This is a genomic window from Streptomyces sp. S465 (genome assembly GCF_026898115.1).
Lineage (GTDB): Bacteria > Actinomycetota > Actinomycetes > Streptomycetales > Streptomycetaceae > Streptomyces > Streptomyces luomodiensis.
Map to the genome: position 1 here is coordinate 1 of NZ_CP114036.1, position 230,686 is coordinate 230,686.

198 protein-coding genes and 22 pseudogenes (1 of these 220 cut by a window edge) are annotated in these 230,686 nt (G+C 70.2%); 127 read left to right on the forward strand and 93 right to left on the reverse strand.

Annotation, left to right across the window (positions count from 1 at the left end):
* Window positions 1-182: 182 nt before the first annotated feature.
* The 13 genes and pseudogenes from N6H00_RS40345 to N6H00_RS00050 all read left to right on the forward strand — a co-directional run.
* A pseudogene (locus N6H00_RS40345) lies at window positions 183-293 on the forward strand (helicase associated domain-containing protein); the annotation flags it as partial.
* 289 nt (window positions 294-582) lie between these two features.
* A pseudogene (locus N6H00_RS40350) lies at window positions 583-777 on the forward strand (helicase associated domain-containing protein); the annotation flags it as partial.
* Window positions 778-980: 203 nt separating this feature from the next.
* Window positions 981-1,466, forward strand: a complete 486-nt coding sequence (locus tag N6H00_RS40355) for a Helicase associated domain protein (RefSeq protein ID WP_443073186.1) — start codon at window positions 981-983, stop codon at window positions 1,464-1,466.
* A gap of 55 nt (window positions 1,467-1,521) precedes the next feature.
* Window positions 1,522-2,409, forward strand: a complete 888-nt coding sequence (locus N6H00_RS00010; RefSeq protein ID WP_268969399.1) for an ABC-three component system protein — start codon at window positions 1,522-1,524, stop codon at window positions 2,407-2,409.
* Complete coding sequence (locus N6H00_RS00015; RefSeq protein WP_030405088.1) at window positions 2,406-2,672, forward strand: ABC-three component system middle component 6; 267 nt, start codon at window positions 2,406-2,408, stop codon at window positions 2,670-2,672. The genes N6H00_RS00010 and N6H00_RS00015 overlap by 4 nt, the downstream gene beginning before the upstream one ends.
* Window positions 2,650-2,877: a hypothetical protein gene (locus N6H00_RS00020; protein ID WP_268969400.1), complete on the forward strand. Its 228-nt coding sequence runs from the start codon at window positions 2,650-2,652 to the stop codon at window positions 2,875-2,877. Before N6H00_RS00015 ends, N6H00_RS00020 begins: the two co-directional genes overlap by 23 nt.
* 106 nt (window positions 2,878-2,983) lie before the next feature.
* A pseudogene (locus N6H00_RS00025) lies at window positions 2,984-4,413 on the forward strand (ABC-three component system protein).
* Between the two features lie 5 nt (window positions 4,414-4,418).
* The gene (locus tag N6H00_RS40080) at window positions 4,419-4,934 is read left to right on the forward strand and encodes a hypothetical protein (RefSeq protein ID WP_329618489.1); all 516 of its coding nucleotides are present in this window, start codon (window positions 4,419-4,421) and stop codon (window positions 4,932-4,934) included.
* A 101-nt stretch (window positions 4,935-5,035) separates the two neighbouring features.
* Window positions 5,036-5,845 (forward strand): hypothetical protein, encoded by an 810-nt coding sequence (locus N6H00_RS40085; protein WP_329618490.1) that lies wholly within the window; start codon window positions 5,036-5,038, stop codon window positions 5,843-5,845.
* A gap of 194 nt (window positions 5,846-6,039) precedes the next feature.
* The gene (locus N6H00_RS00035) at window positions 6,040-6,816 is read left to right on the forward strand and encodes a TnsA-like heteromeric transposase endonuclease subunit (protein ID WP_268969401.1); all 777 of its coding nucleotides are present in this window, start codon (window positions 6,040-6,042) and stop codon (window positions 6,814-6,816) included.
* A gap of 1,685 nt (window positions 6,817-8,501) precedes the next feature.
* Window positions 8,502-9,125, forward strand: a complete 624-nt coding sequence (locus N6H00_RS00040; protein WP_268969402.1) for a hypothetical protein — start codon at window positions 8,502-8,504, stop codon at window positions 9,123-9,125.
* A gap of 104 nt (window positions 9,126-9,229) precedes the next feature.
* Window positions 9,230-10,210: a TniB family NTP-binding protein gene (locus tag N6H00_RS00045; protein WP_443073187.1), complete on the forward strand. Its 981-nt coding sequence runs from the start codon at window positions 9,230-9,232 to the stop codon at window positions 10,208-10,210.
* A gap of 7 nt (window positions 10,211-10,217) precedes the next feature.
* Window positions 10,218-10,847: a hypothetical protein gene (locus N6H00_RS00050; protein WP_268969404.1), complete on the forward strand. Its 630-nt coding sequence runs from the start codon at window positions 10,218-10,220 to the stop codon at window positions 10,845-10,847.
* 475 nt (window positions 10,848-11,322) lie between these two features.
* Here the strand turns inward: N6H00_RS00050 and N6H00_RS00055 are convergent, their stop codons facing one another.
* Entirely contained in the window at window positions 11,323-11,865 is a 543-nt protein-coding gene (locus tag N6H00_RS00055; protein ID WP_268969405.1) for a pentapeptide repeat-containing protein, read from the reverse strand.
* A 1,457-nt stretch (window positions 11,866-13,322) separates the two neighbouring features.
* Between N6H00_RS00055 and N6H00_RS00060 the strand changes: the two genes are divergently transcribed.
* From N6H00_RS00060 to N6H00_RS00070, 3 genes are all read left to right on the forward strand, one after another.
* Window positions 13,323-14,006, forward strand: a complete 684-nt coding sequence (locus N6H00_RS00060; RefSeq protein WP_268976812.1) for a helicase associated domain-containing protein — start codon at window positions 13,323-13,325, stop codon at window positions 14,004-14,006.
* Window positions 13,918-14,319: a helicase associated domain-containing protein gene (locus tag N6H00_RS00065; RefSeq protein ID WP_268976813.1), complete on the forward strand. Its 402-nt coding sequence runs from the start codon at window positions 13,918-13,920 to the stop codon at window positions 14,317-14,319. Before N6H00_RS00060 ends, N6H00_RS00065 begins: the two co-directional genes overlap by 89 nt.
* 1,196 nt (window positions 14,320-15,515) lie before the next feature.
* Entirely contained in the window at window positions 15,516-15,776 is a 261-nt protein-coding gene (locus N6H00_RS00070) for a hypothetical protein (RefSeq protein WP_268969406.1), read from the forward strand.
* 37 nt (window positions 15,777-15,813) lie between these two features.
* Here N6H00_RS00070 and N6H00_RS00075 read toward each other — a convergent pair whose 3' ends face one another.
* On the reverse strand, window positions 15,814-16,245 hold the full coding sequence (locus N6H00_RS00075) for a DUF4259 domain-containing protein (protein WP_268969407.1): 432 nt from the start codon (window positions 16,243-16,245) through the stop codon (window positions 15,814-15,816).
* Between the two features lie 198 nt (window positions 16,246-16,443).
* Here N6H00_RS00075 and N6H00_RS00080 point away from each other — a divergent pair, with 198 nt between their 5' ends.
* From N6H00_RS00080 to N6H00_RS00095, 4 genes are all read left to right on the forward strand, one after another.
* Window positions 16,444-17,451, forward strand: coding sequence for a tyrosine-type recombinase/integrase (locus N6H00_RS00080; RefSeq protein ID WP_268969408.1), 1,008 nt, complete (start codon window positions 16,444-16,446; stop codon window positions 17,449-17,451).
* Window positions 17,436-17,759, forward strand: a complete 324-nt coding sequence (locus N6H00_RS00085) for a hypothetical protein (protein ID WP_268969409.1) — start codon at window positions 17,436-17,438, stop codon at window positions 17,757-17,759. The genes N6H00_RS00080 and N6H00_RS00085 overlap by 16 nt, the downstream gene beginning before the upstream one ends.
* A complete protein-coding gene (locus N6H00_RS00090; RefSeq protein ID WP_268969410.1) occupies window positions 17,734-18,399 on the forward strand; it encodes a hypothetical protein in 666 nt (221 codons plus the stop codon). The genes N6H00_RS00085 and N6H00_RS00090 overlap by 26 nt, the downstream gene beginning before the upstream one ends.
* Before the next feature lie 1,093 nt (window positions 18,400-19,492).
* Window positions 19,493-19,837, forward strand: a complete 345-nt coding sequence (locus N6H00_RS00095; protein ID WP_268969411.1) for a DUF4158 domain-containing protein — start codon at window positions 19,493-19,495, stop codon at window positions 19,835-19,837.
* 97 nt (window positions 19,838-19,934) lie between these two features.
* Here N6H00_RS00095 and N6H00_RS00100 read toward each other — a convergent pair whose 3' ends face one another.
* Window positions 19,935-20,507 carry a CGNR zinc finger domain-containing protein gene (locus tag N6H00_RS00100; protein ID WP_268969412.1) on the reverse strand — a complete coding sequence of 191 codons (573 nt, stop codon included), beginning with the start codon at window positions 20,505-20,507 and terminating at the stop codon, window positions 19,935-19,937.
* 150 nt (window positions 20,508-20,657) lie between these two features.
* Here N6H00_RS00100 and N6H00_RS00105 point away from each other — a divergent pair, with 150 nt between their 5' ends.
* Both N6H00_RS00105 and N6H00_RS00110 read left to right on the forward strand, forming a co-directional pair.
* A complete protein-coding gene (locus N6H00_RS00105) occupies window positions 20,658-21,554 on the forward strand; it encodes an alpha/beta fold hydrolase (protein ID WP_242437920.1) in 897 nt (298 codons plus the stop codon).
* A 174-nt stretch (window positions 21,555-21,728) separates the two neighbouring features.
* Window positions 21,729-21,986: a hypothetical protein gene (locus N6H00_RS00110; protein ID WP_268969413.1), complete on the forward strand. Its 258-nt coding sequence runs from the start codon at window positions 21,729-21,731 to the stop codon at window positions 21,984-21,986.
* Window positions 21,987-22,229: 243 nt separating this feature from the next.
* Here the strand turns inward: N6H00_RS00110 and N6H00_RS00115 are convergent.
* The 3 genes and pseudogenes from N6H00_RS00115 to N6H00_RS00125 all read right to left on the reverse strand — a co-directional run.
* Window positions 22,230-23,132: pseudogene (locus tag N6H00_RS00115) on the reverse strand (Tn3 family transposase); the annotation flags it as partial.
* Window positions 23,133-23,374: 242 nt separating this feature from the next.
* Window positions 23,375-24,268 (reverse strand): hypothetical protein, encoded by an 894-nt coding sequence (locus N6H00_RS00120; protein WP_268969415.1) that lies wholly within the window; start codon window positions 24,266-24,268, stop codon window positions 23,375-23,377.
* Between the two features lie 61 nt (window positions 24,269-24,329).
* Entirely contained in the window at window positions 24,330-25,802 is a 1,473-nt protein-coding gene (locus N6H00_RS00125) for a site-specific integrase (RefSeq protein ID WP_268969416.1), read from the reverse strand.
* A gap of 76 nt (window positions 25,803-25,878) precedes the next feature.
* Here N6H00_RS00125 and N6H00_RS00130 point away from each other — a divergent pair, with 76 nt between their 5' ends.
* Window positions 25,879-26,586, forward strand: coding sequence for a hypothetical protein (locus N6H00_RS00130; RefSeq protein ID WP_268969417.1), 708 nt, complete (start codon window positions 25,879-25,881; stop codon window positions 26,584-26,586).
* A gap of 779 nt (window positions 26,587-27,365) precedes the next feature.
* On the opposite strand, the gene N6H00_RS00135 is transcribed toward N6H00_RS00130, so the two are convergent.
* Window positions 27,366-28,217, reverse strand: a complete 852-nt coding sequence (locus tag N6H00_RS00135; protein WP_268969418.1) for a helix-turn-helix transcriptional regulator — start codon at window positions 28,215-28,217, stop codon at window positions 27,366-27,368.
* Between the two features lie 169 nt (window positions 28,218-28,386).
* On the opposite strand from N6H00_RS00135, the gene N6H00_RS00140 reads away from it, so the two are divergent.
* The 4 genes and pseudogenes from N6H00_RS00140 to N6H00_RS00155 all read left to right on the forward strand — a co-directional run bounded on the left by N6H00_RS00140 (window position 28,387) and on the right by N6H00_RS00155 (window position 31,505).
* Window positions 28,387-29,214, forward strand: a complete 828-nt coding sequence (locus tag N6H00_RS00140) for an enoyl-CoA hydratase/isomerase family protein (protein WP_268969419.1) — start codon at window positions 28,387-28,389, stop codon at window positions 29,212-29,214.
* A gap of 126 nt (window positions 29,215-29,340) precedes the next feature.
* Window positions 29,341-30,153 carry a carboxymuconolactone decarboxylase family protein gene (locus N6H00_RS00145; RefSeq protein ID WP_268969420.1) on the forward strand — a complete coding sequence of 271 codons (813 nt, stop codon included), beginning with the start codon at window positions 29,341-29,343 and terminating at the stop codon, window positions 30,151-30,153.
* Window positions 30,154-30,424: 271 nt separating this feature from the next.
* Window positions 30,425-30,565 (forward strand): annotated as a pseudogene (locus N6H00_RS00150) (histidine phosphatase family protein); the annotation flags it as partial.
* A 793-nt stretch (window positions 30,566-31,358) separates the two neighbouring features.
* On the forward strand, window positions 31,359-31,505 hold the full coding sequence (locus N6H00_RS00155; RefSeq protein ID WP_268969421.1) for a hypothetical protein: 147 nt from the start codon (window positions 31,359-31,361) through the stop codon (window positions 31,503-31,505).
* Between the two features lie 407 nt (window positions 31,506-31,912).
* Here N6H00_RS00155 and N6H00_RS00160 read toward each other — a convergent pair whose 3' ends face one another.
* Window positions 31,913-32,776 carry a helix-turn-helix transcriptional regulator gene (locus N6H00_RS00160; protein WP_268969422.1) on the reverse strand — a complete coding sequence of 288 codons (864 nt, stop codon included), beginning with the start codon at window positions 32,774-32,776 and terminating at the stop codon, window positions 31,913-31,915.
* A 102-nt stretch (window positions 32,777-32,878) separates the two neighbouring features.
* On the opposite strand from N6H00_RS00160, the gene N6H00_RS00165 reads away from it, so the two are divergent.
* Window positions 32,879-33,319, forward strand: coding sequence for a VOC family protein (locus N6H00_RS00165; RefSeq protein WP_268969423.1), 441 nt, complete (start codon window positions 32,879-32,881; stop codon window positions 33,317-33,319).
* Window positions 33,319-34,419: a hypothetical protein gene (locus N6H00_RS00170; RefSeq protein ID WP_268969424.1), complete on the forward strand. Its 1,101-nt coding sequence runs from the start codon at window positions 33,319-33,321 to the stop codon at window positions 34,417-34,419. Before N6H00_RS00165 ends, N6H00_RS00170 begins: the two co-directional genes overlap by 1 nt.
* 506 nt (window positions 34,420-34,925) lie before the next feature.
* On the opposite strand, the gene N6H00_RS00175 is transcribed toward N6H00_RS00170, so the two are convergent.
* From N6H00_RS00175 to N6H00_RS40365, 6 genes and pseudogenes are all read right to left on the reverse strand, one after another.
* Window positions 34,926-35,498, reverse strand: coding sequence for a hypothetical protein (locus N6H00_RS00175; RefSeq protein WP_268969425.1), 573 nt, complete (start codon window positions 35,496-35,498; stop codon window positions 34,926-34,928).
* Between the two features lie 13 nt (window positions 35,499-35,511).
* Complete coding sequence (locus N6H00_RS00180; RefSeq protein ID WP_268969426.1) at window positions 35,512-35,901, reverse strand: hypothetical protein; 390 nt, start codon at window positions 35,899-35,901, stop codon at window positions 35,512-35,514.
* On the reverse strand, window positions 35,898-36,257 hold the full coding sequence (locus tag N6H00_RS00185) for a hypothetical protein (RefSeq protein ID WP_268969427.1): 360 nt from the start codon (window positions 36,255-36,257) through the stop codon (window positions 35,898-35,900). Before N6H00_RS00185 ends, N6H00_RS00180 begins: the two co-directional genes overlap by 4 nt.
* Window positions 36,254-37,866, reverse strand: a pseudogene (locus N6H00_RS40360) (Mu transposase C-terminal domain-containing protein). Before N6H00_RS40360 ends, N6H00_RS00185 begins: the two are co-directional and overlap by 4 nt.
* Before the next feature lie 114 nt (window positions 37,867-37,980).
* The gene (locus N6H00_RS00205) at window positions 37,981-38,742 is read right to left on the reverse strand and encodes an ATP-binding protein (RefSeq protein ID WP_268969431.1); all 762 of its coding nucleotides are present in this window, start codon (window positions 38,740-38,742) and stop codon (window positions 37,981-37,983) included.
* A gap of 130 nt (window positions 38,743-38,872) precedes the next feature.
* On the reverse strand, window positions 38,873-39,211 hold the full coding sequence (locus tag N6H00_RS40365; protein ID WP_443072883.1) for a helix-turn-helix domain-containing protein: 339 nt from the start codon (window positions 39,209-39,211) through the stop codon (window positions 38,873-38,875).
* A gap of 247 nt (window positions 39,212-39,458) precedes the next feature.
* Between N6H00_RS40365 and N6H00_RS00210 the strand changes: the two are divergent.
* A pseudogene (locus tag N6H00_RS00210) lies at window positions 39,459-39,701 on the forward strand (helix-turn-helix domain-containing protein); the annotation flags it as partial.
* A gap of 123 nt (window positions 39,702-39,824) precedes the next feature.
* On the opposite strand, the gene N6H00_RS00215 reads toward N6H00_RS00210, so the two are convergent.
* Window positions 39,825-40,562, reverse strand: a complete 738-nt coding sequence (locus tag N6H00_RS00215) for an aminotransferase class I/II-fold pyridoxal phosphate-dependent enzyme (protein ID WP_268969432.1) — start codon at window positions 40,560-40,562, stop codon at window positions 39,825-39,827.
* The gene (locus tag N6H00_RS00220; protein ID WP_268969433.1) at window positions 40,559-40,726 is read right to left on the reverse strand and encodes a hypothetical protein; all 168 of its coding nucleotides are present in this window, start codon (window positions 40,724-40,726) and stop codon (window positions 40,559-40,561) included. The genes N6H00_RS00215 and N6H00_RS00220 overlap by 4 nt, the downstream gene beginning before the upstream one ends.
* A 299-nt stretch (window positions 40,727-41,025) precedes the next feature.
* Between N6H00_RS00220 and N6H00_RS00225 the strand changes: the two genes are divergently transcribed.
* Window positions 41,026-42,300, forward strand: a complete 1,275-nt coding sequence (locus tag N6H00_RS00225) for a ricin-type beta-trefoil lectin domain protein (protein ID WP_443072884.1) — start codon at window positions 41,026-41,028, stop codon at window positions 42,298-42,300.
* Window positions 42,301-42,640: 340 nt separating this feature from the next.
* On the opposite strand, the gene N6H00_RS00230 is transcribed toward N6H00_RS00225, so the two are convergent.
* Window positions 42,641-43,021 (reverse strand): winged helix-turn-helix transcriptional regulator, encoded by a 381-nt coding sequence (locus tag N6H00_RS00230; protein WP_268969435.1) that lies wholly within the window; start codon window positions 43,019-43,021, stop codon window positions 42,641-42,643.
* 90 nt (window positions 43,022-43,111) lie between these two features.
* Between N6H00_RS00230 and N6H00_RS00235 the strand changes: the two genes are divergently transcribed.
* Window positions 43,112-44,041 carry an NADP-dependent oxidoreductase gene (locus N6H00_RS00235; RefSeq protein ID WP_268969436.1) on the forward strand — a complete coding sequence of 310 codons (930 nt, stop codon included), beginning with the start codon at window positions 43,112-43,114 and terminating at the stop codon, window positions 44,039-44,041.
* A 187-nt stretch (window positions 44,042-44,228) separates the two neighbouring features.
* Here N6H00_RS00235 and N6H00_RS00240 read toward each other — a convergent pair whose 3' ends face one another.
* Window positions 44,229-45,437 carry an alpha/beta fold hydrolase gene (locus N6H00_RS00240; protein WP_268969437.1) on the reverse strand — a complete coding sequence of 403 codons (1,209 nt, stop codon included), beginning with the start codon at window positions 45,435-45,437 and terminating at the stop codon, window positions 44,229-44,231.
* Between the two features lie 69 nt (window positions 45,438-45,506).
* Here N6H00_RS00240 and N6H00_RS00245 point away from each other — a divergent pair, with 69 nt between their 5' ends.
* On the forward strand, window positions 45,507-45,860 hold the full coding sequence (locus N6H00_RS00245; protein WP_268969438.1) for an ArsR/SmtB family transcription factor: 354 nt from the start codon (window positions 45,507-45,509) through the stop codon (window positions 45,858-45,860).
* A gap of 220 nt (window positions 45,861-46,080) precedes the next feature.
* Window positions 46,081-46,272: pseudogene (locus N6H00_RS00250) on the forward strand (ATP/GTP-binding protein); the annotation flags it as partial.
* Between the two features lie 407 nt (window positions 46,273-46,679).
* On the opposite strand, the gene N6H00_RS00255 reads toward N6H00_RS00250, so the two are convergent.
* The 8 genes and pseudogenes from N6H00_RS00255 to N6H00_RS00290 form a co-directional block, all read right to left on the reverse strand.
* Window positions 46,680-47,561 (reverse strand): DUF6282 family protein, encoded by an 882-nt coding sequence (locus N6H00_RS00255; RefSeq protein WP_268969439.1) that lies wholly within the window; start codon window positions 47,559-47,561, stop codon window positions 46,680-46,682.
* Window positions 47,554-48,180: an MFS transporter gene (locus N6H00_RS00260; RefSeq protein WP_268976814.1), complete on the reverse strand. Its 627-nt coding sequence runs from the start codon at window positions 48,178-48,180 to the stop codon at window positions 47,554-47,556. Before N6H00_RS00260 ends, N6H00_RS00255 begins: the two co-directional genes overlap by 8 nt.
* Window positions 48,181-48,219: 39 nt before the next feature.
* Window positions 48,220-48,450: pseudogene (locus tag N6H00_RS00265) on the reverse strand (MFS transporter); the annotation flags it as partial.
* Between the two features lie 269 nt (window positions 48,451-48,719).
* A complete protein-coding gene (locus N6H00_RS00270; protein ID WP_268969440.1) occupies window positions 48,720-50,060 on the reverse strand; it encodes an MFS transporter in 1,341 nt (446 codons plus the stop codon).
* Window positions 50,044-51,159: an amidohydrolase family protein gene (locus N6H00_RS00275; protein ID WP_268969441.1), complete on the reverse strand. Its 1,116-nt coding sequence runs from the start codon at window positions 51,157-51,159 to the stop codon at window positions 50,044-50,046. The genes N6H00_RS00270 and N6H00_RS00275 overlap by 17 nt, the downstream gene beginning before the upstream one ends.
* Before the next feature lie 34 nt (window positions 51,160-51,193).
* Window positions 51,194-51,847, reverse strand: coding sequence for a hypothetical protein (locus N6H00_RS00280; protein WP_268969442.1), 654 nt, complete (start codon window positions 51,845-51,847; stop codon window positions 51,194-51,196).
* A gap of 49 nt (window positions 51,848-51,896) precedes the next feature.
* The gene (locus N6H00_RS00285) at window positions 51,897-52,733 is read right to left on the reverse strand and encodes an IclR family transcriptional regulator (RefSeq protein WP_268969443.1); all 837 of its coding nucleotides are present in this window, start codon (window positions 52,731-52,733) and stop codon (window positions 51,897-51,899) included.
* Between the two features lie 33 nt (window positions 52,734-52,766).
* Window positions 52,767-53,750, reverse strand: coding sequence for a phosphoglycerate dehydrogenase (locus N6H00_RS00290; RefSeq protein WP_268969444.1), 984 nt, complete (start codon window positions 53,748-53,750; stop codon window positions 52,767-52,769).
* Between the two features lie 259 nt (window positions 53,751-54,009).
* On the opposite strand from N6H00_RS00290, the gene N6H00_RS00295 reads away from it, so the two are divergent.
* From N6H00_RS00295 to N6H00_RS00315, 5 genes are all read left to right on the forward strand, one after another.
* Entirely contained in the window at window positions 54,010-55,194 is a 1,185-nt protein-coding gene (locus N6H00_RS00295) for an ABC transporter substrate-binding protein (protein WP_268969445.1), read from the forward strand.
* A 57-nt stretch (window positions 55,195-55,251) separates the two neighbouring features.
* Window positions 55,252-57,042: an ABC transporter permease gene (locus N6H00_RS00300; RefSeq protein ID WP_268969446.1), complete on the forward strand. Its 1,791-nt coding sequence runs from the start codon at window positions 55,252-55,254 to the stop codon at window positions 57,040-57,042.
* Window positions 57,035-58,126, forward strand: coding sequence for an ABC transporter ATP-binding protein (locus N6H00_RS00305; RefSeq protein ID WP_268969447.1), 1,092 nt, complete (start codon window positions 57,035-57,037; stop codon window positions 58,124-58,126). The genes N6H00_RS00300 and N6H00_RS00305 overlap by 8 nt, the downstream gene beginning before the upstream one ends.
* A gap of 361 nt (window positions 58,127-58,487) precedes the next feature.
* Window positions 58,488-58,649, forward strand: coding sequence for a hypothetical protein (locus N6H00_RS00310; RefSeq protein WP_268969448.1), 162 nt, complete (start codon window positions 58,488-58,490; stop codon window positions 58,647-58,649).
* Window positions 58,650-58,846: 197 nt separating this feature from the next.
* A complete protein-coding gene (locus N6H00_RS00315) occupies window positions 58,847-59,359 on the forward strand; it encodes a hypothetical protein (protein WP_268969449.1) in 513 nt (170 codons plus the stop codon).
* On the opposite strand, the gene N6H00_RS00320 is transcribed toward N6H00_RS00315, so the two are convergent.
* Window positions 59,342-60,634: an IS256 family transposase gene (locus N6H00_RS00320; protein WP_268969450.1), complete on the reverse strand. Its 1,293-nt coding sequence runs from the start codon at window positions 60,632-60,634 to the stop codon at window positions 59,342-59,344. The two genes, N6H00_RS00315 and N6H00_RS00320, sit on opposite strands and share 18 nt — an antisense overlap.
* 339 nt (window positions 60,635-60,973) lie before the next feature.
* Here N6H00_RS00320 and N6H00_RS00325 point away from each other — a divergent pair, with 339 nt between their 5' ends.
* Window positions 60,974-61,516: a class I SAM-dependent DNA methyltransferase gene (locus N6H00_RS00325; RefSeq protein WP_268969451.1), complete on the forward strand. Its 543-nt coding sequence runs from the start codon at window positions 60,974-60,976 to the stop codon at window positions 61,514-61,516.
* Window positions 61,517-61,545: 29 nt separating this feature from the next.
* Here the strand turns inward: N6H00_RS00325 and N6H00_RS00330 are convergent.
* Both N6H00_RS00330 and N6H00_RS00335 read right to left on the reverse strand, forming a co-directional pair.
* A pseudogene (locus N6H00_RS00330) lies at window positions 61,546-62,211 on the reverse strand (thioesterase II family protein); the annotation flags it as partial.
* A 69-nt stretch (window positions 62,212-62,280) separates the two neighbouring features.
* Complete coding sequence (locus N6H00_RS00335; protein WP_268969452.1) at window positions 62,281-62,982, reverse strand: hypothetical protein; 702 nt, start codon at window positions 62,980-62,982, stop codon at window positions 62,281-62,283.
* Window positions 62,983-63,502: 520 nt separating this feature from the next.
* On the opposite strand from N6H00_RS00335, the gene N6H00_RS00340 reads away from it, so the two are divergent.
* The 5 genes and pseudogenes from N6H00_RS00340 to N6H00_RS00360 all read left to right on the forward strand — a co-directional run bounded on the left by N6H00_RS00340 (window position 63,503) and on the right by N6H00_RS00360 (window position 69,109).
* Window positions 63,503-65,173, forward strand: coding sequence for an NAD-dependent malic enzyme (locus N6H00_RS00340; protein WP_268969453.1), 1,671 nt, complete (start codon window positions 63,503-63,505; stop codon window positions 65,171-65,173).
* Entirely contained in the window at window positions 65,170-66,648 is a 1,479-nt protein-coding gene (gene fumC / locus N6H00_RS00345) for a class II fumarate hydratase (RefSeq protein ID WP_268969454.1), read from the forward strand. Before N6H00_RS00340 ends, fumC begins: the two co-directional genes overlap by 4 nt.
* 52 nt (window positions 66,649-66,700) lie before the next feature.
* Complete coding sequence (locus N6H00_RS00350) at window positions 66,701-67,168, forward strand: zinc-binding dehydrogenase (protein ID WP_268969455.1); 468 nt, start codon at window positions 66,701-66,703, stop codon at window positions 67,166-67,168.
* Window positions 67,169-67,216: 48 nt separating this feature from the next.
* Window positions 67,217-67,792 (forward strand): saccharopine dehydrogenase NADP-binding domain-containing protein, encoded by a 576-nt coding sequence (locus N6H00_RS00355; RefSeq protein ID WP_268969456.1) that lies wholly within the window; start codon window positions 67,217-67,219, stop codon window positions 67,790-67,792.
* Window positions 67,793-68,124: 332 nt separating this feature from the next.
* Window positions 68,125-69,109 (forward strand): annotated as a pseudogene (locus tag N6H00_RS00360) (IS481 family transposase).
* Window positions 69,110-69,228: 119 nt separating this feature from the next.
* Here N6H00_RS00360 and N6H00_RS00365 read toward each other — a convergent pair.
* Window positions 69,229-70,146: an MBL fold metallo-hydrolase gene (locus tag N6H00_RS00365; protein WP_268969457.1), complete on the reverse strand. Its 918-nt coding sequence runs from the start codon at window positions 70,144-70,146 to the stop codon at window positions 69,229-69,231.
* A 104-nt stretch (window positions 70,147-70,250) separates the two neighbouring features.
* Here N6H00_RS00365 and N6H00_RS00370 point away from each other — a divergent pair, with 104 nt between their 5' ends.
* A complete protein-coding gene (locus N6H00_RS00370; protein WP_268969458.1) occupies window positions 70,251-71,192 on the forward strand; it encodes an AraC family transcriptional regulator in 942 nt (313 codons plus the stop codon).
* A gap of 39 nt (window positions 71,193-71,231) precedes the next feature.
* Window positions 71,232-72,368 (forward strand): annotated as a pseudogene (locus N6H00_RS00375) (transposase).
* Between the two features lie 156 nt (window positions 72,369-72,524).
* Here the strand turns inward: N6H00_RS00375 and N6H00_RS00380 are convergent.
* Window positions 72,525-73,550 (reverse strand): amidohydrolase family protein, encoded by a 1,026-nt coding sequence (locus tag N6H00_RS00380; RefSeq protein WP_268969459.1) that lies wholly within the window; start codon window positions 73,548-73,550, stop codon window positions 72,525-72,527.
* A gap of 88 nt (window positions 73,551-73,638) precedes the next feature.
* Here N6H00_RS00380 and N6H00_RS00385 point away from each other — a divergent pair, with 88 nt between their 5' ends.
* Window positions 73,639-74,577, forward strand: a complete 939-nt coding sequence (locus tag N6H00_RS00385; RefSeq protein ID WP_268969460.1) for a LysR family transcriptional regulator — start codon at window positions 73,639-73,641, stop codon at window positions 74,575-74,577.
* A gap of 45 nt (window positions 74,578-74,622) precedes the next feature.
* On the forward strand, window positions 74,623-76,116 hold the full coding sequence (locus tag N6H00_RS00390) for an NF041680 family putative transposase (RefSeq protein WP_443072885.1): 1,494 nt from the start codon (window positions 74,623-74,625) through the stop codon (window positions 76,114-76,116).
* 374 nt (window positions 76,117-76,490) lie between these two features.
* On the opposite strand, the gene N6H00_RS00395 is transcribed toward N6H00_RS00390, so the two are convergent.
* Window positions 76,491-77,441, reverse strand: coding sequence for an alpha/beta fold hydrolase (locus N6H00_RS00395; protein WP_268969461.1), 951 nt, complete (start codon window positions 77,439-77,441; stop codon window positions 76,491-76,493).
* A 225-nt stretch (window positions 77,442-77,666) separates the two neighbouring features.
* On the opposite strand from N6H00_RS00395, the gene N6H00_RS00400 reads away from it, so the two are divergent.
* Window positions 77,667-78,473 carry an IclR family transcriptional regulator gene (locus N6H00_RS00400; protein WP_268969462.1) on the forward strand — a complete coding sequence of 269 codons (807 nt, stop codon included), beginning with the start codon at window positions 77,667-77,669 and terminating at the stop codon, window positions 78,471-78,473.
* 314 nt (window positions 78,474-78,787) lie between these two features.
* Here N6H00_RS00400 and N6H00_RS00405 read toward each other — a convergent pair whose 3' ends face one another.
* The 8 genes from N6H00_RS00405 to N6H00_RS00435 form a co-directional block, all read right to left on the reverse strand.
* Window positions 78,788-79,279, reverse strand: a complete 492-nt coding sequence (locus tag N6H00_RS00405; protein ID WP_268969463.1) for a flavin reductase — start codon at window positions 79,277-79,279, stop codon at window positions 78,788-78,790.
* A gap of 56 nt (window positions 79,280-79,335) precedes the next feature.
* Window positions 79,336-80,514: an acyl-CoA dehydrogenase family protein gene (locus tag N6H00_RS00410; RefSeq protein ID WP_268969464.1), complete on the reverse strand. Its 1,179-nt coding sequence runs from the start codon at window positions 80,512-80,514 to the stop codon at window positions 79,336-79,338.
* Between the two features lie 96 nt (window positions 80,515-80,610).
* Window positions 80,611-81,933 (reverse strand): PucR family transcriptional regulator, encoded by a 1,323-nt coding sequence (locus tag N6H00_RS00415; RefSeq protein ID WP_268969465.1) that lies wholly within the window; start codon window positions 81,931-81,933, stop codon window positions 80,611-80,613.
* A 176-nt stretch (window positions 81,934-82,109) separates the two neighbouring features.
* Window positions 82,110-82,331 (reverse strand): hypothetical protein, encoded by a 222-nt coding sequence (locus tag N6H00_RS40370; protein ID WP_443072886.1) that lies wholly within the window; start codon window positions 82,329-82,331, stop codon window positions 82,110-82,112.
* A gap of 19 nt (window positions 82,332-82,350) precedes the next feature.
* Window positions 82,351-82,752 carry a transposase gene (locus N6H00_RS40375; protein ID WP_443072887.1) on the reverse strand — a complete coding sequence of 134 codons (402 nt, stop codon included), beginning with the start codon at window positions 82,750-82,752 and terminating at the stop codon, window positions 82,351-82,353.
* A 17-nt stretch (window positions 82,753-82,769) separates the two neighbouring features.
* The gene (locus N6H00_RS00425; RefSeq protein WP_268969466.1) at window positions 82,770-83,369 is read right to left on the reverse strand and encodes a DinB family protein; all 600 of its coding nucleotides are present in this window, start codon (window positions 83,367-83,369) and stop codon (window positions 82,770-82,772) included.
* On the reverse strand, window positions 83,366-83,683 hold the full coding sequence (locus N6H00_RS00430) for a hypothetical protein (protein WP_268969467.1): 318 nt from the start codon (window positions 83,681-83,683) through the stop codon (window positions 83,366-83,368). Before N6H00_RS00430 ends, N6H00_RS00425 begins: the two co-directional genes overlap by 4 nt.
* Before the next feature lie 382 nt (window positions 83,684-84,065).
* Window positions 84,066-85,595 carry a glycosyltransferase family 39 protein gene (locus N6H00_RS00435; RefSeq protein WP_268969468.1) on the reverse strand — a complete coding sequence of 510 codons (1,530 nt, stop codon included), beginning with the start codon at window positions 85,593-85,595 and terminating at the stop codon, window positions 84,066-84,068.
* Between the two features lie 128 nt (window positions 85,596-85,723).
* Here N6H00_RS00435 and N6H00_RS00440 point away from each other — a divergent pair, with 128 nt between their 5' ends.
* The 3 genes from N6H00_RS00440 to N6H00_RS00450 are packed head-to-tail and all read left to right on the forward strand — an operon-like array spanning window position 85,724 to window position 88,178.
* The gene (locus N6H00_RS00440; RefSeq protein ID WP_268969469.1) at window positions 85,724-86,404 is read left to right on the forward strand and encodes a response regulator transcription factor; all 681 of its coding nucleotides are present in this window, start codon (window positions 85,724-85,726) and stop codon (window positions 86,402-86,404) included.
* On the forward strand, window positions 86,391-87,866 hold the full coding sequence (locus N6H00_RS00445) for a sensor histidine kinase (RefSeq protein WP_268969470.1): 1,476 nt from the start codon (window positions 86,391-86,393) through the stop codon (window positions 87,864-87,866). Before N6H00_RS00440 ends, N6H00_RS00445 begins: the two co-directional genes overlap by 14 nt.
* Window positions 87,867-87,917: 51 nt before the next feature.
* The gene (locus N6H00_RS00450) at window positions 87,918-88,178 is read left to right on the forward strand and encodes a hypothetical protein (RefSeq protein WP_268969471.1); all 261 of its coding nucleotides are present in this window, start codon (window positions 87,918-87,920) and stop codon (window positions 88,176-88,178) included.
* Here N6H00_RS00450 and N6H00_RS00455 read toward each other — a convergent pair.
* Entirely contained in the window at window positions 88,165-88,953 is a 789-nt protein-coding gene (locus N6H00_RS00455; protein WP_268969472.1) for an SDR family oxidoreductase, read from the reverse strand. The genes N6H00_RS00450 and N6H00_RS00455 overlap by 14 nt on opposite strands.
* 121 nt (window positions 88,954-89,074) lie before the next feature.
* Here N6H00_RS00455 and N6H00_RS00460 point away from each other — a divergent pair, with 121 nt between their 5' ends.
* Entirely contained in the window at window positions 89,075-89,656 is a 582-nt protein-coding gene (locus N6H00_RS00460) for a TetR/AcrR family transcriptional regulator (protein ID WP_268969473.1), read from the forward strand.
* Window positions 89,657-89,951: 295 nt separating this feature from the next.
* Window positions 89,952-90,644, forward strand: a complete 693-nt coding sequence (locus tag N6H00_RS00465; RefSeq protein WP_268969474.1) for a DUF4232 domain-containing protein — start codon at window positions 89,952-89,954, stop codon at window positions 90,642-90,644.
* Window positions 90,645-90,966: 322 nt separating this feature from the next.
* Here the strand turns inward: N6H00_RS00465 and N6H00_RS00470 are convergent, their stop codons facing one another.
* Entirely contained in the window at window positions 90,967-91,995 is a 1,029-nt protein-coding gene (locus N6H00_RS00470; protein WP_268969475.1) for an Lrp/AsnC family transcriptional regulator, read from the reverse strand.
* 230 nt (window positions 91,996-92,225) lie between these two features.
* On the opposite strand from N6H00_RS00470, the gene N6H00_RS00475 reads away from it, so the two are divergent.
* Genes N6H00_RS00475 through menC form a run of 3 tightly spaced genes read left to right on the forward strand, consistent with a single transcriptional unit; the run spans window position 92,226 to window position 95,826 of the window.
* Entirely contained in the window at window positions 92,226-93,533 is a 1,308-nt protein-coding gene (locus N6H00_RS00475) for an MFS transporter (protein WP_268969476.1), read from the forward strand.
* Window positions 93,533-94,723 (forward strand): M20 family metallopeptidase, encoded by a 1,191-nt coding sequence (locus tag N6H00_RS00480; protein WP_268969477.1) that lies wholly within the window; start codon window positions 93,533-93,535, stop codon window positions 94,721-94,723. Before N6H00_RS00475 ends, N6H00_RS00480 begins: the two co-directional genes overlap by 1 nt.
* Window positions 94,720-95,826: an o-succinylbenzoate synthase gene (menC, locus tag N6H00_RS00485; RefSeq protein ID WP_268969478.1), complete on the forward strand. Its 1,107-nt coding sequence runs from the start codon at window positions 94,720-94,722 to the stop codon at window positions 95,824-95,826. The genes N6H00_RS00480 and menC overlap by 4 nt, the downstream gene beginning before the upstream one ends.
* A 677-nt stretch (window positions 95,827-96,503) precedes the next feature.
* Here menC and N6H00_RS00495 read toward each other — a convergent pair.
* Both N6H00_RS00495 and N6H00_RS00500 read right to left on the reverse strand, forming a co-directional pair.
* Entirely contained in the window at window positions 96,504-97,436 is a 933-nt protein-coding gene (locus N6H00_RS00495) for an alpha/beta fold hydrolase (protein ID WP_268969479.1), read from the reverse strand.
* The gene (locus N6H00_RS00500) at window positions 97,429-98,709 is read right to left on the reverse strand and encodes an MFS transporter (RefSeq protein WP_268969480.1); all 1,281 of its coding nucleotides are present in this window, start codon (window positions 98,707-98,709) and stop codon (window positions 97,429-97,431) included. Before N6H00_RS00500 ends, N6H00_RS00495 begins: the two co-directional genes overlap by 8 nt.
* An 86-nt stretch (window positions 98,710-98,795) precedes the next feature.
* Between N6H00_RS00500 and N6H00_RS00505 the strand changes: the two genes are divergently transcribed.
* A complete protein-coding gene (locus N6H00_RS00505; protein ID WP_268969481.1) occupies window positions 98,796-99,386 on the forward strand; it encodes a TetR/AcrR family transcriptional regulator in 591 nt (196 codons plus the stop codon).
* A gap of 54 nt (window positions 99,387-99,440) precedes the next feature.
* Here N6H00_RS00505 and N6H00_RS00510 read toward each other — a convergent pair.
* Both N6H00_RS00510 and N6H00_RS00515 read right to left on the reverse strand, forming a co-directional pair.
* A pseudogene (locus N6H00_RS00510) lies at window positions 99,441-99,774 on the reverse strand (SDR family NAD(P)-dependent oxidoreductase); the annotation flags it as partial.
* Between the two features lie 119 nt (window positions 99,775-99,893).
* Window positions 99,894-100,907 (reverse strand): LacI family DNA-binding transcriptional regulator, encoded by a 1,014-nt coding sequence (locus N6H00_RS00515; protein ID WP_268969482.1) that lies wholly within the window; start codon window positions 100,905-100,907, stop codon window positions 99,894-99,896.
* Window positions 100,908-101,334: 427 nt separating this feature from the next.
* Here N6H00_RS00515 and N6H00_RS00520 point away from each other — a divergent pair, with 427 nt between their 5' ends.
* The 3 genes and pseudogenes from N6H00_RS00520 to N6H00_RS00535 all read left to right on the forward strand — a co-directional run.
* Window positions 101,335-102,300: a glycoside hydrolase family 6 protein gene (locus tag N6H00_RS00520; RefSeq protein WP_268969483.1), complete on the forward strand. Its 966-nt coding sequence runs from the start codon at window positions 101,335-101,337 to the stop codon at window positions 102,298-102,300.
* Between the two features lie 516 nt (window positions 102,301-102,816).
* Window positions 102,817-103,719 (forward strand): annotated as a pseudogene (locus N6H00_RS00525) (non-reducing end alpha-L-arabinofuranosidase family hydrolase); the annotation flags it as partial.
* Window positions 103,720-104,236: 517 nt separating this feature from the next.
* Window positions 104,237-104,849: pseudogene (locus N6H00_RS00535) on the forward strand (alpha-L-fucosidase); the annotation flags it as partial.
* 372 nt (window positions 104,850-105,221) lie between these two features.
* On the opposite strand, the gene N6H00_RS00540 reads toward N6H00_RS00535, so the two are convergent.
* The 3 genes from N6H00_RS00540 to N6H00_RS00550 all read right to left on the reverse strand — a co-directional run bounded on the left by N6H00_RS00540 (window position 105,222) and on the right by N6H00_RS00550 (window position 107,410).
* Window positions 105,222-106,151: an extracellular catalytic domain type 1 short-chain-length polyhydroxyalkanoate depolymerase gene (locus tag N6H00_RS00540; RefSeq protein ID WP_268969484.1), complete on the reverse strand. Its 930-nt coding sequence runs from the start codon at window positions 106,149-106,151 to the stop codon at window positions 105,222-105,224.
* A 40-nt stretch (window positions 106,152-106,191) separates the two neighbouring features.
* The gene (locus tag N6H00_RS00545) at window positions 106,192-107,106 is read right to left on the reverse strand and encodes an alpha/beta hydrolase family protein (RefSeq protein WP_268969485.1); all 915 of its coding nucleotides are present in this window, start codon (window positions 107,104-107,106) and stop codon (window positions 106,192-106,194) included.
* Window positions 107,107-107,239: 133 nt separating this feature from the next.
* Window positions 107,240-107,410, reverse strand: a complete 171-nt coding sequence (locus N6H00_RS00550) for a hypothetical protein (protein WP_268969486.1) — start codon at window positions 107,408-107,410, stop codon at window positions 107,240-107,242.
* Between the two features lie 700 nt (window positions 107,411-108,110).
* Here N6H00_RS00550 and N6H00_RS00555 point away from each other — a divergent pair.
* Together N6H00_RS00555 and N6H00_RS00560 are read left to right on the forward strand one after the other, a co-directional pair.
* Window positions 108,111-109,064, forward strand: a pseudogene (locus N6H00_RS00555) (arabinofuranosidase catalytic domain-containing protein); the annotation flags it as partial.
* Window positions 109,065-109,082: 18 nt separating this feature from the next.
* Window positions 109,083-110,726: a glycoside hydrolase family 27 protein gene (locus N6H00_RS00560; RefSeq protein WP_443072888.1), complete on the forward strand. Its 1,644-nt coding sequence runs from the start codon at window positions 109,083-109,085 to the stop codon at window positions 110,724-110,726.
* Between the two features lie 220 nt (window positions 110,727-110,946).
* Here the strand turns inward: N6H00_RS00560 and N6H00_RS00565 are convergent, their stop codons facing one another.
* From N6H00_RS00565 to N6H00_RS00615, 12 genes and pseudogenes are all read right to left on the reverse strand, one after another.
* On the reverse strand, window positions 110,947-111,222 hold the full coding sequence (locus N6H00_RS00565) for a hypothetical protein (protein WP_268969487.1): 276 nt from the start codon (window positions 111,220-111,222) through the stop codon (window positions 110,947-110,949).
* Window positions 111,177-111,815, reverse strand: a pseudogene (locus tag N6H00_RS40380) (ring-opening amidohydrolase); the annotation flags it as partial. The pseudogene N6H00_RS40380 and the gene N6H00_RS00565, both read right to left, overlap by 46 nt.
* A 173-nt stretch (window positions 111,816-111,988) precedes the next feature.
* The gene (locus tag N6H00_RS00570) at window positions 111,989-113,236 is read right to left on the reverse strand and encodes a 2-hydroxyacyl-CoA dehydratase family protein (protein ID WP_268969488.1); all 1,248 of its coding nucleotides are present in this window, start codon (window positions 113,234-113,236) and stop codon (window positions 111,989-111,991) included.
* On the reverse strand, window positions 113,233-114,357 hold the full coding sequence (locus N6H00_RS00575; protein WP_268969489.1) for a 2-hydroxyacyl-CoA dehydratase family protein: 1,125 nt from the start codon (window positions 114,355-114,357) through the stop codon (window positions 113,233-113,235). The genes N6H00_RS00570 and N6H00_RS00575 overlap by 4 nt, the downstream gene beginning before the upstream one ends.
* A 2-nt stretch (window positions 114,358-114,359) precedes the next feature.
* Complete coding sequence (locus N6H00_RS00580) at window positions 114,360-115,616, reverse strand: CaiB/BaiF CoA transferase family protein (RefSeq protein ID WP_268969490.1); 1,257 nt, start codon at window positions 115,614-115,616, stop codon at window positions 114,360-114,362.
* Window positions 115,613-116,746, reverse strand: coding sequence for a CapA family protein (locus N6H00_RS00585; RefSeq protein WP_268969491.1), 1,134 nt, complete (start codon window positions 116,744-116,746; stop codon window positions 115,613-115,615). The genes N6H00_RS00580 and N6H00_RS00585 overlap by 4 nt, the downstream gene beginning before the upstream one ends.
* Window positions 116,743-117,591, reverse strand: coding sequence for an alpha/beta fold hydrolase (locus N6H00_RS00590; RefSeq protein ID WP_268969492.1), 849 nt, complete (start codon window positions 117,589-117,591; stop codon window positions 116,743-116,745). The genes N6H00_RS00585 and N6H00_RS00590 overlap by 4 nt, the downstream gene beginning before the upstream one ends.
* On the reverse strand, window positions 117,588-119,045 hold the full coding sequence (locus N6H00_RS00595; protein WP_268969493.1) for an alpha/beta hydrolase domain-containing protein: 1,458 nt from the start codon (window positions 119,043-119,045) through the stop codon (window positions 117,588-117,590). The genes N6H00_RS00590 and N6H00_RS00595 overlap by 4 nt, the downstream gene beginning before the upstream one ends.
* Window positions 119,042-120,118, reverse strand: coding sequence for an ABC transporter ATP-binding protein (locus N6H00_RS00600; RefSeq protein ID WP_268969494.1), 1,077 nt, complete (start codon window positions 120,116-120,118; stop codon window positions 119,042-119,044). Before N6H00_RS00600 ends, N6H00_RS00595 begins: the two co-directional genes overlap by 4 nt.
* The gene (locus N6H00_RS00605; protein WP_268969495.1) at window positions 120,082-122,001 is read right to left on the reverse strand and encodes a dipeptide/oligopeptide/nickel ABC transporter permease/ATP-binding protein; all 1,920 of its coding nucleotides are present in this window, start codon (window positions 121,999-122,001) and stop codon (window positions 120,082-120,084) included. Before N6H00_RS00605 ends, N6H00_RS00600 begins: the two co-directional genes overlap by 37 nt.
* Entirely contained in the window at window positions 121,998-122,939 is a 942-nt protein-coding gene (locus N6H00_RS00610; RefSeq protein ID WP_268969496.1) for an ABC transporter permease, read from the reverse strand. The genes N6H00_RS00605 and N6H00_RS00610 overlap by 4 nt, the downstream gene beginning before the upstream one ends.
* A 49-nt stretch (window positions 122,940-122,988) precedes the next feature.
* Window positions 122,989-124,575: an ABC transporter substrate-binding protein gene (locus N6H00_RS00615; RefSeq protein ID WP_268969497.1), complete on the reverse strand. Its 1,587-nt coding sequence runs from the start codon at window positions 124,573-124,575 to the stop codon at window positions 122,989-122,991.
* 236 nt (window positions 124,576-124,811) lie between these two features.
* Between N6H00_RS00615 and N6H00_RS00620 the strand changes: the two genes are divergently transcribed.
* Window positions 124,812-125,777, forward strand: a complete 966-nt coding sequence (locus tag N6H00_RS00620) for a PaaX family transcriptional regulator (protein WP_268969498.1) — start codon at window positions 124,812-124,814, stop codon at window positions 125,775-125,777.
* 5 nt (window positions 125,778-125,782) lie between these two features.
* On the opposite strand, the gene N6H00_RS00625 is transcribed toward N6H00_RS00620, so the two are convergent.
* Window positions 125,783-126,739: a PaaX family transcriptional regulator gene (locus N6H00_RS00625; RefSeq protein ID WP_268969499.1), complete on the reverse strand. Its 957-nt coding sequence runs from the start codon at window positions 126,737-126,739 to the stop codon at window positions 125,783-125,785.
* A 268-nt stretch (window positions 126,740-127,007) separates the two neighbouring features.
* Here N6H00_RS00625 and N6H00_RS00630 point away from each other — a divergent pair.
* Window positions 127,008-127,175, forward strand: a pseudogene (locus N6H00_RS00630) (3-oxoacyl-ACP reductase); the annotation flags it as partial.
* Between the two features lie 52 nt (window positions 127,176-127,227).
* Window positions 127,228-127,620: pseudogene (locus tag N6H00_RS00635) on the forward strand (carboxylesterase family protein); the annotation flags it as partial.
* Between the two features lie 243 nt (window positions 127,621-127,863).
* Here N6H00_RS00635 and eno read toward each other — a convergent pair.
* From eno to N6H00_RS00650, 3 genes and pseudogenes are all read right to left on the reverse strand, one after another.
* Window positions 127,864-128,349, reverse strand: a pseudogene (gene eno / locus N6H00_RS40090) (phosphopyruvate hydratase); the annotation flags it as partial.
* 99 nt (window positions 128,350-128,448) lie between these two features.
* Window positions 128,449-128,965: pseudogene (locus tag N6H00_RS40385) on the reverse strand (PP2C family protein-serine/threonine phosphatase); the annotation flags it as partial.
* A gap of 564 nt (window positions 128,966-129,529) precedes the next feature.
* Window positions 129,530-129,910, reverse strand: a complete 381-nt coding sequence (locus N6H00_RS00650; protein WP_268969500.1) for a winged helix-turn-helix transcriptional regulator — start codon at window positions 129,908-129,910, stop codon at window positions 129,530-129,532.
* 75 nt (window positions 129,911-129,985) lie between these two features.
* Between N6H00_RS00650 and N6H00_RS00655 the strand changes: the two genes are divergently transcribed.
* Window positions 129,986-130,918 carry an NADP-dependent oxidoreductase gene (locus tag N6H00_RS00655; protein ID WP_268969501.1) on the forward strand — a complete coding sequence of 311 codons (933 nt, stop codon included), beginning with the start codon at window positions 129,986-129,988 and terminating at the stop codon, window positions 130,916-130,918.
* A 707-nt stretch (window positions 130,919-131,625) separates the two neighbouring features.
* Here the strand turns inward: N6H00_RS00655 and N6H00_RS00660 are convergent.
* Window positions 131,626-132,333: a GntR family transcriptional regulator gene (locus N6H00_RS00660; RefSeq protein WP_268969502.1), complete on the reverse strand. Its 708-nt coding sequence runs from the start codon at window positions 132,331-132,333 to the stop codon at window positions 131,626-131,628.
* 119 nt (window positions 132,334-132,452) lie between these two features.
* On the opposite strand from N6H00_RS00660, the gene N6H00_RS00665 reads away from it, so the two are divergent.
* The 7 genes from N6H00_RS00665 (at window position 132,453) to N6H00_RS00695 (ending at window position 141,096) form a co-directional block, all read left to right on the forward strand.
* Entirely contained in the window at window positions 132,453-133,289 is an 837-nt protein-coding gene (locus N6H00_RS00665; RefSeq protein ID WP_268969503.1) for a fumarylacetoacetate hydrolase family protein, read from the forward strand.
* 14 nt (window positions 133,290-133,303) lie between these two features.
* Complete coding sequence (locus N6H00_RS00670; protein WP_268969504.1) at window positions 133,304-134,230, forward strand: VOC family protein; 927 nt, start codon at window positions 133,304-133,306, stop codon at window positions 134,228-134,230.
* Between the two features lie 303 nt (window positions 134,231-134,533).
* Window positions 134,534-135,742 carry an MFS transporter gene (locus tag N6H00_RS00675; RefSeq protein WP_268969505.1) on the forward strand — a complete coding sequence of 403 codons (1,209 nt, stop codon included), beginning with the start codon at window positions 134,534-134,536 and terminating at the stop codon, window positions 135,740-135,742.
* Window positions 135,743-135,753: 11 nt separating this feature from the next.
* Entirely contained in the window at window positions 135,754-137,241 is a 1,488-nt protein-coding gene (locus N6H00_RS00680; RefSeq protein ID WP_268969506.1) for a bifunctional 3-(3-hydroxy-phenyl)propionate/3-hydroxycinnamic acid hydroxylase, read from the forward strand.
* Window positions 137,238-138,080, forward strand: a complete 843-nt coding sequence (locus N6H00_RS00685) for an SMP-30/gluconolactonase/LRE family protein (protein WP_268969507.1) — start codon at window positions 137,238-137,240, stop codon at window positions 138,078-138,080. The genes N6H00_RS00680 and N6H00_RS00685 overlap by 4 nt, the downstream gene beginning before the upstream one ends.
* Window positions 138,077-140,077: an acetoacetate--CoA ligase gene (locus N6H00_RS00690; RefSeq protein WP_268969508.1), complete on the forward strand. Its 2,001-nt coding sequence runs from the start codon at window positions 138,077-138,079 to the stop codon at window positions 140,075-140,077. Before N6H00_RS00685 ends, N6H00_RS00690 begins: the two co-directional genes overlap by 4 nt.
* Before the next feature lie 56 nt (window positions 140,078-140,133).
* Window positions 140,134-141,096, forward strand: coding sequence for an amidohydrolase family protein (locus N6H00_RS00695; protein ID WP_268969509.1), 963 nt, complete (start codon window positions 140,134-140,136; stop codon window positions 141,094-141,096).
* A 150-nt stretch (window positions 141,097-141,246) separates the two neighbouring features.
* Here N6H00_RS00695 and N6H00_RS00700 read toward each other — a convergent pair whose 3' ends face one another.
* Window positions 141,247-141,912, reverse strand: a complete 666-nt coding sequence (locus N6H00_RS00700) for a TetR/AcrR family transcriptional regulator (RefSeq protein ID WP_268969510.1) — start codon at window positions 141,910-141,912, stop codon at window positions 141,247-141,249.
* A 136-nt stretch (window positions 141,913-142,048) separates the two neighbouring features.
* On the opposite strand from N6H00_RS00700, the gene N6H00_RS00705 reads away from it, so the two are divergent.
* Window positions 142,049-142,660 (forward strand): NAD(P)-dependent oxidoreductase, encoded by a 612-nt coding sequence (locus N6H00_RS00705; protein ID WP_268969511.1) that lies wholly within the window; start codon window positions 142,049-142,051, stop codon window positions 142,658-142,660.
* Window positions 142,661-142,847: 187 nt separating this feature from the next.
* Here the strand turns inward: N6H00_RS00705 and N6H00_RS00710 are convergent, their stop codons facing one another.
* Together N6H00_RS00710 and N6H00_RS00715 are read right to left on the reverse strand one after the other, a co-directional pair.
* Window positions 142,848-143,495 (reverse strand): class I SAM-dependent DNA methyltransferase, encoded by a 648-nt coding sequence (locus tag N6H00_RS00710; protein WP_268969512.1) that lies wholly within the window; start codon window positions 143,493-143,495, stop codon window positions 142,848-142,850.
* A 500-nt stretch (window positions 143,496-143,995) separates the two neighbouring features.
* On the reverse strand, window positions 143,996-144,883 hold the full coding sequence (locus N6H00_RS00715; protein ID WP_268969513.1) for an alpha/beta fold hydrolase: 888 nt from the start codon (window positions 144,881-144,883) through the stop codon (window positions 143,996-143,998).
* Window positions 144,884-144,971: 88 nt separating this feature from the next.
* Here N6H00_RS00715 and N6H00_RS00720 point away from each other — a divergent pair, with 88 nt between their 5' ends.
* The 3 genes from N6H00_RS00720 (at window position 144,972) to N6H00_RS00730 (ending at window position 146,515) form a co-directional block, all read left to right on the forward strand.
* Window positions 144,972-145,451, forward strand: a complete 480-nt coding sequence (locus N6H00_RS00720; protein WP_268969514.1) for a MarR family winged helix-turn-helix transcriptional regulator — start codon at window positions 144,972-144,974, stop codon at window positions 145,449-145,451.
* A gap of 14 nt (window positions 145,452-145,465) precedes the next feature.
* The gene (locus tag N6H00_RS00725; RefSeq protein ID WP_268969515.1) at window positions 145,466-145,693 is read left to right on the forward strand and encodes a hypothetical protein; all 228 of its coding nucleotides are present in this window, start codon (window positions 145,466-145,468) and stop codon (window positions 145,691-145,693) included.
* Window positions 145,694-145,894: 201 nt separating this feature from the next.
* Complete coding sequence (locus tag N6H00_RS00730; RefSeq protein ID WP_268969516.1) at window positions 145,895-146,515, forward strand: L-threonylcarbamoyladenylate synthase; 621 nt, start codon at window positions 145,895-145,897, stop codon at window positions 146,513-146,515.
* Window positions 146,516-147,004: 489 nt separating this feature from the next.
* Here the strand turns inward: N6H00_RS00730 and N6H00_RS00735 are convergent, their stop codons facing one another.
* Together N6H00_RS00735 and N6H00_RS00740 are read right to left on the reverse strand one after the other, a co-directional pair.
* A complete protein-coding gene (locus N6H00_RS00735; RefSeq protein ID WP_268969517.1) occupies window positions 147,005-147,685 on the reverse strand; it encodes an acyl carrier protein in 681 nt (226 codons plus the stop codon).
* A gap of 490 nt (window positions 147,686-148,175) precedes the next feature.
* The gene (locus N6H00_RS00740; RefSeq protein ID WP_268969518.1) at window positions 148,176-149,015 is read right to left on the reverse strand and encodes an SDR family oxidoreductase; all 840 of its coding nucleotides are present in this window, start codon (window positions 149,013-149,015) and stop codon (window positions 148,176-148,178) included.
* A gap of 78 nt (window positions 149,016-149,093) precedes the next feature.
* Here N6H00_RS00740 and N6H00_RS00745 point away from each other — a divergent pair, with 78 nt between their 5' ends.
* The 5 genes from N6H00_RS00745 (at window position 149,094) to N6H00_RS00765 (ending at window position 153,547) form a co-directional block, all read left to right on the forward strand.
* A complete protein-coding gene (locus tag N6H00_RS00745) occupies window positions 149,094-149,516 on the forward strand; it encodes a MerR family transcriptional regulator (RefSeq protein WP_268969519.1) in 423 nt (140 codons plus the stop codon).
* Window positions 149,517-149,950: 434 nt separating this feature from the next.
* A complete protein-coding gene (locus N6H00_RS00750; protein WP_268969520.1) occupies window positions 149,951-150,529 on the forward strand; it encodes a TetR/AcrR family transcriptional regulator in 579 nt (192 codons plus the stop codon).
* A 79-nt stretch (window positions 150,530-150,608) separates the two neighbouring features.
* On the forward strand, window positions 150,609-151,490 hold the full coding sequence (locus tag N6H00_RS00755) for an alpha/beta fold hydrolase (protein WP_268976817.1): 882 nt from the start codon (window positions 150,609-150,611) through the stop codon (window positions 151,488-151,490).
* 224 nt (window positions 151,491-151,714) lie between these two features.
* Window positions 151,715-152,317, forward strand: a complete 603-nt coding sequence (locus N6H00_RS00760; RefSeq protein ID WP_268969521.1) for an ALF repeat-containing protein — start codon at window positions 151,715-151,717, stop codon at window positions 152,315-152,317.
* 885 nt (window positions 152,318-153,202) lie between these two features.
* Window positions 153,203-153,547: a hypothetical protein gene (locus tag N6H00_RS00765; RefSeq protein WP_268969522.1), complete on the forward strand. Its 345-nt coding sequence runs from the start codon at window positions 153,203-153,205 to the stop codon at window positions 153,545-153,547.
* A gap of 631 nt (window positions 153,548-154,178) precedes the next feature.
* Here the strand turns inward: N6H00_RS00765 and N6H00_RS00770 are convergent.
* Window positions 154,179-154,610, reverse strand: coding sequence for a winged helix-turn-helix transcriptional regulator (locus tag N6H00_RS00770; RefSeq protein ID WP_443072889.1), 432 nt, complete (start codon window positions 154,608-154,610; stop codon window positions 154,179-154,181).
* Window positions 154,611-154,729: 119 nt separating this feature from the next.
* On the opposite strand from N6H00_RS00770, the gene N6H00_RS00775 reads away from it, so the two are divergent.
* From N6H00_RS00775 to N6H00_RS00810, 8 genes are all read left to right on the forward strand, one after another.
* Complete coding sequence (locus N6H00_RS00775; protein ID WP_268969523.1) at window positions 154,730-155,587, forward strand: SDR family oxidoreductase; 858 nt, start codon at window positions 154,730-154,732, stop codon at window positions 155,585-155,587.
* A 76-nt stretch (window positions 155,588-155,663) separates the two neighbouring features.
* The gene (locus tag N6H00_RS00780) at window positions 155,664-156,650 is read left to right on the forward strand and encodes an SMP-30/gluconolactonase/LRE family protein (RefSeq protein ID WP_268969524.1); all 987 of its coding nucleotides are present in this window, start codon (window positions 155,664-155,666) and stop codon (window positions 156,648-156,650) included.
* Window positions 156,651-157,037: 387 nt separating this feature from the next.
* Window positions 157,038-163,580 carry a type I polyketide synthase gene (locus tag N6H00_RS00785; protein WP_268969525.1) on the forward strand — a complete coding sequence of 2,181 codons (6,543 nt, stop codon included), beginning with the start codon at window positions 157,038-157,040 and terminating at the stop codon, window positions 163,578-163,580.
* Entirely contained in the window at window positions 163,573-168,918 is a 5,346-nt protein-coding gene (locus tag N6H00_RS00790; protein ID WP_329618491.1) for a type I polyketide synthase, read from the forward strand. Before N6H00_RS00785 ends, N6H00_RS00790 begins: the two co-directional genes overlap by 8 nt.
* Before the next feature lie 3 nt (window positions 168,919-168,921).
* Window positions 168,922-172,287, forward strand: coding sequence for a type I polyketide synthase (locus N6H00_RS00795; RefSeq protein WP_268969526.1), 3,366 nt, complete (start codon window positions 168,922-168,924; stop codon window positions 172,285-172,287).
* Window positions 172,284-172,946, forward strand: coding sequence for a glutathione S-transferase family protein (locus N6H00_RS00800; RefSeq protein WP_268969527.1), 663 nt, complete (start codon window positions 172,284-172,286; stop codon window positions 172,944-172,946). Before N6H00_RS00795 ends, N6H00_RS00800 begins: the two co-directional genes overlap by 4 nt.
* Window positions 172,943-174,142: a cytochrome P450 family protein gene (locus tag N6H00_RS00805; protein ID WP_268969528.1), complete on the forward strand. Its 1,200-nt coding sequence runs from the start codon at window positions 172,943-172,945 to the stop codon at window positions 174,140-174,142. The genes N6H00_RS00800 and N6H00_RS00805 overlap by 4 nt, the downstream gene beginning before the upstream one ends.
* Before the next feature lie 71 nt (window positions 174,143-174,213).
* Complete coding sequence (locus N6H00_RS00810; protein ID WP_268969529.1) at window positions 174,214-174,837, forward strand: hypothetical protein; 624 nt, start codon at window positions 174,214-174,216, stop codon at window positions 174,835-174,837.
* Between the two features lie 261 nt (window positions 174,838-175,098).
* Here N6H00_RS00810 and N6H00_RS00815 read toward each other — a convergent pair whose 3' ends face one another.
* The 3 genes from N6H00_RS00815 to N6H00_RS00825 form a co-directional block, all read right to left on the reverse strand.
* Window positions 175,099-176,037, reverse strand: coding sequence for an NADP-dependent oxidoreductase (locus N6H00_RS00815; protein ID WP_268969530.1), 939 nt, complete (start codon window positions 176,035-176,037; stop codon window positions 175,099-175,101).
* A 25-nt stretch (window positions 176,038-176,062) separates the two neighbouring features.
* On the reverse strand, window positions 176,063-176,431 hold the full coding sequence (locus N6H00_RS00820) for a hypothetical protein (RefSeq protein ID WP_268969531.1): 369 nt from the start codon (window positions 176,429-176,431) through the stop codon (window positions 176,063-176,065).
* 132 nt (window positions 176,432-176,563) lie between these two features.
* Entirely contained in the window at window positions 176,564-177,457 is an 894-nt protein-coding gene (locus tag N6H00_RS00825) for a LysR family transcriptional regulator (RefSeq protein ID WP_268969532.1), read from the reverse strand.
* 100 nt (window positions 177,458-177,557) lie between these two features.
* Between N6H00_RS00825 and N6H00_RS00830 the strand changes: the two genes are divergently transcribed.
* The gene (locus N6H00_RS00830) at window positions 177,558-178,646 is read left to right on the forward strand and encodes a zinc-binding alcohol dehydrogenase family protein (RefSeq protein WP_268969533.1); all 1,089 of its coding nucleotides are present in this window, start codon (window positions 177,558-177,560) and stop codon (window positions 178,644-178,646) included.
* 216 nt (window positions 178,647-178,862) lie between these two features.
* Here the strand turns inward: N6H00_RS00830 and N6H00_RS00835 are convergent, their stop codons facing one another.
* On the reverse strand, window positions 178,863-179,612 hold the full coding sequence (locus N6H00_RS00835; protein ID WP_268969534.1) for an IclR family transcriptional regulator: 750 nt from the start codon (window positions 179,610-179,612) through the stop codon (window positions 178,863-178,865).
* Window positions 179,613-179,785: 173 nt separating this feature from the next.
* Between N6H00_RS00835 and N6H00_RS00840 the strand changes: the two genes are divergently transcribed.
* From N6H00_RS00840 to N6H00_RS00900, 13 genes are all read left to right on the forward strand, one after another.
* Window positions 179,786-181,048 (forward strand): MFS transporter, encoded by a 1,263-nt coding sequence (locus N6H00_RS00840; RefSeq protein ID WP_268969535.1) that lies wholly within the window; start codon window positions 179,786-179,788, stop codon window positions 181,046-181,048.
* The gene (locus N6H00_RS00845) at window positions 181,045-181,791 is read left to right on the forward strand and encodes an alpha/beta fold hydrolase (RefSeq protein WP_268969536.1); all 747 of its coding nucleotides are present in this window, start codon (window positions 181,045-181,047) and stop codon (window positions 181,789-181,791) included. The genes N6H00_RS00840 and N6H00_RS00845 overlap by 4 nt, the downstream gene beginning before the upstream one ends.
* Window positions 181,788-182,540: an SDR family NAD(P)-dependent oxidoreductase gene (locus N6H00_RS00850; RefSeq protein ID WP_268969537.1), complete on the forward strand. Its 753-nt coding sequence runs from the start codon at window positions 181,788-181,790 to the stop codon at window positions 182,538-182,540. The genes N6H00_RS00845 and N6H00_RS00850 overlap by 4 nt, the downstream gene beginning before the upstream one ends.
* Window positions 182,541-182,560: 20 nt before the next feature.
* Complete coding sequence (locus N6H00_RS00855) at window positions 182,561-183,184, forward strand: nuclear transport factor 2 family protein (RefSeq protein ID WP_268969538.1); 624 nt, start codon at window positions 182,561-182,563, stop codon at window positions 183,182-183,184.
* Between the two features lie 10 nt (window positions 183,185-183,194).
* A complete protein-coding gene (locus N6H00_RS00860) occupies window positions 183,195-184,025 on the forward strand; it encodes a sugar phosphate isomerase/epimerase family protein (RefSeq protein WP_268969539.1) in 831 nt (276 codons plus the stop codon).
* Window positions 184,022-184,903: an intradiol ring-cleavage dioxygenase gene (locus N6H00_RS00865; protein ID WP_268969540.1), complete on the forward strand. Its 882-nt coding sequence runs from the start codon at window positions 184,022-184,024 to the stop codon at window positions 184,901-184,903. The genes N6H00_RS00860 and N6H00_RS00865 overlap by 4 nt, the downstream gene beginning before the upstream one ends.
* Window positions 184,900-185,961: a maleylacetate reductase gene (locus N6H00_RS00870; protein ID WP_268969541.1), complete on the forward strand. Its 1,062-nt coding sequence runs from the start codon at window positions 184,900-184,902 to the stop codon at window positions 185,959-185,961. Before N6H00_RS00865 ends, N6H00_RS00870 begins: the two co-directional genes overlap by 4 nt.
* Window positions 185,962-186,103: 142 nt before the next feature.
* Entirely contained in the window at window positions 186,104-186,856 is a 753-nt protein-coding gene (locus tag N6H00_RS00875) for an SDR family NAD(P)-dependent oxidoreductase (RefSeq protein ID WP_268969542.1), read from the forward strand.
* 219 nt (window positions 186,857-187,075) lie between these two features.
* Window positions 187,076-187,756 carry a rhodanese-like domain-containing protein gene (locus tag N6H00_RS00880; protein WP_268969543.1) on the forward strand — a complete coding sequence of 227 codons (681 nt, stop codon included), beginning with the start codon at window positions 187,076-187,078 and terminating at the stop codon, window positions 187,754-187,756.
* 282 nt (window positions 187,757-188,038) lie between these two features.
* Window positions 188,039-188,239: a hypothetical protein gene (locus tag N6H00_RS00885; protein WP_268969544.1), complete on the forward strand. Its 201-nt coding sequence runs from the start codon at window positions 188,039-188,041 to the stop codon at window positions 188,237-188,239.
* 442 nt (window positions 188,240-188,681) lie between these two features.
* A complete protein-coding gene (locus N6H00_RS00890) occupies window positions 188,682-190,046 on the forward strand; it encodes an MBL fold metallo-hydrolase (protein WP_268969545.1) in 1,365 nt (454 codons plus the stop codon).
* Window positions 190,047-190,081: 35 nt separating this feature from the next.
* Window positions 190,082-190,447, forward strand: coding sequence for a rhodanese-like domain-containing protein (locus tag N6H00_RS00895; protein ID WP_268969546.1), 366 nt, complete (start codon window positions 190,082-190,084; stop codon window positions 190,445-190,447).
* Window positions 190,444-191,187, forward strand: coding sequence for a sulfite exporter TauE/SafE family protein (locus N6H00_RS00900; protein WP_268969547.1), 744 nt, complete (start codon window positions 190,444-190,446; stop codon window positions 191,185-191,187). Before N6H00_RS00895 ends, N6H00_RS00900 begins: the two co-directional genes overlap by 4 nt.
* Before the next feature lie 20 nt (window positions 191,188-191,207).
* Here the strand turns inward: N6H00_RS00900 and N6H00_RS00905 are convergent.
* Window positions 191,208-191,480: pseudogene (locus N6H00_RS00905) on the reverse strand (metal-sensing transcriptional repressor).
* Window positions 191,481-191,509: 29 nt separating this feature from the next.
* Between N6H00_RS00905 and N6H00_RS00910 the strand changes: the two are divergent.
* Window positions 191,510-192,085, forward strand: coding sequence for a rhodanese-like domain-containing protein (locus N6H00_RS00910; protein ID WP_268969548.1), 576 nt, complete (start codon window positions 191,510-191,512; stop codon window positions 192,083-192,085).
* Between the two features lie 272 nt (window positions 192,086-192,357).
* Here the strand turns inward: N6H00_RS00910 and N6H00_RS00915 are convergent, their stop codons facing one another.
* Together N6H00_RS00915 and N6H00_RS00920 are read right to left on the reverse strand one after the other, a co-directional pair.
* Window positions 192,358-192,639 carry a metal-sensitive transcriptional regulator gene (locus tag N6H00_RS00915; protein ID WP_010358257.1) on the reverse strand — a complete coding sequence of 94 codons (282 nt, stop codon included), beginning with the start codon at window positions 192,637-192,639 and terminating at the stop codon, window positions 192,358-192,360.
* A gap of 399 nt (window positions 192,640-193,038) precedes the next feature.
* Window positions 193,039-193,911 carry an enoyl-CoA hydratase/isomerase family protein gene (locus tag N6H00_RS00920; protein WP_268969549.1) on the reverse strand — a complete coding sequence of 291 codons (873 nt, stop codon included), beginning with the start codon at window positions 193,909-193,911 and terminating at the stop codon, window positions 193,039-193,041.
* A gap of 151 nt (window positions 193,912-194,062) precedes the next feature.
* Between N6H00_RS00920 and N6H00_RS00925 the strand changes: the two genes are divergently transcribed.
* The gene (locus tag N6H00_RS00925) at window positions 194,063-194,431 is read left to right on the forward strand and encodes a winged helix-turn-helix transcriptional regulator (RefSeq protein WP_268969550.1); all 369 of its coding nucleotides are present in this window, start codon (window positions 194,063-194,065) and stop codon (window positions 194,429-194,431) included.
* Between the two features lie 60 nt (window positions 194,432-194,491).
* On the opposite strand, the gene N6H00_RS00930 is transcribed toward N6H00_RS00925, so the two are convergent.
* From N6H00_RS00930 to N6H00_RS00960, 7 genes are all read right to left on the reverse strand, one after another.
* The gene (locus N6H00_RS00930) at window positions 194,492-195,418 is read right to left on the reverse strand and encodes a LysR substrate-binding domain-containing protein (RefSeq protein WP_268969551.1); all 927 of its coding nucleotides are present in this window, start codon (window positions 195,416-195,418) and stop codon (window positions 194,492-194,494) included.
* Between the two features lie 60 nt (window positions 195,419-195,478).
* A complete protein-coding gene (locus N6H00_RS00935) occupies window positions 195,479-196,831 on the reverse strand; it encodes an MFS transporter (protein WP_268969552.1) in 1,353 nt (450 codons plus the stop codon).
* 66 nt (window positions 196,832-196,897) lie between these two features.
* The gene (locus tag N6H00_RS00940) at window positions 196,898-198,340 is read right to left on the reverse strand and encodes an aspartate ammonia-lyase (protein WP_268969553.1); all 1,443 of its coding nucleotides are present in this window, start codon (window positions 198,338-198,340) and stop codon (window positions 196,898-196,900) included.
* Window positions 198,341-198,998: 658 nt separating this feature from the next.
* Entirely contained in the window at window positions 198,999-200,156 is a 1,158-nt protein-coding gene (locus N6H00_RS00945; RefSeq protein ID WP_268969554.1) for a M20 family metallopeptidase, read from the reverse strand.
* 17 nt (window positions 200,157-200,173) lie between these two features.
* The gene (locus N6H00_RS00950) at window positions 200,174-200,848 is read right to left on the reverse strand and encodes a DUF1028 domain-containing protein (protein WP_268969555.1); all 675 of its coding nucleotides are present in this window, start codon (window positions 200,846-200,848) and stop codon (window positions 200,174-200,176) included.
* Window positions 200,845-201,315 (reverse strand): RidA family protein, encoded by a 471-nt coding sequence (locus N6H00_RS00955; protein WP_268969556.1) that lies wholly within the window; start codon window positions 201,313-201,315, stop codon window positions 200,845-200,847. Before N6H00_RS00955 ends, N6H00_RS00950 begins: the two co-directional genes overlap by 4 nt.
* Window positions 201,316-201,326: 11 nt before the next feature.
* Complete coding sequence (locus N6H00_RS00960) at window positions 201,327-202,610, reverse strand: flavin-containing monooxygenase (RefSeq protein ID WP_268969557.1); 1,284 nt, start codon at window positions 202,608-202,610, stop codon at window positions 201,327-201,329.
* Between the two features lie 154 nt (window positions 202,611-202,764).
* Here N6H00_RS00960 and N6H00_RS00965 point away from each other — a divergent pair, with 154 nt between their 5' ends.
* Together N6H00_RS00965 and N6H00_RS00970 are read left to right on the forward strand one after the other, a co-directional pair.
* Window positions 202,765-203,328, forward strand: coding sequence for a GNAT family N-acetyltransferase (locus tag N6H00_RS00965; RefSeq protein ID WP_268969558.1), 564 nt, complete (start codon window positions 202,765-202,767; stop codon window positions 203,326-203,328).
* Between the two features lie 119 nt (window positions 203,329-203,447).
* Window positions 203,448-206,375: an alpha-glucuronidase family glycosyl hydrolase gene (locus N6H00_RS00970; RefSeq protein WP_268969559.1), complete on the forward strand. Its 2,928-nt coding sequence runs from the start codon at window positions 203,448-203,450 to the stop codon at window positions 206,373-206,375.
* 63 nt (window positions 206,376-206,438) lie between these two features.
* Here the strand turns inward: N6H00_RS00970 and N6H00_RS00975 are convergent, their stop codons facing one another.
* Both N6H00_RS00975 and N6H00_RS00980 read right to left on the reverse strand, forming a co-directional pair.
* A complete protein-coding gene (locus tag N6H00_RS00975) occupies window positions 206,439-207,563 on the reverse strand; it encodes a M20 family metallopeptidase (RefSeq protein ID WP_268969560.1) in 1,125 nt (374 codons plus the stop codon).
* A gap of 32 nt (window positions 207,564-207,595) precedes the next feature.
* Entirely contained in the window at window positions 207,596-208,633 is a 1,038-nt protein-coding gene (locus N6H00_RS00980; protein WP_268969561.1) for a LacI family DNA-binding transcriptional regulator, read from the reverse strand.
* A gap of 155 nt (window positions 208,634-208,788) precedes the next feature.
* On the opposite strand from N6H00_RS00980, the gene N6H00_RS00985 reads away from it, so the two are divergent.
* The 8 genes from N6H00_RS00985 to N6H00_RS01020 are packed head-to-tail and all read left to right on the forward strand — an operon-like array spanning window position 208,789 to window position 215,893.
* A complete protein-coding gene (locus tag N6H00_RS00985; protein WP_268969562.1) occupies window positions 208,789-209,673 on the forward strand; it encodes a BtpA/SgcQ family protein in 885 nt (294 codons plus the stop codon).
* A complete protein-coding gene (locus N6H00_RS00990) occupies window positions 209,670-210,605 on the forward strand; it encodes a carbohydrate kinase family protein (RefSeq protein WP_268969563.1) in 936 nt (311 codons plus the stop codon). Before N6H00_RS00985 ends, N6H00_RS00990 begins: the two co-directional genes overlap by 4 nt.
* A 13-nt stretch (window positions 210,606-210,618) precedes the next feature.
* The gene (locus N6H00_RS00995; RefSeq protein ID WP_268969564.1) at window positions 210,619-211,629 is read left to right on the forward strand and encodes a substrate-binding domain-containing protein; all 1,011 of its coding nucleotides are present in this window, start codon (window positions 210,619-210,621) and stop codon (window positions 211,627-211,629) included.
* Window positions 211,629-212,396, forward strand: a complete 768-nt coding sequence (locus N6H00_RS01000; RefSeq protein ID WP_268969565.1) for an ATP-binding cassette domain-containing protein — start codon at window positions 211,629-211,631, stop codon at window positions 212,394-212,396. The genes N6H00_RS00995 and N6H00_RS01000 overlap by 1 nt, the downstream gene beginning before the upstream one ends.
* A gap of 1 nt (window position 212,397) precedes the next feature.
* Complete coding sequence (locus N6H00_RS01005; protein WP_268969566.1) at window positions 212,398-213,417, forward strand: ABC transporter permease; 1,020 nt, start codon at window positions 212,398-212,400, stop codon at window positions 213,415-213,417.
* A 32-nt stretch (window positions 213,418-213,449) separates the two neighbouring features.
* Window positions 213,450-214,472: a phosphotriesterase family protein gene (locus N6H00_RS01010; protein ID WP_268969567.1), complete on the forward strand. Its 1,023-nt coding sequence runs from the start codon at window positions 213,450-213,452 to the stop codon at window positions 214,470-214,472.
* A gap of 45 nt (window positions 214,473-214,517) precedes the next feature.
* On the forward strand, window positions 214,518-215,264 hold the full coding sequence (locus N6H00_RS01015; protein ID WP_268969568.1) for a glutamine amidotransferase: 747 nt from the start codon (window positions 214,518-214,520) through the stop codon (window positions 215,262-215,264).
* Complete coding sequence (locus N6H00_RS01020) at window positions 215,261-215,893, forward strand: TenA family protein (protein WP_268969569.1); 633 nt, start codon at window positions 215,261-215,263, stop codon at window positions 215,891-215,893. The genes N6H00_RS01015 and N6H00_RS01020 overlap by 4 nt, the downstream gene beginning before the upstream one ends.
* Window positions 215,894-215,907: 14 nt before the next feature.
* Here N6H00_RS01020 and N6H00_RS01025 read toward each other — a convergent pair whose 3' ends face one another.
* A complete protein-coding gene (locus N6H00_RS01025) occupies window positions 215,908-216,579 on the reverse strand; it encodes a hypothetical protein (protein ID WP_268969570.1) in 672 nt (223 codons plus the stop codon).
* Window positions 216,580-216,728: 149 nt separating this feature from the next.
* Between N6H00_RS01025 and N6H00_RS01030 the strand changes: the two genes are divergently transcribed.
* Complete coding sequence (locus N6H00_RS01030) at window positions 216,729-217,325, forward strand: TetR/AcrR family transcriptional regulator (protein WP_268969571.1); 597 nt, start codon at window positions 216,729-216,731, stop codon at window positions 217,323-217,325.
* A gap of 225 nt (window positions 217,326-217,550) precedes the next feature.
* Here the strand turns inward: N6H00_RS01030 and N6H00_RS01035 are convergent, their stop codons facing one another.
* Window positions 217,551-218,729, reverse strand: a complete 1,179-nt coding sequence (locus N6H00_RS01035) for an MFS transporter (protein ID WP_268969572.1) — start codon at window positions 218,727-218,729, stop codon at window positions 217,551-217,553.
* Between the two features lie 86 nt (window positions 218,730-218,815).
* On the opposite strand from N6H00_RS01035, the gene N6H00_RS01040 reads away from it, so the two are divergent.
* Window positions 218,816-219,397, forward strand: a complete 582-nt coding sequence (locus N6H00_RS01040) for a TetR/AcrR family transcriptional regulator (RefSeq protein ID WP_268969573.1) — start codon at window positions 218,816-218,818, stop codon at window positions 219,395-219,397.
* A gap of 23 nt (window positions 219,398-219,420) precedes the next feature.
* Here the strand turns inward: N6H00_RS01040 and N6H00_RS01045 are convergent, their stop codons facing one another.
* Window positions 219,421-220,293 carry a LysR family transcriptional regulator gene (locus tag N6H00_RS01045; protein WP_268969574.1) on the reverse strand — a complete coding sequence of 291 codons (873 nt, stop codon included), beginning with the start codon at window positions 220,291-220,293 and terminating at the stop codon, window positions 219,421-219,423.
* A gap of 117 nt (window positions 220,294-220,410) precedes the next feature.
* On the opposite strand from N6H00_RS01045, the gene N6H00_RS01050 reads away from it, so the two are divergent.
* From N6H00_RS01050 to tpg, 4 genes are all read left to right on the forward strand, one after another.
* Window positions 220,411-221,625, forward strand: coding sequence for a YbfB/YjiJ family MFS transporter (locus N6H00_RS01050; RefSeq protein ID WP_268969575.1), 1,215 nt, complete (start codon window positions 220,411-220,413; stop codon window positions 221,623-221,625).
* A gap of 17 nt (window positions 221,626-221,642) precedes the next feature.
* Window positions 221,643-222,674 carry a nitronate monooxygenase gene (locus tag N6H00_RS01055; protein WP_268969576.1) on the forward strand — a complete coding sequence of 344 codons (1,032 nt, stop codon included), beginning with the start codon at window positions 221,643-221,645 and terminating at the stop codon, window positions 222,672-222,674.
* A 347-nt stretch (window positions 222,675-223,021) separates the two neighbouring features.
* The gene (gene tap, locus N6H00_RS01060) at window positions 223,022-225,265 is read left to right on the forward strand and encodes a telomere-associated protein Tap (RefSeq protein WP_268969577.1); all 2,244 of its coding nucleotides are present in this window, start codon (window positions 223,022-223,024) and stop codon (window positions 225,263-225,265) included.
* Between the two features lie 7 nt (window positions 225,266-225,272).
* A complete protein-coding gene (tpg, locus tag N6H00_RS01065; protein ID WP_268969578.1) occupies window positions 225,273-225,830 on the forward strand; it encodes a telomere-protecting terminal protein Tpg in 558 nt (185 codons plus the stop codon).
* Between the two features lie 148 nt (window positions 225,831-225,978).
* Here the strand turns inward: tpg and N6H00_RS01070 are convergent, their stop codons facing one another.
* A complete protein-coding gene (locus tag N6H00_RS01070) occupies window positions 225,979-226,926 on the reverse strand; it encodes a helix-turn-helix transcriptional regulator (protein ID WP_268969579.1) in 948 nt (315 codons plus the stop codon).
* A 90-nt stretch (window positions 226,927-227,016) separates the two neighbouring features.
* On the opposite strand from N6H00_RS01070, the gene N6H00_RS01075 reads away from it, so the two are divergent.
* Entirely contained in the window at window positions 227,017-227,928 is a 912-nt protein-coding gene (locus N6H00_RS01075) for an NmrA family NAD(P)-binding protein (protein ID WP_268969580.1), read from the forward strand.
* 192 nt (window positions 227,929-228,120) lie between these two features.
* Here the strand turns inward: N6H00_RS01075 and N6H00_RS01080 are convergent, their stop codons facing one another.
* Complete coding sequence (locus N6H00_RS01080) at window positions 228,121-228,858, reverse strand: SDR family NAD(P)-dependent oxidoreductase (protein WP_268969581.1); 738 nt, start codon at window positions 228,856-228,858, stop codon at window positions 228,121-228,123.
* A 151-nt stretch (window positions 228,859-229,009) separates the two neighbouring features.
* Here N6H00_RS01080 and N6H00_RS01085 point away from each other — a divergent pair, with 151 nt between their 5' ends.
* Window positions 229,010-229,642 carry a TetR/AcrR family transcriptional regulator gene (locus tag N6H00_RS01085; RefSeq protein WP_268969582.1) on the forward strand — a complete coding sequence of 211 codons (633 nt, stop codon included), beginning with the start codon at window positions 229,010-229,012 and terminating at the stop codon, window positions 229,640-229,642.
* Between the two features lie 685 nt (window positions 229,643-230,327).
* A protein-coding gene (locus N6H00_RS01090) for a cytochrome P450 (RefSeq protein WP_268969583.1) crosses the window boundary here: on the forward strand, window positions 230,328-230,686 show its beginning. The gene runs 943 nt beyond the window's last position; only the first 359 of its 1,302 coding nucleotides appear in the window; its start codon is at window positions 230,328-230,330; its stop codon lies beyond the right edge, outside the window.

Below are 230,686 nucleotides of genomic sequence, written 5' to 3' on the forward strand. Positions count from 1 at the left end.
AACTCGCCCTGTGGCTGTCGCGACAATGCGCAGCTTATCGGCGTCTGGACCCCGGCCAGCAGCGCCTGCTGGCCGACATCGGCATCACGGCCGAGGAAGCCGCGAACGTGCGGGGCGGGACCAGGGCGTCCCAGGCTGTGAACGAGCAGGTTGCTGCCGCCGGTCTGTGGGCGTTGGACGGCATGGCCAGCGCTCGTTCCTTCGCCACGGCACACGGGCACCTGGCAGTGCCCTCGGAGTACGTGCACGACGGATTTGCCCTGGGCCGCTGGCTGGTGGAGCAGCGCCGCCAGGACCGCCGACACGCTCAAACCACCGGAGGCGCGTGGCCGCGTGGCGGGCTGCTGGCCGAACTCGATCCCTGGTGGAACCCGCCGTGGCCTTATCCCTGGCAGCGGTGCTACCAGCAGGCCCGTAAGCGATGGCAGAAGGGACAGCTGAAGGTGCCCGGCCCATCACGGCGGGGACGAGGACGAGGTGACAGTGTGGCTGCGCCGTCAGTGCGCCCGGCACGACGTACTGCAACCCGAGCAGCAGAACCTCCTCGCGGACATCGGCATCACCTCTGCTGTCGCCCGCGCAGTGACCGACGCCGGCCAAAACCCCGCCTGCGTAGACACAGGGCTCGCCCACGCACGGAGCTATGCCGCCGAACACGGGCACCTGGCCATGGCCGAACGGACCCGCCACCACGGCTTCGCTCTGGGGCGCTGGCTCCTACGCCAACGACACCGCGTCGCTGACGGGCGCACCGACCCCGCCCGGATCGCCGCGCTGAACGCCCTCGACCCACACTGGAACCCACCCTGGCCCCTGGCCTGGCAGCGCGCCTACCACCGGGCACGCACCGCCACGACCAGCGGAAACCTGACCGCGGCCCAAGGCCGCTGGATCACCACCCAGACACAGCTGTGGGACAGCCTCCACCCCACCAGCAAGAACTCCTGGCCGGCCTCGGCGCCGCGCCCGCCACCGAACCCGTGCCGACTCCTACGACGACACGCCGCTACCCACCGGGCGAAGGCCTCCCCCACGCCCGCTCCTACGCCGCCGAACACGGGCACCTCGCCGTGTCCAAACACACCCGCCGCCACGGCTTCGCTCTGGGGCGCTGGCTCATCCAGCAGCGACGCAAAGCCCGCGCAGGCCTCCTGTCCGCCCGCACCCTGCAAGAACTCACCCTCCTCGACCCCTGGTGGAACCCGCCCTGGCCCTTCGCCTGGCAACGCAAATACCACCAACACCGCACCCTCCACGCCACAGGCCAGCCCCTCCCGCCCGAACTACAGCGCTGGGCCCGCAAACAGACCACCCTCTATCCGCAACTCCACCCCCACCAGCAGGCGCTCCTGAGCACCGTCGATATCCGCCCTGATGCCCCAGCCGACGAGGCTCCTTGCGTGGAGTGTGACGGTAAGACTTCCGAGAGTGATCACATAGAGTTATTCTTTCCTCCTTGCAGGTGAGGGGGGTATGTGCGGTACGAGCAGCGTGCCTACGCGCGTTGCATTCCTGGAACTCATGGCGGAGTTGTACGAGAATGAGTTCGAGGACTTCTTCCACCGGCTCATGTGCTCGAGGTACTCAGACTTCCTGGATGTTCGCACTGCGGGCAGTCTGGGCGATATGTCGGCAGATGGTCTTACCCTGCACTCCCGCAAGCTGTACGCCTGCTATGCCCCGCAGACGGTGAAGCCGAGCAAGATCCGCAAGAAGTTCGACGGTGACCTGACCGGTGCGCTCGCCAAACGCAGTGGGCAGTTCGACACGTTCGTGTTTGTGCATAACGATCGACGCGGCGTTCACCCCGAAGTGACAACAATGCTGTCCGAGGCCTCCGCCAGCAGGCCGGACCTGCACTTTGAGCAGATGGGTAGCCGACGCTTGTGGCACGAGTGCATGCAACTGGACCAAGTGACGGCGGAAGACGTCCTCCGGTGCGAGATCCCGATCAAGGAGATGACGTTCGGAATCGGGATGGATGGTCTTGAGCCTCTTCTGAAGCGGCTTCAGGAACTCCGAACCTCCTCTGACCCGCTCATGCCTCTGCCGGACGTGCGCATCGAGAAACTGGACTTCAACCGGCTCGAAGGCGAAGCACGCGAGGACCTGCTCCGCGGGATGCGGCAGGCCCACCTCGTGGACGCGTTCTACGCGGGCACTATGCGGGAGCTGGAACACGATGAGGTCGCGCGGGGCTTCCACGTGTACTACGAGCAGGTTCGCAGGCACTGGGACGATCCTGAAGACGTGCTGTGGCAGCTCCAGATGTACGTGCTGGGCAACGCACAGCCGCGGCCGAAGGTGCTGCGTGCCGCCCTCGTTGTACTCGCGCATTTCTTCGGCCGGTGCGACATTTTCGAGGCGCCTCCCACTGGCTGGCAGCCTGGGATCGGGATATCTGCATGATCACTCCGACGAAGGGCATCGCACCTGACCGGTGCCTGCTGGCCGTCGGCGCCCAGGTCCTGCTGCAGTTGGACGAACCGCGGTCGGTCAGTCAGACGTGGGCCCGGCTGAGGACATGGCGGGCCGAGCACGGCCACGCTTCGCCCGTATCGTTCGGCTGGTTCGTCCTGGCGCTGGACGTGCTCTACAGCATGGGCGCCATAGAGCTCGACCAGGACATCCTCGTTGCAAGGAGCATGCATGCTGCGCCGCTTGAGCGCTGACGACGAGCGCTTCAAAGAGGTGTCCTTCGTCGAAGGCCTGAACCTGATCGTCGCCTCCACCACCGCCTCGTCCGCAGACACTGACAGCCGCAACAGCGCCGGCAAGTCCAGCCTGATCGAGCTGATCCACTTCTTGCTCGGATCTCGAGCGACAAATACCGCTCGCCCTGAACAAGGCGCTGCGGCACATCACGTTCAACCTTGAAATGGACTGGCCGGGGCTGAGCAGTCCGCTTGCTGTCCGCCGCAGCGGACAGCGCGCCGGATTCGTGACACTCAACGAGGACGTGACCGGGACAGATGACGGTGCCATGTTTCCCCGCACAGGTGCTGTGGAACTGCCCGTGGAGCGGTGGACACAGCTGATCGAGCGGGATCTCTTCGATCTGCGCGGTGACCACCCGGGCGTCAGCGGAAGGGTACTGCTGTCCTTCCTCGCCCGGCGCATTTCGTCGCACGGCTTCAACGAGCCGACCCGTACCTTCTCCCGCCAGTCCGCCCCGGAAGCCGCCTCCAACCTCGCCTACCTTCTGGGCCTGGACTGGCAGCTCGTCGACGAGTACAGGCAACTGGCCGCCCGCAAGGCGACACGTGTCCAGCTGAAGAAAGCGGTCGATGACCCCGTGTGGGGGCGCATCGTGGGGTCTACGGCAGACCTCAGGGGCCAGATCACGCTTGCCGAGGCGCAGGTGGAACGGCTCCGTGCACAGGTGGCAGCCTTTCAGGTCGTCCCCGAGTACGAGCGGCTCAAGGACAGAGCGGACCAGGTCAGCCGGCGCATCAAGCAACTGGCGCAGGAAGATGTGATCGACCAGCACAACCTCGAAGAGCTCCAGGCAGCCGTCACCGAGACCACCGACGTCGAAGTCGACTACCTTGAGCCTGTCTACCGCGAGCTCGGCGTCGTCCTCAACGATCAGGTCCGCCGACGGTTCGAAGATGTGAGGACGTTCCACCACTCAGTGGTCCGCAACCGCCGACGCTTCCTGGAAGAAGAGATCGCCGAACTCACAGAGCGGCTTCAGTCACGCCGCTCGGAGCGGGCACGCTTGGGCGAGGACCAAGCCCGCCTCCTTCGAGACCTTGCCGAGGGAGGAGCGCTGGAGGCTCTGACGGCCCTGCAGACAGCCCTCGGGCGTGAAGAGGCCGCTCTCCAGGCGCTGCGTCACCGCTTCGAAGCGGCGCAGACCCTCGAAGCGAGCGCCCGGCAGATCACCGCGAAGAGTGTGGAACTGCAGCAGGCCGTTGACACTGATCTCCAGGAGCGCCGCCGTCAGACCGACGAAGCCATCCTGCTGTTCTCTCACTACGCCCAGCGCCTCTACGGTGAAGGGCGCGAGGCCTACCTCGCCATCGAGGCCGGCCGCAACAGCCTGACCATCACCCCGCGCATCGACAGCGACGGCAGCCGCGGCATCAGCAATATGGTCATCTTCTGTTTCGACCTGACCCTCGCGGTGCTGGCACACCGCCACGGCCGTGGTCCCGACTTCCTCATCCACGACAGCCACCTCTACGACGGCGTCGACGACCGGCAAGTCGCCGCTGCCTGAAACTGGCCGCCGAAGTCACCGAGGAAGAGAACCTGCAGTACATCGTCACGATCAACACCGACAGCCTGAGTATGGCAGCACAGCGCGGCTTCGATCCCGAGCCCTACATCCGCAGCCCCCGCCTCACCGACGAACACGAAACCGGCGGCCTCTTCGGCTTCCGCTTCAAAACCACCGGCAAGAGATAGACGAGGTGGCCGACGCCAACAGGATTGCCCCCGACTGCAGTCCCGCACCTGGGATCTTCCGTGTCGCTCCCCTCTCCGGGGAAACGACGTCATCACTGATCTGCCGCATCGCGAGCCGCTACGGGCTGGAAGCGAAGGTGCTGCGGTCCTGCTGGCACTGGCGCAACTACCAACCCGGGCACGGTGGCGGAGGTGCGCGAGCAGATGCCGAGGTGCTGCTGAACGCAGCCGGACGGCAGCGCCTGGCAGGCCTGTGCGGCGTCAAGGAAGACGTGCTGGCGCGGGCGTTGCCGTCCTGGGCGCGGGAGGACTCCAAGCTGCCCGCCGAGGAAGACGGAGTGCCGGCGGCGGCGTGGCGGATTGGCGGCGCGGTCGCCGGGCCGGTGGCATTCGGCTGCCGCCTGTGCACGGCCCGGCGTACGGGGACGGCAGTGCGGATGGTGCGGTACGCGCCGCTCTGGTCCCGGGTGTGTTCGGCATGGGCGGTGGCTCCTGGACGCGGACGCCGACCAGCCTCTTGAGCATCTGGACGTGCGGGGTGTGCCGGAGGTGGCCGCGGCGCAGCGGCGGTGGTGCCGGTGTGGCACGGCGGGCGGTGCGGGCCGGCGCGGAGCCAGAGCGCGTGTTCGCTCTGGCGCACGCGGTGGTGGCCCGGTGGTGGGAGCACGCCCTTCACTGGGAGCAGGAGACGATCTGGCCACGGCGTCTGCACCAGGTCGCGGGCGGCAACGCCGGGGATGATCTGGAGCAGTGGCGGATCGTGGGCCGGGACGCGGTCGTCTTCCCCGAGGTGGTGGCCGTCGCCGACGCGCTGCTGGACCCGGCCATGGCCCAGCTGGCGTGGGCCGACAGCGGCGCCGGACAGCCGCGGGCGCTGCCCGCCGACGGGATGTTCTGCCGCCGGCTCGGCGAGCGAGTGGACCGCCCGTGGCTGGGGCCGCTGGCCGCGACCGACTACGGCGGCCCGCTGACCTCCTGGAGGGGCAGCATCATCCGCATCTGCCGCGGGACCGGCGGACCCCCCGGATACGACAACGATCCCTGGTGGCTGCGCCAGGAAAACCAGCCCTCCACCATGGCCGGACAGCTGCGCGTGCTGGGCAAGGAGAAGAAAGCGCCGGGCTCGGGGACGATGTGGCGCTCGACCGTGCCCGCCGAGCAGCGCGCCCAGATCACCAGCCTCGTCGACGGCGCTCAGGAGCAGCTCATCCAGCTGCGCGGGGCGCAGACCGGTTCGAGTGCGGACGTGGCCCAGCATCTGCTGCGCATCCTCAGCCACAGCGCCGCCCTGCTCGAGAAGGCCCTGCAGCACACTGTCGTGGCAGCCGTGAACGCCGGGGTGCCGCCGCGGGATGTGGCCCAGTGGGCGAAGCTGTCCCCCGGCCCGTTGGCGGACGCGCTCAAGGCCTACCAGGGCGCGGGCGACGAGTAGGCGCCGGTTCGCCGGGAATTGGGCGGCCCGGGACAGGTCTTTGGGGCGCTGGTGTGGTGGCCCGGTGTTACCGCATCACGCGGCTCCACGTGATCGAAACGCCGAAACAGCTCCGGCCGGCAGCCGGGCCGGTTTGGCTGGGCCAGGTGAGCGGCAAGGGTACGGCGGCCGGGTCTGGCAGCAGACCGAGGCAGGTGGACGTGAACATCGGGGCCGGGTTCGAGGCGGTCTTCCTCGATCCCGTCGGGCGGGCGGTGCAGCAGCGGTGGGCGGACGCCGCCCTCGCGGTCGCGTTCGAAGACCTCGATCCGGTGTCGGCGTTCCCGGTGGTCCCGGGACGGCGGTGGGGGCCGGGTCTGTGGTGGTCGGCCACCACCGGGCGGCACGTGGCCGCCGGATCGAACGCCATGCGTACGCAGCTGATGGCCCTGGACCGCTACCCGCAGGTCACCGGCATGGCCGGACAACCGGTACGACTGCTGTGGCGCGACCGTCGGGGCCAGGTGCGTTCCTGGGTGCCGCAGTTGTTCGCTCGCTACGCCGACGGCACCGCTCTGCTGGCCGACTGCCCCGGCCACCCCGATAGCGGCGGCGAACGCGCCCTGAAGGCCGCGCATGCGGTGGCTGCGGCGTGCGCGGACATTGGCTGGACCTACCGGCGCCTGGCGCCGCTGGACGAAGTTCTGGCGGCGAACCTGAAATGGCTGGCCGGCTACCGCCACCCCCGCAACCAGGGCAGGCCCGGCCTGATGCCCGCAGTCCTCGAGGCCTTCTCGCGGCCGCGGCCGCTGATCGAGGGCGCCGAAGCGGCCGGCGACCCGATCGAGGTCCTCCCGGCCGTCTTCCACGCCCTGTGGCACCACACGCTGACGACAGCACTCAAGGCGCCGCTGCACGAACGGGTCATCGTCAGTCCCGGTTCCCTCCGCGAGGGCCTGTGGCGCAGCGCCGGCCGAGAGCCGGCACGATGACGCCGGCGCCGGGCGTGGCGGGGAGAGCCAGGGCTTGCGTCCCCGCGGCCGAGTGCCCGGCGTCAGGCGAGGGGTTGCGGCGGGGCTTGCGCCTGGTGCGGGGAGGCGGTGTGAGCAGGCAGCCGACTGAGCGGTCGGCCGGTGTGGAGGTCGGGTCTCATGTTCGCTTCCGCGGATTGCGGTGGCAGGTCGTTTGCCCTGGCCGGGCAGTGCGTTCACCTGGCCGGCGAGGACGGCAGTGATGAAGCGGTGCTCGCCGGGCACCTCTTCCGCCGATCCAGGCTTCGCCCCTCCTGGGGGCAGAGGCGCAGCAGCCTCAGGCGGTGCCGCGGTGGGGGCTGTTCGAGACGGGCCCGGCCGCGTGCACGGGAGAAGGCGCTGGCCCTGGCAGCGCCACGTCCGGGAAGCTCGAGTGCGGGTTGCCCGGCGGGCTGGGCAGCGGCGGGCCCGGGTGCGGGAGCAGTACGACCCGAGCAGCACACGCTGGCCGAACGGAAGAGCCCAAAGCAGCAGAGCTGACAGCGCTCGGCTTCGGCCGGGTGTCCCGTACGACGGTTGCAGCGCATGCGCCTGGCCTACCGCAAACAGGGCCTGTAGGGGGCTCATCGACCACCGCACCACCGTGGCCCCAGCCCCACGGACGAGCCGACGAGCGGGTCGTCGCCGCGGTCAAGGAAGGCGCTGCGCCGCCAGCCGCGGCCGCTCCAAAGGCACCATCAAAGGCTGATGCCGCTGGTCGCGCACATCCTAAGGACCGGCACGGCGGCGCGGTGGCGATGCCGGCACAGGCCACCTTCTACCGGCTCGTCCATCAGCTCGCCGACCCCGCCGACCATCCCGCACACCCGGTGCGCACCACCGCCCATCACCCGAGGACGGACGAGGGCACACGCCCACCGTCGCCCTGCGGCCCGGAGGGAAGCAGGTGCAGATCGACACCACCCGGCTCGATGTCCTGGCCCTGTTCGACGACGGCACCCTGGGCCGGCCTGAGATGGCACGATCGCGGTAGACGTTTGCGACGCGAGCGATCCTCGCGGCCGTGCTCTGTCCGGGCGGGACCCAGGCCGTCGGACGCGGCCCTGCTGCTGGCGGAGATTGGCCGTCCCCCACCCGTTCGAAGCCCACCTGGCCCTGACGCCCCTGCGCTTCAACCCACAGCCAATGCTTCCCGGGTTCGGTTGCTGACGCTGTGACGAGCGACTCAGGACGCGGCCGCGCCGCCCGCGTCGTGATCCCCGAGACGATGTCGTGGACCGGGGCAAAGTATTTCCCTTTCCAGGGCGTTCACTGCCGCCTGCGAGACCCTGGCGTCAGCGTGCAGCCCGCCCCGGCCTACGCGCCCCACCGCCAAGGGCATCGTCGAGCGGACCTTCGGCTCGATCAACACCCTAGGTTCTGACCTAGGCACTCCTGCCCGGCTACACCGGCTCCGACGTCACCCGCCGCGGGCGATGGACGCCCGAACGCGAGGCGTGTTATTCACGTCGCGCAGTTGCAGGACCCTCCTCGACGAATGGCTCGTGCACTACCACCACCGCCCGCACCAAGGGCTGCGTCATCCCGTGCTGCCCAAGGCCGCAAGTGACACCGAACCAGGTGTGGGCCGCCCTCATCATCGGTCGCCGGGGGGGTACGGTCCCCGTTCCCCCTCACCAGGGACGACTACCTCGAAACTGCTGCCGGTGCGCTGGCAGGCCATCACCGAACGCGGGATCCGCCTGCACCGCCGCACCTACGACTGCGACCTCCTGGCCCCCTACCGCAGGCAGCCCTCCCCCATCACCGCCCGCGGCGGGAAATGGGAGGTCCACACCAACCCCCCACGACCGCCCGCCAGATCTGGCTGCGCCTGTCCGACGGCACGTTCGCCGAGATCCCCTGGATCCACCGCGACCCACGTCCACCGCCCGTTCAACGAACAGACCTGGCAACGCATCCGCACCACCGTCACCCGCCACACCGACCCCGACAGCCTTGAGGCCGACCTCGCCGACGCCCTCGACCAGCTCATGCGCCGCACCCGCACCGGCAACGCCACCGCAGGCGAACAACGCCTCCTGGCCCGCACCCAGCCCGCCCGAACACCCCTGCCCCCACCGCGCTCCGCAAACAGCCACCCGAGCGAAACAGAGGCCAGTGCCGGCCCGACCGGGCCCGCGACGGACACCGACAGCCTCGACGACTTCGACGAGGAGCAGGACCTGGCCCTGGACGCTGAAGAAGACGACGCCGACGACGGCTCGCCCGCCGTCCCCTACACCGGACTCGGTCTCTACGACGCGCGCGCAGAGGCCCTGAAATGGTGAGCAGCCGCCCGCCCGCCACAGCCGCCGATCCCGGCAGCAACACCACACCCGACGTCGGCCGAGCGGGGCAGTCCACAGCGGACACGATGACCGCGTCATGGCCCGTGACCACCTGGCAGGGCTGGCACCACTTCGTCGCCACGGCGCCGCCCGCACCGCCCCAGCCCGGCCAAGAGCCCCGCAGCCCGGAGGAACGCCTCGCCTACCACTCCGCGTTCGTCACCGTCCGCACCCCCGCCATCGACACCCTCGCCACCAGCGTGCGCACCCTGATGATCCTCGGCCGCCACCAGACCACCACCGCACGGCCCTCACTGATCGTCACCGGCCCCGCAGCCGCAGGCAAAACCACCGCCCTGCTCCACGTCGGGCGCACCTGCCACCTCGCCCACACCCACCGCACCCCCACCCCGCCCGGCCACCACCCTCAGGTGCCGGTCGCCTACGTCCTCGTCCCACCCGGCGCCACCGCGAAGAGCCTCACCGCCGAATTCGCCCGCTACCTCGGCATACCCACCACCACCCGCATGACCCAGGCCCAGATCACCGAGGCCGTCTGCCACACCTACAACACCGCCGGCATCCAACTCGTCCTCATCGACGAGATCCACCGCCTCAACCCCCGCACCACCACCGGCGCCCAAGCCGCCGACCTGCTCAAAGACCTCACCGAACGCATCCACGCCACCTTCGTCTACGCCGGCATCGACGTCACCGCCACACCCCTGTTCAGCGGCGTGCGCGGCGCCCAACTCGCCGGCCGCGCCACCCTCATCGACTGCGGCCCCCTCCCCGCCCGCCACGGCAACCGGCACCCCTTCACCGACGTCATCACCGACCTCGAAAACGCCCTCGATCTCCAGCACCACCGCCCAGGCACGCTCCCCCGCCACCACGCCTACCTCCACCAGCGCACCGCCGGCCGCATCGGTAGCCTCACCCGCCTCATCCGCCAAGCCGCCATCACCGCCATCTGCGACGGAACCGAACGCATCACCAAGAAGACACTGGAAGCCATCCAGCTCGACCACCTCGCCGAAGAAGCAAAGGGCCCCCGCACCCGCCGGCCGTCCGCACCGGCATGATGCGGACGTGAAAAAGACCAGAGATACGCCGACTGACGATAAGTTCGCTGCCGTCTGCAGCCAGGTGTGGGACGTCCTGATCCCCGCCCGTGCCGACTACCTGGCAGGAGTCTCACCGCACTACGACGAGGTGTTCCACGACGTCGTGCAACGAACCGAGCACGCCAGCAGCCTCGGGAAGACGGACATCGCGGCCCTGGTCGTCTGGAAACGGCTCTCCGCACAGACCGCGTGGGTATCGGCGCTCATGTCCCTGCCCGACGCACACGTGCGCGAGGTCACCAAGCGGGCCGTCACCGCAGTCCGGGACACCGCGGTACCGCGCAGTGAGGCTGCCCGCAAAGGCCGCAGCATCATGTGGGAACTGCCGGGCTTCCGTACCGGCGACGCCCTCGCCTCAGCCGCCCTGACAGCAGCAGCCCCCACACGGATGGCCGTCTACGACCGCCGTGTCCAACACGCCCTGGACACCCTGGGCCTCACCCTCACCCGCACACCGGGACGCTACAGCCGCTACATCCAACTCCTCGACAGCCTCCTCCAACACAGCCGAGCACCCGCCGACGGCTGGACCCCACGCGACATCGACACAGCCCTGTACTGGACCGGCAAAAACCCCCAACCCACCGACCACTGAGCCAGGAGCTACCAGCCTTGATGGCGATATCTGAATCTCCCACCCTCGATCTGTATCGTCGCAGAGTTGCTCAGCTTGCTTCCCCCAGGCAGACCCGCGCTGGCTGGCGGACGGCCGCCACAAGGGAGGGGCCGCCCGATAGCCAGCCAGCGCCAGGGCCGTCCAGGCGGTTGGAGGAGTTGCATCCTGTCGAAGCGCCACGCCCTTCGGACGATCCGGCGGTCGAGTAGGAACGAAGCTTCGTCGACACCCAGGGCTGAACTGGCCTTCTCCTCCCGCCTGCCCGGCATGGAACGGACTCCATCGCGGGAGGGGCTGCACGGGGAGGCGAAACTGCGGAGTGGGCCGATTGACCCGGTATGCCGACATGCCCGGTTTCGCCGTCTCTGCTCATTGGATCGCCGTGAGGGGGCGTAGACGACCGTTTCCGCCCCCGGCCCGGCTACGGACTACGTCCGCTGAAACGGGTCCTCTCTCACCGCGTGCCCGTGTGCATGCGGGAGAGCCGCTTGCGGATACGGGGGTCGTCCTTCAGCGCGGACGGGAGCAGGGTGGTGTGATCCCATTGGGTTTCGAGGAGTTGGCCCGCGCTGATCTTGGCAGGCTGTTCGGAGGCCGGGGTATCTGTGTCAGGGTCGTTTTTGCCGTTGCCGCCGGTGTTGCCTTCGATTCGCAACCAGGCGCCCCGTAGGTCTGCGCCCTTCAGGTCGGCGCCGACGAGTTGCGCTCCGCGCAGGTCCGTGCCGCGCAGGTCGGCCCTTCGGAGATCGGCGCCTTCCAGTCGGGTGCCGACGAGGTGGGTTCCCGAAAGACGTGCCCGGGGCAAATGTGCGTTGGCCAGGTCTGCACCGGAGAGGTTGGCGCGCTCCAGCCTCTGCCCGTTCGCCCCTGTCTCTTCCGCTCCGGCCGGGCCTGGCCGCACACCGATGTAGCGCAGGTGAGTATCACGCAGATCGACCCGGGCTGACTTGTCATGGACGGGGTTCCGTTGGGTGAGCGTTTCGAACGCTGCCCGCACGTCGGGGGCGGGCCGGCCGCCAGCGTCCCGCTTCGTCCCGCCTCCGGCAGCTGGCGCACGCGTGCGGATATACCCCGAGAGAACGTCCACAACGGCTGGCTGATCGCGAGGCGAGTCTTCCATAATCCGCCGAAGAGCGAAGATTCCACCGAGGCGCACCCTCGTCGGCCTCGTCTCCCAGGTTGCCCACCGCGGCGTTGAAGCGGTCGGTGATCTGCCCCTCTTTCGTCAACGCCCTCTCCTGCCGGGCTTGATCATTGGCCTGCTGCGTCTGGACACTCGAATACCAGAGGCCGGCCACCGCCACCAAAGACGCGATCAGGATCGACACCAACTCGATGCGCCGCGCCCAGTCCAGACCCCCTGCACCATGCTGAGGGCCGGGTGCGCTCCTCGGCGGCCGAACGGGTCTGCCCCCCGAGCTGGGACGGGCAACAAGACGATGAGGGCGAGGTAACCGGGTGCGGCGGGCAGGCATGGAAGACATACCACCATCCGACTCCGGATGCCCGCATCACCGCAGCGGTTTCCGCTCAGCGCGCAGCTCGCCCCCAGCGCGATCCGCCCTGCGCCCTGGTCCGTGCCGGGGTTCTCGCCGGAGGCGGAGAAGAAGTCAATCGGACACCCGTGGTTGCCGCGCTGTCCGGTGACAGAGACGAGCGACCGTTTTCGCCCCCTGGCCGCTATGGATTTGCGGGCAGCCAAGACGCCCGGGAGAACGACCACCTCAGACGGAGGGGTGCCAACGGCAGTGATCAGCCCGTGGGGAACTGGACCCGTCGCGTCGCTCACCGAACTTCCCCTATCCGTTGAAAACGGGATCAAGTAGGGCGAGGAGCGCACCTGGTCGTTTTCAGAGATCCCCATCAGCCTCCCCGACCCACCCGACTCCATCAGGAACACCTCGACGACATCATTCCCTTCCCCACCGCACACGCCAGACGGCCCCTACAAAGCTCCGACACCACAAACACGAAACCAGGCCTATGACCAGGCACAACACGACTGACCAGCCAAAACACACCCCCGGACCATTAGACGCAGAAGCTACCCACAACGCCCCGGCAATTCCCACTACAACCCACACAACCCCAGGCCAGCCCCACCCCACCCCCACCAAACCCCATTCTCAACCAACACCCAACCCCGCAGCTCACACCACACCCAACACACCAACTACCCACCCTGGAATCGACACCCGCCGACCGGGCCCAGGCCCTCAAAGACATCGATCCCTGGTGGAACCCACCTTGACACCTGAGGTGGCAGCGTCACTACTACCGGGCCCCAGACGCCGCAGCTGGCCGCCCCTCCAGGCCGAGAACGGCTTCAATGACCTCGACGACGCCCTGGCCGCGCGATGGCTGCAGTGCCAGTGCAGCACGTACAACGAGCTCCACCCCGAGCAGCAGCAACTCCTCGCCGACCTTGGCATCACCGCAGCGGCGGTCCAGGGCATGGAACGGACATACACGCGCCCTGCCCCGAAGACGCCGTCTGCGGGGCCGGTCCCGGATACGGAAGACCAGAACGGCCGGGCCGGGCGAACCGCAGATCCGTCAGCTCCCACCGGTCGACGTCGCACACGGCGTGTCACCGACCCGAAGTGTCCCCGCGAGCCTGGCAGCCGCCCTTGGACACCGCCCCGATCTGAGACCGGGCTTCGAGACCGCCCTGCACACGCCCGGGCCTGGCACGCTGAACACGGCCACCTCGCAGCTCCCCGTGACACCCTGCACGACGGCCACCCCCTGGGCTTGTGGCTGTTCAGCCAGCGCAACCGAGCCAAACAACGCGCCCGAGCCGGTATGCCACCCTCACCCCATCTGACCGAAATCACCGCGATCGACCCCTGGTGGAACCCACCGTGGGACCTGCACTGGCAGCGCAACTACTACCGCGCCCGCGACCACATCGCTGCGGGCGAAGCGTCCGACCCCGGCCGCCCGCATCCCCGCACCGAGCACCGTCCTCGGCGGCTGGATCACCCGAGCATGCCTGAAGTACGACCAGCTCCACCCAGACCAACAGCACCTGCTGAACGCAATCAGCATCACCGCCCAGACAGCCGAACAGCGGCCTCCCAGCCCCCGCCCCCGGCCCCACGCCGAAGCCCTCACGCACGCCCGTACCTGGGCTAGCGAACACGGCCACCTCTGCCCGCCGATCAAGACCATCCATGACGGCTTCCCCCTCGGCGAATGGCTCAACCGACAGCGCGAACTCGCGAAAAAGCGCAGCAGCCCCTCCCCCACCCAGCAAGCACTCGCCACGATCGACCCCTGGTGGAACCCTCCCTGGCCCATCCTGTGGCAACGCGCCTACCACCATGCCCGCACCCACCCCCGCCGCCCCACCGCCCGCCACTGGCTCCAAAGCCAGCGCCGCGGCTGGCTGCTCCTCCACCCCGGCCAGCAGCACCTCCTCACCACAGCCGGCCTCATCAGCATCTGAACGTTCCCCTCGGACCGGCATGGCGCCACCGACTCCGAGTCGGCCGACTCCCTCAGCCAGCCGCGGCCGGAGAAAACTCCTGGTGCTGATCTGGCTCAACAAGCCACCGACGGCACCGAGATGACCGATACTGGTGAGCAAGTCCGGTGTGCCCGCAGGACGGTGCGTGAGGCCAGCGAGCAAGAGAAAGGCGGCGCGGAAAAGGTTAAATGAACCGGCTTAAGGGCTTCATAAGCATTCTTTTTGTTATTTTCGCTATGTAGCCCACCCTGCCCAAAAAGCCGAAGAGAACCTCCCCCGCAAAAACCGCCGAACACCCCCTCGAAACCACCCCACGGGAACAGCGAACCCGCCTCCCAAGGGGCTGACAGGCCTGCCATAAAACACCACCGGCCCGCCCCGCGGCGGCGCCGGCCCTTGGCATGCCCTCACACCACGGCACACCTGTGCCGCCTCTCCCCGTCCCAGCCGTCCCCGCACGGCTCGTTCAGGCATGAGGCGGCCCAGCCGTCACGTGCTGGAAGGGCATCCACGCGATGAACCCGTCCCCCCTCGCCCCCCTCACCGGCCTCCTGGCCGGACTCCCCGCCGTCCTCGCCGGCGCCCTGAGCGGCGCACCCTGGTGGGCCGTAGGAGCGACCGTCATCACGGCATACCTCGCCGTCCCCCTCACCAGCCTGATCCTCGAACACGCCCGACAGCGAAAAGGAACACACCTCGACGAGAAATTCGCAGCCACACTCGACCAGATAACAGACCCCGAAAAAAGAATCCAAGCCATCATCAGCTACCGGCAAGCCACAGCCCCCACCACTCCCCAGCCACCACCCGACCCGCCACCAGGAGCACTACCACCCACAGCACCAGACAGCGGCAGCCAGCCACCAGCAACCGCATAGACAAGGACACCCAGGGCCTTCTCCGGGCGCAACACGACGGGTCCGGACGGCCGAGAGGCCATCCGGCCCCTGGACGATCCCCCACTTCTGGGCGATCTCGCACATCGACGGCCCGCCACCCGCCCAGCCCGACGCCGCCGCTCTTCCGGCTTCCGCCAGGCACGCCCGCTCCAGAATGTTCCAAGACAGATCTCCAGCGCCGTCGCGGAGGGGGATCAGGTGCCCGGACCAGGGTGGGAAAACTGGACAGCCGCAGGAGTGGATCCCAGCCGCCCGCCGGCCGACTGGGGCTGGAAGGTGACACGCCCTGCAGGCCACGGCTTCGAGGACGACCTGGCCGACTACGCCGCCGCACTGCGCGACCGCCGCAGCATCCTCCTCGAGGAACCGCCCGGCGTCGCGCTGCGGCGCCGCAAGCAGCCGTGGCACCGGGCAGCCCCGTACGCATCGGGTACGACCTACCCGCCGTTCACGAACGACATCCCCTTCGGACTGTGGATCTTCAGCCTCACCCCGGACGACGACCAGGCACGCTCCGGTGGCTTTGTTCACGTGTAGCGGTTCTGGCTCAGGTTCCGTGCCGAGTGACGCTCCGTTATGGCTGGACATCGAATGCAGCGATTGAAGGGGGTGGCGGGGCAAGCACGGCGCGAAGGCGCGTCAGTATGGCTCGCCACTGCTTCCAGTCCTCCGGGTCGACCCAGTTTGAAGCCGGCCCGTCCTCGTCGCTGGCGATGCGGGCGAGGGCTTTGTCGGCGAGTGCCCGAAGGTCGGAAGGGAACACGGGCATAGGTGTTTCCGGACCGTAGGACTTGTCGACGGGTTCGCCTCCCGGGCATTGCGCCGCGATGAGTGCAGCGGCGGCCACCGCCTCTTCTGCTTCCGTGAGATAGCCGGTGGCGTCGATCGTCCGGATGAGGACGCCTCGGATCAGGGCTTCGCGCGCCTCGGGCTCGGCGTCGTCGAGAGCGTTGGCGAAGTCTGCGGCTGTGTCGTTGTCGAAGGGACCGGTATCCCAGGTGCCCATGCTGATCTCCCTTGCGTAAGGTCGCCCGGATCCTCGCATCAGGGACTGACAACATGACTACGGGGTGAGCGGACCCGTTTGCGCAGGAGGTCGAAGCCTGCGCGGCCGAACATCTGGCGCTTGAGCATCTTAAAAGTTACGTGGAATCTGCCGGGGTGATCATGTCTCTCCGGTGCAACCACGGACTTGGGAGATGTGTTGAGCGGCAGCACGGTGCTGACGGAGAAGTGGCCGGTTCTCGGCCGGCACGAGCAGGCGGCGACCTGGCTGACGATCTGGACGGATCTCGGACGTGCGCCCCGCACGATCGATGCCTACGCGCGCGGGCTGGCCAAGTACCTGCTGATGTGTGAGCGGGAGGAACTCGACCCGGTCACCGCGAACCGCGCGCATATCGCCCTCTACGTACGGGAGTTGACCTCACGGCCTCATCGCCGAGGGGTCAACGTGGTCTCGATCGACTCGGGGGCGGGACTGGCCAACGCCACCATCCAGCAGCGTCTGGTGCCGGTCCGTCTGTTTTACGACTTCCTCATGGAGGAGGGCCTGCGGGAGTCGAATCCGGTCGGCCGGGGCCGCTACACCCCCGGCCGCCGGGCCGGGGCCAGCCAGCAGCGGGGGCTGGTGCCGCGGCTGACCAAGCTGCCGTGGATCCCCACTGAACAGCAGTGGCTGCGGATCTTGGAGGTGGCCCGGCGCGAGCCGGTCCGCAACCGGGTGATGCTCGCCCTGGCCTACGATGCCGCACTGCGGCGAGAGGAGCTGTGCTCGCTGCGGACCGATGACGTCGATCCGGCCCACCGCGCGCTGCGGATACGGGCGGAGACGACGAAGAACCGGCTGGAGCGGGTGGTGCCGTACTCGGCGTCGACCGGGGTGCTGCTGTCGGGCTACCTCGCCCACCGTGCCGGGATCAGCCGGGCCCGCGGGCCGTTGTTCCTATCGGAGTCGCGCCGCAATCACGCCCAGCCGCTGAGCCTGTGGACCTGGTCGAAAGTGATCCGCAGAATCGCGCTGGCCTCGGGCGTCGAGCGGTTCTCCACGCACACCACCCGGCATCTGTGGGCACGGGCATGCCTAGGGGCTATCAACAGCACGAGACCTGCCAGCATGTTCCCGAGAGGTGAGTGGCACAAAGCAGAGCAGTCAGCCGTTGCCCAGTTGTCGGTGCGGGCCAGTAACCTCGGGGGATGGGAGATGCGGTGAAACCCGAAACGCTGCGTTCCGCCATAGCCAGCGCTGTTGCCGAGTTGAAGTCGTACGAGGTCCCGGACGAATGCGTACGTCTGGGGCTTGCTCCCGGAGAAGAGAGCGAGGCCTTCGCGAGCAAGTACCGCTACGTCATGAAGCGACTGCGGCAGCTGGCAGTGCCAGAGCTGACCGCAGTTGCTCGCAAGGTCCTCGACGAGTACGAAACGCCGGAGCTGGAGCAGGTCCTCGCTTCCTTGGGCATGATCGGCGTCGACGGAGAGTTCAAGGACCTGATCTTTGCCGCTAACGGCCCCAAGCCTTGAGATCGTTGCGCGCGACGCGGTCAACAACCGCCTCGACATCGTCCGCAACGCCCAGTACTGCCTGACGTACACCCGGCCTCTCGTCGCCGCCGGCCTGTCATGGGCGGAGCTCGTCAGCTGGTGGCAGCAGACGAACCCCGCCGTGGCAGGTGACCAGGAGGCCGCCTCCAGGACTCTGTGCGCCCGGCTCGCAGACTCGCTCGCCTCCCCGTCGGAAGAAGTCCTGTTCCACACGTACGCGGCCCTGTACTTCCGGGAGGGAGGGTCTGCCCTGCCCGCCCTGATTCCCCAGGTGTATCTCCACTACGACCCCTACACCGCGAAGGCCCGGGCCGAGCCTGGCCCTTTGGCGAGGCAGCGTATGGACTTCCTCCTGCTGCTGCCCAACAGGGTTCGGGTGGTCCTGGAGGTCGACGGCCAACAGCACTACTCGATCAACGGCAAGGCGAGCCCCGAACTGTATGTCCAGATGGTGTCGGAAGACCGGCAGTTGAAGCTCTCCGGATACGAGGTCTACCGCTTCGGTGGCCACGAGCTCGACCGGAGTGCCGGCCCTCGGGCAGTCGCTGGCTTCTTCCGAGAGTTCTTCGGGCGCTACGACATACCGCTGCCGCCCACGGTGCCAACATCCAGCAGCTAGCCGTTGCGGCGTGACTCCCTACGGCGGAGGCTCGTTGGGCATGACGGTGCCGCCCCCAGCCCGCCGCGACGGTGCCTCGGCTGAAGAGCGACCGGACCCGTGACCGGCGACACCGTAAGCCCCAGATGCACCGCATCATCGCGACGTACGCTCACGTGGCCTGGCCACCGACAGCGCCACATCACGGGAGGGCGCACAAGGAACCAGCCATTGAGTTCACACGCCCGTAAGAACCAAGCACGCCAGTACCGCGACCAGCACAAGGTCACCTACACAGCAGGACTGCAGCAGATCCGCGACTGCCTTCCCCCTGCCCAAGGCGCGACGAGAGCCGCCCTGGCACCGAGCTGGACAGCCGACACCGTGCCCCAGGAGCTGCTGGCGGCGGTCGAGCAGCACTGCCGCTGGACCTCGAGCTACTGCCACCGAGCGGTACAGGCAGGCCGCGAGTACGGCGCATGCCTGCGCGAGTGGCAGCGTCTGGTGTCGTACGCCCTCACCGACGCTCACGCCCACAGCCAGCTGCTGATCGGCACCATCGCCGCCTTTCTTTCAGCAGCAGGGCGTCGAGGACGACCTCATCCGAGGGCACCTGCAATCCCCAGGCCCCGACCGCTACGTCACCGGCGATGCCCTGGCCCACCTCGCCGGCCTGCTCGGCCGCCCCCTCCCTAAAGGCACCGTCGAGTCCAGCTGGTACAGCATCGGACGCGCTATCGCCCAGCGCGACTCAGCGGAGTAGTCACGTTCACTCCCCGCCGCGTGGTGTCTCGACTGGGCCATAGCCTGAGCGTCGCACAGGCGGCGGAGAGGATGGACGCTTACGTCGGCCTACCGGCTTTCTTCGATGATCCTGTAATGGGTGTCCGCCTTCAGGCCTTCATCCCTGTGGACGTACCACAGGAGGTGTAGGTGTTGGCCGGGCTCATCGAGGCCGGGCCCCCGGTCTGCCCTGAGAATGTTCGGCTGACGGGTCTGTGAGGCGTACATCACAGACGGCCCTGTTCTCCTGAAGCTGCCGCGAAGTGACAAGTAGCTCTCTGTAACGGATCAGGAGTGGGCTTGTCAGCGGTTTGGATCCAGGGAGACCGGGGTGCGGCAGGAGTGGGAGCCGGAGGACCTGATCGAGGTCTGGACGCTGCTGGAGGAGGACCAGGAGCGGCTGAGGAACAAGTCGGGGGCGAACCGGTTGGGGTTCGCGCTGTTGCTGAAGTTCTTCGAGGTGGAGGCCCGGTTTCCGGAGGATGCTGGGGAGATCCCGGTGCCGGCGGTGTCGGTCGCCCAGCAGGTGAGGGTGCCTGCGGAGGAGTGGGCCGCGTACGACTGGGCGGGGCGGGCGATCAAGCGGCACCGGATGGAGATCCGGCCGACCGGATCGCCCAGGGCCTGCGTAACCAGGCCAAGACCGCGCCGTCGAAGGCGGCCGCCGAACTCGTGAGGTGAGGGGTCAGGCGGCGACGCTGGTGACAGGGAACCGCACACAGCGGATTCAGGGCACTCTGGCCATAGTTCCACCTTGCGCGCACCGTGTGACGTCACTGGGCGCCTCGCACACGCATGGCGTCTTTCTTGGCCCGGTTGCCGCAGGTGCTCATTGAGCACCAGCGGCGGAACGTGCCGCGGGTGGCGTCGAGGAAGACCGCGACGCAGCCGGTCCCCGCGCACACTTTGATGGTGCCGACGCGGAGGCCGCCGAGCGTGTCGACCGCGTCGCCGGCCACGACCGCGAGAGCGGACCGTGCCGGCGACGAGCCGGGGAAGCGCCAGTTGACACCAGCGCCGTCGAGTACGCGGAACGCGTCGTTGCGGCCGGCCCAGTCGTTGATGCGATCCCGGTCCGCCTCGGCCATCTCCTGTGCATCCGCGACGGCCCGGGCCGCACGGTAGATCGACTCCCGCAGCTCGCGCGCCTCGCGCAGCAACTCCTCGTCCAACCCTGGCGGCCGCCCGCCCAGCCCTGCGGCGGCGAGCCACTCGGCCAGGTCCGACGGGCGGAGCAGCGAGTCCCTCGGTGTCGCCGTCTCGCGAGCCGTCACCGTCTTCGTGAACTGGAGACACAACGGCTGTGCCTCGGTGTCCGAGCGCCCGCCGCGTTCCCTCACTGCCACATTTCCTCCGTCCGCCACGAGAACCACACTATCCGGTTCACTCAGACTCCTGCTACTGTCCGAACCACTTAAAGTGGTTCAACTCTTTGGAGGGGCGCTATGACGCTTGTCCCAGCAGTGCCTGTGACCGGATTCGGCACCGTAACGGCGATGCCCGACCTGCCGACCGGGTTCGGCGAACGGTTCCAGAGCAACCGCTACGACCTGGGCGACATCTCCCTGCACGCCGTCTCGGGCGGTTCAGGGCCCGCGCTGCTGCTGGTGGGTGGCTGGCCGCAGTTCTGGTGGCAGTGGCGCAAGGTGATGCTCCCGCTCTCCGAGCACTTCACGGTGATCGCGGTCGATCCCCGCGGAGTGGGACGCTCCGACAAACCGGAAACGGGGTATGACAGCGTCACCGCGGCACAGGACCTCGCCCGGCTCATGACCGCCCTGGGCCACGAGGACTTCCGGCTGGTGGGCCACGACGTGGGCATGATGCTCGCCTACGCCCTGGCTAGCGATCACCCCTCGCGCGTCACCCAACTCGTGCTGGCCGAAGCTGCCCTGCCTGGCATCTCCGACGACCCGAGTGCCACGCCCCCGGCCACCCGCGCGGTCGAGGCCACCTGGCACTTCATGTTCAACCGACTGCCGTCGGTCAACGAGAAGCTCGTCGAGGGACGCGAGGACCTCTACTTCCGCGATCAGTTCACCGCCAAGGGCGCCACACCCGACGCGATGCCCTCGGACGTCGTCGACGTTTACATCGAGGCGCTTCGCCGGTCCGGCGCGCTGCATGCCAGCTTCCAGTACTACCGGGCCCTGGACGTGACGATCACCCAGAACCAGGCGCGGACGCACGCCCCTCTGACGATGCCTGTGCTGGCGGTCGGGGGCGCCGCCTTCCGCGGAGCCGGCGTCGCGGGCGACGTACGCCGCGTCGCCAGCGACGTGAAGGAGCTCGTGATCGAGGGATGCGGGCACTATGTGCCTGAGGAGGCACCCGACGCCTTCGTCTCGGCGCTCCTGTCGTTCTTCACACCCGCAGGCTCAGCACTGGCCTGACGTCCGAGGAATGCCGCCGCCCCCGCGCTGATGGCCGACGGAGGCGTCGCCGGCCTTGGGACGCCGATCCCGAGCAGGACCGGATCATCGCCGCCGCCCGCGCCGGCACCCTGCCCACGGTCACCATGGCCGACGTCGTACGCCTGCGCCGCGAGCGGGGCGGAGAGCTGCCGGGTGAGTGACACCGATCCCGACGACCTGTGGCCGGTCGAGCCGTCCGAGGCCATCCAGGACACGCTCGCTGACCCGAAACTGCCCGTCGAACTGTTCTCCGCGATCGTCGCGCTCACCGTCGAAATCGTCGAGAACCGTGGCTGCCGGACAGCACCGCGCGCGACAGCGCCAGCGACTGGCGCCGACTCCCGATCCCTCACGGCCGCGGCCTGGTCGAGTACGTCATCGACACCAACCACCACCACGTCGTACGCCTGACCCGGTTGACGTCCTCCCGGCACTAACGGACCGGGATTCTGGCCGCGACCGGAGGCGACCCGACTGCATCCGTCTCACGCCGCGCTCGCGGCCACCGTCGGCTCCGCCCGCCTGACCTCCGCCCTCACCGACATGCACCAGGCCGCCAGCGTGCCGGCCGCCTGGTGAGCACCACCAGCACGCCGAAGGGCGGCCCCGACTCGGGGCCGCCCTTCGCGCTGCCGCAGCAGGACCAGCGCGGTGTCACGGCGCGGGGGCCGGCTGGTGACTGGTCCGCTGGCCGGGGATGGTCGCGGCGGGGTTGAGGTCGAGCCGGTTGCTCATGTTCAGCTCGAACCGGCCGTAGGGGTTCACATGGGTCCAGAACAGCGGGGACAGCGCCCGCCGGTCGGCGTCGGTGAGCTTGTCGGCCCACTTCGGCTCGGCCAGCACCTCCTGCAGCAGCAGGGTGTTGACGTGTACCAGGGCGGCCTGCAGCAGGTGCAGGGCGAGCATCGAGACCTCCTGGCTCTCCCGGTCCGGGCCGGTCAGGTCGCCGTCCTTGCCGTAGAACAGGTCGTGGTTGGCAAAGTTCCAGTTCTCCACCACCTGCAGGCCCTCGCGGATCTCCCGCCGCAGCTCGGGATCGGCCAGGTAGTCGCAGATGAACGCTGTCCGCACCGCCCGGCCCAGCTCCTCGATCGCCCGGCAGGTCGGGTGCTTGGGGCCGCCTCGGGTGAAGCGGCGGAGCACCTGCTCGGCCTCCGCCGTGCCCAGACGCAGGGCGGTGGGGTACTTCACGATCTGGTCGTACTGCTGGCGGATCAGCTCCCAGGCGATCGTCTTGCTGGACAGCACCGGTGCCAGGTGGGGCCAGGTGCCGTCCTCACCGGCGGCCGGCCGGTACAGCCGGGCCGAGCCCACGTTCTTCAGGCGAGGGAGCAGGTTGAAGCCCAGCATGTGCGAGAACGCGAACCCGACGATGGACGCGCCGTGCGTGTCGGTGCACTGCCGGTCCACCACCATCTCGGTGCAGTGCCGCAGCACGCCCTCGATCATCGCCGCGACCTCGGAGGCCGAGCAGTTCTTCAACTGGCTGTAGATGCACACCGACTTCCGCTCGACGTGCCAGTAGATCATCACCCCCGGACCCGAAGCGCGCGGGTTCGCGGATTCCTGGACGTGGACAGGGTGGAACCCACGCGTCTTCGGAAGCGTACCCGTTCAGTCGATGCGGGTTCCTGCCGCCGATTTCGCCTCCTGTTAGGTATCCATGCGGCCGGTGTTGTGCAGAACCAGAGAGATGAGCGAGGCGAGCCGGACGAACAGGCAGTCGACGGCAGAGCCGTCGGGGAGATCGTGCTTGCCGTGCTCGTGATGCCGGATCGTGAAGTTGTTGCCTGCGCTCGTCAGTGTCCTGAACTCGGTCTCCAGAAGCTCGCGGAACGGTTCGGAGCCAGGGACAGCACGGACCAGAAGCTGTTCCGCAGATGCCTTCTTCTTGTCCCCGCCGAGTTCGAGAGCCTTGAGCCGCTCGAAGGCGTCCCAGAGCTTCTCAAGAGCGTCCCGCCGGTCGAGCGGGTTCCTGGACAAGACCGGGCTATCGCGTCGTTGAGCTTGTCATCGAGCTGTGGGTCTCCCGTGCCGGGCCTGAAATCGGAGACCAGCGGACGCGCCTCGGGCGGCCCGAGCCGTCGGACGCACATGTCGTCACCGATGGCGAAGGCGATCCCATTCCTGGCGAACAGCAGGTCAACGCCGCGCTGGAACTGCTCCTGTACCGGCTTCAGGCCGCCGTCGAAGTGCAGGTCGGCCCGCTGTGCATCGAAGGAGTAGTCGGTGTGTTCGAAGCACCAGCTATGGGGCTTGCTGTAGCTCGGCTGTCCGACGTGGAGAGCGACGAAGTCGACCACATCAAGCGCGGTGGCGGTGTCCGGCGCCTTGTCTGGATCAAGCGGAGCCCCAGTCTGTGCCTGGGTGTGAGCCCTTGGAGAGGGCCGGCCAAAGAAGATCTCGTCGGACTCGGTGTCCTGCCCTTCATCAGGCGGCGCCGGGGGCTCGACCAGCTTGGGGACATGGGCTTTGAGGGCGTGGAGGAACTTCTCTTCGTCCGTGCCGGTGATGGTGTTGCGACCTCGGTCGTCCGGACAGTCGTACCGGGGAAAGGCCCGGGCGAGCGAGCCATCGTTGATCCGCTGCTGGATCAGGACGGTGATTCCTGCCCATGCCTCGGTGGTGATGATCTCGCTGACGCGCGGTCTGCCCTGCCCCACGCGGTCGGAGTAGAAGGTGCTCCCGGTCACGGGAACCACCTTGGCAGCGGACTACCCAGCTCTCCAACTGGGATTCTGGGGAAGGGAATGGCTATCGCCAGAGGGTGGACCGGCGTTCGGGGTGGGCCGTGTCGATGTACTTCATTGCGGTCTCGGCGGCGATGCCGAAGACGCGCATGAGGTGGACGGGGTCGGCGGTCTGGCGGGCCTCGTCGAGGATACGGTCCTGGCGGAGTTCGGACAGAGTGAGGCCCAGCGGTCGGAAGATGTCGTTGATGACCATGGTGGAGACGGGCGGGAGCCGGTCGTCTGCCACGGTCTGCTGGCTGACCAGAAGGTAGGGGTTGGCCGTCAGGGGCCACCGTTGGTGGCGGTCGCGGAGCCAGTCACTCGCGAGGATGTGGGTGACTTTCTCGAGGTAGACGGTGTGCCGTAGGTCCCGCCGGACCGTCAGACGGCCGCGGGCGATGTCGAGATCGGTCAGGAGGAGGCAGCGGGTCTCACGCCGGCCGAGCGCGTGGATGGCGACGAGCGCGACGACGAATTCGGCCATCGGAGTGTCGGCCCGGTCGATCAGGCCGCGGAGGCGGTCGGTGGGGATGGGCACGGGCAGGCGTTCGGAGGTGGACAGTGAGACGCCGCGAGTGGGGTCGCGGAAGATCACCCGTTCCTGTTTGAGGGTTTGGAAGAGGCTGCGAAGAGCGCTGAGAAGGTCCCGCCCCGTAGAGCCGGGTCGTTGTTTGAGGGCGTCCTGGACGTCGTCCTTGGTGATCTCGCGCAGGCTGGTGACTCGGGCCGCCCAGGCGGTCAGGACTCGGGAGAGGTAGCCGAGGTACCCCCGGATCGTCTCGAACGGCATCGCGGGGTGTTCCCGGCGGCCCTCGCCCCGCAGGACCAGCACCCAGCGGTGGAGTTCGTCAGCGAGGGGCTCGGGGAAGCTCTGGATGCGCTGGTTGATGGCCCGCTGATGGATATCGACCTGGTGGGCGGGGTCGGGGATGACCAGGCCGCGGCGGCTGAGGAACCGCAGGATCCGGCGTGCGCTGGTGCCGGGCCGGTCGGCGGGAAGCGACCGGATGTCGGCCTCGTGGATGGGGGCGTCGGCGCCGATGCGGGCCAGCAGGATGCGCAGGCTGCGGGCGGCGAGACGCCGTACCTGCTCGTCCCATCCCTGCTGTCTCGCGTGCTGGCGGAAGTCGTCGAGCAGGGTCTCGGCGACAGGGGCGAGGGAGGGCAGGAGGTCCAGTTCCCCAACGGCGATGCAGGTCCCATCACGTCGGGCGTCGAACAGGACGGTCTGTGCCAGGTTGACCAGGTGCGGCGAGATTGCTGGTGCGGGCGGACGTGCAGCGGCGGCTCGTTGCCGGGCCTTGTCGTGCGGCGCCGGATAGCCGAGCGCCCCCGGGGCGGATCGCGAGTCTGGGTGCGAGGTCGCCGCCGAACCACAGCTGGGTCCATGTCTCCGATCGTGCTTCAGGGCCGTGGTGGTCGATGTGCAGGCAGCAGGCTCGGCAGATGCCGTCCAGCAGCGGGACGCCGCGGCGTCCGCAGCGGCGGCAGTCACCGACCGGGTGCCGGCCTGGCCACGTGCTCCAGCTGCTGCAGCCGCAGCAGACGGACCGGAAGCCCCAGCAGTCGCAGTGCCGACAACTGCGGTGCGGCTTCGGCGAGATGACGGGACGGCGGCGCCGACGTGGACGGAGAAGGCCAGCCTCGCGCAGGATGTCGGCGACCGCGCCCTGGCTGCGTGGCAGATCGTCGAGGACCTCCTCGGCGACCAAGTCCTCGCCGTCGGCGTCCCGGACGGCCAGGACCAGCCGAAGCATCCAGCACGCCGCCCTCCACCACGCCTTGCTCAGTCCCTGCTCGGCGGCCTGGGCGACGGCGATGGCCTGCAGGCGGTCGGAGTCGGCGAGGTCCCGGTCGCGGATGCGCCGGACATGCTCCTGAGCGAGCTGCCGACGCGGACGGAACAGGACGAGCTGGCCGCGTACGGCCGGCGGACACACCCTCGGGTCGTCGCTCGTCTCGGCCGCGGCGATGCGCTGACGGTCCAGCCAGGACCGCGGTCGGCTCGCGTCACGCGGCCGGCCCTTCTGCGGCCGGTCGATCGGCTGTGCCCGGGGCAGACGGACACCAGGCAGGATCAGCGCGAGCTGAGACGGCCGCCCGGCAACAGGATCGGCGATCCATTCGGCGTCGAAGGTCCGGATGACCTCGAGGACCTCGCTGGAGGTGCGGCGGGTGAAGCGCTGCCAGATGAAGATGCGGGAGGAGAGCACCGGTTCGCGGCGCAGCACGGTGTGACAGCCCTCACCGCCGACGAAAATGATCGCAAGCTGGGTTGAGGGTTCGTCCCACAGGTAGCGGAAGTACTCGAACGCCTCCCCGCTGAGCCACCGGGGCCTCATCCACGAGGATGATGCGGGGGCGCTCGGCCAGGGCCGTCTTCACCCAGACGGTCGAATCCGCTGGGGTGGCGCGGTGGCTCGCCGGCCAGGTCGAGGGCGTCCGGGTCACCGCGCACAGCGTGCCGTTGAGCGTGGCCAGCGGGCGGACCCGCTTGCCCTCGCGCATCCGGACCGACAGCCGCAGTTCGTAGCGCACTGCGCCGGCGGTGGGACGGGCCCGGAAGGTGATCCTTTGCCCTCACCGGGTTCGAGAGCGCGCAGGCAGGTGTCGACGGCGAGAGTCCTGCCGAAGCCGGCGCCGCCATGGATACACATCATCACGCAGGCGGCGACCACGAGCGCGCCTTCCCCGCCTACGAGCGCGCGATGGCCGAGCACGTGACCGGCAACCGCGCGGTCGCGCTGAACGCGGCGAAGACCCTGATCCCCACCTCCCGCGTCCGCCGCGTCCGCCGGCCGCGGCGGCGGGCGAGCCCGGGGCGAGGTGAGGGTGGACACGGACGGCAACCTGGTCGGCAAGGACGACAGCGAGGCGCAGGTCCGGCAGGTGCACAGGACGCCCAACACCCGACCGGCTACTTGCTGGTGGGGGCCGCCGGCCTGGTCCACCGGACTTCCGGGTGGAGAACGACGCGCCGGCCGTGGTGCCGAGCGCCGGTTGACCGGCCGGGGGTCCCGGACGCGGCCCCCGTTCCCCCTCGCCGGTGCCCGCGCGGCTACTCGGCGGACGCGGTCGCCGGGGCGGGCGCGGCGAGGCTGGCCAGGAGGCGCAGGGAGTCCGCGGTGCGGCTGCCGCGCTCGGCCCGGTAGACGAGCAGCTCCTGCCCGTCGGAGCCCCTGATGTCGAACGCCTGGTACGTGAGCTCCAGCGCGCCGACGACGGGATGCGTGAACCGCTTCGCCTCGTAGGTGCGCCCCCGGACCGGGTGGGCGTCCCACAGCTCCCGGAAGTGGGCGCTCGACGCGGACAGCCGCCCCACGAGCTCCGGCAGCCGCGGGTCGTGGGGGCGGCGGCCCTGGGCGAGGCGGAGGGTGGCGACCACGGCCTCGGCCACCTGGTGCCAGTCGGTGTAGAAGCCGGTGCCGGCCGGGTCGCCGAAGGTCATCAGGGCGAGGTTGACCGGGTCTGCGAAACCGGAGTGCATCGCCGCCGCGAGACGGTTCTGCGCCAGGACGTCGAGCGTCTCGTTGAGGACCAGCGCCGGGGTGGTCGTCCACTCCTCGACGAGTTCGAGGACGTCCGGCCGCACCGCCGGCTGCGGGAAGCCGCGGCGGCTCGGCGTCGCCCCGGCGAGCCGGTGCAGGTGCTCCCGGGCGTCGGGTCCGAGGTCGAGCGCGCGGCCCAGCGCGTCCAGCACCTGGAGCGAGGGGTGCCGTTCACGGCCCTGCTCCAGCCGCGTGTAGTAGTTGGCGCTGACCCCGGCGAGCACCGCGACCTCCTCGCGGCGCAGCCCCGGCACCCGGCGCACGCCCGCACTGGGCAGCCCGGCGCGCGCCGGATCGACGCGCGCCCGGGCCGCGCGCAAGAACCCACCGAGACCGGACGTGCTGCTTCCGTGCTGGCTCATGCCGCCACGGTACGACGCCCCGCCCGCCCCTGCCTGTGTGCGGCACTCCCCCCCACGGTCCGGTCTGGTTGCCCACCTGCGCAACCGGGAGAGTCGAAACCGGCACCGCGGAACGCCTGTTCAGCGGGCCGGCAGGCACACACCGTGTCCGACTACGCAATGAGGGAACGTGTCCGAGGAATTCACCACACTCAGCGTTACCGAGAGCCAGGGCGTCGCCCGGGTGACGTTCGACAACCCGCCGGTCAACCTGTGTGACCCGGCCATGATCGCCGACTTCCGCCGGCTGCTCGACCGGTTCGCCACGAGCCGGGACACCCGCGTCGTGGTCTTCTCCAGCGCCCACCCCGACTTCTTCATCGGCCACGCCGACCTCAACCTCTTCCTCGACCCGGTGGACCAGATCCCGCCGAAGCCGACGAAGCTCGGCCCGCTCCAGACGCTCTTCGAGGACCTGCGCACCCTCCCCCAGGCGACGATCGGGGTCCTTGAGGGCCGCGCGTCGGGGGCCGGCACCGAGTTCCTCACCTCCTGCGACATGGTCTTCGCCGCCCGCGGCCGGGCCCTGCTCAGCCAGTTCGAGGTGGCGGTGGGCGTCCTGCCGGGGGCCACCGGCTCCCAGCGGCTGCCGCGACTGCTCGGGCGCAGCCGGGCGCTGGAGATGATCCTGGGCTGCGACGAGTTCGACGCCGAGCTCGCCGAGCGGTACGGCCTGGTCAACCGCGCCCTGCCGGCCGCCGAGCTGTGGCCCTTCGTCAACCGGCTGGCCGCGCGCATCGCCACGTTCCCGGCGGCGGCGATCGCCCTGAACAAGGTGGCCGTCGACGCCTCCGAGCTGCCGATCCAGATGGGCCTGCTGGAGGAGACCCACACGCTGCACCAGACCCTCGTCGGCGGCGAGGCGCAGCGCCGCATGCGGCTCCTGCTCGAACTCGGCGCCCAGGAGGAGGAGTTCGAGCGCGAGCAGTTCACCGCCGCGCTGGAACGCCTCGGCTGACGCGCCCGGCCCCGGCCTCAGGCCTCTGGGCCCCCTGACCCCCTTGCCCCCGCCCCGATCGGAGACCCATGACCGACACCCGCAGCAGCCACTCCCCCCGCGACGTACTCGCCCAGCTCCTGGACGATGTCAGCGCGGACCGGTGGGAGCACCTGCACGAGCTGTACGCCGACGGCACCGTTTGTCCGCCACCCCTTCGCGCGGGACGCATCGCGCCTGCTCGAAGGCCGGGAGGCGCTCCGGCTCCACTTCGGCCACTTCGCGCAGAGCGGCCTCAGCCTCCGCGCCCGGGATGTCGTCTGGCACGACACCACGGACCCGGAGACCGTCATCGCCGAGTTCGTCTACGACGGGACCGGTCCCGCCCCCGACGAGCACTTCGAGATGGCTGCCTGCTTCGTCTGGCGGGTCCGCGACGGGCTCATCCTCGACGCCCACGACTATCTCGACCGCCCCCGCCCGGTCGCAGCCCGCAGCACGCCTGACACCGCGCCGACTCCTGACACAACCCCTTCGAGAGGAAACCCCCGCATGTCTGCCAACACCGTCGACCCCGAAGAGACCACCGCCGTTCGCCGCCGCCGCGGCGAGGACATCGTGACGTCCCTCAGCGGCGGCGCCCGCCCGGCCTCGCTCGACGCGCTCGACCGCGACTTCCCGTTCCTGGCCAACGCCGTCAACGCCTACGCGGTCGGCGAGATCTTCGCCCGGGACATCCTCGACGTCCGCACCCGCCAGCTCGCCCTCGTCGCGGCCTTCGCCGTCCTCGGCCTGGGCGACTTCATCACGATCCACGGAGGCTACGCCCTCAACGCGGGCGCCACCGAGGACGAGCTGAAGGAGATCGTCTACCTGACCACCATCCCTGGCGGCTTCCCCCGCGCCATCCAGGCATCGCAGGCGGTCGCCGAACTCCTCGCCTCCCGCAAGGCGGCCTGACACACCCCAAAGCCCGACGGCCGGCACGGGTACGGGGCCGTGCCGGACGTCGGGCTGTCCTGGATCCGGGCAGGGCGTACCGACCCGTGCCGGTGAAGGCCGAGCCGCCGCGGCGGGACCGTACGCGCAGCCGTGCTGGTGGCAGCCGCTCAGGGGTGGTGCCGGTGGCGAAGGCCCCGGCCCGGAGCCCCGCCCCGGGCCGGGTCCGGGCGGCACGGGTCGGCATCCCTCCATGGGCCACAACGACTCGACGGTACCGAAGGACGCGCCCATGACCGGTATGGCCGCCCGCTACCTCTACCTGGCCCGCCACGCCGAGGGGTCGCCGGACGAGAGCGAGCTGACGGCCGCCGGCCGCCGCCAGGACGTTCTGCTGGGGCAGCGGCTCCGCGGGGTTCCGCTGGCGGCGATCACTGACCCCGGGGCGGGAGGCACAGGGCCGTGACGGTCCCGCCCCGGCCCTGGACCGCGCTCCATACGCCCCGGTTGCTGGCGAAGAGTGTGACGGGCGCCGCCCGCACCCCGGTTTCTCCGGCCCGTCCGGGGGGGGGGGGAGGGCGTACGGTGGGAACATGGCCGGGCGGGTGTGCCGTTGCGCGAACACCGCCTGTTCCGAGCCGCTGCCGGTGACGTCCCGCAGTGACAAGCGGTTCTGCTCTGCGGCTTGCAGAAACGACCGAGAACTTCTTCTCGACATCCACGACGAGGTGTACGCGGAAATAGGGGAGGGTCTGCCCGATCGTGCGGTAGCCCCACTGTTCGTAGCGGGCGATGACCTTGCTGTGGGCTGCGTGCACGAGCAGCGTAGTGCGCTCCTGGCCGCGGTCGGCTATGAGCGCGTCGTGGATGCGGCGGGCGGTGCCGGTGCCGTGCCAGCGCTTGCGGACGTTGAGTTCGGACAGGGCGAAGGTGCGGGTACCGGTCTCGCAGGTGTAGGCGTCGTCGGCGCGCCCCTGCTCCCGTCATGACACGGCAGCTGCACACCTGAACTGACCGTCTGCTTCCGACATGGCAGGTGTTGGGTCGGCGTTTGACGCGGTTACGGACGGCCAGGACCCAAGCCCAAACAGGACGGGCTCGGTCACACGGGAGGCCATCTCGATGTAGGTGCCAGCGGTGCTGTGCGGTGGGACGAGACGGACGGATGGGGCTGGACTCCCCTGTCGGACCAGTGGAGTCGCACGGGTAACCGGTGGGAGCTGCCGATGGACACGCTCGACTCCCCGGCCGCCGTGCGCGCGGTCCTGATGCCCCTACTCGCCGGGCGAGAGGAAGCCTCCACCGAGCGGTGGACCGAGCCGCGGGCCGCGCCCCTCGCCGAGCACCTGGCCGTGCGCCACCGGGCAGGCTGATGGAGTCCGGACAGCCACGGACAGCACGCCTGGATCGCGGACGGGCGGTCCTGTCGTACACAAGACGCATGAGCGAGGAAAGCGGCGCCGTCCATCCCCGGGGGAGATCGTGCCGCAGTCCGGGATCTACGAGTGCGACTGCGGCCAGTCGCACGACTACAGCACAGACGTCAAGGGCCACCGGTTCCCGCCCCTGCCGGACGGCTGCACCGGCAACGGGTGGAAGCTCAAGACCGCCGCTCACCCCGGTAACTGGCAGTCGGGCCCTGGTTGGTCCCTTTGCACTACGCGAAGCCTGTCACTCTCCTGGCACAGTGCTGACAGCCCGCATGGCCCTCTCGCCGGTCAGGCACTCGGTCGTGAACCGCCCGCCCTGTTCGCCGCTCCCGGCGGCCGCAAAACAGGGCTCAGGCGTGAGCGGAGTTGGAAATGCCCGATACCGCCGCCAGGCGGAACTTGGTTTCGTCCTCGGTACCGGGGGCTGCGGTGAGAACGACGATCTTGCGTCCCGCGTCGCCGTCGGTCAGGACATCGCAGTCCACCGCGATCGGCCCGGTCGCCGGGTGCTGGACGATCTTGTGGTCTTCCCGGTGCGCGCCGACCACGCCGGAGGCCCACAGTTCGGCGAAGCGCGGGCTGCCCGTCGTGAGGTCCCGGATCAGGCCGGCCAGGCGGTCGCTGTCCGGGAAGCGCCCCGTGGCGCGGCGCAGGTCGGACATGACGGAGGCCTCGACCTCCGGCTGGCTGAGCGAGGTCACCGGCCAGTGCGACAGGCAGGGGGCGGCCCCGTCGGCCGGGAAGGTGTCGCGAGCGAAGTTACGCAGCGCCGACGGCGTTGAGGACGGGTCGCCCAGCAACGCCGCCCAGCAACGGTTCCACCAGATGAGCTGCCAGTCCGCGGCGAACACGGCGGCTGCAAAGTCGCCGAGCCGGTTCAGCATGCGGTGCAGGCCGGGCGGGATGTGGTCCGAGATCTCCCCGCCGGCCGGAGGGGCAAGCCCGGCCAGCCGGTAGAGATGGTCCCGCTCGGCGTCGGTGAGCTGCAGGGCGCGGGCCAGCGCCGCGGTCACCTGCGCCGACGGGGTCACATGGCGTCCCTGCTCCAGGCGGACCACGTAGTCGACCGAGATCCCAGCGAGCTCGGCGAGGTCCTCCCGGCGCAATCCCGTGACCCGGCGCCTGTGGCCGCTGGGCAGTGGCGCCGTGTCCGGCGAGACACGGCCGCGCCAGGTGCGCAACATCGGGCCGAGCTTCGCGATGTCAGCGGTCATGAGACTGATTGTCGCACCCGGCGCCGACCCGAAGGTGGTAGCGGTTTTCCTACCGAATTCCTCTCTCTGGTTACCGGCCCGGCGGCCGATGATTCTTCGGACATGACCGTCACGTTCTCCCACGACCACGTGGGCATCACCGTTACGCAAGAGGACCTCGACGCCACCATTGCGTGGTACTCGCGCAATCTCGGTTTCACTGTCGAGCAGCGGTTCGAGGCCCACGGCACGACGTTCGTCTTCCTCACTGCTGGTGACGTCAAGATTGAGCTCCTTGCGGGCGCGTCGGACCGTGGCGGGGCGCCGACCGACAACGTCCTCACGAGCATGGTCACGTCGCGCCTGCACCACTTCTGCCTCGCTGTGGCAGATCTCGACGCGGCGGTGTCCCGGCTGCTCGAACTCGATGTGCCGCTGATCGGCGGCCCCATGGAGATACCGGCAACCGGCCGGCGCATCGCCTTCGTCACCGACAACGTCGGCACCATCATCGAGCTCAGCGATCCCGGCACGTGGATCTCCGGCCGGAAGGCACGGGCATAATGCCGAACCGCGCAGACTTCACCGGGCCCCAGGACGCCAGACAGGCCCGCTGGCAGTCCGCCGAGGTGGCGAGCCCGCATCTCGATCGTCGTCTCCCGGTCATCGCCGCCAAGGACATCTCCTACATCCCCAACGCCAACCGGCTCCAGAACCTCAGCATCTACCTGCCGCGGACGCCGCAAACCGCCGCGCTCATCGGCACCCCCGTCACGTCCCTCCCAGGAACTGACTCCACGGCGCGGCACCCGCGGTACCTCGTGCACATCCACGGCGGTGCCTGGCGCGACCCGCGGCTCACCTCCGCCTCGATCGAACCCACCGTCGCCCACGCTTTCTCCGGCGGCGTGCTTCCCGGTGAGGGGCCGACCCCGGTCACCGCCATCGCCTCCCTCAACTACACGGTCTCCCAGATCAACTACCCTGCTCCCCCGGTCATGGCGGATCCCCCCGTTCCTTATGACGCCATCAAGGACAATCACACCGACCTGGCTCGCGAGGCCGTCCATCCGCAGCACGTCAGCGACGTGCTGCACGGCCTGGCCCTGCTCGGCTCCCTCGGCCTCACCGACGGCTCCTACATCCTGTCCGGCCACAGCTGCGGCGCCTGCCTGGCGTTGCAGTCCATCCTCCAGCCTCCGCGGCACTACAATCTCGGCCACCTTCCCGAACCGCCCTGCCCTGCCGCACTGCTCGGTCTCAACGGCCTGTACGACCTGCCCGCGCTCGCGGCGGCGGATGGGCTGGGCGCCTCCCACGCCCACCTCCGCGACGACTACGAGAAGCTCTTGTCCCAGGCGTTCGGGGCGGACAAGGACGCCTGGCCGGACGCAAGCCCGGCCAGCTTCGACCCGGCGTCCATCGCCAGGCGGATCCGCGAAGGCAACGCGCCACGTCTGGTCGTACTGGACCAGAGCACCGAGGACCAGCTCGTACCGATGAACCAGCAAGAGCGACTGTCCGCCACCCTGGCCAAGGCTGCCGGGCTCCGGCTCGCCCAGGGACAACGGCTCACCGGCAAACATGCGGCCCCATGGGAGGAAGGCATCATGATCTACAAGAGCCTCCTGGACGCCCTCCAGCTCCTGCGGGAGGACCAATGAGCCTCGACACCGCCACCCGCGAGATGGCCCTCCCGTACCCGCTCCAGGAACTGCTCGCCCTCCGCCTGATCTCAGCCCTGCGCACCGCCGAACTCCCGCTTGTTTCCGGCCACCACGGACACCGGAGCAGCCTGATCCCTGGGCCACGGCTACTTTGCACCGTCCGCCGACCGCTGTTGATCTTGCTCCGGGACAGGTTCGTTTCTGACAGCGACACCGCGTGCGGCCGTGGCCCGAGGTCGGCCAGGGGGGTGCGCGATCGACTTCCGGCCGTCCGTCCGCATTCGGCGGTGTCGACTGTCAGTGGTCGCCGCAACACTGCGAGCTGATAGCCGTTCAGAGGGGGACGGATGGCGTTCCGGGCTGTGCACACCAAGTGGGGAACCGTCTTTGCGCACCTGCCCGACCTCGGGTGCGGGCAGGCGTGGGAGGCGGTGTGGAAGGTCCGGCCGCCCGCACCGATCACCTGCGCCGAGTGCCGGCACCCGATGCACGCGAAGACCTCCTTAAGCGGGCTGAAGTTCTTCGCCCACGCCCCGCACGCCCCGGACTGCGAGATCGCCCGCCAGGGTGAGTCGGAGGCGCACCACCTGCTCAAGCCCGAACTCGCCAGCGCCGCACGGGACGCGGGCGGCCTCGAAGTCGGCGGTGAGGGAGTAGTCGGCCGTCCGCAGGGCCTGGTGCAGAGCGGCGGGAAGGTGCGGGCCGTGGCAGACCAAGGTCAGGTGGACACCAGTGAGGGCATGGAGCTGCAGCAGGCGCATCGTGCGGCGGGCGGTGAGGCGGTGGGCGCGCAGGACGGTCAGCCAGGTGACGGGCAGGGCGGTCACCCAGGCCGTGGCGGCTTCCCAGGCAGGCCGACGGCCGGCGGGGAAACGCCCCGGGAGCAGGGACGGTTTGCCCAGGGCGGCGAGAAAGTCGTGGGCGAGGCCCGTTTCACCGGTGGTGCCCGGGCCGGGGTGCAAAGTGATCCGGCCGGACGGCGGGTGGTGGGCGGCCAGGGCGGTGTGGATGTGGATCGCGTCGTCATCGCGGTCGATGACCACGGTGACGGACGACGGCCGCGCGGCGAGAGACATGGCGGTGGGATGGTCAGGCAAGGCGGCTGAAGGCCCAGCACAGCAGTTCCAGGTCCACGCGAGGGCGGCCGGTGCGGGCCAGTGCGGTGCCGATGTGGGCGCTCAGCTGGACCCAGGCACGGAAGCTGCCGTGCGCGGCGTGGCTGTTCGGCGAAGGAGTGTCGTCGGGGTCGGCGTCCGCCCAGAGCAGGTGGAACCGGGGAATGACCTCGAGGACCTCGCTGGAGGTGCGGCGGGTGAAGCGCTGCCAGATGAAGATGCGGGAGGAGAGCACCGGTTCGCGGCGCAGCACGGTGTGACAGCCCTCACCGCCGACGAAAATGATCGCAAGCTGGGTTGAGGGTTCGTCCCACAGGTAGCGGAAGTACTCGAACGCCTCCCCGTTAAGCCACCGGGGCCTCATCCACGAGGATGATGCGGGGGCGCTCGGCCAGGGCCGTCTTCACCCAGACGGTCGAATCCGCTGGGGTGGCGCGGTGGCTCGCCGGCCAGGTCGAGGGCGGTGAACAGTTCGTAGCGCACTGCGCCGGCGGTGGGACGGGCCCGGAAGGTGATCCTTCGAATGCCCTCGCCGGGTTCGAGTGCGCGCAGGCAGGTGTCGACGGCGAGAGTCCTGCCGAAGCCGGCGCCGCCATGGATACACATCATCGCGCAGGCGGCGACCCTGCCGCTGATGTTCTCCCGGGCGGTGAGCAGGGCCCGGGTGGTGACCACGGACACATCAGGCAGATCGACGTACTGGTAGGTGGCCGCGGTCACGAGGCATCTCCGTCTTCAGCGGTGGTGGGAGGTGCGGCCTGCCCGTCGCGGCCGTCCGGGGCGGAAGCGCCGTCACGGCCGTACGGGTACCGGGCGGGTGGGTCTGGCGCGGCGAGGGAAGCCGGGGTGCGCCAGCCGGCCGGAGGCACAGCAGGCGGGATGAGGTCCGGCAGTGCCAGTTTCGAGGCGCCGGTGTGCTCGGCGGCGGCCAGTTCGTCCGCGGCCTGAGCGGAGGTCAGGGCTCCCAGCCGTTGGACCGGCCCGGCCGTGGTTGCCAGGGCGAAGCGCTGTCCGCGCAGTGTCTCGGCCGGCTTCGCTTCGGCACGCAGACGCCGGGCACGTTCCGCACGGGCTGTGCGCAGGGCGTCGAGTTGTTCGGGGGTGGCCGCGTCCGCGAGGTGCGCAGGCCCGAGATAGCTGCCGTTCGCGTCACAGACGTCGATCTCGTGATCGTGGTGCGGCATGTAGCGCACTGTGACGATACAGCCGGCCTGGCCCGTCATCCACAGGAGCGATATAGGTGCGCCCGCACCACCGCACCCCGTGGCTGGTCAGCTTCCGCGGCCGGCCGTCGTCCTCGAGGGTGAAGGTCCACAGGTCGGCGGCGGAGATGTCGGTGACGGGAGTCGGGTCAGCCTGCCATGCCTCGAGTGGCGTACGGCCGGAGAGCGCCTGGGGGCGGTGCTCGGTGTTCCACCACCGGGTCCAGCCCAGCAGCCGGCCGGTGAAGTCCTCGAAGCTGAGCAGCACTTCGTCCTTCGGGCGGCAGGGGCGTTTGCCGGGGCCGGCCTGGCGGGCGTAGCGGGGCAGCGCGGCCAGCAGCATCGGCTCCACCGCCCGGTTCAGGCCCTCCACCGTGCCCTTGAGGTGCGGGGGGGGTAGGCGGGCAGGTCCTCCACCGTCACATCCAGGAGATCAAACGCGGCGGTCACCGTCCGGGACAGGAAGTCCTTGCCACGGTCCACCCGCACCTGCTCCGGTGTCCCTCCCGCGGGGCCGTAGGGCTCCTCGCGCAGAACAGCGGCACGCAGCGCGGCCAGCACCGACTCCCGCGACGGATCCCCCGGCGTGACCGCGACACCGGTGATCGCGTTGGTGGCGCAGTCGGTGAACCAGGTGATCCACGGCCTGCGAGCCTTGCCATCGACATCGACCAGCAGCGGCGACCTGCATGTGGTCCGTCTCCCACACCTGATTGCGCCAGGGGCGCGGCCGGGCCAGGAACACATCATGCTTACGCGCCGCCCGCTCCCCACCCGCAAGCCCCGCCCGCTCCCCCGGCGACAGATCACGGCGGATCGCCCGGTGCAGCGTCGGAATCGACGGAGGCGGCTCCCCCTCGCCCCTGGCCGCGCGAGCGGCCAGCTCACGATGCACCGCCGCGACGTTGCCCCTCCACAAGGCCAGCAGGCGGCGCACTCCAGGGTGACGGAGAAGCGGTCTTTACTCTGGGCCCGCACCCCGGGCTCCGCGGCCGCGGACTCATCACGCTCGGCAGCGGCAAGCCACCGCCACACCGTGCGCTCGGTCACTTCCAACGACTGAGCCATCAGCCGTACATGCCGGTCGTCAGTTTCTGTTCCTGTCGCACAGCGAGCAGCCTGCGCACGGCAGGGCCGCGCAGCGCCGACAGGGAGGAAGAAGGCAGGCCTCCCCGCACCCCCCTTGTCCTTCCCCTGCATGCCGGAGCGGGAAGCGCCCTCTGCCGGCCCGGCCGCGCCGGTCACAGCGGCCCCATGAGCCGTGCGCAGGCCCGCTCCAGCATCCGGCGGTCCACCACCGCCCGGCTCTTTCCGTAGATCTCGGCGGTCAGGTGCGAGGTGAGCTTCGCCCACGTCCGGAAATTGCCGTGTCCCCCATGCTCGTCCACCCACACGACATCGTCCTCGCTCACGTTCCCCCACAGCGGGTGGAACGCAGCCATCACGGTGGCCACCTCGCGCGGACCAAGGCGCGGCACCAGCTCCCAAGTCAGCACCCGAGAGGCCAATGCGGGCACTCGGCGCAGTGCCCGTTCGCTGCCCGCACCCGCGAGCACGAGTGCTGTGTCCGTGTCCGGGTGGTCCCACAGCCCGCGCAGAAACTCCAGCGCCGGCCCCGGAAGGCGCTGTGCCTCGTCCAGGACCAGCACGCGGGGCTGCCGTAGCGCGTTCACCAGCATCAGATCCGCCTCCCCCGCCCCACGCGGCAGACGCCTGCCCAGCTCAAGGGCGTCCGCGAGCACCCGGCGCAGTTCCGGCACCGTCGGGTGCACACCAACGTGGACCCGGCGGACCCTGGCCGGGTGCGGCAGCTGGGACAGGGCGTACTGCAACGCGACGGTCTTGCCCTGGCCGGCGTCACCGTACAAACACACCACCGCCCCCACCGCGGCCGCGTGCGCGACCGTCCGCAGCACCGACCGCACAGCGGCCGTATGCACCACCTGCGCGCCCGGCACCAGGACCGGAACCTGCGCCAGCTGCTTCTGCTCCCGCAGAAACACCTGCCCACCGCCGCCTTCTCGGCCACGACGTTCAGGCCCAGCTCACTGAGCGCATCCGCCCTGCGCGGCACGGCCACCACAGGCTCCCGCTCGACCATCAACGCCCGGCCCGCCCGGCGGTCCCTGCGGATTACCCGGTGCAGTGTCGACGCCGACGGTACCGAAGCCCCGCCACCGCAGCGGCCAGCCGGCGCCTCAGCTCCGCGACATTTCCTCCCACCTCACCAAGCAGCCCCCACACCTCGTCCGACACCGCATACCCCTGCCGGACCGGCGCCTCCACCTGCCCGGTCGTCTTGGCCTGCTCCCGCCAGCGCCACACCGTACGCTCCGAGACACCCACCGTTTCCGCGACCGCACGCACATGCCGCGTCGTGAGCTCCCCCGCCTGCTGCCGCTCCAGCAGACGACGCACCACCAACCCCCGGGGCAGCACAGCACCCCGGCCGGCCCTTACCTCTTGATCCACCCCACGATCACACCGGCCGGGCCCACCTCAACGCATAAGAACTCTCGAACCTGAGACAACATCAGCTGCCATGCGATAAAGCCCCACGACAGCGATCCCACCCATCAATCTCTCACCTCATGACAGCGGACCACCCACCCACAAACACCCACTGACCAGCCCCGTAACACCCAGCCCTGGACCAGCGCGACCGACTCTCACCACCACCGACACCAACCCGAAAAATCGCAGCGGAGGAGTCGCGGCGAAGGCGTGGAGCCTGCCGCTGGAGGACCGGGTACTGCTGGTCGCGGCGTACTGGCGCACGAACTTGACACTGCGCCGGCTCGCCCCGCCGTTCGGCGTCTCCAAGTCCGCGGCCAACCGGATAATCGACCACCTCGGCCCAAAACTCGCACTCCAGCCGCGCCAGCGGTTCGCGAAGGACACCGTGCTCATCGTGGACGGCACTCTGGTGCCCACCCGCGACCACTCGGTGGCCGAGCAGTCGACGGCAACCGGGACCTCGCCCCGGGCATCGTCTGCTCGGTCCACGGCAGGTTCGACAACCACGGTCAGGAGGCCGACGACCACGCCCACAACCTGGACAACCCCGGCGCCGCGGGCTCCGGCGTCAGCCACCGCTGCCGCTGTCCGAACGGCTTTCGATCTCCTCCGACACAAAGGCGGTCAGGCGCCGCACCCCCTCCTCGATCCGTTCGGGATCGAGATAGCTGCACGAGAGTCGAAGTTGCTGATCACCTGCTTGATCCAGGTAGAACTGCCGCATCGGAGTCCACAGCACACCGTACCCGGCCGCGGACACCTCCAGCAGAGCAGCATCCACAGGGACAGGCAGACGCACTCGGACGAAGAACCCACCACAAGGGCGGTTCCAGCCGATACCGGGATGCGATCCGTCTCCCAGGTGCCGGTCCAATGCGTCGAGCAGGCAAGTCAGGTTCCGCTGGTAGATCTCGGACGTGCGACGGCTCAACTCGATCAGAGACCCTCCGTACTCCAGCAACATCCCGCCGATCACGGCCTGGCACAACGGGGACGTGTTCACGGTGACCATGCTCTTCACGGCGGCCAACTCGTCCGCGAGCACGGTGCCGCCGCGAGCGGAACCCACCGGCTGATCAGCGATCACATAGCCAACTCTTGCTCCCGGGAAGGCGACCTTGGCGAAGGTGCCGACATGAACCACACTCCGAGCGGTATCGAGCGCTTTGAGTGCGGGCAGTTCGGCTCCGGCTGCCGCCGTGAACCCATAAGCGTTGTCCTCTATGACGAGGAAGCCCTCGCGCTCCGCGAGGTCGAGAAGTCTCCGACGGCAGTCAAGCGACATACGGGCCGCGCCCGGATTCACACCTCCTCCAAACCGTCGAGATCGATCCCCAGGTTAGTCTCGTCGACCGGCACCACATCGACGTCCAGGAGCCGGGCCGCCCCGACGATGCCCACGAAGCACGGATTAGCGACCGCGAGCACGCCCTCACCCGAGCAGAACAGCACACGCAGCACCAGCAGCATCGCTTCCTGAGCACCCACAGTCATGACGAGCGTGTCGGCGGGGACGTCGATCCCGTGGTCCCGGCCACCTGACGGAGCGTAACCCAGGACGGTCGGCGATCGGCGGCCGAATCCGGGCTCCGCACCTGCGCCTGGGCCTCCGGGCAGGTGTGTCCGCGGTCTTGGCCGAGGCCCCGACGCCCGCTAATGTCCGGACCACTATGTCCGGCCGGGTGCCGTCCCGAGTCTCTGCTGTGCCCCTACCCATTGTGAGGAAGGCTATGGCGGGTTTGTACTCGAAAAACCGTTTATGCGCACCGGTGTCGGTGCGCACTCGCATCGCCCTGGCGGCGGCCTGCGCGGCAGCCGTCGCCGCCACGGCGTCTACCGGTTCAGCGCAGGGAACCACGCAGGCACGACCGGAGCCGCACCTCGCGGCCGTCACCTCGGGCCTCGGCTACGTCGCGACGGGCAGTTCCTTCGCGGCCGGGCCGGGGATCCCGCCCGCCCAGGACGGCGGCGGCGCCGCGACGTGCGCCCGGTCGGCCGCCAACTACCCGAGCATCGTGGCCCGCGACCTCGGGGCGGACCTCACGGACGTCTCGTGCAGCGGCGCCACCACCGCCAACGTCCTGATCACCAGTCAGTCGGGGCAGCCGCCGCAGGTGCAGGCCGTGACGGCGGAAACCCGCGTGGTCACCGTCACGATCGGTGGCAACGATGTCAACTACCTGGGCAGCATCAACACCTATTCCTGCCAGACCGGCGGCGGCACCAGCTGCGGCACGGTGGACCGCGACGCGATCAACCAGACCTTCCCCGCGCTGGCCGGGCGGATCGAGAACGTCGTGGAGGCCATCCGCGGCGCGGCACCCCAGGCACACGTCTACCTGGTCAACTACTTCACCCTCCTGCCGGCCTCCGGGGTGTGCCCCAACGTCCCGCTGACCGATGACCAGGCGGCGTTCGAGCGCGGCATCGCCTCGCGCCTGGCGGAGGCCACCGCGACCGCGGCGGCCGCCACGGGGGCCACCCTGGTGGATCTGGCTGCCGCGAGCCGCGGACACGACGCGTGTTCGGCGAGTCCCTGGGTGGAGTCGTACCGCCCGGCCGCGGGCCGGTCCACCTACCACCCCAACGGGGCGGGGATGAGAGCGGCGGCCACGCTCGTCCAGTCCGCCATGGAGTCCAGCGGTCAGACGGACACGGTGACGTTCCGCTCGGGAATCGCGGGCAAGTGCGTCGACGTGCGGAACTCCGGCACCGCCGACGGCACGCCCGTGCAGCTCTACAGCTGCAACGGCACAGACGCACAGCGGTGGACGTACGTTCCCGGCGCGGGCGGTACGCTGCGTGCCCTGGGCCGCTGCCTCGACGTGAGCAGCGGCGGGACCGCGAACCGGACCAGGGTCCAGCTCTGGCCCTGCAACGGCACCGGCGCCCAGCGCTGGGTGACAGGACCGGACTCCTCACTGGTCAATCCGCAGTCCGGGCGGTGCCTTGACGACCCGGGGAGCTCCACCGTGGACGGGACCCAGTTGCAGATCTACGACTGCAACGGCGCAGCCGCGCAGCGCTGGACCCCGGCCGCCTGATGCCGTGCGGCGGCGCGGCACGGCCGGGCGGTGCCGGGTCCTCGGCCAGGGCGAACCGGAGCGGCAGGCGTTCGGCGGCGGGTCGGGTGCCGCCATTCGGTTCGGTATCCCGCGTGCGGGACAGCCGGCTTACCCGGCTGTGTTCCGGCGCCGGCAAAGATGCCACGCCCGCCGGGGGCTGGCCTCGTGCACCGCGCCTCGGGTGGGGCCCGTGAGACGCTCGGCCATGCCGGGGCCCCACACAGGGCAGGCCGTCCGGAATCGGGAACCCGCGGAGACGGGCCCGGCCGGGCCGATACCGGGTGGCGGCCGGGGGACACCCCACTGCCCCAGCGGGGGCTCAGCGGCTGTGGGCGACCGGGCCGGATGCGGCGTCGAGCGCATCGAGCACTGCGTCGCCGTTCGCCCTCGCCCACTCGGTCAGCACATGGATGGGGCCGGTCAGCGTCGCCCCGAGCGGGGTGAGCTCGTACTCGACGCGGGGCGGCGCCTCGGCGTAGGCATGGCGCCGGACAAGTCCGTGGCTCTCGAGCCGCCGGAGCGTCTGGGTGAGCATTTTGCGCGAGATGCCGCCGATCAGCTCGATCAGCTCGCCATGGCGCACCGGGCCCTGGCTCAGGCCGGAGAGCACGACCACCGTCCACTTGTCGGCGATCAGCTCGACCGCCAGACGCGCCGGACAGTCGGCGAGGAAAGGATCACCGGGACGGAAACCGCTCATGGCGCCCCATGATAGGTGCGCCATAGGTACCTGCCGGTTCCTGTCACCTGCCTAGCCTGAGGTCTCTCCCCACCCCTGACGAGGAGAGTCATGCGAGTCATCACCCAGCGGGCGTTCGGCGGTCCGGAGGTGCTCACCATCGTGGACGCGCCCGAGCCCCAGCCCCTCCCGACCGAGGTTCTCGTCCGTGTCAAGGCGATCGGACTGAACCCGCTGGAGGCGCGCTTGCGCGCCGGCGAGTTCCCGCTCATCGGCCGGCCGCCGTTCATTCTGGGCTGGGACATCAGCGGCGTGGTCGAGGAGGCACCAGGGACGTGGCGGCTGAGGCCCGGTGACGAGGTGTTCGGGATGCCGCTGTTCCCGCGGGCGGCGGGCGCGTACGCCGAGCTGGTGTCGGCGCCGGCGTTGCACCTGGTACGCAAGCCGGCGTCGCTCTCGCATGTCGAGGCGTCGGCGCTGCCGGTCGTCGGGCTGACGGCGTGGCAGGGCCTCGTCGACCTCGCCGGCGTGACCGAGGGCGACCGCGTCCTCGTGCACGGTGGTGGCGGCGGGGTCGGCCACGTCGCGATCCAGATCGCGAAGGCCCTCGGCGCGCACGTGATCACGACCGCCGGCGAGAGCAAGCGGAAGTTCGTCGAGGGCTTCGGCGTCGACGAGGTGATCGACTACACGGCGGTCGACTTCACCGAAGCGGTCCGCGACATCGACGTCGTGCTCGACACGATCGGCGGCGACACCGCCGAGCGGTCCCTGGAGGTGCTCCGTCCAGGGGGTCACCTGGTGACGGCGGTCGCGGAGCAGGACTCCGGGCTCATCGCCGCGTACGAGGCGGCAGGCATGCGCTTCAGCGGCATCGCGGTCGACCCCGACCCGGTGGCCCTGCGGGGTCTCGTCGAGCTCGTCGAACAGGGCAGGCTCCGGGTCCACGTGCAGGAGACGTTCCCCTTCGAGCGCGTCGCCGACGCGCACCGGCTGCTCGACGACGGCCACCTCCGGGGCAAGCTCGTCCTCACCGTCTGATCCCGTCACCGGGTCCCGGCGCAGCGTCTACCGCACCGGCCCGGCCGCACCGCGCAGGTCCGCGGGGACTCCTTCGCGGCCCCGCGGCCGGCAGGCCGCCGCCAGCTGCTCCGGCATTTCCGGCCGCACCCGCCGCGCTCGGTAACGCCCGCGTTCCACGGCATGTCGCCGGTCGCTGCCCCACGCCTCAGTGGGTCTCGCTGAGCCGCCGAGCCACGCAGTGGAGGGCGAAGGCGAGTTGCTGGGTCTGGAACGCGGCACCCGCCCGGTGGTAGTCGATCGCGTGCCCGGCCGCGGGGAAGAACGCGGCGTCGACCGACGGGGACGAGGTCAGAGCGGCGGCGAACGCGGCGATCTGCTCGTCGTCGGCGATCCAGAGGGCGTCGTACTCGCCTATGCGCAGGTGGACCGGCACGGAGATCTCCGGAGCCAGGTCCTGGAAGAGGCTGTGCCAGCTCGAGGAGATCTCCACCAGTTCGGCCTTGACCACGGGCTCGTTGGCGAAGTAGGCCGCCTCCGGCATGTCGTCACGCCGGGTCCGGGCCGGGCCGAACATCAGCTCCGCTTTCCGGTCGTCCGGTGACCGCAGCGTCAGGTCCGGGATCGACGCCCAGATGCCGGTAAAGTGCTCAGGTTCGCGCAGCAGACATCCCGAGGCCGCGACACCGAGCAGTGGCCACTTCGGCCTGTGCGCGGCGACCGCCAGCGAGATCGGCACCCCGATGGAGTGCCCGATGAGCACGACACCCGCGGTGCCGGCTCCGTGCGTCTGCCACAACTCCCCGATCAGGTGCTCCAGCGCCTCCGCGTGCGCCAGGAAGACGGACCCGTTGGCCGGCACCGAACTGCTGCCACCGTGGCCTGGTCGGTCGACCGCGATGATCGGCACCCCTAACACCGCCGCCCGGTCCAGCAGGGAGTAGCCGGGAACGTCGAAGTACGCCGACGTGTACCCACCCCCGTGCACCGCGACGACCAACGGAACATCCTCGTTGCTCTCGGCGAGCCGCCGCCGGCCGGTGAACGTCATTCCCTGCGCGGGCCCGGCCGACGTCACCTGGTGGGTGAAACGGACGGTTTCATGCGTCGACATCCGGATCTGCTCCTTGTCTTCTTCTGGGTGGAAGCTCAGTTCGTTCCCGTCATCCCGCCACCGAGCACCAGGCACCGGTCGGGCCGGCCCGTGGCGGCCGCGATCAGCGGCCACCCGATCGCACAGGTGAGGGGCGGACGTCGTGGTCAGCCGTCCGGCCTGGGCGACGCTGAGGTGCAGGTCGTGGGCGGCCGCGGGGAGCGACCCCGCCAGCACGAAGCTGTCGGCCCCGAGCACGAACGTGCCGACGGCGAACAGCACCGGCCGTGACGGCGGGTCAGGCTTCGATGACGATCGAACCATGTCGGCAACGCTAGACTAGACTTCGATGTGCGTCAAAGTCCGGTGTCCGTCCCGAGCGAAGGAGGCTCGATGCCGCGAAAGCTGCCGGAGCCGTCGATCGACGAACTGGATCTGACGACGATCCTCAGCGCTCTGGCCGACCCGGCCCGCCGGGCGATCATGACCGTGATGTACCGGGGGCCGGAGCCGTTCGACTGCAGCGCCAGCACGTGGTGCGCCAACCTCGGAGTGACCCCACCGACCATCTCGCACCACTTCCGCACCCTGCGCGAGGCCGGCCTGACCCGCACCGTCGTCGACGGCCGCACGCGCAGCGTCCGTGTCCGCGAGGAGGACGTGGAGAAGCGCTTCCCCGGCCTCCTCGATGCCGTGCTCGGCCACGAGCAGGACAGGGGCACAACAGGCCCGACCGCCCCTGCGTGACGGCAGGTCAGGCGTGGGACTTCCCGTCCCGGGCCCGGGGCAGGGCGTTCCCGGCCGGATGCGCGGTGACCGCGCGTGCTGGCCCACGGCCTCGGGCGGTGGCCCGTCGTGGACGGCGCACCCGTCGCGGACACCGTGCGATGCCACACCGGAGGGAAGAACCGCGCTTCCCGTAGTGCTGTCCTCAGCAGGACCACCAAAGAGGGCGAACATGACCGAGGCACTCCCCCGCCACGCCCCCTACCTCCACCAACGCACCGCCGGCCGCATCGGATCCCTCACAAGGCTCATCCGCCAAGCCGCCATCACCGCCATCCATGACGGCACCGAACGCATCACCAAAGCTGCCCTCGACGCGGTACAACTCCACCACCGCGCCGAACAACACAACCGCCCCACCCGCAACCGCTAAACCCACCCACCGAACAGGCACAACAACCTGACCAGCCGGCGTTGGAGGTACCGGCAGCGAATCGTTCCGCGGCCTCCAGCCGGATCCGCTCGCGAAACGCCTGCCGTTCAGGCGTCAGCCCACCACCCTGCGGATATCTCATACAACCGGCATACAGCGACGATCACACACCGTCAGCCCCCAACGACATCACGCCGCAAAAGTCAGTAGACGGCGGCCTGGCCGGCGTCCGCGTGGAGCTTGACCTCCTGGTAGGGGGGTGCCGACCGTAGGAGCGCCCTGAGTTCCGACCCCGAGGCCCTCGTTCCCCGACGCCACGGCCGAAAGTTCTCAACAGTCCCCGACCCGTTGAGTGTGCCGGCCTGCGGTGGGTCACCCGCAGCCCGTCGACAGCAGTTTCGGTGCGCTCAGGGAGACACGAGGTGGAACGGTGTGGTCGACGTCATCGCCACGATGTCGTCGTCGGGGAACGACCAACTCGCAAGCATGCGTCGCCAGATCGCCATTCCGTCGGAGATCAGGTCACCACCGGGCTGACCGAGGTCAGTCGTGACCACCGTGCGGCTCGCACCGCATGCCCGGATCCGTTCTCGTGTCACCTGCTCGCTGACCTTTCCTCCTTGCACGACGGACAGGCACCTCTCGATGAGCGCGCCCTGCCGGGCGAACTCCTTCTGCTCCTCGATGCCGATCCCCTGCCGGGGGAGGTCGGGGTGCGTCACCATCACCCGTTGGATCCTTCGCCGGCGAAGCTCCGCAAGGAGGACCGACACTTCCTGGGCGTCCAGATGCCCGGTCCCGATGGCCAGGTCGAACTCACCGACCACGTCGAGGACGTGATGCGCCTCCGCGCACAACCGATCGCCGTCGAGAATGCCGACCGGGGGCCCGTAGCCCGGCTTGGCCGCCATCTCCTGATGCACCCCGCTCCATACAGGAGCGGCGTAGCCCGGCGGAAGGCGCTGATCCGCGCGTTGCGCGCGACTGTCCAGCGTGGGCATCCACACCATGCGGGCACGGCAGCGCGCCGCCACCTCGACCGCCGCCGCGTTCAGCCCGCCGACAGGACGGTTGAGTGTGATGCTCCCGAGGACCTCCACCTCGGGATGCAGCGTGCGCACCGACATCGCCCTGTCGGCCGTCGGCGTGACGTGGGACTTGATCACGAACCCGCGTTGGCCGGAACGCAGACAGCCCTGGGCCACCTCCTCATCGGTCTGGCTCCGAGGCGAAATATCGGGTGACGGGTGGCAATGAAGATCGAAGGTTCCGGCGGCCGACTCACTCACTGTCGTCGTCCCCCTCGGGATCGTCGATACGGGAGGCTCCCACGGAGCGCAGAGCCACAACCCCGCTCACTGCCGCCGCGACCATGTACAGCGCGGGCGCGAGCGACCAACCCGTCGCATCTGTCAGCCAGTTGGCCACATACGGTCCGAACCCGCCCCCGAGGATGGCCCCGATGCCGAACCCGAACGCCACGCCGGTGTAGCGCGCTGTCCCACTGAACAGCTCGGTCAACAAGGGGTATCCGATGGCCTGGGCGAAGACCCACGGCACGAAGGAGACAGCTATGGCAAGGCCCAGCACGAACGCGTTCTGCACCGCCATCAGAAGGAACATCGGCAGTGTCAGAACCACATAGCCGACCATCGCCAGGCCGAAGACCCTTCGCCGACCCCATTGGTCCGAAGCGTACGCGGCCAACGGCATGAGGAGGGCGACGCCCACGGTGAGCACCGAGTTCAGCGTGAGCGACAACGTCTCGGGCTGTCCCAGCTCGGTGGTCAGGTGCACGTTCAGGTAGACGTGTCCGACGTACGCGGTGCAGGTGATCGCGAAGGTGATGCAGGTGGTCTTGAGCAGTGCCGGGCGCTCGCTGCTCAGGACGTACCGGAGCGGGCTCACCGTCCGGCTCCCCCTGGCCGGGACCGTGCGCGGCGCCTCCGGCAGGGAACGGCGCAGGACGACGCAGAGGATCGCGAGGGGCAGCGACATCAGAAACGGGATGCGCCGACCGAAGGCGTGCATCTGGTCGTCGGAGAGGACGAACGAACACAGCGCCGCCAGGCCCCCGGCGAGCGCCGTTCCCACCGCGATCCCGGCCGGCGTGAAGGCCCCGAAGAAGCCGCGGAGGGTGGCGGGAGAGTTCTCCGCGATGTACGTCGAGGCCCCGCTCGCCTCCCCACCGGATCGCCATGTTGGCGTACAGGCTGAAGTCGTAGTACTCGATCGCGGACCCGGCCCCGCCGGCCAGGGAGATCCGCCAGACGCTCTTGGGCACGCGAGGCAGTTGCCCGGTCAGGCCGGGCGTCGACGACGGCGAGTCATCAGTGTGCGATCCCGACGGAGGAATGATGCGCGGCATACCATCCTGCTCAGTTCGAGAGAAAGCTCTTCGTTGGTTGCGTGGAGCCGGTGGGTTCACGACCCGCCTGCGCAGGCCGCTACACGCCCAGTTCCTGCTGGGCGGGTGCAGCGTCGATGTCACTCCTGCGCTCGGCGCGCGCGGCGACGATCAGGGCGAGGACACTGACGGCGGCCAGGGCCATGAGCGGCATCAGCGCCAGGGTGAAGCTGCCGGTGCGGTCCTTGATTCCGCCCACGAGCCAGTTCCCCCCGAAGGCCGCGAGCGACCCCAGGGAATTGATCACCGCTACGCCCGCGACGGCCTCGCGCCGGCTCAGCCACTGTGTCGACAGGCTCCAGAACGGGCCCTTCGCGGCGTAGGTCCCCACGAGCACGGTGGACAGGACGAGCAGGAAGACGGGCAACGCGTAGGCGAGCGGCACGAAGGCGAGGGCCACCGCCGAAAGGGCGATGGGGATCACCGTGAAGCGGACCCGCCCGCTGCCGCGGTCGGAGGCCCTGCCCCAGAGGACCATCAGGATCGTGGCGATGGCGAAGGGGATGGCGTTGAGCCAGCCGACCTGTGTGTCGGAGAGCCCGAAGCCCTTCACCATCTGGGGCTGCCACACGGACAGTGCCTGACTGATCGCTGCTGTGGACGCGTAGACGAGCGACAGCAGCAGAACTCGCTTGTTCAGCAGGGTTTTCCGCATCGGGACATGGCGCCCCTCGGAGGTCGGCTCCTGCGCCCGCAGTTTGTTCTCGAGCCAGGCACGCTGCTCCGCGGAGAGCCACCGTGCGTTGTTCGGATGCGAGGGCAGCGCGAAGAGCGCGACGACACCGAGAACGGCGGCGGGGATGCCCTCGATGATGAACAGCCACTGCCATCCGTGCAGGCCGAGCAGGCCCTGCAGACGCAGCAGATAGCCGGAGAGGGGTGAGCCCAGCACGCTCGCCAGCGGAATGGCCATGCTGAACAGGGCGATGACCCGGCCCCGGTAGGCCGGCGGATACCAGAAGGTCAGGTAGAGGATGACGCCGGGGAAGAAGCCGGCCTCGGCCGCGCCGAGCAGCACGCGCATGACAGTGAAGGACGTGGGGCCGGCGACGAAGGCCATGCCGGCGGCGACGAGCCCCCACGTGATCATGATTCTCGCGAGCCAGACGCGGGCCCCGTAGCGGTTGAGCGCGATGTTGCTGGGGACCTCCAGGGCCACGTAGGCCAGGAAGAACACCGAGGCCCCGAAGCCGAACTGGGAGGAGCTCAGACCGATGTCGTCGTTCATGTGGATCGCGGCGAAGCCGACATTGGACCGGTCGATATAGGCGACCAGGTACCCGAGCAGGAGGACGGGGAGCAGCCGGATCGATATCTGCCGGATGGTGGTCTTCTCCACCTCGTGGGCTTCCGGGGAGGGGTTCTTACGCAGGCTGATCATGGGGCTCCTCCTGGGAAGGGCGAAGTGCGGCGGTGCTCGTCGAAAGGCCCATTCGGTAGACCGACTCGGCCGTTCCGTGGAAGAGCCGGGCCTGTTCGGCGGGTGACAGATCCGCGACCGTCCGGGCGAAGGCGTTCCACAGCACGCGGTAGCCGAACATGCCTTTATCCACGGGGAAGTTGCTGGCGAACATGCAGCGTTCGGGACCGAACCGGCGAAGACATGTCTCGATCAGTGGCGTCATCGCGGACGCGAGCCGTTCGGAGCTGGGCGGGGCCGAACGCTCGTCGAAGCGGAATCCGAGCACACGCAGTCCTACGCCGGAGAGCTTCAGGTGAACGTTGGGGAACCGGGCCAGTTCCGTCATCTCCCGGTCCCACTCGGTGAGGACGTCACCGCGGGCGTGCGCGTAGGGGCCGACACCGAGAGGACCGCCCATGTGGTCGACGACGATGGTGGTGTCGGGGCAGGTCCGCGCGAGTTCACGGACCTGCGGGAGCTGAGTGTGGTACGCCCACACGTCCACGCTCAGGTCGCGCTGTGCCAGGGCCCTTACCCCGGCCTGGAACTCCGGGTCGATGAGCCGGTCGGCGACCGGCCGGAACGGCGAGCTGGAAACACGGGGATCGACGTGCCAGGCGGTTTGGTTGCGTATGCCGCGCAGTCGGCCCTTGGCCTCGTCCTGCATGACGTCGAGGACACCCGCCAGCCGGCGCCCGAGTGTCAGGTCGGCTCCGGCCACGACGGCACGGCACACGTCGGGGGCCGAGGGGTGTGTTCTACGGATGTCTTCGGCGATCCGCCGGGCGAAGCGCACCTCTCCCGCCGGCTTGAGCTCCTTCGGCCCGTCGGTGCGGTACGACGACCGGCACTGGACGTAGACGGTGGCCATGACCGTGGGAACGGTGGCGAGGTCCTGGAGGTGTTCTTCCGCGAGGTAGGTGTGGTTCGGACGGTCCCACAAATGGTGGTGGGCGTCGATGATGGGGATGTCCGGGAGCGCGAGGGGCTCGTCGACGAGCGCGAGCCAGTCTTCTCGCACCGGGGCGTGCACGCCGGATGGGAGTCCGCCGGCCGCCCCGGCGTTGGAGTACTGCATGAAAGCACCACGTCCTTGGGGGCTTTGTCTCGTGTCACGGGGCGGCGCCCAGGGCGGGCGCCGCCGACCGTGTCAGGCGCCGGGGGGGGAAGGCTTCAAGTCCGAGCTGCGCTGCGATCTCGGTGCGCTTGGCGTCTTCTTGGCGCTGCTTGTCCTCGGCACGCGCGACGACAGTCGCGGCGCGCTCCCGTGGCACGACCACCACTCCGTCGTCGTCACCGAGCACGTAGTCGCCGGGGCGTACCACGACATCGGCCACGGCGACCGGGACGTCCAGTTCACCGGGGCCGTCCTTGTACGGGCCGGCGGGGGTGACGGCCCGGGCGAACACGGGGATGCCGAGGGCCTGGAGGACGGCGACATCGCGGACCGCGCCGTCGATGACGATGCCGGCGCAGCCCTTGGCGACCGCGCGTCCGGCGATGAGTTCCCCGATGAGGGCGCGGTCGATGTCGCCGCCGCCCGAGACGACGAGGATCTGCCCCGGCTCGAGTCCGGCGAGGGCCTTGTGGATGTAGAGGTTGTCACCGGGCCTGGTGCGCACGGTGTAGGCGGGGCCGGCCAGGGTCAGCCCCGGACACATGGTCCGCAGGACGGACTGGCACACGTTCAAGCGGTCCATGGCGTCGCCGACGTTGGCGACGGGAAGGGCGGCCAGACGGCGCAGGACGTCGGGAGAGTCAGTCACTGAAGTGGCTTCCTTGAGTCTGGTGAGCTCCCGCGCCGTGCGACGTGGGTCAGCTCAGTCGGGTGGAGATGGCGTCGGCGGCGCGCCGCACCTCGACCACCAGGGCTTCGGCACGTGCGTCGTCGATGTCCTTCGACAGGCCGGTGACGGAGGCGATTGCCATGTACCGGCCGTCGGCGCTGTTGATGACGGGGGCGGCCACTGCTGCGGTGCCGGCCACCCGCTCGTTGGCGGCGACGATGTAGCCCTGCGCCCGCAGTTCGGGCAGCTGGGCCAGGAGGGCGGGCAGGGCGATGTCCTCCCGTTCGGCAGGCGGCGTGGCGGCGAGGGACGCGGACACGAGTTCCTTGACCTCCCCGTCGTCCAGGTCGGCCAGGAGCAGCTTGCCGATGCCCTTGTGCAAGGGCAGCCGCTGCCCGATGGGCAGCTGGTAGCGCAGGGGCGTGGGCCCCTCGATGCGCTGTACGGCCACCCGCGCATGATCGATGCGCACGAACAGGGAAGCCGTGAGTCCGGAGGCCAGCATGAGTTCTTGCAGCACCGGGGTGGCGATGAGCGTCAGTTCGCTGGTGGTCAGGTAGGTGTGGGCGGCCAGCAGGGGCGCGAGTCCCATGCGGTAGTCACGGTCCGCACGGCTCACGTATCCGCGCCGCTCGAGCACGGCGAGGATGCGTTGCGCCGTGGCCAGGTGCAGATTGGTGCGTTTGGCGATGTCCGTGAGCCGCAACGGAGCCTTGGAGTCGTTGAAGGTCTCCAGGACGTCCAGGGCTCGCTCCAGTGCTCGCAGATTGGCGCTGCCACCCTTGTTGTCACCTGCGGGCCGTGTGCTCTCGTCGGTCACGCCGTCCGTCCCCTCATCACTGTCCTCGCGGAGAGTTGTTCTCACCTGGCGAGAGACTATCTGGCCACTTCGGCCGGACTACGGGACCGCCTGCTGCAGTACCTGCGGATTGACGACGTTGCGGGGAGCCTCCCCCTTCAGGACACGCAGCACGTTGTGTGCCGCTTCGATTCCGCTGCGCCGGCGGGCCTGGACGGTGGACCCGCCGATGTGCGGTGTGACCACACAGTTGGGGATCTGCCGCAACGGGCTGTCGGCCGCGAGCGGCTCGCCCTCGATGACATCGAGGCCAGCGCCGGCCAGCTTGCCCTCGGCCAGCGCCGCGGCGAGCGCAACCTGGTCGAGGACCCCGCCGCGAGCCGTGTTGATGACATGGGCCGTCGGCTTCATCCGCGCTAGGCGCTCCGCGTTCAACCAGTGCCGGGTCTCGTCCGACAGAAAGAGGTGCAGGCTGAGGAAGTCACTGCGCTCGACCACCTCGTCGGCGGACGCGAAGTCGACCCCCGCGCGCTGGGCGAAGTCCAGGTCGGGGAAGGGATCGTAGGCGAGGACCCGCATGCCGAAGGCGAGCGCGAGGTCCGCGACGGCCTGTCCGATGCGCCCGCAGCCGATCAGGCCCAGCGTCGCCCCTCGCAGTTCGACACCGGGCAGCCGGCGCCAGTTGCCGACGCGTACGTCCTCAAGGTTTTCCGCGGCCCGGCGGGCACTCATGAGCATGAGCATGAGCGTTGTCTCGGCGACGCTGTTGCGGTTCACGCCCGGCGTGTTGCAGACAGTGATGCCGAGTTCGGCGGCCGCGGCCACATCGATCGCGTCGTAGCCCACACCGGTGCGCGAGATCACGCGCAACCGCGGGGCCGCTTCCAGGACCGCGGCCGTGAAGGGGTCCGCCCCCACGATCGCGGCGTCCACGTCGCTGAGCAGGCCCGCCAGCTCACCGGGGTCCCGGTGGCCCGACCAAGGACTGTGCAGGGTCTGACATCCCTCGGCGCGCAGGAGCGCGTCCACCTCGTCGTCCGGGCTCAGGTACTGGGTCGTCACTAGGACCCGAGGATCGGGCACGGAGACCTCCTCAATCTCTGGGAGCACCCATCTAAGACCCGAAACACTCGCTACGCAATATCTACTTTCATCTAGCGAGAGCTTCTTCCAATTTTTAGTTCACAGGTCTTGCCTTACGAGGGAAGTGCACGCCATGGTGCGGGGGTCGATCGAGAGCCCGGACGCGTCGTCACGCCAAGCCAGCGTCCGCCCACGCTGCGCCCCCTTGCCGCCCGCCCTCAGCTGTGGTGCAAGAGCCGTCACTTTCAGAGGTGAACCGATGTACCCGCCCCGCCACCCTCACCCCGAGCAACGCCCACCGGGCAGGAGTCCGGCCCCGCCCCGCCGACGAGCGCTCCAGGGACTTCTCGCCTCCGGGGCCCTGCTCGGGCTCGGCGCACCTCTCACGGGATGCACGGCCGAGGACCACAAGAACGCCGAGGCACCCGCGTTGCCGGACTACTACCCGGCCCACTACGCGCGGTTGGTGGACGCATCCCGCCGCGAGGACGAACTGCTGCTGTACAGCAACACGCCGCAGACCGCGCTCCAGCCCCTCTTCGACGGCTTCACCCGTCGCTACCCCTGGATCAGCCGGGTACGAGCCACCAACTTCAGCAGCTCGGCCGTCTTCCAGCGCTACTACAGCGAGCGGGCGACCGGCGGCTCCCCTGTCGACCTGCTCCTCTCCATCTCCCCCACCGACTGGGCCGACTACGCGCAGCGGGACATCGCCCTCGACTACGAGTCCGTGGAACTGAGCAGACTGCCGGACTTCGCCCAGATCCTCCCGCGCGTCTTCGTGCTGTCCACCGACCCGAACGTGGTGCTCTACAACCGCAAGACCCTCGCCCCCTCGCAGCACCCCAAGGGCCTGCGCAGCATGGCCGACCTGTGCGAGGCGCACCCATCCAGATACCGGGGCAAGATCGGTATCTACGACACGACGAATCCCTTCGGCTACTCCAGCAACTCCACCTACACCACACACGCACCGGGCGGCTGGTCCCACCTCCGCCGCCTGCTGCCCTTCTGCCGCCCGGAGAACTCCTCCGGATCACTGACCGAGAAGGTCATCTCCGGCGAGTACGACGCCGCCGTCCACGTCGGCGGCACCGTCGCCATCCCGATCGCCGAGCGCAGCGGCGGCCTCCTCGGCTGGACCTTCTACGAGGAAGGCACGGTGGCAGTGCCCCGCGCCGTCTCCATCGTCGAGACCGCGCCCCACCCCAACGCCGCCCGGCTGTTCCTCGACTACGTGCTGTCCGCGGCGGGGCAACAGGACGCGGTCTCCGGCGGGTTGGGCCCCTATCGCCCCGGCACCGAGGGCGCCGGCGGCATCGAGCCGTACCAGGGCCTGATCCGCCGTCTGGGCAAGAACCGCGTGTTCCTCGCCCCGTACAAGGGCGTCGCGGACAACGCGCACGCGGCGTACGAGCGCCGCTGGGACAGCGCCAGGAAGTAGCGGCCGCGTCGCCGGCCCGCCCCTCGTTCGCCCCTCAGCACGTCCCGGAGAGCCCCCATGCCTCAGCAGCCATCGGCCCTGGCACCCAGTCCGCCACGGCCCACCCCGCCCACACCCCCCGCGCACCACCGGCCGCCGCGCTACCGTCGCTGGCGCGGCGCGGGCAGAGAAGTCGGCATCCACTACGCCGTCTTCCTCCTGACAGCGGTGCTCGTCCTGGCACCGGTCGTCCCCATCCTGTACCAGTCATTGCGCGACCGGCCCCTGTACGAGGGCGGCGGCGCCTTTGTCCTGGACAACTACGTCCGACTGTTCACCGAGGCCGGCTTCGGACACACGGTCGTCAACACACTCCTGTTCGCGGTGCTCACTACGCTGTTCGCCCTTGCCATCGCTGTCCCCATGGCCGTACTGCTCACCCGGACCCGTTTCCCCGGAGCCCGGCTGTTCGCGCAGATCGTGCGGTGGCCGATCTACCTTTCACCGCTGGTCCTCGCCTTCGGATGGATCGTGATGTACGGGCCCGCCGGGTTCGTCAGCGCCGCCCTGCACAACGCCCTCGGCATCGTCCCCTGGGACCTGTACAGCCTGCCTGGCATGGCGTTCGTCGAGGCCGTCGCACAGGCCCCCATCGCCTATCTGTTCTGTGCCAACGCCCTTGCGTCGTCGGACGCCTCCCTCGAACACGCAGCCCGCGTCTGCGGCGCGAAGCCCGCCCGTGTGCTGCGCTCGACGGTCCTGCCGATGCTGCGCCCACCGGTTCTCTATGCGAGTCTGCTGATCTTCGGCACCGCGGTCGAGACCCTGTCGATCCCGCTGATCCTCGGTGAGCCCAATGACATCGAGATGTTCTCCAGCTTCCTCTACAGCCACGGCATGGAGGCCCTGCGTCCCGACTACGGGCTGCTCGGCGCCGCATCCACGCTGATCCTCGCCGCGACCGTGTGCCTGTCCCTGTTGCAGATCCGTCTGCTCAAGCATGCCCAGAGGTACGTGAGCGTGCGCGGCAAGGCAACGCGCCGCGGCAGCCTCGACATCGGCGCCTGGCGCTGGCTGGGCTTCGGCTTCGTCACCCTCTATCTCGGCTTCGGTGTGCTGCTGCCCATGGCGGCCCTGGTACTGCGGGCGTTCAGCCGATTCCTGTCGCCACTGATCTCCCCGTTCTCCACGCTCACCCTCGACAACTTCCGGCTGATCTTCGCTTACGAACCATACGCGCAGTCGATCACGAACAGCCTCGTCGTCGCGCTCACCGGGGCCGCCGCGGTCACACTCTTCGGAGCACTCGTCGTACTCACGGCACGACGGTCCCGGTTCCGCCTCGGCCGATGGCTCGAGGTCCTCGCCCTCTCACCGCAGGCGATCCCCGGACTGATCATCGGCATCGGCCTGTTCTGGGCCATCGCGCTCGCGCCGTCCCCGATCAGCGCGACCCAGGGAACACTCGTCGCCGTCGTGATCGCCTTCGGTATCCGCGCCCTGCCCTCCTCCTTCGGCTCCATCTCACCCGCCGTACTCCAGCTGGGACAGGAACTCGACAACGCCGCCCGCGTCGCTGGCGCCGACTGGTGGCGCACCGTCACTCGCGTGCTCCTGCGCCTGATCGCTCCGGCACTCGTCGCATCGTTCCTGCTCATCTGGGTGCAGATGATCCGCGAATACGCGCCGGCGATGTTCCTCGCGGGCTCGGACTCCCAGGTCATCGGCACCACCGCCGTCGAGCTGTGGACTCAGGGAGAGACCGGATCCGTCGCCGCACTCTCCACCATCCAGATCGCCGTCACCGTCGTCGCCGCAAGTCTTGTGAACCTGTTCATCAAGGAAAAGAAGGGTGCGCCCCATGCCTGAGCTCGCCGTCGAGAACATCAGCAAGTCCTTCTCGGGCACCACCGTGCTCACGGACGTCGAGTTCACCGTCGCCGACGGGGAGTTCTTCACTCTCCTCGGCCCGAGCGGCTGCGGCAAGTCCACGACCCTTGCCTGCGTCGCGGGCCTGGAGGACCCCGACTCCGGCACCATCCGCGTCGGCGACGACGTCTTCTTCAACGGGCGCCGTGACACCACTGTGCCACCGGAGGGCCGCAACCTCGGGCTCGTCTTTCAGTCCTACGCCCTGTGGCCCCACATGACAGTCGCGGACAACCTGGCCTTTCCCCTCAAGCTGCGCAAGCTGCCAGCGGACGAACGCGACCGCCGCATCGACGCGGCCCTCGACAAGGTCGGCCTGCTCGAACTCAGGAACCGCTACCCGCATCAGCTCTCGGGCGGCCAGCAGCAGCGCGTCGCCCTCGCCCGCGGCATCGTCTACTCCCCCGGCGTTCTCCTCCTCGACGAACCGCTCTCCAACCTGGACGCCAAGATGCGCGACCAGGCGCGCGCGTGGCTCAAGGACCTTCAGAGGGAGATGGGCATCACCACCGTGTACGTCACACACGACCAGGTCGAGGCCATGTCCCTCAGTGACCGCATCGCGGTGTTCCTGGGCGGAAGGCTGGAGCAGGTCGGCACACCCGCCGAGATCTACGAGACACCTGCAACGCCCGAGGTCGCGGCGTTCATCGGCCGCTGCAACCTCCTCGACGGGACCGTGCACATCACAGCCGATGACACCAGGACGGTACGGGTGTCGCTCTCCGGTACAGAGCAGCACCTGCGCGTCCCCCGCACCGATGACCTCCAGGACGGACAACGTGTGACGGTTGGCCTGCGCGCCGAACGCGTCCGTTTCGCGGACGAGACCGCCGCCGAGGAGGACCAGGGCAGCGTGTTGCAGGCGACCATCGTCGACAGGGCGTATACCGGAGCCCACTACGAGTACCGGCTGTCCATCGGCGACCTCACCCTTCTCGCCGAGAGCCCGACCCACCGGGCCGCCGCCGACACAAGCGTCCATTTGCGCGCCGGCGACTGCCTCGTCTATCCCAAGGCGTAGCTCGATCCGGTGTGCGCCGCTTCAGAGCGGTTGAAGGCCCGCCTTGGTCTCGGCGACCAGTTCGGGAGAGCGGGAGAGGGCACCCGCGGTCAGGGCGAGCACGAGGGGCACCGTTGAGTGCCGCCGGGCCACTGGGCTCCGCGCCGACCACGCCCCTGGCCCCTACCTGAACACGGCAACGGTGCTGGGTCCGGGCCGACGGGGCAGGGCCAGCAGTGTTTTGTTGACCAGTCCGCACGACAAGTCGCCATGCTTCTCACGTGCGCGTCCACGTGGGGGAGAAGCGCTGTTGCGAATGCAGGCCTGCGGCGAAGACGGCAGCCTCACTTCACCGTGCTGGGCAGGACTCGTTCCGCTCTGCGTGTCGAAAAAGACGACCGCCCTGATGACGTCCCCTGACTCCGCTCCCGGCATCGCGGCGCGGCGTCCGATCACCGCGCGGGACCTGCAGAGGAGCATATCGATATTCGACAAGCTCGTGGTCGCTGACGAGACCGGCCCGGTGGGCTGGAAGACCGGCTGATCACTGCCTCTCGCCAACGCTCCCGGGTCCTGGACGCCACCATCGTCGTCTCAGCGGACCTGGCGAAGTCCACTGCTGATCCCGCGGCATCTGAACTGTCCACGAGACTGCACACACAAAGGATCAGCAGTCGGCTTCGCGTCACCTGCAGCCGGTTTCTGCTCGCTGTGGCCGGGTGGCCTCCTACGATCCGGTGCATGGACCCCGAACTGCTGGAACGGATCACCGCGCGGCGCGCGGAACTGGACGAACTCGAAGAACGGCTGGCCAAGCAGTTGGCGGAGGTGCGGGCCGAGCAGGACGAGCCGGCCGTCGCCGAGCGGGTCCTGGAGCGGATGAGCGAACAGCTCGCCGACGAACGCGCCTTTGTCGCGCCGGCGCCCGGGCAGGTGGGCGGACGTGCGGTGATGCTGATCCCGCACCGCACACCGGACATGGAGGACACCACCCTTCCGCCGGACTACCAGCGCATCCTCGCCGCCGTGCGGCAGGCCGCCGGTCCGGTCATGGACCGGCAGGTCGGCGATGCGCTGGGAATTGACGTCAGCGTGCGGTCCAAGCTGGAGCCGAAGCTGGTCAGACTCGTCGATCGTGGCTGGCTGCGCAAACAGCTCGACGCGGTTACGTCCGCGCCGCGCTGCCGCTACCGGACAGCGGGTCTGTCAAACGAGCGGTGTGACTGGGGTGGTTGGTTAGTGGCGGGCGGCTGAGAGTCGGCCGTCGAAGGTGATGTCGAAGGCGTTCAGCGCGGTCTTCCAGCGCATGGTCCAGCGAGCCTGGCCCTTGCCGGTGGGGTCGAGCGACATGATGGCCATGTAGACGCACTTCAGGGCGGCCTGCTCGTTCGGGAAGTGTCCGCGGGACTTGACCGCTCGCCGGATCCGAGCGTTGACCGACTCGATCGCGTTGGTGGTGCAGACGATGCGGCGGATCTCGGTGTCGAACCGCAGGAAAGGGGTGAACTCCTCCCATGTGTTCTCCCACAGCTTCACGATCGCCGGATACTTCCTGCCCCACGCGTCGGCGAACTCGGCGAACCGGTCCAGGGCGGCTTCTTCGGTCGGTGCGGTGCAGACGGGCTTGAGGAGCTTGGCGATCTTGTCCCAGTCCTGGCGGGCTGCAGAGCGGAAGGAGTTCCGCAGCAGGTGGACCACGCAGGTCTGCACGATGGTACGGGGCCAGACCGTCTCCACCGCCTCGGGCAGGCCCTTGAGACCGTCGCAGACGAGCATGAGCACATCGCTCACGCCCCGGTTCTTGATCTCGGTGAGGATGTGCAGCCAGTGCTTGGCGCCCTCGCCGCCGCCGGCGGCCCATAGCCCGAGGATCTCGCGCCGGCCCTCGGTGGTGACGGCCAGGGCCACGTAGATGGGCCGGTTGGCGACCGCGCCGTCGCGGATCTTCACGTGGATGGCGTCGATGAAGACCACCGGATAGACGGTGTCGAGGGGTCGGCTCTGCCATTCGGCCATGCCCTCGAGGACCTTGTCGGTGATGGTGGAGATGGTCTGGCGGGAGACGTCGGCGCCGTAGACCTCGGCCAGATGGGCCTGGACCTCGCCGGTGGTCAGGCCCTTCGCGGCCAGCGAGATCACCATTTCGTCGACGCCGGGCAGGCGCTTCTGCCGCTTCTTGACGATCATGGGCTCGAAGGAGCCTTCCCGGTCGCGGGGCACGGTTATCTCCACCGGCCCCACGTCGGTCAGCACGGTCTTGGAGCGTTTGCCGTTGCGGGAGTTGCCGCCGTTCTTGCCCGCCGGCTCGTGCTTGTCGTAGCCGAGGTGGTCGGTGATCTCGCCTTCCAGGGCGGACTCCAGCAGCCGCTTGGTCAGCTGCTGCAGCAGCCCGCCCTCGCCGGTCAGCTGCAGACCCTCGGCCTGCGCTCGGCTCACCAGCTCGTCGATCAACTGTTCGTCCACGGCCTTCACCCGCGCAGCCTTCGTAGGCTCGACGGCCTCAGCCTCGGACACGTTCTCACTGGACATCGATGCATCTTCCATGATCGGGAGTTACACCGAACGTCCCGTCGTCGGCTCTCTGCCAGTGGCCGTACTCCCTACGTCGTCAGTCGCTTGCAGCACGCCGCCGCCCAGGGCGCCGTCACCGTGTCGGTCGCCTGCCACCGCGACACGCTGGTCAAGATGGTCTGCAACATGCTCTCGAGGCGCGCTGCCTCGGACGGGGACGGTTACCACTGGCGCAGCCCGACGGCGAACAACACGGCCCCGGCTCCCGGTCCACCGCGGCCTCGCGGTCCATGGCCTCCGGCGGAAGCGCCGGAAATCGGCCTTGGGGCGAAGCAGCGGGTGTGCCAGGGTGGCCGCATGACGTGGAACGGTGAGGAGTACCAGGCCCGGTTCGACCGCATCGCCCTCGAGGGAGGGGATGTCCATGGTGAAGCCGCGCTGGTCCGTTCCTTCGCACCGGCCACGGTCCTCGACGCGGGCTGCGGCACCGGGCGGGTGGCCATAGAGCTGGCCCGCCACGGGATCGCCGTGGCGGGCGTGGACATCGACGAGTCGATGCTCGCCACCGCCCGGCGCCGCGCGCCGGGGATCAGCTGGTATCAGCGCGACCTGGTGGGACTCGACCTCGGACAGCCGTTCGACCTTGTGGTGATGGCGGGCAACGTCCCCCTGTTCACCCCACCGGGAACGGAACCGGCCCTGGTGGCCGGGGTAGCGAGTCACGCCCGGCCGGGCGGGCGCCTGGTCGCCGGGTTCTCCCTGGACCGCGGTTACACCCTGGACGACTACGACGCCCACTGCCGTGCGGCGGGACTCACCCTCGAAGCCAGGTACGCAACCTGGTCCCGGAACCCTTACACCGGCGGGGAGTACGCGGTTTCCGTGCACCGCAGGCCCTGACCGCCCGCCGCCCGCCGCCGGGCCCGCGCTCAGGGCAGCGCGTGGCGAAGCGCGTCGGCCAGCTCCACCGGACGATCGCGCAGCAGGTTGTGTCCGGCGGCGATCAGCGCAGTCGTGTGGCCGCTCGTCGTCAGCGCCGCCCACGCGGCGATGTCCCCCTCGGTGACGGTCTCGTCCTCCGTGGCACGGATGGCGAGGATCGGCGACGCCACGGGTGCCCACTGGGTGGTTCCGGTGAGGTACTCGTAGGTCGCCCGGTAGTCCGCGCGCAGCGCCGGGGCCACCATCTCCAGGACGTCCGGCGCATCGAGCAGCTCGGCGGGCAGGTAGCCGTCCGCGACGACCCGGGCGAAGAACTGGTCGTCCGGGAGGTCCCAACCCCCGGCGGCCGTGCGGACAGGTGTCCCCGGCGCCTGTTGTGCCGAGACGGCGAGCAGAGCGGCATTCTCCGGCTCCAGCGCACGGGCTGTCTCGTACGCCAGCACCGACCCTGACGAGTGGCCGCAAAGGATGATCTGCGCCTCACCCGCGTGCGTACGGATAGCGTCCGCCAGCCGCTCGGCCACGGCCGGGAGGTCGGCGATGGGAGCCTGGTCGAGCAGCGATTCCCTGCCGGGCAGACGGACCGCCACCGGGTGGGGGTCCGGTGCCAGGGCCCGGCCCAGCGCCAGCACCGCGCTGACGCCCGCCCCTCGCGTGGGGGAACAGGTACGCCATCCGCCCCGGCCGCTTGGCGGACACCAGGTCCACCAGCCAGTTCCGGCTCACCGCGACTCCTCCTGATCTGCCGTGCCCAGGACGGCGGCGAGGGAGCGGAGGTAGTCGCAGGCCATGTCCAAAAGGCGTTCCGCCTGGCCGCTGTCGCCCGCGTGCGCCAGCCGCAACCTCAGCTCGTCCCCCGTCGTATAGGCGCTGAACTCCCAGTGGAACGGCCGGGGGTTACCCGGGCCCCGGTCGCCCCGGTACGGCAACGGAACTTCCACCAAGCCGTCGTCGCCGCGTCCGGCCGTACCGGTGAACACCGATCCGAGCCCGCCCAGATAGTTCACACTCACCCACGGGCGTTCCGCCCCCTCAAGCCGGGAACGAACGGTGGTGTCCGAAGCACCGTACCGCCACAGACCATGTTCGAGGGCATGGCGTGAACAGGCCTCGCGAGCGCTGTCGAGCACCTCACGCGGCCCGGCGCCCGACGCCGCCTCGACCAGCACGGGAACCAAGGCCGTGAACCAGCCCACGGTCCGGGACACGTCCGCACCGCCGACCACCTCCTCTTCACGACCATGCAGTTCCATCACGACCCGGACAGCACGGCAGCCCAGATCAGCGGCGGCCGCACCCGCCGCAGCCGCCAGCACAGCGTCAGCCGGGTGCGCGCCCCGCCTGCGCAGGCCCTCCAGCAGGGCATGGGAGTGCATCGAGTCGAGCGCGCGCTCGACGACGCGGGTACTGCCCTCGTAGGTCATGGGAGGCAGCCCGGAGACCACACCAGGCGTATCGGCTCCTACCACCGGACTGAGCCGACAGGCTGCCGACGCCGTCACTGAGTGGCTGGACGAGGCCGGCTGATGAGCACAACCCTCCGCACGTGCTGACGCGACTGGATGCGAGCCGGACATTCCCCGAGCTTCACTTTCGCAGTACGCCTCACCCAGTTCGTCGCGATGGCGACCTGAGCTGCCCGAAGAGACATCGTGCCTGCACAGACGGCACGGTGCAGGCAATTCTCCAAGCGCGATCCGCGTCGTGGGCGTTGAACGATCGCCGATAGTGGTGAGGCCAAGCATGTGCCGGCAGGCTCGGCGGGGATACCCGCGCAATTGTCCCGGCCGCGGCGGCAATCCCGGTTGATCCGGCGAACCGGCTCAACATCAACGAGCGGTAGGGACAGGTGCCTGCGTACGGTAGTGACGGACCTGGGTGACGCTCCCGGCCCAGGCCCGCCGGGGCGGTATCAGCCTGCACACGCGCATAGGGAGAGCAATGATGGCCAAGCACACCGCGCGGACTCCGGCTACTCCACGCGTTCTGACTGATCCACTCCGCAACCGGGGTGTGGGGTTCACGCAAGTGGACCGGGACGAGTTGGGCCTGACCGGGCGCCTGCCGTCCGCGGTACTGACTCTGGAGCAGCAGGCGCAGCGCGCGTACCAGCAGCTGCAGGCTCAGGACGGTGACCTGGCCAAGAACGTGTATCTGGAGCAGCTGCACGACCGCAATGAGACTCTGTACTACAAGGTGCTCACCGATCACCTGGTGGAGTTGTTGCCGGTCGTGTACGACCCCACGGTGGGCGAGGCGATCGAGAAGTACTCCCATGAGTACCGCCGCCCGCGCGGCGTCTTCTTGTCCATCGACCGGCCCGAGGACATCGAGAAGGCCTTCGCCACGCTCCAACTCGGGCCCGAGGACGTGGACCTGATCGTGTGCAGCGACGCGGAGCAGATCCTGGGCATCGGCGACTGGGGCGTGGGCGGCATTCAGATCGCGGTCGGCAAGCTGGCGGTCTACTCCGCGGCAGCCGGCATCGACCCGGCCCGCGTCATCCCCGTGTCACTGGATGTGGGAACGGACCGCGAGGGGCTGCTGAAGGATCCGCTGTATCTGGGCAACCGGCACCCCAGGGTCCGGGGGGCCGACTACGACGCGTTCGTCGAGACGTACCTGCGGACGGCCTCGGCAATGTTCCCGCGTGCGCTGCTGCACTTCGAGGACTTCGGCCCCAGCAACGCCCGGCGGATCCTGGAGACCTACGGCGGCTACCGAATCTTCAACGACGACATGCAGGGCACCGGTGCCATTACCCTGGCCGCAGCCCTGTCGGCCATCAAGGTCAGCGATGTGCCGATGCGAGAGCAGAAGGTGGTGGTCTTCGGCGCGGGCACCGCCGGGGTGGGCATCGCCGACCAGCTGCGCGATGCCATGGTTCGTGACGGTGCGGGCCGCCGGCAGGCCACGGCCCAGGTCTGGCTGATCGACAAGCCGGGCCTGCTCACCCGCGGCACAAGTGACCTGCGTGACTTCCAGCAGTCCTACGCGCGCGATCCGTCGGAGGTCGCCGATTGGAGGAAGGACGACGGCGGGGTCTCCCTTCTGGAAACCGTGAAGCAGGTCAAGCCGACGATCCTGCTTGGCACCTCCACCGTGCACGGGGCGTTCACCCGCGATGTCGTCGAGGCCATGGCCGAGGGCACCGAGCGTCCGATCATCCTCCCGCTGTCCAACCCGACCTCGCGCATCGAGGCCATGCCGGCCGACGTCATCGCCTGGTCGAAGGGCAAGGCTTTGGTCGCCGTCGGAATCCCCGTCCCACCCGTCGAGCACGACGGGGTGACCTACGAGATCGCGCAGGCCAACAACGCGCTGCTGTATCCCGGGCTGGGCCTGGGTACGATCGTTTCCGGCGCATCGAGGGTGACCGATGGGATGCTGCTCGCAGCTGCTCGGGCGGTGGCCGACCAGGTCGACGTCAGCGCACCGGGCGCCTCCCTGCTGCCGCCTGTGGAGAACCTGCGCAAGTTCTCCGCGATGACCGCAGCGGCGGTGGTCGAAACGGCGGTCGGCGAGGGCGTGGCCACCAGCGAGCCGGCCGATCCCGGCCAAGCCGTCCGCCAGGCCATGTGGGAGCCCGTCTACGGCGACGGAGCGACGGCATGACCGCGCGGCAGTCGGGCGCGGGCAAGGACGAGGACACCCCGGAGGTTCTCGACGTGCCCATTGGTCTGGACGCGACCGGAACCCGGCGGGAGACGGACTCGATGGGCGCGATCGACGTACCGGCGGACCGGTACTGGGGTGCCCAGACGCAGCGGTCTCTGATCCACTTCTCCATCGGGAACGACCGGATGCCCAAGGCGGTCTACCACGCCTACGGCTACGTCAAGAAGGCGGCCGCGATCCTCAACGGGCGGGCCGGGCGGCTGCCGGCTTGGAAGGGCGACCTGATCGAGAAGGTCGCTGACGAGGTCATCGCGGGCCGGCTCGACGACCACTTCCCGCTGTATGTGTGGCAGACCGGGTCCGGGACGCAGTCCAACATGAACACCAACGAGGTGATCAGCAACCGGGCGATCCAGCTGGTCGGCGGCGAGCTGGGCAGCAAGTCCCCGATCCACCCCAACGACCACGTCAACATGGGGCAGTCCTCCAACGACACCTTCCCCACCGCCATGCACGTCGCCGCGGTCAAGGCGGTCCACGAGCACCTGCTGCCCAGCGTGCAGGCGCTTCAGCGGGCGATCGAGGTCAAGGCGGAGCAGTGGCGCGACGTGGTGAAGATCGGCCGCACCCATCTGGAGGACGCGGTCCCGCTCACCGTCGGACAGGAGTGGTCCGGCTACGCCCACCAACTGACACAAGCCGTCGACCAAGTCACCGCCTCCGCCGAGGGCCTGTACGAGCTCGCCGCGGGCGGCACCGCAGTCGGCACCGGGCTGAACGCCCCACCCGGCTTCGGCGAGCAGATCGCCAACAAGATCGCCGCCGCGACCGGCTACCCCTTCCGCACCGCGGAGAATAAGTTCGCCGCCCAGGGTGGCCTGGATGCCATGGCCAGCGCCTCCTCCGGCCTGCGTGCCCTTGCCGTGCCGCTGATGAAGATCGCCAATGACATCCGGTGGCTGGCCTCAGGGCCCCGCTGCGGCCTGGGCGAACTGATCCTCCCGGCCAACGAGCCGGGATCCTCGATCATGCCGGGCAAGGTCAATCCGACCCAGTGCGAGGCGATGGTCATGGTCTGCCTCCAGGTTCTCTCCGAGGACGCTGCCGTCGCCTTCGCCGCCTCGCAGGGCAACTTCGAGCTCAACGCCATGCGACCGGTCATCTTCAACAACTTCCTGCACGCGGCCACCATCCTCACCGACGCCTGCGCCAACCTGCGCCAGTACTGCATCGAGGGCGCCCAGCTGCACCGCGACCAAATCGACTCCTATGTCGACCGGTCCCTCATGCTGGTCACCGCCCTCTCCCCAGTCATCGGCTACGACAAAGCCTCGGCCATCGCGCACAAGGCCGACGAGGAGGACACCACCCTGCGTGAGGCCGCACTGGACTCCGGCTCTATCAGCACCGAGGACTTCGACCGCATCGCCAACCCAGCCGCCATGGCCCGCCCGCCTCATCGATCGCCGTAGGGCCCAAATTTCGAGCACCACGCTGACTGCTCTCGTCATCTGCACCGCGCGCGTGGGCCTCACCCTCGGGCGAAGCATCGCGCTGGCGCACGGCGCCTCAGTGGGAGGCAGCTGCCGCGACACCGCCACACAAGACGCGCGCGATCTCGGCCTCGACCCAATCGTCGAATTCGGCCTCGACCCGACGACGCTCAGTGGCCGATTCGACCTCGTCCTCGACACTGCCGACACGCTCCCGACTGACGCAACGAAGAAGATGCTGAAGCCAGGCGGACGCATCGTCAGCATCCACCCCACCCCCGCGAACATCGCAAAGAGCGCACTGCCGGGCCCGTACAACGTCTTGGTCACCAGGCCCGTCACGGCGGACCTCGAGGAGGTCGCGCGCGCCGCTGGACGCGGCACCCTGCGGGTGCCGATCGCCCGCACGGTGCCGCTCACCGAGGCCATCAAGGCGCTCACCGAACTCGAGCGCGATGGCACGCCCAAGGGCGGCAAGCTCATCATCACGACCGAGTGACCCCTGACATCCGGCCGACCCTCGCCCCCACCACAGGAGCTCCTTCTCATGACTGCGCAGATCTGGGTGCTCGGCGGCACCGGTCGCAGCGGCCGCACCATCGCAGCACAGCTCGCCCGGCTCGGCCTGACAGCCGTCCTCGTCGGCCGGGACGCGAACCGCCTGCACGCCGCGGCACAGCAGACCGGCAGCGAAACACTCCTGGCCCCTTCCCTTGCGGCCGCCGCCGCGGAAATCCGGCAGCAATGCCCCGCCGTGGTCATCAACACGGTCGGTCCGTTCACCACAACGGCCCCTGAGGTAATCGACGCCTGCCGTGCCGTCGGCAGCCACTACATCGACCTGGCGAACGATGTCGAGGCGCTCTCCGCCGCGTACGAGATGCACCACGCTGCCACCCAGGCGGGCCATACGCTGGTCACCGGTGCCGGGTTCGGCGTGACCGCCACCGAGAGCGTCGTGATGAAGCTGTGTGAAGGAGCGTCCGCGCGATCACTCCTGGGGGCACACCGTCGTGACCTGGCCGGATGGCGAGACCCGAGAGGGCTGGCTGCGCCTGGGCGACGCCCAGGAGTACACCGAAGCAGTGGCCGCAGAGATCGCCCGGCGACTGCTGGCCGGTGAGGGCCGACCTGGCGCATACACCCCGGCCGCCCTCTTCGGCCCCACCCTCGCCGAATCCTGCGGCGCCGCGTACCTGCTGCCCTAGCGCGGCCGACGGCGACTTGCCACCGATCTTGCCCGATGAGCCAGCTTGTCGGTGGCAGCCATCGCTGACCACCGCTGTCGCGTTTGGAGCAAGCCAGTTGTCGTCATCAGGCCCCCTGCAACACGGGCTGCGGGCGCTGGGGCAGGCAGCGCGGCTGCGTGTGATCAGCGGGCGATAGATGACCAGCGCGTGGAGGTGGGCCGTCCCCCACCTCCACGCGCCGCTCCCCACCACTGCAGAGGTCGTCGTGTCTCACCCCAATGCCCGACTGACCGTCCATGGCCGCAGGCTCCTGGTCGACCGGGTCCGGTCCGGCAGGCCCGTCGCCCACGTAGCTGATGAGATGGGCATCTCCCGCGCCACCGCCCACAAGCGGGTCCGCCGCTGGCGCGCCGAAGGCGATCCGGGCCTGTATGACCGCTCCAGCCGGCCCAGGTCCACTCCGCACCGCACGCCCGCAGACATCGAGAACCGCATCTGTGAGCTGCGGCGCGAAGGCAAGCTCGGCCCCGCACGCATCGGACCGATCCTGGCGTTGCCCGCTTCGACGGTCCACCGCGTCCTTCCTCGCCACGGCCTGAACCGCCTCCGCTGGTTGGATCGGCCCACCGGCCAGGTCATCCGCCGATACGAACGCGAGCTTCCCGGTGAGCTCATCCACGTCGACATCAAGAAGCTCGGCAACATCCCCGAGAGCGGCGGACACCGGATCATGCCCCGTCAGCAGGCCACCGGCAACCGGCAGGCCACCACCCACGCACGCACGCAAGGGCGGCAGTCCCGTGATCGGCTACAGCTTCGTCCACACAGCCACCGACGATCACTCCCGGCTCGCCTACAGCGAGGTCCTGACCGACGAACATAAGGAGACCGCCGCCTTGTGGGAGCGCGCCAACGCCTTCTTCGTCGGCCACGGCATCACCGTCGAACGCGTCCTCACGGACAATGGCTCCTGGTACCGATCCCGGCTGTTCTCGCAGACCCTCAGCGCCGCCGGCATCGTCCACAAACGCACGCGCCCCTATCGCCCGCAGACGAACGGCAAGGTCGAACGCCTAAATGGCACCCTGCTCGACGAGTGGGCGTACGTGCGCCCGTACTCCAGCAACGCCGAGCGCATCGAGGCCCTGGCGGACTTCCTCCACACCTACAACTACCACCGGTGCCACACCGCACTCGACGGTCGACCACCCATCAGTCGCGTCAACAACCCTGCGGGTCAACACAGCTAGTCATGCCAGACCCATAAGGCCGCGGGCCAGCGGGCCGGCGGCCCTATGCAGACCCGCGGAAGACCTGACCGGGGGCGGTGAGCGGGCGAGGTCATGGCCCGCTCGAGGGCGGACGTGCTCTACTTGCGGCCGACCATTGCCCATGGGCCGAGAGTGAAGCTGTCAGCGTCCCGTCGTACTTCCAGGGCCCCCGCGCCACCGAAATGCGCGGGAACGAGCAGCTCCCGTTCGTCGGCGGCCCGCCCGAGAATCCGACGGCGGCTGGCCGCCGCTTCTTCCGGGGCCAGGCAGGCACTGCTGTTGCAGCCGGGGTGCAGGATCTGCACCGGGCTGTGAAGCAGGTCCCCGACGAAGACCGCCCGGTCGCTGCCGGACGCCAGGCGCAGCACGGACGAGCCGGGAGTGTGGCCGGGTGCGGCTTCCAGGGTGAGGTGTTCGTCGATGCGGTGGTGGCCGTCCCACAGCACGGCCTGTCCGGCCTGGTGGATGGGCGCGATGCTGTCTTCGTAGATCAGGCGGTCGACCTCCTGCACGCCGTTGCCGTACGCGTTGTCCGGACCGTAGTGGAAGTCGTCGGCGGCCGGAATGAGGTAGTGGGCATTGGGGAACGCCGGCACCCACTGCCCGTCCGCGTCGACGGTGTTCCCTCCGACGTGGTCGACGTGCAGGTGGGTGTTGACGACGGCGTCGACGTCCTGCGGCCGGATGCCGGCCCGCTCCAGCAGGCCGAGGAAATCACTCTGCGCGTTGTGGAAGGGCCCCATGCCCGGCCGCTCACGACCGTACCCGGCTCCGGTGTCGACCAGGACGGTCCGGCCGGCACTGCGCAGCACCCAACTCTGCAAAGCGGATACCACCATGCCGCTGTCCGGCTCCCAGTGGTCCGGTGCCAGCCAGTCCTCGTTGTCCTTCCACACATCGGCGGCGACCGCTGGGAGGAAATCGGGGGCCGGCAGGACCGGCTGGTGCCACTCGACGAACCGGATGACCTCGACGTCGCCCAGCACCATGCTCTGCACATTCTCGTTCTCGTTCATCACGTCATCGACGTTAAGGACGCCCGGACGATCGTCTCAATGCGTCATGGGCTCATAAAAATGCGCATGCGTCTCACCCTTCATACGGTGGATACCGTGGAGGGATGGATGTAGTGAGCGACGCGATCTCTGCCGTGCACCTCGGGCACCCCTGGTTCCACCGGATGCGGACCAACGGCACCTGGTGCGCGCGGCTGGATCCCTACGACGGCGCGGGCTTCTACGTCGTCATCAAGGGCCGCTGCTGGCTTTTGACCGACAACAGCGCCCCCGTGCCTCTCGGCGTGGGTGACGCGGTACTGCTGCCCCATGGCACAGGCCACGTGATCGCCGATTTCCCGATCGACCCGGCGACCGCGAAGACCACGGCGGTGCCGTTCGAGCAATCCCTTGCCCAGCAGACAGAGCCGCCAACCCAGCACGATCACCACGAGACAGAGACGATCTGCGGCAAGTACTGGCTCGACTGCAGCCGCATGCACCCGCTCATGGCGGAGCTGCCTGACATCGTCCACCTGCCCAATCGAGTAGGCAGCCACCCCGAACTCCGTGCGGCCATCGATCTGCTCGCCGGTGAGCTGGATGAAATCCGGTGCGGCTCCTGCGTGGCACTGCCGAGCCTGCTCGACCTCCTCCTCGTCTACATGATCCGCGCCTGGATGACCGAGGCCCCCAACGGAGTCTGGCCCCGCGTACTTGGCGACCCAGTGACGGCCGCCGCCCTGCGGGCCTTGCACTCCGACCCGGCCGCGCCGTGGAGCACCGACTGTCTGGCGGCCGATGCGGGCGTCTCCCGCTCCACCCTGGCACGCCGGTTCACCACTCTCGTCGGCCGCCCTCCGATGGCATACCTCACCTGGTGGCGCTTGATCCGTGCCGCCACCCTGCTCCGGGATACCCAGGACACCCTGGCCGCCATCGCCGACCGAGTCGGCTACCGCAGCCCATACGCCCTCTCACACGCCTTCCAACGGGAGTTCGGCGTCACACCGGGACGGTATCGAGCACAAGCCACGGCACGATCCGCCGACGTCGGAACAGACTGAGCTCTTGCAGCGGGGCCGAGCTGGATCGAAGAGGCTTGTATAAGGTCTCCGTCGTTCCAGCAGGAAGGCACTTTGGGCGTGCACACTACCGGGTCGCGCCCCAAGCTCGTCGTCTCGTCCGACGGGCGCGGGGTGGTCGGCCACGCCGGGTCCCGCCGCTGACCGATCTCGCCGATGCCACCGGCCTGACTGCATCCTTCACCGATGCGCCGCGCCGCCTGCGGTCACGCGGCACCGGACACGATCCCGGCCGGATCGCGGTGGATCTGGCGGTGATGCTCGCCGACGGCGGCGAGGCGATAGCGGAACTGGCCCTGCTGCGCGATCAGGCCGAGGTGCGAAGCCCTGGCCCGTCTGCTCAGGCCGGGCAACGCCGGGGCCAACACCGCCGCCGATCACATCGCCGTCCTGGACCAGGCCCTGGCCCGACCCCCGACGCCCACCGCCACGGCACGGACCTCCTCATCCGCACCGACAGCGCCGGAGGCGCGAAGGCATTCCCGACCCACCCGCGCAACGTGCGCTCGCGCGGCATCCACACGTTCTTCTCGGTCGGTTGCCCCGTCACCGAACCGGTCCGCCGCGCGATCCGCGCCCTGCCCGAGCACCTCTGGCATCCCGCGCTGGAACAGGACGGCTCCCCGCGCACCGGTGCGGAGGCCGTCGAGCTGACCGGCATGGTGGACCTGGACGGCTACCCCGACGGCATGCGGATCACCGCGCGGCGTGAGCGCCCGCATCCCGGCGCCCAACTGTCCCTGTTCGACCTCGACGAGGGCCTGCGCCACCAGGTCTTTCTCACCGACACCCCGTACCGCGAAGGCTCATTGCAGCACCTGGCCCACCGGGCGCACGCCCGCGTCGAGGACCGCATCCGCTACGGCAAGACCACCGGCTTCGGCCGCTTCCCCTCCCGCCACTTCGCCATCAACACCGCCTGGCCGGAGCTCGTGCTGACCGCCCTCGACCTGCTCGCCTGGATACGCACTCTGCCGCTGGAAGGCGAACTGGCCGCCGCCGAACCGGAAGCTCCGCTACCAGCTGCTGCACCCAGCTGCCCGCATCACCCTCGGCGGTCGCCGGCCGCACCTGCGGATCTCCGCAACCCAGCCCTGGCGAATCGAGCTGACCAGCGCATTCGCCCGCCTCACGGCCCTGCCACGGCCACCCACCTGAAGCGCGGCACCGTCCCTGCCCACCCACAACCCGAGGAACCCTGGAGCACCCGACCCGGGTGTCGGGCCCCGGCCATGCCCGTCCGGCCATGAGCAACCGACACCACCGCTTCACCGCGATCCGACCAGCTCAGCCACGCGAAACGAAAGGGGGAGGCTAGAGTCGGAACAGCTTCTCGGCGTTCAGGTGCGTCATCTTCTCCTTGTCCTCGTGGCTGACGGGCAGCTCCTCGACGAATGCCCGCGTGCCGTCCAGCGTCAGATACGGGTAGTCGACGGACCAGATGATGCGGTCGGCGCCCACCACCTTGTGCACGAACTCGAAGTGGGGCAGCCCCCAGATACCGCTGGGAGTGACCCAGACATGATTCCGGTAGATCTCGGTGATGGTGTCCGGCAATCCGGTTGTTCTCGGCGGGAGCGCATCGTCGAGGCGCTGCAGGAAGAACGGCACCATCTCTCCCCAGTGTCCGCTGATGACCTGCAGGTCGGGGTGGCTCTGGAAGGCTCCGGAAAGGATCAGCCGCAGAACGTGCACTCCGGCCTCGTTGTGCCAGCCCCACGCGCCGAGCGAGAGCCATGAGCTCACAGCCGGGGAGAAGCCGCCGTAGTAGGCGTCCTGCACCTGCGGCAGTGGGTGGTACGGATGCACATAGAGGGGCACCCGCAGGTCGCTGAGCTTTTGGAGCACGGGTGCGTATCGCGGGTCGTCCAGGAACGTCTCTCCCGGCCGGCCCACGATGAGCACGCCTTTCAGACCCAGTTCGCCTACCGACCTGTCGAGTTCGGCGACCGCCGCCCGCGGGTCCTGCCACGGCAGGACCGCGAACCCGCTCAGCCGGTCCGGGTACGCCTTGATCGCGGCGGCGAGCCGGTCGTTGGCGGCACGCGTCAGCGACACGGCCTCGTCGGGTGGGGCGAGTTGCGCCGGCGTGGTGCAGGAGACCACTTGCATCTGGATGCCGTGCTTGTCCATGTTCCTGATCCGGCCCTCGCCGAGGTCCGCGGCCAGCTCGTCGGCCTCCCGCATCGACAAGACCGTCGGGCGCCCGCTACCACGCGGCCAGGGCGCTTCCGCGTCCTGTTGAGCGCCCATATAAGGCGCTTCCCGCAGCAAGGCGGGTGCGGCGGCCTTCGCCATCTCACGGTCGACCGTGTGTTCTTCGACGCAGATGATTTTCATGCCTTCATGATCCGTTCGGCCCAAGCGGTCCGTCCAAGACCTTCAGCGGCACCTGCCATACCCTGAAGGCATCACCACAGGGTAGGAGGTGGGTGCGACGGATCTGGACCTGCGCAAAGTGCGCTACTTCGTCGCCGTGGCCGAGCACCGGTCCTTCGTCCGTGCTGCCGAAGCGCTGCACATCGCGCAGCCGGTTCTGTCCCGCCAGATTCGTTCGCTGGAACATGACCTGAGGGCCACCCTGTTCGACCGGGACACCAAGGGAACGCGACTCACCGCGGCCGGTGAGGCGTTGCTGGAGGAAGCGCTCAGTCTGCTCGCGGCGGCAGATGCTGCCCGCCGCCGCGTTCGCGACGCGGCCGCGGGTTCGCGCAGATTCACGGTCGGGTTCACGCCCGGCGTGTCCATCGCCCCCGCTGTCCGGGAATTCTCCGCCCGCCACGCCGACGTCTCTGTGGAGGTGCTCCGCATGGATTTCGTACACCGGGCCGACTCCGTGAGGGACGGCCAGGTCGACGTCGGATACCTGCGCCTGCCGGTCCGCACTCACGGCCTGTCGATCGAGCCGTTGTTCAGCGAGCCACGCGTGGTCGAGTTGCCGACCGGCCATCGGCTCGCGCAGCGAACCACGGTGCGCATCGCCGAACTGAGGGCCGAACGCATGCTTCTCGACGACGTGGCCCAACCACGCGACGGTTCACCTGCGTCGCCGGAAGAACACACGGAGCGGCCAGTCCTCGCCGCCCGGAGCATCGAGGAGTTGCTCGAGCATGTCGCCGCGGGACGCGGTGTCGTGGTGGTTCCGCTCTCGACCGCCTTGTACTTCGCTCGCCCCGACATCGCCCACGTCGTCATCGAGGACCTGGGCCCGTCCCATGTCTGCCTTGCCTGGAGAAGTTCCCGGCGTGACGCGCTCATCAGGGAATACGTCGACATCGCCCGGCGGACGGCTTCGGCGCGCCTGCTCGGCGGCAACGGTGCGGTGAGCGACCACAGTTCATTCGACACGATTCACGGCCGCGACTGACGCCTCCCCATGACCAGACCAACGAGGAGACAAACGGACAGTCACATGGCCATAGTTCGTCGACGACCACCCGCACGCCCACGAGGTGAAGCGGGTCTGCGAGGTGCTGGAGGTGAACCGTTCGAGCTACTCAAGTGGCGCGCCGGTGACCTGTTCGACTCCCTGACCGCGCGCGGGGACGAACTGTTCGAGCCCGTGGACGCGTTGCTGTGTGCGGACGGTCCGGTAAGGGCACCGGTGGACCTGACGCTGGTGGCCGAGCACCGACGCGGGCACGGCGCCATGTACGACGCCCTGAACAGCGGGAACGTGGACGTGCCCCGGCTGCGGCAGGTGCTGGCCGGGCTTCCGATGCCGCGGGCCGCCGACGGGCGCCTGGTCCTCGCGGTCGACATCAGCCACTGGCTGCGCCCCGACGCCGCCACCAGCCCGGAGCGCCTGTTCTGTCACGTCTACGGCCGCAACGGCCGCTCCTCGGACCAGCTCATCCCGGGCTGGCGGTACTCGTTCGTCGCCGCCCTGGAATCGGGCCGGACCTCCTGGTGCCAGCTCCTGGACGCCGTCCACCTGGGCCCTGCCGACGACATCGCCGAGGTCACCGCCGCCCAGGTCCGCCGACTGGTCACCGACCTCATCGAGATGGGCCGCTGGCACGCGGGCGACCGCGACATCCTCGTTGTCTTCGACGCCGGCTACGACGCCCCGCGCATGGCTCACCTCCTGGCCGGGCTGCCGGTGGAGGTCCTGGGGCGGATGCGCGCGGACCGGGTCATGCGCCGTCCAGCACCCTCCCGCAAGGAGTACTACCTGGCCCACCCCCGCGGCGGCCACCCGCCCAGGCACGGCAAGGAGTTCCGCTTCGCCAAACCCGACACCTGGGGTGAGCCCGACGCCGCGACAGCGCAGGTCACCGACCGGTACGGCACCGCCCGCGCACTGTCCTGGGACCGCGTCCACCCCCGGCTCACGACCCGCTCCGCCTGGATCGACCACACCGGCGGACTTCCCGTCATCGAAGGGACGTTGATCCGTCTGGAGGTCGACCGCCTGCCCGGCGGCAAGATCCCGCTGCCGCTCTGGCTGTGGTCCTCGAAAACCGGGATGACGACCGTCGACGTTGATGTCCGATGGCAGATGTTCCTGCGAAGGTTCGACCTGGAACACACCTTTCGCGTGTTCAAACAGACCCTCGGCTGGACCCGCCCGAGACTCCGCACTCCCGAGGCGGGCGAGCGCTGGGCCTGGCTGATCATCGCCGCACACACGCAGCTCCGCCTCCTCCGCCAGGCCGCCGCCGACCTCCGCCGGCCCTGGGAGAAACCGGCCGGGCCCGGCCGGCTCACCCCGGCAAGGGGCCGCCGGGGGTTCCGGAACCTCCGCCCGCGCCTCGCATGCCCGGCCCCGTGCACCCAAACCCTCAAACCCGGCCCGGGACGGCCACTCGGTTCGAAGAACCGGCGCCCCGCCACCCGCTACGACGTGGGCAAGACCATGAAACGGCCAGAAAGCATCACCGAACGAAACCGGCTCAGAGGATAAATGCCAAGCTAACGTAGCCCTGATCCTCGCATCAGGGACTGACAACATGACTACGGGGCGAGCAGGACCCGGTACGAGTCCGGTACAGCGAGGACAGTCTTGCTCGCCCCCTTTCCGCAGCGGGCCGAGTAGGCCGACACCGGACGCGGGGATCGGTGGGCGTGCAGTCGAAGATGTCACGGAGGGTGGCGGCACCGACAGGGACAACCGCGGGGAAACTCCCAGACGCACCAAGCCAAGCAGAGTACCACCCAGGCCGGCGCGAACCCCGGGGCCGCACATCGGGGTTTAGTATTCGCGACGGCGTCGGCGGCGACGTCGGGCTGGTACACGTGCAGCATCAGCTGCCCCGGCGCGCGGCGGCGGTTCCATGGTCAGCTGACCGGCAGCGTAGATGCCCAGTCGTGGAGGAGCTGTGCATACCGGGGCGGATCAAGCTCGTGCATGACGTGCGGCGCGTCCGGTGCCGAGTGGTAGTCGACTGTCACCCCAGCCGACCGCATCAACGTGACAGCGTGCGCGGCCTGCGCGTCGGACAGCGCTCCGAGCGGCTCTCCCGTGTCCGGGTCGACGGACCGCGTGTGGTGGGTGACCAGCACGGGCGTCTTGACCTGCCTGAGCATCCGGTCGTGCGGGCAGTTGAGGGCGACGGTCCCCTCGTGGAACGCCCGTGCCCACTCGGGGTCGTACTCCTTGAGGTTTTGCGGCGGCTCCTCCTGCCTCCCGGAAAGCTGCGAGGCGAAGATCCGAACCATCGTGGACGGGGACTTCTTGACGGCCTCGAGGTAGCCGGGCCAGTCGTTGACAGACCATTGGTCGCCGAGGTAGGTGCTGTACAACTCGAACAGCGGCCCAGCGCCCTCCCGGATCGAGTGCCCGATGGCCGGGACCAGTTCGGAGGAGAACAACGGCGCATCCTCCAACAGCGCGCCCCGGATCTGGCCGGGCATGGCGTACGCCGACAGCCATGCGGCCAGGACACCGCCCGAGGAGTTGCCCGCAACGATGACCGGGCGCTTGACGACCAGGGAGATGAACCGGACCAGGTCGTTGCCGAAGTTGTCGAGGCTGTACCGCTTGGGCGTCCACGTGCTGCGCCCCTGGCCGCGCAGGTCGACGGCGTATACGTGGAAGTCGGGAGACAGCAGGCGCATCGCCTCCTCGTAGCTCCACCACGACCCGGTCTGCTCGGGGACCAGCAGCAGCGCCGGCTTGTCCGACGATCCGGCCTCGGCGTAGTTCATGGTCACCTCGCCGAGGTCGACCCGCTGCTCGGGGTACGCGTGCGGGACGAAGACGTCACGGAACGCGGGGTTGCTCGCCATTGCTCCTCTTTCGTGCGTACGGCAGATTCCATGGCCCAGCGCTGGGCCAGTGCCATGTAGTAGGTGGTCACGTCGGGGCGGCCGACGGCAGCTGCGCTCAGCACCTCGCCGGGCGCGGCCCCCTGCGGGATTCCCGCGCCATCACCGGTGTGTGGACGTGATCATGTTCGGATGTCACGGCGCTAGGATTCACCTTGTGACTGCCGCCAAGCACTGCCCGTTTCGATGAGTGGTACGGCGGATCACACGCGGCGCTCGGGACGCCCGCCGCAGGGGGAGCCGATCCTTGAACGTGCGTTCAAGGTCCTGGGCGCATTCGCCCACACAGGGGAGAGCCTGCCGCTCAAGACGCTCGCGTCCCGCGCCGACCTGCCCAAGAGCACCACCTCGAGGATCGCCGCGCAGTTGGTCGGCGTGGGGGCTCTCGAACGTCTGGAGAACGGTGAGTTCGTCGTGGGACTGCAGATGCTGGAAATCGCGTCGCTCGCTCCCCGCGGCCACGGCCTGCGTGCCGCCGCGCTGCCGTTCATGCAGGATTTGCACCGCGTAACGCGCCAGCACGTCCTTCTCGCCGTTCGCGACGGCCACGAGGCGGTGCTGGTGGAGCGCCTGTCGGCGCACGACGCGGTTGCCGTGAAGTACCGCGTGGGCGGACGGCTCCCGCTGGACACCACGGGGATCGGCATCGCCCTGCTGGCCTATGCGACCGAACGGGTGCGCGAGGACGTGCTCGCCGGGGCCGCGGCCCCGGCCCGCGTACGTCAGTTGATGGCCATGACCCGGTCCGAGGGTGTGTGCGCGGCGGCCGTGCCCAACCCAGTGGACACCGGCCCGGCCACGATATCGACGGTCGCCGCACCCATCCTCGGCCGCGGCGGCAAGGCGCTGGGTGCGGTCTCGCTGGTCGGAGCGGACGAAGCGGGCACTCAGATCGCTTGTCGCATCGCGCTGCGTACGGCGAGTCTGGCGATCTCGCGAGCACTTGGGACCGCGGTGGCGGGTTCAGGTAAGGGGCCAGGCCAGCAGAGGTAGCCGGGTTCGGCGTCGGGGGCGGTCATCAGCGCGGTGCTGTGCTCGGGCCCGGCGGTGGCGATCATGTGCGGCGGCCGGCCCAGCCACCCGCGGAGCGTGTCGCGGGCCGCGGGCCGCGGCGAAGGTCGCCTCGGTGCTACATCCGACGTCCTGCCTGTGATCGTGTCGGCGCTGCGCGAGGGCGTACGCGCCGCCCCCGCCAGCACACTCGTGCCCGTCCCGGCGCTCTTCGCTCCGGGGCCTCGTCGAAGTCGACGTCACCGCCGCCTCCCTGTCCGCCTGAACCGGCCGGGCGGGGTAGCGGCGGTGGCCCGTCACGAACCCAGCCGGTGAAAATCGCGGTTGTGGTAGACGAGTCCGTCGGCGTCACCCCGCACGTGGATCTCTTCCACCCGGATGAAGAGAACGCTGTGCGAACCCATCGGCGTGCGCCCGGACAGAGTGCCGGTCATGGTCACCGGCGCGTCGCGCAGCACCGGCACCGGGTCGGCCGACGCCCAGATGTCCCAGGCGAAGCGCTCGTCCATCGCCACGTTCGTTGCTCCGGAGAAGTGCCGCGCCAGCTCCGCCTGGTCCCCGCCGAGGACGTTCAGCGCGACCCGGCCATTGCTGACGAAGACGTCGTGCATGGCGCTGCTCCGGTTGACGCACGCCAGGATGGTCGGCGGGGAGTCCGTGACCGAGCAGACGGCACTCAGTGTGATTCCGCACCGGCCGCCGGGGCCGTCGGTCGTGAGAATGCTGACAGCCGCCGCCAGGTGTGCCATGGCGTCCCGGAATTCGGCGCGAGTGGCTGTGATCGTCATGTTGTCTCCGCCCCTGTTCAACTCGTTCGGGTTCGTGCTCATGCGGCGTTCGGGCGTCAGATGTTCGTGGCGATGGGCTCGTCGACACCGGTCAGTGCCCGCCCGTAGGCCTCGCGGGCCAACTGCGTGTTGAGGAAACCGTGGCGGCCGGCCGCCTCCAGGTCACGCCAGGCGCGCTGCAGCGGGTTGGCCTCGGCGAACCCGCTCGCGCCGTGGATGTCGAGCAGCCGTGACATCGCCTGCCGGCAGCTCTCCACCGCGGTGGAGATGTCCATCCGCGCGCGGGCCCGCTCCACCAGACTCATGGCGGTGCCCGACGCGACCGCCGCGTCGATCGCGTCAGTCGCGCGGCGGGTGTGCAGCCGGGCGGTGTCCAGGTGCTGCGTCGCCTCGGCCAGCCAGAGCTGGGTCACCACCGCCTCCGGAGCGGAGGGGTACCGGCTGTAGACGATCTTCTTCTTCGCCGCCAACGTCTGGTGCACGACGTCCAGCGCCCCGTGCGTGGCGCCGAGCAGCGGGCCCGCCATCATGGCCGATCCGCCGATCCCGCTGAGGATCACCTGCTCCGCGGTCCGGGGGCCGTTGGGGGTGATGATCCGTTCGGTCGGTACGAAGACGTCCGAAGCGACGATCGTGTGGCTGCCGCTGCCGCGCATACCGGCGACCCACCAGTCCTCGTCGATGGTCAGGTCACTCATCGGGACGGCGAAGCCGTGCACGGTCGGGCCGCCTTCCTCGACGGTGCCGGTGGCCAGAACCATCGCCCACCGCGCATGTGTGCAGCCCGAGGCGTACCCCCACCGCCCGGTCAGCCGGACTCCTCCGTCGACAGGTTCCACCCGGCCGGCAGTTGGATTGAGCGAACCGCACAGCCAGGAGTCCGGACCCTCGCTGTACAGGAAGGAATTGAGGGCGGGGCTCTTCGGAGTAATGGCGATTTGCCCACTCACTCCCACCACCCAGGCGGTGGAGGCACAGCCGCGCCCCAGTTCGGCCGTCACCTCGGTCAGCGTCCCGATGCCGTGGCCGTAGCCGCCGTACTCGACGGGTACGCACAGTCGCGCGAACCCGGCCTCGGTGATCACCGCGAGGCTCGCGTCGCTCAGGTGCCGCCGCTCCTCGGTCTCGGCGGCGTGCTGCCTGAGCAGCGGCACAAGTGCGGCGGCGCGCGCCACGAGCTCCTCGCGTGCGGGCACCGCGCTGGTTTCGTCGTGTCCGACGGCCGTCATCGTCATGATCGCTTCCTTGGATGTCTCGGTCCGGGCTCACGCCCCGATGCGACCGAGTCAAGCCGAGCGACGCGACGCGTCTCTTGTGACGGCGACCAGAGTTCAGTCCGGTCTTTGCGACGGCGGTCCGAACACCTCGACGAAGTTGAGGGCGGCGTGCACCGCCAGCCGGCCCTCCTTCACCGGACGCCCGCGCAGTTGCTCGGCCTTCTTCACCCGGTACAGCACGGTGTTCTTGGCGATATGCAGCCGTTCGGCGACAGCCGAGACGGCACGGTCGTCGTCGAGGTAGGCGCTCAGCGTGCTCCGCAGCTCCGCCATCGCCGGGTCGTCGGCCGCAAGCGGCCCCAGCACCCGGGTCACGAACTCCGCCGCCGCGACCGGGTCGGCGTTCAGGAGGATCGGCAGCTCCAGCCGCTCGTAGTCGTACACGGGCCCCGGAGACCGTCCCACCCGGCCGGCCCGTTCGGCTGCCAGCGCCTCCTCGTGGGAGCGGCGGAAGCCGGCGAGGGCGTATCCGGGACGCCCCAGCGCGACGCGCAGATGCGGCGGGAGCCCCGGGTTCCGCGGCGCGGACTGCCGGTCCGGGCCCGGCGTGGGCGGACCGCTGACCCTGCCTCCCCACGCCCACAACTTGGCCGTGCCGGTGGGTACCAGCAGGACCGAGGAGCATCCGGCGGTCGTCAGCAGCCGCGTCGCGGCGTCGGCGAGTTCATCGGCGCCACCGGCCACTTCGGTGTCGGACCAGGCGATAAGCGCCAGATGGTGCACGGTCAGATCGTAGGAGAGTCGGCTCATGGCCACGTCGCGGTCGATCTTCCGGCCCGCGAGGATGTCCCGCACCATTTCCTGCCGGGCCGCCGCGGCACCGGCGAGCCAGCGGTCACGGGTGACGGCAAACTCCTGTGCCATCAGGGCGCTCAGCGCGGCCATCCCTTCGAACAAGTCCGCGGACATCTGCCGCATGACCTCCGACTGACTCTCCGGGGGCAGATGGGCACCGCACCAGTCGAAGAGTCTGCCGAGGAAGTCCGAATGGAACAGTTGGACGCCCTGGAGCCCCACGTCCACCGACACACCCCTCGGTACGGCTTCCCTGACCAAGGCGGAGATCTCGCTGCGCAGAGCAGCGGGCGGAGTGTGGTCCCCCGACAGGGAGACGACGGCGGACAGAGCCAGGGCCTCGTAGGAACGGCGCGGCCGGAAGTGGACGTACCGGACGTCGGAGAGACCGTGGACGTTCCGTCTGGCCGCCATGGCCTGGCCGGCCTCGATGGCCCACCCCGCCGCGGCGCGGCCGACCCGGGCGACCACCTCGGCGACCAGCATGGGATCGGACACGGCGGAGCCGATTACCGCCTCGTCCTCGGGCTGAAGCCGTACCAGCCATGCCCGCTCCCGGGCCCTGGTCCCGTCCGTGCTCACCGGGCGCTCCGGCGCATGGGCCGACTGTGACTCATCTTGCCTTCCCGTGTCCCCTCGTTGGCGAAGTGGAGTTCACGGCCGATGCGCGGTGGCCGACCGCGGGACCGGGTTGACGAGGAGGACATGCGGCTCATTGTAGCGGAAATTAATGAACAACGTTCATTTAAGAGAGTGTCTCACGTGACACGTTTCGCGAGCTTCTTGTAGCCGGTCAGAGCGGCGGCCAGGCCGAGGAAGGCGAGGACCACGCGGAGTTTGACGGGTCGGCGCCGCCGTGGTCCCCAGCGGGACCGGACGGCGGGTATGCCGCGGATGAGCGGCTCGAGGGCGAGGCTGTCGTGCATGTTCGCGCCGGACACGGCGACGCGGAGCGGGATGCCCTGGGCATCGGACAGCACATGCGGCTCGCTGCCCTTCTTACCGCGAACGACCGGGTTCGGCCCGGTCAGCGATCCTCCCTTTTGGCGCGAACGGAGGCCGCGTCGATGATCGCCGAGGTCCAGTCCACCTCGCCCCGGGCCCCGAGTTCGTCCAGCACCCGCCGGTGTGCAGCCGACGCCACAGGCCGGCCTCGGTCCGTACCGTGAAGCGGCGATGCGCGGTGGCGGGCGACGTGCCGAACGTCGGCGGCAGATGCAGCCAGGCACAGCCGCTGGTCAGCGCGTACACCACTGCCGTGAACACGGCCCGCTCGTCACACGGAGCGGTCCCACCACCTTGCGGACGAGCAGCGAACGACGGCAGCAACGGGGCGGCCAGCCCCCAGAGTCCATCAGAAACCAGACGCTTCGGCAGATCAGCACCCACGACCGGCATCATGCCGTACGAACATCACGTCACGTGAGAAACCTCTGAGCCTTGATGGGTGCGGCTGTCCTGGCAGCCTGCTCGATCTTCGCGCAGTGGGCTGCACGGGCTTGCTCGTCGATCTGCTCCTCGTTTTCGGCGCGCACCCCGGTCCGGCCGTCGAGGCCCTCGCGCAGGATATCGGCGTGCCCGGCATGCCGGATGGTCTCGCCGAGAACATGGACCATGATGGCGAACAGGTTCGTGTTGGGATAAGGCTCCGGCCACCACGGCACGTGGCCGGGGGCATCGAGGGCAAGCTCGTTGATCGTCGCGTCCGAGTGTTCCCACGTGCGCCGGTAGAACCCGATGATCTGATCGCGGGTCTCGTCCTCGGTCGCCCACAGATCGCTGCCGTTGTAGTCCTGCCACCGGGGCAGCGGTTCCGGGGAAGGGCGGTCGAAGACCTCGCCGAAGTACCTGGCCTCGACGGTGGCCACGTGTTTGACCAGGCCGAGGAGGTTGGTCCCGGTCGCTGTCAAAGGTCGGCGGGCGTCGTATTCGGACAAGCCGTCGAGTTTCCAGAGCAGCGCCTTGCGGTCCCGCCGCAGTCTTCCGTGCAGGTTGTCTTTCGCGAATTCATCGATCATGCGGCATGAGCCTGCCATGGGCTGCTCGTGGTCTCAACGGCACGCGAACGCCACAGCCGGTCGAGCCGCCGGACCTCCTCCCGGACGGTCCCGGTCGGGAGGGCGGCGGGCCCGACCGGTTCCGCCTCGGTCGCCACCAGCTTCGACAGCGATCGGATCAGGCGCAGGATCGCGGCGTGGTCGAGCCGGTCCTCCCTGCCGAAGGTGTAGAGCACCTTCGGCACCGACCGGCCGACGGCCGGGTCCGCCTGATGGTGGGCCGGGTGGAGGTAGCGGACGGTGCCGGACTTGCTCGTCTTCTTGGTGGTCCTCACATACATGACTACGACCCGTTCGAACGAGCGGCCCGTCAGGTGTCTCAGACGGCCACGGCCGCCGCCGGTAAAGCGCGCACCACACGGTCCCCGCGTCAGCCCCGTTCACCTTCACCCGCGCGATGTCGTGTACCTCACCGAGGCCCAGCCAGGTGCCGAGCCGACTGATCGGGTCGGTGATCGCTTCCGTTCACGGCCAGTGGCAGGCGAATGGCAGGCGCCGTTGGCGTGCGGTCGTGAGGAGTCGGGCAGCGCGGAGAACAGCCGCAGCCTCCCACGGCAGCAGCGACCGGCAAGTCGAGGTCCGTGGCTTCCGGGTCGAGACAGCGTGACGGCGGTGGTGCCGGCCGGGCCGGCACCAGTCGCGGTCAACCAGTCGCGGTCACCTCATCACCCCACCGCTCGCTCCAGGGCTGTTGGATCCAGGACCGGCCTTCAAAGACGGGTCGTGGTCTCGGACATAGACGGTGACTCGCGCCCCGTTGACATGGGTTGTTCCGTACGCGCGGAAGTGGCGCCGCAGGATGCGTGTTTTCGCTTCCTCCTGCGGGTTGGTCGGCGAGTGCGCACCCGCCGCGCGGACCGCGACGATCCGGTCGAATTCCAGCATGCGTGCCGCAATATCCTGGGCGGGAAGCTCGACACCTGCAAGTGTGTTCGACGATACGGGATCCTGCGCCAGGGCGAGATCTGTCAGAAAACGGGTGTCCTCGGGGTTGGCCGCGGTCAAGATCCGGTGCTGGCCGGAGAGATAGAGCAGCCCGTCGCCGGGACGGCCTTCCCTGCGTACGGCGGCGCCGATGGCGGTGACGTCATTGCTCCGGCTCTGGGGCGTCCTCAGCGACAGGCTCGACGGGACGAGCGCGGCCAGTACGGCAACCACCGCGATCCACACCGTGCGGGAAGACCGCTGCACCAGGTGGAAGTAATCCATCCAGCCACCCAGCAGCAACGCGATTCCGATATTGCTGTAGAGCACATACCGGTCGACGAAAAGGGGCTTGACCAGTGAGGTGATCAGCAGCAGAAGGCCCGGAAGCACAAGAATCGGCACAGCCAGCACGGAAAGCCGCACGGGCCCCCTCACCCCCAGAGGCCATCGGGCACACGCCACGCCCACGACCGCCACAACCAGGAAATAACGAAGCCGCACCGGTCCGCCGATCCAGGAGATCTGCCCCGACTGCCCCGCACTGCGGATCGCCAGCGGCAACAGCCCGGCCACAACACCCGCGGCGGCCACACTCCACGCCCTCAGCACCGGACGTGGCACACGGGAGACAACCAGTGTGACGCCGTGTGCGACCAGGGCGAGGACCGCGAACTCATGGAGCAGACAGGCCAGCAGCATGGTGGAGCCATAGACCGCCCACCGCCACCGGGCGCGATGCGGGACGCTGGCCACGAGCGCATAGGTGGCCCAGGTGACCAGGGCACAGACCATGGCATACGAGCGGCCTTCCTGCGCGTACTTCTGTACCTGGGGAAGGAGCGGAAACACCAGCCCGGCCAGCAGCCCGGCGCGGGGTCCCGCCAGGCGTAGCCCCAGAAGCCCGACTCCGCTCGCCGCCACGGACATTGCCAGCACAGACGGCAGCCGCAACGTCAGGAGCCCTCCGCCGAAGAGACCGAAGATCTCATGCATCACGGCGTAGTAGAGGGCATGGACCAGATCAATATGCTGGGCGGTGTGCCATATCTGTGAAAGATCGCGGTGCGCGAGCTGATAGGTGACGGACTCGTCCCCCCACATGGTGTTCTTCCTGCGGATACCCCAGAGCCCCAGAGCGATGGTCAGCGCCAAGGGCGCGATGACGACAACGGCTCTGGCCGGGCTCGGTGATTGCCGACGGGCGGGTACGGGAGGGGAACCCGTCCTGACCACGGCCGGGGCATGTTCATCAAGGGACATCGGCGACAGGGCCTTTCAGCAGTGGCGAACACACTCCGCCAGCGTGGCCGGACCCCATTGACCCGTTGCTGACCCAACCTGACCGGCCGATCAGGAAGGCGGACCGGCGCTGTGCGAGGCTGCACCCCATGCGCATCCTGGTGATCGAAGATGAGGTGGACCTTGCCCACACCCTGCACACCGGTCTGACCGCCGAGGGCTACAGCGTCGACCTCGCCCACGACGGCCGGCAGGGACTGTGGATGGCCCGGACCGGCGAATACGCCCTTGTCGTACTGGACTTGATGCTGCCGGGACTCAACGGCTACAAGGTCTGCGCCCAGCTGCGCCGGGAGGGCAACGCGACCCCCATCCTGGTACTCACCGCCAAGGACGGGGAGTGGGATCAGACAGAGGCCCTGGACACGGGGGCCGATGACTACCTGGCCAAACCCTTCTCCTACATGGTGCTCGTCGCACGGCTGCGGGCCCTGGTCAGACGAGCCGCCACGGCCGCCCCGCCCGTCCTTGCCGTGGGCGACCTCTCGTTGGATGTCGCCGGCCGGGTCTGCCGCCGGGCCGGGACCCGGGTGGAACTCACACCCCGGGAGTTCGCCGTGCTGGAGCTGCTGGCCCGCCGGGCGGGCCAGGCGGTCTCCAAAACGGATCTGCTCTATCACGCGTGGCCCGACGACGCCCAGGATCCCAACCTGGTGGAGGCGCGCGTCAGCGCCCTCCGCAAGAAGGTGGACACCGCGTTCCACCGGAAGTCCCTGCAGACCGTACGGGGTACCGGCTACCGGCTGGTGGACGACCGTGAACGCGACTGAGCCGCGACGCCGCTGGCGGCCGCGTTCGGTACGAGCCCGCGCGGCCCTGGCCGCCGCCGCGGCCGCCGCCGTCATCCTGGTCGGTACCGGCTGGTGGGTACACCGCGACGTCTACCGTGAGGGCACGCGGATCGCCGAGAAGCAAGCCCAGGAGCAGCTCTGGGCCCTCGTCGATCAGCTGAACGAGGGTGTGGTGCCCGTTCGCAGAAGCGCCGTGCCGTACGAGGTCGTCGCGAGCGGCCGGCGCTCCGCTGTCGCCTACGGCGGAGGCATGGACGATCTCGATCCCGGCACCCGCCATGTGCTGCCCGCCCCATCGCAGGCCAAGGACTCCGCGCTCTTGACGATCCGTCCCATCCGTATACCGGTGCGCCGCGACGACAACCCCAGGGACGGGTCCGATATGGCCGGCCGGACCTACATGGTCATGTCCGCCGATATCAGCGCCGATGAACTGAGCAGCGACAAAGCCGCCGCTCTGGGCGTCGCCGCCGACGCCAAGCTGCGGGTCTATGTGGTAGTGCTCCCCCACACGGCCGAGGCAGTCACCAAGACCACCGACCGCCTGCTGCTGCGGGCCGGGCTCGTCAGCCTCGTTCTGATCGGCGCCGTCGCCTACTTCGCCGTCCGCATCGCGCTGCGGCCGGTCGAAGCCATCCGCGTCCTCACCGCCTCGGTCACCGCGAGCGACCCCCGCGAACGCGTCACCGTCCCCGCCACGGGACACGAGATCACCGCCCTGGCCACCACCATCAACACCACCCTCCAACGCCTCGACAACGCCGCCGCCCAGCAACGCCGCTTCGTCGCGGACGCCGCCCACGAACTGCGCAGCCCCCTCACCACACTGCTGGCCAGCCTGGAAGTCGCGCTCGCCTACCCGGAACGCACCGACTGGCCCACCGCGGCCACCACCGCCGCACGACAGACCCGCCGCCTCCAAGCCCTCGCCGAGGACCTGCTGCTCCTCGCCCGCCTCGACACCCGCACCCCCGCAGCCGACCCCGAAACCGTCGACCTGACAGCCCTCGCCTCCCGGCTGACCGAGCAATACCCCCTCACCGCACGGCCGTTGACCCTCACCTGCGACAGCACCGCCCCCGCACACGTACACGGAAACCCCGACGAATACGAACGGCTGCTGCGCAACCTCATCGACAACGCCGCCCGCCACGCCGCACACCGCATCCAGGTCACCGTCCGAAACCAGGACGCCTGGGTCGTCCTCACGGTGCACGACGACGGACCGGGCGTGGCCACCGAGGACGCCGAGCGCATCTTCGAACGCTTCGTCCGGCTCGACGACGCCCGCTCCCGCGACCACGGCGGCACCGGCCTGGGCCTCGCCATCGCCCGCGACCTGGCCCACCGCCACCGAGGCACCCTCACCCTCACCCCCCGGACCCTCGGAGCATGCTTCCAGCTACGCCTTCCCCGAGCCCCCGCCCCGGCCGAGAAATGACGCGCTTCACCGCGGCAGCCCTTCGGAACCGGAAGACCACCAGATGACCACGTGGCCGGCCGACTCCGCGCGGCCGGCCTCGCCGCGATCGCCGGCCTCGGCTTCGTCGGCCTCGACGGCGGTGGCGACGACAGCAGCGGCCGGGCGGTCATCACCGGCTGGCAGAAGCCCAGGGGCAAGAAGCTCCCGCCCGCGAAGAAGCAGGTCAACCAGCTGATCGCCGCAGAACGAGCCGTTTGCGAACACGCCTTCGCAGACCTGACCCACGGCGGGTCAGGTGCGTTGCTGAGACGTCGTGTCAGGCGGTCTTGACAGCTCCAGCGTCCATCAGCAGGTCCGTGCCGGACATGCTGGCCGCCAGCGGTGAGGCAAGGTAGGCGACGGCCGTGGCGACCTCGGACGGTTCGAGCAGGCGGCCGGTGGTCATGCCCATCGAGGCCGGGATCTGAGCCAGCAACTGCTCCTGGCTGATCCCCATGGAGCGGGCCAGCTCCGCGCCGTAGCCATCCGGGCTCTCCCACATCGCGGTACGCACCGCGCCCGGCGAGATGGTGTTGACGCGCACGCCCTGCGGTCCGAACTCCTCTGCCAGTGCCTTGCCGAAGGCGGTCAGCGCGGCCTTGGCAGTGGTGTAGGGGACGGGCCCGGCATGCGGCATCCGGGCGCCGTTGGAGGAGATGTTGACCAGCGCCCCGCGGCGGCGCAGCAGGCTGGGCAACGCCGCCCGGCTGGTCCGCACGGCGGCCAGGAAGTTCAGGTCGAGGGACTGTTGCCACTGCTGGTCGGTGAAGGAGAGGAAGCCGCCGGTCTGGCCCTCTCCGCTGTCGCCGCCGCCGACGTTGTTGACGAGCAGGTCGAGGTCGCCGAACTCGGTGGTGGCGCGGTCGATCAGCTGGGCGGGGGCGTCGGGAGTCAGCAGGTCCACCGGTACGGCCAGGGCGCCGGTCTCCTTCAGCTCCGGGGTGATGGTGCGGGCGGCGGCCACCACGCGCACGCCTTCGGCGATGAGCGTTTGGACGGTGGCCAGTCCGATGCCGCGGCTCGCGCCGGTGACCACGGCGGTGGTGTTCTTCAGCTGCAGATCCATGAGTGCGCTCCTGTCGGGGCAAGGAACCAATCGCTACTCCAGCGACGCCGTAAAGCTAGTAGATGCAACATCAGTGATGCAAGTAGCCGGGGTTTGGCGTCCTGGATGTACTGTCGCGTTCATGGAGACGAGGGGGCGCGCGCTGCGCGCCGATGCGGAGCGGACGGTGCGGACGATCCTGGAGGCGGCCGAACGCGTCCTGGCCGCCGACCCGGCGGCGACCATGGAACAGATCGCAGCGGCGGCCGGGGTGGCCCGCACCACCGTGCACCGGCGCTTCGCCACCCGCGAGGCACTGGTCGAGGCACTGGTGATCTGGGCGACCGAGCGGTTCCACCAGGCCGTGGAGGCCGCCCGCCCGCTCACCTCCCCACCGCTGGTCGCCCTGCACCAGGTGACCGCCAACGTCCTTCAGGTGAAGATCGGCTGGAGCTTCGCGATGAGCCGGACCGCTCCCTCCGACCCCGAGGCGGCGCGCGTGCACGCCGACGTCCTGGCCCAGTGCGATCAGCTCTTCCGCCGCGCACAGGAGGCCGGCCTGCTGTCCGCGGACACCGACCTGGAGTGGGCCCGCCGGGTCTACTACGCCCTGATCCACGAGGCGGCCGAAGAAGGGCGGGAGCTCGTCGATATCGGCGCCGTCGACCAGCTGGCCGCACGTGTGGTGGACACCCTGCTGCACGGAGTCGGAACACCGGTGTAGACCTCGCCTCGAAGGCTGGCCGGGGGCTCGGCCCATCCACCCGGATACCCCGGAGTCCGGGCGACCTCATCAAGATCAAGTACAGCGTCCACCAGCCACCCGGACGGCACCGTGGCGCGGCGCGGACGGAGACGGACTGTTCGCCCGCGGCTCGGTCTCACCCGTCCGCGAGCGGTTCGTTTGCCGGACGTGAGTGAGACGTTTCCGAAACGTCAGCGGCCCCGGGAAAAGTGGTGTTCAGACCGCGGGAACCGCCAACGAAGACTCCCGCACGAACCCAAGGGGGAACCCGATCATGCGTACGTCCCGGATTCGTACCGCCGCCCTGGCCGCCGTCACCGCCGCGCTGGCGCTGGGCCTGACCGCCTGCGGCGGCGCCGACGGCGACTCGAAGGCGGCAGGCAGCGACAACACCACCGCTACCGCGCAGAGCAAGTCGGCGTCCGACCGGGACCGCAAGGACGGCGCGGAGCAGGCCAACAGCAACAGTGACACCAAGACGGACGCGCGCTCGGCCACCACCTCGGACGGGTCCGACGAGGTCGCCAGCAAGGACGCATCGGTCGCTGCCCAGCAGTGCCTCGGCGACGAGATGCTGGTCACCGCGGTGCACCGGTTCGCCGGACAGCAGGGCGACCACCTGCTGATCACCGCCTCGAACCAGGGCACCACGCCCTGCTGGGTCACTTCCTACCCCGCCGTGAAGCTCGGCGACGACGACACCGCACTGCCGCACTCGAAGAAGGACAACCCGGGCGGCGACCAGCGCATCACACTCCAGCCCGGCGCCACGGCATACAGCGCGGTGAACCTCTTCGACTACGGCTCGGACAACCAGACGGCCCAGTCGCTCGCCATCGCACTGCGCGACGCGGACGGCCACCAGAACCCCTCCTACTCCGTCGTCATGAAGGGCGAGAAGCAGCAGTTCAGCTGGAACGAGGCCGACGTACTGAACTGGAACACCGAGAAGCCCTACGACTTCTGACCACCCGCCAGACAGCGAGGGCGTCATCCCGGACACGCCACACCACACCTCCCGCACCCCACCGGCACGGCCTCGGTGCGCCGGCACCGTCCGAGCGCTTCCGTGACCAGCCGCGCGGCAGCTTCGGCGCGGCAGCCGAGCGCCTTCACGATGACCGGACCGGGGTCATGCAATGCTCCCCCGCGGCTCGCCGTCCAGGCCGGCCACGTCAGGAGCGCGCAGCGGCCGCCCAGGGCCGCGATTCACATCGGCACGCCGAACGTGACAGAGAAGTGGCCGGTCGGAGAGTTCCAGGGAACAGCCCGCCGCCCGCGCCGAGGGGTCAGCCTGCAGGCAGGCTCCGAGGCGCGGATCGGCGTCCCTGTCCCGGCGGACGCTCCGGGTGCGGCGTTCGCCGCCAATAGCGCTTCCAGACTTCGAGTTGCAGTGTGCATGCGACGGCCGTGACCTCGACGTCCGCGGCGGCCCCGCCCATGATGAAATCGGCCAGGTCTCCTTCGTCGCGGAACACACCGTCGCACACGAAGGTGCTGGCAGCGCCGATGAGCGCGAGGAACCGTGTGGCCGGGTGGGCGGCGAGCGCTGTGCTCAGCCGGGTGGCCGCGCTCGGCGGGCAGGAGATTTCGAGTACGGCCTCGACCTGGTAGCCGAGGTGTCGCGGTTCGACCTCTACGCGGGGGCGCAGCAGTCCCGAGGCGAACATCGCCGTCGCCGTGCGCCGGGCACGGGACTCGGAGACGTCCAGGGCGCGGGCGAGGTCGGAGTAGGGGGTCCGCGCGTTGTCCCGCAGTACGGCCGCCACCTCGCGTTCCAACGGGCCGAGGTTCGGGTCGTTGCCCTCGTCGGCCGCGGTGTGCGCGGCGAGCGCCGCCTCCTGGTCCGCGGTCAGCCGCGGCAGCCGCCACGCCGCGGAACTGGTGAGCCTCCGCAGACTCCAGTGCGCCCGTACCCCGCGGATACCCGGGATGCCCGGGATGTCGTCGACCAGCGCAGAGCTGGTCGCCGCCCGGGTCATCCCGTGCAGGACGGCGTAGACGTCCCCGTGCCCGGATGTGATGCCGACGTGTGCGGTGTCTGCCCGGTCGGCGAGGGCGGCGGCGACCTCGCGGGCCCGCCCGGGTTCGGTGTCGATCCACAGGTGCACGGGCGGTCCCTCGGCGAGCAGCGACCAGTCCACCTCGCAGATGACCCGGAGCAGGCCCTCGTCCAGCAGACGGCCGTACCGGCGCCCGACCGTGCGCGCGGAGCTGCCGAGCACACGCGCCAGCATGTCGAAGGGTGCCCGGGGCGCGTGCTGCAGCGCAGCGATCAGGTCGAGGTCGGCGTCGTCCAGCTTGCCATCGTCCGCCATCGGCGCCCTTCTTCTCGTCACGTGGTGCGCGGAACCGGCGTCCACGCCGCCGACAGCGCACGGATCAGGCAGCCTATCGGCTCGGCCGCCGTTCTGGTGCACCGTCATCAGCGGAACGACTGAATCAGGCATTCGTCGCCGAATCCTTGCCTGAATGCGGCGGACACTGTAGAACTGCTGCACGACTTCGTCACCAAGGGGCGCCCAAGCGCGTCAAGGAGGGTGGCTGGATGGCCGCACCACCCGGAGCACGCCCCGGCATGCTCAAGATCTTCTTCGTGTCCTGTATGGGGACCACGCTCGAGTACTACGACTTCCTCATCTACGGCACCGCAGCCTCGCTGGTCTTCAACAAGCTGTTCTTCCCCGCCGACGATCCGCTCGTCGGCACACTGCTGGCCTTCGCCGCGTTCGGCACCGGTTTCCTGGCCCGCCCGCTCGGCGGGATCCTGGCCGGGCACTGGGGCGACCGCGTCGGGCGGCGCCGGATGCTGATCCTCACGCTGACCACGATGGGGCTGTCCACGATGGCCGTCGGGCTGCTGCCGACCTACGCGGTGATCGGTGTGTGGGCCCCCATCCTGCTCGTGGTGCTGCGGCTGGTGCAGGGCCTCGCCGCGGGCGGTGAGTGGGGCGGCGCGGCACTGTACGGGGTCGAGTCCGCACCACCGGACAGACGGGCGTTCTACGGCAGCTTCACCGGCGCCGGGATCAGCATCGGCGGACTGCTGGCGATCGCCGTCTTCGCGACCATGAACGCACTGTTCCCGGACGCGATGCTCACCTGGGGCTGGCGGATCCCGTTTCTGCTGGGCGGTCTGCTGATCGTCGTCGGCCTGGTCGCTCGCCAGGGCGTGGACGACGTGCCGCGGCAGGCGGACTCCGGCGCCCCGCCGGCCGTTCCACTGGTCACCGTGGTCCGCCACCACCCCCGCGCGCTGCTGCTGACGTTCGGCCTGAGCCTGGGCTACAACGCCATCGCCTACATCGGCTTCTCCTTCTTCCTCACCTACGCCGTCGCGGTGGGCCATTCCACCGGTGAAAGCCTCGGGGCACAGGCGGTCTTCCTCACCGGAGCCACCATCTTCTCGCTGGTGTCCGGAGCGCTGGCGGACCGCTTCGGCCGACGTCCCGTCGTGCTCGTCGGCGCGGTGCTGACCGGGGTCTACCTGTTCGCCTTCTTCTGGCTGGTGAAGAACGGCAACCCGGTCCTGTTCCACCTGGCGTTCGCACTGGCTTCACCGCTGACGGCGTCGATGAAGGGCGCGACGCCCGCGATGATCGCCGAACAGTTCCCGGCGACGGTCCGCTACAGCGGCGCGTCGCTGGGCTACCAGCTCGGCGCCGCGCTGGGCGGCGGGCTCGCCCCGACCGTGGCCACGCTGGTGTTCGTGTCATCCGGCAGGGCCACGTGGAGTGTGCCCTTGCTGGGCCTGGCGGTTGCGGCGCTCGTCGCCGTCTGCGTCCTGGGCCTGCCGGAAACCATGCGGCGGTCGGTGGCCGCGAACGAGAGGACCCCACAGGAGGCATCGCGATGATGGCTGTACCCGACCCCTCCGCGCTGCGCGATGTCGACGGCGCGAGCCTGCACCGATGGCTCGAACGGCACCGCGGGCACGTGCTGGACGACGTCCTGGACCTGGTCGGTCAGGAAACCCCCAGCGATGACCCGGCACTGCTGGACCGCGGGCTGGCCTGGCTCGAGCGGTGGGTCACCGGCATGCTCGGCGAACCGCGGCACCGCTCCCGTACCGACGGCGGCTCTCACGGGGACACACTCACCCTCGAGTTCGCCGGTACCGGTTGCGCGCCGGTTGTCCTGCTCGGCCACTACGACACGGTGTGGCCGGCGGGCACGCTCGCCGACTGGCCGTGCACGGTGGACGGCGACCGGGCGACCGGGCCAGGGATCTTCGACATGAAGGCCGGGCTGGTGCAGGCGGTCTGGGCGCTGCGCGCCCTCTACGCCACCGGACACCAGGCGCCCCCGGTCCGGCTCGTGCTGAACGGCGACGAGGAGATCGGCAGCCCTGTCTCCCGTCCGGTGATCGAGCGTGCCTGCGCCGGGGCGGCGGCCGTCCTCGTGTTCGAAGGCAGCGCCGCCGGTGCGCTGAAGACCGGCCGCAAGGGCGTCGGCATCTTCGATGTGACCGTGACCGGGCGCGAGGCGCACGCCGGGCTGGAGCCGGAAAAGGGGGTGAGCGCCATCGACGAGATGGCCCGGGCCACGTTGGCACTGCACGCGCTGGCCGATCCGGCGGCCGGTACCACGGTCAACGTCGGCCTCGTACACGGCGGCAGCGCGATCAACGTGGTGGCGGGGCGAGCCGCCGCACGGGTCGACGTGCGGGTCGCCAGCCAGGCCGAGGCGGACCGGGTGGACCACGCGCTCGCGCGCCTGGAACCCCACGATCCACGGGCCGACATCACCGTCACCGGCGAGTGGAACCGGCCCGTGATGGAACGCACCCCCGCGATCACCGCCATGGCCGGCCTCGCCCGCGCGGCGGCCGCGGAACTCGGGGCGGACCTCGCCGAGGTGTCCGTGGGCGGCGCCAGCGACGGCAACTTCGCCGCCGCGACCGGAGTCCCGGTGCTCGACGGGATCGGCGCGGTCGGTGACGGCGCCCACGCCCGTCATGAACACGTGTCGGTCGCGGCCCTGACCGAACGATCCGCGATCGCCGCCGCCGTGCTCGCGGCCTTCCCGAAAGGACGAACCGAATGAAGATCGAGGGAATCGAGCTGATCCGGGTGACGATGCCGTTGCGGAACACGTTCCGCACGTCCTTCGGCACCATTCACGAACGGGACCTGCTGCTCGTCCGCGTGGTCACCCCCGCAGCCGAGGGCTGGGGCGAATGCGTGGCGTTCGGCGCGCCGATGTACTCCTCCGAATACGTGGCGGGCGCGGCGGAGGTGCTGGAACGGTTCCTCGGCCCCCGGCTGCTCGAACGCGGCGAGGTGCGAGCCGAGGAGGTCGCGGAACTGCTCGCGCCGGTGCGCGGGCACCGGATGGCGAAGGGCGCCTTGGAAACCGCCGTGCTCGACGCGCAACTTCGGGCCCGTGACGAGTCACTGGGCAACTACCTGGGCGCGACCCGCAACCGGGTGCCCGCCGGCGTCTCGGTCGGCATCCTCGACTCCGTGCCGCAGCTGCTCGACGTCGTCGGCGGCTACCTCGCCGAGGGCTATCTGCGGATCAAGCTCAAGATCGCGCCCGGATGGGATGTCGAGCCCGTGCGCGCGGTGCGGGAGCGGTTCGGCGACGACATCCTGCTACAGGTCGACGCCAACGCCGCGTACACCCTCGCCGACGCCCGGCACCTGGCGCGGCTCGACGACTTCGGACTGCTGCTCGTGGAACAGCCGCTCCAGGAGGAACAGCTGCGCCAGCACGCGGAGCTGGCACGGCTCATCCGTACGCCGATCTGCCTCGACGAGTCGATCGTTTCCGCCCAGGGGGCCGCGGACGCGCTGGCGCTCGGAGCGTGCCGGATCGTCAACATCAAACCGGGGCGTGTGGGCGGGTACCTCGAGGCCCGGCGCGTTCATGACGTCTGCCGCGCCCATGGCGTGGCCGTCTGGTGCGGCGGGATGCTCGAGACCGGCATCGGCCGCGCCGCGAACGTCGCGCTGGCCGGACTGCCCGGTTTCACCGTGCCGGGCGACACCTCCGGCTCCGCCCGCTACTACGAGCACGACCTCACCGAACCGTTCGTGCTCCGGGACGGACACCTCGACCTGCCCACCGGTCCGGGCATCGGGGTCACCCCGGACGCCGCCGCGCTGGCCGCGCGTACCACCGCGAGCACCTGGCTGACCGCGTGAGGCGGAACCACACCGGGCTCTGGCGGGTCACGTTTCTTCCGGCCGCGCGATGATGTCTTGCCGCCAGGGCGCGGAAGGGGGCGGCGGAGCGCCGTAGGAAGGCCGGCGCCCCGCCGCTCTCCACCAACCGCGCCTGATCCTCGCCGCTCCTCACCACCGTCAGCCGTCCTCGGGCTCGCCCGGCGCGACGAGGGCACCGCCCACCTCAAGGACCGGTTCCGGCAAGCCGTCGACGAAGGCGATCTGCCCCCGGACCCCGCCCCCCGGGGGAACCCGCCCGCTACCTCATGACCGTGGCCATCGGCATCGCCGTCCAGGCCGCCGGCGGCGCCACCCGCGACGACCTCCAGCGGGTCGCCGACGCCGCCCAGGCCCGCTCCAACGACCCGTACCACCACGGGCGTCAGCAGACCGGTTGTCGTCACCCCAGACGGAGCGCAGGGGCGACGGCCGGTGATCACGCGCAGGCGTCCCCCTCGCCGGCTGGTTTCGCCGTATTGAAGGTGGGACCAGCCGGGCAAACACCGGGGCCCTGGGGTTGGAGCGCCTTGCGTGACGAGTTCGGCGACGCTTGTCACCCGCAGAGCGGACCAGGCGGAGTCGCAGTACTGCGATGCCGGACAGCTGAGTCGGTCAGGGGTGCGGGTGCCGGCCCTCACCCTTGCTTCCGCCCAGTCTCAATCATCTTCGGTGATGAAGTCGGTCAGCGCGGCAGCGACGGCATCGGGCTGTTCATCGGGGATGAAGTGTCCTGCGTCCGGCACGACGATCCCGGTGGCGTGGTCGGCCCACGGCCTGATGGAAGCTGCCATGTCGGGGATGGAGCCGTGGCTGCTGGAGATCCCGAGAACCGGAACTCCCAGGCGCTGTTGTTCCAGCGCTTCGTGGTTCTTCCGCGCCGACTCGGCGGCATCCCGGTAGTAGGCCAGGGATGCGCGGAGACCGCCGTCGGCGGCCACGGACGCGGCGTATTGCTCAATTTCGACGTCGTCGAAGGTGTCGGAGGAGAGAGTCTTGACCTTCAGGAACCAGCCGACGTACTCCCGTTCGCGGCCGGCGAGCAGTGTCTCGGGCAGGTCGGGCACGAGGTGGAAGGCGAAGTGCCAGGTCTTCCACGCCTGCTCGGGGTTGGTCGGAATGGCGTCAGGGAGGGTGATGCCCGGGATGCCGGCGTCGAGCAGTGCCAGGCCACGCAACTGGCTCTGGTACTTCAGGGCGAGGGAAAAGCCGACCCACGCGCCGATGTCGTGGGCGACCAGCCAGTATGTCGAGACTCCGAGCGCCTTGACCGCGGCGTGGACGTGCGCGGCGACCGTGTGCGTGTCGTAGCTGATGTCCGGGCGTTCGGAGTGGCCCTGGCCCGGCAGGTCGATCGCGATGATGTGGAATCGGTCGGCCAGGTTCGGCATCACCTTGCGCCATGCCCACCAGGTCTGCGGGAACCCGGCGAGCAGCACGACGGCTGGACGGTCCGGCTGACCGCCCTCGACCGCGTGCAGCCGGACGCCGTCCGCGTCGACCCAACGGTGGGTGAAACCGGCCAGCTCGGGCAGCGGCAGGTCGCGGACCGGGTTGCCGGGGACGCGGGGGGCGCTTGCGGGGTCATTCATGATTTTCCTCCACTGGGGTGAGGTATGTTGACGGTCTGCTGAAGGTGTCGGGTGTGCTGGTTGATGCGGTGCGTCGACCGAGGACGAGGCCCACGAGCGCGGTGGATATGACGAGAGCGGCGAGCATGGTGCTGGAGGCGCGTGTCCCGACGGCCTGGTCGGCGAAGCCGAGCAGCAGGGCCGGGACGACGAGCCCGGAGTAGAGGAACAAGAAGTAGGTTGCGTTGAGCTCGGCTCGATTGCCGGGATCGCACAGTGCGTCGGTAACGCTCAGACCGTGTCGCCACAGCGTTCCGACCGCCGCGCCGGCGAAGACAGTGCCGACGATGAACAGCGGCGCGGAGTGGGTCCACAGCGCGGCCTCTATCACGATCATCCCCACGGCCAGGAGGGCCGTCCCGATGTCGCGTCGCAAAAGGGCCGCAGGCGTGACGATCTGCGCCAGCAGCGCGCTGATGAACAGCGTGCCGACGCCCACGCCGATGACGGCGAAGTTCGATACGCCCAGGTCGTCGCGCAGGAACGCAGGAGCCAGCGAGGAGAAGAACCCGTTGACGCCCGAGGAGGCCGCGACGAGCACGCCGCTGGCGACGAACGACCGCACCCGGCTTGCTCCGTCGGGAAGGACCGGGCGGCGGATACGAGGCTGCCAGCGCGCCGTTCGGTCTGCGGTCTCCTCTGCGGTCTCGGGGATGACCAGCCAGGAGACGCCGGCGACGGCGCACGCCGCCAGGTAGCACCAGAACACGGTGTGAGTCGGTGCTGTGACCCATTGTGCCAGGACGCCCGCGGCGACGACGCCGAGACTGAGGCCGCCGACGTTGGCAGCGGTGCTCAGCACGGCTGCCGTCCTGCGCCCGCGCACGAGTTCCGCGATCGCCGACGTTGCCGTCGCGGTGATGAGCCCGGTCGCCACGCCGCTCAGCACACGCGAGATCAGCAGGACCGTGAGACCGTCTGCCAGCGCGAATCCCAGAGCGCTCAGCGCCGTGAGGGCGAGCGACAGCGCGAGAACGGGACGGCGGCCAATGGCGTCGGACAGGGAACCGGCCACGAGCAGGGTGCCGAGGACTCCGACGACGTAGGCGATGAACACGACAACGGTGATGAGCGGTCCGAAGCCGAATTGCGTGGCCCACAGCACGTACAGCGGGATCGTCAGTGTTCCGCCCGCCATGACAACGGTGTAGGCGAACGCGACGGCGCCGACCGCGAGCACGCGGTGCTTATGTCGCCGCGCTGTGAGGTCTGCGGGGTATCCGGCCTTGATCATGCCTTCACCCTACCTCATCTTGAACTGTTTAGTTCATGATGGATGATGGTCTCCACCAAGAAGGCGGAGCAGGAGGGAGGGGCGGCATGGCAGGCAAGAAGCAGTTCGACATCGCCACGGCGCTCGATGCCGCGATGATCCAGTTCTGGCGGGCCGGCTACGCGGACACGTCGCTGGACGACCTGTCCCGGGCGACCGGACTCAACCGCAGCTCCATCTACTCCTCCCTCGGCGACAAGGACACGCTCTTCATGCGCTGCCTGGAGCGCTACGCCACGCGCTACGGAGACAAGTACGACGCCGCGTTGTCCTGCGCCGCCGACCGGCCCCTGGCAGCCGCGCGGGCGTTCTTCGACATCACCCTGGAACGCATCGCGGACCCCGGTCTGCCCGACGGATGCCTGGTGGCCCAAACGGTCATGGCGATCCCAGCGCTGAGCGCGAGCGTCGCGGCGCGTGCACGGGAAGCGATCGGCTTCCAGCACACCCGGCTACGCGCCGCGCTGAAGGCCGGCCGACTGCCCGACGAGACGGCCGAGTCCTTCGCGACCCACCTTGCGGCCGTGAACCAGTCCCTCGCTGTCATGAGCAGAGCCGGAACGAGCACGGAGCAGCTGCGCGCCATCGTCGATGTGACCCTCGACGCACTTGCGCAGACTCTCGGCGCGAGCGACTGAGATGTGTCCGGCACAGCGGACTCCGCCGTCTGCCTGAGCAGAACCCGCCATGCGTCAGGACGGCGCTGCGGGTCAGGCCGATGACGCCGTGCTCGGAGGCGTGGTAGGCCGCACGCTCGGGCAGCCCGACGAGCCCGCCCGGGGATGAGCAGTTGACGATGGCGCCGCTGCCCTGCTCTCGCATCTGTCGCAGTTCGTGCTTCATCGCCGCCCAGACGCCACGCAGGTTGACGGCGTTGACCCGGTCGAAGGAGTCGGCCGCGTCGGTCGGCGGCACCTGGATGCCGGCGTTGTTGAACGCCATGTCCAGGCGGCCGTACTCCGTCACCGCGCGCCGCACTGCCGCTTCCACTTGCTGTTCATCGGTGACGTCGCAGACGACGCCGACGACCGGAACGCTGCCCGCGGCCAGGGCCGGGAGCTCCGGGGGCCGCTCCGGCACGGAGATCGTCCGTACGACGGAACGCTGGTCCACCCCTCATGGACCTGCTCGTCGGGGCGGGCCCGTCAGGCGCTGCTGCGGGTGACCAGGTGGGTGGGCAGGATCAGCGGGGTGGGGTCCTGTCCGCTGATGAGTGCGACGAGCATGCGCGCCATCTCCCGGCCGAGAGCGGCTATGGGCTGATGGACGGTGGTGAGGGGCGGATCGGCGATCTGGGCGACGGCCAGGTCGTCGAAGCCGACCACTGCGACGTCGGCGGGGACCAGTCGGCCGGCCTCGCGCAATGCGCGCAGCGCTCCCGCGCCCATGTTGTCGTTGGCGGCGAACACCCCGTCCACGTCGGGGTGGTTCACCAGCAGCGCGGCCATGGCGGCGGCTCCGCTGGGCTCGGTGAAATCCCCCTCCTGCGGCGGGAACGGATCAAGGCCGGCTGCCAGCATGGCGTCCCGGTAGCCTCGGTACCGGGCGCGTCCGGCCTCGGTGTCCAGACGCCCGCAGACCGCGGCTACGCGAGTCCGGCCGCGCGAGACCAGGTACTCGGTCGCCTCGCGCGCTCCACCGACGTTGTCGACGTCCACGTACCACCGGGGAACCGTGCCGACCGGGCGTCCGCCGAACACTACGGGCGTCTCCGCCTCCTCGGCCATCCGGCCCAGCGGATCGTCCTCACGCAGTGCCATCAGCATGACGCCGTCGGCGCCCTTGGAGCGAAGGAGTCCCTCCACCCGCTTGCGGCTCCGGTCGGAAGCTGCCAGGCACAGCATCAGATGCAGGTCGGCCTCCTCCAGAGCGGCCGACGCTCCCACGATCACCTGGGCGAAGAACGGATCCGCGAAGATCGACGGATCCTCTCCCGAGACGACCAGGGCGGCCGCTCCGGTCTGACGGGTGGCCAGAGCACGGGCGGTCGGATTGGGTACGTAGCCGAGTTGCCGGACGGCCCGCTCGACCGCCTCCCGTTTGGCGCGGCTGACGTGCGGTGCGTTGTTGATCGCGCGGGAGGCCACGGAGCGCGAGACGCCGGCGAGTTGGGTCACCTCGTCGAGCGTCGGCTGCCGACGCGGCGCGTCTTCCGCCATGAGTCATGCCCCCTTCCCCTCGATCGGCCGGGAAGCGTCTCTCCCCGGCTCATGCCCCTGCCACCCGCCCGGTGGGCGACGGAGGACGGGCATGGAGCCCTCAGGGACCGGGAGGTTGGGAGCGCTTCCAGTTATGGGACTGTAGAGCCTTGTCCTCGCCCTGTGAAGGGCGAGTTGTACGTCGGCCCTTGACAGCTTGACCAGCTCGCAACACGATACCGACCACACCCCAAGTGCTCTCAGCGTTTTGGGAGCGCTCCCAATGGGAGCGCTCCCAACTGCGCTGCCGACCTTCGGCCCTGTCCGTCTCGGCCGGAGAGTCGTCGCGGCACAAGGGGGGCGTCGTACCACCGCACTTCCTCAGCGCGTCGCTCGCTCGTGACCGAGAGTGTGCGACACATCCCTGTCAGGAAACCGAGGTACAGCCATGCGCCACAGACTCCGCGCCCTGATGGCAGCACTCTTCGCCCTGCCGCTGGCGCTCGCCATCGCACCGTCCGCCCACGCGGCCGACCCGACCACCATGACCAACGGGTTCTATGTGGACCCTGACTCCAGCGCGAAAAGGTGGGTCGCCGCCAACCCCGCCGACGGCCGGGCATCCGCGATCAATGCCTCCATCGCCAATACCCCGATGGCCCGCTGGTTCGGCTCCTGGAGCGGCACCATCGGCACCGCCACCGGCGCCTACGTGGGCGCCGCCGACCATGCGGACAAACTGCCCATCCTCGTCGCCTACAACATATACAACCGCGACTACTGCGGCGGGCACTCCGCGGGTGGGGCCGCTTCGCCGTCCGCCTACGCGACCTGGATCGCCCAGTTCGCCGGCGGGATCGCCAATCGCCCGGCTGTCGTCATCCTCGAACCGGACTCTCTCGGGGACTACGGTTGCATGACCCAGGCCCAGATCGACGAACGCGAGGGCATGCTCACCGGCGCCCTCGCCCAGTTCAGCCGCCAGGCCCCCAACACCTGGGTCTACCTCGACGCCGGCAACCCGGGCTGGGCGGACGCGGCGACCATGGCCCGCCGCCTCCACGAAGCCGGCCTCCGTCAGGCCCACGGCTTCTCCCTCAACGTCTCCAACTACTTCACCACGAACGAGAACACCGCCTACGGCAACGCCGTCAACAGTGAACTCAACGCCCGCTACGGCTACACCAAGCCGTTCGTCGTGGACACCAGCCGCAACGGCAACGGCTCCAACGGCCAGTGGTGCAACCCCTCGGGCCGCCGTATCGGCGCCCCCACCCAGCTGGGCGGAGGCGCCGAGATGCTCTTGTGGGTCAAGACCCCGGGCGAGTCCGACGGCAACTGCGGTGTCGGAGCCGGCTCCTCGGCCGGACAGTTCCTCCCCGAGGTCGCCTACAAGATGGTCTACGGCTACTGAACCAGGATTCCCGTGGCCTGGCCTGGTCCATCGCTGCCCCGCGACCGGGCCACGGGCACCGTCCGCCACACCCCGGCCACGAAGTTCTCCGCTTCTGAGCGGCTTGCAGCCAGGCGATCTCCCTCGCGACGGCCCCAGGCGGTACGCACAGTCCGGCGTTGCCCGCGCATCCCGCGAGAGGTATTGACGCCGCTCACCGGTCCCCTACCATCCAAATTGCTCGACACTTCGACCCTCGTTCGACATCTCGAACACAGCACGGCCGCCTGCGGGAACGGGAGGCCACAAGGGCCGGCCCCGTGCCCGCGGACCGCTACGAACCGCACCCCACCGACAGTCCGGACAGCCTCTGACGGGGCCGGCCGGAACCGCCTACTCAAGAATCCAGAGGTCCTCATGCGCGGAGGAAGTCTCAACCGCAAACGTCTGTCTGTGATGCTCGGCGCCTCGGTTGCGGCCCTGGCCTCGTTGGCGGCCACACTTGTTGCCAACCCTGCTCAGGCGGCCACCAGCGCGTGTTCTCTCCCGTCGACGTACCGGTGGACGTCGACGGGTGTGTTGGCGCAGCCGGCGAACGGGTGGGTCTCGCTCAAGGACTTCACCAACGTGGTGTACAACGGCAAGCACCTGGTCTACGCGTCGAACGTGTCGGGTTCGTCTTACGGCTCGATGAGGTTCAGTCCCTTCACGAACTGGTCGGACATGGCGTCGGCCGGCCAGACCGGGATGAGCCAGGCCGCGGTGGCGCCCACGCTGTTCTACTTCGCGCCCAAGAACATCTGGGTGCTTGCGTACCAGTGGGGTGCGTGGCCCTTCATCTACCGCACGTCGAGCGACCCCACCAACCCCAACGGCTGGTCCTCGCCGCAGCCGCTGTTCACCGGCAGCATCTCCGGCTCCGGCACCGGCCCGATCGACCAGACCCTGATCGGTGACGGCCAGAACATGTACCTGTTCTTCGCCGGTGACAACGGCAAGATCTACCGAGCGAGCATGCCGATCGGGAACTTCCCGGGCAGCTTCGGCTCGTCGTACACAACGGTCATGAGCGACTCGACGAACAACTTGTTCGAGGGAGTGCAGGTCTACAAGGTTCAGGACCAGAACCAGTACCTCATGATCGTTGAGGCGATCGGTGCGAACGGGCGCTACTTCCGCTCGTTCACCGCCTCCAGCCTGAGCGGTTCGTGGACCCCGCAGGCCACCAGCGAAAGCAACCCCTTCGCGGGCAAGGCCAACAGCGGTGCCACCTGGACCAACGACATCAGCCACGGTGACCTGGTCCGCAACAACCCCGACCAGACCATGACCATCGACCCCTGTAACCTGCAGTTCCTCTACCAGGGCAAGTCCCCCTCCGCGGGCGGCCCCTACGACCAACTGCCCTGGCGGCCGGGTGTCCTTACCCTGCAGCGCTAACCCCGCGCTTTCATCGGGCGGGCTGTCCGAGGCTTGATCACCGACCCGAGAAGTGCTTCTGACCCGCAACGACAGGGTTTGTCGAGAGTCCTGGTGGTTGCGAGGAAAGAAGCACTTCTCAGGTGACCGAGCGTATCGGGTCATACCCACGTGTCCGGATTGAGGGAGCGGCCGTGGGGTGGTGTACGCCCTCGACCTGCTCCGCCTGGACGATCGAGGTCCATGGTGATCTTTGATCCGCGATCGTGTCCGGGCCGAGCAGACGGACACCGTCGGCCTCACCACCGCGGGCGATCGCCGGCAGCACACGTGCGACGGAGCGAGCATTGCCGTGCACGTTCACCGCGCCCATGTCCGCGCGGCGCCAGCCCGGTGTGCGGGCATCGTCCGCCTCTGCGGAGGGCCCGCTCGCGGCCCTGACGCCCGGGTGGTCCGCTCCCCGACCGCTCCCCGAGCGTCGGCGTGGTGGAACCGCAAGAACATGCCCACTGCTCCGTCAATTCCCCGAGAGTCGCCCATGTCTTCCTCTTCCCTGCCGCTCAGCCGGCGCCGACTGCCGGCGGCGGCCGGCGCGGCCACGGCCTTCGGCCTGCTGCGGTTCGCCCCGAGGCCGCCGCGGCCGACGGCCCAGGAAGCTACACCGCGAGCTGGTCCTCCGTGGACCAGCACCCGCCGGCCCCGGGCCTGGTTCCAGGACGCCAAATGCGGCATCTACTCCCCTGGGGCGTCTTCAGCGTTCCCGCGTTCGGGCAACCGGTCTCCCAGGGCGGCACGTAGGATCCGGACGCCTGGGCGCAGTTGTTCAAGGCCGCGGGCGCCAGGTTCGCCGGGCCGGTCGCCGATGCACCACGACGGCTTCTCCACGGGGAACTGCCGCTCCACCCTATGGAACGCGGTCCAGCACGGACCCGTCCCCATCGGACCCGACACTCCGCGTCCTCCATGCCCAGCAGGGGCTCGGCCGTGAATTCCTGGCTGACCGACGGCAGTATCTCCTCCTCTCCTCCAGCTGGTGCTACACGGCGGGCATCGGCTACTACTCGACGCAGGCACTGCTGCACTCGCTGATCGACCGGGTCAGCAAGGGCAGCAGCATGCTGCTGAACATCGCCCCGATGCCCGACGGCACGCCCTGTTCTGCCATGCCGCTCGGACCGCGCGTCCCTCCCCGCCCAGACGCCGTGCAGCAGACCGATCGCCAGTCCCTGCTGCCACAGACCCCGGCGCCATCCGGCTGGGCCCGCGGACGGTCGCCACCGAGGGCACCAGTATGTGCCCGCCCGACAACGGCTGCTCCACACGGGGCTGACGGAGTTCCTGTGCCGGTCCGGGGCCTGGCACATCCCGCTGAGCACGAGGCGGCTCCCGGACGGTTCGGCCAGCGGCCGTTCCTCCGCACGACGCCGATCGACGCCTCGAAGCGTGAGGAACGGCCGCCCGGCGGTCTCAGGAAGGACGTGAAATCATCGGGTCAGGCCAACTGCCGAGCTTGCGCAACAGGCTCAGAGGCCGAAGAACTGCACGGCTGCCGCGGCCATGCCACCCATCGGCAGCTGGTGCCCGGCCCCGGAGACGCTGATGGCTTCCAGCTGCACGGTGCCGTCGGCCCCGGCGAAGCGCTGCCGCGTCCAGCTCGGCTGCGGCTGGTCCGTCGAGGTCGGCGTCTGGCTCAGCCCGAAGACGTCCGTCCACTGCTTGGTCTCTTCCTGCAGGAGCTGGAAAGGCACGAGTGTGTCGTTGGTGCCGTGCCAAAGCTGCACGCGAGGACGGGTGCCGGAGTAGCCCGGGTACGCCTGCCGGACCAGGTTGCCCCATTCCTGTGCCGTCTTGTGCATGGCCCCACCCACGCACTTGCTCGTCCACGGCGGGAAGTCGGCCTCGTTCGCGAAGCAACCGAAGGGGACGCCCATGAACGCCGAGCCGGCCTTGAAGACGTCCGGGTAGTCGGCCAGCAGCGCGGTGGTCTCCATGCCGCCGGACGAGCTGCCGGTGACGAAGACCCGCTGCGGGTCGCCGTTGTAGTGCTGTTCCACATAAGACACCATCGAGATGATGGATACCGGGTCGCTGCCGCCGTTGTGGCGTTTGGAGGCATCGGACCACACGTCGAAGCAGTTGCTCATCGCCGTCTGCTTCGTGGCGGTCGGGTAGATAACGACGAAGCCGCGCTGGTCGGCCAGCGACGCGAACTCGCTGCTCTGGTAGAACCCCGGCCCGGAGCCGCCACAGCCGTGCATGGCGACCACGATCGCCGGCTTGGCCGGGTGGGAGTCCGGCACGTACACGTGCATGCGCAGGTTGCCCGGGTTGCTGCCGAAACTGGTCACCTCCACGAGGGAAGCCGCCGTTGCCGACGGCGCGAGAACGAGACCAGGGACGAGGAGTGCCAAGGCGCTGGCGACAGCCGCCAGCACGGTTCTGATTGCGGTCATGGTGCGACCACCTCCTAGTGATCACGGGATTCGCTCATAACTAGGTGAGGGCCGCCTGCCAGGAGGTGCCATTGCTGGTGGCGTCGCTTCGCAGGCGGTCGCGGGCGGCGGTGTCGCCGTACAGGCTCCAGCGGAACCAGTCCAGGAAGGTGTTCTTGGTCTGGGCGTAGTACCGGTACTCCGGGGTCAGGTACTGGCCGTGGTCCGCCCCGACATGAGTGAGGAACGCCTTGGGCGAGGGGAGCTCCGCGTACGCGGTGCGCGCCGAGTTGTAGTCGCAGGTCGGGTCGTGGTCACCGTGGATGAACAGCACATTGGCGTGGAGGCCGGCAGGGTTGCCCATGTCCACGCAGGCAACCGGGACGGCGGCGACGATGCGGTTGTCCGGCCAGGCGGTGAGCAGACCGTGGGTGGTCATCCCGCCCATCGAGTGACCTGACACACCGACACCGGCGCGGGTGTCGATGTGTCCGGCGAACGGGTCGCCCGCGGTGTTGTTGAGCGCCAGCGTCCGGGTGAGGACCTCGGAGACGTCCCTCGACCAGTTGCCGTTGTAGACGCTGCCGATGTTGGTGTTGTCGGAGAACGAGGGGGCGGGGCAGATGAAGCCCGCGGAGGCCAGATCGTGGGTCTGGGAGGAGTAGCAGTCGGAGTTGCACCCCATGCCGTGGCTCCATTCGGCGATCGGGAAGACGCCGTTCGCGATGGGCGCGTTCGGGATGGGGTTGCCGCCCGCGGTGCCGGAGGCCGGATAGAAGATCTTCGTGGTCAGTTGGCGGTTGCCGCGCGACCAGTAGAACTGGCGCACGCCGATGGCGAACTGCTCGGTGGGCGCCTGCCGCGGTGACGCCATCCGTGGCGACAGGGCGCCGGCGGCCGCGCTGCTGCCGAGCAGGGACATGCCCGTGGCCGCGGCCGCGCCGAGGCCCAGTAAGGTACGCCGTCGCATCGACATGGGTGTCTCCTTGTTGTGGGTAAGCGGGGTACACGGGCGCCGTGCACCAGCGTGAGAGGGGATCCCGCGAGGTTGCTCAGGGGGGCCGGGGCCCAGGTTCGGTCCTGAACTCATGAGAGCGGGGCCGGGGCGCTCAACAGCTGTTGCCGGTCCGAGTGAGCGGGCCGAGGCAATAGGGGAACTGGGAATAGTCGCCGCCGGAGTTGGGGCCCTTGCCCTGGTAGACGACGTTATGGCTCGCCGCGCGCTTGGGGGAGATCAGCTGGCCGCTGTATCGGCCACGCGGTCGGCGTCTTGGACGCATGGAAAGCTCCATGGGGTCGGCGGGAGGTTCGCCACCCCAAATTGGCCGTTGCGGCGTGGCCGACCCGGCATTGTCGCGTCCAAAACGGCAGAGAAGACGTGCCTGTTGATCGTCATGACATGACCTTCTGTCGGCATGCGCGGAGGCGGGGAGTGCGCGTACGGGACGGGCAGCAGGGCGCACCGATACATCCCATGCCTCTCTAGGGGTCCCACGGGATCTCAGAAGCTGTCAAGTGGCTTGAGATCGAACGACGCAGTGGCTTGCTGCCGCATCCGGGACGGCGCCCTGCGCCATGGCGGCGGGGAGAGACCGCACATCACACGTCGCCGACGATTCCGCACCGCAGGACCATCTCCGGACTGCGGTTTTCATCGCGCTCGCCGAGTCGGCCCGTTGAGCGGTATTGACAGTCTTCAGCGCTTCCCTATCATCCATCCTTGTCCGATGGTTCGACAGTAGTTCGACATATCGAACATGCGATTTCGCCCCCCTGACATCCGGCGGATGTCCAGTGATCGGGCGGCATGTCATGTTCATGATCGCCTCGGGAGAGACAGTGCAGCCTTCATGGGTTTCCGTGCCGGGCGGCGTGTCCCACAGACGGCGCTCGCCCGCCGCCTTGGCCACGGGCTCGGCCCTGATGTTGATCGCGGTACTGGTGGCGGTGTTCGGCCGACCGGGACCGGCATCCGCCGCCGGCACCGGCCCCTGTGACATCTATGCGTCGGGCGGCACGCCTTGTGTGGCCGCGCACAGCACGGTGCGGGCACTCTATGGCTCGTACGCCGGCAAGCTGTACCAAGTCAGGCGCTCGTCCGACAACGCGACCCGGGACATCGGCACCCTGGCGGCAGGCGGCGTCGCCGACGCCGCCGCCCAGGACTCGTACTGCGCGGGTACCTCTTGCGTCATCACCTGGGTCTACGACCAGTCCGGGCACGGCAACCACCTGGGCTACCAGGGGCCGGGCGGAGTCGGTGGCTCCGATACCGCCGCGAACGCGACGAGTGAATCGCTGACCGTCGGGGGCAGCAGGGCCTACTCGTTGTACATCAACCCCAGGAACAGCTACTGGCGTGACGGCCACACGACGGACGTCCCCACCGGCAGCGCACCCGAAGGCATGTACATGGTGACCAGCGGCACACACGTCAACAACGGCTGCTGCTTCGACTACGGCAACAGCGAGACCACCCGCAAGGCCGACGGCCCCGGAGCCATGGACGCGATCAACTTCAGCACCCAGTGCTGGTTCGGCGGATGCGCCGGGAACGGCCCATGGGTCCAGGCAGACCTCGAATGGGGCCTGTACTCCGGAGGAAGCCAGTCCTGGAACCCGAACCAGAGGGCCTTCCCCAGCAAGTTCGTCACCGCCACGCTGAAGAACAACGGGACGACTCGGTTCGCGATCAAGGGCAGCAACGCGCAGTCCGGGAATCTGACCACCCTGTACGCCGGCCCCCTCCCCAGTGGATACGGCCCCATGAAGAAGCAGGGGGCCATCATCCTGGGCAGTGGCGGTGACTGCTGCGACGGCAACACCAATCTCAGCGCCGGAACGTTCTATGAGGGAGCCATGGTCTCCGGCTACCCGTCCGACCAGACGGAGAACGCCGTACAGGCCAATATCACCGCGGTCGGCTACCGCTGAACCGGAAGGAACCATCTCGTGTCGAAACCACACGGACGATTACTCCGCTTCCTCACGGCTGCCGCGCTGATCGGCACCGTCTTCACCACGGCCTCGGGCCACTCGGCCGCCCAGGCGGCCCCGGGCAGTCCGGCGCTCACCCCTCCGCTGGGCTGGAACAGCTGGAACAGCTTCGGGTGCGGGGTCACCGAGGCACAGGTCCGCCAGGCCACCGACGCGATGGTCTCCTCGGGCATGCGGGACGCCGGTTACCGATACGTGGTGGTCGATGACTGCTGGTTCGACCCGCAACGCGACACCGCGGGCAACTTGCGGGCCAACCCCACAAAATTCCCGAGCGGGATGAGAGCACTCGGGGACTACATCCACGGAAAAGGCTTGAAGTTCGGCATCTACCAGGTGCCCAACGAGCGCACGTGTGCGCAGGGCGGGGGCAGTTACCCCGGGTCCACCGGCAGCAAGGGCCATGAGACCCAGGACGCTCGCACATTCGCCTCGTGGGGCGTGGACTACCTCAAGTACGACTGGTGCTCCTCCGCCGGCACCCGGGACGAGCAGGTCGCGCGGTTCACGCTCATGCGCGACGCACTGCGCGCGACCGGACGCCCGATCGTCTACAGCATCAACCCGAACAGCTACCACGCCATCACCGGCGACACGTACAACTGGGGCGAGGTGGCCGACCTGTGGCGGACGACCGAGGACCTGCTCGACATCTGGCAGAACGGCAACACCAACAGCTATCCGATGGGCGTGGGCAACGTCGTGGACGTCACCGCGCCACTGGCCGCGCAGTCGGGTCCGGGCCACTGGAACGACCCCGACATGCTCGTCGTCGGCCGCCCCGGGCTGTCGCTGACCGAGTCCCGCTCCCACTTCGCCCTCTGGGCGCTGATGGCCGCGCCGCTCATGGCGGGCAACGACATCCGCACCATGTCGGCCGATGTGAGCGCGGTCCTGCGCAACCCGCGCCTGCTGGCGGTGAACCAGGACCCGCTGGGCGCGGGCGGGCGCAGGGTGCGCGACGACGGAGACACCGAGGTGTTCGCCAAGCCCCTGTCCGACGGCTCGGTCGCCGTGGGCCTGTTCAACCGGGGGAACAGCACGGCGACCGTCAGCGCCACGGCGGCACAGATCGGTCTGTCCGGCGGGTCGTTCACCCTCACCGACCTGCGGACCGGCGGCACATCGAGCACGACCGGACAGGTTTCGGCGAGTGTGCCCGCACACGGCGTCGCCGCGTTCCGGGTGACCGGCGGAACTCCGCTGGCCGCCGCCACATCCCGGCTGCGCGGTGACGGGTCCGGCCGTTGCCTGGACGTGGAGAACGCCTCGACCGCGGCGGGGGCGAGGGTGCTGATCCAGGACTGTCACACGGCCGCGGGCCAGCTGTGGACCACCTGGGCCGGCGGCGAGATACGCGTCTTCGGCGACAAGTGCCTGGACGCCTATGACCAGGGCTCCACCAACGGCACACGCGTCATCACCTGGCCCTGCAACGGACAGGACAACCAGAAGTGGACACTCGACGAGAACGGCTCGATCCGCAACGTCCACGCCGGCCTGTGCCTGGACGTCGACCACGCCAACACCGCCAACGGAACCCCACTGATCCTGTGGACCTGCAACGGTCAGGGCAACCAGAGGTGGACCCGCGAGTGAGGAGCGCCGCACGCCGGCCGGCCTGCCCCGGGCCGCCGTCCATGACCCGGCCGTCGGCCCACCCCTTCCGGACCGTGACGATGTCCGCCGCCGTGACCATCGGCTCCTGCCCACCCGACTCCCGCAAGAGGCGCTCGCGCCGCCGTGAGGTAGTTCCTCGTGGCGGCATCGCCGGGTGGATCGCGCTGTGTCTGTCGCGCCGTTACGGACGGGGTTAGCGTCATCGCCGACGGGCGTAGGCGGACTCGATGAAGCGGATCACCCGGTCCTGCAGTGCGGCACCCCGGGGACTCCTGCGGATCATGTCGGTCCCGTGGAATCCGCTCCGATCGATGATGAGCTTCTTGTCCTTCGAGACGGAGGCCGCGTACAGCTCACGAACCTGCTTCTCCACGGCGCCGTTCATGTCGCCGGGCGAGACGATGACCAAGGAGGGAGCGTCGATGGTCCTCACCGCGGCCACGCCGTCGCCGCCGCAACGGGCGGGGGAGGACATGATGAGCAGGCCCACCACCGGCAAGCGGCCCTCGGCGCCGGCGACCGCCGCGGTGGTGCCACCGCACGACGCCCCTCCGAGGAAGACTCGCTGGGCGCCCTGGCGCGACGCCGTCGCTTGTGGTCAGTGTGGTGGCCTTGTCCCGCAGGGCGCGGGGTACGCATGCGTTGACGAGGTGGCCGGCGCTGTTGCGGACCGTCTCGCGGGGCCAGCTGGGAGGGTAGGACGCGGGTGGCCGGGGGGGTGGGCGGTGTGGCTCGGTCCTGCGCCGAGTGTCCGCCGGCCGGAGCGAGCGCCGCACATCTCTTCGTCATAACAGACGCGCACCCCCTGGCCAGGTTGCAGGTGCCCCCCGGGAGCTGTTCGCGCTCGACCCGGACCGGGCCGCGCTCGCCGAGCGCCGGCGCGATGCCCAGTGCGGCGGCGGCGCGGGAGCGGGCCATGGACTCGTAGGTGTCGTCGGTGACCGGTTCGCTGCCTGCGGCACGGCAGGCAGCGATGCGTTCGGAGGTGAGCGGCGGGCACGTGACCAGTACCAGGTTCACCTCGCCGGGTGCCAGGTCCAGGCGCTCGGTCAGCTCGGTCACCGCCTCGCGGACCGTCCGTGAGCTGGGGTTCGCGGCCTATCTCTTCGGCTGCCAGGTCGCGGGGGCGGCTGAAGTCGGCGACGCAGCCGTTGCCTTCGGCCTTCCCGAAGACGCTCGAAGCGAGCCGGTGTCCTGCCGGCCGCGCGGCCGGCAGGACACCAGGGGGATGCCTCACCCGGTCAGGTGTCCAGTGACTCGATCCACCGCGCCACCCGCTGGTGCAGCTCCGCCGGATCCAGTGCGCGGCTGTCGGAGTTGTCGGCACGGATCTCGATGACCGGGATGCCCGCCGTCTCGAGAGCGTGCGTGGTGAACCAGCTGCTACGGCTGTCCGGGCTGACGAGGTGCACAACGCCGTCGACGCGGTGGGCCCGTGCCTCCTTGACGTACCACTCCACCGACCACGGCGGTGTGTACATCTGGTCGCGGAAGGCACAGAAGCGGGCGGCCAGAGCGCGCAGCGGATCATCACCGTAGCGGGCGTAGGCGTCGGCGGCCAGGGCGAGGTACATGGACCACACGAACACCGCGCCGTGCGACTGCTCGAAGGACCGGTAGAAGTCCATGTCGAACCAGAGACCCCGGCCGATCCACATCAGCCGCCGCCGTTCCCGCGGGACGACCGTCCTCCCCTCGTCGACCAGGGAGCGCACCTCGCGGTACAGCGACTCGGCGGCCGCCGTGGCCCAGGGGGTGCCGCGGTGCCACTGCGGGATCATCACCGCCGGGATGATGTCGTTGACCGGAACGGGACAGCCCGGCGCCTGGGCCAAAAGGTCGCGCGTCCGGCGGTTCCACTCGGCCTGTTCGTTGGAGAGTGCCATGATCTCGGCGAGCCGGCCGGCGTCGTAGGTGGCGCCGGTGAGGCGTTCCAGCCGGGGAATGACGGCCTGGAGCTCCTGGTGGAGCAGGTCGACACGGTCGCGGCCGATGGCGGTCTCCCAGTCGTGACGCATCAGGTTCCACCAGTCGGTGGGCACCGTCTCGGCGGCGGCGCTCTCCAGCGGCACGAACGGCACGCCCAGTTCGCTCTCCCAGAGACTGAACATCCGGCGTGTGTTGTCACCGGTGCACTCGGCGACCACCACCGTCGGCAGCGGCAGCCCGCCCCACGGAGCGTCGTCGCCCCGCGGGGCCAGCGCCTCGGCGAGCGGCAGGGCACTGTACTGCTCCACGTCGTCGGGCAGTCCCCGGTCCCGCAGCGCCTCCAGGTAGCGGCCGGACATGCGTTTGGCGGAGATGATGGAGGACCACCATTGGTTCACCACGTAGGGGACGCCCATCGCCCGGAAGATCTCGTGGGGGGCGTCCGCGTTGACCAGGGCCAGTGGCACGCCCCGTTCGGCTTCGGTCCGCAGACCGGCGAACCACTCACGCTGGTGGCGGAGCGCGTCGCCGGCCGCGGTGAGACGCTGTCGGTTGTTCACGAGGTCACCTGCGCGTTCCACGAGCCGGACGGGTGCGAGGGGGTGCCGAGTGCGTCGAGGTCGATGGCACCGTAGGGCTGGTCGCGTACGAGCGCCGAGGGGACGGACACTGCCGCGCGCTGGGCGGCGAAGTCCCACAGGTGCGCGTCGTCGTAACGGCGGCAGTAGCTGAGGAAGGCCTCCGCGCCGGTTCGGCGCACGCCCTCCCCCACCGTGGCGGCGCGCTCCTCAGGGGTGCGGGCGGCTGCGGGCAGCACCGCGCGGGTGTAGTGGGCGGCCAGCCCCTCAAGGGTGGGTTCGGTGACGGGAGGCTGGTCCCCGGCGTCCCCTCCGTCGTGGTCGTCGCCGACGATGAACCACCCGTCGGCTTCCAGCGCGTCGTAGACGTCGGCGGTGTCGTGCGTACTCCCGGAGAGGAAGAGCCGGCGGCCCGCGGGCGGAGCGGCCGGAGATTCCAGCGCCTCGGTGACCGTGCGTGCGTACACGTCCGGTGGCATCACCGTGCCCGCGGTGTACCACCTCAGGGCCTCGGCACCCGGCAGCGCCGAGGCACGGTGGCGGCGCAGGGCGCTGCGGGCGGCGCGGGCCGCGTTGTGGGCGGTGACGGCCTGCTCCAGTTCGGTGGCGTCGAGGGGGTGTCCGCGCCAGGCCGCGAGCTGGTCCGCCAGGCGGCGCAGCCGGCGCACGTTGTACCGGAGGGTGGCGTCGCCCGGGAGGTGCAGGAGGTCGACGAAGCAGACCGGGGGCAGGGTCGTGGCACCGATGCGGCGCAGTTCGCGCAGGGTGTAGAAGAGCTGGACGGACGCGTCGCAGTCGTGGGTGATGACGACCAGGTCGACATCGGGACCGCCCGGCGGCAGGAACGTCATCAGCACGTTGACCGCCTGGGGATCGACGGCACCGGCCAGATAGGTCCCGGCCGGCCGGGTGTCCCGGCCCGGTGTGCCCGCCAGCCTCACGGGCAGCGCGCCCGCCGCGGTGATGAGTTCCACCGGGGCGTCCGCGCCGATGCAGCCGACGACCGGGCGGCCCTGGTCCGCCCACTGTCTGGCGTGCAGCATCCGGTTGTCGTGGGCGGCCCTCAGCGCCTCGGCCGCCTGCCGTGCGCGGGAGTGGGTCACCGTCACACCACTCCCCCGCTGCGCAGTTCCGCGATCTCGTCCTCGGTCAGACCGCCGAGCCGGGTCAGCAGCTCGGCGGTGTGCTCCCCGAGGTGGGGTGCGGGCCGGTCCAGGCTGACGTCGGAGTCCGAGAAGCGGATCGGTACGCCGGGTCCCATCAGGCCGGTGGGGCCGTGTTCGGGGTGGCCGAGTTCGACGACCTCCTCGCGTTCCAGTACCACCGGGTTGCGCAGGGCGTCCGCCGGTTCGAGGACCTCGGCGGCCGGGACCCCTTCCGCGGCCAGCGCCGCGACGGCCTCCGCCCTGGGCCGCTCCCGCGTCCAGTCCTTGATGATCTGGTGGAGTGCGGGTGCGTTGCGTACCCGCTGGTCGCGTGTGGCGAACTCGTCGCCGTCGGCGAGTTCCGGCCTCCCCACTGCCCGGAAGACACCGCGGGCGAAGGTGTCGGTGGGTGCGCACAGGGCGATGAAGCCGTCCTTGGCGGGGAAGATGCCGAACGGTGCCAGGCGCGGCAGCTCGTTGCCCGTCCGCTGGGGCAGGCCGAGCCTGGCGAGGGCGTCGAAGGGCTCGATGGACAGCAGGGAGGTGAGCGCGCCGAGCATGGAGACGTCGACGTGCTGGCCCTGCCCCGTGTGGTCACGCTGGATCGTGGCGGCGAGGGTGCCGATGACCGCGTAGAGGGGGGCCAGCAGGTCGCCCACCGGCAGGCCGGAGCGGATCGGGTCGGCGCCCGGCTCGCCGGCCGTGTACATGACGCCGCTGAGCGCCTGGATGATGGAGTCCATCGCCTTGCCCGTCCCGCTCCCGGCCCCGAAGCCGCTGATGGAGGTGTAGATGACGGACGGGTTGACCTCGCGTACGGCGGTGTAGCCGATGCCGAGCCGGTCGGCCGTGCCGGCGGCGTAGTTCTCCACGACGACATCGGCGTTGCGGGCCAGTCGCAGGAACGTGGCGCGTCCCCGGTCGTCCTTGAGGTTGAGCGTGATGCTTTTCTTGTTCCGTCCTCGGCCCATCATCGACACCGACATGTCGGTGTCGCCGCTGCGGGCGATGGCGAGTCCGTCACGGCCGTAGTAGGGAGAGTTGTTGCGCGCGGCGTCGCCGCCGGTCGCGGGGTTCTCCACCTTGACGACCGTGGCGCCCAGCCCCCCGAGCAGGAGCGTGGCGTAGGGGCCGGCGAGCGCGGTGGTCAGGTCGAGGACGACGATGCCGTCGAGCGGACGGGCGGTCCCGCGGTCGGTCTGCGGCTGGGCGGTCACAGTTCTTCCTCCTCGCGGACGGTCACGACGGATTCGCCGGCCCATTCGAACCGGGTGTGCAGTCCGGCCCTGCGCGTGATGTCGCGGACGTACTCCACGACCTCCTCGCCGCCGGTGTCGCGGGTCAACGGCACCGGACGTCCCCGGTCGTCGATCAGGCACGGCACCAGACCGGCCCGCACTCCGTCGTCGTCGACCTCCACGGAGGCGATGACGGTGTTCCTGCTCTCGGGGTGGAAGGGGTAGTACGGCATGTCCGGGTCCGGGGTGAAGCCGTACAGCTCGACCCGGCGCCGCGCCCACTCCGCCCGCTCCGGGCTGTCGTCGTCACCGGAGGGGGTGAGGGCGCGGGTGACGGTGACGAAGTTGCCGAGGCCGTGGTAGATCGGCCGGCCCCGGTACATCTCGATGCCCCGCATGATGTGGGCGTGGTGGGCGACGACGGCGTCGGCTCCGGCGTCGACGGCGGCCTGGGCGACGGGCCGTTCGTACATGGCGATCGCCGCCGGAGTGTGGCCGATGCCCTTGTGCAGGGCGACGACCACGACGTCGGCCTCCCGCTTGGCGCGTGCGACGTCGTCCCGCATCCGCTCCAGGCTGTCGGGGTCGGCGAAGGTGTAGATGTTCGGTGGTCCGCCGGGACTGGCGTGATCCAGTTCGTAGTGGGTCAGGACGTGGACGTAGGCGCAGCCGGGCTTGGCCGAGGTGGCCCAGCTCTCCCTCGGGCCCACGCAGTTGTAGCTGAGCACGGCGACGCTGCGGCCGGCGCCGGTGACGACGGCGGGCTGACGGGCGGCTGCCAGGCCGGCCCCCGCGCCGGTGGTGACAAGGCCGTGTTCGCGGGCGTGCCGGACGGTGTCCAGTACCCCTTCCGGGCCGGCGTCGGCGATGTGGTTGCCCGCCAGGGTCGCGATGTGGAAGCCGGCGCGGGCCAGTGCGCCGAGCGCGGCCGGGTCGGCCGGGGGCGCGGGTACGTCGGTGCTGGTCTGCACGGTGGTGGTGGAGTGCGGTACCTCCACGTGACCGATGACGACGTCGCCTGCGGCCAGCGCGGCCCGGCTGGGGTCGAAGAAGGAGTCCGGTTCGGGCTCGTCGAGGACGATGTCGCCCACAGCGAGGATGGTGGTCATCGCCAGTTCCCTCCGTTGGTCTCGTAGTCGGCGAGTTCGTCGAGGAACACACGCACCTCACGGGCGAGGCGCGCGGGGCGTTCCTTGGCGATGAAGTGGCCCTCGTCCTCGAAGAACACCGACTTGCAGTGCGGTACGCGGGTGGCCGCGCGCAGGGCCGACCCGGGTGAGATGACCCCGTCGCGCATGCCGGCCAGGGACAGCACGGGCACGGTGATCGTCTCCAGCACCCGGGCGAGTTCGTCGTTGGTCCTGGCCTCGGGGAAGGGCATGCCCTGGTTGACGGTGGCCTCCTCGTCGGTGTAGCCGAGGTTGCGTTCGACCAGTTCCTTGACGGTCCGCTCCCGCAGGGCGAGGCGTGCGGCGCCTTCGGTGCGTCCGCCCAGGACGCGGAACTGCTCCTCCACCACGGCCGGGTCACGCCGTCCTTCGACGATGCGGCGGCGCCCCGCGGACGAGGAGGTGTCGCCCTGGCGGTCGTGCGGTGTGCCGACGACGCTGATCAGGGCGCGCAGCCGCTCGGGGTGGCGTCGGGCGAGGTGCCAGCCGATGCCGGCGCCGTGCGACACGCCCGTGTAGACGAAGGTGTCGACGCCGAGGTGGTCGGCGACGGCGAGGACGTCCTCGCCCCACTGGTCGAGCCAGCCGGCGGCCGGGGGTTCGGCGAGGTGGCTGGAGCGGCCGAAGCCCCGCGCCTGGACGGTGACGACGGTGCAGCCGTACGGGTCGTCGGCGAGGACGGCCGGGTACGGGCCGAAGTCGGAGGCGCTGGAGAAGACGATGTCGGAGCCGGAACCGTGGCGTTCATACCACACGTCGGCTCCGTCCAGGCTCAGGATGCTCACGGAAGCTGTCCCTTCTCGGAGGGGCGGGGGAATGGACGTCGGCGTGCCGCGACCAGCAGGTCGTGTGCGTCCGGTTCGAGCAGCAGGCCCTGGGCGGTCAGCCGGTCGCAGGCTGCCTCGAACCTGTTCAGGTAGTCCTGACGGTCGGCGTACAGTGCGGCCACCTGTTCCGCGGGGAGCGGGGTCATGTGGCCGATGAGGCCGGCGACGAGTTCCGGGCTGCCCAGCGGCGCCCAGGGCGAGGGACGACAGGAGCCGGGCGCCGGTGTGCTGTGCGGGGAGTAGGCCGCCAGGGGAGCCTCGACCCAGGGGGTGCGGACGCCGCCGCGCACATTGCCGTACGCGTCGCGCAGCAGTTCCTCCGCCGTTCCGGGAGGGACGCTGCCGTCCGGTGCGGCGTAGGAGAACCGTTCGGCGTGCGGTGGCGGCTGTCCGGCGGCGGCCCAGCGGTGCAGCAGGGCGTAGGCGGCGCGGGCGACGGCGTCGAGCTGGGCGTCGCTGGTCTCCTCGGTGATCCGCCAGTCGGAGACGTCGTGGCCCAGGCGCCGGAACTGGGCGCTGTTGGTCAGTACGGAGGACAGCAGCGGGCTGTGGTGGGAGGTGCCGGCGACCTGGTAGAGGCGATAGCGGTCGTCGGGTGTGTCACCGTCCGGGCGCAGGACGCAGCGGTGTGTCTCGCTCTCCAGCTCGCTGAGGACCTCGAAGACCGGCACATCGGCCGGGCCGATGACGCGCCGCGGGTCGTCGTGCGGCAGCGAGGGTGAGCCGTCGGCCAGTGGGGGGTAGCCCGAGTCGCCGGCCGCGCCGGAGGAGATGCCGATGAGGTAGCCGTCGACGGCGGGCGCCGAGTCGCGCAGGCGATGCCGGGCGTGGAAGCCGTCCTGAAGGAAGACGCGGCAGAAACTGCCGGTGTTCGACCAGCCGGAGAGGTAGACGTGGCTCACCCGCTCGGCCAGGTCGTGGAGCACACTCGGACCGGGGGTGCGCAGGGCGGTGAGGATGTGGCCGACGATGTCCCAGCGCAGGCCGGCGGCGGGGATGGACACGTCGCGGTAGCGGTCGGGGTCGTAGTCGTCCCGCAGGGTCGCCGCGCTCCGGTGGTCCTGGGTGATGCCGACCCAGGCGGCCCCGGTGGCTGTGATCCATCCGTGTGCCATGCGCCAGGTGCCGGCGCTGTCGTAGTCGGGATGCAGTGGTTCGGCCTGGACGACGCCGTTGAAGCGCTCGGGCGCCGGGGTGCGGACCAGGACCCGTGTGGTGAAGGGCCGCTCGCCGGTGCGCTCCAGGACGCCGTCGCGGTGGCGGTACTCCCCGGCGGTGCCGCTGACCAGGAATTCGCGTTCGGTGTAGCCGAGGGGGGCCAGGTCGACGCCGATGTCCTGGTCGGGGAGGTGGCTGGTGCCCAGGGGCGACGAGCCTGGGGTGACGGGCAGTTCACGCAGGTGCAGGGTCACGGGTTCTCGTTCTTCTCGGGCGACACGGTGAAGGTCTCGGTCCAGGGCGGCAGTTCGTCCGCGCGGTGGCAGGCGACCCGGCCGCCGTGGGGCGAGGCACGCAGCGCGGGGCGCTCGGTGCGGCAGCGCTCGACGGCGTGGGGACAACGGTGGGTGAAGGGGCAGGAGTCCGCCAAGGGCGCCAGTCGTGCCGGTGGCGGTGTCATGGCCTCCCGCTGTTCCCGGCGGCGGCGCTGCCGGCTGACGCTGTGCAGCGGTGCCGACATGACCAGTTGCCGGGTGTAGGGGTGGCTGGGAGTGCGGCACACCGCCTCGGCGGTGCCGGACTCCAGCACCCGGCCCCGGTAGAGGACGACGATGTCCTCGGCGATGTGGTGGACCACGGACAGGTCGTGGGTGATGAAGAGCATCGACAGGCCGAGGTCCTGCTGGAGTTCGAGGAGCAGGTTGAGGATCTGGGCCTGTACCGACAGGTCGAGGGCGCTGACGGCTTCGTCGCAGATGACCAGTTCGGGTCGCAGGATCAGGGCCCGCGCGATGGAGATGCGCTGGCGTTGTCCTCCGGAGAACTGCGCGGGGTAGCGGTCGGCCGCCTCGGGGGGCAGGCCCACCTTCTCCAGCATGGTCCGTACGGCCGTGCCGCGGTCGCTCTCGGTGAGCCGGGTGCCGGTCCGGTCGGTGTGGGCGCGCAGCGGTTCGGCGAGGGTGTAGCCGATGGTCTTGGTCGGGTCCAGGGAGCTGTACGGGTCCTGGAACACGACCTGGATCTGCTGGGGCCGACTCCCGCGGCCGAGGTCCTGCAACCGGGTCGGACCGTAGGTGAGCGTGCCGGAGCTGACCGGGGCCATGCCGAGGACGGCCTTGGCCACGGTCGACTTGCCCGACCCTGATTCCCCCACCAGCCCGACGGTGCGTCCGGTGGGAACGTCGAGGCTGACTCCGTCGACGGCGCGCCGCCGCTTCTTGCGTCCCGTCGCGTAGTCCACGACGAGGTCGCGGATGGTCAGGCCGGTGCCCTCGAGGCCGGCGGTGGCGCTCACCGGCTCGCCCGGAGCGCTGGAATGTGGATGCATCGGCTCGTACGCTCCTGGTCGAGGTGGATGAGTGGGATGTTCTTCTCGGCGCAGTCGGCCGCGGCGAGGGGACAGCGGGTACGGAAGCGGCATCCTGTGGGCCGGCTGCCGGGCGCGGGCACGGTTCCCTCAATGGCTCTGATCGGTGTGCGGCGCCGCGCGTGTTCCGGGCTGGTGGCCATCAGGGCATCGGTGTAGGGGTGGGACGGGCGGGCGAAGACGTCCTCGACGGGCGCGCTCTCCACGATCTGCCCGGCGTACATGACCGCGACGTGCGAGCAGAGGTCGGCGACGACGCCCCAGTCGTGGGTGACGATGAGCACGGCCATGCCGGTGTCCTTCTGGATGCGCCTCAGAAGGGCCAGGATGTCGGCCTGCACGGTGACGTCGAGGGCGGTGGTCGGCTCGTCGGCGATCAGCAGGGCGGGATCACCCGCGAGTGCCGCGGCGATGGCGATGCGCTGTGCCATGCCGCCGGAGATCTGGAACGGGTAGCGCCTGACGATCTCTTCGGGGTCGGGCAGCTCGACCATTTCCAGCAGTTCGAGCACGCGGCGGTCCGCGTCCCGGCGTGACATCCGGCCGTGGGCACGGACGATCTCGCGGAGCTGGGCGCCGATCCGGAAGGACGGATCGAGGGCCACCATGGGTTCCTGGGAGATCAGCGCGATGCGCTTGCCCCGGATGTCCGCCAGTTCCTTCTTGCTCGCCCCGGTCAGGTCGCGTCCCTGGAAGTGGACGCGACCGCCGGTGACCGAGCCGTTGGCCTCCAGCAGGCCGAGCACGGCGCGTGCGGTGACGGACTTGCCGCTGCCCGACTCACCGACCAGGCCGAGCGTCTGACCGGCCCGCAGTTCGAAACTCACCTTGGTGAGCACGTCGACCTCGCCGCGCGGGGTGAGGAAGGAGACGTCGAGGTCTCGCACGGAGAGCAGGACGGAGTCGTCGACCGGGGCGGCGGGGTCCGTGGAGTCCCGGTGTCTGCCGACGGGCCGGGCCCGCAGGCCGCCGGACGTGGTGTGGCCCTGCGCGGTGACGTCGCGGACGACGTCACCGAGGATGCCGAAGGCCAGCACGGTCAGGGCGATCAGCCCGCCGGCCGGGACGAGCAACCAGGGGTCCTTCGTCATGGTGGCGGCGGTCTCGTTGATCATGCCGCCCCAGGTGGGGGCGGGCGGCGGAGGCCCGAGGCCGAGGAAGGTCAGACCGGTCTGGATACCGATGGCCACGGCGGCGAACAGGGAGGTCTGCACGATGATGACGCCGCGGCAGCGGGGCAGGATGTGCCGGAAGACGATCTGGGCGCGGCTGAGGCCGAGCAATTCGGCCGCGGACACGTAGAGTTCCTGCCGCACCGACATGGCCGCGCCGCGCACGATGCGGAGCGTGCCGGAGGCGCTCAGCGCGCCGAGGGTGATCATCGCGGCGGCGATGGAGCGGTCGAAGATGGTCAGGATGCCGAGCAGGATGACGATCGTCGGTACCGCCATCACGATGTCGCAGATCCGCATGACCACCCGGTCGAACCGCCCGCCGAGGTAGCCGGTGGCGACACCGAGCGGTACGGCGACCAGCAGATGGGTGACGACTCCTTCGAGCACGCCCGCGAGGGTCGAGCGGCCTCCGTACAGCAGCCTGCTCAGGACGTCCCGGCCGAGGGTGTCGGTGCCCAGCCAGTAGGAGGAGGAGGGCAGTTCCAGGACGTGGTGCAGGTTCAGCCGCAGGGGGTCCGCCGGTGCCAGGACCGGGGCCAGGGCGCTGAGGAGGATCAGCAGGAGCAGGAAGCCGCCGGCGATCAGGCCGCGGGGGGTGCGCAACACCGAGCGGACGATGCCGCGGTTCTTCTCCGGCGGTGCCGACGGTGCGGGTGCCGTAGTGGTCATGTGGTACGAACCTTCGGGTTGAGGAGGCCGTAGGCGACGTCGATCAGAAGGTTGATGACGATCACCGCGAGGGTGAGGACCACACCGACGCCGAGGATGACGGGCACGTCGTGGTCGAGGGTGGCCTGGGTGGCGAGGGTTCCCAGGCCCGGGAGCACGAAGACGTTCTCGATGAAGACCGCGCCGCTGAGCATGCCGACGGCGACCAGGCCGAGTGAGGTGACCACGGGGATCGCCGCGTTCCGCAGGATGTGACGGAACTGGAGGGACATGGTCCCTATGCCGTTGGCCTTGAGGAAGCGGACGTAGTCGGCCTCCATCACCTCCATGACGGTGTCACGGGTCTGCTTGGCCACCGCGGTGATGCCGTGCAGGCTCAGCGCGAGCACCGGCAGCGTGATGGACTTGAGCCAACCGAGGGGGGACTCGCCGAAGGCGGTGTAGCCGGTGGCCGGGAGGAGGCCGGCCCGTTCGGCGAGGACGGCCACCAGGATGAGCGCGATCCAGAAGCTCGGCAGGGCGAAGCCCAGCAGGGACACCACGTCGATGAACCGGCCGAGCAGGCCGCCGCGGGCAGCGCTGGCGAAGCCGAGGGCGATCCCGACGACGGCGCTGAGCAGCATGCTCGGCACCAGCAGGGAGAGGGTGACGCCCAGGCGGCCGCTCAGGCCGGACATCACATCGACGCCGCTGATGATCGATGTGCCGAGATCGCCGTGGACCGCGTCGAGCAGCCAGTGGCCGTACCGCTCGGCCCACGGTTCGTTCAGGCCGAGCTGGTCACGCAGGGCGGCCACGGTCTGCGGTGTGGCGTTCTCGCCGAGGATGGTCCGCGCGGCATCTCCGGGAATCAATGCCTGCAGCCCGAAGATGAGGAGAGAGACGATCAGCAGCAGGGGGACCGACATCGCGATCCGCTTGCCTATCAGACGCAGCACGCTCTGCCTCCCGGTCCGTGGACGGTGTGTCGGATGGTGGGCCCGGTGGTCACTTCAGCCGCCAGGAGAGGTCGGCGCTGGGGCCCACGGGGACCGGGTTGGGGTTGATGACCGACGAGGTGATGTTCTCGAGGTTCGGGGAGGCGTAGGAGATGTTCTTCGTCGCGAAGACGGGCACGAACCATGCCAGGTCCTCCAGGCGCTTGGATGCCTTCTGATACAGCTCGGTACGGGCTTCGTCATCGGTCTCGGCAGCGGCCCGGTCCAGGAGTGCCTGGAACTTTTTGTCGGAGGAACCGAACGGGTTGAAGGCGCCGTTCATGACTTGGGAGTCCAGTTCGGCCATGGTCGCGCCGACGTTGGGAAAGATGGTGGCGGCGTACTTCTTCGACAGTGCGTCGGCGCTGTACTGGGCGATGCCGGTGGACTGCACCTTGAGCGTCACGTCGATGCCGATGTCCTCCAGGGCGGCGGCGATAGCCTGGGAGTAGTTGGTGTTGGGATCGATGAGCGACTGGGTCAGCACGGTGAGGTGGAAACCGTCGGGGTAACCGGCCTCGGCCAGCAGCTTCTTGGCCTTGCGGACGTTGTGCCCGTAGCCGATGGACTTGTCGTAACCGTCGGTTCCCGGCAGCAGCATCTGGTCGCTGGCGGAGGCGTATTCACCGGCGAGGCCGTGTGCCATCGTCGGGCGGTCGAAGGCCAGCGCCATCGCCTGGCGTACGCGCCGGTCGGCGAGCGGCGGTGAGACCGTGCCTTTCCGGTCGACCAGGTTGAGCGCCCAGTTGTAGAAGGGAGCGGCACGGACGGTGAGTCCCGCGCGTTCGGCGGCGCCGGCGGTGTTGGGGTTGCCGGAGGCGTACTGGACCTGTCCGGTACGGGCGGCGGAGAGCACGGCGTTGGCGTTGCCGATGATATGGACGGCCACGGACTCGAACTGCTGCGCCGACGGCCGGAAGTAGCGGGGGTTGCGCTTGTACACGTACCGGTTGCCGGCGACGGACGCGTCACCGTCGTACACGTACTGTCCGGTGCCGTCGCTGGAGGTCAGCAGGGACTGCGGGTTGGCCAGGCCCTTGGGACCGATGATGTTGCCGATGCCGTTGTACTGGGTCATCGTCATCGCCGCGTCGGGCTGAGGCTCGGCGTAGGTGATGCGCACTTCCATGGGGCCGGTGGCCTTGATGTCCTTGATGGCGCCGACCTTGCCGACCAGGCCGCCACCGGCCTTGAGGAAGTATTTCATCGAGGCGGCGACCGCGTCGGCGTCGAGCGCGGAGCCGTCGTAGAACCTGACGCCCTCGCGCAGTTCGAGCACGAAGACGGTGTTGGTGTCGTCGGTGTAGTGCCATTCGGTCGCCAGGTCCGGTACCAGCTTCCCCTCGCCGCTGAGGTAGATCAGCGGATCGTAGGTGAGGGCGGTGAACACGGTCGAGCCTCCGTTGCCGGCCAGGGCCGGGTTGAGGCTGATGGGCGGTCCGGCGAACTGCAGGGAGAGCTGGCCGTCGTCGGCGGCGACACTGCCGGTTCCGGAGCACGCGCCCACGAAGAGCGCCGAGACCAGGGCGAAGGCTGCGAGACGGTGGCGACCGGTCGGACGGCGGCTCCACCCGGTTGTACGAAGAGGCTCGTGCATCACGCACTCCGATGGGTGTGATTCGGCCACAAGATGCAGCGAACGTATAGGCGCACCTGACGAGCGTCAATACAAGTGCAACATGTTGTTTCGCCGTCTGACACATGCGTATGAAAGTGCCGCGCCGGAACATTGACGTACTGGCGCCCGACGGGAAATCATTCAGCGAGCACAGCCATCCGGACGTCAACGAATCTGTCTCACGTTGACGACGTTCGACGGTAAGGACAGAGAGCGTGCAGACAGTATCCGCCTCAGCCCGGGATCTCACCGAGCCGGCGATGCCCCGCGCCCAGGGCGGTTCGTCGCCCCAGCATCTCCTGGTCACGCTGCTCGGTGACTACTGGATACGGCACGAGCGGGATCTGCCCTCTGCCGGCCTCATCGATCTGCTGGCCGAGTTCGGCGTGACAAGGCCCAGCGCCCGCGCCGCCCTCAGCCGGTTGCTGCGCCGCGGTCTGGTCGAGGTGCGACGGGCCGGCCGGCAGACGTTCTACCGGCTGAGCGACCATGCGGCGGAGCGGATGGCGGAGGGCGGCCGGCGCATCGCCTCCTTCGGCCTGGACTCCGACTGGGACGGCCGGTGGACCATCGTCGCGTTCTCCATCCCGGAGCACCGGCGCGAGAGCAGACATCTGCTGCGCTCCCGGCTGAGCTGGTTCGGCTTCGCCCCGCTGTACGACGCCGTCTGGGTGTCGGCCACGTCGACCGCGGCCGACGCCAGGGCCGTGCTGACCAGCTTGGACGTCTCCACGGCGACCGTCTTCACCGCGACCGCCGACACCACGGTCGACCGCTCTCCGTTGTCCGCCTGGGATCTGGAGCGTCTGGCGGCCGTGTACACGTCGTTCATCGACGAGACCCGTCCACTGCTGGAGGCCGTGCTCGCGGGGACCGTGACCCCCCGGCAGGCGCTCATCGCGCGGACCCGCTTGATGGACACCTACCGGCGTTTCCCCGGCACGGACCCTGGGCTGCCCAGTGCGCACATGCCCGCAGGCTGGCCGCGCGACCAGGCCCGTTCCCTGTTCACCGAGGTGTACAACGCCCTCGGTCCGCTGGCTGAGAGCCGGGTCAAGCAGATCATGGGAGCGCACGACGCCGAGGCGGCCGCCCGGGCGCGGTTCCAGTCCGTCGACCAGCTCTGCGCCGCCCCTGACCGGCGGCCGGAAGACGGGCCGGGGAATCGTACCCGCCGGTGATCCCCTCAATCCCCGGGGTTACCTGAAGACAACGCCGCCCAGTCACCCGTCGTGCGGTGCTTCGCCAGGTCCGCGAGGCCGGCGTCATGGGTCCCGACGATCTGGCGGAAACGCAGCTCGGCGAGGGGGCCGAGGCCGTCGTACAGCTCCTCGAACACCGCTCTGGCCTCAGCCCTCGGCCAGTTCGACGGCAGCAGCTCGTCGGGTAGGTCGGCATCGATTCCGGGAAAGGCACGCCAGGCGTCGAAGGCCCGCAGCCGCACGGCAAGCGCCTCCGCGAGGTTCAGGTCCCCCGAGGCCAGACGCGCCGCGGCCGGCCGGTACTCGTCCACGAACGCCCGGTAGGCCCTGGCGACCGCGTCGAGATCCCACGCGGTCAGAGGTGACGTCCCTCCGGCCTCGGTGGCCCGCAGCACGGTCAGGTCACCGACGCCGGCCGCCCGGAAGATGGCGTCCAGCGCCTCCGGATCGGCGTGCGGGGACACCCATAGGCCGTCGAAGAGCGGCGCGAACCCGAGCCACCGCAGGTAACTGCGCACCCGGTGCCGTACGGCGCGCTGTTGCTCGGGGATGCTGAATCCGGCCACCGTCCACAGCCCGTCCCACTCACGCGGCCCCGCGCCGAACCGGATGATGCTGGCGGTCTTCTGCCGGCTGTCCTCCCGGCCCGTCTCGCTGAACCGCAGGTACGCCTGGCGCCCGGCACGTTCCGCCGCGAGCACTCCGCGCTTGACGAGCCGGTTGGCAGTGGCCCGCGCGCTGGTCTCACTGATGCCGAACTCGGCGAGCAGGGAGATGAGCGCCGCCATCGGCAGCGCCGCCGGCGCGTCCAGCCAGTACTCGCCCAGGAGTGTGGTCAGCAGACGTTGCGGCGAGGTTCCCGTCTGCTGGCGCGGCAGGAGGGTCCCCTCTTCAGCACGCCGGAGGACGAGTGCTTCGATGGACGGCTTCGACGATGACACCAGCTCAGCTTAGCGGGGGTGGCGCCGCCCCTCCCCCGGTGTGCCGGACGTGGTCATCGCTCGCGGCGGTTGCCGGCATTCGGGCGGCGCGAGATGCGGCCGCGGGTCTCCAGCACGCGAACCATGTCCGCCACGGACTGCCATCGACAGGAATCCTGCCGATAGCGAGACTGTTGCTCGACAGGATTCCTGGCAATGGTCTCAACGAGGAGCGTCACTCAGGGGACCCGCCGGAAAGGTCGCCGTCGTCACCGGGAGCGGCCGCGGACTGGACCTGGCGTACGCCCGCGCTCTCGGCGCGGCCTGCGCGTCCGTCGTCGTCAACGACGTGGACGCGCAGGCGGTCCAGGAGGCGGTGCGGGTCGTGGAAGCGGCCGGCGGCCAAGCGGTCGGAGTCACCGTGGCCGTCGGGGAGACCCCGACGGCCGACCGGCTCGGCGGCGCCCACCGCGTGGGCACCGGCAACGGCGTCGGCTGGGTGCCCTGCGATGGGTCCACTTCGGACTCTTGACCGGCGATCTGCCGCACGCGGTGAACCTCGGCGTGCAGGACCAGTTCGCCGCGCTGAAGTGGGTGCACGAAAACATGGGGCGTTCGGCGGCGATCCCGGCAACATCACCATCGGCGGGGAGTCCGCCGGCGCCACCGCGGTCTCCCACCTGCTCACCCATCCGAACGCCCACAGGTACTTCCGGCGTGCGGTGCTGCAGTCGCTGTCCCCGTTCACCCCCTGGTGCACCCAGCAGCGTCCGAAGGCCGCCGCCGTCGCACGCGTGCACCTCGATCCGCTGCGTATTGACGACCCGGCCCAGCTGCGGAACATCGATCCGAACCGCCTGCTGGCCGTTCAGAACGTACTCACCCGCTACTTCCCCCCGGACCGGCATCTGGCCTGGCGCCCACTGGGGGGCGTCATCGACGGGAACTGGATCCCCCAGGCTTCCAGCAACACGGGTTCGGCTCCGTGCGATCCATGGAGAACGTGCTGGTGGGCAACGTTCGCGAAGCGCCGGCGCACACTGCGGCAACCTGAGAACGACGCCGGCGGGGCGGGTCCCGGGCCGATGCCGACCGGCCCGATCCGCACACGGGCTCGGGCACTCACGCGGCGGCCTGACCACCAAGGTGGCCGGGTCCATGACGAGGGTGATGTCGGTGCCGGGCCGGTAGCCGGTCTGTTCGATGGCGCGTACGACGCAGTCGAGGGCTTCCTCGGCGCTGCGCAGTTGGGGTGCGAAGCCCCCTTCGTCGCCGACGTTCACGCTGTGGCCGGCGGCGAGCAGGTGGGTGCGCAGGGTGTGGAAGACTTCCGAGCCCATGCGGACGGCCTCGGCGAAGGTGTCCGCGCCGATGGGGGCGATCATGAATTCCTGGAAGTCGAGCGGATTGTGGGCGTGGGCGCCGCCGTTGATGATGTTCATCATCGGCACCGGCAGCAGCCGGGCGTCGACTCCGCCGACGTAGCGGTACAGCGGTAGCCGGTGGGCCGCGGCCGCGGCCTTGGCAGTGGCCAGGGAGACACCGAGCAGGGCGTTGGCGCCCAACCGTGACTTGGTGGCTGTCCCGTCCAGTTCGATCATGGTGCGGTCGACCGTCGCCTGGTCCTCGGCGGCCGCACTTGGCCGTCGAGCAGCGTCAGAACCCATGTCGATCGTGATCATGGGTGGACAGCGCGGCGACTCCCCGCAGTTCGAGGTCGTCCTCGGGACGAGGAGACTTCCTTCGGCGAGGTCCAGTTCGGCGCGTGCGAAGGGCAGACCGCCCAGGCCGAGTGGCGAGCCCGCAGGCAGCTCCGGGAAGTCGACGGAGCCGTCCGGGCGCACGACGGCGGGAAGGGGATGCCCGGCGCGGGCGGTACTGCACCTGTCGGGAGATCGGGTCGTACACCGCGTACAGGCAGGTGACGCCGATGTCACCGTCGCCGCAGTGGCCATCGGCGCTGTCGGATGCACCGGACAGGCGGATGACCAGGTCGTCGAGGTGGGTGATGAGCTCTTCAGGGCTGAGGTCCACGTCAGCGAGGGTGCGTACGGCGGTGCGCAAACGTCCCATGGTGGCGGAGGCCTGGACGCCGTGTCCGACGACATCACCAACGACCAGGGCGACACGGGTGCCTGAAAGGGGAATGACGTCGAACCAGTCGCCGCCCACGCCGGCTGGGGAGCCAGCCGGAAGGCGCCGGGAGGCCAGCTCTACGGCAGGGTGCGCAGGCGGCCAGCTGGGGACGTCATATCGTCCGACTCACGGGCGGCCCGCGCGGGGACCGTGAGCCGGCGACAACGCCGGGCTCATGGCCCGGGGCCGATTCACCGCCGGTGACGCCGACCGGCGAACGGACTGCTACGCAGGGCCCAGGCAGCTCCCGGCTCCTTCAGTCGCTGTCCGAGCGCGGGCGCCGTCGACATCGTCTTCCACGGCAACGTCGGTGACACCCGCATCGTGAATCGCCCCTTGCCCATCGACGAATTCCTGACCGCCGGATAAGGCGGATTCTCCCGGCCCTCCCCTTTCCGCTGTTCCTCCCGCTCGTCCACCGACCGGAGCGAGAGGGGGGCCGCCTGGCTTCAGGCATAGAGGCGGCCGGAGTGCCGCCGCCCGGCACGCTGTGAAATCGCCGGGCCGGAGCGCCGTGCTGTCCGGAGACCCGCAAGGGACCGCGCCGTCGGTGCCGAGGTGCTCGACGGCATGGGCGCGCAGGTCGTCACGGACAGCGTCGGCGTCCCGCCCGTACGCACAGCCTCGCCCCGGACGGTGCTCGCCCAGAGGAGACCCAGTGCCCCGGCGGGGGCCTCAGTCGCTATGGACGACCGGCGCGGGATCGGCGTCGAGCGCGTCGAGCACTGCGTCGCCGTTCGCCCTCGCCCACTCGGTCAGCACGTGGATCGGATCGATCAACGTCGTCCCGAGCGGGGTGAGCTCGTACTCGACGCGAGGCGGCACCTCGGCGTAGGCGTGGCGGCGGACGAGTCCGTGCGCCTCGAGCCGCCGGAGTGTCTGGGTGAGCATCTTGCGGGAGATGCCGCCGATCAGCTCGATCAGTTCCCCATGGCGCACCGGTCCCTCGCTGAGGCCGTAGAGCACGACCACCGTCCACTTGTCGGCGATCAGCTCGACCGCCAGACGCGCCGGACAGTCGGCGAGAAAGACATCACCGGGACCGAAACCGCTCATGGCGCCAAAGGTACCTGCCGGTTCCTATCGGAAACATAGCCTGGGTTCTCTCCCCCTGCCACAACTAGGAGAGTCATGCGAGTCATCACCCAGCAGGCGTTCGGCGGTCCCGAGGTGCTCACCATCGTGGACGCGCCCGAGCCCCAGCCGCTCCCGACCGAGGTTCTCGTCCGCGTCAAGGCGATCGGGCTGAACCCGCTGGAGGCGCTCATACGCGCCGACGAGTTCCCCCCGCTGATCGGCCAGCCGCCGTTCGTCCTCGGCTGGGACATCAGCGGCGTGGTCGAGGAGGCGCCACAGACGTGGCGGTTCAGGCCCGGTGACGAGGTGTTCGGAATGCCGCTGTTCCCGCGGGCGGCGAGCGCGTACGCCGAGGTCGTGGCTGCGCCGGCGTTGCACCTGGCGCGCAAGCCGGCGTCGCTCTCGCATGTCGAGGCGTCGGCGCTGCCGGTCGTCGGGCTGACGGCGTGGCAGGGCCTGGTTGACCTCGGCGGCGTGACCGAGGGCGACCGGGTCCTGGTGCACGGCGGTGGTGGCGGGGTCGGCCACGTCGCGATCCAGATCGCGAAAGCGCTCGGCGCGCACGTGATCGCGACCGCCGGCGGGAGCAAGCGGAAGTTCGTCGAGGGGTTCGGCGCCGACGAGGTGATCGACTACACGGCGGTCGACTTCACCGAGGCGGTCCGCGACATCGACGTCGTGCTCGACACGATCGGCGGCGACACCGCCGAGCGGTCGCTCGACGTGCTCCGCCCAGGTGGGCACCTGGTGACGGCGGTCGCCATGCAGGATGCGAAGCTGGCCGCCCTGTACGAGGCGGCCGGCAGGCGCTTCAGCGGCATCGCGGTCGACCCCGATCCGGTCGCCCTGCGAGGTCTCGTCGAACTCGTCGAACAGGGCAGGCTCCGGGTCCATGTGCAGCAGACGTTCCCGTTCGAGCGCGTCGCCGACGCGCACCGGCTGCTCGACGAGGGCCACCTCCAGGGCAAGCTCGTCCTCACCATCTGATCCCGTCGTGGGGCCTCGCGTGGGCGAGGCCGACCGGAACACCAGCACACCGCCCGCGCCCCGGCAGCCTCTCGGAGCGGCCGGTCCCCCGCGGAGGCGGTCGGTTCGTGGACGCCCAGCGCTGAGCGGCATCACACGCCGCCGCACCATCGGACCCGCCGGTCTCCGGGGCGTACCGGTGGCAGGCTCGCCTTGAGCCGTTGCGGGGTGCCTCGCCTCAGCACCGCCGGGGTCACCACCGAACTGGTCCAGGTCCCCGGCGCCGTGCACGGATATGACCTGCTGGTCCGAACGCCCGGATCAGCGAGCGCAGCCTGGCGGACCAAGTACGTGCCCTGCGCGAAGCCCTCCACCCGTGACCGACCCCCGGACACACCGGGTCACTCTCCGCCCGGGTGCCCCTGCCTGTACGGGCGGGGGTACCCGGGCGGCGGCGTCCGGACGGGGGCTCCCCAGGCCGCCGGCAGTGCGGCGTGCCCAGACCCCGACAACCGCACCAGAGCCGGGCGTGGTCCCCGACCAGTGGGACATCGGCGCACGCGGCCCGCTGAGAACACCGGCCGCGTCCCCACGAACCCATGGCTCACCACGCCTGGCCGGCACCGCCTGGTGGCTGCCCGCCCAGCGCATCAGCCCCCACCGAACCGTCCGCGGCGGCCGGAGAGACGGTGGTGACCCGGTTCACGCGACGTACCCGGGTTCGGTCCTCACGCGGAGGAGGGGCCGCGGTGCTGCTCGCTCTCCTCCTCGCGCCGCCCGTAGGCGTCGAGCAGCAGGTGTGTGGTGCTGTTGATGTGCCGGCTGAGCGCCTCGACGACGCCTGGTACATCCCGTTCGATGGCGCGATCGCAGATGGTCTTGTGCTCTGCCGCGATATCGCGGTCGCTGTGCTCGGTCGGTGTGCGGGCCCAGCAGCGGTAGACCTCCGCCACCTCGCGCAGCTGTGTGGCGATGTCCCGCAGCTGCCGGTTGGGGCATCCCTCCAGCAGGACGCGGTGGAAGCGGGCGTGGGCGTTCAGCCAGCGTTCGTTGATTTCGCCGGCGTCGTCGAGGAAGGGAACGCGGGCGAGATGGTGGTGTGCGGCGAGCAGATCGGATTCCCATTCGATGGTGCCGGCGGTGACGGACTCCCGGACGAGGTGGGTCTCGATGAACACGCGGGCCTCGGTCAGCTCCTCCAGGTGCTCGGGCGAGACGGTGACGACCCGGAACCCCTGCTGCGGCGCGAAGGTCGCCAGTCCCTGGCCGACCAGCCGGGGCAGCGCCTCCCGCAGCACCCCGCTGCTGGCGCCGTACGTCTCCTTCAGCGCCTCCACGCGCAGACGTGAACCGGGTTCGTGCCGTCCGTTGAGGATGTCCGCGCGCAGCCGCTGGTAGATCTCCTCGGCACGGGTCATGGAGCTGGTAGTTGCCATGTCGCAGATTCTAGCGCACCTAGATATTTTCAAAAAATCTCGAGATTTTATTGACGTGTCGACTGAGGAGGGCGTTGACTCCAGTCATCCAGAAACAGGAAGACCGGAGGCGGCGCGCTATGCGGACGACGACCAGAGCAGGACGGATGTGCCTGGTGACCGGAGAGGCGGTGATCGATGTCGAGCAGGCCAGTGGAGGCCGGTTCCCGGCTGATCCGCTGACCGTGTTCCAGGAGTGGGACACGTTCCGGTCCTGGGCCGCCGGGCTGGGGCCCACGGGTGTCCAGGCGCCGACGGGGCCGGACGGCGGTGTCTCGCCGACACCGCGGCAGGTGTTCGCGATCGGGCTGAACTACCGCGACCATGCCGAGGAAGCCGGCCTGGCGCTGCCTGAGTCCCCGTCGGTCTTCACCAAGTTCGCCACGGCCCTCACCGGCCCGGACACGCTGCTGCGGCTGCCCGGCGGCCGCGTCGACTGGGAAGCCGAGTTGGTGGTGGTGATGGGGCGCCGGGCGGAGCACGTTGCGCCCAAGGACGCCTGGTCCTACGTGGCCGGGCTGACCGTGGGCCAGGACTACTCCGAGCGCGGGGTGCAGTCCGTGGGCCCCGTGCCGCAGTTCTCGCTCGGCAAGTCCTTCCCCGGATTCGCGCCGACCGGCCCGGTGCTGGTCACCCCCGACGAGTTCGCCGATCCGGACGATCTGGCGATCGAGTGCCTCGTCAACGGGGAGAGCGTCCAGAAGTCCCGGACCTCTTCGATGGTCTTCCCCGTCCCGGAACTGATCGCACGGCTGTCCGCGGTGTGCCCGCTGCTGCCGGGCGACCTGATCTTCACCGGCACCCCCTCAGGAGTCGGACACGCCCGCACTCCCCAGCGCTACCTGCGGCCGGGAGATGAGGTCGTCACCCGTATCGAGGGCATCGGACAGCTCCGGCAGACCTGCGTCGCCGCCTGAGAGAAGGGCACCCCATGGCATTGCACAGGCTTCAGTCACTCACCGTCGGAGTGCCGGATGTGGCCGGGGCGGCCGACTACTACGCCGACTTCGGACTCGAGCAGGTGGCACCCGGGAGGTTCGCCACCGTCGAGGGCGGTGAGCAGTTCGTCCTCGAGCACTCCCCCACCCGGCGGCTGCTGGGGATGGCGGTCGCCGCCGACGACGGCGACGACCTGGACCGGATCGCCGCGAACCTGGACCGGCTCCACCTGCCGTGCGAACGCGACGCCGGCACCCTGCGCACCAGGGAACCCATCGCCGGTATCTCGGTCCAGGTCCATGTCGCACCCCGGCTGACCCGGGCCACCGTTGCGGCCACCCCGTACAACGGCCCCGGACGCCCGGACCGCGCCGGCACCCGGGCGCCCGTGCTCTCCCGCACCGGCCCGGTCCGGCCCCTGGCCCTGGGCCACGTCGTCATCGGCTCGGTGGAGCAGGAGTCGACCCAGCGGTTCTTCACCGACGGGCTCGGCTTCAAGGTCAGCGACGTCGTCCCCGGCACGGCCGCGTTCCTGCGCTGCTCCACCGACCACCACAACGTCCTGGTGCAGCAGGCGCCGCTGAACTTCCTCCACCACACCTCGTGGCAGGTGACGGATGTCGACGAGGTGGGCCGGGGCGCCACGCGCATGCTCGCCGAGCACCCGGAACGCCATGTGTGGGGGCTCGGCCGCCACCACATCGGGTCCAACTTCTTCTGGTACCTGAAGGATCCGGCCGGCAACTTCAGCGAGTACTACGCCGACATGGACTGCATCGTCGACGACCAGCTGTGGACGCCGCGCTCCTTCGAGGGCATGCAGGCGCTCTACACCTGGGGGCCGCCGCCTCCGCCGTCGTTCCTCGCCCCCGAGGACCTGGCCGCGCTGATGACCGGCGCCCACCAGGCCAACGTCTGAGAGTGCCCGACACCGTGCAGCGCGGCGAGGCACACGGCCCCGCCGCACCGGACACGGCCGCCCTGCCCGCTCCACCCGGATGAGGCCCGCACCGCCCCTCCCCCAGCCGATGCGCCGTCGGCACACCGCACAGAGGTACCTCCGCCCTCCCCCGCAGCGCCGCGGTCACTGGCCGCGACGGGGGAGAGCGCCAAGATCGGAGTCGGAACATTGAGCACACCAGCGTTCGCCCGCCGGGGCGGCCGATCGTCCCCGGGGGCTTCGTCGCCGGCAGGCACCGCGCTGGCCGTCGGCCTGGCCGTGATGACACTGGAGGGTTTCGACCTTGTCGCCTTCGGCGCGACGACACCCCTGCTGCTGGACTACCGTCCCTGGCACCTCTCCGTCGCCTTCGTCGGCCTGCTCGGCAGCCTCACCCCCATCGGCATGCTCGTCGGCTCCTTGCTGGTCGGCCAGTTCACCGACCGGTTCGGCCGGCGCCGCACGACGCTGATCAGTATCGGGGTGGTCAGCGCCGGGATGTTCGCCTGCGCCGTGGCCCCGATTCCGCCGCTGTTCGGCGCGGGCCGATTCGTCGTCGGGCTCGGTGTCGGTGCGATCTATCCGGCGATGGGCCCACTGATCTTCGAACTCGCCCCGGCCCGGCGGAAGAACCTGTTCTCGGGAATCGTGCAGTGCGGGACCGCCGTCGGCGGTTCGTTCGCGGCCCTTGTCGCCAACACCGCGCTGACCGGGCGCAGCTTTCATCTGGAGTACCTGGTCGGCGGCATCGCCGGTCTGCTTCTGCTGCCCCTGGCCTTCGCCTGGCTGCCCGAGTCCGCGGAGTACCACCGGGCGGTCAGCGCGTCGGCCACGGTCCCTGACAGCCGCGGTGGGTGGCTCGTGCTCAAGCCGCCCTACCTCGGCACCACCGTGATGTTCTGCGCCATGGCGGCCCTGTCGTTCCTGCTCATCTTCGGCGTGAACACCTGGCTGCCGCAGCTGATGCAGACCGCGGACTATCCGTTGCAGGACTCACAGACCTTCCTCGTGCTGCTGAACCTCGGCGCCACCGTCGGCGGGCTCGCCATGGCGCTGCTGGCCGACCGGGCCGGATCACGCGGGCCGATCACGGCCTGTTTCCTCCTCGGAGCCGCTGCGATCATCGCCATGAGCGCCCGGCTTCCGCTGCCGGTGCTCTACGCCATCGTGGTCATCGGCGGCTGCGGCGCGGTCGGGGTCCAGGGACTGATCAACGTGTACATCTCGCGTTCCTACCCGGTGACCATGAGGGCCGGCGCGGTGGGCGTCGCGCTCGGAGTGGGCCGCCTCGGCGCCATCGCCGGCCCGACGCTCGGCGGCTGGGTCCTCGCGGCCGGGCTCCAGCCCCGGTGGAACTTCGTCTCCTTCGCCGTCCCCGCCGTCCTCGGCGCGGCCCTCACCCTGGCCGCCGGCGGACGAGCACTCCCGCATCAGGGCCGTTCCGCTCCTTCGCCGCGCGCCAAGGAGCCGACGGCCGGACACACACATTGAGAGAGCACATCATGGACACCTACGACGTCGCCGTCGTCGGCTGCGGCCCGGTGGGGCTGACCCTCGCACGGCTGCTGGCGATGAAGGGCCTGCGGGTCGCCGCCATCGATCCCAACCGGCTCGTCTGCCATCATCCGCGCGCCACCCATCTCGACGACGAGATCATGCGCCTTCTGCAGACCCTCGGCGCGCAGGACATGGAACAACGGTTCCTGCGCCAGACCGCCTGGACACTGCACCGGGAGGACGGACAGCCCTTCCTCCAGCAGATGCTGTCCGAGGAGGAGTCGGACCAGGGCTGGCGCACCGACTACCAGTTCCACCAGCCGGACTTCGAGTCCCGGCTGCGGGGCCTGCTCGCGTCCGACGCGAACGTGGACCTCTGGTTCGGCTGGACGGTCAGCGCGATCGAGCAGACGGACACAGCGGTGCGGCTGACGCTGCTCGACCGGTCGACCGGAGCCGAAACCACTCTCACGGCCGGCTACGCCGTCGGCTCGGACGGCGCCAACTCCTTCGTCCGGCAGGCGATGAACGCCGAGGTCGAGGACCTCCACGGCACTCAGCGCTCCCTCATCATCGACGTCCACCCCTTCGAACGCCCCGCACAGCTCCCAGCGGACAGCGGGTTCATCCTGTGCCGGGGGAAGCGGCCGGTGACCTACCTGCCGATCTTCCCGCCGATGCTCCGCTTCGAGTTCATGCTGCTCGACGAGGACGACGCCGCACAGCTGGAACAACCGCGGTCGGTGTACGACCTGCTGGGCCGCTGGCTGGAACCGGGCAGCTACCGGATCATGCGCACCGACACCTACCAGTGGCACGCCCGGCTCGTGCACGGCTGGCGGTCCGGCCACCTGCTGCTCGCCGGCGACGCCGCCCACCAGATGCCTCCCATGCTCGGCCAGGGCATGTGCTCCGGGCTGCGCGACGCCGCGAACCTGGCGTGGAAGCTCGCCGCCGTCGTGAAGGGCGAGAGCCCCTCAGCGCTGCTCGATACCTACGAAAGTGAGCGCGCCCCGCACGTGCGCCCCTACATCGAGGAATCCGCCCGGCAGTCCAATCTGATCGAAGCGCTCGGTACGGGCGCGGTTCCCGAGCCGAACGGAACGCAGACGGTCAAGAGGTTCCGGCCGCCGCTGGGACCGGGCCTGGCCGCCCAGCCCGGCGGTGCCGCCGGACAGCTGAGCCCGCAGCCGCGCGGTGTGAACGGGGAGCGGCTGGACGATGTGAGCGGATACGGCTTCACCGTCGTCGGCAACCGGGCCCTGACCTCCGCCGTGTCCGAGGAGGTGCGGCAGATGTGGCATCGGCTCGGCGTGGTGGTCGTCCCGGAGACCGGACCGGCCGTCGACCGCTGGCTGACCGCCCGCGCGGCGGCCGCGGCGATCATCCGTCCGGACCGCTACACCTTCGCGCTGGCCGCCGACACGGCGGAACTGGAGCAGGCCACCAGGAACCTGGCGCGGACGGTACTGACGCAGGAGGTGAGCGCGTGAAGACGTACGCGGCCGGGATGAGGTGGGGGGAAGGTCCCCGCTGGCAGCGCGGTGCGCTGTGGCTGTCCGATACGCAGGGCGGGAAGCTGTGGACCGACCACGACGGTCCCTGGCGGGGCATCCCGCTGGAGGCGGTCCCCAACGGCCTGTGGTTCCTGCCGGACGGGCGGCTGGTCGGCGCCATGATGCATGAGCGGCGCATCGGTGTGTGGACCGGTGAGCGGTTCGCCCCCTACGCGGACCTGAGCGCGGTGGCCACCGGTCCGCTCGGCGACATGGTCGGCGACCCGCACGGCAACCTCTACGTGGACGATGTCGGCTTCGCCGCGCACGCCGGTGAGCCGCCGAGGCCGGGCCGGCTGGTGCGCGTCGCCCCGGACGGATCGGCAGGCGTGGCCGCCGAAGACGTCGAGTTCCCCAACGGCCTGGCCTTCGTCGACGACGGCCGCACCCTGCTCGTCGCCGAGACCACCCGGCAACGGCTGACCGCCTTCACCGTCGCGGACGACGGGGCGCTGACCAACCGGCGCACCTACGCCGACCTCGCCCACCTGGTCGGTGGTGATGCCCGGCCGGACGGGATCTGGGCGACACGGGACGGCGTATGGGTGGCCACCACGACCGGGCACACCCTCGCCCTGGTCCGGGAGAGAGAGCTGGTCACCTCGGTGGACACCGGGAGGCTGCTGCCGATCGCGTGCTGCGGCGACGGCGGGAACCGGCTGTTCGTCACCCTCGCCGACACCCAGGGCCTCCCGCTGGGCGAGGCCATGGCCGCGAAGGCGGTGCGCACGACGGTCGCGCTGCTGGAGACCACGAAGGCGGGGAACGCCGGGTGAGCACACAGCGGCCGGACTGGACCCCGACGCCACAGGCCGTCGAGCGCGCCCGGATCACCGACTTCGCGCGGTTCGCCGCGCGGCGCGCCGGATCGGACCTGAGCGGTGACTACCACGCGCTGTGGGCGTGGTCGGTCGACGACGTGAACGGCTTCTGGGCCACGGTGTGGGACTACTTCCGCCTGCCCGAGCGCCCGGCGGGACCCGCGCTGGCGGCCGAGTCACTGCCGGGAAGCGTGTGGTTTCCCGGCAGCACGCTGAACTACACGGCCGAAGTCTTCCGCGACCGGACCGGCACCGACACCGCCGTCATCACGGTGACCGAGGACACCGGCCCGGTGGCCATCACCTGGGATGAACTGCGCCATGACGTCGCCTCACTCGCACAGGCGCTCACCGAACTCGGGGTGCGCAGGGGTGACCGGGTGGTGGGATACCTGCCCAACGGCGCGCAGGCCATCGTGGCCTTCCTCGCCACCGCCGGCCTGGGCGCGACCTGGGCGGTGTGCGGGCAGGACTACACCGCCGCCGCGGCCGAGGCGCGGTTCGCACAGCTCCGGCCGACCGTGCTGATCGCCGCGACCGGCTGCCGCCACGGCGGAAAGCACATCGACCGCCGCGCCGATGTACAGGCCCTGCGCGACGCACTGCCGACCCTCACGGCGACCATCGTGGTGGGAGACGGGACACCGGCGGTGCCCGATGCCCTCCCGTGGTCCGCGCTCACCGAGCACGAGGCCGAACTGGCCCCCGTACCCGTCCCGTTCGACCATCCGCTGTGGGTCGTGTTCTCCTCGGGCACGACGGGACAGCCGAAGGGCATCGTGCACGGGCACGGCGGAGTCGTGCTCGAGCAGCTCAAGAACCTGGGCCTGCACCTGGGCCTGCGCGCCGGGGACCGCTTGCTGTGGCACACCACACCGAGCTGGATGATGTGGAACGTCCTGGTGGCCGGCCTGCTGCTGGGCGCCACGGCCGTCTGTTACGAGGGCAGCCCGACGTATCCCGCCACCGACGCGCTCTGGCGGCTCGCGGCCCGCCTGGAAGTGAACGTCCTGGGCACCAGCCCCGGCTACCTGGCGGCCTGCCGCACGGCCGGTGTGCGGCTCGCCGACCACCACCCGGCCTCGCTCGAGCGTCTGGGGGTCACCGGCTCGGCGTTCCCCGCCGACCTCCAGCACTGGGTCGCCGGCGAGCTCGGGCCCCGGACGCAGGTGGTGTGCACCAGCGGCGGCACCGACGTGGTCACCGCGTTCCTCGGCGCCGCACCCACCACACCGGTCCGGGCCGGTGAGCTGTCCGCCCCCTGCCTGGGCGTGGCCGTGGAAGCGTTCGGCCCGCACGGCAAGCCGGTGCGGGGCGAGGTGGGAGAGCTGGTGGTGCTCCGGCCGATGCCGTCGATGCCGCTGTACTTCTGGGACGATCCGGACGGCTCGCGCTACCGCGGCGCCTACTTCGACGTCTACCCCGGGGTATGGCGCCACGGTGACTGGATCACCATCACCGGCCACGGCTCGGTGATCATGCACGGCCGGTCCGACGCGACGCTGAACCGCCACGGCGTACGCATGGGAAGCGGCGACATCTACGGCCCGGTGGAGCGGCTCCAGGAGATCGCGGAAGCCCTCGTCGTCGGGGTCGAGCAGGATGGCGGCGGCTACTGGATGCCGCTGTTCGTCACCACCACCGACGGCACCGACCTCGATGACGTACTGCGTGAGAAGATCCGCGACGCGATACGCCACGGCGCTTCCCCCCGCCACGTCCCCGACGAGATCATCCAGGCCCCCGGCATACCGCACACCCGCACCGGCAAGAAACTCGAAGTCCCGGTGAAACGTCTGCTGCGCGGAGACCCCCCGCACACCGTGGCCGACCCCGGCAGCGTCGACCGACCCGAGCTCATCGACTGGTACGCCCGTACCGGCGCCGCCCACCGCATGCGCAACGGCCCCGCTGCCCCCGGCTCCGTTGCGCCCCGGTCACCGAACGGCTGACCGCGCGGCGCCGCCCCCACACCACACACAAGGACACCTGACGAAGGAGCCCTGCCATGACCTACATCGCGCTGGAAGAAGCGTTCATCATCCCGGAGCTGTTCGCGCGCCAGCCCTCGACGCCCCAGAAGATCCGGGTCAGCGACCAGTACGCCAAGGACTGCCGGCGCCGCCTGTGCGACTTCGAGGAGCACCGTCTTCCCGAGATGGACGCGCACGGCATCGACATCCAGGTCCTGTCGCTGAGCGTTCCCGGCATCCAGGCCGACACCGACGCCGGCGCCGCCGTCGACAACGCCCGGTTCGCCAACGACCACCTGGCCCGGACCATCGCCCGCCACCCGACCCGCTTCATGGGGTTCGCCGCCCTGCCCCTACAGGACCCCGCCGCCGCCGTGACCGAGCTCGAACGCTGCGTCCAGCAGCTCGGCTTCAGGGGAGCGCTGGTCAACGACCACACCCAGGGCCGGTACCTGGACGACCGGGCGTACGGGGAGCTGTGGAGCGCACTGGAGGAGCTGCGTGTGCCGTTGTACCTCCACCCCGGCTCACTGCCCCAGGACGACTGGTACGTGATGCGCGGGCGGCCCGAGATGTACGGGGCCAGCTGGAGTTGGCAGGCCGAAACCGGCGGCCACGCCATGCGGCTGATCCATGGCGGAGTGTTCGACCGGCACCCCGGTGCGACCCTGATCCTCGGGCACCTCGGCGAGTTCCTGCCGTTCCAGCGCTCCCGCTTCGACTCGCGCTACCGCTCGCTCCAGGTCGACGCGCCGCTTGAGCGGATGCCGTCGCAGTATTTCGGGAGCAACATCCTGATCACCACGAGCGGGGTACTGGCCCCGGAGGCCGTGCAGGCCGCCGTGCTGACCATCGGGGCCGACGCGGTCATGTTCGCGATCGACTACCCGTACGAGTCCACCGCCGAAGCGGTGGCCTCGATCGAGAAGTGCGACCTTCCGCCCGAGGTGAAGGAGAAGATCGCCCATCTCAATGCCCGGCGCGTGCTGGGCATCTGACCAGCGCGAAACGGTCGCGCCAGGGCCGGGTGGGACGTATGGCCGCCCCTCCGGTCACCGGTGCGGCGCCAGGTCCGCCCTCAGGGGCGGAAACCGGCTGGGCAGGCCCATGCCGCAGCCCTGCGCGCCTCGAAGACCGGCAGGCTCGCATCACTCCTGGCACTGGGTCAGCAGGGCCGCGATCTCGGCCGCCGGCCGGCCGGTGTGCACACTGATCAGATCGGTGATCAGGTCGTCCAAGGGCGGCCAGGCGATGGCGCCGTGGTCGTTGTAGAGACTGACCAGACCGTGCAGGGCGGTCCAGAGCATGAGTCCGGCCTGCCACCGCTGATCCGCCGCGGACCGCTTCCGCTCCCCGGTGGCCGCGGCCGCCAGGGAGGCGACGACGGCGCCGAGCAGCTCGGCTCCGGCACCGTGGGCCGCCCCGGGGACGAGGTCGGCAGGCATCCGGCCGCCGAAGAGGGTGCGGTAGTGGCCGGGCTGGTCGACTCCCCAGCGCACGTAGGCCGCGCACCGGGCGACGAGGTCGGCCAGTGGGCTCGCGGTGGGCTGCGCGGCCTCGTCCATCAGCCGGGCCAGTTCCTCATAGCGCAGCCGCAGCACGTGCTGGATCAGTGCGCTCAGGTCGGGGAAGTGGCTGTAGATGCTGGCCGGCGCCACTCCGACCTCACGCGCGACCTGCCGGAGCGTCAGCGTCTCCGGTTGGTCGAGGGTGGCCAGCAGCTTGGCCGCGGCGTCCACGAGCTGGGCCTTGAGCACCTGTCCCTGCCCGCGCGGATTACGGCGACGGGGAGCGGACCGCTCCTGAGGCGACACCTTCGTCCCCCCTTCCGACCAGTGTGAATGGCTCAGCGACAGATGTTCACCCTACAGGTCGCTCGCCCTTTGACATTGCTAACCAACAGTTGTTTACTCAAGTCACCAACGGTTGTTCAGTTAAGGAACGATGATCATGCGCATCGCAGTACTCGGAGCCTCGGGCCGCACCGGCGGCACGCTCGTCGGCCAGGCGCTGGAGCGCGGACACGAGATCGTGGCCCTGGTCCGCACACCGGCCAAGGTCACCGTGCCCGCGCCGCGGCAGGTCGAGATCCGGCAGGCCGACGTCACCGCCCCGCAGAGCTTCCCCGACCTGACCGACGTCGACGTGGCCGTCTCGGCCATCGGCATCGGCAAGGGCGACGGCCCAGGCGCGCTGGCCGCCGGGGCCAGGAGGCTCGCCGCGGCGAACGTCCGCACGGTGTGGCTCGGAGCACTGGGCTCGGGCGTGTCGAGCCGGTCCGGCGGACTGATCTACGCAGGGGTGATGCGGATGTTCGTCGGCTCGGAACTGGCCGAGAAGGCCGAGGCCGACGACATCGCCCTGAACGCCGGCGCCACGGTGTTCCACGCCCCAGACGTAACGGACGGCCCCCTCAGCCCCACCCGCCGCATCGTGCCGCTGGCGGAGCTGCGGCGACCGCTGCTGCCGCCCAGGATCTCCCGCACCACGCTGGCCGCGCTGCTGCTGGACGAGGCGGAGACGGGCAAGCACGGCAACGGCATCGTCGTACCCCTCAGCTGACCGCCGGGCCGGCGGGGAGGCACGAGTTCGAGCGCGTGGTCCGCGTCAACCTGGCCGGGACCTTGCTCTGCACGGACGCCGCGTCCTACGTCACCGGGATCGCGCTGTCGGTCGACGGCGGGCTCGTCGGGCGGCGGGCATGAGGGTCGTCGCGGTCGAGGAGCGACGGCGACCTCCGGACCGAGGTCTACGCCTTGCGGGCGAGGAGCTGGACCTCTTGGAACTGCCGCTGGTCGGTGGGCTTCGGCTCGATCACCGTACGGGCCGCCTCAGCCAATCCGTGGTCACGCAGGAGCGCGGCGAGACGGTCGGGGCACCAGCGGTAGGCCGTTGTCACCGCATGGTCGTAGGCCTGCGTCTCGTGGTGGGGGCCGTCGGTGGCGGGGAAGCCGATCAACAGGTGCCCGCCGGGAGCCAGGACCCGGGCGATCTCGGCCAGGACGGCGGGAACGTCCTGCGGCGGGGTGTGGATGACGGACCACCGCGAGAGCACCCCGCCCAGCGCGCCGTCCTCGATGTCCAGCGCGGCCATCGAGCCGACCTCGAACCGCAGTCCGGGGTTCGCCTCGCGAGCGAGCTCGACCATCACCGGGGAGGCGTCGACACCGAAGGCGTTCAGGCCCAGCCCGTGCAAGTGAGCTGTGACGTACCCCGGCCCGCAGCCGAGGTCTGCGACCTCGCCGTCGCCGTCCGTCCGCACCAGCTCCGCGAAGGCGCTCAGCAGGGCGCGCTCCAGGGGACGGTCGCGCAAGGAGTCGTTGAACAGCTGGGCGTAGGTGTGTGCGATGGCGTCGTAGGACTCACGGGTGGCACGCAAGGTCTGAAGTTCGGTCACCCGGAGACCGTAGCGAGTGGAGGGCGCCTGCGCACCACGGCAGCGGCAGCCCGGCCTCGGCTCAGCCCACCCCGGTCGCGGCGGCTCGGGCCCAGACCCTGGTGTGGGAGTTCGATTCCACGACGCCCGAGATCCCCGGCGATGAGCTCGTCTCCTGGCTCGCTCGCGAGCTCTTCGAGACGATCGTCACCGAGATCACCGGGTCGCCCGGAATCCCACCCGTTCTCGCCTACGCCAAGGACTTTCCCCTGAATCGGTCCTGGACGGCGAGGGGCATTCCTGCCTCCTCCTGGTCGGGGCACAACGCAGGGCTAGTACTGCGACTGCATCGGTTTGCCGGGTTGGTCAGGCTGCGGCTGCGAGGGGGCGTCCGCCTCAGCGGAGGGCTTCCTCGCTGCGGATGCGGGCGCGTTCCTTGCGCTGGGAGGTGGGGTCAGGGCCGACCGGGCCGAGACCGGCAGAAGCCTGCGGGACCCGCGGGGCAGCAGGGCGTCGGACGGTCAGGCTGTGTCGATGCGTCCGGTGAAGTCCAGGATGGCCTTCGCCAGTTCGGCTGGAGCCTCCATGGCGGCGTAGTGGCCGACGCCGTCGAGGGTCACCGAGCTGACCTGGCTCGCCGCGGCGTTGGTCATGGTGGCGAGGGTGAAGGAGCCTCCGCCGGCGCCGACCGCGAGTACGGGCACGATCAAACCCGGAGTGTCGGCCAGGGCTTTGATCTCGGAGCCCTCGCGCAGCATCGACTGGTAGAGGCCGATCGCTCCGCGCCAGCCATCGGGCCGCGCGTAGGCGCGGGCGAACTCGTCGATGTCGGCGTCAGTGATCGCTCCCGGGGTCGCGCTCATGGCCGGGAAGGCGAACTGTCCCAGGAATTCGCGCTCGCGGCCGGCCAGCAGCAACTCGGGGATGCCGGGCGCGGCGAGAACGCCGATGTGCCAGGTGCCGCCGTGGGTGATGTCGGCCAGCGCCTCCAGGCCGAACCCGGGCAGCCCCATCTCGATCGCGGTGAGGCTGAGCACGTCCTGCGGGTGGTTGGCCGCGAGGCGGAAGACGCTCGCCCCGCTGATGTCCTGTCCGGTGAGGTGGACCGGGCCGATGTCGAGGTGTTCGATCAGACGGTGCAGGTCTTCGGCCGAGGTGGTGCTGTCGTACGCGCCCGGTGCGTTGTCGGAGTCGCCGAAGCCGCGCAGATCGACGGCGAAGACGCGGTGGTGCTCTGCGAGCAGCGGGATGAGTTTGCGGAAAGCCCACCATGTCTCGGGGAATCCGTGGACCAGCAGGATCGGGGTTCCACTGGTTCCCGCCGCCACGTAGTGCAGCGTGGTCCCGTTGACCTCGACGTGGTGGTGGGTGATTCCCTCAAGCGTGGCCCCGGCTGGTGTGGTGCTCATCGCTACGCTCCTCAGTTCGACAACCTGGTTGTCGGAACAGTAGGCAACCTGGTTGTCGATGTCCAGCCGGTTGCCGTACCCTCCTGCCATGTCTCGCTCCGGCGCCGATCTCGCACTGCTTCTGCTGGAAGGCTTCCGCTCACTGGTGGACGCCGCGGTCGACGAGCTGGCCCGGCGCGGCTACGAGGATGTGCGCCCCGTCCACGACTTCGCCATGCGCGCCATTGCCGCGGGCGCCGACAACGCCTCGGAGCTCGGCCGCCGCATGTCGGTCTCCAAGCAGGCGGCGGCGAAGACGATCGCGGTGCTACAGGAGCGCGGATACGTGACCCGCGACACGGATCCCCTCGACGCCCGCCGTAAGCGCATCCAGGTCACCGACCTGGGTTTCGACGTACTGCGCCAAGGTGAAGCGGTCTTCGACGAGTTGCGCGACCGATGGGAGCGGCAGATCGGCGCCGCCGAGCTCGAGAGCCTGGAGGCGCACCTTTCAGCGCTGGTCGGCACTTCGGCCATCCGCTTCGACACACCCGGCTGGATGGCGCGCGACCTCGGCGAGCCGGCCTAGAAAGCACCGTCCGCATGGCCGGCCCGCATCTGGACCGGCGTCGAGCGATGTCCGCTTCCGGCACGGTCGACAACGCAGGCCGCGGTCTCCTCACGCTCGACCAGGACCCCGCTGCCGAACCTCGCGCCGGCGCGGACGAGGGCGACGAGGTAGGCTCCGGTGATTGCGCGCCGGCGAGCCTGGGCGGGCAGGGCCGCGACCTCGACGGACTTACGGCGGTGGTCACCGTGCGGGGCCGGTGATGGCCGTTACCGACCACCAGGCGACGCCAGGCCGCGTCCGTCTCCGGCACGCCTGGTGCACTGGCTCGGCTGATCCGTCCAGCGTGTCCACCGCTCAGGGGAGCCTGCAAGGACTCTTCGCGCCACCGCCTGTGCACCGATGTACCCGTCGGCGGTCCGGACCGCCTGAGCAGTCCCGCCCTGATCACGTAAGCTCGATAGATGGCGAAGTATTTCGACGTGCACCCCGATAACCCTCAGCAGCGCATCATCGGCAATGTGACGGACAGGATCCGCTCCGGCGCGCTCGTCGCCTATCCGACGGACTCCTGCTTCGCGCTCGGGTGCCAGCTGGGCAATCGTGATGGCATGGACCGGATCCGGTCGATCCGTAATCTTGACGAGCGGCACCACTTCACTCTGGTGTGCCAGGACTTCGCGCAGCTGGGTCAGTTCGTGCACATCGACAAAGACGTGTTCCGTGCGGTCAAAGCAGCGACGCCCGGCAGCTACACCTTCATCCTTCCCGCCACGAAGGAGGTGCCGCGCCGGCTCCTGCACCCGAAGAAAAAGACAGTCGGAGTCCGCATTCCGGACCATGTCATCACCCAGGCCTTGCTCGCTGACCTCGGTGAGCCACTCCTTTCCAGCACCCTGCTCCTCCCCGGCGAGGACGAGCCGATGACGCAGGGCTGGGAGATCAAGGAACAGCTCGACCACGTGGTTGATGTCGTGGTCGACTCAGGTGAGTGCGGAACCGAGCCCACCACGGTCATCGACTTCTCCGGCGGCGAAGCAGAGATCGTACGCCGAGGAGCAGGCGACACAGCACGGTTCGAATAGCCGCGCCGACGGCATCACCACGTGTCCGGAGGTAAGCGCAGGCGCCGTGGCGGGCCAGGGAGGCGCAGTTCGGCACTCACCGGCCCGGTGTGCGCACCTGCTGGGGGCCGGCCACCGGCTTCCTCACCATCAGCAGCGAGACGACCTGATGCGGCCGAGGACCGGACTCGCACCGAGCCGCCCAGACCTCCAACGAGCGCGCCAAAGCATCGAGCAGCTCTTCACCGACACCAACCGCGGCCTCCGCTGTCCAGCCAGATGAACCGCGCATGGACCGGTCGCAGGCCGGATGCGCCTCCCGCGCCCAGGATGCGCATCCGCCCAACTCGCCTCCGCCCTGACCGAGCGGCCCCGCAGCCCCGCAGGCCGCGCACCAGGACAAGGGGCGCCCCCGCTGGCGCGAGGGTGACCCGTCGCCGGGGCGCACGGGCCCCCTTCCTCCGCCGGGGCTACGGCCACCTCGGGCCCGAACTCCCCCCGTCCGGAGGGCTACGTGCGAGGGAGCGAGGTGTTGGTGATCGGGAGCGGCTGGTCCGCGCCCGCCACGTACAGGTCCGTCGGAGCCGTACGCAGCTCGAACGTGTCGTCCTCGCGCGAGACGCGCACGGACAGCACGAAGAAGCCGTCGTCCTCGGCGGTGGTCTTCACGTGGTACTCCTGCTCCCAGTAGGTCTGGAGGAAGACCTCCGTGCCTCCGGGCTCGACCCCTTTGGGGAGGGTGACCTTGCCCTGGACGGTGAGGATGTCGCCCGCCTTCACCTTGTTCTTGTTGACCCGGTAACTGACGGAGCTGGACTTGGCGTTGGCGGCCACGGTGGTGTCCGCGTAGTAGCCGTCCTGCGGGGTGTTGAGGTCGCCGTCCTCGTCGTAGAAGGCCGTGATCTGCACCCCGTGCTGGACGTTGAGCAGGCTGCTGCCGGTCACGTGGTCGATGTCGACGTCGGGGACGGTGAACTTCCCGTTGGCGTCGGTGACCGGCGTGCCCAGGTCGCGCGGCTCGTAGGAGGTGGGGTCGATCGGGTCGCCCCACGGATTCCAGGTGGTGAAGCGAACGACCTCCTGGACGGTGACGGGGATGTTGGGCGCCGGGGTGCCGTCGGCCTTGGTGACGGTGCCGGTGACGTCGACGTTGCGGTTGTCGTAGTCGGTGCTGGTCGGGTTGGTGCTCACGGTCAGCGTGTAGGCGTCGCCGGGAGAGGCGTCCGAAGACTTCGCTGAGGCAGCGGGCGCGGACAAGGCGCCTGCGGTGAGCAGGAGCGCGGCGGTGGCGGCAAGCCGCGTCGGCAGGGACTTCCTGGGCACGGGTCAACTCCAACTTCGATGGGCACTGGAGGAGTCGCGCCGGGCGGCACCGGTTCCGCCGCGGCGCAGATGTGCGACGCACCAGCTTCGACCGGCGGGGCGGGGCGGGAGTTGTCCCCTGTGCGATCGCTGTTACGCGGCTGTGGCAGGAGACGGGTTTGTCCGGGTTGCGGGTTCACCTGGAGGTCGACCGAAGGCCACCCCGCATTGCGCTGCTGCCTCTCCCCACGGCTGCCGCGTGGACTGAGGTGTCGTCGTCAACCAGGTCGAGCGATGGTTTCTGCCTCCTGACCGACAGAGCTCGCAACGCCGCGCCGCATATCTTGATCGAATTCCCGGCGCAGGACACGAGGAGCCCCTACGCGGACTCTTCCCGCACCGCGACCGAGAGCGCGACGTCTCGATGCGCATCGTGTTCGGCGAGCCGGGCGACGAGGGACGCACGTACGTCCTTGTAGGTGTCGGGTCCGAGAGGGAGCCGCAGCGGCACCGCGCCGCTGTCGACGAGGTCGATCATCGCCTCCGCTATCTTCCGCGGGTCGTTGGGGAGCGGGAAGGCGCCGTCGGCGAGCGCGCGCCGTACCTCGCCCGCCGGGGTGTCCTCGTACTCCGGCATGACCGGCGCGGTGGCGAGGGAGCCGCCGAATCCGGTCGGCGTCGCACCGGGTTCGACGATGGTCAGACCGATGCCGAACGGGGCGATCTCGCGGGCCACCGTGTCGCAGAAGCCCTCGATTCCCCACTTCGAGGCGTGGTAGTAGCCGAAGTTCGGATAGGTGGTCTGGCCTCCGGCGGTCGAGACCTGGAGGATGCGTCCGTGCCCCTGGGCGCGCAGATGGGGCAGCGCGGCGCGGATGACGTGGATCGAGCCGAGCAGATTGGTGTCGATGACCTGGCGGATCTGCTCGTCGGATGCCTCCTCGACGGAGGCGAAGACGCCGTATCCGGCGTTGTTGACGACCACGTCGATCGTGCCGAGCGCCTTGAAGGCGTCGGTCACGACCCGGTGCACCTGCGCGGTGTCGGTGACGTCGAGCCGGGCGAGCCAGAGGCGGTCGCCGTACCGGTCGCGCAGAGCTTGCAGCGCCTCGGGCCGGCGCAAGGTCGCGGCGACCCGGTCGCCGCGTGCCAGCAGGTGCTCGGTGAGCAGGCGCCCGAAGCCGGAAGAGGTACCCGTAATGAACCAAGTGGTGGGCATTGCCGTGCCTTTCGTCGATGTCGTCACCGACGCTATGAGTTCAAGCCGACTTGAGGTCAAGCGGCCTACAGTGGGGACATGACGGCTGCGGAGATCACCCTGAGCATCGGCGAGGTCAGCGCACTGACCGGCCTGACCGCGCCCACCCTGCGCTTCTATGAGCAGGAGGGACTGCTCGCCGTACCGGTACGGCGCAACGCCGCGGGGCGGCGGGTGTTCACCGAGGAAGAGGTGAACTGGCTGAAGGTGTGCACGAAGCTGCGTTCGTCGGGGATGCCGTTGCCCGAGATCCGCCGCTACGCCCAGCTGGTCCTGGAGGGCCCCGGCAACGAGGCCGAGCGGTTCGAGATCCTGCGTCGACACGAGGCGAGGGTGCGGCAGCAGGTGGCAGACCTCCAGGAGGCCCTCGGCGTCATCCACCACAAGGTCGAGATCTACGCCCAGCACCTCAACACGGGCACGGCGGACGGCCTGTGGCGCGACGGCCCGGGGTGCGCCTGAGGCTTCAACGTCCGTCAAGCCGGCGCGGTACCGGCGGTGCCGAGCCGAGCCGCCGACCTGCTGGACGATACGGGCCGTGGCGCCGGCGTCCGGGACGCGGGCGCGACCGCCGGTCACCCGGGCCATGTGGGCGCGAGTCATCGTCGCCGCCTTCACCCTGCTCGTCGCCGCCCTCGCCTGAGCCTGCGGGCGGCCCCGTTTCGCGGCCCTTCCGCGCCGGGCCCGGTTGGCGGCCTGGCCCCGTTTCTCCGGGATGACGCCTCACTCCCTGAGCGGCGCGTACTGCCGCATCTCCCAGAAACCCGCACGTGACCTGCTCCCGCTGCGCGACCCGGACACCGACGAGTAGGTGTGAGACCAGCCCGCGAGTCAGCGCGTGATCAGGTCGGCGCCTCTTTCTTGAACGAGCGATCCAGTTAGGTTACGGTGGGGTCATGGCAAGGACCCGGGAGTTCGATACCGAGGCGGTGGTGAGCCGCGCCATGGAACTGTTCTGGACGCGCGGCTACGAGGCGACCTCGGTGCGCGATCTGACCCAGCACCTGGGGATCGGGCAGGGGTCCCTGTACGCCGCGTTCGGCGACAAGGATGGCCTGTACCGGGCCGCGCTGGAGCACTACCGCACCACCCTCGCGGCGGCCGCCCTGCGCAGTCTGGAGGAGGGGGCGGACGCCCGCGCGGCGATCCGTGCGCTGCTGACGGGGCGGATCCGCATCGCCGTCAGCAGCGGCGGCCAGGGCTGTCTGGCCGTCAACGCCGTCTGCGAGCGGCTGCCTCGGGACGCGGCGACCCGGCGCATCGTGCGCGACATGCAGGACGCGAGCCGGGAGGCGTTGACCGAGGTGCTGCGGGTCGCGATGGAGCGGGGCGAGATCGCGACCCGGCACGACCCGCACACGGTCGCCGCGTTCCTGGTCACCTTCCTCAACGGGCTGCTGGTCTCCTCGAAGATCACACCGGACGCACCCGCTCTCGAACCCCTCGTGGAGGTCGCGCTGTCCGCTCTCGACTGAGCGGTCCCGCGGCCTCGGCCGGCCGTTTCTCATGCCCCGAATCTGTAACGCTCGATAAAGAAAAGGAAGCACCCACGTGATGATGTACGACCACACCACAACGCCCCTGCGCACCGGCCGTGCCGCCGTCAACGGGACGAGTCTGCACTACCGGACGGCCGGGTCCGGCCCCGCCGTGGTGCTGCTGCACGGCGTGCCCAAGACCGGCTACCACTGGCGCCACCTCGTCCCGAAGCTGACGCCCCACTACACCGTCGTCGTCCCCGACCTGCGCGGTCTCGGCGACTCCGCCCGCCCCGCGGACGGCTACGACTCCGCGACGATGAGCGACGACATCGCCGAGCTGATGGCCCGCCTCGGACACGAGACCTACGCCGTGATCGGCGAGGACTGGGGAGCGGTGATCGGCTACCAGCTCGCCGCCCGCCACCGCGACCACGCCACCGCCCTGGTCTTCGCCGAGGCCCTGTTCCCCGGCTTCGGCTTCGAGGACCACACGGCCCTCACCCCCGAGAACGTCTCCAGTGGCATGCACCTGTGGCACCTGGGCTTCTACTTCCAGCCCGACGTTCCCGAGATGCTGATCGCCGGGCACGAACGCGAACTGATCACCTACATGATCAAGAACGAGCGCAGCCACCCCGACACCGCCACCCCCGACGCGATCGAGGAGTATGTGCGCTGCTACTCCATGCCCGGCGGCATCCGCGCGATGCTCGCCGTCTACCGGGCGATGCTCACCGACGCCGGACAGAACCGGCAGGCCGCACAGCAGAAGCTGGACATCCCGGTCCTGGCGCTCGGCGGCTCCGCCTTCATCGGCGAACGCAACGAGTCCCAGGCACGGCTCGTGGCCCACCACGTCACCGGACACGTCTTCGACGCGGGCCACGACCTCGCGGAGGAAGTACCCGACGAGATGGCCGACGTCGTCCTGCCGTTCCTGGCAGCGCACCGGTAGCCGACGTCCGTCCGCCGGGGCCGGAAGGCCCCGGCGGACGGAACCGGTCACCGTCGGCATGCAGATCGAATCTGCGCGGTCAGAAGTCGCTGCTGCGACCGGCTACCGCACCGGGCAGGCACGTACAGGTGCGCTTTTTCGAATTACCGGATTTCTGATGCGGTTTTGGCACGCATGGGTGATCATCAGCTCATCTGAAGTCCCTTCACGGAAGGCTTACCTTTATGAGACCGACGCGTGCCGCTCTGCTCGTCGTGGCCACCGCCCTGACACCAGCCCTCCTCTTCACCGCCCCGGCGTTTGCCAGCGATTCGGCCGCCTCGGCCACCACCACTGCCGTGGCGGCCACCTCCGGCACCCCGGTGGACGAGATGTCGGAGGACGAACTGCGTGCCGCGATCGCCGCCATCCTGGCCGACGAGGACAGCGGCAAGGGGGTCATCAGAGAGGCCAATGAGGCCCTCAACGGCACCGTGGACGACATGCGGACCTTCTTGAAGACGGGCTATCGGCTGGCCCAGGCCGAGGACGACCGGGTCGCCATCACCCACATCCTGTACGTCGCAACACAGAACAACGACAAGCGGGTCATCGAGGAGGCCAACAAGCTCCTCGACGGCAACTCTCCGGAGGAGATGCGCGCCTGGCTGGAGACGGGCTATCGGCTGGCCCAGGCCGAGGACGACGCCGTCTACATCGTTCGCATGCTCGCGGACCCGAACATCAGCGATGCCCTGCGCGCCGCCGTCAACGCGGCCCTCGACGACGGCTCCCCAGAGACCCTGCGCTACTTCCGTGAGGTGGGGCAGTACGAGGTGGACGGCTAGGCCAAGCGAGGGCCCTGCCACCCGACGCGGCCCGTGGTAATCCGGTCAATGGCTCGGTGGCGGCCGCCACCACAGACCGCGTGGACGTCCGGTCCGCCGGTCCGCTGTCCGACGTTGTCACGCTTGCAGCGGGACATGGACCCTCTCGGCGGACTGGGCCATCACGGGCGTGAGTAGTTGAGGTACGGGCAATCCCGGTGAGATCGATCTTGCCGGGGTTGTTGCCTTCCTACTTGGGGGATCGCCGAGTCCGGGATGCCAGCGGTCATCGACCGGGCAGTGGCCTCGCCCACAGGCGCCAGCGCCCGGCCCCCGACACTCCCGGTCCGGCTCGGGATGCGGCCATGAGCGGATCGCCCGAGCCTGGCGGTATGGCTCGTGCCCCGGTCGCCGTCGCCGTCGATCATGCCGGCGGCGGCAAGGTTTTCGAGGGCTTGGCGTTGAGCGATGTCGTTGGGGTCGTCGGTGTCGTTGGGGTCGAAGATGCCGTCGATCCAGACGCGCAGGAGGGCCTCGGCACGCCGCCGGACCCGGCCCCCGCCGTCGGACCTGACCCTGACGCGCGGGTCAGGGGTTAGCGTCACCGCCCTGCTGGTGCCGACGACGCTTCACACACCGTCCCGGCCGGACCGAACGGAGCCTCGCCATGACCACCGCGCACGCCCGCCCCCTCCCCCGCACCGCCCGCGAGGTCCGCCTCGCCGCTGTGCCCGACGGCCTTCCCCGACCGGACGACTTCACCGTCACCCGCACACCGCTGCCCGAACCCGGCCCCAAAGAACTCCTCATACGTAACCGCCACTTCACCGTCATGTCGGGGTTGCGCACCTTCTCAGCGGCCGCGAGACGACGTCCTCGTTCCCGTCGATCCGGCCCGGCGACACCGTGTTCGGTGCGGCCGTCGGCGAGGTGGCCGCCGCCCCGGACGGCGGACGGTTCCGGCCCGGCGACGCGGTCGTCCACCCCTACGGCTGGCGCGAGTACGCCGCCGTCGCCGAGACCGACTGCGTCCCCGTCGACCCGCGCTTCCCCGATGCCACCGCACACCTTGCGCCCAGCAGCCCCGCCTACGGCGCGCTCACCCGGCTCGCCGCCGTACGCGACGGCGACACCGTCCTGGTCACCGGTGCGACCGGCGGCATCGGCTCACTCGCCGGGCAGATTGCCCGGCTGCTGGGTGCGGGCCGGGTTATCGCACCACCCGCTCGCCGCACAAGGCCGCCCGGCTGACGCAGGAGTTGGGTTACGACGCCGTCCTCGTCCCGGGAAAGGTGCCGCTCGCCGGCAACTGGCTGGGGCCGCGCCGGGCGGACTCGACGTCGTCCTCGACCTGGTGGGCGGCGAGCAACTCCGCGCTTCGACGGGGGAGGTGCTCCCGTCGTCGACCCGGCCCTGGACGTCGTCAACCGCCGCCTCACCGTCATCGACGCCGAAATCGCCCGCCTGACCCGGCTGCGCGACAGCCTCGCCGCCCAGCCCGCCCGGCAGACGGTGAACACGAACGCCACAGGAACGACCAGGACAAGGAAAGCCGGGCCCACCCTGCCCGACACTTCCATGACCCCCGGCACCAGCAGACCGTCTCCGACCGGCACCGGCTGACGATGCCACCCCATCTGCCGGCCGACGGCCGGGCCCGCCCGCTGACTTGGCAGACCACGCGGGCCGGCGGGGCGACAGTCCCGTGCTCATCCCAGTGCTGCGGGTTCTGCACGTCCGGCGCCGCGGACCCGGTCGCCCACGCCGCGCGCCCGGACCGGGCGCGCGGCGACAACTCCAGCCGCGACAACCGCGCCCACCTCTGCCGTCGGGGCGTCAAGGCGACCATCGCCGCGATCGTCATCCGGCTCCGCGACACCGTTCAGGAGCCGTCAGAAACACCCTGACCCTTTTCGGCGCGGCCGTCGTACTCCTCACGGGCGGCGAGGACTTCTTCGATGTGCCGCACCGACCACTGCGTGAGCGCCCTCAGGGGACCTCGCAACGTCTGGCCGAGCGGGGTCAACTCGTACTCCACGCGGGCCGGCACCTCGGGGTAGACGGTCCGCAGGACCAGTCCGTCGCGTTCGAGGGTGCGCAGCGTCTGGGTGAGCATCTTCTCGCTCACTCCCGCGAGCCGCTGGCGCAGTTGGGTGAACCGGCACGCCCCGTGCCTGCCGAGTTCGCCCAGTACGAGAACCGCCCATTTGCTGCCGATCTGGTCGAGGAGGTCACGCGAGGGACAGCCACGCGCGTACGGGTCCCATGACGGTATGGGCTCGGTCACATTCTCGGCGGTCGTCACACTGCTCACCTCGATACTTTCTTCCGGGTTGCCACCTTACCTTCAAGTGGTTCCTTACCAGAAGAGAGTGACCAGGTCATCCTGGGGTTCGTGCCGCGGGAGGTCCGCGGCAGGAAGGGAGCGTCCCCATGTCGATCGTTGTCACCGGAGCCTCCGGACAGCTGGGCAGGCTCACCGTCGAAGCGCTGCTGGAGCGCGGGGTGCCGGCCCCGGACATCGTCGCGACCAGCCGGGACGTCGCCCGGCTCAAGGAGTTCGCCGACCGCGGTGTCGTGGTGCGCCGGGCCGACTTCGCGGACCCGGACAGCCTCGCGGCGGCCTTCGAGGGCGCGGACAAGCTGCTGCTGATCTCGACCACGACCGTGGACGAGCGGGTCGCCAATCACCGCCGGGCCATCGACGCCGCGGTGGCGGCAGGCGTGTCGCTGGTGGCGTACACGAGCATGGCGCACGCGGACACGGCCACCACGATCCTCGCCGCCACCCATCGCGCCACCGAGGAATACCTGCGGGGGCGCGCAGTGCCCAGCGTGCTGCTGCGCAACAGCTGGTACCTGGAGAACTACACCGGCCAGCTGCCGCTGGTGCTGAAGAGCGGCTCCGTGGCCGGGGCCGCCGGCCAGGGGCGGATCAGCGCCGCGGCCCGTGCCGACTACGCCGAGGCCGCGGCGGTCGTGCTGACCACCGAAGGTCATGCCGGAAAGGTGTACGAGCTGGGCGGCGACGAGGCGTTCACCCTGGCCGGGCTTGCCACGGCGATCTCGGCTGCCACCGGGCGGCAGATCACCTACACCCACCTCCCGGCCGACGAGTTCGCCCACGCGCTGACCGGCGCCGGCCTGCCCGCCGAGCTGGCGCACGTCCTCGCCGACGCGGACCTCGGCATGAGCCGTGGGGAGCTGTTCACCGCTTCCGGTGACCTGCGGCGCCTGATCGGCCACCCGACGACGCCCCTGGCCGACGCGATCGCCGACGCACTGCGCTGACAGGCCGACGAGGCGCCGGTTCACCTTCCCGATTCACTCACATCCCTCCCGCTCACCCGGGGAAAGGTCCTTCACGATGTCCACCCGTACCACCGCACGCGCCACATGGCCCCGCCCGCTCCTCACCCTCACCGCGGCGTCCGCCGCCCTGGCAGCCCTTACGCTCCCCGCCGCCGCCGCGCCGGTCCATGACCGCGAGGACAGCGGCCACACGATCACGGTGGGCGGCAGCCAGGCCTTCCCCGAGAGCGTCGCGGCCGACCGCCACTACGTCTACACCGCCAGCATCGCCGACGGCACCGTCTACCGCGGGCGCCCCGGGGCGAAGACGCTCGACCCCTTCCTGCCCGGCGGCCAGGACGGCCGTACCCAGGCCACCGGGGTCAAGACCACCGGCGACCGGCTGCTGGTCGCCGGCGCCTTCACCGGGCGCTTCTTCGTCTACACCACCGCCGGAGGGCTCGTTTCCTCCTACACCGTCCCCGATACGGGCGAGCCGACCCTCCTCAACGACGCGGCCGTCACCCCCGACGGGGACGTCTACATCACCGACTCCCTGCGCGCCGTGGTCTACCGGATACCGGCCGCCGAGGTGAACGCCCCTGCCACCGGCGCCCAGCGGACCCTGGAGGTGGCCTACCACCTGCCGGACTACGTGGCCGGCCAGTCCAACGGCAACGGCATCGTCACCTCCCCCGACGGCAAGTCGCTGATCATCGGCTACTGGTACAGCGGCGCGCTCTACCGGCTCACCCTCGCCACCGGCGAGATCACCAAGATCGCAGCGCCGGCGCTGACCAGCGCCGACGGGATAGCACGGCGGGGGGACACCCTGTACGTCGCCCGTTCCGTGGACAACGAGGTCGACACCCTGCGGCTGTCCGGCGACAACACCCGGGCCACCGTCATCTCCGAACGCACCTACCCCGGAGCCGACACCGTCACCGGCGTCGCCGTGAGCCGGGACCGGCTGCTGGTGACCAACTCCCAGATGGACACCTTCCTCTACGGCGATCCGCAGACCAGCCCGGTGTTCACCCTCGAAAGCCTGCCGCTGCGCTGACCCCGCGGTCAGAACCTCTCGAAGCGGATCTGCCCCGCAACCGTTTCCCGGCCAGGACTGGCGAATCCTGGAATCACAGCGGCGGTTTGCGGCCCAGGGCCGTCGACGCACGGTCATGTTCGCTTCATCAAGGGGCTGAATTCCAGCCAGCTGACTGTTGCGTTGTGATGCCTGCCGGAGAAAACGGTCGGTGCGGTCTACATCTGCCGATCCGCGGGCCCACGGTGCAGGTCACATCCCTGATGTGGGTATCTGTACGGAGGGCGGACGCAAGGTCGCTCTTTACGCTGCACAAGCGCCGACAGTAAGATCCGATTGGCTTGATGGGGGCGCTGGATTCCAGCCATTTGACCGTTGAGGTCTGATGACTATCGGAGGTAGCGGCTAGTGGGGTCTGAATCTGCTGAGTCGCTGCGGGGGTGGCTCATTTCACGGGTGGCCGAGCTGAGCGGCGTGGACCCGGAAGTCATCGACGGCCATGAGGTGTTCACCCGCTACGGGCTCGACTCACGTGGCCTCACCGGCCTCGCGGAGGAGCTCAGCGGGCTGCTCGGCCGGGCCGTACCGCCGACCCTGGTCTGGCGGTATCCCAGCCCGTTCGCGCTCGCCGACCACCTCGCCGGTGCCGCCGAGCAGGCGGCGGAACCGGCCGCGGAACCGCTCCTGGCGTGGGAGGGGGGCGGGCAAGAGCCGGTCGCCGTCATCGGACTGGCCTGCCGTTTTCCCAAGGCGCCGTCGGCCGGGGCGTTCTGGCGGCTGCTCAGCGGCGAGGCGGACGCGGTCGGTGACCTGCCGGACGGCCGGTGGAGTGGTCGGGCCCGGGGCGGGTTCCTGGACCGGGTGGACCTGTTCGACCCGGAGTTCTTCGACATCTCCCCACGGGAGGCCGTCCACATGGATCCGCAGCAGCGGCTCGCCCTGGAACTGGCGTGGGAGGCGCTGGAGGACGCCGGGATCGCGCCCGGCAGCCTCGCGGGCAGCCGCACCGGGGTGTTCGCCGGGGCGATGTGGAGTGAGTACGGTGCCGGCATCCGCGCCGATCCGGATCTGATCACCCAGCACACGCTGGCCGGCGGCGACCCGAGCGTGATACCTGCCCGCATCTCCTACGCTCTGGGTCTGCGAGGCCCCAGCCTCCAGGTGAACACCGCCTGTTCGTCGTCCCTGGTCGCCGTCCACCTCGCGGCACGCAGCCTCCGGGACGGCGAATGCGACCTGGCGCTGGCCTGCGGGGTGAGCCTGATGCTGGCCGGGGACACGATGACCGCGCTGACCCGGCTCGGCGCGCTGGCGCCGGACGGCCGGACGAAGGCTTTCGACGCCCGCGCGGACGGCTACGGCCGGGGCGAGGGCGCCGGGACGGTCGTACTGAAGCCCCTCAGCCGTGCCCTGGCCGACGGTGATCCGGTGCACTGCGTGATCCGGGGCAGCGCGGTGAACAACGACGGGGCCACCAACGGGCTGACCGCGCCGAGCCCGCAGGCGCAGGAGGCGGTGCTGCGCGAGGCCTGTGCCCGCGCGGGCGTGGCGCCCGCCGACATCCAGTACGTGGAAGCACACGGCACGGGTACCGCGCTGGGCGACCCCATCGAGGCGGGCGCGCTGAACGCGGTGCTGTGCGACGGCCGCCCGGCCGGCCGGCCGCTGGTGATCGGCTCGGTCAAGAGCAGCATCGGCCACCTGGAGCCGGCGGCCGGGATCGCGGGGCTGATCAAGGTCATCATGGCGATGCGTCACCGCGCGCTCCCGCCGAGCGCTCAGTTCGACGAGCCCAATCCGCACATTCCGTTCGAGGACTGGGGGCTGCGCGTGCCCCGCCGGCTGGAGGCGTGGAGTCCCGACAGCGAGGGCCGTCTGCTCGCCGGGGTCAGCGCGTTCGGCTTCGGCGGGACGAACTGCCATGTCGTCCTCGAGGGCAGCGGCGAGGACCCCATGCACCTGGCGCGGCTGTCCGCCGAGTCGGCGGAGGCCCTGCGGGACGCTGCCCGCCGGCTGGCGTCCGCCGCCGATCCGTGGTCCGCCGCCCGCGCCTTGGCTGCCGATCCGGCATCGGGGCCGCACCGTCTCGCGCTGTCCTTCCGCGACCGCAGCGACCTCATCCGCGGGGTGGACAGTTTCCTCGCCGGCCGGGAAGCTCCCGGTGTCGCAGCCGGCCAGTGCGACGGGGACCGGCCGCGGATCGCGTTCCTCTTCGGTGGCCAGGGATCCCAGTGGGCCGGTATGGGGGCGCGGCTGATGCGTCAGGAACCGGTGTTCCGGGCGGCGTTCACCCGCTGCGAGGCAGCGATGAGCCCGTACCTGGACTGGTCCCCGAGCCGACTGCTGACGTCGCAGGACACCCAGTGGACGACGTCGACCGAGCTCGCCCAGCCCGCGATCTTCGCCGTACAGGTCGCTCTGGCCGAACTGTGGCGTCACTGGGGCGTCGAGCCGGACGCCGTCGCCGGGATGAGCGTGGGAGAGGTCGCCGCCGCGCATGTGGCCGGCGCTCTCGGCCTTCAGGAGGCGGCCATGGTCATGTGCCATCGCAGCCGGCTCGCCCACCAGCTCACCGGCCGGGGCGGTATGGCAGTGGTCGAGCTGCCGGAGGCGGAGACGGGCGAACTGGTGCGGGAGCACGAGGGCCGACTGTGGACGGCCGGCACGGCGGGGCCTTCCTCCACCGTGGTCTCCGGCGACCGGGACGTCCTGCGCGGCGTCCTTGACCGGCTCGCCTCGCGCGGGGTCCGCTGCGGGCTGATCAACGTCAGCTATGCCTCGCACAGCCCGTACGTCGAGGAGATACTGCCCGATCTGCGCCAGGCCCTGGCCGGGCTGCGCCCCGGGCCCTGCCACACCCCGTTCTACTCCTCCGTCACCGGGGGGCGGATGGACGGCGCCGCGCTGGACGCCGAGCACTGGGTGCGGAGCGAACGCGAACCGTGGCGGTTCTCCGACGCTGTCCGCAGCCTGCTCGCCGACGGCTACCGCGTTTTCGTCGAAGCCGACCCCCACCCGATCCTCACCGACGCGGTCCGGCAGCACGGCGCCCGAGCCCTGCCGTCACTGCGCCGGGACGACCGCGGACGCTCCACACTGATCGACTCCCTGGGCGCCCTGCACGCTCTCGGCGCGCCCTGGCGCCCCCGTGCCGCGGGGTGCGAACTGCTCGTCGTCTCGGGACGGACCCGTCAGGCGCTGCTCGCCTCGGCCGCGGCGATGGCCGGCCACCTCGATGCCCGTCCGGACGACGAACTCCACGACATCTGCCACACCGCGGGAGCACGGCGCACCCATCACGAGTACCGGCTCGCGGTCACCGCCACCACCACCCAGGAGGCGGCCGGGGCGCTGCGCGCCGCGGCCTCCGCCGCCGGCGCCGGTGGGGCGGAGGAGCCCCGCAAAGCCGACCCGGCCGGCGGTGTGGTGTTCGTCTTCCCCGGCCAGGGCTCGGAGTGGGCCGGGATGGGCCGGACCCTGCTGCGGGACGAGCCCGTCTTCCGGGCAGCCGTCGAGGAGTGCGATCAAGCGCTGCGCCCGCTGACCGGCTGGTCGCTGACCGGGGAACTGAACGCGCCCGTGGAGGCGAGCCGTCTGGGGCGGACCGCGGTGGCGCAACCCGTGCTGTTCGCGGTCGAGGTCGCCCTGGCCAGGCTGTGGCAGTCCTGGGGCATCACTCCCGCCGCCGTGATCGGCCACAGCGTGGGGGAGATCGCGGCAGCCCACATCGCGGGCGTGCTGACCCTCCCCGAAGCGGCGCGCATCGTCCACCACCGGGCCCGGCTCATGGAGGGCGCGTCCGGCACGGGCCGGATGGCAGCCGTGGACCGGCCGGCCGGACAAGTGCGGCCGCTGCTGGCCGGCTACGCGGGCCGCCTCGACATCGCGGCGGTCAACGACCCCGGCTCGGTCGTGCTCTCCGGCGAGGCCGATGCCCTGGCCGATGCCCTTGAGCGGCTGCGCGGCGAGGGCGCCCACTGCCGCGAGCTGCGGGTGCACCACGCCTTCCACAGCCACCAGATGGAGGCGGCGGCCGACGAGCTGGAACGCACGCTCGGTCCCGTGGACGCACATCCGGCCGCCCTGCCCTTCTACAGCACCGTCGCCGGCGCCCTGGTCACCGGCGAGGATCTGGACGCCGGGCACTGGGCCCGCAACGTCAGGCGTCCGGTACGGTTCGCCGACGCGGTGGACGCGGCGATATCCGGCGGGAGCCGGGTCTTCCTCGAAGTGGGCGCCCACCCGGTCCTGATGGAGAACGTGCACAACTGCCTCGCGGCGCGTGAGGTGCGCGGTGCGTCCGTGGGGAGCCTCAGGCGCGGCGAGGCGGAGCGCGCCGCGCTGCTCCGGGCGGCCGGAGCCCTGCACGCACGAGGCGCTCCGGTCGACTTCGAGGGGCTGCTCGGGCCGGGCCGGCCCGTGCCGCTGCCTCCCTACCCGTGGCAGCGCGAGCGGTACTGGCTCACCGCGTCCTCGGCCGGTTCCGGGCATCCGCTGCTGGGTGAGGGGCTGTCCTCCTCCGTGACGCCGGGCACGTATTTCTGGCAGCGCGAGCTGAGCCCGGTACGGCTGCCTGCCATCGCGCATCTGCGCCTGCGCGGCAAGACCGTGGTGCCCGGTGCCGTGTTCGTCGAGATGGCCCTGGCCGCCGCGGCGGAGGCGTACCGGACCGGGGACGTTGAGCTCGCCGACATCGTCTTCGAGCAGGCGCTGTTCGTCGACGAGGCCGACGCGCCGACCGTGCAGACCGTCCTGGGCGAGGGGATCGTGCAGATCTCCAGCCACGCCCAGGAGGGGTGGGTGCGACACGCGAGGGCCGTTGTGCGTACCGGCTCAGGGCCGGTGGCGGACGAGCCACAGGCGCCGCCGGGTCCGCAGTGCCTGCCGCAGGAGCGCGACGGCGCGGAGCACTACCGCCGGCTGGCCGCGGCCGGCCAGGAGATGGGTGCGGGCCTCAAGACCGTCAGGCGTCTGCGGCTCGGGCCGGGTGAGGTGCTGGCGGATGTGCGGCTCCCCGAGGAGGAACAGCGCCGCGCCGACCGTTTCCACCTCCATCCCGCCCTGCTCGACGCCTGCCTCCAGGTGGCGGTCGTGCTGCGTGCGGAGGCCACGGGCGGTGCGCATCTGGTCACCGGGATCGGCCGGCTGCGGGTGGTGCGTCCGCCGCTGGGTGCGGTGCGCGTGCACGGCCGGGTGTGCGGTGACGACCTGGAGGTGTGTCTGCTGGATGAGCACGACCGGATCCTGGTGCGGGTCGAGGGTGTGCGGACCCGGCCGCTGCCCGGCGGACCCGACCGGCTGGACGAGTGTCTGTTCACGCTTGCGTGGCAGCGGCAGGACGCGCACTCGCGGCCGCTGGAGGGTGTGGGGGCGCCGGCGGCCGGCGGGCCGTGGCTGGTGCTGGCCGAGGAGGACGACGGCATCGGGGCGGCGCTTGCCGGGGAACTGCGCGCCCAGGGCGCGCGGTGCATCCTGGTCACGCCCCGGCAGGCCGGGCGGGACGACCCCGGCGCCCTGCGGTCGGTGCTCGAGGACACCGTCCCTGCCGGGGTGGTGCACACCTGGAACAGCGGCACCGCCGGCGCGTTGGCGCTCGTGGACGCCGTGGTGGGACTGGGGTGGCGGGACACACCGCGGATCTGGTGGGTGACCAGGGCGGCGCAGGCGGCCGGCGAGGGGCGGCACCCGGTGCGGGTGGAGCAGGCTCCGCTGTGGGGAGTGGGCCGTGCCGCGGCCCTGAGCCATCCGGACCTGGGGTGCGCCAGGATCGATCTCGCGGCCGATCCCGGCGCCGGTGAGGCGGCCGCCCTCGCGGCCGAACTGCTGCACGAGGACCGGGAGACCGATATCGCCCTGCGTCCCGAGGGCCGTTACGTGGCCCGCTTGGTACCGGCGGGCCGTCTGGCCGACCGGGAGGTCGTGCTGCCGGGTACGGGAACCTATCTCGTGGTCACCGGCGACGCCGAGCTGGCCGAGGCGCTGACCGGGTGGCTGACCGAGCATGGCGCCAGGAACGTCGTGGTATCCGCGCCGGCGGGAGACGACGAGGTGGCCGCTGTGGTCGCGGACTGCGCTACCGCCCGCACGCCGCTGCGCGGCGTCATCTGTGCCGACGCGCGCAGCGCATGGCAGCTCCACCAGCACACCCTGGGGTGTGAGCTGGAGCTGTTCGTGCTGTACTCCTCGACTGCCGCACTGCTCGGCCATGGTGGTGACGCGCCGGGGGACGCGCTCCTCGACGCCGTCGCACACCACCGCCGGGCCCTGGGTCTGCCCGGCGTGAGCGTGAACTGGGCCCCGGCGGGGGCGGACGGCATGGGGATCGGGCAGGTGACCCGGGCCGAGGGCTCGCGCGCGCTGAGCCGCGCCCTGGGTTCGGGCCTGGGCCAGCTGGCGGTGATGCGGCTGAACCTCAGGCACTGGTTCGAGTCCTGTCCCAGCGCTACGGGGACGCCTGTGCTGGAGGGGCTGGAGCACTCCGGTGACGAGAGCGGATCGTTCAGCGAGCGCCTCGCCGCGGCCGGCGCCGGGCAGCGGCCGGCGCTCCTCGAGGAACATCTGGTGGAGCAGCTGGCCCTGACGCTCGGTCAGGACGCCGCCCGGCTGGACCGTTCGGTGCCGTTCCGCTCCATGGGCCTGGAGTCGCTGATGGCGGTGGAACTGCGCAACCGGCTGGAATCGACGCTTGGTGTGCGGCTGCCTGTGGCGCTGCTGTTCACCTGCTCCACGGTCGCCGCGCTGAGGGACCACGTGTGGGATGCCCTTGGCCTCGCCAGTTCGCCGGCGCGGACCGATGGCGTGGCGGAGCGGGTGTCAGCGGCGGACAGGGACGTGGCAGGCCCCGACTGGTCCGGTTTGGAAGAGGAAATCGACCGCATGTCCGACGCAGAGGCCGAACGGCTCCTGCTGGAGAGTATCCGGCTCGCCGATGAGGAGTCGCCCCATGAGTGAGCAGCTGCCGGCCGTCAAACAGGCTCTGGTGACCATCAGGAAACTCCAGGCCCAGCTCGCCGCCGAACAGCGCGCGAAGAGCGAACCGATCGCCATCATCGGCATGGGCTGCCGCTTCCCCGGTGGTGTGACGGACCCGGAGGGGTTCTGGCGTCTGGTGGACGGTGGTGTGGACGCGGTCACCGAGGTCCCCGCGGACCGCTGGCGGGGCGGCGCCGTCCGCTGGGGCGCCTTCCTTTCGGACGTGGACGCCTTCGACGCCGCGTTCTTCGGCATCACGCCCCGTGAGGCGGCTGCCATGGACCCGCAGCAGCGGCTGCTCCTGGAAGTGGCCTGGGGTGCCCTGGAAAACGCCGGGCTGCCACCGGACCGGCTGGCCGGCTCGCGCACCGGGGTGTTCGTCGGAGTCGTGGTGAACGACTACGACAAGCTCAGCACCGGCGCACGCGACATCTACACCGTGACAGGCAACGGCCACTCCTTCCCGGCCGGCCGGCTGTCCTACGTACTGGGCCTGGAAGGACCGTCCATGGCCGTGGACACGGCCTGCTCCTCCTCCCTGGTCGCGGTGCACCTGGCCTGCCAGTCCCTGCGCTCGGGTGAGTCCACGACGGCGCTGGCCGGCGGCGTCAACCTGATGCTGGCCCCCGACATGACCGACATGATGGCCACCGCCCAGGCGCTGTCCCCCGACGGCCGGTGCAAGACCTTCGACGCACGGGCCAACGGCTACGTCCGCGGCGAGGGCTGCGGGGTGCTGGTGCTCAAGCGCCTGTCCGACGCCGTCGCCGACGGTGACCCGATCCACGCGGTCATCCGCGGCAGTGCGGTGAACTCCGACGGCCGCTCCTCCGGACTCACCGCCCCCAACGTCTCCGCCCAGCGGGACCTGCTGCGGCAGGCCCTGCGCACCGCGGGTGCCCAGGCTTCGGACATCGGCTACGTCGAGACGCACGGCACGGGCACGCCACTGGGCGACCCCATCGAGGTCGACGCCCTCAGCGATGTGCTCGGCGCCCCGCGTCCGGACAGCTCCCGCTGTGTGCTCGGCGCCGTCAAGACCAACATCGGGCACCTGGAGGCCGCCGCCGGAGTGGCAGGCATCATCAAGGCCGTACTGGCCCTGCGGCACGACCGGATACCAGCCAACCTGCACCTGCGTACGCCCAATCCCCGTATCGACCTCACCTCCACCGCGCTCACCCTGGCCGGTGAACCCACCCCCTGGCCGAAGCGGGAGGGCCGGGCGCGGATGGCCGGGGTCTCTTCGTTCGGCATCAGCGGCACCAACGCGCACCTCGTCCTGGCCGACCCTCCCGCCGAGGCGGCGCCCGCCGCACCGCACCCCCAGCCGCCCGCCGGCCGGGCGGTCCTCGTTCCCCTCTCGGCACGCGACACCGGCGCGCTCGGCCGGCTGACCGACACCTGGCGGGACCTGCTGGCTGGGAAGCCGGAGAACGTGGCGGACCTCGCCTACACGGCGGCCGTCCGCCGCCAGCACCATCCGCACCGGGCGGCCTTCCTCCTGACCGGGCAGGCCGAGCCCCGCCTGGTCACCACCACCGCACCACAGCCGTCCAAGGTGGTGTTCGTCTTCCCCGGACAAGGCTCCCAGTGGCTCGGTATGGGCCGCGACCTGTACGCGCACGAGCCCGTCTTCCGTCAGACGTTCGTGGCGTGCGACGAGGCGGTGCGTGCGGAGACCGGCTGGTCCCTGATCGAGGAACTGCACGCCGATGCGGCCGCGTCGCGGCTGGAGCGCATCGATGTCGTCCAGCCCCTGCTCTTCGCCATGCAGGTGTCGCTGGCCGCCCTGTGGCGCGCGGCGGGCGTGGAGCCGGACGCGGTCGTGGGCCACAGCATGGGTGAGGTGGCCGCCGCCCATGTCGCCGGAGCGCTCACCCTGACCGACGCGGCACGCATCATCTGCCGCCGCAGCCGGCTGATGCGGCGGCTGAGCGGGCAGGGCGCCATGCTGCTGGTCGACCTGCCCGCCGAGGACGTCCAGCGGGCCCTTTCCCCCTACGCCGACCGGGTCTCCGTCGCCGCCGGTAACAGCCGCCGGACAACCGTGGTGTCCGGCGACCGGGACGCGGTGGAGGAACTGCGGGCCCAGTGGGCCGACGCGGACGTCTTCTGCCGCCTGATCAAGGTCGAGGTCGCCTCGCACAGCCCGCAGGTCGAGGTGCTCGACGAGGACCTGCGGCAGGCGCTCGCAGAACTCGAGCCGGCCACCGCGAAGGTGCGGATGTACTCCACCGTGCTGGCCCGGGACTGCGACGGCAGCGAACTCGGCCCCGACTACTGGCTACGGAACCTGCGCGCGCCGGTGCTGTTCTCCCAGGCGGTCGGCGCGCTCATGGCCGAGGGCGACACCGTCTTCGTGGAAATCGCCCCGCACCCGGTGCTGCTGCCGGCCATCGAGGAAGACGGGGGGAGGGTGCTGCCGTCATCGCGCCGGGACCACGACGAACGGTCGGTGTTCCTGGAGTCTCTGGCCTGCCTGTATACCGCGGGCCACACCATCGATTGGCGGGCCCTGCACCCGGGCGGCGGCCGGTGTGTGGACCTGCCCCCCTACCCCTTTCAGCGTGAGCGGTACTGGGTGGACACCGCCCCGCCACCACACCCCACGACGGGCCACCCGCTGCTGGGTGAGCCGGTCAGTCCGGCGACCGCGCCCGGCACCCGTATCCGCCAGCGCACGCTGCGGCTGCCCTACCTCGCCGACCACCGGGTCGGCGGCTCGGCGATCCTGCCCGCGGCGGCCTATCTGGAAATGGCCCTCAGCGCGGCGCGGACTCCGCCCCTGCTGCGGGATGTGTCCTTCGAGCAGATGGCGGTGCTGGACCAGGACGGTACCGGGACCGTGCAACTCGTCCAGGAGCAGGCCACCTTCACCATCTTCGCCCGCGCCGCGGACGGCGGGAGCTGGACGCGCTGCGCCCGCGGCACGGCCCTTGCCGCGGAGACGGACGTCGCGCCGCCGCCTTCGGCCGAGTCCCCGCACACCATCCGGTCGCGCTGCCCCACCCGCGTCACAGCGGATGAGCACTACGACGGTTACGCGCGGCGCGGCATCGACTACGGTCCCGCCTTCCGTCAGGTGGCGCAGATGTGGACCGGTGACGCCGAGGCGCTCGGGCGGATCTCCCTGTCCGGCTCCCCGGCCGGTTACCTGTGCCACCCGGCGCTGCTGGACTCCTGCTTCCAGGTGCTGGGCGCCCTCGTGCCGGACCAGGGTCCGCCCGCCCCCGTCGTACCGGTGGGCGTCGGCCGGATGCGCGTGTACCGGCGGCCCGGGGACCAGGTGTGGGTGCACGCCCGCCTCAGCGACACCGGCGACACCGGCGATCTCCGTGTCCTCGACGACGACGGGCAGGTGCTCATCGAGGTCGACCAGCTCGCGGTACGGCGGCTGGCCGCCGCGCCTTCCCTGCGGGAGGTGTGCTACGAGGTGGCCTGGCGCCCGGTGGAACGGCCCGCGCTTCCGTCCGCCGCCCGCCCCGCGAGCGGCCCGTGGCTGGTGCTGGCCGACCGGTCGGGCGTGGGGACGGCGCTGGTGTCCCTGCTGGAGGCGCGGGGTGAGGAATGCGCCGTGGTCCAGGCGCACGAGATGGACCCGGCCGACGACGCGGCGTGGGAAAGCCTGCTGGACCGGGTCCTGGATGAGCGGCGGGAGTGCGCCGGAGTGGTGCACCTGTGGAGCCTGGATACCACCCCCACCGGGCACACCACCGCACAGACACTCATGGCGGACCAGCGCCTGACCGGCCTGAGCACGCTGAGCCTGGTCCGGGCCCTCGCGCGTCGCCGATGGCGCGACCATCCCCGGCTGTGGCTGGTCACCGCCGGGGCGCAGGACGCCGGTGGCACACCGGTCGCGGTGTCCCAGGCTCCGCTGTGGGGACTGGCCAGGACACTCGGCCTGGAGCACCCCGAGGTGGCCTGCACCCGGGTGGACCTGGCCCCGCGGCCGGAAGCCGACCAGGCAGCCCGGGACCTGGTGCTGGAGTTGACCGCCCCCGACGGCGAGGACGAGATCGCCCTGCGGCCCGCCGGACGCTACGCCGCCCGGCTCCTGCGGTCCTCACCCGGCGCCGTGGCCACCCAGCCGGCGTTCACTTCCGAGGGCACCTTCCTGATCACCGGCGGTCTGGGCGGCCTGGGCCTGGGCCTGGCCGAATGGCTGGCCGCACACGGTGTCCGGCACCTGGTGCTGACCGGCCGGAGCGCCCCCTCCCCGGAAGCCCGGCAGCGGCTCGCGTCGCTCACCGCGTCCGGCACCGAGATCGTCGTCCACACCGCCGACGTGACCCGCCGTGAGGATCTGGCCCGCGTGCTCGCCGACATCGACACCCGGCTCCCACCGCTGCGCGGTGTCGTGCACGCGGCCATGGTGCTGGATGACCGCACCGTCATGGAACTCGACGCCGAGCGATACGACCGCGTCATGGCGCCCAAGGTGCAGGGCGCCTGGAATCTGCACGAGCTGACCTGGGACCGGCAGCTGGACCACTTCGTGCTGTACTCCTCGGCCGCGACCCTCCTCGGATCGCCCGGCCAGGCAAACTACGCCGCGGCCAACGCCTTCCTCGGCGCCCTCGCCCGGCACCGGCGGTCACTCGGCGCCCCCGCCCTGTGCATCGACTGGGGGCTGTTCTCCCAGGCGGGCATCATGGCCGGACGCGACAGGGACGGGCAACGGCTGGCACACCGCGGCATCGGCACACTCACCCCCGAGGATGGCACCGAGATCCTCGGCCACCTGCTGCCCGGCACCACCGCGCACCTGGCGGCCCTGCGGGTGAACCTGCGGCAGTGGCTGGAGTTCTACCCGGCCGCCGCCAGAGCGTCGCTCTTCACCGAACTGCGCGGCGAGGAATGGGCCACACCGCCTGACCCGGCGGCCGACCCGGATCTTGCCGCCCGGCTGCGCGACGCGGCCCCCGCCCAGCGCCGCCGCCTGGTCCAGGAAGCGGTCACCGGACAGCTGGGGAAGATCATGCGGATCGACGCGGCACGGATCGACACGACCGCCGCGTTCACCAGCATGGGCATCGACTCGCTGATGGCACTGGAACTCCGCAACCGTCTGGAGTCGGTCTTCGGCATCCGGCTGCCGGTAACGGCGCTGTTCGCCTCCCCGACCGTGGCCGATCTGGCCGAGCAGGTCGTTGCGCTGCTCGGCATCGCCGAAGAGACCCCAGGACCCGTCGCGCGGGAGACCCCGGGGAAGGCCGCCGAAGCGGCCCCGGGAGACCTCGATGAGCTGGGAACCGACGCGTTGCTCGCGCTGATCGACGACGCGGTCGACCGGATAGAAGGAGGCGAATAGCCGGTGAGCGACCACCAGGACATCGAGGCCACGTACCGGTCGCGGCTGCTGAAGGCGGCCACCGCACTGCGCGAGATGGAAAAGCGCATCGGACAACTCCAGCGGCGGGACAGCGAACCGGTCGCCGTGATCGGCATGGGCTGCCGCTTCCCCGGCGGCGCCGACCGCCCCGCAAACTACTGGCGGATGCTGTCGGAGGGAACCGACCCGGTCTCGGCACGCCCCGCCCGCTCCCCAGCGGACGGGGAGGCAGCAGACGCCCCGCTCCCGGGGGCGGAATGGGGCGCCTTCATCCCGGACACGGACACCTTCGACGCCGCGTTCTTCGGCATCTCCCCACGCGAAGCGGCCCAGATGGACCCCCAGCAGCGGCTGCTCCTCGAAGTGGCCTGGGAAGCGCTCGAAGACGCCGGAACCGTCCCCCAACAGCTCGCCGGCAGCGACACCGGCGTGTTCATGGGCATGAGCACCAACGACTACCTCCTGCTCAGCAACGAAGCAGGCGCCCGGGACGGCTACACCGGCACCGGCACCGCCCACTGCTTCGGGCCCGGCCGCCTGTCCTACGTCCTGGGACTGCGCGGACCGAGCATGGCGATCGACACCGCGTGCTCCTCCTCGCTGGTGGCCATACATCTGGCCATGCGCAGCCTGCGCAGCAAGGAAAGCTCCCTCGCCCTGGCCGGCGGGGTGAACCTCATCCTCACCGACACCACCACCGAGATGGTGGCCGACCTGCAGGCCCTCTCCCCCGACGGCCGCTGCCGCACCTTCGATGCACAGGCAGGCGGTTTCGTCCGCGGCGAGGGCTGCGGAGTGGTGATACTCAAACGGCTCTCGGACGCCCTCGCCGCCCGGGACCGGGTACTGGCCGTCCTGCACGGCAGCGCGGTCAACTCCGACGGACGGTCGGTGGGGCTGACCGCCCCCAACCTCGCGGCACAGCGCGAGGTACTGCGCACAGCACTGGCCGACGCGCACATCTCCGCCTCCGACATCAGCTACGTGGAAACCCACGGCACCGGAACACCGCTGGGCGATCCGATCGAGGTGCAGGCGCTGGCGGACGTCCTGGGCGCCCCGCGGCCGGACGGGTCCCGCTGCGTCCTCGGGGCGGTGAAGAGCAACATCGGACACCTGGAAGCGGCGGCGGGCATCGCCGGCCTGATCAAAGCCATCCTCGCGCTGCACCACCAGGAAATACCGGGCAACCTGCACTTCAACACGCTCAATCCCAGAATCTCCCTCGCCGGCACACCGCTTGAGATTCCCACCGGCTCCGTGCCCTGGCCCGCGGGCGAGCGCCCCCGGCTCGCCGGTGTCAGCTCCTTCGGCATGAGCGGCACCAACGCACACGTCATCCTCGGCGAAGCACCCGAGGCCGAGCCGGCCGAAGACGCCACGGACACCAATCCCGCCGGGCAGCGCCGGGCGCCGGGCTCCCCGGTGCTGCTGCCGCTGTCCGCCCGCACCCCCGAGGCCCTGACCGATCTGACACAGGCGTACGCGGACACCCTCGCCCAGACCGCCGACAGCGACCTGCGGTCCCTCGCCTGCACCGCCGCGACCCGGCGCCAGCACCACCCGCACCGGCTCGCCGTCGTCGGCACGACCGCGACCGAACTCGCCGACGCACTGCGCACCGCCGCCGCCACGGCGCCCGCCGCCGCCACCAGCCCCACACTCACCTTCGTCTTCTCCGGCCAGGGCACACAGTGGGCCGGCATGGCAGCCGAACTCCGGGCCAAGGAGGCGGTGTTCGCCGCCGCACTCGCCGAGTGCGACCGGCTGATCGCCCTACACGCCCCCATCTCCGTGCTGGAGGAACTCGATGCGCCCGCTCGCCTGCACCTGACCGACGTCGCCCAACCCGCCATCTTCGCCGTGCAGGTGGCGCTGGCGGCGCTGCTCGCCTCCTGGGGAGTCGAACCCGACGCCGTGATCGGCCACAGCGTCGGCGAGATCGCGGCCGCTCACCTCTCCGGCGCACTGGACCTTCCCGAAGCCGCCCGCCTGGCCGTACTGCGCGGCCGGGCCATGGCGCAAGGACATGGGCGCGGCGCGATGTCCGCCGTCGCACTCGGGCCGGAGGAGACAGCCGCCGAGCTGTCCGCCATGGACACCGGCGTCGTCGTGGCCGCGGTCAACGACGACCATTCCGTCGTACTGTCCGGAGACGCCGACGAGCTCGCCGCCGTCGTGGCACACCTGCAACAGCGCGGTGCGCGCTGCCGCGCACTGGACGTCGACTACGCCTTCCACTCACCCCAGATGGCCCCGATGGCCGAACAGTTCGCCCACGACCTCGGCCACGTCACCACACAGCCAGGCAGCCGGCCGCTGTACAGCACCGTCCACGGCAAACGCTGCACGGGAGAAGAACTGACCGCCGCGTACTGGGCGGACAACATACGGCAACCGGTGCTGTTCGCGGAGGCGGTACGGGCCGCGGGCACCGACGGGCACACCGTCTTCCTCGAAGTGACACCGCACTCGGTCCTGTCCGGCCACCTCAGCAACCTCCAGCCGCAGGCCACCGTGATCCCCACCCTCAGGCGGAACCGGCCAGAGGTGCCGGCCATGCTCACCGCCCTGGGCGCCCTCCACACCAGCGGCTGCCCGGTGGACTTCGCCGCCCTGTACCCCGAACGTCCCCGCCCGGTGACCCTGCCCACCTACCCGTGGCAGCGCAGACGCCACTGGCTGCACACCCCGCCCGCATCCACCACGGCCACGGCCACTGCTGCTGCCCGGCATCCGCTGCTCGGCACCCGGCTGGACATCGCGGGCACCTGGGCGGTGTTCGAGACGCGGTGGGCCGCGGTGGACGAACCCCTGATACACAAAGCCGTGCAGGCGGCAGCGGAAGCGGCCTGGGACGCCGGGCCGGTGCGGATCGAGGACTTCACCATCCAGGGAACCCCTCCCGCGCCGGGCCGGGTCCAGCTCGTAGTCAGCGGCTCCCCCCAGGACGGTGCCGTGGTGACCGTCCACGGCCGGGGGGACGACGGCAGGTGGACACCGTGCGCCACCGCACGCGCCCAGGCGCAGTCCGCCGGCGCCTCATGGCCCCAGGAGCTGCTCGCCCTGCCCGCCGACCAGCGCGAGGACGCCATCGCCCTGGCCGTACGCACCGACACCGCGACCGTCCTGCAACTGCCCTCGCCCTCCGAGGTCGGGGACGATCAGCCGCTGATGGACCTGGGCATGGACTCGCTGATGACCGTACAGCTGCGGCACGAGCTGGCCGCGCGCACAGGGTGGGCGCTCCCCTCGACACTCGCGTTCGACCACCCCACCCCCCGGGCCATCGCCCGCTACCTGATGGACGTACTCGACGCCGGCGGAATCCAGGAGGACACACCATGAAGGTCTACGGAACGACCACCAGCGCCTGCACACACAAGGTCTTGATGGTGCTGGCCGAGAAAGGCTGCGAAGCGGAACTGGTCGAAGTCAGCGTGCTCAAAGGCGAGGACAAGTCCCCCGAGCACCGGGTCCGCCAGCCCTTCGGGGAGATCCCCGTCCTGGAGGACGACGGCTACCTGCTGTATGAGTCCCGGGCCATCATCCGCTACCTGGACCAGCGGCTCCCGGGCCCCTCACTGACCCCCGCCGACCTCCGCTCGCGGGGACTGATGGAGCAGTGGATCAGCATCGAGCAGTCCTACGTCAGTGGTCCGGTATGGGAACTGGTCAGGTCAGGTCCCGTCTACGACGTAATCCGCAACAGCCCGGGAGCCGCGCTGATGCCGCCCCCGCCGGACGCGGCGGCCATCACCGCGGCCCGAGCCGAACTCGCCCAGGCCTTCGACGTCGCCGACACCCGTCTGGCCGAACACCCCTACCTGGCCGGCCCCGACTTCTCCCTCGCCGAGATCACCTGGCTGCCCTACCTCCAGTACCTGTTCGCCTCCGGCGGCGGCGACCTGGTCACCCAACGCCCCCACCTGGCCCGATGGTGGCAGCAGATCAGCAACCGCCCCACCTGGCAGGCCGTCGGCAAGGTACTGGACCGGCCCGAATGAACACCTACGACCTGTGGAGCGACCACACCAGCGCCGACCCGCTGCCCACCCTCGCCCGGATGCGTTCCGACGCACCCGCCATACGACTGTTCAACCCATACCAGGGCGCACCTGAGTGGTGGGTGACCCGGTACGACGACGTGGCCGCCCTCCTCCACGACCCGCGCTTCAGCAGAGACAAACGCAAACTCTCCGAGCAGGCCCGCGCCCGCTACTTCCGGGTGACCGAACTGGACCAGCTCGACCAGCACGTGCTCTACTCCGACCCTCCCGAACACACCCGACTCCGCTCCCTGGTCGGCAAAGCCTTCACCCCACGCCGCATCGCCGACCTGACACCGCGCATCGAAGAGGCCGTCGAAAGGCTGCTGGACCAGGCAGAACAGCACGACACCACCGACCTGCTGGAGACCCTCGCCTTCCGGCTCCCCCTCGCCGTCCTCACCGAACTGATCGGCATCCCCGAAGAAGACCGGGAGAAGTTCCGCGAGTGGACGGGCATCCTGGTGGCCCCCGCCGACTTCACCGCCCTGGCACGGATGGCCACCGAGTTCCAGGAGTACCTGGAACGGTTCCTCGCCCAGCGCCGCACCAGCCCCCGCCCAGACCTCACCAGCGCGCTGATCGCAGCCGAGGAGAGCGGCGAGCGGCTGACCCCGGCCGAGCTGATGAGCATGGTCTTCCTCCTCATCGCGGCGGGCTTCGAAACCACCGGCAACCTCATCGGCAACAGCGTATGGGCCCTCCTGACACACCCCGACCAGCTCAGGCGCCTGCGCGCCGACCCCGCTCTGACCGGCTCCGCGGTCGAAGAAGTCCTGCGCTACTGCCCACCGGTGAAAAACACCACCGGTGCCTTCCCCCTGGAAGACACCGAATTTTGCGGAGTGACCATCCCGGCGGAAGAAATGATCGTCGGCTCCCTCCTCTCCGCACACCACGACCCCACCCACTTCCCCGACCCCGGGCGCTTCGACATCACCCGCACACCCAACCGCCACCTCGCCTTCGGCCACGGCATCCACTTCTGCCTGGGCGCCGCACTCGCCCGCCTGGAAACCACCATCACCCTCAACGCACTCCTGCGCCGCTACCCCCACCTCACCCTCGCCGCCGACCCCGACACACTGCGCTGGAAAGACGGCGTATTCGTCCGAGGCATGGAAACCCTGCCCGTCACCTGGGGAGACCGGTAAAACACCACCACCACGACAGCCCCCCTCCCGGGGCTTCAACCCGACCACAAACGCGGAGCAAGGTGAAAACGGTGCAGATACGTCAGGCAACACCGGACGACATCGAAGCCATCATGGCCGTGGAACAAGACTGGGAAGAATCACAACGCGCAACCCGCGAACACATGCTCACCCGCCTGCGCGTCTTCCCCGAAGGCTTCTGGCTCTTCAACAACACCGACGGGGAAACCGTGGGAACCCTCATGGGCTTCCCCCTCCACTACTCCCCCGCCACAGTATCCGAACTCAGCAGCTGGGACGCCGTCACCAACCACGGCCACTACCCCGACATCGACCTCACCACAGCCAACGCGCTCTACCTCGCCTCCGGATCACTCAAGCGCTCCGCCAGAGGCGGCACAGCCTACGCAGCCATGATGGAAACCCCAGTCGGCCTCGCCCAACGCCTCGGCCTCGACTACGTGCTCGCCGGCGCCAAAATCCCCGGCTATGACGCCTACTGCCGCCGATACGGCGAAATCGACGCGCGCGACTACGCCTTCAAGGAACTCAACGGCTGCCTCATCGACCCGTTCCTGGAGATGTACCGGGGCCACCACTACACCGTCCCCGACCGCGATCACATCATCCCCGACTACTACCCCGACCCGCCCAGCCGCGACTACGGAGCCCTCGTCGTACGCCACATACAATAAATCCATTCCATCCAGCTCACGTCTCACAGCCGCTCACGGATGCGGACAGGGGCACCCCGTCCGGGCGTACCACCCGGAGGTGAACGTCTTGCCCTTCACATTCGGAAGGGCCTGCTGGAGCAGCGGCTTGAGGGTTTCGGTGGGGCGCGTCGATGCCACGGCCGCGGTCGGCGTCTTGGCATGGGCGGTCTGGTCCGAGGACGAGCAGGCCGTGGCCGCGCGTGGTGACGGCCAGCAGGCCACCGGCGATCCGTATCCCGATCACGATCGGTCTCCTGTTCCGTCTTGCGTGACGCGGATGATCGTCTTGCCCGGGGTGCGCTTGCCGGGGGCGAACGCGGCGGGCGCTTCGGCAAGCGGCCGCACAGCACCGACGACCGGCTTGAGCCGGCCGTCCCTCAGCCGCGCGGCCAGATCGGTGAGCCGAGCGCGGTCGGGTTCGACGACGAAGAAGATGGCCCGCCCCTCTTTGGGCTGGACCTTGGGCGGCATGGCGATGGTGACGAGCGTGCCGCCGGCCCGGACCAGGGCGGCCGAGCGGTCGAGGATGTCGCCGCCGATCACATCGAACACGACGTCGGCCTCGCCGGCGTCCTCCAGCTCCTCGGTCTGCAGGTCCAGGAAGGTGTCGACGCCCAGGGCGAGAGCCCTGTCCCGGTCGGCGGACCGGCCGGTGCCGATGACCCGGGCGCCGGCCTCGCGGGCGAGCTGTACCGCGATCGACCCGACGCCGCCCGCGGCACCGTGGATCAGGACGGTCTGGCCGGTGGTAAGGCGGCCGTGGTCGAACAGGCCCTGCCAGGCGGTCAGCCCGGAGATCGGCAGGGCGGCGGCCAGGGTGTGGTCGATGTCCGCCGGCAGCGGCGCGAGATTGCGGGCCTCCACCGCGGCGTACTCGGCGAGCGAGCCGTTGCGGGTCCAGTCGGCGAGGCCGAACACCCGCTGGCCGACCCTCAGGCCGGTGGTGCCGTACCCCAGCTCTGCGACGACACCGGACAGGTCGTGCCCGGGTACGCTCGGCGTCCGGTCGCGGCCGGCACGATCGGTCCACGTGCCGGGCCAGTCCAGCTCTCCGGGGGTGAAGCCCGCCGCGTGCACCCGCACGATGACGTCGTTCTCGGCCGCGTGGGGGTAGGGCATGTCCGTCAGGGAGATCCCGGCGAGACCGGCGTCACGGTCTCGCACAGTGATGGCTTGCATACAGGTCCTTACTGGGAGGGGTGGTTCAGGCGCGCAGTCCGTTCGGCGCAGCCCGTTCACGCACAGGGCTCGCCGTCGGAAAGACGCGGGCAGGTGGATGTATGCCACTTCGTACGATCGATCTCACCTGCTCGCGCACGCCTTCGCGGTAGAACACCTGGGCGAGCTCGCCACCGACCTCGGCGATGTCGACGCGGTCCGGGTGCCGCTGGCGCCCCCACACGCGCGTGCCGCGGAGACCTTGCCGCCCCGTCGGTGACGTAGACGGCGTCCGGGTGCAGGAGCTGACCAGGCCGGCCAGGGCCCCGGCCTCGTAGGCGGCGCGGAAGACCGCGAGGACGCGTTCGCGTTCCGCCTTCGACGCCTGCGGCATGGACTGCTTCGCTTTGGCCACCCGCCGTCGCACCCGCGCAAGAGCATCGCCGAACTGACGGACTCATCGACGAGTACCGGTTATGCACGGCCGCGGGGAGCGAGAAGTCGGTGCAGGGCCGTACACGCGATCGTGCGCGGCCTTGGCGGCGGTTCAGGCGGTCGAAGTGATCGCTCGGGTGACGGCCGTGATCGCCGGGGCGGGGTGGCCGGGGAGGCGTGCCACGAGCACCCGGCGGATCTCGGGGGGTGCGCCGTCGACGCGCAGCAGGCTCACCCCGGGCGGCAGCACGGTTGAGAGCCGGTTCGGCACCGTCGTCACGCCGAACCCGCCGGCGACCAGCTGGAGCTTCGTCAGCCAGTCGCGCGCGGAGTGGAGGATGCGCGGCCGTCCGGGCAGGCCGGGCCAGACGCCGAGCAGCGGCTCGGAGCTCGATGACGGGGTGGCGATCCACGCGGCGTCGACCAGCTCGTCGACGTGCACCGTGGTGCGTCCGGCGAACTCTCCGGTCGACGCCGCCGCCACGACCAGTTCGGTGTCCGCGACGGTCTCGACGTGCAGGCGCGGCGAGTCGCCGTCGAAGGGCCGGTGGGGTGGGCGGGACGTCAGCACGGCGAGGTCGAGCGAGCCCGCGCGCAGCGCCCGGATCAGCGTGGGCGTGGTGCCCTCGCTGGTGGTGACCGTGATCTGCGGGCCGGCCGCCGCGAGGTGTGCGAGCGCGGCGGGCAGGACCACCGCGCCCGCGCTCAGGAACACCCCGAGCCGCACCAGTTCGGTCCGCGGGACGGTGCCGGTGAGTTCCCGCTCGGCCGCCGCGAGCGAGGCCAGGACCGTGTGGGCGTGCCGCAGCAGGGTCAAGCCGGCGGGGGTGAGCCGCACCCCGTCCGGTCGGCGTTCGAACAGGGTGGTGCCCACGCTGCGTTCGAGGGCGGCGGCCTGGCGTGAGACGGCCGACTGCGTGTAGCCGAGTCGGGCAGCTGCCGCGGTGAAGCTGCCGGACTCGGCGATCTGCCGCAGGACCCGCAGTCCCGCGCTGGAGATGTCCATGCGACCTACGCATACCACGAATGCCAGATCATCGCTTCCCGCATGCCTACCCAGCTCCTAGTGTCGATCCCACAGCACGGACGAACATGGAGGTCATCACGTGCGAGCAGCAGTTCTGACGCGGTTCGGCGCCCCGCTCGCGGTGCGGGAGGTGCCGGACCCCGAGGCCGGGGGCGGTGAGGTGGTGGTCGAGGTCCTGGCCGCCGGCGTGGCTCCCTACGCGGCCGAGGTCTTCAGCGGCAAGCGGAAGTACCCCCTTGTCCCTCCTGTCGTGCCCGGTGTCGGCGCGGTGGGGCGGATCGTCCACATCGGCCCTGACGCCACCCGGCTGCGGGTCGGCGACCTGGTGTGGTGCGACTCGACGGTGCGCTCGCGGGACGATGCCCTGACGCCCGACATCACGCTCCAGGGCTGGAGTTCGCGCGGCGAGGGCGGCGCGCGGCTCGCCGAGTACCTGCACGACGGCGCGTTCGCCGAGCTCATGCGGGTCCCGACGGAGAACGTCTTTCCGCTGCCCGCCGCGGCCGGGGAGGATCCGGCCCGCTGGGCCGCGCTCACCGTGCACACCATCTCCTACGGCGGGCTGCTGGCGGGCGGGCTCGCGGCCGGCGAGACGCTGCTCGTCAGCGGGGCCACGGGCAATCTCGGCAGTAGCGCGGTCGCGGTCGCGTTCGCGATGGGAGCGGGCCGCGTGGTCGCCCCGGGCCGCAACCAGGCCGCGCTGGACCTCCTCGCCGACCGGTTCGGTCCGCGTCTGCGCCCGGTCCCGCTGACCGGGGACGAGGCCACCGACCGCGCGGCGCTGTCCGCGGCGGCCGGCGGCCCGATCGACATGGTGATCGACCTGCTCCCGCCGAGCGCACCCAGCTCGGCGTCGCGCGCGGCGGCCATGACCGTGCGCGAGTACGGCCGCGTCGTCCTCATGGGCGGCGTCGGCATGCTCGGTGGCGACGACCTCGCACTCCCGTACCCATGGATCATGCGCAACTCGATCACCGTGCGTGGGCAGTGGATGTATCCGCGCACCGCCAACGTCGGCATCATCCGGCTCCTCGCCGCGGGGACTTTGGATCTTGCCCCCGAACGGGTCCGGTCGTTCGACCTCGATGCCGTCAACGACGCCATCGCGTACGCCGCCGCGCACGGCGGCCCGTTCGACCGCACCAGCCTCACCCCATCGGCCGGCTGACAGGGCCCGCTGATCCCCACCACGGGGATGGCCACGACCGCATGGTGTCCTGACCCCTGAGGTGCACCTGCCAAGCCATGGCAGCACTTGTCGCGGAACCAGCGTGGCGCGGTCCTGGACCGCGCCATCCGCCACTGCGAAACGCCGTGGAGACCCACTGAGCGGTCAGAGCGCCCGGCCAGGACCGCTGTCGCCGACAGGGACAGGTCGGCCGGCTCAGTTGGCCCAGCGGGCGATGCCCAGCGCCGCCGTGCGCACGGCCGGAGTGAGCCGGTCGAGGGCGGCTCGAGAATGCGCCACGATGCCGAGCGCGGCCAGGACCCGGCCGTCCAGGCCGAGCACCGGGGCGGCGACGGACACGGCTCCCAAGGTCATCTCCTCGTGGGAGTAGGCGACTTTGGACTTGCGGACCTCCGCCAGTGCGGCCGCGAGCCGGCCGGGCTGGGTGATCGTGTGCGGGGTCATCCGGGTCAGCCCCGCTTCGGTGACGGAACTGAACAGCTCCTCGCCGGAAAAGGCCAGGATGGCCTTCCCGACCCCGGTCGCGTGCAGGGGGAGGCGGCCACCGACGTGGGTCAGTGTGGGAACGGCCTTGGTGCTGGAGATCTTCTCGATGCAGAGGGCCTGGGTGCCCTCCAGGACCGTCAGCTGAACGTTCTCCTGTGTGGCCTGGTACAGATCATGCATGTAGGGCAGGGCCGCTTCTCTCAGCCCCCGCTGCTGGGGGGCCAGCGCGCCGATCGTCCATAGGCGCATCCCGATGTGGTAGCGGCCGTCGTCAAGCCGCTCCAGGCCGCCCCAGGTGCGGAGTTCGCTGATCAGACGGCGCGCGGTGGAGACCGGCAGGCCGCTTCGCGTGGCCACTTCGGTGAGGGTCAACGCGGGGTGGGCCACGTCGAAGGTGTCCAGGACGGCGAGCAGTCGCCGGGAAACGGTCTGACCGGGGGTGTTGGTTCTGCCTGCCACACCGGCAGCCTAAAGCTGATTGCCACTGGACGGCAATGAATGGTGGCGTGGGCGGCGGATGGTCTGCATGATCGCTGCAGCACGGCGAGATCGGCACAGAACAAGGAGGTTCTGCACATGTCGGCGAGCGACAACGGAGCCCGCGTCCGCATTGCCACTGGGTGGGAGAACCAATGACTGGATTCTGGACACGCCAGGGCATCGTCCCGAATCTCCGCTGGGGGTTCGTGGCACTCACCTTGTTCATGATCGGCGACGGGATCGAGTCCGGCTTCCTGTCTCCCTACCTGGCCGAGCACGGCTTCGGCTCGGGCCAGATGTCCCTGCTGTGGAGCGTCTACGGGTTCGTCGTCGCCGTCGCGGCCTGGCTCTCCGGCGCCCTTGCCGAAGCCTTCGGCCCTCGGCGGGTGATGCTCGCCGGATTCGGCATCTGGGTCGTTTTCGAGATCGCGTTCCTGGCCGCGCTCGCCCAGGAGAACTTCACCTTCATGCTGATCAGCTTCGGCATACGCGGCCTGGGATACCCCCTGTTCTCGTACGCGTTCCTCGTCTGGCTGGCCATGGACACGCCGGAAGAGGTGATGGGCAAGGCGGTCGGGTGGTACTGGTTCTTCTTCGTGCTCGGCCTCGGAGTGGTCAGCTCCTACTACGCGGGCGCCGTCATCCCGCTCATCGGTGAGTTCGCCACCCTCGCCTCGTCGCTGGTCTTCATCGGGATCGGCGGGATCATGCTGGCTTTCCTGGTCAAGGCCCGCCGGCCGGATCCGGGCGGCCTCCAGACCAGCCTGCGCTCGATTCTCGGCGCGTTCACCATCGTCGTCGAACGGCCGAAGGTGGGAATCGGCGGGATCGTGCGCGTGATCAACACATTGGGCTTCTACGCGTTCGTCGTCTTCCTGAGCACCTTCATGGTCCACGATGTCGGGCTGTCCACCTCCGAGTGGCAGACCGTGTGGGGGACGCTGACGCTGACCAACATCATCGCCAACGTGGTGTTCGGGTACGTCGCCGACAAGATCGGCCGCATCCGCACCGTGGCATGGTTCGGCGGACTTCTCTGCGCGGTGAGCGTTCCCGCCTTCTACTATGTGCCGAAACTGCTCGGCTCGGGCTTCTGGGCCATCCTCGTGGTCGGCATCGTGTACGGCGCCGGGCTCTCCGGTTACGTCCCGCTGTCCGCGATCATGCCCGCGCTGGCTCCGCACCGCATCGGCGGCGCCATCGCCATCCTCAACCTCGGTGCGGGTGTGAGCCAGTTCCTGGGCCCTGTGGTGGCCGGACTGGTGACGCCGCTCGGAGTCGCCGGAACGCTGTGGGTCCTTGCCGGCATCCACCTCGTCGGCATGGCACTCACCTACTGTCTGCGCGACCGCCCCTCACCCCCGAAGGAGAAGCCCGCCATGGACCGCGAACTGGCCGAGAGGACCGCGCTGTGACCACCCTTCCCACCATCGTTCTCGTCCACGGGATGTGGCACGGCTCCTGGGCCTGGGAACGGGTCGCGACGCTGCTCGAAGCGGCCGGCCATCCCTGTGTCCAGGTCACGTTGCCGGGCAAGGACCGTTCACCGGGCGATCCGACATTCCAGGGACACTGCGACCATCTCGTCCGCGTCCTCGCCGATGTGCGCGGTGACGTCGTACTCGTCGGGCATTCCTATTCCGGAGCTCTGCTGACCGAGGTCGGTGACGCCCCCCAGGTGCGGGCCATGGTCTTCGTGAGCGCGTTCTGTCTGGAACCCGGGGAGTCGGTCGCATCCGTCAACGACGCCGAGGCGGGCTCGCAGGCGGGCAAGGACGACATCCGTCAGGTCGGTGACTACCTGGTCATCGATCCCGACATCGCGCGGAACGCCTTCTACCACGACTGCACGCCGGCCGATGCGACCAGGGCCGTCGAGCGCCTCACACCCGAACACGCCGGCACGCGGGCGGCGGTCGTCTCCAACGCGGCCTGGCGCACCGTCCCCTCGCACTACGTGGTGTGCACCCTGGACCGGGCCTGCACACCGGAGGTCCAGCGGATGATGGCGAGCCGGGTGGAATCGTCGAGTGAGCTGGTCTCGAGCCACTCCCCGATGTTGTCGATGCCGCAGGCCCTGGCGCGCACGATCACCGAGTTCGCGTCGCGGCACCGGGGAACGGCCCAGCGGAGCCACGCGTCGGAGCGCATCTCGTGACCGCGCCCGTCGCGATCGTGACCGGCGGCGCCGGCGGGATGGGCACGGCCATCGCCACCGTCCTGCTCGACGACGGCTTCCGGGTCGCGCTGCTCGACCGCCGCGGGGCGCAGGAAGCCGCCGGCCGGCTGGCCGGCACCGGCGAGGTGCTCGGTGTCGAGGCCGATGTCTCCGACGAGGAGTCGGTCCGGGCCGCCATCGACCACGTGGACATGGTGTGGGGCCGCGTCGACGCCCTGGTCAACAACGCCGGTATCGAGCCGCCGCATGCGGTGCGGAGCATGGAGTCGGACACCTGGCGGGCGACGCTGGAGGTCAACCTGACCGGACCGGCACTCATGATCAAACATTGTGTGCCCCTGTGGCGGCGCCAGGGCGGCGGCCGGGTGGTCTCCATCGGCTCACGTGTGTGGCTCGGTGGTGGTGTGACACCCGCGTATGCCGCGTCGAAGGCGGGGATCGTCGGCCTGACCCGCACGGCGTGCCATGAGCTCGGCCCGCTCGGGGTCACCGTCAACGTCGTCGCACCGAGCTTCGTGGACACCTCGTTCAACACCCAGAAGGCCGACGCCGGGGTTCTCCAGGCCCGTGTCGACCGATTCACCGAGGCCTCGCCACTGGGCAGGCTCGTGGAGCCGGTGGACGTCGCGCACGCCGTGGCGTTCCTGGTGTCGGAGCGAGCCCGGAACATCACCGGTGAAGTGATTCACGTGGCCGCCGGGACACAACTGGCGCCGACGATCCAATGAACATCAAGGAGGTTCTGAGCGTGTCGACACGTCTCGAAGACAAACTGGCACTGCGCGAGTTGGTCGAGAACTGGGCCGTGTGGCGCGACGCCGCGGACTGGGAGCGTTTCGCCACGGTGTGGCATCCGACCGAGGGATGGATGAGCGCCACATGGTTCCAGGGACCGGCGGCCGAGTTCATCGACGTCAGCCGGGCGGGTTTCGACAGCGGCGTGAGCATTCTGCACTTCCTGGGGGGACACACCGCCGACATCAACGGCGACCGGGCCATCGCCCAGACGAAGATGACGATCAACCAGCGCGCGAGCATCGACGGGGTCGAGGTCGACGTGGTCTGCGTCGGCCGCTTCTACGACTTCTGCGGCCGGTACGACGGTCAGTGGAAGGTCGTCCGCCGGCAACCGATCTACGAGAAGGACCGGCTCGATCCGGTCGACCCGTCCACGCGGCTGGAACTCGACCCGGAGCTGCTCGGCCGGTTCCCCATCGGCTATCGCCACCTGGGCTATCTGCAGACCAAGGCCGGGTTCACGGTCAAGACCGGATTGCCCGGTCTGACCGGGGAGGCGGTGCAGCGCCTGTACGACGAGGGTTCGAAGTGGCTGGCGGGATCAGCCACCCCGGGCCACCCCGGCGAAGAGTGAGGGCATCGAGATGACCACGGTATTCCTGAACTGCAGCGCCAACACGCTGCGTACCGCCGACCTGCCCACCCGGGTGGCCGCGGCGGCCAGGGCCGGGTTCGCCGGCATCGGCCTGCGGGTGAGCGACTATCTCCACGCGAACATGCCCGACGGGCAGATCCGCGATCTGCTCGACCAACACGGCCTGCGGGTCCTTGAGATGGAGCACAACTGGGACTGGGCCAAGGGCGAGGATCCGGTGGAGGAAGCCATGTTCTCCTTCGCCGACCGGATCGGCATCCGCCACCTCAACGTCCCGATGTTCGCCGAGCATCCGTTGCCGGAACTCGTGGAGCCGTTCGGGGCGTTGTGCGACCGCGCCGCCGAGCACGGCGTTCTGGTCGGGTTCGAGTTCCTCCCCTACAGCCATGTCCGCACGCTGGACGAGGCGTGGCGGGTGGTCTCGGCGGCCAACCGGCCGAACGGCGGAATCACCCTCGACCTGTGGCACTGGTTCCGTTCCGGCGCCAGGACCCAGGATCTCGCCGGCATTCCACCCTCCGCGATCACCACCCTTCAGCTGTGCGACGTGCTCCCCCAGCCCGGCCCCGATCTGACCGACGAGGCCCGGCACCGGCGGCTGCTCCCCGGCCGGGGAGCCGGGGACACACTCGGCGTGCTCCGCGCTCTGCGGGAACACGGTGTCAACGCGCCGGTCTCGGTGGAGGTCTTCTCCGACGATCTCGACGCCCGGCCCGCCGCGGAAGCGGCCCGGCTCGCCTTCGACGCGGGCGCCCTCACACTCGGCCGCGCCGGTGTCACCGCACCGTCCTGGACCACCACGCTCGAGGAGGGTCGATGACCACCCCGACCACCGGCTTCTCCGAGGAAGCTTCGGTCGAGATCGTCACGGAGAGCTTCGCCGGCACTCCGGACGCACGGCTGAAACAGGTCATGACGAGCCTGGTCGAGCACCTGCACGCTTTCGTGAAGGACATCGAGCCCACCGAGGCGGAATGGCAACAAGCGATCGACTTCCTCACCGCGATCGGGCACATGTGCGACGACACCCGCCAGGAGTTCGTCCTGCTGTCCGATGTGCTGGGGGTGTCGATGCTGGTCGACGCGATCAACAACCGTAGATCGGCGGCCGCCACCGACACCACCGTCCTCGGCCCGTTCCACATGGTCGACTCACCGCCCCGCGAGCTGGGCGCGAACATCTCACTCGACGGCGAGGGTGAGCCCTGTGTGTTCGCCGGACAGGTCCGGTCGTCCGACGGAACGCCGCTGCCCGGAGCCCGGGTGGACGTGTGGCAGGCCAACGGGGCCGGCTTCTACGACGTCCAGCAACCCGGGACACAGCCCGAGCGCAACCTCCGGGGGCTGTTCACCGCTGACGACGACGGCCGTTTCTGGTTGCGGACCGTGGTCCCCCGCTACTACCCGATCCCGGACGACGGACCGGTCGGCCGACTGCTCACCGCCACCAAGCGCCACCCCAACCGTCCCGCGCACATCCACGTCATCGCCGAAGCCGACGGGCACGCCCCCATCACCACCCACGTCTTCGTCGAAGGCAGCCCGTATCTGGACTCCGACACGGTGTTCGGGGTGAAGGAGTCGCTGATCAGGCCGGTCACAACCGTTGACGATCCACTCCGCGCCGAGCGGTACGGTGTCGCCAGCCCCTTCCGGCTGCTGACGTTCGACGTCGTCCTGGACCGGGTACGGCCATGAGCCACCACTTCATCCACGAGAACCGTCCAGGCCGGGTCGTCTTCGCGGCGGGCGCGAGAGCACGGCTGCCCGAGGAGACCGACCGACTCGGTCTGCACCGGCTCATCGTGGTGTGCACACCCGGACACGCGGACCTCGCCGCTGAACTGGCGGCCCCGCTCGGCGACCGGATCGCCGATCTGCACCCGCACGCCACGATGCACGTGCCGGCACCCGTCGCGGCGGAAACCGTGGCGCGAGCGCGGGAGATCGGCGCGGACGGTTGCCTCGCGATCGGCGGCGGTTCCGCGATCGGTCTGGCGAAGGCCGTCGCGAAGGACACCGGCCTGCCGATCGTCGCTGTGCCGACCACCTACGCCGGATCGGAGATGACGCCGATCTGGGGCCTGACCACCGATGGCCGGAAGACCACCGGACGGGACCCCCGCGTCCTGCCGTCCGTTGTGGTCTACGACCCGGAACTGACCGCGACGCTCCCGTCCGCGCTGTCGGTGACCAGTGGCGTGAACGCCCTCGCACACGCCGCGGAGGCCCTGTACGCGCCCGACCGTTCACCGATCCACACGCTGATGGCGGCGGAAGCGGCGCGGGCCCTGGCCGACGCCCTGCCTCGTGTGGTCGCCGATCCGCACGACATCGACGCCCGCTCCGACGCCCTGTACGGGGCCTGGCTCGCCGGCAGCGTACTGGGCGCGACCACGATGTCCTTGCACCACAAGCTCTGCCACATTCTCGGCGGCACCTTCAACCTGCCGCACGCCGAGACCCACACCGCGGTCCTCCCCCACGTTCTCGCCTTCAACCTCCCAGCGGCGCCGGCGGCGCGGACCGCACTGGAGACGGCACTCTACACCACCGAGCCGGCTTCCCAGCTGTTCCACCTTGCGCGGAGCCTCGGCGCCGACATGTCACTCACGGCGCTGGGCATGCCCGAGGACGGTGTGGAGACCGTGGTCTCCCAAGCACTCGCCCATCCCTACGCCAATCCCAGGCTCATCACGGAGGCCGACATCCGCCGCATCCTCGGCCGCGCGCTCACCGGCGCCGCACCCGCATAGCAGCGCACTCACCCGGTCCTCGTTTCGCTCACCATCTGGACCGGGTTCGTCATCCTCGCTCCGACTGCCAACGCACGGTATGGGCCAAGCAAGCCGCCCCGCCACACAAGAGCCGGCTCCGGCCGGCCAAGAAAGGACACTCATGCGCCTGCACGACAAGGTAGCCCTGATCACCGGTGCCTCCAGCGGCATGGGGCGTGCCACCGCCGAAACGTTCAGTCGTGAGGGCGCGACCGTTGTCATCGCCGACATCGCCGACGAGGACGGCGCCTTGGTCGTCGACGGGATCCGGACCGCCGGCGGGCAGGCCCGTTACCTGCACCTCGATGTCACGGACGAGAGCTCATGGACCGCCGCGATCGAGGTGATCCTCGCGGAGTTCGGACGGCTCGACATCCTGGTCAACAACGCGGGGATCAGCGGCACCTTCGACCCCGACCTGACCAGCACCCGGTTCTTCGACCAGCTCATGCAGGTCAACGCGAAGGGTGTGTTCCTCGGCATCAAGCACGGCGCCGCAGCCATGGCCCGCTCCGGCGGCGGCTCGATCGTCAACCTGTCCTCCATCTCGGCCTCCATCGGCCAGATCGGCGTGCACCTGGGCTACGGCGCGTCAAAGGCCGCCGTGAAGTCGATGACGACCACCGCGGCGGTGCACTACGCCGATGCCGGGATCCGCGTCAACGCGGTCGCACCGGGCATGCTGCCGGCGATGCGCACCTCCCGCGGCTCCGCGGACCCGGTGTGGCGGGCCAAGCAGATCGACGGGGTGCCGATGAAGCGGGCCGGGGAGGTACGGGAGGTCGCCGACGCCGTCCTCTTCCTCGCCAGCGAAGAGGCCTCGTATATCACCGGGGTTGAGATTCTGGTCGACGGCGGACTGACCGCCGTCTGACGCTCGCCGTCCAGGCCGATCACACCGGACGCCCTGCCGAGGCAGTCCGCATCACCGCGCGCCGTCCGACCGGTTTGCCGGTTCAGCAAAGTACGTTGCCGCCATGGACACATGCGCGCAGGCTGCATCCAGAAAGTGCCGGCTCATCACCCGGAACCCCTCCGGCTCGAGCGGTACGTCAGAAGCGGCAATTGCGTCACAGAACAGAGGATGCGGCAGATGGAAAACCGCCACGTCGTGATCATTCCGATCGAGATCGACGAAGAGAAGGAAAGCGCTTATCTCGACGCCTGGCAGGGCGCTGCGGACGTGATGGCGGCTCAACCCGGTTTCATCCGGACGTATATGTTCCGCACGATCGTTCCGGGGAGCACATTCCATCTCGTCAACGTGGCGGAATGGGAGTCCACCGCTCACTGGGAAGAGGCGATGAACGTCTGCCCGATGATGGGACAGCAGATAGCCGTCGCCCATGCCTCCAACTACGAGGCGATCCGGACGGTCCTGCCCGCCACGAAGCAGAGCCTGGACTCCGGCGGCGGTCACACGCCCGCTGAGCTGTCTCCTGCCGAGGCGTATCGCCGCCTCGCGGACGGGGAACTCACTCTGGTCGATGTCCGCGAGGACGATGAATGGGCAGCGCGTCACCCGACCGGCGCCGTGCACGCCGCGCTCAGCACGTTGCCGGCCGCGCTGTCGGATCTGCCTGACGGTCCACTGGCCTTCGTATGCCGCACGGGCGCACGCAGCGTGCAGGGCGGCGCGCTGGCGATCCGCGCAGGCCGGTCCTCCGTCCACAGCGTGGCGGGCGGCCTTGAGGCATGGGAAGCGGCAGGGCTGCCGGTCACCACCCCCGACCGCGCGGACGCGGTGAACAACGGCCTTGGGAAACACCGGTAGCGGTTAACGCTAAGCCGTTGATCTTGCGGGCTCCGTGCGCCGAGGTGTCCGCCGGTGGCGGGCGTGAGCCGCGTCGTCGTGGTCACGCCTCCGTCAGCGCTGTCTGCGCCGTCCGGGTTACTTGGGGCCCTCGCCAGCGGCGGGGCGCCAGCGGGTGAAGACGCCCGCTTGAGCAGTAGGGTCATGGCTTTGTTCGGCGGTGAAGCCGTTGTTCATGGCCATGTCGACGAGGGTGCCGGGGCCGTGGCGGAGCGCACACCGATGTTTCGGTCCTGCTCTTCGGTGGCGACCAGCGTCAGGGAGGCGGTGGTCAGGGCCTCGTTCACGGGCCGGTCGGTGAAGGTGTGGGCGGCGGCGTCGTGGTACGCCTTCGTATCGGTTCCGCCGAACCCGGCGAGCGTGGCGGAGGACGCCGAGCCGTCCTCGATGGCGGCCTACCGGACCGGGATGATCCTGACGCCGTCGCCGGTGGTGGCCATCTAGCGCGTTCACCGCCTCGACGTCCTGGCCGCGGGTCAGGCGGATGCGGGTGGGCCCTGCCAGCCCGCTCGGAGGCGGTCGGCGGACAGCGGCGGCGTGTGTCGGGTCTTCTTGGTCGTCTTGTCCATGGTTTTCGTTCCCCCCCTGGTGCTGGTGCCGGGCTGTCCGCCGCGCTGAGATGGATCTTGTCCCGGTGGCCGGGTGGCCTACCGCCGGTTTCCGGCCTGAACGAGCGTGGTGTCGCCCCCCCTCGCCCCCACGCGGTCAGGTTCGGGTGCGGGCGAGGGGGGACGGAAGCCTCATTCCTCTATGCCCCGCCGGGTAGCCGCAAGGCGCCAGGCGACGCCTTGAGCATTTCCGCCCTTGGAATACCCCCGGGGGTATAGCTGTTAGAGTGAGCATTCGATACCCCCCGGGGTACACCGTTCGAGAGGAGTCGTGAGCCGTGTTCTTCGTCGACACCATGGAATTCGAGGGCCTGGGCAACCGCAGCTACCTGGCCGGCGGCCCCAGCGCCGCGGTGGCCATCGACCCGCCGCGCGACATCGACCAGGTCATCGCCGCAGCGGCCCGCCGCGGGGTGCGCATCGCTTTCGTGGCCGAAACCCATATCCACAACGACTACGTCACCGGCGGCCTGGAGCTGGCCCGCGTCACCGGCGCCCAGTACCTGGTGCCGGCCGGGGCGCACGTGTCGTTCGCCCGCACCCCCGTTGCAGACGGCGACACGGTGACGGTGGACGAGGGCCTGGTGCTGCGCGCTATCGCCACTCCTGGGCACACCCCGCACCACACCTCCTACGCCTTGACCGAGGACGGGCGCGGTGTGGCGGCGTTCACCGGCGGGTCACTGCTCATCGGTACCGTGGGTCGCCCGGACCTGGTCGAACCAAGGCTGACCGAACAGCTGGCCCGCGCCCAGCACGCCTCCGCCCACCGCCTGGCCGACGAGCTGGACGACGAGGTCCCGGTGCTGCCCACCCACGGGTTCGGCAGCTTCTGCTCCTCCTCCCAGGCCGAGGGGGACGCGACCACGATCGGCAAGGAGCGCGAGACCAACGACGCGCTGACCCTGGACGTGGACACCTTCGTCGCCCAGATGCTCGCCGGGCTGGACGACGTGCCCGCCTACTACGCGCACATGGGCCCGGCCAACGCCGCAGGCCCCGCGCCAGTCGACCTCACCCCGCCGCGGCGTGCGGACGCCGAGGAGCTCGCCTCCCGGCTGGCCGCGGGTGAGTGGGTGGTGGACCTGCGCAGCCGCATGGCCTTCGCCGAAGGGCACGTGGCCGGGTCGTTCAACTTCGAGGGCGAGGGCAAGCTCGCCACCTACCTGGCCTGGCTGATCCCGTGGGGCAAGCCCGTCACCCTGCTGGCCGATACCCCGGAGCAGATCACCGACGCGCAGCGGGAGCTGGCGCGGGTGGGCATCGACCGCCCGGCCGCCGCCGCCACCGGTGATCCGGCCGCCTGGGTCCGTGAGGGCGAGCAGCTCGCCTCCTTCCCCCGTGCCCGCTTCGCCGACCTCGCCGATGTCCGCAAGCGCGGCGACGGCGTGGTCGTCCTGGACGTGCGCCGGGACTCGGAGCGTTCGGCCGGCTACATCGACGGCTCGGTCCACATCCCGATCCACGAGTTGCACGGCCGCATCGGCGAAGTACCGGACGGGACGGTGTGGGTGCACTGCGCCGGCGGGATGCGCGCAGCGATCGCCGCCTCCCTGCTGGATGCCGTCGGCCGCGATGTGGTCGCCGTGGACGACGGCTTCGACGCCGCAGTGGATGCCGGGCTGTCCCTGACCTCCGGCTGATTTCGGCCGTACCCCCGTAAGGAAGGAAGCGTGTGATGTTCCTCTTTCGCCGAAATGGGCCCCGGGTCACGGTCGACGAGGCACGCAGCCGTACCATCGGCGATCAGCCCGACGCGGTCCTGCTGGACGTCCGTGAGAAGCCCGAGTGGACCGCGGGCCATGCCCCGGGCGCCGTCCACGTACCGCTGACGAAACTGGTTGCCGGCGGCACCCTACCGACCGAGGCGGAGGGTCCGCCGCCGGTGGTGATCTGCCGCAGTGGACACCGCTCCCAGCAGGCGGCGAAACTCCTCGCTGAGCGCGGAGTGCAGGCGGTGGACGTCGAGGGCGGTATGAACGCGTGGGCCGCCGCCGGGTATCCGGTGGTCGACGAGCGCGGGAACAGTGGCCGGATAGCGTGACTGTACTCGTTCTCGCTCTCATCGCCGGGGCCGTCATCGGTCTCGCGCTTGGAGCCCTCGGCGGCGGTGGCAGCGTCCTTGCCGTGCCGGCACTGATCTACCTGCTCGGCTTCACTCCGGCGGCCGCCACCACGGCCAGCCTGATCATCGTCACCGCCACCTCCGCCACCGCCCTGTACGCCCACACCCGCGACGGGAACGTGGCATGGAGGACGGGGACGCTGTTCGCTGCGGCGGGCATCGTGCCCGCCTTCCTCGCCGGGGCTGTCGCCGGGCGCCTTCCCGAAGCGGTGCTGACGGCGGCGTTCGCAGTCATCGCCGCGCTGGCGGCCCTGCGTATGCTGCGTCCGTCCGCGTCAGAGCCGCCGGACCGAATCCGTCCCGGCAAGGCGGCCGGTGCCGGTGCCGGACTCGGCGCCGTGACGGGCTTTCTAGGGGTCGGTGGGGGATTCCTCGCCGTGCCCGCCCTGGTGAGCGTCCTGGGACTGGCCATGCGGCGGGCGGTGGGCACCAGCCTGCTCGTCATCACGGTGAACTCACTCGCCGCGCTCGCCGCTCGCACCGGCACCAGTGGCGGGCTCCACTGGGAGATCATCGGCCCCTTCACCGGCGCCGCGATCCTCGGCGCCTGGGACGGCAAACGACTCGCGACGAAGATCTCCGGCACCACCCTTCAGAAAATCTTCGCCGACGTACTGCTGGCGGTGGCGGCCTTCATGCTCGTTGACGTGATCGTCTGAACACGAGGACCAGCAACGGCTCAGGCCAGGGACAGGGAGAACTTCTCCAGCCGGCTGCGCATCCCGTCACGGTCCTTACCAACATGGCGGCCGCTCTCGAAGCCGGTCAGGCACTGCTGCTGGCCGGTGGCGATGATCGCGAAACCCGCCCTGCCCAGTCTCATGAGGCGGCGGCCAGGTGGGTGGCCACCTCTTCGCAGTCTCGCACCTCGATCACCCCGGGTCTGCCCCTGCTCGCGGCGCAGCCGATACGGGGCCGCCTTCCGTTCGGCTCCCGTCAGATCTAGCCCCACCACAACTCCGAAACGCAAGGACATCTGCCATGACCACCCCCACGGCCCTCGCCACCAACGAGGCGCGCACCCGCCTGCACGAGTTGACCATCATCGACGTGCGCACCCCCGGCGAATACGCCGGCGGTCATCTCCCCGGCGCGCTCAACATCCCCTTCGACCGGATCCAGCGCGCGCTGCCCGACATCCGGCACGCCGCTGACCGCGGTGACGTCATGGTTGTCTGCGCCTCGGGTTCCCGCTCGAAGAACGCCTGCAGGATCCTCTCGGAGAACGGCGTCAGCGCCGCCACCCTGTCGGGAGGCACCGGCGCCTGGGCGGCCGACGGCCACGAGCTGCACCGCCCCCAGGGCACCTCGCGTGCCACCTGGGGCATGGAACGGCAGGTGAGGCTCACCGCAGGAGTGATCGTGCTGCTCGGCCTGCTGCTCGGGCTCGTCGTCCACCCCGCCTTCCAACTCGTCTCCGCCGGCATCGCGGGCGGTCTGGTCCTCTCCGCCCTGACCAACACCTGTGGCATGGCCGCTATGCTCGCCAAGCTGCCCCACAACCGTCGCCGCGACGCCGGCCTCGACAACACGCTGGCCGCACTGCGCAACCGCTGAGCCACGCGCGAAGGGGGGAGGGATCCGGAGCCGGATCCCTCCCCCCTTCGCGCGCCAGGGCATGCGGCCAAAAGGCCCGCTACTCGTGCGCAGACGTCTCCTCTTCCGGCGACAGCTGCGGACCCGCCACGCTCTGCGTGCCCGACGACGCACAGCAGCGCCACCACGGCCACAAGCAGAGCCGCCGTCAGCACCAGCCTGCCGGTCAGCTCAGCGGACTCCCCGCCATCGTGCCGCCGGCCGTAGGTGATCGGGTGCCGCGGCACCACAGCTCAGGCCAGAGAAAGAAACAGCTTCTCCAGCCGGGTACGCATCTGCTCCCGGTCGCCGGAGGCGGCCATGTCCGCATCGGTCAGGCAGTGCTGCAGGCCGGTGGCGATGATCGCGAAACCGGCCTTGTCCAGAGCCCGGGACGCCGCGGCGAGCTGGGTGACGACGTCCTCGCAGTCCCGCCCCTCCTCGATCATCTTGATCACGCCGGCGATCTGGCCCTGTGCCCGGCGCAGCCGGTTGACCACCGTCTTCAGTTCCTCAGCCGCCATTGCCAGTTCCACGACCCACGCTCCTTCGAGATACCCCCTTGGGTATCTTACCGAAGGGGTAACCCGAACCAAGCAAAGGAAAATCCCCCGTGGCATCCACCACCACCATCGCCCTCACCGCCGATCAGGCCAACGCCGCCTGTACGAGCTGACCGTCATCGACGTGCGCCCCCGGCGAATACGCCTCCGGCCACCTGCCCGGCGCGACGGCCTATCGTGTGGCAGGCGACCAAACGGCTTAGCGTTAGCCGTTGTACCGATGTTCCCCAAGGCCGAACAACGGCGACCGTGCCCACGCCGCGGTACGTGAGGACTGACGCAAGCGGAACCAGCGGACAGCCGCCGTGTACGTCCGCCGGCATGAGGCCGGTCTCAGCGGCTTGCGGCCAGGCGGCCTCCTCTCCGCGTGCGTCAGCCGTTCGGCTGCCCCTTCAGCTCTTCCCACAGGTCACGGAGCAGGTCCTCGAGTCGGAGTTCACCCTCTCGGGTGTGGGCGCCGCGTTCGAGGCCGCCCCGGATGAGTTTCTCGGCGGCGGGCAGGGCGAACAGGCCGGCCCACGCCTGGTGCTCGCGAGTGAATCCCCCGTCCAGGTCCACCGCCGGCACGGCCGCCTTGGCGGCCCCGATGACGCCATCAGGCAGCGCTGCGATGTTCCGAGCGAGCCGGTCGACGAAGGCGTCGAGCTCGTCAGCGGGCAGTGCGCGGTTGATCCAGCCATAGCGCTCGGCGGTCTCCGCGTCGATCGGGTCGCCGCCGAGCAGGATCTCGAGTGCGCGATGGCGGCCCAGACGCTGCCCGAGGTACTGGGTGGCGCCCCCGCCGGGTGTGATGCCCATCAGCACTTCGACCTGAGCGAGCCTCGCTTTTTCCCTGCTGGCGAAAGTCATGTCGGCAGCTGTCACGAACTCGGCCCCACCGCCGCGTGCGATACCCGCCAGCTTGACGATCGTGACCTGTGGCTGGTGCCGCACGGCCTCGCCGAACGCCTGGAATACGTTCAGTCCCTCCGGTGCCTGCAAAGCCAGTTCGTCAAAGGCCGTCGGATCGTCGATCAGCGTCATGTCGACATGGGGTATGAAGAATTCCGGATCGGCGCTGCTGAAGACGATGACCCTGACAGAAGAATCCTCGCGAACTTTCTTGAGGAAGTGCAGCACGTCCGTCATGAGCTGAACGTCGAGTACGTTCACCGGCGGATTGTCGATGACGACATCCGCCACTCCCCGATCCAGCGACACTCGCAGGGTCGGATACTCCTCTGTCGTAGGGAATTCTCCGGACATACCAACTCTCCCATTCCACACCCGGGCTACCGAAGACCACGCGAGCGCTTGAATACTTGTAAGTTCCCGATGTATACCTAGGTTGAACTGGCTGGTCAGAGAACGTCAACTACGCACTTTCACCATCCTAGGGATGCTCAGGGATACCGACATGACTCACGACGTCGTCTACAGAGCCGACTGTCCGAGCCGCACCATCCTCGATCAGATCGCGGACAAGTGGTCGATGCTGGTTCTGGCAGTGCTCAGCGAACCGCGACGGTTCAACGAGATCAAACGACGCCTTGAAGGCATAACGCAGCGCGTTCTCACTCAGACGCTGCGCCGCCTCGAGCGCAATGGGATGATCACCCGGCGAGTCCTGCCCGGGCGACCGCTCGGAGTGGAGTACTCGCTCACGCCGCTCGGCCGATCCCTCCAGGGTCCGTTCGGCGAGCTGTACAACTGGACGGTGGAGAACATGGATGTGATCCAGTCGTTTCAGCGCGCCTACGACAATCGTGGCGAGCAGTCGACCTGATCACGTTGGGGGGCCGCGGCGCAGGGAGCCGACAGCCGTGATGCCAAGAGGGCTCCCGGCTCAGGCCCTGGCAGGGCGGGTGGCGATCTGCCGCAGCAGTTCCATCACCGCTCGGGCACGGGCGGTCTGGGTCATACCCGCCACAGAGGAGATCTTGACTTCGAGCGGGGGGCTTGCGTCCCGCAGCTCCAGTTCCGCGATCTCGCCACCGCCGTAGGTCTGGCTGGTCGCCGGCCGCTGGTTCAGCACGGAGTATCCGAGTCCCCGGGCCACCAGGGAACGTACGGTTTCGTAGCTCTGGGTGCGGTAGCGGACATCGGGCGCGGTGCCGGTGGCGGCCACCAGCGAGCGGAAGTAGTCGCGGCTGTGCGGCAGGTCGAGCAGGACGAGGGGTTCCGCGGACAGTTCGGCCAGCTCCACGGTGCCCTGCCGGGCCAGCGGGTGATCGGCCGGGACGATGACGTAGGCCGGGGCGTGCGCGATCGTCTCGCTGCGCAGGTGCAGTTCGGCCGACAGGCCGAGGTCGTAGGTGAGGGCGAAGTCGATGTGCCCCGCGCCCAGGGCTTGGACGAGCTGATCCGTCTCCGCTTCCACCACGTCGATCTCGATGTCCGGGTAGCGGCTGGTGCATTCGCTGAACAGGGGCGGCAGGTAGTACGGGGCCAGCGTCACGAAGCAGCCGACGGCCACCGGCCCGGAGATGGTCTCGCCGTCTCCCCGGGCCTCCCGCTCGACCTCACGCGCGCGGGCCAGCAGCTCGCGCGCATGCTGCTGAAGCCTCTCCCCCGCGGGCGTCAGGGTCAGTCCCCGGCCCCTGCGGCGGATGAACAGCTGGACCCGTAGGTCGCGCTCCAGGTTGTGGATGGCCGCGGACACGGCGGACTGCGCGATGTGGAGCTCCCCGGACGCCTCCGTCATCGAACCGCGCTCGGCGGCGACGAGGAAGTAACGGAGTTGCAGGAGGGTGAAACCCACCGGTGACGTCATACGTGACCCTTGCGCCTGGTGATCCGTGTCCATGCCGACGCCGACCTTACGCGGCGGTGCCTAGCGGCGCTCAGGAGGAGTGTCGGACACGTCCTCGGGGCGCAGCAGGGCGGAACCGGCGGTCTCCTTCAGGGACAGCGCGGCGATGAGGCCGCCGATGGCGAACACCATCAGGTAGGGCCCGGGCAGCAGGGTGCTGCCGGTCGCGGAGATGAGCACGGTCATCAGGTACGGCACCGTGCCGGCGAACAGGGCGGCGGTGAGGTTGTAGGCGATGGACAGGCCGCTCTGGCGAGTGCGGGTGGGGAAGATCTCCGCCGACCACACCGCGTAGGTGCCGAGGATCGCGGCGAGGATCACGCCGAGCAGCAGACCGGCGATCCACGTTCCGGCGAGCCCGGTCCGCATGAGGAGGAACGCGGGGGTGGAGACCACCAGGAGGGCCGCGGTGGCTCCGACGAAGACGGGTTTGCGTCCCACGCGGTCGGACAGGAGTCCGAACACCGGGACCAGCACCAGCCCCAGCAGCGAGATCACCGTGGACAGCAGGGCGGCGCCGCCGGCCGAGTGCCCCAGGTGGTCGGTCTCGTAGGTGACCAGGTAGGTCAGCACCATGTAGAAGGGCACGTGCATGGCCGCCATCAGGCCCGCCGCCTGGAGCAGCTGCCGCTTGTGGGAGCGGAGCAGCTCCCGCACGGGGCTCCGCGGCACGGTGTCGTTGGCTTCGAGTGCCCGGTACTCGGGGGTGTCCTCGATCTTGTTGCGGATGATGAAACCGATGATGCCCAGTGGCGCGGAGACGAGGAAGGGGATGCGCCAGCCCCAGGACGACAGCTGGCCCTCCTCGAGCCCCGTGGACAACAGCAGGTAGACGAACGAACCGGCGAGAAAGCCCAGCAGGGAGCCGACCTCCAGCCAGCTCACACCGAATCCGCGACGGCGCCGGGGGGCGCTCTCGGCGAGGAAGCTCGCCGCGCTGCCGAACTCACCGCCCGCCGCGAATCCCTGTATCAGGCGGAGAACCACCAGGAGCACCGGGGCGGCGACCCCGATCGACGCGTAGCCGGGAAGCAGACCGATCGTCAGCGTCGCACCGGACATCATGAAGATGACCAGCGACAGCGTGCGCTTGCGGCCGATCCTGTCACCGAGCGGCCCGAACACCATGGCACCGATCGGCCGGATGCCGAACGACACGGCGAACACGCCGAACACGGCGAGCAGTCCGGTGGTGCTGTCCTCGGCCGGGAAGAACACGGTCGCGACGGTACCGGCGAGATAGGCGTAGGCCGCCCAGTCGAACCAGTGCACGAACACGCCGACGGCTCCCGCGGCAACGCTTCTGCGCAGTGCTGCGACGTCGGTGGCCACCTCGGCCTGGGTCTCCGTGACGTCGATGTGTGAAGTAGGCATGCGCGCCTCCTTGGGGAATGGGTGGAACGAGCCGGAGCTGTGCGGGTGCCGCCGGGTGCCGTGCCCTCAGTGCGCGGGCCGGCCGGTCAGGGAGGCGGGGCTGGTGAGCACGCGGAGTTCCGCCTCGGTCAGCAGCTCGCGCTCTCGTACCAGGTCGAGCGCGGGCCGGCCGGAGTGGTGCGCCTCCAGTGCGATGGCGCAGGCGGTCTCGTAGCCGAGTGCGGGGCTGAGCGCGGTGACCAGGCCGGTGGAGGCGGCGACGGCCTGTGCGAGTCGGTGCCGGTTGGCGGTGATGCCGCGCACACAGTGCTCGGTGAGGACGGCGATCCCCGCGGTGAGGTGGTCGAGGCCGGCGCTCAGGCTCCGGTAGATGACCGGCTCGAAGGCGTTGAGCTGGAGCTGGCCGCCCTCGGCGGCGAGAGTGACGGTCACGTCGTTGCCGATGATCTCGAACGCGATCTGGTTGACCGCCTCGGGGATCACCGGGTTGACCTTGCCGGGCATGATGGACGATCCGGCCTGGCGTGCGGGGAGATTGATCTCGCCGAGCCCACACTGCGGTCCCGAGGACAGCAGGCGCAGATCGTTGCAGATCTTGGAGAGTTTCACCGCGATCCGCTTGAGCACGCCGGAGAGCTGGACGAAGACCCCGACGTCCTGGGTGGCCTCGATGAGGTCGGGCGAGGACTGAAGCGTCGGTATGCCCGTCAGCCGGCGCAGGTGCTCCACCGCGCGCTCCCGGTAGCCCGAGCGGGCGTTGAGGCCGGTGCCGATCGCCGTGCCGCCGAGGTTGAGCTCATGAAGCAGCAGCCTGGCCTCCGAAAGCCGCTGCTCGTCCTCGGCGAGCGTGGCGGCGAACGCCCCGAACTCCTGGCCCAGCGTCATGGGCACGGCGTCCTGCAACTGGGTGCGGCCCATCTTGAGCACCTCGGCGAACTCTGCGGCCTTGGCTTCGAAGGCCCCGCGCAGGCGGGCCAGCGCGGCGAGCAGTTCGGCGATGTGCGCGTCCAGCGCCAGTTTCACCGCGGTCGGATAGACGTCGTTGGTGCTCTGCCCGAGGTTGACGTGGTCGAGGGGGTGCAGGGCGGAGTACTCCCCGCGGCGCCGCCCGAGGAGTTCCAGGGCGCGGTTGGCGATCACCTCGTTGGCGTTCATGTTCGTCGACGTGCCGGCGCCGCCCTGGATGAGGTCGACCACGAACTGCTGGTGCAGCGCGCCGTCGCGGATCTCGGCACAGGCGTCGGCGATCGCCGACGCGAGGACTCCGTCCAGCGCGCCGACCTCGGCGTTCGCCAAGGCCGCGGCATGCTTCACCGCCGCCAGGGCGCCGATCAGGTGCGGCCGGGCGGCGAGCGTTTCCCCGGTGAGCGGGAAGTTGGCCACCGCGCGGGCGGTGTGCGCCCCGTAGTAGGCGTCCGCGGGTACCTCGACGTCACCGAGCATGTCGTGCTCCGTCCGGTGCCCGCCGCTCGCCGGGGCGGTGTGCTGGGGGCCGGGAGTCAGGGGCATCGGTGTCCTCCGAGTCGTCGGGGATCGAGGGGGGCGGCGAACGGCGGGCTCGGACGGGTTCCGGGAGCGGCGAGACTCCGCGGCAGGCGCGTCCCTGACGCGGTGGTCGTCGGGCTCGTGGCGGTTCCCGCCCGCCCGGGTGGGTCGGCCGTCACCGCGCACCGGCCGGGACACGGCCAGGCGAAGCCGGCGTCCGGCACCACGGCGGTGTCCGCGCACGCGGTCACCGGCACCCCGCGCGGGCGGCCGGGCGGCCCCGCCGCGGGCCAGGGGGGTCCCTCGGCGGCCCCGGAGCGGATCCGCGTGGCGGACACGCGCTCGCCACCCGGAACCACCGTGGGAAGGACGGTCGCCTCCCCGCCGTACGCACCGCGACGGTCCGCGCGGCGCGCCTCGTCCCGTGGCCCGGTCAGCACCCTCGGCAGGCGGTCCGGTGCGGGCAGGCCGAGCGGGTGGCGCGCGAAGGTGACCGCACCGGACGGTACGCCGGGGGCGCCGGGGCGCCGCCGGGTGGCCGTGAGCGGCCGCTGGCGGCCGCGGCGCACCCCGGCGAACCGGCCGGTGGTGACCGCCACCGGGCCGGATCCGGACGGGACACCGCCCAGATCCGTCCACCGCGTACGACCGGCTCGCCGGACCACGGCGGCGATCGCCCCTGTCATGCCGCCGCTCCCCCGGCCGCTCCCCCAGCCGGCGCGCTCCGGTCCACACCGGTCCAGGCCAGCGCCATCGCCCCGTCGAGCAGGGCCCGCTGGGCCTTCCCGCCCACGCAGTAGGCGGCGAATTCGTGCTGGTGGTTGGTGGCGGGCAGCGAGCCGATGCCGATGTAGGGGTGGATGGCGGGCACCACCTGCGAGACGTTGCCCATGTCGGTGGAGGCCCGGTTCATCCGGGCGGCCTGGCCGGGCGGCGCGAACTCCCGCCCCAGAGCGAGGGCGTTCGCACGGTAGTGCCCGAGTGCGGTCTCGTCCGTGCGGAACTCCGCGTACGGCTTGCTCTCCGGTTCGATCTCCAGCTCGCACCCGGTCGCCAGCGCCCCCGCCTCGAAGGCCCGCATCACCCGTGGCTCCAGCTCGGCCAGTTCGGCCAGGCTCTCCGCCCGGACGTACCAGCGGCCGGTGGCCCGCTCCGGGATGGCGTTCGGCGCGTCCCCGGCGTGGGTCACCACACCGTGCACCCGGGCCGAGGCCGGCAGCTGCTGACGCAGCAGCCCGATCGCGACCTGGGCCACGGTGAACGCGTCGGCCGCGTTGACCCCGGCCTCCGGGTAGGCCGCGGCGTGCGCGGACTTACCCGTGTAGGAGATCTTGGAGTGGCTGACCGCGAACGGCCGTGCCTCGGCGACGTCGACCGGCGCCGGGTGCACCATCATCGCGAGATCCACCCCGGCGAAGGCGCCGCGGTCGAGCATCTCGATCTTTCCGCCGCCGCCCTCCTCCGCCGGGGTGCCGTAGACCTCGACGGTGAGGCCGGCGTCGTCGGCGACGGCGGCCAGGCCCAGCGCGGCGCCGACCGAGCTGGCCGCGATGAGGTTGTGTCCGCACGCGTGACCCAGGCCCGGCAGCGCGTCGTACTCGGCGCACAGCGCGATCCGGACGGGCCCGCCGCCGAACCGGGCGCGGAAGGCGGTTTCCAGACCCAGGTAGGAGGAGGTGACCTCGAACCCGGCGCGGTCCAGCAGCTCCGGTACGGCGGCCGCTGCCCGGTGTTCCTCCCAGGCGGTCTCCGGGTCGGCGTGCAGCCGCTCGGAGAGGCCGATCAGCTCCTCGGCGTGCCGGTCGATCTCGTGCCGGGCGGCCTCTTTCAGCGCCCCCATCACGGACAGCGCACCCATCACAGATCGCCGGGAACGCCGTAGGAGGGCGCGGAGTCGGGGTCGAGCCCGCGGCGCACGTAGTCGTCCCGCTGCGGCAGCCAGACCGCGAGGAGCTCGGCGAGCCGGTCGACCGGGTCGTCGGCCCAGTCCACGCGCAGGTCGGTCACCCGCCAGTCCACGTCCGCGACGACCGCCAGGCCCGCGGAGTGCACCGGCCCCTCCTCACCGCCGGCCGCGACGGCGGCCTTCAGGGCGGTGATCAGCCGCTCTTCCAGCTCCCCCGTGGCGGCGGAGTACGCGTCGATCAGGACGCCGGGGATGTGCTCACCGCACAGCATGTTGCCGGCCGCCACCGCCCCCTCCGCGGTGGCCGAGGCGTGCTTGCCCAGGGTGCGCGAGCCGCTGTAGGCGAACCCGGGCCCGGAGCGGCCCAGCACGGTCAGCTGACGGTAGGCGATGGACGTCGCGTTCCGCGCCGCGCCGGTGACGTCGGCCAGCGCGCGCCGTGCGTCGCCGTGCTCCGCCAGCCCCTCCAGCAGCCTTGTGCCGAGCGTGGGGTCGGTGACGTTCTGCGAGGCCGCCGCGCCGACCCCGGGTCGCAGATGGGCGACCCGGGCGGCGACCGCCGGACTCGACGAACTGGCCGCGATGCCAAACCGCTCGCCGTCGCGGACCACCAGGGAGAACGTCATGCCTGGCCCTCCTCGGGGATCACGGCGACGGCGTCGATCTCGCACAGCCACTCCGGCCGGGCCAGGGCCGACACCACCAGGCCGGTGGAGATCGGGTGGACGCCCTTGGTCCAACGGCCCACGGTGCGGTACACCGCCTCGCGGTAGCGCGGGTCGACCAGATAGATCGTCAGCTTGACGAGGTGCTCCATGCGGCTGCCCGCCTCTTCGAGCAACATCTTGATGTTCGCCATCGCCTGCTCGGCCTGGGCCCCGGCGTCGCCGATGCCGACCGACTCGCTGGTGTCGAGGTTCTGGCCGATCTGGCCCCGGACGTACACCGTGTTGCCGGCCACGACGGCCTGGCAGAGGTCGTTGTCGAGGTTCTGCTCGGGATAGGTGTCGCGGGTGTTGAACGGGCGGATCCGGGTGTGTCCGCCGGCGACGATCGGGGCCTTCACCTGGCGGCCCTCGTTCGTGGAGGTCATCGCTTCGCTCCTCAGTTCTTCCGGGTCGCCGGCGTGGCGCCGGGCCGGTCGGTGGTGCCGTACGCGAGGTAGCCCCGCTGGGTCGTGATGTGGTCGGCGACGTAGCGCGCGTCGTGCCAGACACCCCAGATGAAGCTCGACCCGCGGCGGGACAGCCAGGGCAGGCCCAGGAAGTAGACGCCGGGCTCGGAGGACACGCCGCGCCGGTGGTCCGGCCGGCCGTTCTCGTCGAACGCGTCGACCTCGAGCCAGCTGTAGTCGGTGGCGAAGCCCGTCGCCCAGACGATCGAGGTGACGCCGGTCCCGGCCAGGTCGAGCTCCAGCCGGGGGTCGGCCAGGCATTCCGGGTCCGGCCCGAGGATGTGGGCCTGTGGCTCCTCGGGGAGGTCGAGCCCATTGCGCTCGACGTACTCATCGGCCGCCCGGAGGAGCTCGAGGTACTTGGCGTCGCCGAGCGCGATGTTCGTGGCGAGATCCGGCGCGAAGCGCAGCACGCCGTCGTCGTAGGACGCGGTCAGACCGACCAGCTCGATACCGTCGGCGGCCAGGGCGCGGAAGTCCACGGTGTGACCGCCGTGGGCACCGCTGACCGCGATGGTGACGTGTTCGGCACCTTGCGGGGGCGTCTCCGCGTCCCAGCGCCCGAGCACACCGAGCCACCAGCAGAAGTCACGTCCGCGGTACTGGCGGGGAGGACGGTCGTGCGGACCGACGGAGAGGAAGACCCGGCGACCGGACCGGCGCAGCTCGTCGGCGATCTGGACCCCCGAGGAGCCGGCCCCGACCACGAGGACCGCGCCCTCGGGCAGCTGCTCCGGGTTGCGGTAACCGCTGGAGTGGATCTGCACCGGGACGGCACCGTCCGGGACGATGGGCGGGATCACGGGCCGCTGGAACGGTCCGGTCGCCGCCACGACGAAGCGCGCGTCGATGGCGCCCTCCGACGTCTCGACCCGGAAGCCGGGCCGGCCGGTGTGCTTCCGCACGGAGGTCACCTCGACACCGCACCGGATCGGGGCACCTATCTTCTCGGCGTACGCGACGAAGTAGTCCGCGACCTGCTCCTTCGAGGCGAAGGCATCGGGATCGACGTCGGAGAACTCCAGCCCCGGGAACCGGTCGTGCCACGCGGGCCCATTCGCCACCAGGGAATCCCACCGCCCCGAGCGCCACCGCTCGGCGATCCGGTGCCGCTCCAGGACGATATGCGGTACGCCGTGGGCTCCCAGGTGCTCGCTCACCGCCACGCCCGCCTGGCCCGCCCCGACGACGACTACCTCAGTCTCTTCACTCAACGTTCAGCCTCCACTCAGGCGGTAGTCCATCCCGGTGTCGCGTTGACCGTGCTACCGCATGAGGAATCCTTGGACACGCCCGTAATTCTGTCCAACAGATGTTTCCGCTGTAGGCAATCTGTTTTACAGATTCAGACCCCCTCATGAATCGGGCATGATCAGCGGTATGACCACTGAGCCAGCCATCCTCGACGCCATGGAACTGACCTCCGACCCGGAGCTGGGAGTCCGGTTTGCGGAGTCGGCCCACCAGATCCTGGCGGACCTGGTCAGGGGAGGTGCCGCGCTGGGCTGGGTCGAACCACCCGCGCGGGATGAGGTGGCGGAACTTCTTGGCCACGTCGTCTCTGCGGTGCAGGCCGGGGATGCGGCCTTGCGGGCCGCCTACCTCGGCCGTCGGCTTGTCGGGTTGGGGTACTGGCTCCGCTACGCCCGTCCGACCCATCGGCCACACGCCGACCTTGAGAAGATCGCGGTGGATGCCGCTGCCCATGGTCGGGGTATCGGCCGGGCGCTGACCGCTGCCTTGATCGCTGACGCCCGCGAGACGGGGATCGAGGTCCTCACCCTGGACGCCCGTGGCGACAACACCACTGCCCTGCGCCTCTACCGGTCGCTGGGCTTCACCGAATACGGCCGCCTGCCCGGCTTCGTCGCCGTCGGCGAACACCGCTACGACAAGGTCTTCTACATGCTGGACTTCCGTCAGCAAAGCTGATCAGACCTGTGTCCTTTTGTGGTTTGTTGTGTTGACATGTGTCGCCATGCGTGTGACGGTTGCGGAGCCTGCTCCTGGCCTGGATGTGCACTGTTCGTTCAGCAACGAAAGTGAGAGTCATGAGCTCAGGAATACGGCGCCGCAGCGTCCTGTCCGCGGCCGCTTCGGCAAGCGCGGTCGGTTCGCTCGCTCTCTCCGCGCCGGCGTCGGCGCAGCCGGCCCTCGGCGCCGGACCGTCGACGGCCGCGCTGCCCGCCGAGGACGGGTACGACCTGTGGCTGCGGTACCGGCAGGTGGAGGATTCCGGTCAGCTCAAGCGGTACCGGGCCGCCCTGGGGACCCTGGTCCGGCAAGGCGGCGGCCCGCTCCAGCAGTCGGCGGTGGACGAGTTGGTCCGCGGGCTCACCGGTCTGCTCGGTACACCGGTGGTGCCCCGCGCCACCGCCCCTTCCGGCGCGGCGCTCGTGGTGGGCACTCCGACGAGTTCCGCCCTGATCCGAGAGCTCGTCCCCGCGGCCGACCTGGCCGGGCTGGGTGACGAGGGCTACGTCATCCGCCGGGTCACCAAGCGCGGCAGGGACCGCACCGTGGTGGCGGCCCACGCCGACCGCGGTGTGCTCTACGGTGCGTTCCACCTGCTGCGGCTCGTACAGACCCGACAGCCGCTGGAGCACCTCGACCTCACGGAGCGCCCGGCCGCCCCGCTGCGCGTGGCCGACCACTGGGACAACGCGGACGGTTCGATCGAGCGCGGCTACGCGGGCCAATCCTTCTTCGACTGGGAGGAACTGCCGCGACTCGACGACCGGTACACGGACTACGCGCGTGTCCTGGCCTCGATCGGCATCAACGGCGCCGTGATCAACAATGTCAACACGCCCGCGGACTACCTCGCCGAGCCGTTCCTCACCAAGCTGGCCGCACTCGCCGGTGTGCTGCGCCGCTACGGCGTCACGCTGTACGTCACGGCGAACTTCGCCGCCCCCATCGACCTGGACGGGCTGGACACCGCCGATCCCTTCGACCCGGGGGTGCGCGGCTGGTGGACGAAGAAGGCCGAGGAGATCTACGGCAAGATCGAGGACTTCGGCGGCTTCCTGGTGAAGGCCAACTCCGAAGGCCGCCCCGGGCCGTTGGACTACGGACGCACCCACGCCGACGGGGCCAACCTGCTGGCGGACGCACTGAGACCGTACGGCGGGATCGTGATGTGGCGGGCGTTCGTGCACGACGGTGACGAGAAGTGGGACCGGCAGGCCTACCTCGACTTCACACCGCTGGACGGGAAGTTCGCGGACAACGCCGTGGTGCAGATCAAAAACGGACCGATCGACTTCCAGGTCCGCGAGCCCGCCCACCCCCTCTTCGGCTCGCTGCCGCGTACCAACTCGATGATCGAACTCCAGGTGACGCAGGAGTACACGGGGCACGCCACCCATCTGTGCTATCTGGTTCCGCAGTGGAAGGAAGTCCTGGACTTCGACACGCTCAAGGCCGGCGAGGGCAGCACCGTGGCCCGTGTCGTGACCGGCCGGGTGCACTCCTCCGCACACTCCGGATTCGCCGGTGTGATGAACTTCGGCGATGCCAGGAACTGGACCGGCTCACACCTGGCCGCCGCCAACACCCACGGCTACGGACGGCTCTCCTGGAACCCGGACCTGTCCGCGCAGGACCTGGCCGCCGAGTGGACCCGGATGACCTTCGGCAACGACCCCCACGTCGTCACCACGGTCTCCGCCCTGCTTCTGGACTCCTGGCGCACCTACGAGGACTACACCTCGCCGCTGGGCACGGGATACCTCACCCATCCGCCGGACGGCTCGGTGACGGGGCACTTCGACCCCAGCCCGACGACGACCACCCAGTTCCACAAGTCGAACCGCGAGGGCATCGGCTACGACCGCACCGCCGCCACCGGCAACGGCTACACCAGGCTGTACGCGGCGGCGACACGGGACGCCTACGAGTCGCTGGAGAACTGCCCCGAGGAACTGCTCCTCTTCCTGCATCATGTGCCGTACACCCACCGGCTGGACAACGGCAAGACCGTGATCCAGCACATCTACGACACGCACTTCTCCGGAGCGGCGCGGGTGGCGGACATGCGCACCGACTGGGAGGGACTGCGCCGCCGCGTCGACCACCGGCGGTTCACCGAGGTGCACCGCCAGTTCGGGGAGCAGATCGCCAAGGCCGCCCAGTGGCGGGACACCCTGGTCGCCTACTGGTTCGAGCTGAGCCGGATCCGCGACGAGCGCCGCGGCTGGCTCCAGGCGGTCGTCGCCCCGGCCGACACGGTGCTGCTGGGCGGGGAGCGCAACGAGCTGCCCGTTCAGATCGTCAACGCCACGGGCTCCGGGCTGCGCACGGTGACCACGCTGGATGTGCCCGAGGGCTGGCGGTCCGAGGAGGTGACCCGCTACGTGGCCGCGCGGGAGGACGAGACGGTGAAGATGCCCGTCGTGCCACCGCCGAGCCCCGCGCTCGCCACCCTGCACGCGCGCCCGAGGTCGGGCGCGGTGCGGGTGCTCCACTCCTCGCTGCGCAGCCTGGCCAGAACCGTCGTCGTGCCGCCCGCCGCGCGATGCGTACACGCGCTGGACGCCGGGCCCGCCTCCGCGCCGGTGCTGAAGGACTACACCCGTCTCTCACCCGCCGACACCTGGCACGAGGGCGCCGGCTTCGGCTGGGTCGGCAGCACACCCGATGCCACGGACACCGGACTGTTCGATGTCATCCGCCGGGACTACGTACGCGACGGCGCCCCGGCCGTGCTGCGGCTGAAGCTGCCCGCCGGACGCTGCACCGCGCACCTGCTCACCGGCGACCCCAACACCTTCAACAGGTCGCTGATCGTCCGTGCGGACGGGATCGAGAAAGCCCGGAGCGAGCAGCTCGACGGCCGGGAGTTCACCTGGCTCCGGATCCCGCTGGACGGCGGGTCCTCGGGACGCGAGGTGGACCTGGAGCTGTCCGCGAAGGAGGGCCAGACCTGGCATCTCAGCGCCTGCGTCGTCCTGGCGGACGACCAGGAACGGGCCTGACAGGATTCCGTCGGGCCCGGACCGTGGGCGACGGACCGGCGATCACCAGGCGCATGGCGCCGGTCAGGCCACGCGGTACCGCCCGAGCCTGCGCAGCAGCCGGTGCATCGCCTCCGCGGACTCGGTCATGGCGGCCAACGAGCAGGATTCATCGGTGACATGGGCCTGATCCGGGTCGCCCGGTCCGTACACCACCACCGCGGGATCGCCGAGCCGGCCGGTCAGCACCGAGGCATCGGTGAAGTAGGTCGCGTACTCGGCCGGGCGGGCCGAGGAACCGGGAGCCAGGATCTCCCGCGCTTCGGCGGCCGCCGACGGATCGGTGGCGACGCCGGGCAGGTCCAGCAGCCGCTCGAGGCTGATGCCGTCGCCGCACAGCCGGGAGATCTCCGCGACCGCCTCATCCCGTCCGAAACCGGGAACGGTACGCACGTCCAGCCGCATCTCGGCGCGGTCCGGCACCAGGTTGGGCTGCTCGCCCGCGTGGAACGTGCCGATGTTGACCGTTGCCGGGCCGTGTGTCGGGCTCACCGGCCAGTCTTCGTGCCCGTGGAGCCTGACCGCCGCGGCGGCGAGCGCGGCGATCGCGTTGCGGCCCAGTTCCGGACGGGAACCGTGCGCGGAGACCCCCCTGGCCGTCGCGGCGAGCCACAGGACGCCCTTGTGTCCGAGGACGGTCCGGTTGCCGGTCGGCTCGGCCACGATGAGCAGGTCGGTGGGGGTGAGGGAGGCCGCGGCGATCTCTTCGGCCCCCTCGCAGCCGGTCTCCTCACCGAAGGTGAAGATCAGCTGCACCGCGGTGTCCCGCGGGTTTTCGCGGGCGGCCCGTATCGCCGCCTCGACCTGGCAGGCGACGCCGGCTTTCATATCGCTGCTGCCGCGGCCGAGCAGCCGGCCGTCGCGCAGTTCCCCGCTCATCGGGTCGAACGACCAGCCCGACGGGTCGGCGGGCACGGTGTCCAGGTGTCCGGTGAAGGTGACCGGCACCCGCGGTACGACGGGTCCGAACCGGGCGACGACATTGGCCCGGCCGGGTACCGGCTCCTCGACCCGGACCTCGAACCCCGCGCCGTCCAGCCGGTCCGCGACCAATGCGGCGGCCGGTGCCTCCCGGCCGCCCCGGGTGTCGATCCGCACCAGTCGCCGCGCGAGGTCCGTCACACCGTGCCATGCGTCCGCGTCGCCCATCGGGGCCCTCCTCGGGTTGGGGTGAGTTGCCGTCATGTGCGGTCCCGGGGCGCTTGCGTGGCCCGGGTGCTGTCGCGCACCACCAGGGTCGGCACGAGGGAGATGTGCGCGTGCGGGCCGCGCTCGGTGTCCTTGGCCAGGCCCGCCGCGGCCAGCAACCGTACCGCCTCCGCGGCGATCCGGTCACGGGGCTGATGGACCGTGGTCAGGGCCGGCTCGGCCAGCCGGGAGAACTCGATGTCGTCGTAGCCGGTCACCTGCACCTGCCGGGGCACCGCGAAACCGTGTGCCCGGCAGGCGCGCGTGGCCCCGAGCGCGATCAGGTCATCGGCGCATACGATCGCGTCCGGCAGGCCACCCTCCGCGACCAGCCGGGCGACGGCGGCCTCGCCCCACTCCACGCTGTAGTCGCCGAGCAGCACCTGATCCGGCTTCACCTCGATGCCCAGTTCCTCGGCGCGCCGCCGGAACCCGGCGAACCGCTGCTCGGTGGAGGAGTGCGTCATCAGCGAGCCGATGAAGGCCGCCGACCGCGCCCCGCCGTCGTGGAGGTGGTCCATGACCTGCCGCATCGCGGCGACGTCATCGACGCCCACCCAGTCGGTGGTGGTGCCGTCGACGAATCGGTCGAGCTGGACGAGCGGCAGCCGGTCCGCGGTCTGCTGCACGGCGGGCCGGCTGTCGGTGCCGTGGCTCGGGCTGACGATGATGCCGTCGACGTTGCGCGCGGCGAGCGAGGCCAGCCGGCGTGCCTCGATGCGCGGGTCGGAGCGCGCGTCGCACAGGAACAGCTCCTTGCCCTCCTTGCCCAGGGCGTGTTCCACGCTCTCCACCAGGGAGGTGAAGAACGGGTTGGTGATGCTGGGCACGACCATCCCCACGGTGTCGGTACGGCTGTTGCGCAGTGCCCTGGCGATGACATTGACCTGGTAGCCCAGCTCATCGGCGGCGCGGCGGACCTTGCGTTCGACCGCGGCGGAGACCTGGCCCCGGCGGGAGAGCACCCGCGACACGGTGGCGGTCGAGACACCGGCCCGTTCGGCGACCTGAGCGATCGTGACCCGTTGCAATCGATTACCTTCCTGCCGGGAAACCTGGCCGTCACATGGCTCCAACACCGATGTGACCTGGCGCGTTGATTAAGCATAGAGCCTTGACACGGCTCCCGACCCCTGCCTACGGTCCACCGCAACTCAGCTGTAATCGATTGCACCGAGGTGGCGCGATGAAGACATCCGGGAGCACAAACGACCTAGGGGTGTTCCCACCCCGGCCGAACGCGATTGAGGAACTGTTCGGCACCTCGAAGGTCGTCATCGGCGTGGTACATCTGCCACCGCTGCCCGGCAGCCCGCATTACCAGGGCGTCCCGCTGGACGAGATCTGCGCCTTCGCGGTCGAGGAGGCGCGGGCCTATCTGGAGGGCGGCTGCCACGGGCTGATCGTGGAGAACCACTGGGACATCCCGTTCCTCAAACCGGGCGAACACGGCTACGAGACATCGGCGGCGATGGCCGTGGTGACCGACCGGGTGCGGCACTCCCTGCTGGAGGGCGCCGGCGGCAGGCTGGGGGTCAGCGTGCTGTCCAACGCCGCCGAATGCGCGATCGCCTCCGCCTGGTCCGGCGGCGGCGGGTTCGTACGGGTCAACCAGTGGGCCAATGCCTATGTCGCCAACGAGGGCATCATCGAGGGCCAGTCGGCACACGCCACCCGCTATCGCAGCCGGATCGGCGCCGGTCCGGTCAAGGTCTTCGCCGATGTGCACGTCAAGCACGGTTCGCACGCCATCGTCGCCGACCGCACGCTGGCCGAACAGACGGAGGACGCCGAGTTCTTCGGCGCCGATGTGCTGATCGCCACCGGCTCCCGGACCGGGGACGCCGCCTCGCTGGAGGAGGTCGAGGGCATCGCCGCCCACACCACCCTGCCGGTGGTGATCGGCTCCGGTATCACCGCGGACAACATCGGCGGCCTGCTGCCCGCCTGCGACGGTGTGATCGTCGCGTCCTCGGTGAAGGACAACGGCCGCTGGTGGGGCCGGGTCGACCAGGCCAAGGTCCGCGCGCTGACCGCCGCGGCGGCCAAGGCCGGAGTGGTGCTCCCGTGATCGTCTTCTGCGGGTACGCCAACATCGACCTGACCGTCGGTGTTCCGGAGCTGCCCGCTCCCGGTGCCCGCGTGCAGGCGACCGCCATCCGCCATGGCCACGGCGGGATGGCCGCCAACGCCTCGGCGGCCGCGGCCCGGACCGGGGCCGATGCGTGGTTCGCCGGCGTGGTCGGACCGGATCCGCGGAGCACGGCGTTCCTCGCCGCACTCGCCGCCGACGGGGTCCGCACCGACTGGACTGCCCGCACCGGCACCCTCACCACCGCTGTCGTGCTGCTCACCCCGGACGGTGAGCGCGCCGTCATCAGCCAGGACGACGAGTTGGACGCCCAGCACATCGTCCGCACGGCGCGGGCGGCGCGTGAGGCCGGGGCGGACTGGCTCTACCTCGACGGCTACCGCTTCCCCGAGGCCGCCGCCGCGCTGGCCGAGGCCGCCGCCGGCGCCCCGGCCGGGGAGCCCGGACCCGGCCTGGTGGTGGACCTCGACGGCTGCGACCGGGTCGAGGCCCTGCGCACCGCGCTGGCCACGGCCGATCACGTCGTCATCGGCCGGCCGCTGGCCGTCGCGCTGCTCGGCGGAGAGCCGGCCCTGGCCCGAGCCGCCGCCGAGATGGACGTCCATCTGGTCGTGACCGACGGTTCGCGCGGCTGGACACTGCTGACCCCGGCCGGCGAACGCCACGACGGCCCGGCGATCGAAGTGGACACGGTCGACGCCACCGGGGCCGGGGACTGCTTCACCGGCGCGTACTGCGCCGAACTGGACCGGGGCCGGCCCCCGCTGGAGGCGGCGCGCTTCGCCGCCGTCGCCGCCGGCCTGTCCTGCACCCGGCCCGGCGCCCGGGACGGGCTGCCCGACCGGCGGGCCATCGACTCCTGGCTCGAAGCCCACGCCACTTCTGACCCGGAGCGGGCCCGCTCCCAGTAGACAAGGAGAGCAGATGCGCCAGACAGTGACGGCCGTGGTCGCGCTGGGCCTGCTGCTGACGACCGTCGGCTGCGACACCCAGGCCCGCCGCGAGATGGCGGCCGAGAAGAAGAACACCGAACAGGGCCCGCCGCCGCCCGCGGAGGTCGCCGACTCCTGTACCGTCCGCGGCCACACTCCGAAGATCGGCATCGTCCCCATCAACCTCCAGGCGCTGTTCTTCAACCAGATCAACACCGGCGCCCGGACCGTGGCCCGCAAGGCCGGTGTCACAACCCAGATCGTCAACGGCAACGACGACTCCGCCACCCAGGCCAACGCCATCGACGACCTGGTCGCCAACCACTACGACGCCATCATCGTGGACGCGGTCGACACCGAGGGCATCAAGCCCGCCATCCGCCGGGCCAAGGCGGCAGGCGTGCCGGTCGTCGCCGTGGACGCCACCGTGGATGACCCCGCGGTCTCCGTCCAGGTCGGCACCGGCAACGTGGAAGGCGGCCGGCGGATCGGCGAGGCCCTGCTCAAGACCGCCGGCAACCGCGGTGGTGTCGGCGTCGTCGGCGCGCTCAACAGCACCATCCAGAACGAGCGGCAGAAAGGATTCACCGACACCGTCACCGCCAAGGGCATGAAGATCCAGAACGTGGTCGACGGCCGCAACATCCAGGAGAACGCCCAGACCGCCGCCGAGAACCTGCTCACTCGCGACCCCGGCCTGAAGTACGCCTACGCCACCGGGGAGCCCGCGCTGATCGGCCTGGCCGCCGCCGTGGTCAGCCAGCACCGCACCGAGGACCTCAAGGTCGTCGGGTGGGACCTGTCCAGCCAGGCCGTCGACGGGCTGCGGGCCGGCTGGATCACCGGCGTCCTGCAGCAGAACACCTTCCGGTTCGGCTACGAGGCCATGAATTCCGCGATCGACCTGGCCTGCGGCCGCGCCACCCGCAAAAACGTGCCCGTTCCCACCCAGCTGGTGACCCCGGACAACGTCAAGAACTACCTCTACTACCTGGAGAAGTGATGGGCGAGAGCGCGCTGGTCTCCCTGAGAGGAATCACCAAATCGTTCGGCGCCGTCCGCTCGCTGCGCGGCGTCGACCTGACCCTGGCCCCGGGCGAGGTGCTCGGCCTGGTCGGCGACAACGGCGCCGGGAAGTCGACCCTGATGAAGGTCCTGGCCGGTGCGGTCCAGCACGACGGCGGGCAGATCTCCATCGACGGCCGCGACGTCCGCTTCACCAGCCCCGCCGACGCCCGCCGCGAGCGGGTCGGCATCGTCTACCAGGACCTCGCCCTGTGCGACACCCTCGATGTGGCCAGCAACCTGTTCCTCGGCCGTGAACCGCGCAAAGGCCCCTTCATCGACCGCGCGACGATGCACGCCCGAGCGGCCGAAACCCTCTCCGAACTGCACGTCCGGGTGAAGTCCACCTACCAGGAGATCGGCGAGCTGTCCGGAGGACAGCGGCAGGCCGTGGCGATCGCCCGAGCGGTGTCCTTCCGCCCGCGCGTGCTGATCCTGGACGAGCCCACCGCCGCGCTCGCCGTCGCCGAGGTGCGGCAGGTGCTGAAGATGATCCGCGACGTCGCCGCCCAGGGCGTCGGCGTCATCCTGATCACCCACCGGTTGCAGGACCTGTTCGAGGTGTGCGACCGGATCACCGTGATGTACGAGGGGCGCAGCGTCGAGGACGCCCCGATCTCCGAACTCGACATCGAACGGCTCGTCGCCATGATCACTCGATCCGACGTCGCGACCGGCGGGCCCGGCACCACGGAGGTGGCCTGAGATGAGCGCCGACACCGCGATGCGCACCACCGCCGTACTGGGCCGGCCCCCGGGCCGCTGGCAGCGCGCCAACAAGGCCACCGTGGCCATGCTCGGCGTGGGCGTCGCACTCTTCCTCGGCTTCGGTATCGCCGCCCCCAACTTCCTGACCTTCACCAACCTGTCCAACCTGGCCACCCAGGTGGCGATCACCCTGATCGTGGCGGTCGCCATGACCTTCGTGATCAGCACCGGGCAGATCGACCTGTCCGTGGGATCGATCCTCGCGTTCACCGCCACCTGCACCGCCGAGATGCTCCAGGCCGGCTGGGACTCCTCCGTGGTGATCGTGGTGGCGCTGCTCGCCGGGCTCTTCTGGGGCGCCGTCAACGGATGGCTGTCGGCCTATCAGAAGATCCCCCCGTTCATCGTCACCCTTGCCACCATGTCGGTCGTCCGCGGCCTGGCACAGCTGTGGACGAAGGGGTTCTCCGTCCCCATCGACGCCCGGCTCTTCGTCGCCAAGCTCGGCGACGCCTCCTTCCTCGGACTGTCCGCGCTGGCCTGGATCGCCCTGGCGGCGGTCGCCATCGGAGCGGTCCTGCTGTCGAAGCTGCCGTTCGGCTCCTATGTCAACGGCATCGGCTCCCAGGAGGAGTCGGTGCGGCGAGCCGGGGTGAACACCGCCCGGATCAAGATGATCACCCTGATGCTGACCGGTGTGGCCGCCGGCGTCGCCGGGCTGCTCACCGCGGCCCGGCTGGGCTCCGGCTCCGCCAACTCCGGGCAGGGCTTCGAACTCACCGTGATCGCCGCGGTCGTGCTCGGTGGCACCAACCTGTTCGGCGGCCGGGGCACCGTGCTCGGCACCGTCATCGGCGCCCTGATCACCGGAGTCATCGCCAACGGCCTCAACTTGCTCGGGGTGAGCCCGTTCCTCACCCCCATCGTCACCGGACTGGTGCTGCTCGCCGCGATCTGGCTGAACCTGCGCGGCCGGGCGATGGCCGATCTGTTCGCCCATCTGACGGGCCGCTCATGAGCGGCGGCCCCCTCCCCCGCACGGTGACCACGGTGACCGGACCCGTGCCCAGCACCGGGCTCGGTCTCACCCTCACCCATGAGCATCTGCGCAACGACGTCCGCAAGGCCGTCACCACCCCGGCCGGCCCCGGGCTCGGCCATCTGCGCGACGCCCGCACCACACCCGAACTGGCCTGGCTGCTGCGCGAGCAGCCCTACGCCTGCCTGGACCACTGTGTGCTCGACGACACCGAAGGGATGCTGGCCGACCTGCGCGCGTTCGCCGCCGGCGGGGGCGGCACGATCGTCGATGTCACCCCGGGCGGACTGGGCCGCGACCCGGAGGTGCTGCGCGCGCTCTCCGAAGACAGCGGAGTACGTGTCGTCATGGGCTGCGGCTGGTACCTGGAGCCCTACCACCCCCGCCCGTTGTCCCCGGCGGACGAGCGCCGGCTCGCCGTCGCCTTGCTGGCCGAGTTCACCGAGGGCGCCGACGGCACCGGGATCCGGCCGGGCGTCATCGGCGAGATCGGAGTCTCCCCACGGTTCACCGAGGGTGAGCGCACCGCGCTGCGCGCCGCCGCGCGTACCCAGCGCGAGACCGGTGTCCCCCTCTACGTCCACCTGCCCGGCTGGCAGCGCCGCGCCCACGAGGTCCTCGACCTGGTGCTGGGAGAGTACGGGGTGGCGCCGGCCGCCGTGGTGCTGTGCCACATGGACCCCTCGCACGCCGACCCGGACTATCAGCGGTCGGTCGCCGACCGCGGCGTCTGGCTCGAGTTCGACATGATCGGCATGCCGTTCCGCTACCCCGGGGAGGGGCAGTCCCCGGCACCCCACGAGACCGCGCACGCGATCGCCGGGCTCATCGCCCGCGGCCACGGTGACCGCCTGCTGCTCAGCCACGACGTGTTCCTCAAGAGCATGCTCACCGCCTACGGCGGCAACGGCTTCCGCTATGTGCCGGAGCTGTTCCTCTCCCGGCTCGTCGAGCACGGCGTTCCCCAGCGGACCGCCGCGGACCTGCTGCGCGCCAACCCGGCCCGGCTGTTCGAACACGCCGCCTCGTCCTGACCACCGTCCCAGCGTTTCCCCCGATCCCGCACCAAGGAGCACCCCGTGAGCCGTGTCCTGATAGCCGGTGAGAGCTGGATCTCCCAGTCCACGCACATCAAGGGAGTCGACTCGTTCACCACCAGTACCTATGTGACCGGCGTCGAACCGTTGCGCCGGGCGCTGGAGGGCCGCGGGCACCAGGTCGCGCACCTGCCCGCGCACCTGGTACCCGGGCAGTTCCCGGGCGACGCCGAGGCACTCGCCGCCCACGACGTCGTCATACTCTCCGACATCGGGGCGAACTCCCTCCAGCTCGCCCCCGAGGTGTTCGAGCAGGGAACGCCGGGTGCCGACCGGATCGACGCACTGCGCGGGTGGGTCGGTGACGGCGGCGGGCTGCTGATGGTCGGCGGCTACCTCTCCTTCACCGGTTTCGAGGGCAAGGCCGCCTACCGCAACACCGCGCTGCACGAGGTGCTGCCGGTCGAGCTGCTGCCCGAGGACGACCGCGTCGAACTCCCCGCGGGCGGCCGCCCGTCGGCCGTCGGCACCGGCCATCCCGCCCTCGGCGGTGTGACCGGCGAGTGGCCACTGCTGCTCGGCTACAACCGCGTCCGGCCACGTCCCGGCGCCGAGGTCCTGGCCACCCTGGGCGGCGATCCCCTGGTGGCGGTGGCCGAGTACGGCTCGGGACGGTCGGCGGTCTTCACCTCCGACTGCTCCCCGCACTGGGCGCCCGCATCGTTCTGCGAGCAGTGGGACGGCTACGCCCAGGTGTTCGGCGGCCTCGTCGAATGGCTGTCCCGATGAGCCGGAGCCGGTCCGAGCAGCTCCTCGAGGCCGCTGCCCCGACCATGGACCGGGCGCTGCGCATGCGCTTCGTCATGGAGGTCACGGCCGGCACGATCGGCGACGCCGACTACGCCGACTACCTGGAGATCGAGGCCGCGTTCGTGGAGACGGCCGCCCGACTGCACGGACTGGCCGTGTGGGGCGCCCCCAACCGGACGGCGCTGGAGCGCAACGCACGGGCGGTCCACGCGCTGACCACCACCCAGGCGGACTACTTCCGCGAAGCCCGCGCCGCCTGGCCCGTCCCCGCCCGGCCGGACGCCGCCCGGCGGGGCGAGGTGTTGTCGCGCTACGCACTCGACGTGGCACGGGAGGGCGGGTACCCGGCGGTGATGACGATGCTGTTCGCCGCGGAGAGCCTGTACCTCACCTGGTGCACCCGGGCACATGAGCGCGGCACCGTCCCCGAGGGCGCGATGAGCGCATGGGTGTCGCTCCACGCCGACCAGACGTTCCGGGACGGGGTACGGGCCCTGGCAGCGGAGGTCGACGCCCTGCCGGACGACCTACCCCAGGAACGGCTGACCCGCTGGTTCACCGGCATGCTCGAGGCCGAAATCGCCTTCCATGACGCCGTGTTCGGGTAGCCGAAAGGTCGTGCTTACCGGGTCGCGGCCGCCGCGTTGCGGATCCAGCTGCGGAATTCGATGGCCAGGTGTTCGCAGTGCCCCTCGATCATCGAATCCGGGGCGGCGGACGGATAGATGACGCGTACGACGACATCCGCGCCGGTATCGGTGTCCCGCGCTTGGTGCAGGCAGTACGCGAAGGGGGTGCCGTCATCCAAGCTGAGGAGAGCGTTCATCAGCGTCACCGGGTAGGACGCGTCGAGGTACGCGCCGACCGGAGCAGGCAGTTCGTGGGCCACCGAGACCTTGAACCGGGTGAGGTGGCCGCCGATCGTCTCCACCATCCCTCCGGTGTAGTTCGGCGGCTCCACGTAGTGCTCGGGGTGCGCGTTGACGAGCGACATCTTGTCCTGGAAGCGGCCGGTGCCGGCCTGGGCGTGGAACCAGTCGGCCAGGTCGGTGCCGCTGAGTCCGCGAACGTGGAATTCCGTGCGCGACTCACGGTAGGTGCCGCCCGAAGCCGAGATGAGCTCCTTCTGGTAACGGTCTCCGGCGTCTATCTGCTCGGCAAGGAGGTCCATCATCACCTGACCACTGGCTACCGTCTTCAGGTTCTTCAGGGCTCGCCGTGCGGCCTTCAGCTCCCACTGGTCGATTACGGACTCGTCGAAGGTGCGGCCCATCGTGTGCACTTCGACTGTCACCGAGGTGGACGATTGCACGTCGGCACTGGCGCTCAATGCGTTTCCTTTCGTGACGCGACGCATCGCACCGGTGCGGTGGCGAAGTGACCGGCGCGCGAGATGCGTTGACCTGCTTGTCGCAGGGCTGACACCGACCCTAAGATGCATTCATGCATCTTGCAAGGTCGGAATCCACTCCCCGCCGTCGTCGGCATGGCGCAGCGCTCAAGGCCGCGCTGCTCGACGCCGCATGGCAGGAACTGATGGAACGCGGGTACGCGGGTCTCACCTTCGCCGCGGTCGCGGAACGCGCCGGCACCAGTCGGCCGGTCGTCAACCGCCACTGGGCGACCAAGGACATGCTCGTTCGTGATGCCATCGGCCGTGCCAGCGATCAGTTCTCGCTCATCGACCCTGACACCGGGTCCCTGCGCGATGACACGATCGCGCTGCTCGAACAGCTCAACGGGGCGTTCACCATGTTCGCCGTGGCCATGACCGCACAGTTGGCCGCCTACTTCGAGGAGACGGGAACAACGCCCGCCGAGCTGCGTGCGTCCTTGATCGATCAGAGGTGGGCGCTGATCGAGTCTGTCACGCACCGCGCCGTCGAACGAGGGGAGATCGACGGTGCGAAGCTGACCTCACGCATCGCGCGGTTGCCCTACGACTTGCTCAGACACGAAGTGCTCATGGACCTGAGGCCGGTGTCTTCCCAAGCCATCCAGGAGATCGTCGATACCATCTTCATCCCAGTGGTCACCTGAGTTGAAGCGCAACGAGCCCACTCCGCATGCGGAGTGGGCTCGTCTCCTGAGCGCTGGGCAGGCCTTGCACCTGCATCTCCCCGCAGGAAGCGGGGTGTCTTTCCTTGGACCACCAACGCGCGACCGGCTGCCCGGAGTTCGGGCGGCCGCGACAAGATCAAGCATAGCGCACGGCACCGACCAGCCGCCTCCGCCTCCGCGACGCCGTCCCTTCGCCGACGCCGTTCACGGAGTACGTGCGGGGCGGGCGGCAGGCGTGGCGAAGGATGCGGCCACCACGATGATCAGGACCAGGAACAGCGCGTTGCGGAGTCCGAAGCGCTCGCCGAGATGGCCGAGTGAGGGCGGTCCCACGAGGAAGGCGACGTAGCCGAGGGTGGCGGCGAGGGAGACCCTCGCCGCGGAGTCGTCGCCGGAGCCGCCGGCCGCGGAGAGCGCGACGGGGAAGCCCAGCGACGCGCCGATGCCCCACAGCACGGCGGCTGTCGCCGCGACGGCCTGGTTGTCGACCAGGATCACAAGTGCGATGCCGACGGCGCCGATGACCGCGCTGGCGCACAGGGCGGCCGCGTGTCCGTAGCGGTCGACGAACCGGCCGCCCGCGAAGCGGCCCACGGTCATCGAGGCCGCGAAGACCGCGAACACGGCCGATCCGAGCGCGGGGTCGAAGCCGTGGCCGTCGACCATGACCAGTGGCAGCCAGTCGTTCGCCGTTCCCTCGGCCATGGCAAGGGCGAGGATGATGCCGCCGATGAGCAGCAGTTTCGGTTCCCTCCACACCGCGGGGCGCGCGGGGTCCCGCGTGTGCGTTCCGCTGTCCTGGCCGGTTCGTCGGCCCACCCCGGCGGGAACGTAGCGGATCATCGGCACCAGTACGGCCAGTACCACGGCGGCGACGACGGCGAGATGCCACAGGACGGGGAACGAGATGGCGGTGAGCGTCATGCCGACGACCGCGCCGGCCACCGTGCCGAGACTGTAGAAGCCGTGCATCGCGGGGAGGGTGGACCGGCCGAGCAGCCGTTCCACCTCCGCCCCTTCGACGTTGAGGGCCACCTCACCGCCGCCCATCCCGAGGCCGATGAGTCCGAGCCCGAGGGCGACGACCGGATCCGCGCCCGCCGCGGCCCCCACACCGATGACGCCGGATCCCGCGGCGGTCGCCAGCGTTCCGGCCGCGATGACGGGCCGGGCGCCCCAGCGGGACACCAGCGGCCCCGAGCACAGGATGCCCACCATGGACCCCACCGAGAGCCCGAACAGGACCAGGCCCATGCGCCCGGTGGAGGCCCCGAGCAGGTCGCGCACGTCGGGGGTGCGCGTCACCCAGGACGCCATGGCCACGCCGGGCAGGAAGAACAGGGCGAACACGGCGATCCGACGCCGACCGAGACTGACCGTCACAGGGATGCCTCCAGCAGATGGCCGAACACACGAGTCTGTACGAGCGTACACACTTGGCCGGAGTTCCGTTGTGACACATTGGAGGCGTGAGCGGCACACGGCGTGAGATCCCCAACGATCCCGGGCGCAGGGACCGGATCCTCGACGCCGCCCTCGACGTCATCGCCGAGGGCGGCGTTCACAAGACGACCCATCGCAAGATCGCCTCACGGGCCGGCGTGCCCCTGGGCTCGCTGACGTACTACTTCGACGGCATGGACGATCTGCTGGCGCTGGCGTTCGCCCGCCTCGCCGACACGATGTCCCAGCTCTACCGCCGCACCCTGCACAGCGCCGGGTCGACCGCCGAGGCCGAGGCCGCCGTGGTCGAGCTGATCTGCGGACCGGCCTACGCCACCGACCGCGACATGACGCTCATCTTCGAGATGTACGCGTACGCCAACCACAACACCGCGGTAGCCGCGACCACCCGCTCCTGGCTGGCGCGCAGCCGCGAGAGCCTGGCCCTGCACTTCACTCCCGGAGTGGCCCGAGCCCTCGACGCCCTGATCGAGGGCTGGCCCATGCACCGCCGCTTCGACGCCGCCCCCCTCAACCGGCAACTCGTCGCCGGGGTCGTGCACGCCGTCGTGACCGCCGCGCCCCACCTCCCCGACGAACAGCTCTGATCTCTTCGCCTTCCTACCGGCGGTCAGCTGCCTGCCGCGGCCGTGAGAGCCGCGTCGAGGAAGCGTCGCAGCATGGCGGAGTGGGTGTTGGGGTGGTAGGCGAGGCGGACGGGGATGGGCGGTGCGTCGTCCAGTGGGACGAAGCGCAGCGCCGGGTGGTGGATGCGGCGCTGGGCGGTGTCGGGAACGATGCCGATACCGCGGCCCGCGGCCACTGATTCGAGCCACTCGTCGAAGTTCGCGGTTTCCACGATGTGTCGGGGGCCGTCTCCGGCGGGCCAGGACCAGGGGCCGGTGGTACCGCTGGCGGTGTTGACCACCAGCGTCCACTGGTGGGCGTCCTTCCAGCTCAGGTGGTCGGCGATGGCCGGTTCGCCGCCGCGAGAGCACACGGCGGTGCGCTTCTCGTCGTACAGGTGCACCGTGCACACGGGCGGGGGCACGGGCTGGGTGCCGCGCAGGAGGGCGACATCGACGCCGAGACGGTCCAGGTCGTCGAGCGGGTCGTCGCTGCGGACCAGGGTGATGCGGGCGCCGGTGTCCCGCTCGAAACGGGCGATCGCGTGCTGGGCCCAGGGATCGGGCAGCAGCCAGCTGAAGCCGAGCCGCAGCACCGACTCGCCTTGGGCGGCGGCCAGGGCCTGGTCGAAGGCGGCCAGGGTGCGCTCGGCGTGGGGGAGGAACCTGGCGCCCGCGTCGGTCAGGTCCACGTGGCGGGTGGAACGGTCCAGCAGCCGTACGTCGAGGGCGGTCTCCAGTTGCGCGACGGTACGGCTCAACGCCGGCTGGGCGATCAGCAGGTGTTCGGCGGCCCGGGTGAAGGAGCGATGGCGGGCCACCGCGGCGAATGCCCGCAGATGTCTCAGCTCGATACCGCTGCCGTGCGCCGCCGTCATCGCTGCCCCCATTCATGCCGCTGCCGCATATGTGCAGCGTAACCGGTATTTCTCAGCGCCGTGCGGGCGGCCTAGCGTCAAGGGCACCTCATCGTCAACGAAAAGGTGATCACAACTATGGTGCTCGCGCCCGCCGGCTCCTCGGCGGCCTCACCCTGGCCGACCGTCGCACGCGCCGCGGCGGCCCTGGCCGCCGCGATGGGAGTGGGCCGGTTCGCGTACACGCCGATCATGCCGCTCATGCACACGCAGGCCGGACTGTCGGACGGCTCGGGGGCATCCCTGGCCACGGCCAACTACATCGGCTATCTGATCGGCGCACTGCTCGGCATCGCCCTGCCCGCCCTCGTCCGGTCGGCGACCGCGCTGCGCTACGGGCTGCTCCTCCTGGCGGCCACCATGGCCGCGATGCCCCTCACCCATGACCCCGGCGCCTGGTGGGCGCTGCGGCTGGTGGCGGGCGCCGCCAGCGCCCTGGTGTTCATGATCGCCGTGAGCGCCCTGCTGACGGGGCTCGCCGCGCACGCGCAGCACATGGCCGGCTGGGCGTTCGGCGGGGTCGGCGCGGGCATCGCCCTGTCCGGTCTGCTGGTGGCCGTACTCCAGCAGATCGGCTCCTGGCAGGCCGCCTGGCTGGCATGCGCGGCACTGACGGCAGTCCTGGCCGCCGGCACCTGGCGTCTCGCGACGCCACCGACTCCGGCCCCGGCTCCTCCCCCGGCTCCGGCCACGCCCGCCGCGGATGGGGTACCGGCCCGACCGCGCACCCGCCGCTGGTTCTTCGCCCTGATGGCCAGCTACACCCTGGAGGGCATCGGTTACATCATCGCCGGAACCTTCCTGGTCGCCGCCATCCAGCAGGGCGCGCCCGGCTGGATCGGCAACAGCGCCTGGATCGTGGTGGGCCTGGCCGCGCTGCCCTCCTGCGCCCTGTGGATGCGCCTGGCCCGCCGCTTCTCCCGCCCTGCCCTGCTGATGGTGTCGCTGTCGCTCCAGGCCGCCGGCATCGCCCTGCCCGCCCTCTTCGCCGGCAGCACCCCCGCCCTCGGCGCGGCCGTGCTGTTCGGCGCCACCTTCATGGGCGTGAGCACCATGGCCCTGGCCATCGGCACCCACCTGCGCATACCGCGCGCCGTCGCCCTCCTCACCGCCGGCTACAGCATCGGACAGGTCCTCGGTCCGCCCCTGGCCGCACCGCTGCTGCGCCACGGCTACCACCAGGCGCTCCTCCTCGCCGCCGCCCTGGTCCTGGCAGCTGCCTGCGGCGCCGCCGCCTGCTGCATCCGTTTCCCCCACCACCTCGCCCACGCCACGTCACCATCCGCCGCCTGACCCCCGGGAGCTTCCGCATGCCCCGCGACCTGTCGTCGCTGAAGACGCCCCTGCCCGTCTGGGCCGCCCCGATGGCCGGCGGCCCCAGCACCCCCGCCCTCGTCAAGGCCGCCGCCCGCGCCGGAGGCATCGGCTTCCTCGCCGGGGGCTACAAAACCCCGCACGACCTCGCCGCCCAGATCGCCCAAGTCCGCGACGACGGCCTGCCCTTCGGCGTCAACCTCTTCGCCCCCAACCCCGTGCCCATCGCCGCGGACCACTACCGCGCCTACGCCCGCGCGCTACAGAAAGAAGCCGACCGTTACGGTCTCACCCTCCCCACGGAGCCGCCCGCGGAAGACGACGACGCCTGGACCGGGAAACTCGACCTGCTGCTCGCGAACCCCGTGCCCTTGGTCTCCTTCACCTTCGGGCTGCCCGCTCCCGACACCGTCCGTGCCCTCCAGGAGGCGGGCACCCTCGTCGCCCAGACCGTCACCTCCCCCGCCGAAGCCCTCGCCGCGGCGAACACCGGCGCCGATCTGCTGATCGTCCAAGCCCCCGCCGCCGGCGGCCACTCCGCGACCCTCACCCCCGACCGCCTCCCCCGTCCCATCCCCCTGCCCGACCTGGTCAGCGACGTACGCCACACCACCCACCTCCCGGTCATCGCCGCAGGAGGCATCGCCACCGCGGCCGACACCGCGGCCGCCCTGAAAGCCGGTGCCCACGCCGCCATGGCCGGCACCGCACTGCTGCGCACCCACGAAAGCGGCGCCTCGGCCGCCCACAAAGCCGCTCTCGGCGACCCCGCCTTCACCACCACCGTCACCACCCGCGCCTTCACCGGCCGCCCCGCCCGCGCCCTGCGCAACCGCTTCATCGACGACTACGAATCCATCGCCCCACTGGGCTACCCCGCCCTCCACCACCTCACCAGCGCCCTGCGCAAGGCCGCCACCGCAGCCAATGACACCGGCCTCATCCACCTGTGGGCAGGCACCGGCTACCGCCACGCCCGAAGCGAACCTGCCGCCCAAACCCTCACCCGCCTCGCGGCCGGCCTGTGATCGGTCCTCAGGATCGTGCCCGCCAACGCCGGGCGGCGGCACCAGCCGGTGCCGCCGCTCCTCGTACGTATGGCCCTGACCCGCCGTCGGCCGTGGCGGTACGGTCGTGAACAGACCCCCCGGAAGCGAGCGGTGACTCCCACCTGCGCGCGCATCACCACGGCCTGCGTGTGCGGCATCGACCCGCACCCCTACCACTCGAGGCCTGCATCCGACGGTCCAGTACGCATGGGCTGTCGCCGAGACGGGCCGGCGTTGCACTCGGACACCCTTCGCCCGCCGTCCGTACGGCAAAAGTACGCTGTCCGTACGGTTGTTGCGATAGGGTGCCGACCCGGAGGTGTCCCATGTCCGAGTTGTTCGACGCGGTCGACGCACTGGTCGCGTCCCGCTCGCCGCTGCCGCCGGCAGAGGAGCGCAAGCGGCTGCGCCAGGCGCACGGCCTGACGCTGGACGAAGTGGCCGCCGCCCTGAAGGTGCGCCGGGCGACGGTGTCCGGCTGGGAGTCCAGCAAGAAACCCACCGAGCCGCGCGGGCCGGAGCGTGAGGCGTACGCACGGCTGCTGAACAAGCTCGCGGAACTCTACCCCGCGCCGGCGACGCCGCGGGAGCCGACGGCCGCGCCGGCGCCGGCCGCGTCCCCCCACACGCCTGCCCCGGCGGAGCGGGCCGTGTCCACCGGCCCGGCCCCGGAGGCCGCGGCCATGACGGCAGCCCCTGGAAACGCCCGGCCCGCCCCCGCTCCGCCCGCCCCCGCTGCTGCCGCTGCGCCGCGTCCGGCGCGCACCGCAAGGACGTCGTCGACGTCGCGCCACCCGGACGTGAAGAAGGCGGCCCCGGCCGGCACCCCGGCGCCGGTCGCCGCGCGGTTCGAGAACGGACCGCTCGCGGTCGTCGACGTCGAGGACGGCCAGGTGCTGGCGTACTGCCCCGGCGGCCTGGTTCTGGACGTACCCGCCAAGTCCCTCCCGGCCCTGGTGGACTGGACGCTGCGCGAGGCGAGGCTCGGGCAGCCGAAGCTGTCCGGGCCGGGCAAGGACGCCGACCCGCTGCTCGTGCTCACCGAGGCCGCGCTGGAGCGCTACGGGCTGCCGGTCACCCTCACGGAGGAGGAGCGGCTCGCCGGGCGGATCCCGGAGGGGCACAAGGTCATCAAGCAGCTGAGCCGCGCCGACTGGAAGCTCACCCAACGCGGGTTCGGGCCGTGGGCGCGGGTCTACCGCCCCGCGCAGCGCTCGGAACGGACCTGCGTGCAGCTGTGCATCCCGTCCTGGCACGCGCTCGACTCCCGGCACTGGGGCCAGGCCGGCCAGCTTCCGCCGCCGGAACTCGCCCGGCTCCTGGGGGTGTACGCGTCCCGGGTGATGACGCCGCGCGGCTCCACCGCCGTCACCGGCCTGGAACTGATGACCGCGCTCCACCCGGCGACCCGCGCCTCCGAACCGGACGCCGACGGCAAGCGGCACTCCGAGCACAACCCCGGCTCGCTGGGCAAGGACCCGGTGGACTGCGCTCCGTGCGAGGCACCCGACGGGCATCCCCTGCTGGCGGACCTGCCGCGCTTCCACGTGCGCGGCCCGGCGGAGAAGCTGTTCGAGGAGGCGTACGACTGGGCACGGCCCATGACCGACGCCGAATGCACCCTGCGGCACCTGGTGGGCATCGACGTGAACATGGCCTTCGCCGCCGGAGCGAACGGCCTGGTCGTGGGCCTTGGCGCGCCGACGCACGTCAAGGCGCCGGTGTTCGACGCGAAACTGCCCGGATCGTGGCTGGTCGACCTGTCCCATGTCGACCTGTCCCGGGTGAAGATCGCCAAGGACACGTGGGCGGACCTGGACAGCAGTCTGCTGCCGAGCCCGTTCACGCCGAAGGGCGAGCGCCCCGACGGCCCTGCCTGGTACGCGACACCCACCGTCGCCTACGCCCAGGAGCTGGGGTACCAGGTGCGCCCGATCGAGGCGTGGGTGCGCCACGACAACGGCCGCTATCTGGACGCCTGGTACAACCGGTTGCGCGATGCCTACCTCGCCACGATGGCCGACCTCGGCGTCGACGCGAACCTGGCACCGGCGGACTTCCTGACGGCCATGGACGGCTACCAGCAGCGCGACCCGGAACTGGCGATCGTGGTTTCCGCGATCAAGGCGACGGTCAAGGGCGGCCTGGGCAAGCTGCGCGAGCGGCCCCGCGGCGAAGGCTGGCGGCCGGGCCGGCCGTGGCGGGCCCTCGCCCGTCCCACGTGGCGGCCGGACATCCGCGCAGCGGTCATCTCCCGCACCCGGATCAACCTGCACCGCAAGATCCTCAAGCATGCGGCGTTCACCGGTCAGTACCCGGTCGCGATCCTCTCCGACTGCGTGGTGTACGCGACCGACGGCACCACACCGCTGGACTTCCTGCCCTACCGGGACGGCAAGCCACTGCCGGGCGGCTTCAAGCTCGGGGTCAACCCGGGCCTGGTGAAGTGGGAGGGCACCCAGACCGTCCTGTGGGGCGAAGAAGTCCGCGACCGGTTCGACGCCCCAGCGCTCAACCTGGCCCGGTACATCAAGGACGGCACCGTCACCGACGCCGACAACGGGGAGTAGGTAGCCGATGACCATGTTCGGGGACGGCCTCGACGCCGCGGTGCACAAGGCGTTCACCCGCCCGGCGCCCAAGAGCGCGGGCGCGCGGATGCGGTACCTCGTCAGGCAGCTCAAGGGCACCATGCCGGTTGCCGAGCTGCTGGGGGTCTCCCAGCGCACCGTCGAGCGGTACGTGAAGGACCAGATCAAAAAGCCCCGCCCGCGGCTCGCCGCGCGCCTGGAGCGCGAGGTGAAGAACAGGTGGCAGCCGCAGATCCGGGCCAAGGCCCGGCAGAAGGCAGCCACGACCGGTGGCATCGTCATCGACACCCGCGCCCGCCTCGGCTACACCGCACCGATCGGCTCCACGGACCAGGACCGCATCCGGCACCTGACCCTCGCCCTGCCACCCCGGTACGCCGCCCGCCTCTTCGAGGCCCAGGAGGCCGGCGCCGGCGACCAGCAGCTGCGGGAGATCGCCGCCGAAGCGCTCAAGGAGGTGTACTTCCAGGACAACGGCCGCCGCGCCGGCCAGCTGGAAGAGGTGCGCTTCACCGATATCGAGCACCTGGAATTCGAGCTGTAGCAGCCACGCCCTGATCAGTCCGCGAGCCCGGATGTGCCTGAGCGCTTCAGTCGGCCGGTGAGCGTGTGCGCCGGCCGGCGCCGCAGGACCGGCAGGCTGAAGGCGCCGAGGCGGCTTTCGGCCCACTGCGAGATCGGCGATCATCGGGTCAGATCCGGGCCTGGGGCGTGGCCGCGGCGGCCCGCGCGGCCAGGACCCGGGTGGCGCGCGCCAGTTCCGGAGGGCCTTCGACGCGGTAGGGCAGGCCCACCGAGGCGAGGGCGCCCGCCAGCCAGTCCCAGTCGTCCGCGCCGGTGAGATACCGGCAGCGGTCCGGGCCGGTCGGCTCCAGTGTGCCCGCCCGAGCGGTCAGCCGCCGCGCGACCGCGCCGGCCGGCGCCAGGAACAGCACCGCGCCCTTCGGCTCCCCCGGGCGGGGGAAGAGCCCGGCGGACTCCTCGGGGACCGGGCGCGGCGAGAACGTCGTACCCGGCACCCGCAGACCGGCGATCCGGTCCGCCCGGAAGGTGCGCCAGTCCGCGCGGTCCTCGTCCCACGCCAGCAGGTACCAGCGGTGCGCCCAGAGCACCAAGCGGTGCGGCTCCGCGCGGCGCTCGCCGGCGCCGCCGTCACGGGCGGCGTAACGGAAACGCACGTGGAAGCGCAGGTGTGTGGCGGTGGCCAGTCGTTCCACGGTGCCGAGATCGTCTGCCCGGCCCGGTCCGGGCGGCACCTCCGTGGCCGCCAGTAGCCCTTCGATCCGGCCGCGCAGCCGGACGGGCAGCGCCTCCTCGAGCTTGTGCAGGGCGGTGTCGACCGGACCGGGCCCGTCGCCTCCGTACGCCGCGGCGGCGTGCCGCAGTCCCACCGCCGTGGCCACCGCCTCCTCCTCGGACAACAGCAGTGGCGGCACTTCCTGCCCGGCGGGCAGCCGGTAGCTGCCTCCGGTGCCGCGCGCCGACTCCACCCGGTAGCCCAGGCGCCGAAGCCGCTCCACGTCCCTGCGCAGCGTGCGCGGTGAGACGCCGAGCCGGGCCGCGAGGTCCGCCCCCGGGCGCGGTACCCCGGCAGCCAGCAACGACAGCAACTCCAGCATCCGGGCGCTCGGGTGATTCATGCGCCCAGCCTCGCACCCTTGCGGTCAGGTTCCGGCCGCAAGGGCGGTTACGGTGCCGCGCACACAGCTCCACGACACCGAGGAGACCCGATGACCATCGTCGTCACCACACCTACCGGCCAGGTCGGCTCGCGGGTGGTCCGGCTGCTGCTCCAGGCCGGCGCGCGGCCCCGCGTCCTGCTGCGCGACCCGGCGCGGCTGAAGCCGGACGTCCGGGCGCGGGTGGACGCCCGCCGTGGCGACCTCACCGATGCCGGCTTCGTCCGCGCAGCGATGGCGGGTGCCACTGCCGCCTTCCTGGTGGACCCGACACCGCACACCGTCCAGGACCCGGTGGACACATCGCGCCGCACCGGAGCCGTGATGGCCGCGGCCGTGCGGGAAGGCGGTGTGCGACGCGTGGTGTTCCTCAGCAGTGTCGGCGCGGAAATGCGGCACGGCGCCGGCCACATCGACGGGCTGGCCGCCATCGAGGAACAACTCGACGCCACCGGCGCCGACGTACTGCATCTGCGCTGCGGCTACTTCTTCACCAACCTGCTCGCCGCTCTCGACGACCTCGCCGCCGGCCGGCTGACCACCGCCGACGGCCCCGACCGGACCCTGCCATGGGTCGACCCCCGCGACATCGGCGACATCGCCGCCGCCCGGCTGCTGAACGACACCTGGCACGGCCGCACCGCTCAGGGCGTCCACGGCCCCGAGCACCTGTCGTGGCGGCGGGTCGCGGAGATCCTCACGGTGGCGCTCGACCGCGACATCCGGCTGCGGGTGGTGTCGGACGACGACATCCGTCATACGCTCACCGCGGCCGGCCTGCCGCCGCGTGCGGTCGCCGGCATCATCGGCATGACCGCGGGCACCCGCAACCTGACCCCCGAGCAGCCACGGGACGAGGACACCACCACGCCTACCACCTTGGCCAGTTGGGCCCACGCGCACCTGCGCCCCCTGCTCGCCGCGCACCGGACCGAACCCGCGCCGAGGCGCAGCACGCGCTGACGGCCGCCGACCAAGGCTCGACCGGCCAACCGAAGCACCCGGGCACAGCCGGCCGGTCCGGGCTCGGCGGTGTGCCGATCACCGTGTCGGTGGAGGTGCTGGTCATCGACACGGTGTCGCTGCGGCACGCCCCGCTCGGGACGCGCTCGGCAAGCGGCCGGTTCGCCGCGCTCCGGGCATGCGCTCCACGCGCTACGCAGCGGCCCGTGGAGTCAGTGACGCGGGGTGGAACTGCTCGACGCGGTCGCGCTCGGTGTACATGTTCCAGTAGTGCTCGGCAAGGTCGTCCGGGTCGACGACCGGGAAGTGCGGGCCGTCGGCCGCCGATGCGAAGGCGGCCTGGGCCGCGGCGGTCACCTCACTGCGGGCGATCAGGGACGCGATGGTCAGCACGCCGACGTAGACACCCGCGCCGGCCAGCTCGGCGTGGAGGGAGTGCAGGTAGTTACGGGTGGCGGCCATCACCGGTCCCAGGCCGCTGAGGTGGGGCATCGGCTGCGCCGCCGAGTAACCCTCGGCCAGCAGGAAGGCGCCGTCGCCCCGCTCGGTCCACTCCGGCAGCACGGCCCGGACCACCTCGACCGGGGTGAGCAGCAGCAGCGGTAGCAGGCCCTCCAGGGTGACCGCGTCCAGCGCGGCGGCCGGGGTGAAGCTCTGGCTGGTGCTGATCGGCCCGTACTCGATCACGTCGATCCGGTCGAAGCGGTCACGGATCGCCTCGACGAGGGCGGGCACCCCGGCGGGTTGGGACAAGTCGGCGGGGAAGGCGGTCGCCTCGATGCCTTCGTCGGCGAGCTCCTCGGCGAGGGCGTCCAGCCGGTCCTTGCGACGGGCCACCAGGGCGACCCGGAAACCCTCACGCCCGAAGCGGCGGGCCACCGACACGCCCAGACCGGTACCGGCACCGAAGACGGCGATCACTTTGGACATCGGACTGCTCCTTACCGCAACAGCATACTTGACCCGTGGGTCAACTTATGTCCCGAAACCATAGCAGCTAACTTGACCACGGGGTCAGGTTTTCTCGGTCCGGAGATGCGACCATGGAGACCTCAACGCCAGGACCAGGAGGCACGACCCGATGCGGGCCGACGCTCAACGCAACGCGGAGAAACTGAGAGCAGCCGCCGCTGAGCTCTTCAAGGAGCGCGGCCTCAAGGTGCCCCTCAAAGAGATCGCCCGTCGGGCCGGCGTGAGCCACGGCACCCTTTACAACCTCTTCGGCACCCGCGAGGCGCTCATCGACGAGGTGGTCACCGACCTGGCCTCGGACCGCCTCGGCGAAGCCGCCGAGCACGCCCTGTCCCTCGAGGACGCCTGGGAGGGGTTCGCGTACTACGTCGAGAAGGTCTGCGAGCTCCAGGCCACCGATCCCGCGGTCGCCGACGTGGTCAGCGGACGCTACCCGCGCGCCGAGCGGCTGATGACACTCTGCGACCGGGCGCAGGAAGCCGGCTCACAAGTCATCGAGCGCGCCCAGCAGGCCGGTAGCCTCCGCCCCGACTTCACCAGCGAGGACCTCCTGCTCATCTTCGCCACCAACGCTCCGCTCGCCCGAGCGGCCGCGGACGCCGCGCCCGACGCCTGGCGCCGCGGACTCGCCTTCGTACTCGACGGACTGCGCACGGAGGCCACGCGACGACCGCTGCCCGTCGCCCCGCTGACCACGGCTCAGGTATACGACGTGATGGAAAACCTCACGGGTACGCCGTAGCGAGCGAAAACCGCCGCCCTCGACCGGGCGCAGCATGCCTCTTTGGCGTGTCTCACCACGTCGGCCTGGCCGGTCGCCGGCTCCGGAGCGCGCGCGGCGCTCACCCGCCGCCGGGCGAGGCCGCCAGTGGCTTGCAGGCCGCAGCTCGGCCCGAGTGTGCTCGCGCTGGCCCGGCGCTGAGATCCGATACGGGGCCCGCCGGGACCAAGCAGGCCGCCTTCCCACACATCACTCGATCGTCGATCTGCGTGTCGTTGGCCGATACCCGGCGGGCACGGATCGAGCCGTTGCTCCCCCACATGGCCTACATGGCCCACCGCCCCAGATCATCACCACCCGCACGGCACGGACCGATGCCGACCGGCGGGGAAGACTCAGGGGTTCTCCGTGGCGATGCCGGAGTCCCGGCTGAGCATGCCGGTCAGGCCGTATGCCCGGACGGCCCTTACCCGTCGGGGATGACCCACGGCGGCCAGGGCGGACAGCGGACTGCTCCGCCGGTCTTGATAGTCGTCGGCGCGTCAACCACGCCGCAGGCGCTCCGCGCCGACCGACTGCGTGGCATCATGCGGTTCCTGGAGCCCGGCGCAGCCATGGCGTAGGGCACGCAGTCACCGAGCAGGAGAGCCCATTGGCCACCACAGCCCCGCAAGGCGTCCCCGTCCCGCCACCCGGGTCCGGTGCCATGCCGCTGCCTCCGGAGCTCGATCCGGAGGCCGTCCAGCGATGGCGCGCTTCCTCGGGAGCGGTGGTCGACCTGCTCGTCCAAGCGCGCGAGCTCGGCGGGGTCAGCGCGGTGCGCCTCGGCCCGCTCCCCACCGTGCTGGTCACCGACCCAGGGGCGGTGCAGCACGTCCTCGCCCTTCATCCGGACCGCTACGTCAAGCGCTCGCACCGGGCCCGGGTGCTGGTCGGAGGCGGTGTGCTGTCGGCCACCGGCGAACCGTGGAAGCGTCAGCGCCGCCTTCTCCAGGCTCAGTTCACCGGCGCCGGGATCCGCCGCTACGAACAGCGGATCGGCGGCGCCGCGCGCCGCGCCGCCGA

Bases quoted from the DNA above. Each gene is read 5' to 3' on its own strand.
- N6H00_RS00010 (WP_268969399.1), top strand. From the start codon at position 1,522: ATGGCGGAGTTGTACGAGAATGAGTTCGAGGACTTCTTCCACCGGCTC.
- N6H00_RS00015 (WP_030405088.1), top strand. From the start codon at position 2,406: ATGATCACTCCGACGAAGGGCATCGCACCTGACCGGTGCCTGCTGGCC.
- N6H00_RS00020 (WP_268969400.1), top strand. From the start codon at position 2,650: ATGCTGCGCCGCTTGAGCGCTGACGACGAGCGCTTCAAAGAGGTGTCC.
- N6H00_RS00060 (WP_268976812.1), top strand. From the start codon at position 13,323: ATGGAACGGACATACACGCGCCCTGCCCCGAAGACGCCGTCTGCGGGG.
- N6H00_RS00075 (WP_268969407.1), bottom strand. From the start codon at position 16,245: ATGGGCACCTGGGATACCGGTCCCTTCGACAACGACACAGCCGCAGAC.
- N6H00_RS00085 (WP_268969409.1), top strand. From the start codon at position 17,436: ATGGGAGATGCGGTGAAACCCGAAACGCTGCGTTCCGCCATAGCCAGC.
- N6H00_RS00105 (WP_242437920.1), top strand. From the start codon at position 20,658: ATGCCCGACCTGCCGACCGGGTTCGGCGAACGGTTCCAGAGCAACCGC.
- N6H00_RS00135 (WP_268969418.1), bottom strand. From the start codon at position 28,217: ATGAGCCAGCACGGAAGCAGCACGTCCGGTCTCGGTGGGTTCTTGCGC.
- N6H00_RS00145 (WP_268969420.1), top strand. From the start codon at position 29,341: ATGTCAGCGCGGACCGGTGGGAGCACCTGCACGAGCTGTACGCCGACG.
- N6H00_RS00155 (WP_268969421.1), top strand. From the start codon at position 31,359: ATGGACACGCTCGACTCCCCGGCCGCCGTGCGCGCGGTCCTGATGCCC.
- N6H00_RS00160 (WP_268969422.1), bottom strand. From the start codon at position 32,776: ATGACCGCTGACATCGCGAAGCTCGGCCCGATGTTGCGCACCTGGCGC.
- N6H00_RS00165 (WP_268969423.1), top strand. From the start codon at position 32,879: ATGACCGTCACGTTCTCCCACGACCACGTGGGCATCACCGTTACGCAA.
- N6H00_RS00170 (WP_268969424.1), top strand. From the start codon at position 33,319: ATGCCGAACCGCGCAGACTTCACCGGGCCCCAGGACGCCAGACAGGCC.
- N6H00_RS00175 (WP_268969425.1), bottom strand. From the start codon at position 35,498: ATGTCTCTCGCCGCGCGGCCGTCGTCCGTCACCGTGGTCATCGACCGC.
- N6H00_RS00180 (WP_268969426.1), bottom strand. From the start codon at position 35,901: ATGAGGCCCCGGTGGCTTAACGGGGAGGCGTTCGAGTACTTCCGCTAC.
- N6H00_RS00220 (WP_268969433.1), bottom strand. From the start codon at position 40,726: ATGCTGCTGGTGCTGCGTGTGCTGTTCTGCTCGGGTGAGGGCGTGCTC.
- N6H00_RS00230 (WP_268969435.1), bottom strand. From the start codon at position 43,021: ATGAGCGGTTTCCGTCCCGGTGATCCTTTCCTCGCCGACTGTCCGGCG.
- N6H00_RS00235 (WP_268969436.1), top strand. From the start codon at position 43,112: ATGCGAGTCATCACCCAGCGGGCGTTCGGCGGTCCGGAGGTGCTCACC.
- N6H00_RS00240 (WP_268969437.1), bottom strand. From the start codon at position 45,437: ATGGTTCGATCGTCATCGAAGCCTGACCCGCCGTCACGGCCGGTGCTG.
- N6H00_RS00245 (WP_268969438.1), top strand. From the start codon at position 45,507: ATGCCGCGAAAGCTGCCGGAGCCGTCGATCGACGAACTGGATCTGACG.
- N6H00_RS00270 (WP_268969440.1), bottom strand. From the start codon at position 50,060: ATGATCAGCCTGCGTAAGAACCCCTCCCCGGAAGCCCACGAGGTGGAG.
- N6H00_RS00275 (WP_268969441.1), bottom strand. From the start codon at position 51,159: ATGCAGTACTCCAACGCCGGGGCGGCCGGCGGACTCCCATCCGGCGTG.
- N6H00_RS00295 (WP_268969445.1), top strand. From the start codon at position 54,010: ATGTACCCGCCCCGCCACCCTCACCCCGAGCAACGCCCACCGGGCAGG.
- N6H00_RS00300 (WP_268969446.1), top strand. From the start codon at position 55,252: ATGCCTCAGCAGCCATCGGCCCTGGCACCCAGTCCGCCACGGCCCACC.
- N6H00_RS00305 (WP_268969447.1), top strand. From the start codon at position 57,035: ATGCCTGAGCTCGCCGTCGAGAACATCAGCAAGTCCTTCTCGGGCACC.
- N6H00_RS00315 (WP_268969449.1), top strand. From the start codon at position 58,847: ATGGACCCCGAACTGCTGGAACGGATCACCGCGCGGCGCGCGGAACTG.
- N6H00_RS00320 (WP_268969450.1), bottom strand. From the start codon at position 60,634: ATGTCCAGTGAGAACGTGTCCGAGGCTGAGGCCGTCGAGCCTACGAAG.
- N6H00_RS00325 (WP_268969451.1), top strand. From the start codon at position 60,974: ATGACGTGGAACGGTGAGGAGTACCAGGCCCGGTTCGACCGCATCGCC.
- N6H00_RS00335 (WP_268969452.1), bottom strand. From the start codon at position 62,982: ATGACCTACGAGGGCAGTACCCGCGTCGTCGAGCGCGCGCTCGACTCG.
- N6H00_RS00340 (WP_268969453.1), top strand. From the start codon at position 63,503: ATGGCCAAGCACACCGCGCGGACTCCGGCTACTCCACGCGTTCTGACT.
- fumC (WP_268969454.1), top strand. From the start codon at position 65,170: ATGACCGCGCGGCAGTCGGGCGCGGGCAAGGACGAGGACACCCCGGAG.
- N6H00_RS00355 (WP_268969456.1), top strand. From the start codon at position 67,217: ATGACTGCGCAGATCTGGGTGCTCGGCGGCACCGGTCGCAGCGGCCGC.
- N6H00_RS00365 (WP_268969457.1), bottom strand. From the start codon at position 70,146: ATGAACGAGAACGAGAATGTGCAGAGCATGGTGCTGGGCGACGTCGAG.
- N6H00_RS00370 (WP_268969458.1), top strand. From the start codon at position 70,251: ATGGATGTAGTGAGCGACGCGATCTCTGCCGTGCACCTCGGGCACCCC.
- N6H00_RS00380 (WP_268969459.1), bottom strand. From the start codon at position 73,550: ATGAAAATCATCTGCGTCGAAGAACACACGGTCGACCGTGAGATGGCG.
- N6H00_RS00390 (WP_443072885.1), top strand. From the start codon at position 74,623: ATGGCCATAGTTCGTCGACGACCACCCGCACGCCCACGAGGTGAAGCG.
- N6H00_RS00395 (WP_268969461.1), bottom strand. From the start codon at position 77,441: ATGGCGAGCAACCCCGCGTTCCGTGACGTCTTCGTCCCGCACGCGTAC.
- N6H00_RS00400 (WP_268969462.1), top strand. From the start codon at position 77,667: ATGAGTGGTACGGCGGATCACACGCGGCGCTCGGGACGCCCGCCGCAG.
- N6H00_RS00405 (WP_268969463.1), bottom strand. From the start codon at position 79,279: ATGACGATCACAGCCACTCGCGCCGAATTCCGGGACGCCATGGCACAC.
- N6H00_RS00410 (WP_268969464.1), bottom strand. From the start codon at position 80,514: ATGACGATGACGGCCGTCGGACACGACGAAACCAGCGCGGTGCCCGCA.
- N6H00_RS40375 (WP_443072887.1), bottom strand. From the start codon at position 82,752: ATGATGCCGGTCGTGGGTGCTGATCTGCCGAAGCGTCTGGTTTCTGAT.
- N6H00_RS00425 (WP_268969466.1), bottom strand. From the start codon at position 83,369: ATGATCGATGAATTCGCGAAAGACAACCTGCACGGAAGACTGCGGCGG.
- N6H00_RS00435 (WP_268969468.1), bottom strand. From the start codon at position 85,595: ATGTCCCTTGATGAACATGCCCCGGCCGTGGTCAGGACGGGTTCCCCT.
- N6H00_RS00440 (WP_268969469.1), top strand. From the start codon at position 85,724: ATGCGCATCCTGGTGATCGAAGATGAGGTGGACCTTGCCCACACCCTG.
- N6H00_RS00455 (WP_268969472.1), bottom strand. From the start codon at position 88,953: ATGGATCTGCAGCTGAAGAACACCACCGCCGTGGTCACCGGCGCGAGC.
- N6H00_RS00460 (WP_268969473.1), top strand. From the start codon at position 89,075: ATGGAGACGAGGGGGCGCGCGCTGCGCGCCGATGCGGAGCGGACGGTG.
- N6H00_RS00465 (WP_268969474.1), top strand. From the start codon at position 89,952: ATGCGTACGTCCCGGATTCGTACCGCCGCCCTGGCCGCCGTCACCGCC.
- N6H00_RS00470 (WP_268969475.1), bottom strand. From the start codon at position 91,995: ATGGCGGACGATGGCAAGCTGGACGACGCCGACCTCGACCTGATCGCT.
- N6H00_RS00475 (WP_268969476.1), top strand. From the start codon at position 92,226: ATGGCCGCACCACCCGGAGCACGCCCCGGCATGCTCAAGATCTTCTTC.
- N6H00_RS00480 (WP_268969477.1), top strand. From the start codon at position 93,533: ATGGCTGTACCCGACCCCTCCGCGCTGCGCGATGTCGACGGCGCGAGC.
- menC (WP_268969478.1), top strand. From the start codon at position 94,720: ATGAAGATCGAGGGAATCGAGCTGATCCGGGTGACGATGCCGTTGCGG.
- N6H00_RS00495 (WP_268969479.1), bottom strand. From the start codon at position 97,436: ATGAATGACCCCGCAAGCGCCCCCCGCGTCCCCGGCAACCCGGTCCGC.
- N6H00_RS00500 (WP_268969480.1), bottom strand. From the start codon at position 98,709: ATGATCAAGGCCGGATACCCCGCAGACCTCACAGCGCGGCGACATAAG.
- N6H00_RS00505 (WP_268969481.1), top strand. From the start codon at position 98,796: ATGGCAGGCAAGAAGCAGTTCGACATCGCCACGGCGCTCGATGCCGCG.
- N6H00_RS00515 (WP_268969482.1), bottom strand. From the start codon at position 100,907: ATGGCGGAAGACGCGCCGCGTCGGCAGCCGACGCTCGACGAGGTGACC.
- N6H00_RS00520 (WP_268969483.1), top strand. From the start codon at position 101,335: ATGCGCCACAGACTCCGCGCCCTGATGGCAGCACTCTTCGCCCTGCCG.
- N6H00_RS00540 (WP_268969484.1), bottom strand. From the start codon at position 106,151: ATGACCGCAATCAGAACCGTGCTGGCGGCTGTCGCCAGCGCCTTGGCA.
- N6H00_RS00545 (WP_268969485.1), bottom strand. From the start codon at position 107,106: ATGTCGATGCGACGGCGTACCTTACTGGGCCTCGGCGCGGCCGCGGCC.
- N6H00_RS00550 (WP_268969486.1), bottom strand. From the start codon at position 107,410: ATGCGTCCAAGACGCCGACCGCGTGGCCGATACAGCGGCCAGCTGATC.
- N6H00_RS00565 (WP_268969487.1), bottom strand. From the start codon at position 111,222: ATGTCCTCCCCCGCCCGTTGCGGCGGCGACGGCGTGGCCGCGGTGAGG.
- N6H00_RS00585 (WP_268969491.1), bottom strand. From the start codon at position 116,746: ATGACCACCATCCTCGCTGTGGGCGACATCGTCCTCGACGAGCCCGAA.
- N6H00_RS00600 (WP_268969494.1), bottom strand. From the start codon at position 120,118: ATGCATCCACATTCCAGCGCTCCGGGCGAGCCGGTGAGCGCCACCGCC.
- N6H00_RS00605 (WP_268969495.1), bottom strand. From the start codon at position 122,001: ATGACCACTACGGCACCCGCACCGTCGGCACCGCCGGAGAAGAACCGC.
- N6H00_RS00615 (WP_268969497.1), bottom strand. From the start codon at position 124,575: ATGCACGAGCCTCTTCGTACAACCGGGTGGAGCCGCCGTCCGACCGGT.
- N6H00_RS00650 (WP_268969500.1), bottom strand. From the start codon at position 129,910: ATGAGCGGTTTCGGTCCCGGTGATGTCTTTCTCGCCGACTGTCCGGCG.
- N6H00_RS00655 (WP_268969501.1), top strand. From the start codon at position 129,986: ATGCGAGTCATCACCCAGCAGGCGTTCGGCGGTCCCGAGGTGCTCACC.
- N6H00_RS00660 (WP_268969502.1), bottom strand. From the start codon at position 132,333: ATGGCAACTACCAGCTCCATGACCCGTGCCGAGGAGATCTACCAGCGG.
- N6H00_RS00665 (WP_268969503.1), top strand. From the start codon at position 132,453: ATGCGGACGACGACCAGAGCAGGACGGATGTGCCTGGTGACCGGAGAG.
- N6H00_RS00670 (WP_268969504.1), top strand. From the start codon at position 133,304: ATGGCATTGCACAGGCTTCAGTCACTCACCGTCGGAGTGCCGGATGTG.
- N6H00_RS00675 (WP_268969505.1), top strand. From the start codon at position 134,534: ATGACACTGGAGGGTTTCGACCTTGTCGCCTTCGGCGCGACGACACCC.
- N6H00_RS00680 (WP_268969506.1), top strand. From the start codon at position 135,754: ATGGACACCTACGACGTCGCCGTCGTCGGCTGCGGCCCGGTGGGGCTG.
- N6H00_RS00695 (WP_268969509.1), top strand. From the start codon at position 140,134: ATGACCTACATCGCGCTGGAAGAAGCGTTCATCATCCCGGAGCTGTTC.
- N6H00_RS00705 (WP_268969511.1), top strand. From the start codon at position 142,049: ATGCGCATCGCAGTACTCGGAGCCTCGGGCCGCACCGGCGGCACGCTC.
- N6H00_RS00715 (WP_268969513.1), bottom strand. From the start codon at position 144,883: ATGAGCACCACACCAGCCGGGGCCACGCTTGAGGGAATCACCCACCAC.
- N6H00_RS00720 (WP_268969514.1), top strand. From the start codon at position 144,972: ATGTCTCGCTCCGGCGCCGATCTCGCACTGCTTCTGCTGGAAGGCTTC.
- N6H00_RS00725 (WP_268969515.1), top strand. From the start codon at position 145,466: ATGGCCGGCCCGCATCTGGACCGGCGTCGAGCGATGTCCGCTTCCGGC.
- N6H00_RS00730 (WP_268969516.1), top strand. From the start codon at position 145,895: ATGGCGAAGTATTTCGACGTGCACCCCGATAACCCTCAGCAGCGCATC.
- N6H00_RS00740 (WP_268969518.1), bottom strand. From the start codon at position 149,015: ATGCCCACCACTTGGTTCATTACGGGTACCTCTTCCGGCTTCGGGCGC.
- N6H00_RS00745 (WP_268969519.1), top strand. From the start codon at position 149,094: ATGACGGCTGCGGAGATCACCCTGAGCATCGGCGAGGTCAGCGCACTG.
- N6H00_RS00750 (WP_268969520.1), top strand. From the start codon at position 149,951: ATGGCAAGGACCCGGGAGTTCGATACCGAGGCGGTGGTGAGCCGCGCC.
- N6H00_RS00755 (WP_268976817.1), top strand. From the start codon at position 150,609: ATGATGTACGACCACACCACAACGCCCCTGCGCACCGGCCGTGCCGCC.
- N6H00_RS00760 (WP_268969521.1), top strand. From the start codon at position 151,715: ATGAGACCGACGCGTGCCGCTCTGCTCGTCGTGGCCACCGCCCTGACA.
- N6H00_RS00775 (WP_268969523.1), top strand. From the start codon at position 154,730: ATGTCGATCGTTGTCACCGGAGCCTCCGGACAGCTGGGCAGGCTCACC.
- N6H00_RS00780 (WP_268969524.1), top strand. From the start codon at position 155,664: ATGTCCACCCGTACCACCGCACGCGCCACATGGCCCCGCCCGCTCCTC.
- N6H00_RS00790 (WP_329618491.1), top strand. From the start codon at position 163,573: ATGAGTGAGCAGCTGCCGGCCGTCAAACAGGCTCTGGTGACCATCAGG.
- N6H00_RS00800 (WP_268969527.1), top strand. From the start codon at position 172,284: ATGAAGGTCTACGGAACGACCACCAGCGCCTGCACACACAAGGTCTTG.
- N6H00_RS00805 (WP_268969528.1), top strand. From the start codon at position 172,943: ATGAACACCTACGACCTGTGGAGCGACCACACCAGCGCCGACCCGCTG.
- N6H00_RS00815 (WP_268969530.1), bottom strand. From the start codon at position 176,037: ATGCAAGCCATCACTGTGCGAGACCGTGACGCCGGTCTCGCCGGGATC.
- N6H00_RS00825 (WP_268969532.1), bottom strand. From the start codon at position 177,457: ATGGACATCTCCAGCGCGGGACTGCGGGTCCTGCGGCAGATCGCCGAG.
- N6H00_RS00840 (WP_268969535.1), top strand. From the start codon at position 179,786: ATGACTGGATTCTGGACACGCCAGGGCATCGTCCCGAATCTCCGCTGG.
- N6H00_RS00860 (WP_268969539.1), top strand. From the start codon at position 183,195: ATGACCACGGTATTCCTGAACTGCAGCGCCAACACGCTGCGTACCGCC.
- N6H00_RS00865 (WP_268969540.1), top strand. From the start codon at position 184,022: ATGACCACCCCGACCACCGGCTTCTCCGAGGAAGCTTCGGTCGAGATC.
- N6H00_RS00870 (WP_268969541.1), top strand. From the start codon at position 184,900: ATGAGCCACCACTTCATCCACGAGAACCGTCCAGGCCGGGTCGTCTTC.
- N6H00_RS00875 (WP_268969542.1), top strand. From the start codon at position 186,104: ATGCGCCTGCACGACAAGGTAGCCCTGATCACCGGTGCCTCCAGCGGC.
- N6H00_RS00880 (WP_268969543.1), top strand. From the start codon at position 187,076: ATGGAAAACCGCCACGTCGTGATCATTCCGATCGAGATCGACGAAGAG.
- N6H00_RS00895 (WP_268969546.1), top strand. From the start codon at position 190,082: ATGTTCCTCTTTCGCCGAAATGGGCCCCGGGTCACGGTCGACGAGGCA.
- N6H00_RS00910 (WP_268969548.1), top strand. From the start codon at position 191,510: ATGACCACCCCCACGGCCCTCGCCACCAACGAGGCGCGCACCCGCCTG.
- N6H00_RS00920 (WP_268969549.1), bottom strand. From the start codon at position 193,911: ATGTCCGGAGAATTCCCTACGACAGAGGAGTATCCGACCCTGCGAGTG.
- N6H00_RS00925 (WP_268969550.1), top strand. From the start codon at position 194,063: ATGACTCACGACGTCGTCTACAGAGCCGACTGTCCGAGCCGCACCATC.
- N6H00_RS00930 (WP_268969551.1), bottom strand. From the start codon at position 195,418: ATGACGTCACCGGTGGGTTTCACCCTCCTGCAACTCCGTTACTTCCTC.
- N6H00_RS00935 (WP_268969552.1), bottom strand. From the start codon at position 196,831: ATGCCTACTTCACACATCGACGTCACGGAGACCCAGGCCGAGGTGGCC.
- N6H00_RS00940 (WP_268969553.1), bottom strand. From the start codon at position 198,340: ATGCCCCTGACTCCCGGCCCCCAGCACACCGCCCCGGCGAGCGGCGGG.
- N6H00_RS00945 (WP_268969554.1), bottom strand. From the start codon at position 200,156: ATGGGGGCGCTGAAAGAGGCCGCCCGGCACGAGATCGACCGGCACGCC.
- N6H00_RS00950 (WP_268969555.1), bottom strand. From the start codon at position 200,848: ATGACGTTCTCCCTGGTGGTCCGCGACGGCGAGCGGTTTGGCATCGCG.
- N6H00_RS00955 (WP_268969556.1), bottom strand. From the start codon at position 201,315: ATGACCTCCACGAACGAGGGCCGCCAGGTGAAGGCCCCGATCGTCGCC.
- N6H00_RS00965 (WP_268969558.1), top strand. From the start codon at position 202,765: ATGATCAGCGGTATGACCACTGAGCCAGCCATCCTCGACGCCATGGAA.
- N6H00_RS00970 (WP_268969559.1), top strand. From the start codon at position 203,448: ATGAGCTCAGGAATACGGCGCCGCAGCGTCCTGTCCGCGGCCGCTTCG.
- N6H00_RS00975 (WP_268969560.1), bottom strand. From the start codon at position 207,563: ATGGGCGACGCGGACGCATGGCACGGTGTGACGGACCTCGCGCGGCGA.
- N6H00_RS00985 (WP_268969562.1), top strand. From the start codon at position 208,789: ATGAAGACATCCGGGAGCACAAACGACCTAGGGGTGTTCCCACCCCGG.
- N6H00_RS00995 (WP_268969564.1), top strand. From the start codon at position 210,619: ATGCGCCAGACAGTGACGGCCGTGGTCGCGCTGGGCCTGCTGCTGACG.
- N6H00_RS01000 (WP_268969565.1), top strand. From the start codon at position 211,629: ATGGGCGAGAGCGCGCTGGTCTCCCTGAGAGGAATCACCAAATCGTTC.
- N6H00_RS01005 (WP_268969566.1), top strand. From the start codon at position 212,398: ATGAGCGCCGACACCGCGATGCGCACCACCGCCGTACTGGGCCGGCCC.
- N6H00_RS01020 (WP_268969569.1), top strand. From the start codon at position 215,261: ATGAGCCGGAGCCGGTCCGAGCAGCTCCTCGAGGCCGCTGCCCCGACC.
- N6H00_RS01030 (WP_268969571.1), top strand. From the start codon at position 216,729: ATGCATCTTGCAAGGTCGGAATCCACTCCCCGCCGTCGTCGGCATGGC.
- N6H00_RS01045 (WP_268969574.1), bottom strand. From the start codon at position 220,293: ATGACGGCGGCGCACGGCAGCGGTATCGAGCTGAGACATCTGCGGGCA.
- N6H00_RS01050 (WP_268969575.1), top strand. From the start codon at position 220,411: ATGGTGCTCGCGCCCGCCGGCTCCTCGGCGGCCTCACCCTGGCCGACC.
- N6H00_RS01055 (WP_268969576.1), top strand. From the start codon at position 221,643: ATGCCCCGCGACCTGTCGTCGCTGAAGACGCCCCTGCCCGTCTGGGCC.
- tap (WP_268969577.1), top strand. From the start codon at position 223,022: ATGTCCGAGTTGTTCGACGCGGTCGACGCACTGGTCGCGTCCCGCTCG.
- tpg (WP_268969578.1), top strand. From the start codon at position 225,273: ATGACCATGTTCGGGGACGGCCTCGACGCCGCGGTGCACAAGGCGTTC.
- N6H00_RS01070 (WP_268969579.1), bottom strand. From the start codon at position 226,926: ATGAATCACCCGAGCGCCCGGATGCTGGAGTTGCTGTCGTTGCTGGCT.
- N6H00_RS01075 (WP_268969580.1), top strand. From the start codon at position 227,017: ATGACCATCGTCGTCACCACACCTACCGGCCAGGTCGGCTCGCGGGTG.
- N6H00_RS01080 (WP_268969581.1), bottom strand. From the start codon at position 228,858: ATGTCCAAAGTGATCGCCGTCTTCGGTGCCGGTACCGGTCTGGGCGTG.
- N6H00_RS01085 (WP_268969582.1), top strand. From the start codon at position 229,010: ATGCGGGCCGACGCTCAACGCAACGCGGAGAAACTGAGAGCAGCCGCC.